Below are 230,686 nucleotides of genomic sequence, written 5' to 3'. Positions count from 1 at the left end.
TCCTCGGCACGCAGGCGCAGTACGGGATGCCGATCCAGCAACGCCTGCAGGACCGCTACCACGTCCGGTTCGCTAACCCGCGGGGGTGCCTGCATCACCAGAGTCTGGTTGAACTGGTCAACCGCGCCATCCACGCCTCGCAGCCAGCGCATGATCGGGGTGGCCACCACCGGTCCGAGACCCTCGTCGTCGACCTCGCCATCGCGGTCGATGACGCCGGCTACCGAGGCCAGCCGTGCGACGGTCTGCTCGACGAAAACGTCGCGGGGCCGGCACCGCACCCCGGCTTTGCGAGCCCGCGCGACCACCTGCATCGACAGAATGCTATCGCCGCCGAGTTCGAAGAAGGATTCATCGACGCCGACGCGTTCGAGGCCAAGGACCTGGGCATAGATCCCCGCAAGGATCTCCTCGGTCACCGTGGCCGGAGCCCGATAACCCTCGGCGTCCTGATACTCCGGCGCCGGCAACGCCCGCTTGTCCAACTTGCCGTTGACCGTCAACGGCAACCCCTCGAGCACGATCACCGCCGCGGGAACCATGTACTCCGGCAACCGCTCAGCCAACCCCGCCCGCGCCGCACCCGGATCCACCGTCCCGGTCACATACCCCACCAGACGCTTATCACCCGGACGATCCTCACGCGCGATCACGACCGCCTGGCGCACCCCATCCAGCGCGGCCAACGCCGCCCGCACCTCACCCAACTCGATGCGATACCCACGAATCTTGACCTGCTCATCAGCACGCCCGAAGTACTGCAACTGCCCATCAGCACCCCAACACACCACATCCCCGGTGCGATACATCCGCGCCCCGGTACCACCGAACGGGCACGCCACAAACCGCGACGCCGTCAACTCGGGCCGACGCACATACCCGCATCCGACGCCTCGGCCCGCCACATACAACTCACCGACCACACCCATCGGCACCGGCCGCAACCACCCATCCAAGACAAACAACGCCGCACCAGACACCGGCGAACCGATCGGCACCTCATCTGACCCCGACGTCAGCGGGCCAGTCATCGCCGCGTACACCGTGGCCTCGGTCGGGCCGTAGGCGTTGATCATCACTCTTCCGGGCGCCCACCGATCCACCACTTCGGCCGGGCAGGCCTCGCCCGCCACCACCACTGCCGTCGAATCTAATCCCTCTTGCGCCAACATCCCAAGGGCAGAAGGAGTTTGGCATAAGACGCTGACCTTTTCGGCGACCAGTAAATCATGGAAGTCCTCGGGTGAGCGCGCCACCAGCTCGGGCACCACCACCAGCCGCCCACCGTGCAGCAGCGCGCCGAAAATCTCCCACACCGAGACGTCGAAGGTGAAGGAGTGCCATTGAGACCACACCCTCCCTGGTCCGGGCGGCAGGCCCGCATGCAGCACCTCAAGCAACTGGGTCACGTTGCGTTGCGTGACGGCTACGCCTTTGGGGATGCCGGTGGTGCCCGAGGTGTAGATGATGTAGGCGATGTTGTCGGGCGCAGGCGCCGGCAGCCCCGTGCACGCACACGCCTGGATCTCGGCGGCACCGACATCGATGACCGGCAGATCACAGCCATCGAGGCGCTCCACCAAATCCTGGGTCGTGACCGCCACAATCGGCGCGGCATCGGCAAGCATGAACTCCAACCGCGCCGTCGGCAACGCCGGATCCATCGGCAAATACGCCGCCCCGGTCTTCAACACCGCCAAGATCGACACAATCGCCTCAGCCGAACGGGCAAACAACAACGCCACACACTGCCCAGGCCCCACACCCCGACCGGCCAGATGATGCCCCAACCGGTTGGCAGCCTCATCAAGCTCGCGATAAGTCCACCGGCGCTGCCCACACACCAGCGCCACCGCCTCCGGAGCGCGAGCCACCTGAGCGGCGAACAACTCCGGAACCGACGCCGAGGACCCCACCGCCGCGGCCAACACCGACCGATTACCCAACTCATCGAGCCGCGCCTGCTCGGCCCCATCAAGCAGACCCATCGACGACAACCGCCGCACCGGATCGGCAGCCATCGCCACCAACACCCGTTCTAGCCGCGTGGCCAACTCCCCGAGATCGCAATCGGGCAGCAACTGCCCCGCACCCGGCGTGGACAAAAACAGCTGATCCTCGTCCCGGAAAAAGACCAGCCGGAACTGATCCCCCAACCCGTCATGAGTCAACGTCGCCGTCACCGCAGAGCCGGCAAGATCTGCCAGATGCGTAGTCGGGATGAAGTTGACCGCCACCCGATTCGACGCCTGCCCGGGACCCCGGAAATGCCCCGCATTCTCCAACGCGTGCACCGGGAACCGCTGATGCTGCAACGCTTCTCGAATCCGCCTGTCGACGTGTTCACAAAAGCCGGCCACCGTCGACCCCGGCGACGCCTTCAACACCAGCGGCACCACCCCAGAAATCATTCCCGGCACCAGCTTGGACTCCGGCCGCACCCGCCTGCTCACCGGGAAATCGAACACGATCTCCGAATTCTCGATATCGCCCCCACCGACCAGCAGCGCACACGCCGCAGTAATCACCGACGACCGACGCATCCCCAACGTCTTCGCCAGCATGTCGATGCCGGCGACGGCGTTCGAGTCCAGCTGCACGGGCGCAGACGATTCGTCGCAGTCGTTCGCGTTCGCAGCGTCCGATGCCTGATAGCGCGGTTCACTCTGCGGGGGCAGATTCTTGGCCCAATACTCCTGGTCATCGAGATAATCGCCGGAAGATTCATATTCCAGCTCACAGTCGATCAGATCGTGCAATGAGCCGAAGTAAGTATCAGGAATCGACTCACCACAAGCCAAAGCACTATAGGTGGTGGCTACCCGATGGAGAACTAGTGCGAGACCGATTCCGTCGGTCACAATGTGATGACAGCACGCGAAGAAATAAAATTCATCCGTCCGTGTCTGCAACAAAGCGAATTTGAATAGCGGGCCACTAAGCGGCATCGCCGTTCGCTGAATCGAGGACGCCAGCCGATAGGCGTCCTGCTCGGAATCCCGGGATTCTGTCAAATCGTAGCGAGCAAGTTCGACATGTGGATCCTCGACCACACTTTGAATAATCTGGCCATCGACCTCGGAAAAGACGGCTCGCAGCGGTTCGGCTTCCCGCACAACCTGGCGGATCGCGGATTCGAACAAGTCAGCGTCGATAGGGCCCGCAATCCGCATGAATACGCCAAGCTGCCACCTGGCAGCAAACTGTCCTGTTTCTTCTGCGAGCCATATATCCAGTTGCCCCCGCGTTAGCGGAAGTGAACGGTCATGAAGTCTCATACCACTCCCCCGAAACACACGATCTACTGGTCAGATGCGCGGGCCGCCGTCAGCCTTTCGCGCAGACTCTTCGGCCGTATGTCAATCCAGTTCTGGTCGATGTAGTCCAGGCACGCGGCGCGGTCGGCTTCGCCGTACACGACCCGCCAGCCGGCTGGAACGTCAGAGAAGGTCGGCCACAGGCTGTGCTGCTCCTCGTCGTTAACCAAGACGACAAAGCTGGCACTTTCGTCGTCCAACGGATTGACGCTCACCGATTCCTCATACCCCTCTAGTCGACGTGTGTAACACTGCTCCAAACGGTACCGGAGGCGTTGGGGCCTGTCCGTAGTTTCGACAAACTTGATGGTTGGGCCTACGTGACGATCGCCACAGCCCGGGTGGCGGTGTGCGGGACCGGCTTTCGCAGGCCGACTTCGCCCCGGCGATTCGCGGCTGTTGAGTTTGCTCAATGGTGTGTTGGTCGGGCAAGAATCCCCCAGACGACGAATGTTCGGCAAGCGAGCATTACAATCGACGCCGCTTGTCATCTCCCGCCCTTCAGGGGGTCCATTTTGAGACGTCGTAGCGACGTGATTTGCCCGTTTGAAGCAGTGCCACCACCACATCGCTGATTTTGGTCGCCTAGCGCCGACCGGCTTGTCCGTCGTCATTGCAATCTCGGCCAGCAACCATTTGCGTGCCCGACCATTAGGCCATGTCTTTGTGCGTCGTCCGTTGCCCGGCGTGATGACGAGCTCTTTGCGCTCGTGCCGATATGGCGGTGGCTCGCGTCGGCATCCGGTGTGGCGCACGGCTGGCGGCGGAAATGGTCACCCGAGAAAAATTCTCGAGCATTAAAAATGCATCCCCTTCGGGCATAGGGGCAATGACCTCAAACATTCGGTTTTGGGAGCGATGAGGTCGCCGATCGACACACTTTCGGCCGCTTGACTGCACCGATCAGCCGACCCTTCGAGCGCGAGCGAATTCTTCCAGAAGATCGGCGGCCGCCACAACGCTGGCATCAGGTTTCGTCATTCGGGTCGATATTTCACGAGCGCGAGCGACGTATTGCGGGGCGAGGATGGTGCGCAAGTCCGCGACCAACGATTCTCGGGTAACGGTTGAAAAACGACGGGCGGACCCCACCTTCAGTCGTTTGATTTGAGCTCCCAGGAGCGTCTGAGTGGGGTCCATCGACAGGATCAAAGTTGGAACGCCGGCGCGCAGTCCGACGGCCGTGGTGCCTGCGCCACCGTGGTGGACAATTGCGCGGCAAGCCGGAAATATCGCCGTGAAACTGACTGCTCCTACCACCTTGACATGCTCGGAATGCGAGACGTCGCTGAAGTCACTCCAGCCGGCGCACACCAAGGCACGCTCGCCTAACTCCGCACACGCCGCGCTGATCATGGCAAGCGTGTCGGCCGGGGATTCGACCGGCATACTGCCAAAGCCGAAGAAGATGGGCGGTGTTCCCGCAGCAATCCACGAGGTAACCTCTGCGTCTGCCGTGGTCGGCGACTCCATCGTCAGCGCGCCGACAATGGGCCGTCGGCCATTCCATTTCGCCCATTCAGTTGCCAGCCCTGGAAAGCAAACCTCGTCGTAGGCTTGGATTTCCAGGGATCCGCGTTCGGCGATCCTTCGCGGCGCGGGTTTCCTTGCCTTGGGTAAACCGAGCTCACGGCGCTGTTGGTCCTCGACCCGCTTTTCGATCAACCAATCCACCCACTCGAGCACATTCATCGCGAAGCGTGCCAACGGCGCGGGAAGGAACCGCAGGAGCTGGCCATTGGCACGCACCGGGACGTAGTGCAGTGCCGCAAACGGCAGGTCGTAGCGCTCCGCGACGTTGGCGGCGGGCCGCTCGAAAGCCAAGCCCGTGAACAGTAGGTCGGCTCCCTCTGCCACCAAAGACGTCAGGGTTGTGTTCAGCTCCCCCCAGCACCGGCTAACGGGCTCCGAGAGTTCTCTCCACAACCGGCGAAGCTCACGGATCCTCCAGAAGTTCCGGAACAAAGACATCCAGAAGTCGCGGTAGACGGTCAGCATCGCCTGCGAATCCGGCCCGTATGCGACTGCTGGAAGCCCCACCGACTCGGCGAAGCCGACCAGGTCAGGCGGGACGGCGATGCGCACGTCGTGCCCCCGGCGCAGCAGCTCGCGGCCGAGGGCGGCACACGGCTCGATATCGCCACGAGTGCCGAAGCTCGCTAGCACGAATTTCACTGCGAATCCACGCCTTTCACTTATCCTGCCGCGTCCTGCGGGAAGGAGCAGGCGCAGCCATCGTGCGAGCCCAATCGCCCGGCAACCTACGTCAGTACCCACGCTAACGACTGAAATCCAGACGTTTTGGTCAGGCGTGCTACAACACCGGACGCCCTGCTGAGTGTAGCGGGGCTCCGAAAAGTCACCGCAGAGCCTGACCTGTATTCAGCCAGTGCAGCGTCGCTTCATCCAGCTTCAGCGAGAGTGCGGCCGCGTTGTCGTCGAACTTCTCCAGCGTCGTGCAGCCGACCACCGCGAACACATGAAGCGGGTGGCACAGGACGTATGCGAGCGCAACCTGCGCGACGGTGACATCATGCTCGCGCGCGAACGTTTTTGCGCGATCGAGCCTTTCGATGTTGTCTTGGGTGCCGAAGTACGTTGCACACCACCGGCTCATGCGGTTGCGGCCTGGATTCTTCGGGTCGTAATGGTTGGAAAAGAATCCGCGGGCGAGGCTGGACCACGAGAACACGGACAGCCCGTGCGTCGAATACCACTCCCTCGCCGCACGCTGGGTTTCCCCTCCGAGTGTGACGGCGCCGGGCCATGGGGCTTTCGCCCATTCGGCCAGGCTGAACTGAACGCTCGAGGCGCTGAATGGCGTCGATCCCGCGGCGGTGGCGTACGTGTTGGCCTGGGTGATTCGCTCGTGGGACCAGTTCGACGCACCGATCGCGCTGATCTTCCCTTCGTCCATGTGACGGCTGAGCCGCTCCATGATGGGTTCCACTGATGCCGTGGGGTGGTCGTAGTGAAGCAGGTACAGGTCGATGAAATCCGTGCCGAGCGCCTTGAGTGACGCGTGGAGGTCGTGCGTCACGTCGGACGCAGAGAGCCGCGGAGTTTTGAGTAAGAGATGGGGATGACATCCCTTGCTGATGACCACAACCTCGTCGCGATTCCGGTGTTGCCGCATCCATGCCCCCAGCGTGCGTTCGCTGTCCCAATAGATGCGCGCCGTGTCGAATGTGTTGTACCCCAGCTCGAATGACCGATCCAAAAGTGAAAAGGCTTGCTGTTCAAGGGCTCGGCTGGGCGGCAACAACGGCAGTCCCCGGCCCCGCAACCGATCGGTGCCGAAGACGATCCGAGAGACCGGCTTATCGATCCCCGCAACCTTCCCATACTCCATCAGTTCACACCGTTCGCGTAGCCACCAACGATGAATCGACACGCTCGAACAGTGAGGGCCATCATCGTCAGCGTGGGATTCTGATATCCGGGCGAGACGAAACACGCACCGTCGGTGACAAACACGTTGTCAACATCCCAGCACTGGCAGAACGAGTTGACCACCGAGCTCTCCGGTGTCTCGCCCATGCACGCGCCGCCGGTCTCGTGAATGGCTCCCCCAGGCCACAACGCGCCAGAGTCCGTGAGGATCAGGGAGCGGAGCAGTCGGTAGGGGATGTTCCACCGCGCGGCGTCGAGGTTGTTGGCCGCTTGCAGTCCGCCGGCCGCCGCAATGTCGGGAAGGGTCCGCTTCATGTGCGCGACCATGTTGACATCACTTGCCGAATGCTTGCACTCGATTCTGGCTACCGGGATCCCCCACGCATCTCTGACTTTCGGGTCGAGCGAAACGAAATTCTCGTACCGGGGCTGCATTTCGCCATGCGCGCTCATAACCCAGACCGGCGTATCGCGGCCAATCGCGACCTGGATGCCGTATCCGCCCGGGAAGTCCTTCGATGAGTCCTTTTCGCAGAAGCTGGGAATGTAGAGGCCCGTTCCACCGAAATCGAATCCGTCCTCGTTGAGACCAATCTCGACATCCTCTTTGGAGACTGCACCAACCTGCGTGTATGAGACGTGGTCGCACAGGTAGCGGCCCAGATGGCCCGACGATCCGCCCACGCCCGACGGGTGTTGCGCGGATCTCGAGTTCAACATGATCCGCACGCTTTCGATCGCCGACGCGCAAAGCACCACGACCTTTGCCTCAACTGTCTGCGCCTTCTTGGTCGAACGATCGATGTACTCAACGCCCGTCGCCTTGCCCGATCGCGGATCGATCACCAATCTGCTCACGACGGAATCGGTCCGAATCTCGAGCCGGCCAGTTGCCAGAGCGAGCCTGACGGCAAGCGGAATCCTATGGTTGTCGTACTTGGTCTTCCTGGCGTACGTCACCCGGACGTTCGGAAGCCTTTTCTCGACATTGGTGAGGAAAGCCGCTTCCATCTTGGTCGTCTTCGCCGGCCCGATGAACTCTCCGTCCGGACAATTGGGGATACCTTCGGCTTTTCCGTAGACGCCGAGAGTCCTCTCGACGATGTCGTAGTAGGGCGCCAAGTCTTCGTATGACAACGGCCAATCGACGCCATCCCCACGAACGCTTGCGGCTTTGAACTCGTGATCCGACATCCGAGGCGTATGTCTCCACCAAGTGTGCAGGCGGCCGCCCAGTTGCCGGCCCCTGAACCAAAGGAACTTGTCCTTGCCCGGCGTGGTGTAGGGGTTTTCCCTGTCGCTGACGTAAAACCGCTTTGTCGTCTCGGCGAATGACGAGCACCGAATCTGCACGTGTTGTCCCCGGGCCGCCGAACGGACGCGCCCTGCAATCCCCATCGCCCGTAGCTCCGCATCGGCGGGAAAGTCGCCGTCGATGTCCAGGTTCCGGCCGGCCTCTAGTAGCACGACGTTCAGGCCACCTTCGGTCAGCTCCTTGGCAGCCCACGATCCAGAGGCGCCGGAGCCGACGACAATGGCGTCGTACGTCAGTTCGCTTGTGCGCATACCTGTTCGTCTCGTTTCATACGTACTTGTTGTTTCCTCGCGGGTAGCGGCCACGACACATCGGACCGCGTGTCCTTTGAGGATATGCGCGCTCACCGCCGTACACCGCCGATTTGACTGCGGCAGGCGTTGCTGAAAAGCCCACGCAGGCGGCATCTTCCCGCCGCTAGGCAGAAAACCGCACCCTTCCTGCGGCGGCGGTGCTATCGTCGTGCCGCTCAGACTCGGCGAACTTTTGCGCCCAACATAAGGAGCTGGATGTTGGCTCACGGCGAAGTGGATCCGCACGAAGCGGAACGCACTATGTGGGACGTGATTGTCGTCGGCACGGGCATGGGCGGTGGGGTGCTGGGTTATTCGCTTGCCAAGGCCGGGCGCAGGGTGCTGTTCGTCGAGAAGGGACGCTCGACCCTGCCGGGGGCGCCGGGCACGATTCGCGCTTCGATGCCCGAAGTGGCCGAGCCGCAGGCGAGCCGTTCCGCTGCATCCTACTACGACGCACTGGCCCGGGCCGGGCGCTCCACCGATGAGATCGAAGACGTTACCGGCCGCTCCGCGCGGCGTTTTTTGGCCGGGATAGGCAGTGGGACCGGCGGGTCCTCGGCGCTGTATGGCATGGTGTGCGAGCGATTTTTTGCTCGCGATTTCACTCCCCGGCAAGACTTTCGCGACCCCGGTGATTCCACGGTGCCGGAGGCCTGGCCGATCAGTTATGACGAAATGCGGCCGTGGTATGCGGCAGCGGAAAAGCTGTTTGGCGTGCGTGGCCAGTCCGATCCCCTAAGGCCTGAGGCAGCTGATGCCAATCTGCCTGCTGCGCCGCCGTTTTCGGAAGTGAACCAGCCGCTGGTCGACCATCTGGCTGGGCAGGGATTGCACCCCTACCACCTCCCGATGGCCTGTGATTACACCGACGGCTGTACCACCTGCCAGAGCTACCTATGCCACCAATCGTGCAAAAACGACGCCGCCCGCAACTGCCTGCAGCCAGCCCTCGCCGAGCATGGCGCGCAGCTGCTGACGGAATGTCGGGTCGTCGGTCTGGACGCTGACGCCACCCAGGTCCGCCAGGTGATCTGCGAACACCCCTCCGGGAGGTTGGCACTGAAGGCCAAGGTAGTGGTGCTCGCCGCCGGCGCGCTGATCACCCCTGTCCTGTTGCTCAATTCCCGATCCGGCGATTGGCCGCGCGGATTAGCCAACGGCTCAGATTGGGTAGGACGCAACTTGATGCGTCACGTGGCTGACCACATCGAGGTCTGGCCGCAACGCGGTTGCAAAATCACGGCCGAAAACAAGCAGATCGGGCTTAACGATTTTTATTTCTGGGAAGGGCAAAAATTCGGCACCGTGCAGTCCGGTGGGGCGATGCCGCCCGTGGCGGCGCTGACCAACCATCCCGGCTGGGGGCACAAGGCCCTGCGTGCGATTAGCCCCGTGGCGCGTCCGCTCTACGAGCGATACTTCAGCGGCGGGCTGGTGCTCGTGGCGATCATGGAAGATCTGCCCTATCTGGACAACCGCGTACTTCCATACGATCAGCCAAGCACGGACGGCCGCCAACGACTTCGACTTCAATATCGCTTGCATGCCAATGAGATTCAGCGCCGCGAAGTGTTCTTACGCCAGGTAAAACACGTGCTGAAACCGTTTCGCAACATCACCCTCGGAAGCCCTAAAAGCAATGCGGCCATTGCTCATGTCTGCGGCACGTGCCGGTTTGGGACCGACCCGAAAACCAGTGTGCTGGACCCGCAAAACCGTGCGCATGAGGTGGAGAACCTGTACGTGGCGGATAGCTCGTTCTTCCCGTCCAGTACCGGTATGAATCCCAGCCTGACGGTCGCGGCCAACGCCTTGCGCGTTGCCGCGCACGTGAACCAGGCGCATTTCGCGCATTCCATCGCGTCCTGATTGCGGTGCGGGCGGCCCTCGAGCCCACCCACACGCGGCGCGTTGCAGCGCGACTAATTCATTGTGGTTGGCGACTTTTCGACGCCGACGCGAGTACCCAACGACCGCCGGGTCGATCAGGCGACACGTCGTAAGCGCGCGAACTCTTCTAAGAGATCGGCAGCGGCCGCAACGCTTTCGCCGGGTTTGGTCATTTGGGTGGCGACCTCACGGGCCCGGGCGACGTATTCCGGAGCGAGGATAGTGCGCAGGTCCGCAACCAACGACTCCCGTGTGGCACTCGAAAACCGCCGGGCGGTTCCGACTTTCAGCCGCTTGACCACAGTTCCCCAAACCGGTTGATCGCCCAGCATCCAGAGGATCAGGGTGGGAACCCCTGCGCGCAGTCCCGCGGCGGTGGTGCCCGCGCCGCCGTGGTGAACGACCGCGCGGCACGCCGGAAGGACGGCGGCGTGGTTCACCGCACTGACCACCTTGACGTGCTCGAGATCCGGGACGTCAGGGTAGTCACTCCACCCGGAGCAGACCAACGCTCGTTCGCCCAATTGGGCGCACGCCCTGCTGATCAGGGTAAGGGTGTCAATGGGGGATTCGACCGGCATGCTGCCGAAGCCGAAGTAAATCGGTGGTCTACCGGCGGCGACCCATGACAGGACCTCGTCATCGGTCTCTGTCGGCAATTCCATCGTCAGCGCGCCAACGAAGGGGCGCTGGGCGGTCCGATTCGCCCATTCCGATGCGAGCCCCGGAAAGCACACGTCGTCGTATGCCTGGATTTCCAGTGATCCACGTAGAGTGATTCGCTGCGGCGCAGGCCGCTTAGCCTTGGGCAGACCCATGTCCCGGCGTTGTGCGTCTTGGACCTTCTTCCAAAGACCCCAAAGCAGCCACTCTCCAGCCGTGATTGCGGTGCGGCCCAACGGGCCCGGCAGGAGTGGCAGGAGTTTACCGTTGGGCCGCAACGGGAGGTGGTCCAGCGTTGCCAACGGAATGTTGTGATATTCCGTTACGTCCGCGGCGATCTCCTGGTACGCCAAACCGGTGAATAGTAGATCCGCGCCCTCCGCCAAGTCCATCAGTGTCGTGTTCATCTGACCCCACCATTGGACGCTCGGCTCCCAAGCCTCACGCCAAACGCTGACGCGATTCCGAATTCTCCAAAAATTGTCGGACAGGTCCTTCCAGAGATTGCGGTGCGCCTCCAACATCGCCTTGTTTTCCAGCCCGTATGGGACGGCCACCAGCCCAGCCGCCTCCGCGAAACCAACCTGGTCAGGAGACGCGGCCATGCGCACCTCGTGCCCCCGCCGCAGCAGCTCACGGCCGACAGCGACGCACGGCTCGATATCCCCGCGAGTTCCATAACCTGCCAGCACAAATTTCATCGCGGATCTTCGCCTTTCGCCAATCTTGCGCATCCGTCAAATGAAAGCGGCTGCGCAGGTTGCCAACCCGCCGTCGGCAGCTTATCCCCAGAATTAGCTCGAAAGGGTGAAAATCGCACGCCAATGGCTCCGAATTTACGAAGTTTCCTCAATCCACCCTCGCCGGACCGTGGCGGACAGCCCACTCCGGCGATTCTCTGTTTGTGGTACCCAGCATTCATCCAGGCGTGACGTCGATGCCCAGCTGCAGGCGGCGTGCGGCCGCCAATCGAAAATGAGCCGGATATGATCGACTCCGACCGCACGCGTGCCCGCATCGCGTGCCGGACGTAACCTCTCCGCAGGCGAACCGGAGGCTTCGGCTCTTGTCACAATGTGTGCTCATCACTGGTGGGGCAGGCTTTATCGGGTCCGCGCTTGCGCGCCGTCTGGTCACATCCGGCTACGACGTCGCCGTCATGGACGTGCTGCATCCGCAGGTGCACGGTGAAGGCCGCGCGATCGACCTGCCCCAGTCCGTGCGGATGTTCACCGGTGATGTGACGCATGCTCCCGATTGGGACGCTGTGCTTCGGTTGTTCCGCCCTTCTCAAGTCGTCCATCTGGCGGCCGAGACGGGAACGGGACAGTCACTGTCCCATGCGACACGCCACGGTTCGGTGAACGTAGTAGGAACCACCCAGCTGCTTGATGCGCTGAGCCGTTCGGCACTCGTGCCCGACCAACTCGTCTTGGCATCGTCGCGGGCCGTCTACGGCGAAGGAGCGTGGCAATGCGGCACAGAAAACTTCTATCCGCAGCCGCGCAGCCACGCGCAGCTGCGGGCCGGTATCTGGGATCCCAAGGGCCCCAACGGTCAACCTGCGGCGCCGCTTGCGAGCTGCGCGGGCCAAACCGAGCCCCGCCCGACCAACATCTACGCTGCAACCAAGCTCGCGCAGGAGCACATGTTGGCGGCCTGGACGGCCGCGCATGACACCAATCTCAGTGTGCTGCGCTTGCAGAACGTCTACGGGCCAGGCCAGTCGCTGACCAATGCATACACCGGAATCGTCGCTCTGTTCGCGCGGTTGGCGCGGGAAAAGAATGTGTTAGAGGTGTATGAAGACGGTCGCATCGTACGCGATTTCGTGTTCATCGACGATGTCGTCGACGCGATATATGCAGCGGTTCAGACTCCCTCGACCCGTGCACGCTGCCTCGATATCGGGTCGGGTGTGGCGACCACCATCCATGAGCTTGCCCGCAAGATTGCCGCCATCTGCGGCGCCCCGGAACCAACGGTCGTGTCAAAGTTTCGGGATGGTGACGTACGCGCCGCGAGTTGCAACATCCATCCGGCCGAACATTCGCTGGGCTGGCGCCCGAGGTGGGCGCTCGAGGATGGTCTCCATTCACTTCTGGAGTGGATCGGGCAGCAACACGATGTACCGGCGGGGCCGCCGATCACGCCGGCTCCTGCCGTGCCGTAGCGGCTCACGATGAGAACCGCCACCGGCCTTTCGCCGTACACCAATGTGAGCGCGGACGGCGAAGGCTCCTTGGGCCACTTACGCGACGCGGCGCAGCCGTTGGAGTCGTGTGCAACAATGCGCCAGTCAAAGAACGTGTCCTCGTGCCCAGGTGGTGATCTTGCTCAAGACCCGCGGCGATAGCCCTGTCGAAGGGGCACAGGGTCGCCGCGCACCACAGACCGGTTTTCGCGCGGACATCGAGGGACTGCGCGCCGTCGCGGTGATCGGCGTCGTCCTCTTTCATGCCGATGTGCCCGGTGTGGGCGGTGGTTACGTGGGCGTGGACGTCTTCTTTGTGATCTCCGGCTTCCTGATCACCGGGCTGCTATGGCGCGAGGTCAGCACCACGGGCACCATCGGGCTGCGCCGGTTCTACGGTGCGAGGGCCCGCCGGCTTCTACCAGCGTCTGCTCTGGTGGGCATCGTCACCGCTATTGGCTCGGTGCTTCTACTTCCCCCGTTGCGGGTCCCGGACGTCCTTGATGACGGCCTTTGGAGCGCGCTGTATGTCGGCAATTACCGCTTCGCCCTGCAATTTCGCAACTACTTTGATGCGAAGCTGCCGGCATCGCCTTTTCAGCATTACTGGTCCTTAGGCGTAGAGGAGCAGTTCTACTTGGTGTGGCCGGCCGTGATCATCGGCACGGCTTGGCTCATCCGGCGTGTGGGTCGCCGTGGCACGGACGGCCCCGAGCCGTCGCGACGGCCCTACCTGGTAGTCCTTGCGCTGATTGCCGCCGCTTCGTTTGCGCTGTCGGTGGTGGTCAGTTACGTCGTGCCTTGCGTAGCCTTCTATTCGCTGCCCACACGGGCCTGGCAACTGGGTCTCGGCGGCCTGGTGGCACTTGCGGCAGGTCGATTGGGCCGGCTTCAGGCATTGCCCGCGGCCATCGCGGGATGGTCAGGACTGGCCCTCATCGTCGTGGCTTACCTGGCATTGAGCCCGACCACTGTCTACCCGGGGACCGCGGCGCTATTACCAGCGATCGGTACGGCGTTGGTGATCGGCGCCGGCTGTGCCGGCCCTCCTCGGGGATGCGGTCGCTTGCTGGAATTGCCCCGGATGCGCGCGGTCGGCCGGGTCTCGTACTCGTGGTATCTGTGGCACTGGCCGGTGCTGGTGTTCGCGCCCGCCTTGCTGGGCCATCCGCTCGGCTTGGCAAGCAGATTTGCGGCGGTCCTGCTATCGGCCGGCCTGGCGGTGCTCACGCTTCATCTGATCGAAAACCCGCTCCGATTCGCGCCGCTCTTACGTCGGTCTTCACTGCGCAGTCTCGCTCTCGGCGGTGCCGCCACCGCGGTGGCGGCCTGCGTGTGTGTGGCGTTACCAGCAGTGGTGCCGACCCCGGTCGGGCGCGGTGCGCCAGCTTCGGCACTGACCGTGACGGCGATGCCTCGACCCACGGGACCCGACATCACGGCATACGACGCGGCAGTGCAGCGCGCATTCGCACAAGTCCAGGCCGCCGTCGCAGCCTCTGTCGAGTTGCGAGCCGTACCGTCGAACCTGGACCCGCCACTTGCCGATGTGGCAGCCGAACTTGAGCCCCTATTCCTCAACGGCTGCATGCGCACGTTTTTCCAAGCGGGACAGCCGGAATGCGTGATGGGAGATACCGCCTCCGCGACGACTGTCGCGCTGGTCGGTGATTCGAACGCCGCGATGTGGGCTCCGTCGGTCCAGCAAGTCGCCGCGCAGCGGCACTGGCGCCTGGAGATACTCAACAAGGCGGCCTGCCCTTTGATGGACTTGCCTGTCACCAACCCCCTGCGTCGCATGCTGACCAAATGCGATCAGTGGCGGGATCAAGTGATCGGCCGATTACGCGCGGAACGCCCACGATTGGTGCTACTAAGCGTATGGCGCGGGTACGGCCCAGGCGGCGGCTACCTGCCGGGCTTTACTGCATACGATCCGGCGTGGCTCGCGAGTTTGACCCGCCTGGTGCAGCAGCTGCGTGGCTTTGGCGCCGAGGTGCTGGTGCTCGGGCCGATTCCGGATCCGAAGCTTGTGGCGCGGATATGCCTGTCTGGACACCTCGATGACGCGACAGCCTGCTCGTCAGCGAAATCGACGGCGGTAAACAGCTCTGGTATTACCGCTGAATCTTCAGCGACCAAAGTCGGCGGCGGACAATACGCCGACCTCACGGAGCTTTTCTGCACCGCCGACCGCTGCCCGGTCATCGTAGGAAACACCTTGGTCTACTTTGATGAGGATCACCTGACGGCCGAGTATCCCCGGGCGTTGGCACCGGTAATAGGGGCGCTGGCCGACCGCGCGCTGGCCGGCGGGTGAAATTTCGCGCCGTTCGCGGCCAACCTCAGCGTCGTCCAAGCAGGTAACACCGCTTGCTGTGGCATTCATCAGCTATACGTGCCGTCACCCCGATCGGCTCTCAAGGTGACTTGTTATCCGTTGCAGAACAGGCACTTTCGTCAAACCGAAACTGGCCGAGCTACGTATTCAGTGCGAGGATGGCGCGGACGTGTGCGACCCGGAGTTCCGCGTAATGGTCCAAACTGCCGACCGGTGCCGAACATCAGCTGCCTGACCACGCCTGGCCTTGGAGGGTTGATCTCGCAAAGACGGGACGCGTTGTCGTCGCCGTTCTAACATGCATGCGGCTCAAAGGTGTCGCACCCGAACTCAATTGGCCTATCCAAGAAGCGTGAGGGCCCTGCCGCTCACTGCTTCATTGAGTGGTCAAAACGGTCGCCCGGCACTGGAATCAGTGGACGCCGAGGATAATTTGAGAGGTTCGCACACAACGCTGACTATTCTTCCTTGGTATCAGAATTTGCCGAGTTATCGTCGGAGCGGTGCGCCGGAGATTTTGAATCGACCAACGCGAGCAGGTCAAGGAAACCCGGGCGACTCGCCGGATTGCCGCGCCAGTCACCGCAATGACGGTGGTCGCCGTTCGGATGCCGTGCCGCGGAGGGCAGACTCTTCCAGAAGATTGGCGGCGGCCGCGATGCTTTCGGAGGGTTTGCTGGTCCGTGTCGCGATCTCACGCGCTTGGGCAGCATATTCTGGATCGAGGATGGTGCGCAGGTCCGAAACGAGCGAATCAGTGGTGCTTTTCCAGAGGAGGCGGCCAGTACCTATCTTCATCCGCTTAACCGCATTTCCCCAAATCGGCTGATGCATCCGCAACGTCGCAAGAATCAACTGAGGGACCCCTGCGCGCAGAGCTGTGGCTAGTGTGCCAGCGCCGCCGTGGTGGACGACCGCGCGGCAGACCGGAAAGATCGCGGCGTGGTTGACAGTGTTGACTAGCTTGACGTGTTCGAAATCGGGGACGCCACTGAAATCACTCCAGCCGGCGCATACCAATGCGCGCTCACCCAACTCCGCGCAAGCTGCGCTGATCATGGCGACTGTCTCGGCGGGAGACATAATTGCGGTACTGCCGAAGCCGAAATAGATTGGCGGTTGACCTGCTGCGATCCACGAGAGAATTTCTTCATCGGCTTCCGTCTCCAACTCCATTGTCAGAGCGCCAATTAAGGGCCGACGACCCTCCCATTTCGCCCACTCGCTTTTCAAGCCGGGAAAGCAAACGTCATGGTACGCCTGGATCTCAAGCGAGCCACGTTCAGCAATCTGCCGCGACGTGGGGCCTTTAGCAGTTGGCAAGCCCAATTCGCGGCGCTGGTTGTCCCCTAACTTCTTCATTGACAAACGCCACGTCAGCCAATCGTCCACAGTCATTCCGATACGACCAAATGGCGAGAGGAAGGTCGGAACAAGCTCACCGTTGGCCCGAATCGGGACCGTGTGCAGGGTGGCCAACGGAATGTCATAAAACTCCGCGACGTTGAGAGCAGCCTGCTCGCCATATACGAAGTTCAATAGTAGATCGGCCCCATCTGCCAGCGACATCAGTGCCGTACCAATATCTTTCCAGCACTGCGAAAATAGGCGCAGATCTTCCCGAACCAGCTTGAACAGATCTTGGACTTTCCAGAACTCGCGCGATAGACGCGTCGTAAATTCGAGGTGCAGGTTGTGCCATGCCAGCGAATCCGGCCCGCAAGCAACCACGGAAAGCCCCGCCGCCTCGGCGAAGCCAACCAGATTGGGCGGGACGGCAATCCGCACGTCGTGCCCTCTCTGTAGCAACTCACGACCCACGGCGACGAAGGGCTCGACGTCGCCGCGAGTTCCATAGCTTGCCAGAGCAAATTTCATCCCGAAAGTCCTAGCCTTTCATTTGCGTACTACTAATTAGCAGTTCCTGAGAGCCGGCGGGGCGCTTGCCTACGACTGATTCTCCCCCCCACTGCCCACAACAGCGCGATAGGGCGGCGCGTTCACCGCGCCAGCTACCGTGCCCTGCTCGACCCTCACCACGTGCGTGTTCTGCGATATAAAGCATCAGCCCCCGACCGGCGTAGCCGCTTCGCAACATATCCCAAGTCTCGACTGCATATGCGAAAGTTCCTCAAGTTTTATCGAATTGGCACCGAAACCCGACCACCGCGAAACAACCACATCTACCCACCTATGTCAGAAGGCCGCAGGCGTTGACCGCTCCATGGCCTTCAACCAGCCGCTCAGGCGCTAATACCCCGGCCGGCTCGTCTGGACAACATACTGGCCGTATACATCAAGGCGCTCGACGATTCTTTACGGATGTTTGGGTCCCGCACGATCCTGAAGAATTCGTCGCGCCAGTTTAGAGCTACCCGGAGCCGACGGAGGGTAAACTGGCGACCTTTTATCGCGATAGCGAAGCTCGAGCGAAAGCGCGAGTTGCGACTGGACGCCCTGCATGACTCCAATCTCAGTCGGCTGCGCCTGACTCTCGGTCCGCTGCGCCTGCGGAAGGTCTACTTGACGAGTCTTCGCTGAAGTACGTATCTGCGCGCGAGCCGCCCTGCCTGTAGATCGGCGCGGCGCTGTAATCACACCATGACCTGACCCGCGAGATCGCCGCTATCTGCCCTTCGAATGCAAGTAGTAGCGAGCGTGTCGACGCGACTGCACTAGGAATCTGCGCCGTACCGTCGAGGCGACGATGAAACGCTCTACTGGCGCGCTAAGCGACCATTGACGATGGCCTGCAGTCATTGGTCTCCGGATTGGCGATTACCTTTGCGGAATGAAGTGGTGAATCTATCGAGGTGTGCCAACCGACGCGACTGGGCGTCGTGCGGCACGTCGCCAACGCACGATCACAGGACCGAGTACCGAGGCCAACCATATTCGCGTGACCTCACCGCTGGCTCTGGACTGCCAGGCGCCCCTGAGGCGGACCCTGGGCCATTGGTGCTAGAACGGCCATCTGCGGGTTCACGAAAAAACATTCGTATCGTTGCGGTAGCGTGCGCTGCTATGACGGCTCTAATGATGTAGGGCTGGCAGCACCCCAAAAGACGACACAGCGCGGGTCGCAATGCGACAGACGCGCGGAATGAGCGATACATGCCCTTCAAACCGACCACGCTCGGCCGTGCGAGCAATAACTTCATGGCCGGGCTGCCAGCTCGTCGGTTTATCGCCGCAGTCATTGCAATCGGCTCCGTGCAGCTCATGGCCACGATGGACGGCACCATCGCGGTCGTTGCTCTCCCCAAGATCCAGGACGAGCTAAACCTGTCAGATGCCGGGCGGAGCTGGGTGATCACTGGCTACATAGTGACCTACAGCGGCCTGCTGCTAGTGGGCGGTCGCCTCGGTGACGCAATCGGGCTCAAACGCACCTTTATGGTCGGCGTCGGCCTATTCAGCATCGCGTCGGCGGTATGCGGTATCGCGCAAGACGGAGGCACCCTCGTCACGGCCCGGCTTCTGCAGGGCGCGGCGGCCGCGATCATCGCACCCACCAGTTTGGCGCTGATCTCGACCACCTTCCCGAAGGGACCGGCACGTAACGCTGCCGTGGGGGTTTTGGGCGCCACGGCCAGTCTCAGCTCGGTGATGAGCCTGGTGGTGGGCGGGGCCCTTACCGAAGTGTCATGGCGGCTCATTTTTTTGTTGAATGTGCCGATTGCGCTGCTGGCGATTTACCTCGGTCGAAGCGCCCTACGGGAAACTCAGCTGGAACGGCTGAAGCTCGACATCACGGGGGCAGGGCTGGCGACGTTGACATCTATCGCCGCGATTGTCGCCGTGTCGATGGGACCGGAGAAGGGCTGGCTGTCGGGCGCGACGATCGGTTCGGGTGCGGTGACACTGGGCGCTTTTGTGGCGTTTGTCGTCGTGGAACACCTGGCTGAGAACCCTATCGTGCCGCTTGACTTATTCTTCGACCGCAACCGGCTCGCCACGTTCGCTACCATCTTCCTCGCCGGTGGCGTGCTCTTAACCCTGACAGTGCTGGTCACCCTGTATGTGCAGAACCTCTTGGGCTACAGCGCCCTGCACGCAGGCCTCGCCTTCATCCCATTTGTCCTTGCCGGTGGGGCCGGGGTGGCTTTGTCCTCCCGGCTGGTAACGCGTTTTCCGCCGCGGGTATTGGTGCTCGCCGGCGGGATGCTCGTGCTCGGCGCGATGCTGTACTGCTCAACGTTTCATCGTGGCATCCCGTACTTCCCCAATTTGCTCGTGCCGCTCGTCGTGGGCGGTATCGGTATCGGCATAGCCGACCCGCCAATCGTGCTGTCATTAATCGCTGGCGTTGGTCCCGATCGGATCGGGCCCACGTCCGCGATCTCGCTTATGCTTTACGGCCTCGGCGGGCCGGTGGTGATGGGCGTCATCCAGGCTGTCGTCACAGCGCGAACCGTGTCATTAGGCGGGACTAGTGGACCGGCGAAGTCCATGAATCCCGCCCAGCTACATGCCCTGGATCAGGGCTATACCTTTGGGCTGTTGTGGCTGGCCGGCGTGGCCGTCGTGGTCGGTGTGGCTGCGCTGCTCATCGGCTACACCGCACAGCAGGTGGCGCATGCCCAGGAAGTCAAGAAAGCTATCGACGCCGGCGATCTAAACTAATAGCCGACCCGTGCAGCACCACCCGGTGCGCGCGGCGCATTCATGGCCCATACATGACCGGATTTTGAGTGGCCTCGAGTTTGACGCGATGCCCTCCGCTGCTCTCGTCACGCCGCGAATCGGGCGCAACCAGGTTCAGGAATAAGCTTGGCAGCGCCAAAGAGCCGAGAGACATGAGCCGGCAAGGTAAGGTTCGGGCGGTGCCAGCCCGGATACGCCCCCTTCGAGCATCCAGAACACGCCGCGCCTCGAAACGTGATGCGCTGCCGGACAATCGGCTCGCGTTCGCGGACCACGCCGTGTTCGCAGAACACACCGCCAACGGCCGGAACCTGGTCATCCAGGTCGTGTTCATTTACGAGCACGCTATCGACATCGATGGGGTGAGGCGGTTCAACCGAAATCTGGGTCGCGGGCTGCTGGGGCGGCGCATCGAGCGTTCATCGTTCGGGCGATATCGGTGGGTGACCAACCATGTTCCATCGGACGTCGACGTGTCCGAGCGTCCCCGGCCACGTGCCGAACTCAGCGACTGGGCCGACGAACGCTCGCAGATGCCCACCGATTCGGAATGGGGTCCCGGTTGGCATATCGGCGTCCTCCCGCTTACCGACGGCTCGACCGCGGTCAGCTTGGTGGTTTCGCACTACCTCATCGACGGCTTCGGGCTCGCCCTCGTGATCGCTGATGCGTTAATAGATAAACAGCTCGAACTTGGCTACCCGCAGCCACATTCGCGCAGCCCACTGCGCGCCATCGCACAGGACGTCCGCGAAGCCGGGCGGGACGCGCGCGAAGTCGGCCGCGCGCTTGCCGTCGCAGCAAAACTGGCCCGTCGCCGTCGGCCGGACAGTACCCCGGCAACGGAATCGCGACCCGTCGCCGTCAGCGGAGGCGGGGCCGATGAAGGCGTTGTCGTGCCGGTCGTCACCTTGCATATCGACGCGGACGAATGGGATGCGCGCGCAAAGATTCTGGGCGGAACTGGTAGGACGCTACTCGCAGGATTCGGAGCAAAACTCGGCGAACGCATGGGACGTCGACGTGCCGGTGATGGTGCCGTCACCTTGCAACTCCCTATGAGCGCCCGCACCGAGGGCGATACACGTGCGATCGCGGTATCGTTTGCCCGCTTCAGCGTCGACCCGACCCCGGTGACAACGGATCTCGGCGACGTCCGTGCCGCGGTCAAGCAGGCGCTGGACACGCTGCGGGAGACACCAGATGAGTCGGTGCAGCTGCTGTGGCTGGTCCCGTTCACGCCGAAGCGGATATTGAGACGAATTGGCAATGCGATGGGCGCCGACCCGGATCACCCGGTGTTCTGCTCAAATCTCGGCGACCTCGGCTTCTTGGTGTTGGCCCTGGCCGGCAACGAGGCCGAATACGCCGTCATCGAAGCGGCCCTCAACAGGCTGCATCTCATCCGGGTGAGCGGGCAAAACTTAACGCGGCAACTGCTCGAGCGGACCGGTGGTCAAATGATGCTGCAGTCCTGGCGGATCGGCGACAAGATCGCCATCACCATCGAGGCCTATCAACCGGGCGCGAAAAACACCAAGACCGCTTTGCGCGAACTGGCCGGGCAGACACTGGCCGAGTTCGACCTGACCGGTGAGATCGACTAAGCGGCACATCCCGGCCGCCGCATTGCGGCGACTTCCCTGCGGTGCCTGGCACGTGGGCCCGGAACGTGACGGTTCACGCAACGTAAATTTCGCGGCCCCTGCGATGCGGCGCGACTGCAGGCTTACTCGTCAGACGCCTTGCCGGCTGCCAACCTGTCGCGCAGGCTCTTCGGCCGTATGTCGGGCCAGTTCTGTTCGATGTAGTCCAGGCACGCAGCGCGGTCGGCTTCGCCGTAAACCACACGCCAACCAGCCGGAACATCGGCGAAGGTCGGCCACAAGCTGTGCTGCTCCTCGTCGTTGACCAACACGAAAAAGCTGCCACTGTCGTCGTCGAACGGATTGACGCTCACCGAGTGATTCTCCAGATCCTGTAGTCGAGATTGAGTGAAACCGCCCCAAACGATACCCGGAAGCCCACAGCCACAGTGGTGGGTTCGGGCAAATGTTCCCGATGACGCGGGGCGCGGTACGGCCATCGCACCCGGCGCCAACTGTGCTGCGATGACCCGTTGGCGCTGGAGCGTCGTCGGGCTACACACCGACAGCCACGCCGCTCGCCGAGGCAGGGCTCCGGTAAGGGCGTCAACCGCCGCGAGCAAACACCCTGCCGCCACCGCGAGGCGGTTGTGGACGCGCACGGACGGCCGAGGAGTGGCCTGAGAGCGCGATACCCAAAGCGTCGCCGCCGCCGCGCCGGAGCGCCGGTAAGTGAGATCACGGTTATTGACGCTTGCGTAGCCGCTAAGCAGGACCGATCCCCCGCGGCCGAGTGTGCGAGAGGCCCGTCGCCAAGCGGCGGGTCGTCACCGTCGATGACAACCGGATCGGCGGACGCGGTCACGGGGTCGCGATCCGTTCACAGCCTTGACCGTGAACACAGCCCAGCTAATATCACGGTTAGGTAACGATCTTATCAACTCTTTAAAATCGTCGGCGGCGCGCGTAATACCATCGCCCTGCCATGTGGGCCGCTGGCGGCACCGAAATCGCCGACGTGTAAAGGATCCAGCGGCGTGGGTGGTGGAGCTGGTAATCGGGGGACCGGGTCTTGAGTCAAGCAGGGGGGCAAGGCCAGGTGGTCGTTGCCCGTAAGGAGGCGGAATGGTTGCATTCCGGGCCATCGATGATGATGATGCACGTCGATCGGAGTCATTGAGCTGTTCGCCCGGCGCGGCCAGGCCTGCCACCCCGGTTGCCATCATCGGTGTGGCGTGCCGACTTCCAGGGGGAATCGACTCGCCGGACCGGTTATGGGAAGCGTTGCTGCGCGACGATGACCTGATCACCGAGATCCCCGCCGACCGCTGGGACGCCGAGGAATATTACGACCCCGAGGCCGGGGTGCCCGGTCGGTCGGTGTCGAAGTGGGGCTCGTTCCTGGACGACGCCGCGGGGTTCGATGCCGAGTTCTTCGGGATCGAGGAGCGTGAGGCGACCGCGATCGACCCGCAGCATCGGCTGCTGCTGGAAACCTCATGGGAGGCAGTCGAACACGCGGGCCTCAACCCGGCGAGTTTGGCCGGGTCGCGGACCGCCGTCTACGTCGGCGTGTCGCACGACGACTACCTCTCGGTGGCGGCCGATTCCTACACTCAGGCGGGCCCGTACGGATTCCTGAGTAACAGTCGCAGCATGGCGTCCGGACGAATCGCCTACGCCATGGACCTACGCGGCCAGGCGATAACGGTGGATACCGCATGCTCGTCTGGGTTGGTCACGGTGCATCTCGCATGTCGCAGCCTGCACGACAGCGAATGCGATCTGGCGCTGGCGGGCGGCGTTTCGCTGACGCTGGATCCACGAAGATACGCCGCCGGATCAGCCGGCGGCGTGCTCTCGGCGACCGGGCGCTGCCACGCATTCGACGTCGCCGCCGATGGTTTCGCCATCGGCGAGGGCAGCGCAATGATGCTGCTCAAGCGGTTACCGGATGCACTGCGTGACGGGGACCGAATCTTGGCCGTGGTGCGCGGCACGTCCCTGAACAACGGTGGCCGAACTGCGGCCATCACCACACCGTCGCGGCCGGCACAAGTAGCCGCCTACCGGGCGGCCCTGGCAGCGGCGGGGGTGGAGGCCGGCAGCGTCGGCATGGTCGAGGCGCACGGCAGCGGCGACCCGGTCGGTGATCGGATCGAATTCGCAAGCCTGGCAGAGGTTTACGGCGCTGCCGGTCCCTGCGCGCTCGGCTCGGCAAAGTCGAATTTCGGACATAGCCAATCGATTTCGGGAACGCTCGGCTTGATCAAGGCGGCCCTGGCCCTGTGGCACGGCGCAATACCCGGGAATCAACGCTTTTCACGCCTGCCGGATGAGCTCGCGCAAATCGACACAAAGCTCTTCGTGCCGAAGTCGAATACGCCGTGGCCGAGCGATGACCTCCAACCGCGGCGAGCAGCGGTATCGGCCTACGGGTTCTCGGGTACTAACGCCCACGCGATCTTGGAGCAAGCGCCGCAAACTTTCGAGCCCGATGTAGAGGCCGAACGAGCGACATCGCTCCTCCAGCCACCGTTACTCTTGACGCTTTCGTCCACCTCGTCCAGCGAATTGCGCCGCACCGCAAGGCGATTGGCCAGCTGGATGCAGTCACATGACGAGGTGTCGCTGCCTGATCTGGCGTATACCCTTGCACGCCGTCGTGGCCACCGCCCCGTGCGCACCACGGTCGTCGCCGCCAACCTCGACGAGGCGGCGGCGGGGCTGCTCCAGATCGCCGACGGCGAAACTTCGTATCGGGCGGCGGCCGGACGCGACGACCGGGGCCCGGTGTGGGTGTTCTCCGGTCACGGGTCGCCGTCGGCAATCATCGGGGCCGACCTGTTGGCCAACGAGCCGGCGTTTGCTGCCGCTATTGCGGCGGTCGAACCACTGATCGCGCAGGAGTCGGGCTTTTCGGTAATCGAAGCGATGAGGTCACCGGAGGTGATGACCGGCGTAGACCGGGTGCATCCGACGCTGTTCGCTATGCAGGTCGCGTTGGCGGCCACCTTGAAGGCCTACGGCGCGCGCCCCGGCGCGGTGGTGGGACACTCGCTGGGCGAGACCGCGGCGGCAGTGGTCGCGGGCGCGCTGTCGCTGGCAGACGGGGTGCGGGTCATCTGCCGCAGCTCCCGGCTGATGGCGCGCATCGCCGGTTCCGGTGCGATGGCCCTGGTGGAAATGCCGGCGCAGCAAGTGCTTTCCGAGTTGATGGCCGGTGGGATCAGGGACGTTGTGATCTCCGTGGTGGCTTCACCCGAGTCCACCATCGTCGGCGGCCAAACCGAGACGGTGCGCGAACTGGTGAAAGCGTGGCAATCACGGACGGTGGCAGCTCGCGAAATCGTCACCGACGCGGCATGGCATACCCCGGTGGTCCAACCCATCCTCGATGAACTGTCGGAGGCGCTGGCTGAGCTGTCACCGGCAACGCCAGAAGTGCCTATCTACTCCGCGAGCCAGTTCGACCCTCGCGAGCTGCCGGTGTGCGATGCCCGCTACTGGGTCGACAATGTGCGGCGCACGGTGCGGTTCGCCGCGGCGGTCCAGGCCGCGATGCAGGATGGCCACCGGGTTTTCGCCGAGCTGGCGGCGGATTCCCTGCTCGACACATATCTCGAACAGAACGCTCGAAGCCTCGACATCTCGGTGGCCGCCTTGGCCGGCATGCGAAGCGAGCAAGCGCTGCGGCACGGGCTGCGCGGCCTCTTGGCGGATCTGCACAATGCGGGCGCAGCGGTCGACTTCTCCGCGCTTTATCCGGGCGGGCGACTGGTAGACGCGCCCCTGCCGACGTGGACGCACCGCCGGCTGCTGTTGGACCGTGACGATCACCAATCCTCCGCCACCGCCGCCGGATGCACTGTCTCGGCCCACCCGCTGCTGGGTGCGCACGTGCGCTTGCCGGAAGAGCCGGAGCGTCATGTCTGGCAGGGAGAGGTCGGCACCGCCGCCCAGCCGTGGCTCGACGATCACCAGATCCAGTGTGTCCCTGCGCTTCCGGCGGCGGCCCACTGCGAGATGGCGCTGGCCGCCGCGCACACGGTGCTGGGCGAGATTTCGGAAGTCCGCGACATCCACTTCGGGCGGACGCTGGCGCTGGATGAGCAGACCGCGATCGGCGCTTCGGCGTCGTTGTCGTCCGCAGGGGCGGTCGAGTTCGCGGTGGAGGCATTCCGGGGCGGCGAGAGAACCCGGCTCAGCAATGCGGTCCTGCACGCCGCTGATGAACGCCACCTCGCCGTGCGCGACATTGCCGCGCTTCTTGCCGCGCACCCGCGCAGCGAAGACGGCGACGAGGTGCGCAAGCGCCTGGGCGAGCGGGGCGTTCAGTACGGTCCGGCGTTCACCGGACTTGGCGCGGTGCACACGGACGAAGCGGGTAGCAGCGCCGTGGCCGAGGTCGCGCTCCCCCGTCAAATCCGCTCCGGCCAACATGATTACACCGCGCACCCCGCACTGCTGGATGCCTGTTTCCAATCGGTCGCGGCTCATCCGGCCATGCAGGCGGTTGGCGGGAACGTGTTGGCGCTGCCACACAGCATCCGCCGGCTGCGGGCCTACGCCTCGGCGCGCAACGCCCACTACTGCTACACACGCGTATCGAAAGCCGACAGTTCCGGGATCGAGGCCGATCTCGAGGTGCTCGATGAGCACGGCGCAGTCCTGCTCGCCGTAGAGGGGTTGCGATTGGAAACCGGTCTCTCCGAGAAGGACAGGAAAGACCGGGTTCTGGCCGAGCGGCTGTTGACCATCCAATGGCGGCAGCGAGAACTGCCCGACGTCGAATACGCCCACCCCGGAAGCTGGCTGCTGATCAGCACCACCGCCGTCGCAGACGTTCTGGCCACCGATTTGCCCGACGCCCTGAAAAGCCACGGCTCGCAATGCACCACCGTGTCCTGGACACCGCACGCTGACCACGCAGTGAACAGCCAACAGCTTCGGAAACATCTTCTCGGCACTGGGTTTACCGGCGTAGTGGTACTGATGGGACCGCAGAACGGTGACTCGGTTGACCCCCAGCTGGGCCGCGAGTGTGTGGAGCATCTGGTGCGGATCATCCGTGAACTGCCAGATCTCCCAGGCGAGTCGTCTCGCCTGTATGTGGTGACCCGCGCCGCTCAGACGGTGCTTTCCGGTGATGAACCGAACCTGGAACACGCTGGACTGCGGGGTCTGATCCGAGTGGTCGGCACGGAACACCCCCACTTGCGGGTCACTCATATCGATCTGGACCCCGACGCCGAAGCCGAACATCTGGCCCGGCAACTCGAGAGCGGATCCGAGGAGGACGAAACCGCTTGGCGTAACGGCGATTGGTATACCGCGCGGTTGTCACCCAGTCCGCTGCTTCCCGAGGAGCGGCGCACCACCGTAGCAGACCACGAGCGCGACGGGGTGCGCCTGCAGATCCGTACACCTGGCGCTCTGGAATCGATGGAACTCGTTGCCTGCGAACGGGTTACGCCCCGGCCCGGACAGATCGAAGTCGCGGTCAGCGCGGCCGGCGTCGATTTTACCGACGTCCTGTTAGCGTCCGGTCGTCTCGCGCCGCGAGAACTCGACGGCCACCCAGCGCGGCTCGGCACCGACTTCGCCGGGCTGGTGACAGCGGTCGGGCCGGGCGTGGCCGATCACAAGGCGGGCGACCATGTCGGCGGCCTGTGTCCCACCGGCTCGTGGGGTACGTTCCTGACGTGCGATGCGCGCTCGGCCGTTACTCTGCCGGCCGGCCTTTCTGACGAGCAGGCGGCCGCAGTCACCACCGCGACGGCGACAGCCTGGTACGGACTGCACGATCTCGCCCACATCGACAGCGGCGACAAGATATTGATTCATTCCGGCACCGGCGGTGTCGGGCAGGCGGCGATCGCGATCGCCCGCGCGGCGGGAGCCGAGATCTTCGCGACTGCCGGCACCGACCAGCGCCGAGATCTGCTGCGCGACATGGGTATCGAGCACGTTTACGACTCACGAAGCATCGACTTCGCCGACCTGATACGCCGCGAGACCGGCGGCTATGGAGTCGACATCGTGCTCAACTCGGTCACCGGCGCCGCCCAGCGCGCGGGGGTCGAATTGCTCGCGCACGGCGGACGATTCATCGAGATCGGTAAACATGGCGGCTTCGGCGACCTCCGGTTGGGTCAGCTGCCGTTGCGGCGCAACCTCGCGTTCTACGCCGTGGACCTGGCCGCTATGTCCGAGAACCACCCGCACCGGCTGCGCGGGTTGTTGGACAAGGTGTATCGACTCAGCGCCGACGGTGTGCTGCCCATCCCGCACAGCACGCCCTACCCGATAGAGAAGGCCGCCAACGCGATTCGGGCGATGAGCGAGGCTCGACACACCGGCAAACTCGTGCTAGAAGTCCCCCGCACCGGGCGCATCCGGGTGACGGTGCCGCCGGCGGCGGCCCGGGTCTTCCGCGACGACGGCGCCTACATCATCACCGACGGGCTCGGAAGCCTGGGGTTGTTCTTGGCCGAGAGAATGGCTTCTCCCGCTTCAGGGGAGGGCTGCGGACGCATCGTGTTGTCTTCACTCACGCAGCCGGCCCCCGAGGCGCTGGACAAGATTGAGCGCATCCGCGCGATCGGCGCCGACGTTGTGGTGGAGTGTGGCGATATCGCCGAGGAAGCTACGGCTCGGCGTTTGGTCATGGCGGCGACGGCCACCGGCCTTGCGTTGCGCGGGGTGGTGCATGCGGCGACGGTGGCCGATGATGCCGCTCTGACCGACACCACCGACGAGCTCATCGAACGCAGCTGGGCGCCAATGGTCTACGGCGCATGGAACCTACACCTTGCCACGGCCGGCCAGCCGTTGGATTGGTTCTGCTCGTTCTCCTCGGCAGCCGCTCTGGTGGGCTCGCCGGGACAGGGCGCCTGCGCCGCAGCCCACAGCTGGCTAGACGCCTTCACCTTATGGCGGCGGGCGAAGGGGCTGCCGGCCACCGCGATCGCGTGGGGCCCATGGGGTCAGCCCGCCTCCGCCACCGCCGAAAATGTCGACATCGCCATCACCGCCGACGACTGCGCTTACGCGTTTGAGACGCTGCTGCGTCATGAGCGTGCCTACGCCGGCTATACGGTCATGAGCACCGCAACGACCACCTTCGCCCAACACACCCCCTTCTTCGAGGCGGTCCGCTCCGCTGGCCAAACCGCAAGGGGCGTAAGTAGATTGCGTGCCGAGCTCAAGGGATTGCCCTTCGACGAGTGGCCCACCCGGCTGCTGGGACTGATTTCCGACCAGGTCCGCCTGACCCTGCGCCGAAACGTGGATGTCGACCGGCCGCTCGCCGAGTACGGCATGGACTCATTGGGCGCGCTGGAGCTGCGCACCCGCGTCGAGACCGAAACGGGAATACGCATGAATTCCACCGATCTCGCCGACATCGGCACCATACGCGGCTTGGCGGAAATGCTGTGCGACAAGCTCGCAGGATCACATTGAACAACCGGAAAGGCTGATCAGTGCCACTGCGGATACTTCCTGCACGAGCCTCCGTAGGCACCCGCGCAGTCAACGGTGAAGCGTGCCTGGACAATCGCCTCGCCTACGTGGACCAAGCCCTATTCATGGGGCAGCGCGTCACGGGGCCGAAGCAGATCATGCAGGTTCTGTGGGTTTATGAGCACCCCCTTGACTTCGACGGAGTGAGGCGTTTTCACCACAATCTCAGTCGTGGGTTGCTGGGGAGGCGCATCGAGCGTTCGCCGCTGCCATTTGCCCGGTATCGATGGGTGTCCGACCCCGGCCCGACGGACCTCGATATCGCGGAGCACCCCCGCCCACGCGCCGACGTCAGCGACTGGGCAGATGAACGCTCACAAATCCCCGTCGACCCGGAATCTGGCCCCGGTTGGCATCTGGCCGTGCTTCCACTGACCGATGGCTCCACCGCGGTAAGCCTGGTGATTTCCCATTACCTGCTCGACGGTCTCGGACTTGTCGTGTCGGGAATCGAGGCCCTTTCGGGCATCACCCACGACTTTGGTTATCCACCGCCACGTTCGCGCACTCGACGGCGCGCGCTGGTGGAGGATGCCCGCCAAACGGCGCAGCAGGCGCCTGAGATCGGTCGGGCGCTTGTCGCGGCGGCACGGCAGGCCCGTAATCAGCGGCAAAACACCGCACAACCGCAGAAACCTCGGCCGCCAATGCCAAGCGACACCAACGACGTCGCGGACCCCGTCGTCGTCGTGCCGACCGTCACGGCCTTGGTCGACCTGGCCGAGTGGGATGCCTGCGCGACCGCGCTCGGCGGAACCAGTAAGACTCTGCTCGCCGGGTTCGTGGCGAAATTCGCGGAGCACGTGGGCCGCCGGCGCGCCGGTGACGACACCGTCACCGTGCAACTTCCCATCAGCACCCGGGCCGAGGGTGACATGCGCGCGAACGCGGTGTCGTTCGCGCGTGTCAGCGTCGACCCGACACGGGTGACGACAGATCTGCGTGAGGTGCGCGCCGCGATCAAGCAGGCGCTGGTGACCCTTCGGGAAACATCCACCGAAGAGTCCTCGCAGGTCGCTTCGCTGATCCCGTTCATACCGAAACGGGTCCTGAAACGGCTGAGCGCGCTGGACTACGCGATGCTCAGCGAAGCCCTGCCGGTGTTGTGCTCGAATCTCGGTGACCTTGGCTCGGTGGTCTGCCGCCTCGATGGCAGCGACGCCGAGTTCGTCACCGGACGACTGGGTTTTCAACACCTGACGCGACAGTGGCTGGAGCGCACGGGCGGCCTGATGACTGTGCAGTCCTGGCGCCTGCACGACAGAATCGTCATCAGCGTCGGCGCCTACCAGCCGGGCGCCGACAACACGAAACTGGCCATGCGCGAGTTGGCTGCGCGCACGCTGGACGAGTTCAACCTGACAGGCGACATCACCTAACGCGGTCGCGAGGGAGCCGGGTCACGACTTCAGCGCGAGTTTGAGCTGTTCCCCGTACAAAGCGAGCGATTCGCCGGCCATCATGTCGTCGTGGCCGCAGTCGACCGGATACACCGTGATGGCACCTTCGACGTATGGGTTCCAGTTTCGCGGGTCTGACGACTCGTTGCCGACGTCTCGCAGGGCCGAAAATATGATCACTTCGCCATCGAACACGCCGGGCACATGCTGTCGCAGGTGCGACCCGTTCGAATTGTAATTGTCAACCACGAACTCGAAGATTTGCCTCGGCGGGAGAATCAACTCCACCGCCTTTCCCTGCTGGCGGATCAGTTCCTCAGCCCGCTCGTAGGTGAGTGGCTCCGCGTGTTCGGGAACAGCGATGCGGTTGGATCGCAACGTAAGGTCCAAGATGCGACTCTCACCCTGAATCTCCTCCGGCGCAACGGTATTCGTGGGCCCGCTATCGCCGAGCACCGGGTCCAGCATGATCAAACGCTGGACTTCGCAGCCGCGCCGGCGAAGCTCGACGGCCAGTTCATGGGCCACTGGCCCGCCGAAAGACCAGCCAAGCAGGTTGTAAGGCCCCACTGGATAAAGGGCCTGCAGTCGATCGGCATAGTCCTTCGCCATGTCACGAATCGATTGCCGGCCAAATTCGCCGTTGTCCGGAATTTGGTTGATTCCGATGATCGGGCAATCGAGGTAATCGCCCAATACCCGATACGCGTAACTCAGGCCGAGACCTTCATGGACGCAGCACAGCGGGATGCCCGTGCCCTTCTTGAGGACTTCTATCGGCAGCAGTTCCGCCGCGCTGTCATCGCTGCTCAGTTGCCGACTCAGGCTCCGAACCGACGGCGCGTCCAATATGGTGCGCACCGCGAGGTGGGCATCCAAAGTCTTGTTGATCGTGGCGATCACGCGCATCGCCAACAATGAATCACCACCCAGATCGAAGAACGAGTCCTCGACGCCGACGCGATCCAGCCCGAGGATTTGGGCGAAGATGCCGGCCAGCGTCTCCTCGATCGCGTTCGCCGGGGCCCGGTAGCGTTCGGCGACAACATATTCGGGTACCGGCAGGGCTCGCCTGTCGAGCTTTCCGTTGGGCGTCAACGGCAGCGCCCTGACCGGCACCACGGCCACCGGCACCATGTAGGCCGGCAACCGCTCGGCCAGCTTGGCGCGCGTAGTCATCGGATCGGCGGTGCCGGTGAAGTACCCGACTAGGCGCTTGTCACCGGGGCGGTCCTCGCGAGCGATTACCACCGCCCGGTCGACCCCGTCGATGTCGGCCAATGCCGCTTGGACATCACCCAACTCGATGCGATAGCCCCGTATCTTGACCTGCTCGTCGGCACGACCGAAGTACCGCAACTGACCGTCGGGGCCCCAGCACACCAGATCCCCGGTCCGGTACATGCGCGCTCCCGGAGTCCCCGCACCGGCGAACGGACATGCCACGAACCGCGAGGCGCTCAACCCTGCCCGGTTCAGGTACCCATACGAGACCCCGGCACCGGCCACATACAACTCCCCTATCACGCCGGCCGGAACGGGGCGTAACCAGGCGTCGAGCACAAACAACGCCGCTTGTAGCACCGGCGAACCGATCGGCACCACGCCTGTCCCCGGCGCCAGCGGGGCGCTCATCGTGATGCCCATCGACGTCTCGGTCGGGCCGTACGCGTTGACCATCAGCCGCCCCGGCGCCCACCGGTTTACCACCTCAGCAGGGCAGGCTTCACCGGCCACCATCACGGCCAGCGACTCCAACCCCTCGGGTGCGAGCGCCGCGAGAGCGGAAGGGGTTTCGGTGAACACGTCAACGCGCTCGGCGATCAGCAAGGCCTTGAAATCTTCCGGTGAGGTCGCCACGGATTCGGGCACCACGACCACGCGCCCCCCATGCAGTAGCGCGAAGAAAATCTCGGACACCGAAACGTCGAAAGCCAGGGATTTGCATTGAGCCCAGGCGGCCGGCGTCGGCAAGTGTCCATCCACCACCTCGAGTAGCTGGACCGCGTTGTGGTGAGAGACGGCCACGCCCTTGGGGACACCCGTTGTGCCCGAGGTGTAGATGAGGTACGCGATGTCGTCGGGGGCCGGCCCCGGCAGACCCGTTGCTGGACAGCCGGGAATGCGGGTGTCGTCGACGTCGATCACCAGCAAATCGGACCCGCCCAGTCGGGCCCGCAGATCTGCGTTGCTGATCGCCGCGACCGGCGCGGCATCGGCCACCATGAACTCGATCCGGGCCGTTGGTACTGCGGGGTCGATCGGCAGATAAGCCGCACCGGACTTGAGCACCGCCAGGATCGCCACGATCGCCTCGGCCGAACGGGGCAGGAGCAGCGCCACCACATCACCGGCACCCACGCCCTGATCGGCCAACAGGTGCGCCAGTCGGTTTGCCGCCTCGTCGAGCTGGCGGTACGTCATCGGCCGCCCCTCGCACGTCAGTGCCACCGCGTCCGGGGCCCGCTCTACGTGCGCGGCAAACACCTCCGGAATAGACACCGACGCGGGCGCCAGGTGCGCCAACACTGCGCGGTTGCCCCACGCGTCCAGGCGGGCGTGCTCATCGGCGTCGAGGAGGTCGATAGACGACAGCGGCCGGGTGGGCTCGGCGGTCATGGCGACAAGCACCTTGTGGAATCGCGCGAACAGCGCGTCGATGCCGGAGCCGTCGAACACCTCGGCGTCGTACTCGACGCGCAGCCCGATTCGAGGACCCGGCATGGCGGCAACCGCGAGCGGGTAGTGGGTGGATTCGCTGGTGTTGACTTCGGTGACGGTCAGGTCGTAGTCGCCGGTCAACGCCTCGGTGTCGACCGGATAGTTCTCGTAGATGAACATGGAGTCGAACAGCTGGTCGTGATCCGTGAGGCGGTGGATCTCGGACAAAGCCAGATGCTGGTGCTCCAGCGTGCAATTGTGGGCGTCCTGCAGCTGATCCAGCAGGTCGGCGGCGGTGGTTGCCGTGGTGATTCGCGCCCGCACCGGCACCGTGTTGATCAACAGCCCCACCATCGACTCCGCGCCGGCCAATTCCGGCGGCCGCCCCGAGACCGCCGTACCGAAGACCACGTCATGCTGCCCGGTCAACCGCATCAGCATCTGGGCCCATGCCGCCTGCAACACGACGTTGACGGTGGTGTGACGCGAACGGGCCAACTCACCCACATCCTGGGTCGTGTCCTCCGGCACCTCAAACCAGGCCGCGGATCGCCGCGCCTGGCTCAGCTGACCTGGCGGACCCACCAGGGTGGGGGCATCCAGGCCCGCCAGCACCTCACGCCAAGCCGCTTGGGCCGCAGCGCGATCCCGCCCGATGAGCCACGCGACGAAGCTGCGATACGGTGCGGCCCCGGGCAGCGGGCGTCCGTAATAGCTGGCGAAGATCTCCTGCAGCAGGATCGGCAGCGACCAGCCGTCGAGCACGATGTGGTGATTGGTGAGCACAAACCGGTGCCGGCCTAGTGCGGTGCGGATCAGTACCGCCCGAAACGCAGCCTGTTCGGCGAGGTCGCACACCGCGACGCGCTCAGCGGTGCAGATCTCCTGGACTTGCTCGTCAATGCTCATGCCGTTGGGATGCGGCTCGATATACCGCCATGGCACCACCGGATCAGCCGGGATGATCTGCACCGGCTCGTCCATTTGGGTCGAGAATCGGGCCGCCAGGTTGGGATGGCGCGTTACCACCGTTTGCAGCGCGGCGCGCAACCGATCGGGATCGAGCTCACCGATCACCGTGAAGTCCAGTTGCACCGCATACACGTCGTGATCGGGACCCAGCCCGGCGCCGGCATGGAACAAAAACCCCTGCTGCAACGGAGTCAACGGCAAGATGTCGGCGATATGGTGCTCCCGCTGCAACTCATCGAGCTGCTGCTGGGTCAAATGAGCGGGAGCGAAATCGGACGGCGTGAACCCGCCGCCGCCGGTGCGGACGTGCGCGCAGATCCCGGCCAGGGCGTCGAACCACAACCGGCCCAGCCGGTCGACGTGCTCGCGATCCACCGCCGACGGCGCCCAGGTCCAATTCGCGTGCAGCTGCGGACCGGAGTCGGTGTCCAGGGTGCCGGCGTTGAGCTCGAGGGTGTGCATCAGCGGCATCGGTATGGCCGCGGCCGCCCGGGTGACCGATGCGACATCCTGGCAAACTCGCCACGGGTCGTGGGACACCTCGGCCGTCGCACCCAGTCGTCCCAGATAGTTGAACCCGATCACCGGGTCCGAGCCTCCCAACTCGACATCGGGGTTCACATATCGCAGCAGACCATAGCCCAGCGGGTCAGGCAGGGCACGCAGTTGCTCCTTGGCGTCTTTGACCAGCGCACCCAGCGCCGCATCGCCGGCCACCACCCGATCCCAGGCCAACCCCCCGACGTTCAACGTCACCGGATACTTGGTGGTGAACCACCCCACCGTGCGAGTCAGATCCACATCGGCGGCCAGCTCCTCGTGGCGACCATGGCCCTCCACGTCGATGCCGATCGGCCCCCCAGCGCTGGCCGCGAACTCGGCCACGGCCAACCCGAATGCGATCAACAGAATGTCGTGCACCCCGGCGTGGAACGCAGTCGGCACCTCTCCCAACAGCATCCGGGTGGTCCCGACGTCCAGGGCCGCCGACAGATGACCCGCCGCAGCGAACGTATCCACCGCGGGCTGCAGCGCCGGAAGCACCGCCGGGGCCGCCGCCACCTGCCGCCACGCCTCGACTTGATCCACCACCGCGGGACTACTGGCGTGCGCGGCCAGCAACGCCGACCACCGGGCAAACGACGTGCCCGTCGCCGGCAACGCTATGGGCTGGCCACCCCGACGCTGTTCCCACGCCAGATTGAGGTCCTCCAACAGGATCCGCCACGAGACCCCGTCCACCGCCAAATGGTGAATGACCAAGGCCAACTGCCCGGTCGAGCCAGCCCACACCGCACTGAGCATCAGCCCGGCAGCGGGATCCAACCGTGACCGCGCCGCGACCAACGCATCCTCCGACAACACCTCGACCACCCGCAGGCGCTCCCGGGCATCCACCTCGCCGGGCTCGGGCACCCTCAAGGTCCAACTCCGGGCACCATCGTCGACGGCGCGCAGCCGCAACATGGCGTGCCGGTCGAGCAGGGCCTGCATCAGCACCACGACGTCCGCCTCGCCAACCCCCACCGGGGCCTGCACCACCACCGTCTGATTGAACTGACCCACCGGGCCATCCACGTTGGCCAACCAGCGCATGATCGGCGTCGCGACCACTGGCCCCAGCCCCTCGTCGACCGGGCCGCCGACACCCTCGACCGACCCGGCCACCCGAGCCAATCGCGCCACACTCTGCTCGACGAACACATCACGAGGCCGAAACACCAGGCCGGTCGCCCGCGCCCTGGCCACCACCTGCATCGACAAGATGCTGTCTCCGCCGAGTTCGAAAAATGAGTCGTCGACGCCAACCCGCTCCAGCCCTAGCACTTGGGCGTAAATGCCGGCCAAGATTTCCTCGGTCGGCGTCGACGGGGCGCGATACAGATCGCCCGCGGCGTACTCGGGTGCGGGTAACGCCCGCTTGTCCAATTTCCCGTTCGCCGTCAACGGCAACGCCTCAACCACCACCACCGCCGCCGGCACCATGTACACGGGCAAGCGCTCGGCCAGCGCGGCACGGACTTCGGCCGGGTCGGCCGTGCCGGTCACATATCCCACCAGACGCTTATCGCCCGGGCGGTCCTCCCGCGCGAGCACCGCAGCCTGCTCGACTCCGTCCAGGGCGGCCAACGCCGCCTGCACTTCACCCAACTCGATGCGGTAGCCGCGGACCTTGACCTGCTCATCGGCACGCCCCACGTACCGCAGCTGCCCATCGGGACCCCAACACACCAGATCTCCGGTGCGATACATCCGCGATCCGGACGCCCCCTCTCCCGCAAACGGGCATGCCACAAACCGCGACGCACTCAGCCCGGCGCGCCCCACATAGCCGACACCGACCCCGGCGCCGGCCACATACAACTCACCGACCACCCCGACCGGCACCGGACGCAACCAGCGATCCAGCACGAAGAAGCCGAGCCGCGCCAACGGCACCCCGATGGGGCTGGCCGCACTGTAGACGTCGCCGGGCGCGATCTCCCGAAACGAGGCATGCACCGTTGTCTCGGTCGTGCCGTACAAATTCAGCAGGCGCGGCGAGCCCGGATGCTGGTCTAGCCACGTTCCCAGTCGCCGCGGCTCGAGGGCTTCCCCGGCGAACAGCACAGCCCGCAAGTTCAAGCGAGCCCCCAGGCCGGGCGCGAGCGCATCGGCGGTTTGTAAGGCGTAAAACGCCGACGGGGTCTGACTCAACACACTGACCTGTTCAGCCACCAATAACGCGTGGAAGTCTTGCGGGGAACGCGCCACGGACTCAGGTATCACCACCAGGCGCCCGCCACGCAGCAGCGCACCCCAGATCTCACACACCGAGACGTCAAAGGCCAGTGAGTGCCACTGCGACCACACCTGCTCGTCGATGTCCATCCCGGCTTCCAGCGACGCCAGCAACTGGACCACGTTGTGGTGGGTGACGGCAACGCCTTTGGGGACACCGGTCGTGCCCGAGGTGTAGATCAGATACGCGATGTCCTCGGGCGCCGGTGCCGGCAACGCGGTGCTGGGCCGGGCCGCGATACCCGGATCGGCCACGTCGATGACGGCCACGTCATGGCCGTCCACCCGCTCGGCCAGCTCCCCGGTGGTGACCACCGCAACCGGCGCGGCATCACCAAGCAAGAACTCGATGCGCGCCGCGGGCACCACCGGATCGATCGGCACATACGCCGCACCGGTCTTGAGCACCGCCATAATCGCCACGATCGCCTCCGCCGACCGCGACAACAACAACCCCACCCGCTCACCCGGACCAACACCCCGGTCCACCAACAGATGCGCCAACCGGTTAGACGCCTCGTCGAGCTCCCGATACGTCATCGACGAGCCCTCAAACGACAGCGCCACCGCCCCCGGCGCCCGCGCCACCTGCGCAGCGAACAATCCCGGAATCGACACCCGCACAGTCGGATCGGGCCCAGCCAGCACCGCCCGATTACCCCAAGCCTCGATCCGGACGTGCTCGTCCTCGTCGACGACGTCGATCGAGGAAAGCCGCCGCGCCGGGTCGGCGGTCATGGCGCCCAGCACCCGTCCCAACCGCTCGATCAATATCTGGATGCTGGCCGCATCGAACACGTCGGTGCGAAACTCGACCATTCCGCCGATGCCGGCCGGATCACCTACATCGGTCCAGCGCTCCCCCACTGAGAACGTCAGGTCCATGCGAGCGGTATGGGTGTCCGCGGGCAGCGAGGTTACGTCCAGATCGCCCAAAGCCGATTCCGCCGGGGGGTCGCCGGCGAAGTTCTGCCAGGCCAACATCACTTGCACCAGCGGATGATGGTTCAGGCTTCGGGCGGGATTGAGCCGCTCGACCAATACCTCGAACGGCACGTCCTGGTGTTCGTAGGCGGCCAGGCTGCGCTGGCGCACCTGAGCCAATACCTCGGCGACGGTGGGATCGCCTGCCAGATCGACCCGCAACACCAAGGTGTTGATGAAGCAGCCCACCAGCTCGTCCAGTGCGGGGTCGCGGCGCCCCGCGATCGGGAAGCCCACGGCCACATCGGAACTGGCGCTCATCTTCGCGAGCAGCACCGCCAGGGCGGCCTGCATCACCATGAAACTGGTCGCCTTGTGCTCGCCCGCCAGCCCAGCGACCCGCTGCTGCAACTCGGCCGGCCAATCCACCATCGCGCGGGCGCCGCGGTAATCGGCCACCGCCGGATAGGGCCGATCGGTGGGCAACTCGAGCCGTTCGGGCAGCCCGGCCAGATGGTCTTCCCAGTAGGTCAGCTGGGCGGCGATCAGACTGTCACCATCGTCGAGATCGCCGAATTGTTTGCGCTGCCATAGCGTGTAATCGACGTACTGCACCGGCAGCGGCGTCCAACTCGGGGGTCGTCCGGCACACCGGCCGGCATAGGCCACCCCCAGATCACTGACCATCGGCGAGATCGACCAGCCGTCGGCCGCGATATGATGCACCACGGCCACCAGCACGTGCTCCTCGTCGGCGACGCGCAAAAGCCTTGCCCGCAAAGGGATCTCAGAAGTGAGGTCGAACGGATCACGCACAACCGCGGCGACGGCCTGCTCCACCCGACCGGCCGACCAACCGGTGGCATCCACGACCTGCCAACCAAAGTCGGCTTCCGCCACCGGGATCACCAGCTGCCGCGGGACGCCGTCCACCGACGGGAACAGTGTCCGCAGGCTTTCGTGGCGGCCTACCACATCGGCCAGCGCCGCCCGCAGCGCCTCGGCGTTCAGGCGTCCGCTCAGCCGCAACGCCACCGCCATGTTGTACACCGCCGAAGGGCCCTGCAACTGGTCGATGAACCACAACCGATTCTGCGCGAACGACAACGGCACCACCTCGGGCCGCTGCACCGGAATCAGGGGCGCAAGTCGGCTCGCGACCTCACCGATGCGGGGCGCCAACTGGGCCACCGTGGGGGCCTCGAACAGCATGGGCACGGCAAGGCCGGCGTCCAGTGCAGTGTTGATCGCGGCGATGGCGCGCATCGCCGACAGTGAATCGCCACCGATATCGAAGAACGACTCATCGACCCCGACCCGGTCCAATCCCAAGACGTGGGCGAAGATTCCGGCCAGGATCTCCTCGACGGCCGTGGCCGGCGCCCGGTAATGATCGACATCGCCATACTCCGGGGCCGGCAGCGCCCGCCGGTCGAGCTTGCCGTTGACCGTCAGCGGCAACGCGTCAAGCGCCACGACCGCCGCGGGCACCATGTATGCGGGCAGTCGCTCGGCCAACTCGGCACGAAGATCGGCCGGATCCGCGGTACCGGTGATGTAGCCGACCAACCGCTTGTCGCCGGGACGGTCCTCCCGCGCGATCACCGCCGCCTGCGCCACCCCGTCCAGCCGGGCCAGCACCGCCTGCACCTCACCCAGCTCGATGCGATACCCGCGGATCTTCACCTGATCATCGGCACGACCCAGATACTGCAACTGCCCGTCAGTGCCCCACCGCACCAGATCCCCGGTGCGATACATCCGCTCCCCCGCCGCCCCCTCACCGGCGAACGGACACGCCACAAATCGCGATGACGTCAACCCCGCCCGACCGACGTACCCATAGGCCACGCCGGCACCGGCCACGTACAGCTCGCCCACCACGCCGGCCGACACCCGGCGCAGCCCGGCGTCGAGCACGAACAACGCCGCCCCGGCCACCGGCGAACCGATGGGCACCACCCCCGAGCCCTCCGACAGCGGCGCGCTGACCGCGGCGTACACCGTCGCCTCGGTGGGGCCATAGGCGTTGATCATCACCCGACCCGGCGCCCATCGATCCACCAGCTCCACCGGGCAGGCCTCACCGGCGACCACCAGCGCCGTCGACTCCAACCCTTCCGGCGACATCACCCCCACCCCCGAGGGTGTCTGACTCAACACAGTGACCTGTTCGCGAATCAGCAAGGCGTGCAAGTCATCCGGTGACGCGGCCACCTCCTCGGGCACCATGACCAACCGCCCGCCGTACAGCAGGGCCCCGAAGATCTCCGACACCGACACGTCGAAGACCAGCGAATGCCATTGCGACCACACCCGCGGTGGACCCACCGGCAATCGACTCTCCACCGCGGCCACCAATTCGGTGACGCCGCGGTGCGAGACCGCGACGCCTTTGGGGACACCGGTGGTCCCCGAGGTGTAGATCCGGTAAGCGACATCATCCGGGGCCGGCATCGCCGGCAACCCGGTGCCGGCTTCGCGTCCCACAGCCGGATCATCGACATCGACGACCGCCACTGCGGATCCGTCCAGCCGATCCGCAAGCGCCCCCGTCGTCAGCGCGGCGACGGGCTTCGCGTCGGCCACCATGAACTCGATCCGCGCCACGGGCAGGGCGGGGTCGATCGGCACGTATGCCGCCCCGGTTTTGAGGACAGCCAGGATCGCCACGATCGCCTCGGCCGAGCGCTGCACCAACAGCGCCACGCACTGCCCCGGACCCGCGCCTCGCCCAATCAACAAGTGCGCCAAGCGGTTCGAGGCCTCGTCCAGCTCCCAATATGAGATCGAGCGACCGTCACAGGTCAACGCCACCGCCTGCGACGTGCGGCCTACCTGTGCGGCGAACAACTCGGGAATGGACACCGACGACGGTGGGCGGCCCAGCGCCGCCCGATTGCCCCACTCATCGAGCCCGACCTGCTCGTCGTCATCGAGCAGATCAATCGACAACAACCGCCGAGTCGTATCGGCGGTCACGATTGCTGCTCCGCATCGGCGGTCATAACCACCAGCACCTTTTGCAACCTCCTGAAGAGCGACTCGATCCTGGTTGCGTCGAACACGTCGGTGTCGTACTCGACGCGAAGACTCAACTGCGCACCGGGCTGGACTTGCACCGCCAGCGGGTAGTGGTTGTTTTCCCGGGCCGCGACGTCGGTGATGGCCAACTCGTGATCGCCCGCGAGCGCGGCGGCGTCGACGGGATAGTTCTCGAAGACGAACAAGGTGTCGAACAACTGGTCGTGTCCGGTGGCGCGGTGGATTTCCCCGAGCGCCAGGTGCTGATGGTCCAGAGTCGCGTTATAGACGTCCTGCAGTTGATTCAATAAGCCGGCGACCGTGGTTGCCGCGGTGATGCGCGCGCGCATCGGGACCGTGTTGATCAACAGCCCGACCATCGAATCCGCACCGGACAACTCCGTCGGCCGCCCCGACACCGCAGTGCCGAACGCGACGTCGTGCCGGCCGGTCAGCCACATCAATATCTGCGCCCACGCGGCCTGCATCACGATGTTCACGGTCGTGTGATGCGACCGCGCCAGCTCGCCGATCGCCCCGGTGGTGTCCGCAGGGACCGTGAACGAGGCGACGCCTCGCTTTCCGAGCCGCAGTCGCCCGGGCGGACCCACCAAGGTGGGCGTGTCGAAGTCGGCGAGCACCTCACGCCAGGCGATGCGGGCGGCATCAAGGTCGCGGTCGGCCAGCCAACTCACAAAGTGGCGATACGGCGCGGCCGCGGGCAGTCGCTGCTTGTAGTAGCTGGCAATCACTTCGCCCAGCAGGATCGGCAGCGACCAACCATCCATGACGATGTGGTGATTGGTCAGGATGAACCTGTGCCGATCCGGCGCGGTACGGATCAATGCCGCCCGGAACGCCGGGGGGTCGGCCAGATCGCACACCGCGGCGCGTTCGGCAGCACATATGTCCTGCACCTGTTGATCGACCCCGGCGCCGTGGGCGTCGATTGCGACATACCGCCAAGGCACCACGGGATCGGCCGGAATCAGCTGCACCGGCTCGTCGAACTGCGCGCAGAATCGGGCTGCCAGATTCGGATGCCGGCTTACCACCGCGTTGACCGCCTCGTGCAGGCGGTCCTCATCCAGGGCGCCGCTCAAGGTGATGTCCAACTGCACCGCATACACATCGTCGCCGCGCTGCGTGGTGGCGGTGTGGAACAGCAGGCCCTGCTGCAACGGTGTCAACGGCAACACGTCAGCGATGCGGTACTGCGCCTGCAGTTCGTCGAGCTGCGGCTGGCTCAACCGGGCCGGCGCGACATCGGACGGTGTCAACCCGCCCCCGCCACCGCGAACATGGGCGCAGATACCGGCAAGGGCCTCAAACCACAACCGGCCCAGCCGGTCGACCTGCTCGCGATCCACCGCCGACGGCGCCCACGTCCAGTTCGCGTGCAGGTGCGGGCCGGTGTCGGTGTCCACGGTGCCGGCGTTCAAGTCCACGGTGTGCATCAGCGGCATGGGTATCGCCGCGGCCGCCCCGGTCAACGCCAAGCTGTCCTGGCACAGGCGCCACATGTCGTCGGAGAGGTCAGCCCCAGCGCCCAGCCGCCCCAGATAGTTGAACCCGACGGTTGGGTCGGATCCCCCCAACTCGACATCGGGATTCAGATACCGAAGCAGACCGTAGCCCAGCGGGTCGGGCAGGGCGCGCAGCTGCTCCTTGGCGTCCTTGATCACCGCCCCCAATGCCGCCTCGCCGGCCACTACCTGGCTCCACGCCAGCCCACCGAGGCTCAACGCCACTGGGTATTTGGTGGTGAACCACCCCACCGTGCCCGACAGGTCCACATCGGCGGCCAGCTCCTCGTGGCGCCCATGACCCTCCACGTCGATGCCGATCGGCGCGCCGCCGGGGCCCAGCAATTCCGCCAACGCCAGTCCGAAAGCGATCAGCAATATGTCGTGCACCCCGGCATGGAACGCCGTCGGCACCTCGCCCAGCAGCATCCGGGTCGTGTCGGCGTCCAGCGACACCGATAAGTGACCGGCCGCGGCGAACGTATCCACCGCGGGCCGCAGCGCGGGCAGCACCGCCGGAAGCGCCGCCACCTGCCGCCACGTGTCGGCCTGCTCCACCACCTCAGGGCTTAGGGCGTGCTCCGCCAGCAGCGCCGACCACCGGGCGAACGACGTCCCCGCCGCCGGCAGTGTGATCGGCTGCCCGCCGCGGCGCTGGACCCAGGCGGTGTTGAGGTCCTCCAGCAGGATCCGCCACGAGACCCCGTCAACGGCCAGGTGGTGAATGATCAGCGCCAGCTGACCCGTCGAGTCGGCCCATAGCGCGCTGAGCATCACCCCGGCGGCCGGGTTCAACCGCGACCGCGCCTTGACCAGCGCCTCCTCGGACAACACGTCCACCGCTTGCAGGCGATCGTTGGCATCCACCGACCCGGCCACCGGCACCGTCAATGACCAGCCGCCGGCGCCATCGTCGTCGACGCGCAACCGCAACATGGCGTGCCGATCCACCAACGCCTGCAAGATCGCAACGACGTCGGCCTCGGTCACACCCGCCGGGGCCTGCGCCATCACCGTCTGGTTGAACTGGTCCACCGGGCCCTCGACGCTGTGCAACCACCGCATGATCGGGGTAGCGAGCACCTGCCCGACGCCCTCGTCGACCGGGCCGCCCGCACCGTCGGCCACCCCCGCCACCCGGGCCAGCCGCGCCACGGTCTGCTCGACGAAAATGTCGCGCGGCCGACACACCAGGCCGGCGGCGCGGGCCCGGGCCACCACCTGCATGGACAAAATGCTGTCCCCGCCGAGCTCAAAGAAAGACTCGTCGGCCCCGACCCGCTCGAGCCCCAGCACCTGGGCGTAAATCCCGGCCAGAATCTCCTCGACCGCGCTGCCGGGTGCCCGGTAGTGATCGGCGTCCTGGTACTCCGGTGCGGGCAGAGCACGCTTATCGAGCTTGCTGTTGACCGTCAGCGGCAGCGCGTCCAGGACCACCACCGCGGCCGGCACCATGTACGCGGGCAACCGCTCCGCCAACGCGCTGCGCACGTGGGCCGGGTCGGCGCTGCCGGTCATGTAGCCGACCAGGCGCTTGTCGCCGGGGCGATCCTCCCGGGCGATCACCGCCGCCTGCTCCACCCCGTCCAGCCCCAGCAGCGCGGCCTGCACTTCGCCCAACTCGATGCGATATCCGCGGATCTTGACCTGCTCGTCGGCACGGCCGAGATACCGCAGCTCCCCATCGGCGCCCCAACACACCAGGTCCCCGGTGCGATACATGCGCTGGGCCGATGCCCCGTCGCCGCCGAACGGACACGCCACAAACCGCGACGCCGTCAGCCCGGCCCGTCCCACATAGCCGTACGCCGCCGCGGAACCGGCCACATACAGATCCCCGACCACACCGACCGGCACCGGCCGCAGCGACCCGTCCAGCACGAAGAACGCCAGATGCGCCAGCGGCACCCCGATCGGGCTCGCAGCGCTGTCCAGGTCACCGTCGACGATCTCCCGGAAGGAGGCGTGCACCGTGGTCTCCGTCGTGCCGTACAGGTTCAGCAGACGTGGCATTCCGGGATGGTTCTGCCACCACGTTCGAAGACGCTGCGGCTCCAACGCCTCACCGCCGAACACGACCGCCCGCAGCTTCAGCTGACGTCCGAGCTTGGGTGACAGCGTGTCCGCGGTTTGCAGCGCGTAGAACCCCGAAGGCACCTGACTCAACACACTGACCTGTTCGGTCACCAGCGTGGCGTGGAAGTCTTCCGGTGACCGCGTCACCGACTCGGGGACCACGACCACCCGGCCGCCGTACAACAGCGCACCCCAGATCTCCCAGACGGAAATGTCGAAGGCCAGGGAGTGCGCCTGCGTCCACACCTGCTCCTCGAGCTGCATCTCGCCCTCGAGCGATTCGAACAGCTCGGTGACGTTGAGGTGGCTGATGGCAACGCCCTTGGGCACACCGGTAGTGCCTGAGGTGTAGATCAGGTAGGCGATGTCATCGGGCGCGGGCGCGGGCAGGGCGCTAGCCGGATAGGCACGGATGCGGGGATCGTCGAACTCGATGACCGGCAGGCCACGCCCATCCAGGCGCGAGCGCAGGGCTGCCGTGGTGACGACCGCGATCGGCGCGGCATCGCCGAGCATGAACTCCATTCGCGCCGGTGGATGCTCCGGGTCGAACGGCACGTACGCCGCACCGGTCTTCAAAACCGCCAGGATCGCCGTGATGGCCTCGGCCGAGCGGGAGAACAGCAGCGCCACCCGCTCACCCGGGCGCGCACCGTGAGCGACCAGGAATCGCGCCAGCCGGTTGGCGGCCTCATCGAGCTCGCGATAGGTCATCGACAGGCCCGCAGAAGTGACCGCGACGGCCTGCGGCGCGCGCGCCACCTGGACGGCGAACAGTTCCGGAATCGACGGCGAGGCGGTGACACGCCGGCTCAGCGCCGGCCGGTTACCCCACCCGAGCAGCTGGGCGCGCTCGGTGTCGTCGAGGAGATCGACCGACGACAGCCGCCGGGACGGGTCCGCGGTCAGCGCCAGCAATACCCGCTCCAACCGCTTGATCAGCGCCTCGATGCTGTCGGCGTCGAACACGTCGGTGCGGAACTCGACCATCCCGTCGATCCCGGCGGGCTCACCGGCCTCCGTCCAGCGTTCGGCGAACGAGAACGTCAGGTCTGTGCGGGCGACCTGAGTGTCGGCGGGCAGCGTGGTGACCTCCAAATCACCCAACCGCAATCCGGTGGTGGACCCGATGTCCGGCCCGCTGAAGTTCTGCCACGCCAACAACACCTGGACCAGCGGGTGATGGGTCAGGCTTCGGGTCGGGTTGAGCCGCTCCACGAGCACCTCGAACGGCACGTCTTGATGTTCGTAGGCCGCCAGGCTTCGACTGCGGACCTGCGCCAGCAACTCGGCGACTGAGGGGTCTCCCGCCAGGTCCACCCGGAGCACCAGGGTGTTGATGAAGAATCCCACCAGATCGTCCAGCACCGGATCGCGGCGGCCCGCGATCGGGAACCCGACCGCGACGTCGCTGCTGGCGCTGATCTTCGAGAGCAGCACGGCGAGAGCGGCCTGCATGACCATGAAGCTGGTCGCGTTGTGCTCGCGTGCCACTTGGGCCACCCGTTGCTGCAACTCCGGCGGCCATTCGACGGCGACGTGCGCGCCGCGGTAGTCGGCCACCGGCGGGTAGGGCCGATCGGTGGGCAGCTGGATGCGCTCGGGCATCCCGGCCAGCGCGTCTTCCCAATACGCCAGCTGCGCACCGATGCGGCTCTGGCTGTCGCTCAGATCGCCGAATTGGGCTCGCTGCCACAACGTGTAGTCGGCGTACTGCACCGGCAGCGGCGCCCAATCCGGGGCCTGTCCCGCACACCGGCCGGCATAGGCCACTCCCAGATCACGCACCAACGGCGTCATCGACCAACCGTCGCCGGCGATATGGTGCACCACCGCCACCAGGACGTGTTCGTCGGCGGCGACCCGGAAAAGCGCTGCGCGCAAGGGAATATCGGTAGCCAGATCGAAGGGGCGGCGCACCACCGTGCCGACGGCCTCCTCCAGCCGGCTCTCCGGCCAGCCCGTCGCATCGACGACGTCCCAGCCGAAGCGGGCCCGCTCGACCGCCACCACCAGCTGTTGGGGAATCCCCTCGACCGACGGGAACTGCGTGCGCAGGCTCTCGTGACGGCCCACCACGTCGGTCATCGCCGTCGCGAGCGCATCCACATCGAGGCGCCCGTCCAGGCGCAGGGCCACCGCCATGTTGTACACGGGTGAGGGCCCATGCAACTGATCGATGATCCACAGCCGGTTCTGGGCGAACGACAATGGGACTATCTCGGGCCGCTCGACCGGAACCAACGGCTCGAGTCGGCTCTCGTCCGCACCGATGCGGGGCGCCAGCTGTGCCACCGTGGGCGCCTCGAAAAGAGCGCGCACCGCGAGGCCGGCGTTCAACGTGCTGTTGACCGCGGCGACGACCCGCATCGCCGACAGCGAATCGCCGCCCAGTTCGAAGAACGATTCGTCGACTCCGACCCGGTCCAGTCCGAGGACTTGGGCGTAGAGGCCGGCCAGGATCTCTTCGGTCGGGTTGGTCGGGGCACGGTATTGACCGGCATCGGTGTATTCGGGTGCCGGTAGGGCGCGCACGTCGAGCTTGCCGTTGACGGTCAACGGCAACGCGTCGAGCACCACCAACGCGGCCGGCACCATGTAGGCCGGCAATCGCTCGGCCAGAGCGCTTTTCAACGTCGCGGGCTCCGCGGCCCCGGTGATGTAGCCGACCAGGCGTTTGTCGCCGGGGCGATCCTCCCGGGCGACCACCGCCGCCTGTGCCACGCCATCCAGGTCAGCCAGCGCCATCTGGACTTCGGCCAACTCGATGCGATAGCCGCGGATCTTGACCTGCTCATCCGCACGCCCCGCATACCGCAGCTGCCCGTCAGCATCCCAGGACACCAGATCGCCGGTGCGATACATCCGTTGTGCCGGCGCTTCCGGGCCGCCGAACGGGCAGGCGACAAATCGCGATGCGGTCAAACCGGGCCGGCGCCAATATCCGTACCCCACGGTGGTACCGGATATGTACAACTCACCAAGCACACCGGGCGGGACCGGCCGCAGCCACATGTCAAGCACGAACAGTGCCGCGCCCGGCAGTGTCGAACCGATTGGCGGCGCCCCCGAACCCGCGAGCAACGGCGCGCTGTAGGTCACATCCACCGTGGCCTCGGTCGGGCCGTACTTGTTGATCATCAGCCGCCCGGGGGTCGCCCACCGGTCCACCAGGTCGGCCGGGCACGCTTCACCACCCACGAGTAAGGCAACCGACTCCAACCCCTCGGGCGCCATAGCCCCTGCCGCTGAAGGGGTTTGACCAAAGACGTCGACTCGTTCGGATATCAGCAGGTCGTGCAGGTCGGTCGTCGAGTTCGTCATCCACTCGGGGACCACCACCAGCCGCCCACCGTTGAAGAGCGCCCCCCAGATCTCGAGGACCGAGAAGTCGAACGACAGGGAGAACCACTGCGTCCAGACGCCGGGGCGGCGCAGATCGGCGGGCAGTGAGCCGATGTACTGGATCACGTTGTCGTGAGTTATGGCCACGCCCTTGGGGACACCGGTAGTCCCGGAGGTGTAGATGATGTAGGCGACGGAATCCGCGGAAGGCGGCGGCAAGGGAGTGCAGTCACGACCGCGAACAGCCGGGTCGTCGATATCGATCACCGCAACGTCGTGCCCGTCGAGCCGCCCACGCAGCCCATCGGTGGCGATGGCGGCGATCGGCGCGGCGTCGCCGAGCATGAAGTCGATCCGGGTCGCCGGCAGCGCCGGGTCGATCGGCACATATGCCGCTCCCGTTTTGAGCACCGCCAGGATCGCCACGATCGCCCGGTCAGAACGCGGAATGTGCAGCGCCACACAGGCACCCGGGCCGACGCCGTGGCCGGCCAAGTGGTGGGCCAGTCGGTTGGCGTCCTCCTCAAGCTCCAGGTAAGTCATCGAGCGGCCCTCGAAGGTCAATGCCACGGCTTCCGGCGTGCGCGCCGCCTGCGCGGCGAACAACCCTGGAACCGACACTGCCGGGGCCGGCGACCGGGCGAGCACCGCCCGGTTACCCCACGTCGCCAGCCGGGCGTGCTCCGCTGTGTCGAGCAGATCCAGCGACGACAACCGCCGACCGGGGTCGGCGGTGACGGCCGCCAGCACCCGCCCCAACCGCTCGATCAACACCTCGATGCTGGCCGCGTCGAACACATCGGTGCGGAATTCCACCTCGCCGCCGATCCCGGCAGGCTCACCGGACTCGGTCCAGCGTTCGGCCAACGAGAACGTCAGGTCCATCCGGGCGGTGCGAGTGTCCACCGGCGCCTGGGTGACCTGCAGGTCGCCCAAGCTCAGACCCGCGGCGGGGTCGTTTTCCTGCCCGGCGAAGTTCTGCCAAGCGAACAACACCTGCACCAGCGGGTGATGGTTCATCGATCGGGTCGGGTTGAGCCGTTCCACCAGCAGCTCAAACGGCACGTCTTGGTGCTCGTAGGCGGCGAGGCTGCGCTGCCGCACCTGGGCCAACAACTCGGCGACGGTGGGGTCCTCGGCCAGATCAACCCGCAACACCAAGGTGTTGACGAAGCACCCCACCAGACCATCGAGCGCGGGGTCGCGGCGGCCCGCGATCGGAAACCCTACGGCCACATCAGAATTGGCGCTGATCTTGGCCAGCAGCACCGCCAAAGCGGCCTGCATCACCATGAAGCTCGTCGCATTGTGCTCACGAGCCAGCCGGGCCACCTGCTCCTGCAACTGCGCCGGCCAATCCACCACCACGCGGGCCCCGCGGTAATCGGCCGCCGGTGGATAGGGCCGATCGGTGGGCAGCTGAATGCGCTCGGGCATGCCGGCCAGCGCGTCTTCCCAGTAAGCCAGCTGGGCGCCGATCAGGCTTTGCGGGTCCTGCAGCTCACCCAGCTGTTCGCGCTGCCACAGCGTGTAGTCGACATACTGCACCGGCAACGGCACCCAACTCGGGGCCTGGCCCGCACACCGGCTGGCGTACGCGACACCGAGATCGCCCACCAGCGGCCCGATCGACCAGCCGTCCGCGGCGATATGGTGCAGGACGGCCACCAGCACATGCTCGGTGTCGCTGACGCGATAAAGCTTTGCGCGCAAAGGGATTTGGGAGGTCAGGTCAAACGGGTCGCGCACCACCTCCCCGACGGCGTCAGTCAGCCGGTCAGCCGACCAGCCGCCGGCGTCCACCACGTGCCAACCGAAATCGGCGAGCTCGACCGGCACCACGACCTGCCGGGGGATCCCCTCGACCGACGGGAAAAGCGTGCGCAGGCTTTCGTGGCGACCGACCACGTCGACCAGCGCCGCCCTCAGTACGTCGGCATCCAGACGCCCGCTCAGCTGCAACCCGAGCGCCATGTTGTACACCGGTGAGCCGCCCTGCAGCTGATCGACGAACCACAGCCGGTTCTGCGCGAACGACAACGGCACCACCTCGGGCCGCTCCACCGCCACCAGCGGTTCCAGCCCACCGCCGGCGTCGCCGAGGCGCAACGCCAAGTCGGCTACCGTGGGCGCCTCGAACAAGGCGCGCACCGCAAGGCCGGCATCCAGAGCGGTGTTGACCGCCGCCACCACCCGCATCGCCGACAACGAGTCCCCACCCAAGTCGAAGAACGATTCATCGACGCCGACCCGCTCGAGCCCCAGCACCTGGGCGTAGACCCCGGCCAAAAGATCTTCGACGGCGCTGGTGGGGCCCCGGTAATGACCGCCTTCCTTGTACTCCGGTGCCGGCAGCGCCCGGATGTCGAGCTTGCCGTTGACGGTCAACGGCAGGCGGTCGAGCACCACCACCGCCGCCGGCACCATGTACGCGGGCAGGCGCTCGGCCAGCTCCGTGCGGATCTGGGCCCGATCCGCGGCCCCCGTCACGTAGCCGACCAGCCGCTTGTCGCCGGGACGGTCCTCGCGCGCGACCACCACTGCTTGCTCGACCCCGGCCAGCCCGGACAGGGCGGCCTGCACTTCACCGAGCTCGATGCGATAGCCGCGGATCTTGACCTGATCGTCGGCACGCCCCAGATACTGCAGCTCGCCGTCGGCCCCCCAGCGCACCAAATCCCCGGTGCGATACATCCGCGATCCGGACGCGCCGTCGCCGGCGAACGGACACGCCACGAACCGTGCCGCACTCAACCCCGCCCGGCCCACATATCCGTACGCCAGCCCGCCGCCGGCCACATACAACTCGCCCACGACGCCCACCGGCACCGGGCGCAAGCACTTGTCGAGCACAAAGAATCCGAGATGGGCCAACGGCAAGCCGATCGGGCTGACACTGCGGTCGACGTCGGCGGCGCCGATCTCCCGGAACGAGGCATGCACCGTCGTCTCGGTGATGCCGTACATGTTCACGAGCCGCGGCGAGCCCCCATGGCGGTCCAGCCAGGCGCCAACGCGCCCGGGCTCCAGCGCCTCGCCACCGAACACCACTGTCCGCAGGTTGAGTCGATTTCCCGCTTCGGCCGCGCGCGCATCCGCGCTCTGCAGCGCGTAGAACGCGGACGGGGTCTGACTCAGTAGGCTGACTTGTTCGCCAATCACCAACGCGTGCAGGTCATCCGGGGACCGGACGACGGAATCGGGCACCACCACCAAGCGCCCCCCGTGCAGCAACGCACCCCAGATCTCCCACACCGAGTAGTCGAAGGCCAGCGAATGGCATTGCGTCCACACCTGCCCCGCCAGCTCTTGGTCGGCGTTCAACGAATCCAGCAGCCGAATGACATTTCGGTGAGCGACCGCCACCCCCTTGGGCACTCCGGTGGTGCCCGATGTGTAGATCAGGTAGGCGATTTCCTCGGCCGCCGGTGCGGGCAACGCGGCGCTGGGCTGGAAGGCGATTGCCGGATCGCTGACGTCGACGACCGCCAGTCGGCGGGCCTTCAGGCGATCGGCCAAGCCCACGGTGGTGATCGCGACGACCGGCCCGGCATCGGCCACCATGAACTCGGTCCGCGCCGCCGGGTGCGCCGGATCCATGGCCACGTACGCCGCACCGGTCTTGAGGACCGCCAACATCGCCACGACCGCCTGAGCCGACCGAGGCAACAACAGCGCCACCCGCTCACCCGGGCCCGCGCCGCGGGCAATGAGCAAGTGCGCCAACCGGTTAGACGCCTCATCGATCGCGCGGTAGCTCAGCGAGCGGCCCTCGAATGTCAGCGCCACCGCCCCTGGCGTGCGCGCCACCTGCGCCGCGAACAATTCCGGGATCGAGCCCGACGACGTCGCCGGCCGGTCCAGCACCGCCCGGTTGCCGATCTTGTCCAGGCGTGCGCGTTCACCGGGAATCAGCAGATCGATCGACGACAACCGCCGGTCGGGATCAACGGTGATGGCCTCCAACACCCGCTGCAACCGCACGATCAGCGTCCGAATGCTCTCCGCGTCGAACACATCGGTGCGGAACTCCACCGCGCCACCGATTCCGGCCGGGGCGCCGGTTTTGGTCCAACGTTCGGCCAACGAGAACGTCAAGTCCACGCGGGCAGTGCGGGTCTCGGTGGGTACGGTGCTGACCGACATGTCGCCCAGCGCCAAACCGGTGGCCGGGTCGCCGGCGAAGTTTTGCCAGGCGAGCATCACCTGGACCAGCGGGTGATGGTTCAGCGACCGGGTCGGGTTGAGCCGCTCGACCAGCACCTCGAACGGCACGTCTTGGTGCTCGTAGGCCGCAAGGCTGCGTTGGCGCACGTGCGCCAATACCTCGGCGACGGTGGGATCGCCGGCCACGTCGACGCGCAACACCAAGGTGTTGACGAAGAAACCCACCAACGGATCGAGGGCGGCATCTCGCCGTCCGGCGATCGGGAACCCCACCGCCACGTCGGCGCTGCCGCTGAGGTTTGCCAGTAGCACCGCCAGGGCCGCCTGCATCACCATGAAACCGGTCGCGTCGTGCTCGCGGGCGATCCGAGCGATCCGCTGCTGCAACTGCGCCGGCCAATCCACCTCCACGCTGGCGCCGCGGTAGTCGGCCACGGCCGGGTAGGGCCGGTCGGTGGGCAGCTGAATCCGTTCGGGCATCCCGGCCAGCGTGTCTTCCCAGTAAGCCAGCTGGGCGCCGATGCGGCTCTCCGGGTCCTGCAGCTCGCCCAACTGTTCGCGCTGCCACAGCGTGTAGTCGACATACTGCACCGGCAACGGCGCCCAGCCCGGGGCCCGCCCCGCACACCGGCTGGCATAGGCCACACCCAGATCACGGACCAGAGGGGTGATCGACAAGCCATCGGCGGCGATATGGTGCACCACCGTCACGAGCACGTGCTCCTCGTCCGCGATGTGGAAAAGCCTTGCCCGCAAAGGGATTTCGGATTCCAGGTCAAACGCGCACTGCGTCGTTTCCGCAATCGCGTCCCGCAACCGGTCAGCCGGCCAACCCGTGGCATCCACCCGCTGCCAGCCAAAGTCACTCTCCTGCAAAGGAATAACCACCTGCCGGGGAATCCCCTCGACCGCCGGGAACAGCGTGCGCAGGCTTTCGTGGCGGCCCACCACATCGGTCAGGGCGGCCCCCAGGGCAGCGGCATCCAGCTGACCACTCAGCCGCAACGCCACCGCCATGTTGTACACGGCCGAAGGGCCCTGCAACTGGTCGATGAACCACAACCGGTTCTGCGCGAACGACAACGGCACCACCGCGGGCCGCTCCGCGGCCACCAGCGGCTCCAGCCCGCCCCCGGCGTCGCCCACCCGCAAAGCCAATTGGGCTACGGTGGGCGACTCGAACAACGTGCGGACCGAAATGTCGGCACCCGTGGACTTGTTGATCGCAGCGACCACTCGCATCGCCGACAACGAATCGCCACCCAAATCGAAGAACGAGTCCTGAACCCCGACGCGGTCGACACCGAGGACTTCCGCGTAGATGCCGGCCAGGATCTCCTCGATGCCACTGGCCGGGGCGTGGTAATCGTCGCCGGCGGCGTATTCGGGTGCCGGCAAGGCTCGCGTGTCGAGTTTGCCGTTGACGGTCAACGGCACGGCGTCGAGCACCACCACCGCGGCCGGGACCATGTAGGGCGGCACGCGCTCGGCCAGCTCCGCGCGCACCCGGGCGGGTTCGGCGGACCCGGTGATGTACGCGACCAGACGCTTGTCACCGGCGCGGTCCTCCCGCGCGATCACCACGGCCTGCTCGACCTCGTTCAGTTTGGCCAACGCCGCCTGGATCTCGCCCAACTCGATGCGATACCCGCGGATCTTGACTTGCTCGTCGGCGCGGCCCCGGTAGATCAGTTGCCCGTCACCACCCCAGGACACCAAGTCCCCGGTGCGGTACATCCGCTGCCCCGGTGCCCCGTCACCGGCGAACGGACAGGCCACAAACCGCGCGGCCGTCAGCCCCGCCCGGCGCGTATAGCCACACGAAAGTCCGGAACCGGCCACATACAACTCGCCGACGACGCCGACGGGTACCGGCCGTAGCCAGGTGTCGAGGACGAACAAAGCGGCCCCGGGCACCGGCGTGCCGATCGGAACCACGCCGGATCCCGCGCGCAGCGGCGCGCTGATCGACGCATACACCGTGGTTTCGGTCGGGCCGTAGCCGTTCATCATCAGCCGCCCCGGCGCCCACTGCTCGACCAGCTCGGCGGGGCAGGCCTCACCGGCCGCCATCAACGCCACGGAGTCCAGGCCCTCCCGCGACAGCATCGCGACCGCGGAGGGGGTTTGGCTCAGCACGGTGACCTGTTCGGCGATCAGCAACGCGTGCAGGTCTTCCGGCGACCGGACCACCGGCTCGGGGACCACGACCAGCCGCCCGCCGTGCAGAAGCGCACCCCAGATCTCCCACACCGAAAAGTCGAAGACCAGTGAATGACATTGGGTCCACACCTGCTCCGGCGCGAGCCGCAGGCCGATGTCGAGTGAGTCGAACAGGCGGACCACGTTGTGGTGGGTGACGGCAACGCCTTTGGGGACACCGGTCGTGCCCGAGGTGTAGATCAGATACGCGATGTCCTCGGGCGCCGGTGCCGGCAACGCGGTGCTGGGCCGGGCCGCGATACCCGGATCGGCCACGTCGATGACGGCCACGCCATGGCCGTCCACCCGCTCGGCCAGCTCTGCGGTGGTGACCACCGCAACCGGCGCGGCATCACCAAGCAAGAACTCGATGCGCGCCGCGGGCACCACCGGATCGATCGGCACATACGCCGCACCGGTCTTGAGCACCGCCACAATCGCCACGATCGCCTCCGCCGACCGCGACAACAACAACCCCACCCGCTCACCCGGACCAACACCCCGGTCCACCAACAGATGCGCCAACCGGTTAGACGCCTCGTCGAGCTCCCGATACGTCATCGACGAGCCCTCAAACGACAGCGCCACCGCCCCCGGCGCCCGCGCCACCTGCACAGCGAACAATCCCGGAATCGACACCCGCACAGTCGGATCGGGCACAGCCAGCACCGCCCGATTACCGATCCGATCCAGGAGGGCGCGCTCGTCGGCATCCATCAGCTCCACCGACGACAGCCGCCGCGCCGGGTCGGCGGTCATAGCGGCCAACACCCGCCGCAACCGCTCGATCAGCGCGCCGATGGTTTCGGCATCGAACACGTCCGTGCGGAACTCGACCGCCCCGCCGATCCCCGCGGGCTCACCGGCTTCGCTCCAGCGTTCGGCCAACGAGAACGACAGGTCCATGCGGGCGGTGCGGGTGTCCGTCGGCACCGGGCTGACCTGCAGATCGTTCAACGCCAAGCCGGCGGCCGGGTCGCCGGCGAAGTTCTGCCAGGCCAACATCACCTGCACCAGCGGATGATGGGACCGGCTTCGGGCCGGGTTGAGCCGCTCCACCAGCACCTCGAACGGCACGTCCTGGTGCTCGAAGGCGGCCAGGCTGCGCTGGCGCACTCGAGCCAACAGTTCGGCAACCGTCGGATCACCGGACACGTCCACGCGCAGCACCAGCGTGTTGACGAATGACCCCACCAGCTCGTCCAGTGCGGGGTCGCGCCGCCCGGCGATCGGAAAGCCCACGGCCACATCGGAACTGGCGCTCATCTTCGCGAGCAGCACCGCCAGGGCGGCCTGCATCACCATGAAACCGGTCGCCTTGTGCTCGCCCGCCAGCCCAGCGACCCGCTGCTGCAACTCGGCCGGCCAATCCACCACCAACCGGGCGCCGCGGTAATCGGCCACCGCCGGATAGGGCCGATCGGTGGGCAACTCGAGCCGTTCGGGCAGCCCGGCCAACTGGTCTTCCCAGTAGGTCAGCTGCGCGGCGATCCGACTGTGCGGGTCCTGCAATTCACCGAATTGTTCGCGCTGCCATAGCGTGTAATCGACGTACTGCACCGGCAGCGGCGTCCAACTCGGGGTGTGTCCGGCACACCGACCGGCATAGGCCACCCCCAGATCACTGACCATCGGCGAGATCGACAAGCCGTCCGCGGCGATATGATGCACCACGGCCACCAGCACGTGCTCCTCGTCGGCGACACGTAAAAGCCTTGCCCGCAAAGGGATCTCAGAAGTGAGGTCGAACGGATCACGCACAACCGCGGCGACGGCCTGCTCCACCCGGCCGGCCGACCAACCGGTGGCATCCACGACCCGCCAACCAAAGTCAGCTTCCGCCGCCGGGATCACCAGCTGCCGCGGAACGCCGTCCACCGACGGGAACAATGTCCGCAGACTTTCGTGACGGCCCACCACATCGGCCAGCGCCGCCCCCAGCGCCTCGGCGTTCAGGCGCCCGCTCAGCCGCAACGCCACCGCCATGTTGTACACCGCCGAAGGACCCTGCAACTGGTCGATGAACCACAACCGATTCTGCGCGAACGACAACGGCACCACCTCGGGCCGCTCCATCGCCACCAGCGGCTGCAGCCCACCGCCTTCGCCGCCCAATTGCGGCGCCAACTGGGCCACGGTGGGCGCCTCGAACAAGGTGCGCACCGAAAGGTGGGTTTTCAGAGCCTTATTGGTCGCGGCGATGGCGCGCATCGCCGACAACGAATCGCCACCGATATCGAAGAACGACTCATCGACGCCGACCCGGTCCAATCCCAAGACGTGGGCGAAGATTCCGGCCAGGATCTCCTCGACGGCCGTGGCCGGGGCCCGGTAATGATCGACATCGCCGTACTCCGGGGCCGGCAGCGCCCGCCGGTCGAGTTTGCCGTTGACCGTCAGCGGCAACGATTCCACCGCCACGATCGCCGCCGGCACCATGTATGCGGGCAGCCGCTCGGCCAGCTCGGCACGGATCTGGGCCGCATCCGCGGTACCGGTGATGTAGCCGACCAACCGCTTGTCGCCGGGACGGTCTTCCCGCGCGATCACCGCCGCCTGGTCGACACCATCGACGCCGGCCAGCGCGGCCTGCACCTCACCCAGCTCGATGCGATACCCGCGGATCTTCACCTGATCATCGGCACGACCCAGATACTGCAACTGCCCATCAGCGCCCCACCGCACCAGATCCCCGGTGCGATACATCCGTTGCCCCGGTCCGCCGAACGGACATGCCACGAACCGCGACGACGTCAACCCCGCCCGACGCGCGTACCCGTAGGCCAGCCCGGCACCGGCGACATACAGCTCACCCGCCACGCCGGCCGACACCCGGCGCAGCCCGGCATCGAGCACGAACAACGCCGCCCCGGCCACCGGCGAGCCGATGGGCACCACTGGAGAGCCCGGCTGCAACGGCGCACTGGCCGCTGCGTACACCGTCGCCTCGGTGGGGCCATAGGCGTTGATCATCACCCGACCCGGCGCCCACCGCTCCACCAGCTCTACCGGGCAGGCCTCACCGGCCACCACCAGCGCCGCCGACTCCAACCCCGCAGCCGACATCACCCCCACCGCCGAGGGCGTCTGGTTCAGAACGGTCACCTGTTCGCGAATCAGCAAGGCGTGCAAGTCATCCGCTGACGCGGCCACCTCATCGGGCACCACGACCAGCCGCCCGCCATGCAACAACGCCCCGAAGATCTCGTACACCGACACGTCGAACACGAGCGAATGCCATTGCGACCACACCCGCCCGGGCCCCACCGCCAGGCCACCGGCCGCGGCGGTCAACAATCCGGTGACACTGCGATGTGCGACTGCCACCCCTTTGGGCACACCGGTGGTCCCCGAGGTGTAGATCAGGTAAGCGACATCATCCGGGGCCGGCATCGCCGGCAACCCGGTGCTGGCTTCGCGTCCCACAGCCGGATCATCGACATCGACGACCGCCACTGCGGATCCGTCCAGCCGATCCGCAAGCGCCCCCGTCGTCAGCGCGGCGACGGGCTTCGCGTCGGCCACCATGAACTCGATCCGCGCCACGGGCAGGGCGGGATCGATCGGCAGATAGGCCGCCCCGGACTTGAGCACCGCCAGGATCGCCACGATCGCCTCGGCCGAGCGCGGCACCAACAGCGCCACACACTCCGCCGGGCCCGCGCCCAATCCGATCAGCAAGTGCGCCAAGCGATTCGAGGCCTCGTCAAGCTCCCGGTACGAGATTGAGCGCCCGTCACAGGTCAACGCCAACGCTTCCGGCGTTCGCGTGACCTGCGCGGCGAACAACTCGGGAATCGACACCGACGCCGTCGGGCGGCCCAGCACCGCACGATTGCCCCACTCGTCCAGCCCGACCCGCTCATCCTCATCGAGCAGATCAATCGACAACAGTCGCCGAGCGGTATCGGCGGTCATGGCCGACAGCACCGTCCGCAACCGCGCGAACAGCGACTCGACCCCGGCCGCGTCGAACATGTCGGCGTCGTACTCGACGCGCAAGCCCAGTTCGGGGCCTGGAATGGCAGCGACCGCCAGCGGGTAGTGGGTGGATTCGTGCATGGCGAACCGGGTGATGGCCAGCTCATGGCCGCCAACCAACGCGGCGGTGTCCACCGGGTAGTTTTCGAAGACGAACAAGGTGTCGAACAACTGGTCGTGTCCGGTGGCGCGGTGGATCTCGGCCAGCGCCAGATGCTGGTGCTCCACCGTGTGGTTGTTGAAATCTTGCAGCTGATCCAGCAGGTCGGCGCCCGTGGTTGCCGCGGTGATACGTGCCCGCATCGGCACGGTGTTGATCAGCAGCCCCACCATCGAATCCGCACCGGCCAATTCCGCCGGCCGCCCCGACACCGCGGTACCGAAGGCCACATCGTGCTGGCCGGTCAGCCACACCAACATCTGCGCCCACGCGGCCTGCAGCACGACGGCGACGGTGGTGTGCTGCGTGCGCGCCAACTCGCCGATGGCACGGGTGAGCTCCGCAGAGATCCAAAACGATTGAACGCCTGGCGGTCCCGGCTCTGACCGCCCTGGCGGACTCACCAAGGTCGCGGCCTCGAGACCTGCCAGCACCCCGCGCCAGGCGGCGTGGGCCGCCTCGCGATCCCGTTCGGCCAGCCAGCCGACGAAGTGGCGATACGACGGTGCCGCGGGCAACTGGCGTCCGTAATAGCCGGCGAAGACTTCGGCCATCAGGATGGGCAACGACCAGCCATCCAGGACGATGTGATGATTGGTCAGCACCAATCGGTGCCGGTCTTCCGCGGTGCGAAGCAACACCGCCCGGAAGGACGGCGGGTCGGTCAGGTCGCACACCGCGACCCGTTCGGCCGCCCCAATCTCTTCGACCCATTCGTCGACGTCCAAGTCAACGCCGTCCAAGTCGATGTACCGCCACGGCAGCACGGGATCGGCCGGGATGATCTGCACCGGCTCGTCGAAGTCGGCGCAGAATCGGGCCGCCAGGTTGGGATGCCGGGTCATCACGTTGTGCAGCGCCTCGCGTAGCCGACCCTGGTCCAGGGGGCCGCTGAAAGTGATGTCCAGCTGGACCGCGTACACATCGCGGCCGCCCTGGGCGCTGCTGGTGTGGAACAGCAGCCCCTGCTGCAAAGGGGTCAACGGCAACACGTCAGCGATGCGGTACCGCTCCTGCAGCTCATCGAGCTGGGATTGGGTCAACCGAGCGGGGGCGAAATCTGATGGCGTCCAACCACCCCCGCCACCGCGAACGTGCGCACAGATCCCGGCCAGGGCCTCAAACCACAACCGGCCAAGCCGGTCGACCTGTTCGCGATCCACGGCCGACGGGGCCCACGTCCAGTTCGCGTGCAGCCGCGGGCCGGATTCGGTGTCCACCGTGCCGGCGTTGAGCTCCACGGTGTGCGACATCGGCATCGCCATCGGCATGCCCGCGACCGCGCCGCTCAGCGACAGCCCGTCCCGGCGCACCCGCCACACATCGTCGAATACCTCGGCCGCCGAACCCAGTCGGCCCAGATAGTTGAACCCGATCGCCGGGCTGGGGCCAACCAGCTCGACATCGGGATTCAAGTAGCGCAGCAAGCCGTAACTCAACGGATCCGGTAGGGCGCGCAGCTGCTCCTTGGCGTCCTTGACCAGCGCCCCCAGCCCCGCCTCGCCGGCGACCACTTGGCCCCACGTCAGCCCTGAAACGCTCAGCGCCGCAGGGTATTTGGTGGTGAACCAGCCCACCGTGCGGGTCAGGTCCACATCGGCGGCCAGCTCCTCGTGGCGCCCGTGGCCCTCGACGTCGATGCCGATCGGCGCGGCAGGGCGCCCGCAAAACTCCGCGACCGCCAGCGCGAACGCGATCAGCAAGATGTCGTGCACTCCGGCATGAAACGCCGTCGGCACCTCGCCGAGCAGGACCCGGGTGGTCTCGGCGTCCAACGACAGCGACAAGTGACCGGCCGCGGCAAAGGTATCCGCCCCGGGCTGCACCGCGGGCAACACCGCGGGCGTGGCCGCCACCTGGCGCCACGCCTCGGCCTGCTCCACCACCGCGGGGCTTAGGGCGTGCTCCGCCAGCAGCGACGACCACCGGGCAAACGAGGTGCCCGCCGCGGGCAGAGCTATCGGCTGCCCACCGCGACGCTGGACCCACGCGAGGTTGAGGTCTTCCAGCAGGATCCGCCACGACACCCCGTCAACGGCGAGGTGGTGAATGATCAACGCCAATTCGCCCGTCGGGCCGGCCCACAGCGCACTGAGCATCACCCCGGCGGCCGGGTTCAGCCGCGACCGGGCCTCGGCCATCGCCTCCTCGGACAACACGTCCACCGTTCGCAGGCAATCGCCGGCATCCACCGACCCGGGTTCGGCAACCTCCAGCAACCAGTTTCCGGCGCCGTCGTCGTCAGCGCGCAGCCGCAACATGGCGTGACGATCCAGCAGCGCCTGCAACATGGCCACCACATCGGGTTCGCTCACCCCGGCCGGGGCATGCACCACCACGGTCTGGTTGAACTGCTCAACCGGGCCACCGACGTCCCGCAGCGACCGCATGATCGGCGTCGCGATGACCGGCCCGACACCCTCGTCGATGCGGCCGGCTTCGCCGCTGGCCACCACGGCGACCCTGGCCAGTCGGGCCACCGTCTGCTCGACGAATACATGCCGGGGCCGAAACACCAGGCCGGCTGCCCGCGCCCGGGCCACCACCTGCATCGACAGAATGCTGTCCCCGCCCAGCTCGAAGAACGACTCGTCAACCCCGACCCGCTCGAGCCCCAGCACCTGGGCGTAGATCCCAGCCAGGATCTCCTCGGTGGCGCCGGCGGGCGCCCGGTAATGTCTGCCGTCCTGGTACTCCGGCGCCGGCAGCGCTCGGACATCGAGCTTTCCGTTGGTCGTCAGGGGCAGCGCGTCGAGGGGCACCACCGCGGTCGGCACCATGTAGGCAGGCAGCCGCTCCGCCAGCTTCGCGCGGACGGTGGCCGGGTCGGCGATGCCGGTGACATAGCCGACCAGACGTTTGTCGCCGGGGCGGTCCTCCCGGGCGATCACCGCCGCCTGCTCGACCCCGTCCAGGCCGGCCAAAGCCGCCTGCACTTCCCCCAACTCGATGCGATACCCGCGGATTTTGACCTGCTCGTCGGCGCGCCCGACATACCGCAACTGCCCGTCAACGCCCCAACACACCAGGTCACCGGTGCGATACATGCGCTGCCCCGCGCCCCCGGACGGACACGCCACAAAGCGCGACGCGCTCAGGCCCGCGCGGTCCAAATATCCGTAGGCCAGCCCGTCACCGGCCACGTACAACTCACCCACCGCACCGGCGGGCACCGGATGCAACCACCCGTCCAGCACGAACAGGGCCGCCCCGGGCACCGGTGCGCCGATCGGCACCGACCCTGCCCCCGCCGACCCGGCCTCGAGCGGCGCGCTGATCGCCACGACCATCGTCGTCTCGGTCGGACCGTAGGCATTGCGCATCGTCCGCCCCGGCGCCCACCGCTCCACCAACTCGGCGGGGCACGGCTCGCCGGCGACCGCCACCGCCATCGATCCCAAGCCCTGCGGCGACAGCACCCCCAGGGCGGACGGGGTGCGGGCGAGCGCGTCGACGTGCTCGCTCACCAGCAACGCGTGCAGGTCGTCCGGGGAGCTGGCCACCTCTTCGGGCACCACCACCAGCCGTCCGCCACCCAGCAGCGAACCGAAGATCTCCCACACCGAGGAGTCGAACCCGTACGAATGACATTGCGTCCACACCCCGGGCCGGGGCAGGTAGGCATCGAGCACCTCGAGCAGCTGGGTGACGTTGCGGTGGCTCACGGCCACCCCCTTGGGCACACCGGTGGTGCCCGACGTGTAGATCAGATAGGCGATGTCATCGGGTGCGGGAGCCGGCAAGGCCGTGTCCGGGCAGGTCTCGATCCGGGGGTCGTCGACATCGACAACGGGAACGCCGCATCCGTCCAACCGTGGGCGCAGGTCCGCCGAGGCGACCGCGACGATCGGCGCGGCATCGTCGACCATGAATTTGATGCGCGCGTCGGGGTGCGCGGGGTCGATAGGCACATATGCCGCACCGGTTTTGAGAACCGCCAGCATCGCGAGGACCGTCTTGGCCGAGCGCGCCAGCAGCAACGCCACCCGCTGTCCGGGACCCACGCCGTCGGCGGCCAAGAGATGAGCCAGCCTGTTGGACGCCTCATCCAGCTCTTGATAGGACATCGAGCGGCCGTCGTAGGTCAGCGCTAACGCCTCCGGGGCGAGGGCGGCCTGCGCAGCAAACAACGCCGGAATCGAAACCGGCGTGCTCGGCGGCCGGGTCAGCGCCCGCTGGTTGCCCCAACCACCCAACCGATCGTGCTCGGTGGCATCCAGCAGATCGATCGTCGAGAGCCGCCGTGTCGGGTCGGCGGCCATGGCGGCCAAGACCCGTTCCAACCGTCTCGCGAGATCACGAACCTCGAAGTTCCAGGATGACTGCCCATTGGACGCTGTGCTGAGGAAGAGGTCGTCACCCGAGCTGGAAAACATGAGGCCGAAGCCGTCGACGACGCCGCTGTTGGTCAACGAAGCCGAAGCCGCGACACCGCCGAACGGCAGGGTGAATCGAGACGGGAGAAAGTTGACGGTCACCCTGTCGAATGACCGCCCATGCCCTCGAGCTTTGCGCTCGAGGGCTTCCACCGGAAACCTCTGGTGCTGCACCGCTTCCCGTATTCGGGTGTCCACGTATCCGCAGAATTCGGCAACCGTGGACGCGGGCGACAGCCTCAGCACCAGGGGCACAACTCCGGCCACCATCCCCGGCAGCGTTTTCGACTCCGGACGCACGCGCCTGCTGACGGGAAAGTCGAGTACCACCTCTGACGCATCCGCGTGGTACCCGCGGACCAGAAGCGCGCATGCCGCGGTGACGACCGATGAGCGAGGCACATTCCACGCGCGGCATAACTCGTCGATACGCCGAATTGTCAACGGGTTCAACCGAACCGGGTCAGAAGGCGGCTCCGGCTCCCGCTCGCCGCCGGGTTGGGGCAAGCGATGCTGCTCTCCGCTTTCCGCCGGAAGGTTCTGCGTCCAGTAGTCCTGGTCCTCCAGATATTCCTTGGACGCCTCGTATTCGTGCTCGCAGTCGACCAAGTCCTGCAAGGAACCCAGGAGGGCACCTGGGATGGGTGCCCCGGAGACAACCGCAGAGTAGACGGCCGCAAGCCGCTGGCCGATCAGGGCTATGCCGGACCCATCCAGGACGATGTGGTGGACGCACCAGAACAGATAGAACTCATCGCGGCGCACCTGAAAAAGTGCGAATTTGAACAGCGGCCCGGTAAAGGGCATCGGCGTGCTCTGTATGGACGACGCGATCCGTTGGGCTTCGTCTAGCGAATCGCTCGAGCAGGTCAGGTCATAGAAGTCGACCTTGACGTCCGGGTAATCGATCACGCTTTGCACAACTTGGCCGTCAACCTCGAAGAAGGCGGCCCGCAGTGGCTCGGCCTCGCTTACGGATCGGCGGATCGCCCACTCCAGGGCTTCACGTTCAATCGGGCCCTCGAACTTCACGAACAGGCCCAACTGCCATGCCGTGCCCAGCTGACCCGTCTCCTGCGCAAGCCAAATCTCGAGTTGACCCCGCGTCAGCGGAAGTGCCCGGTCCCCAAGCACCATCGACTCCTTTAAGTAACAGAGCTGCTGATCAGAAGGCCGGCCCGCTGGGATGATTCAACGGCCGCGTAGTGCTCCGGTTTTGTTCGATGGAAGCGAGACACGAAGTGCGCTTCGCCGTGCCGGAGGCCGGGCGACAGCCGGTCGGGACTCCGCCCCACAGACTGTGGTGCTCCACCTTGCTGCCCAAGACCAGAAAGCTCCCCGTACGGCCGCCGAACCGATCAATCCTCAATAGTTCCCCTAGCCGCCCGAAGGGCAAGGTATGTGAAACCGCTCCAAACCATAGTGGAGGTCAACACGCCCTGTGCGGGTTTCGGCAAACATTCTGGCGTAGCTCTAAGAACCGTGGCGGAACAAGCGCACCCGGCCAGCCAACGGGGTCCTGAAGTGCAGCGATCGGCTGACTGCAACTCTTATTTACGGACCTGTAAGGGGCCCCGCGGCAGCGCCCAAACGTTCGCTGACCGGCCGTCGGGGTTCGCCGTCGCGGCAGCCCGTCCCCCAAGTCCGAATTCGTGTGAACCATGTCGGCGCGCCCCGCCCGCGGGCCCAGACGGCGGTACCCTTCGCGGGCGTACTGTGCATTACGATCCAATATCGCGTTGAGAAAGTGCCGATACGGAGACCACGCACGTGGTTTACTCGTCAGAATCAGGTCGCGGTCCCTGATGCGCTGCACATTTGAGGTGATCGCCGCACGGCTAACCTGCGGCGTCCATGCTCGAAGTGCTTGCTCTTTGGTGGACCGCGATTGATGTGTAGGTTGCAAGTTCGAACAACTGACATACGCCAGTGTGGACGCGGGTGGAAGGTTGGATGCGATGGTCGAGCAGGGGGTGCGAGACGTTGCTGGAGCCGACTCCGATGTCGCTGACACGGCTCCCTTGCACACTGGACAGGAGTCCGGCAGCCGAGGCGGCCTCCCGCGACGTGCGGGCCGGCCTCCCGCTGCGCCACCAACGCTGAGCGGGTCTCGGGAGATCCGCCGAACTCGGGGGTTTTCGATTTTCAAAGTTCTGGGGCGGCTGTGGGTGCCGCTGGTCATTCTCGCCGTGGTCGTTGCAGGAGGCTTCACTGTGTCCCGACTGCACGGCATCTTCGGCTCCGAGAAGCAACTCTCGTATTCCGACACCAGGGCCGGTGATTCCAAGCCCTTCAACCCCAAGCATCTGCGATACGAGGTTTTCGGCCCGCCGGGGACCGTGGCCGCCATCAGCTACTTCGACGTCAATGGCGAACCCCAACACCTCAAGGAAGTAAGCTTGCCGTGGTCTCTGGAGTTCGCGATCAACACGGCAACGTCGGCCGGAAACGTTGTGGCTCAAGGGGATACGAACAGCATCGGCTGTCGCATTCTCGTCGATAACGTGGTCAAAGCCGAAAAGACTACTCACGAAACGGCCGCCTTCACCTTCTGCCTGCTGAAGGCAGCATGAGCCGGCCACAATTGCGCGACGAGCAGCAGTTGCGCGACGAGCAGGCCAGGCCCCCCTTCGCTCCGCGGACCATCCGTCGATTCTCGGTGCCGATCATTTTGGCCTGGGTGGCGCTCGTCGTATTAATGGGCATCACCATCCCTTCGTTGGAGAAGGTCGAGCAGACCCATTCAATGTCGTTGGATCCCAGCGATGCGCCCTCCTTCAAGGCGTCGAAGCGCATCGGCGACAAATTCAAGGAAAGCAATTCCGGCAGCGGCGCGATCATCGTCCTAGAGGGACAGGAGCCTCTCGGCGACGCTGCACACAGCTACTACAACAACATCATTCGTCAGCTGCAGGCCGATCCGAAACACGTGCAGCACATCCAGAATTTCTGGGGCGATCCGCTTACGGCGGGCGCTGCGCAGAGCGCCGACGGTAAGGCCGCTTATGTGCAAGTCGCCGTGCGCGGCAACCCGGGCACGAGCGAGGCAAACGAGTCGACCCTGGCCCTCGAGCACATCGTCGCCCGCACACAGGCGCCGCCGGGTGTCAAGGCGTATGTCACCGGACCCGCGGCGATCGTTGCGGATATGGGCCACAGTGGTGACCGCACGGTCATCCTCATCACCGCGGTGAGCCTCGCGGTCATCTTCATCACGCTGCTGCTGGTCTACCGATCGATCGTCACCGTCATCGTGTTGTTGCTGATGGTCGGGATAGAACTGCAAGTGGCCCGGGGAATTGTGGCATTCCTCGGCGATCATGGAGTCATCGGCCTTACGACTTTCGCCGTTAATCTACTGGTGTCAATCGGGATCGCGGCGGGAACCGACTACGGCATCTTCTTCTTCGGCCGATATCATGAGGCGCGTCAGGCCGGCGAGGACCGGGAAGCGGCCTATTACACGACATATCACGGCACCGCAAAGATTGTTTTAGCCTCCGGTTTGACCATCGCCGGCGCACTCTTCTGCCTCAAATTCACCCGGCTCCCCCATTTCCAGGCTCTCGCGATTCCCTGCGCGCTCGGCGTGGTGGTTGCCGTCGCGGTCGCCCTCACGCTTGTTCCCGCCGTTCTCCATGTGGGGAGCCGTTTCGGCCTCTTCGACCCGAAGCGACGGATTACGGCGCATCGATGGCGGCGGATCGGCACCTCGATCGTTCGGTGGCCGGCGCCCATTCTCCTCGCGACTTTGGCGGTCGCGCTCATCGGGCTGTTGACGCTGCCGGGCTACCGGCCGAGCTACAACGACATGAACTACATCCCGAAGAACATCCCCGCCGCGCAGGGCTTCGCCGCCGCGAAGCGGCATTTCCCGCCGTCGCGGATGATGTCGCCCGAGGTTCTGATGGTGGAGTCCGATCACGATCTGCGAAACTCGGCGGACGCACTGGTATTGGACAAGCTCGCCAAGGGCGTCCTCGCGGTTCCAGGCATTTCCACCGTGCAGGGTCTGACGCGGCCGGAAGGCACGCCGATCGCGCACACTTCGATACCGTTCATGATCGGCATGCAGAACGCGGCACAGCTCGAGATCATGCCGTTCCAGAAGGAACGCATGAACGACATGCTCGTGCAGGCGGACGAACTGGCCAAAATGATCGCGCTCATGCAGCACATGTACAGCCTGATGCAACAGCTGATGACGACCACTCATCACATGGTCGGCGAGACGCACGACATGCAGGCGATCACCAATGAGATGCGTGATCACATTTCGGATTTCGAGGACTTCTGGCGGCCGATCCGCAGCTACTTCTACTGGGAGAAGCACTGCTACGACATTCCGATCTGCTTTTCTCTGCGATCCATCTTCGACACACTCGACGGCGTCGACGAAATTACCGACAAGTTGAGAGATCTGGTCGCGGATCTCGATCAGATCGACCTGATCATGCCGCAGATCGTTGCGCAGTTCCCGACGATGATCGGGACCATGCAGAGCATGCGAACCATGATGCTGACCATGCACAGCACCATGTCCGGGATGTTTTCATCGATGGACGAGGCCGCCGGTAACTCGACCGCCATGGGCAAGGCTTTCGACGCCGCGAAGAACGACGACTCTTTCTATATCGCGCCCGAGGTCTTCAAGAATGCGGACTTCAAACGGGTGCTGGACATCTTCGTGTCGCCGGACGGCAAGGCCGCTCGGATGCTCATCACCCAGAAGGCCGATCCCGCGTCGCCCGAGGGCATCGGGAGGGTCGACGCGATAAAGAGTGCGGCCGAGGAGGCGCTCAAGGGGACTCCGCTGGAATCCGCCAGGGTTTACCTCACCGGTACCGCCGCCTTCACGAAGGACATCATCGACGGATCCAAATACGATCTGCTGATCGCGGGCGTCGCGGCCGTCTGCCTGATCTTCATCATCATGCTGATCGTGACGCGAAGTTTCGTCGCCGCGTTGGTCATCGTGGGAACGGTTCTGCTGTCGCTCGGTGCATCCTTCGGGCTGTCCGTGCTGGTCTGGCAGTACTTACTCGGCATCCAGATACACTGGCTCGTACTCATCATGGCCGTGCTGGTACTGCTGGCGGTGGGTTCAGACTACAACCTGTTGCTGGTAGCGCGAATGCAAGAGGAATTGGGCGCCGGCATCAAGACGGGCATCATCCGCGCCATGGGCGGTACCGGCAAGGTCGTGACAAACGCCGGCCTGGTGTTCGCGTTCACCATGGCATCAATGGTCGTCAGCGACCTGGTCATCATCGGCCAGATCGGCACGACGATCGGGCTGGGTCTGCTGTTCGACACGCTGATCGTGCGTGCGTTCATGACCCCGGCCATCGCCGCGCTGCTGGGACGCTGGTTCTGGTGGCCGCAGCGGGTACGCCCCCGACCCGCCAGCGCCTTGCTTCGGCCGACGGGGTCCCGTCCGTTGGTGCGCGCCCTGCTGAAACAGCCGCCCGTCGGTAGCGGAATTCCCAGCTGATCGCCGCATGAGTACCAAATACTCTCGGGAGCCCGCCCTGGCGCGGATGATCCGCAGGCTGTCCGTGCCCATCATCTTGGCGTGGGTGGCGCTGGCCGCGGTGGTGACCCTGGCGGTTCCCTCGCTGGAGCATGTCGGGCAAAAGCATTCCGTGCCGCTGGCTCCCCAGGACGCGCCGGCGGTGCAGGCCATGAAGCGGATGGGCCGGGATTTCAAGGAATCCGACTCCGACAGTTTCGCGATGGTCGTCCTCGAGGGGCAGCAGCCACTCGGCCCCGATGCTCACACGTACTACGACAAACTGATTCGCGATCTGAGGGCCGATCCGAAGCATGTTCAGCATGTGCAGGATCTGTGGGGAGATCGACTCACGGCCGGGGGTGCCCAAAGCCCCGACCGTATGGCCACATACGTGCAGGTCAATCTGGCGGGCAACCAGGGCACCACCCTGGGGCAGGAATCGGTGGCCGCGGTCCGCGATATCGTGAATCGAACGCCGCCGCCACCAGGCGTCAAGGCTTATGTCACCGGTCCCGCAGCGCTCGTTTCGGATATGCAGCGAAGCGGTGACCGATCCATCCTGAAGATGACCGCGATAGGCGCCGTAATCATCTTCGTGGTACTGCTTTTCGTCTATCGGTCGGTCATCACCGTGGTTCTGTTGCTGGCCACGGTGGGAGTCGAAGTGCTGGCGGCCCGGGGAATCGTCGCATTTCTCGGTGACCACAACATCCTGGTGCTCTCGACGTTTGCGACCAGCCTGCTCACGGCCCTCGCAATGGCCGCCGGGACCGACTACGCCATCTTTTTCCTCGGCCGATATCAGGAGGCCCGTCATTCGGGCCAGCACCCGGAAACGGCTTACCACACCACGTACCGCGGGGTCACCCCCGTCGTCTTGGGATCTGGTTTGACGATCGCCGGGGCGATCATGTGCCTGAGTTTTACCCGGATGCCGATCTTCCAGACCATGGGCATGCCGTGCGCAGTGGGCATGGTCGTCGCGGTCGTGGTGGCGCTCACGCTGGTGCCGGCGGTTTTGACCTTCGGGAGCGGGTTCGGTCTGTTCGACCCCAAGCGTGCGATCGGTTACGGCCGCTGGCGCCGGATCGGCACCGCGATCGTTCGATGGCCCGGCCCGATTCTCGTGGCAACCATCGCGATCGCGCTGATCGGCCTGGTGACCCTCCCGGGCTATAGAACGAGCTACAACGACAAGCTCTATATCCCTAAAGACATTCCGGCGAACGTCGGGTACGCGGCCGCGGATCGGCACTTTTCGCAATCCCGGATGATGCCCGAGATTTTGCTTCTCGAATCGAATCACGACCTGCGTAACCCGGCGGACTTTCTGGTGTTGCACAAGGTCGCCAAGGCGATTTTCCGCGTTCCGGGCATTTCGCGGGTGCAGGGCATAACCCGGCCCGAGGGCACGCCAATCGAACACACCTCGATTCCGTTTTTGCTCAGTTTGAAAAACGCGACTCAGATGCAATACCAGCAATACATGCAGATGCGTGCCGATGACATGCTCAAGCAGGCAGACATCATGACGGCGCAGATCGCCACGATGAAGCACCTGTACGCATTGCAATCGCAACTCACCGACATCACTCATCACTCGATCGGCGTCACGAAAGAGATGGTCGGTGTGGTGAACGAGTTGAGGGACCACGTTTCGGACTTTGAAGACTTCTTCCGACCGATTCGCAGCTACTTCTACTGGGAGAAGCATTGCTACGACATCCCGATATGCAACTCGCTTAGAGCGATCTTCGACACGCTCGACGGTGTCGACGAGCTCAGCGACAAGATGGAAGACCTGATCAAGGATCTGGAGAATCTGGACTCTCTGTTGCCGCAGCTGCTGCAGCAATTTCCGCCGCTGATCGCCTTCGCTGAAGACGCCAGGAACATGATCCTGAAGATGCACAGCACCATGGCCGGGATGCTCGGCGGGATGGATGAATCGACCTCAAACGCCGCCGCCATGGGACAGGCGTTCGACCAGGCTAAGAACGACGATTCGTTCTATCTGCCGCCGGAGGTTTTCGACAACGCGGACTTCAAGAAGGCGATGGAGTCGTTCTTGTCCCCGGATGGAAAAGCGGCGCGGTTCATCATCTCGCACCGGGGCGACCCCGCCACGCCCGAGGGCATCGCGAGGATCGACAAGATCAAGACGGCGGCAGAGGAGGCGCTCAAGTCGACGCCCCTCGAGAGTGCCAACGTCTATCTCGCCGGGACGGCGTCGACATTCAAAGATTTCCACGATGGGGCGAAATACGACCTGTACATCGCGGGAATCGGTGCGCTGTGCCTCATTTTCATCATCATGCTGGTCCTCACCCGAAGCTTTGTGGCCGCGCTGGTGATCGTCGGGACGGTGGCGCTGTCCCTGGGCGCGTCGTTCGGCCTGTCGGTGCTGATCTGGCAGTACGTTCTGGGCTTCAAACTGCACTGGATGGTGCTTCCGATGTCCGTCATCGTCCTGTTGGCGGTCGGATCTGACTACAACCTGCTGCTGGTGTCCCGAATGAAAGAGGAAATAGGCACCGGGATCAATACCGGCATCATCCGTGCGATGGCGGGCACCGGCAAAGTGGTGACGAATGCCGGCCTGGTCTTCGCTTTCACCATGGCCTCGATGGCGGCGAGCGATCTGCGCATCATCGGTCAGGTCGGCACCACCATCGGTCTGGGGCTGCTGTTCGACACGTTGGTGGTTCGCTCGTTCATGACGCCGACCATCGCGGCGCTGCTCGGACGGTGGTTCTGGTGGCCACAGATCGTTCGAACCCGTCCGCCCAGCCGGATGCTTCGCTCCCGGCCACCGCGGCCGGTCGTGCGCGAACTGCTCGGGGAGAGGTTCGGCGGCGACGACGCGGTCACCGCCCCGATTCCGAGGCCCTCGAGGCTTCCGTCCTACTAGTCAGGGGCCGCCTGCCCCCCGGCCGCGATCCGATGCCCGTGATCAGGGTCAGCCCGCGACCGCTCCAGGCTCGAAGTAGGGCGCACCGTATTCGGTGACCGGTTCGAAGCCCCGCTTGCGCGCCCTCTCGGCGGCCTTGCGGATCAGCGCATAAATTCCGACGAACGCCGCGTGATCGGTCATCACAAACGGTGTCAGCAGCCGGTTGTGCACCAGCGAGAAGGCCACCCCGCTTGACGGATCGGTCCAGCCGAGGGAACCACCCAGACCGACATGTCCGAAGCCGGGCATCACATTACCGAGCGGCAAGCTGTGGTAGCCCAGGTGGAAAGCCAATGGCACGTACAGGTTTCGGTCCGGGCGCAGGCTCCGCTCCCCGGTCAGACCCGCGACCAGCTGACGGGACAGGAAACGCGTTCCGTCAACCTCGCCGCCGTTGGCGATCGCGCCGTACATCCGGGCCAGCCCGCGCGCCGTCGCTACCCCGTTGGCCGCCGGGATCTCCGCGTCCAGCAGCGGAGTGTCGCCTCGGACGGCGGCCGTCAGACCTTTGAAGTACATCGACCGGTACGCCCCGGACAACTCGTTGGCGACCCTGCGAGTCACGTAACCCAGGACAGGATTTCCGATCACGCTCTGCGGGCCGATGATCTCGGCGACCCGGGTCGGCGCCTCAACCGGCGGCCGGCCGAGGTGCAGACCGTCTGTGCCCAACGGCTGGGCAAGTTCCTCGCGGATCAGCGTGCCCATGCCCTTGCCCGTCACGGCGCGGCCCAGGCCCGACATCAGCCAGCCGAACGTCAGCGCATGGTATGCCGATTTGCCCAGTAGGCGGCCGGGAGCCGCCGCGGCCAGCTTTTCCTCCATCACGACGTGATCGAGCAGTTCGTCCACGGTGGCGCCTCGTAGGCCCGACAGGCCGGCCTGGTGACGCATAACCTGCCGCACCGTCAGGTCGGCCTTGCCGTTCGCCCCGAATGCCGGCCAATACTCGGCGACGGGAGCTTCGTAATCGATCAGCCCGCGGTCCGCGAGCCGGTGGATGACGGTCGCGGCCATCCCCTTGGTCGCCGAGAAAACCATCGGGGCGGTGTCGGCCGTCCACGGCCGCCGTCCGGCGCGGTCGGCCCACCCCGCCCAGACGTCCACGACGGGTTGGCCGTCGAGATACACGGCCAGCGCGCCGCCGCCGAAACGGCGGGCGGGGAACATGCTGGAAAAGCTGCGAACGACGCATCCGAAGTGTGAGTCCGCCGCGCCGGACACACGATGACCCGCGTCGAGGTCGTCGTGGACAGGGACCGCGCGGCGATCGACTCGGGTTTCCACCGTCACATTTTCGAATTTACTTGGATTTCACACCCGGCAGGAGCGTAATCAGATTGTTTATCTATCCGTTATTCTGACGCTGCCGATAATATTTGCTGGGCCGCCAGTGCGGGGGTCAACTCCCCCGCCTTGACCTGCCGTTCGATGTCGGCGCGCATCGTGCGAACCTTCGGGCTGGACAACAGTCGGTCCAGCACCGTGTCGCGCACCATCTGCCACGTCCAGTCGACCAGCTGGGCCCGGCGGCGCGCCTCGAATTCCCCGGCCTCGGTGAGGACCTGCCGATGACGTTCGATGGTGTCCCACAATTCCTCGAGGCCGGTTCCCTCGGCCGCGCTCATCGTGAGAACGGGCGGCCGCCAAAGGGTTTCGCGCGGATGTATCAACCGAATGGCCCCGGACAGCTCGCGCGCCGCCGAGCGGGCTTCGGCGAGATGATCCCCGTCGGCCTTGTTCACCACGACGATGTCGGCCAATTCGAGCACACCCTTTTTGATGCCCTGGAGCTGATCGCCACCGCGCGCCAGGGTCAGCAACACGAAGGTATCCACCATGTTCGCCACGGTCACCTCGGACTGACCGACCCCGACGGTCTCGATCAGGATCACGTCGAAACCGGCGGCCGCCAGCAGGACCGCCGCTTCGCGGGTGGCCTTGGCAACCCCGCCCAGGGTGCCCGACGTGGGCGACGGCCGGATGTATGCATCCGGATGCATGGCCAGGCGCGCCATCCGGGTCTTGTCCCCCAGGATCGAGCCGCCGGTGCGGGTCGACGACGGGTCGACGGCTAGCACCGCCACCCGATGGCCCAGTTCGATCAGGTGCATCCCGAGGGCCTCGATGCTGGTGGACTTGCCCACCCCGGGGATCCCGGTGATGCCGACCCGATACGCGGCACCGGCGTCCGGGGTCAGCTCCAGCAGCAGCCGCTGCGCTTGTTCGCGATGGTCCGCGCGGGTCGACTCCAGCAGCGTGATGGCCCGCGGCAACGCCGCGCGGTCACCGCCGCGAACCGCCTCGGCCAACCGCTCCACAGAGTCGTTCCGTTCGGAAGCCATTTAGTCGAGGGTGTAACCCAGCCGCTCGGCGAGCTTGTGCAGCAAGCCGATTGCGGCGTCGGCGATCACCGTCCCGGGCGGGAAGATGGCGGCGGCTCCGGCCTCGTAGAGCTCGTCGAAATCGCCCGGCGGGATGACGCCCCCGACCACGATCATGATGTCGGGCCGTCCGACGTCGGCCATCGCCTCACGCAGCGCGGGCACCAGCGTGAGATGGCCGGCCGCCAGCGAGGACACCCCGACCACGTGCACGTCGTTGTCGGCGGCCTGGCGGGCCACCTCCTCGGGCGTGGAAAACAGCGAACCGACGTCGACGTCGAATCCGATGTCCGCGAAGGCCGTCGCGATCACCTTCTGGCCGCGGTCGTGGCCGTCCTGGCCCATCTTCGCGACCAGGATTCGCGGGCGGCGGCCGTCGGCTTCCGCGAACTTCTCGACGAGTTCGGTCGCGGTTGCCATGTTTGTGGCCTTTCCAGCTTCGTCGCGGTAGACCCCGGCGATAGTACGGATCTCCGCCTGGTGCCGGCCATACACCTTCTCCAGCGCATCGGAGATCTCGCCGACGGTGGCCTTGTGCCGCGCCGCGTCGATGGCCAGGGCCAGCAGGTTGTTGCCCAACCCGTCCGCGCCGGCGCGACCGTGGGCGGCCGCCGCGCGCGACAGTTCCGCCAGCGCGGCGTCCACCGCCGACTGGTCACGGCTTTCCCGCAGCTCCTTCAGCTTGGCCAGCTGCTCGGCGCGCACCCGGCTGTTCTCGACCTTGAGGACCTCGACCTCTTGATCCTCTTCGACCTGATACTTGTTGATCCCGATCACCGGCTGGATACCGGAGTCGATGCGCGCCTGGGTGCGCGCGGCCGCCTCCTCGATGCGCAGCTTGGGGATGCCGTCGCTGATGGCCTGCGCCATGCCGCCGTGCTCGGCGACCTCGGCGATGTGGGAGCGGGCCCGCTGGGCGAGCTGATGGGTCAGCCATTCCACGTAATACGACCCCGCCCACGGATCGATCGGTCGCGTGGTGCCGGACTCTTGCTGCAGCACCAGCTGCGTGTTGCGGGCGATACGAGCCGAGAAGTCGGTGGGCAGAGCGAGCGCCTCGTCGAGCGCGTTGGTGTGCAGCGACTGCGTGTGTCCCTGGGTGGCGGCCATCGCCTCGATGCAGGTGCGAGCGACGTTGTTGAAGGCATCCTGCGCGGTCAGTGACCAGCCGGAGGTCTGCGAATGTGTGCGCAGCGAAAGCGATTTGGCGTTCTTCGGGCCGAACTGGGAGACCAGCTCGCTCCACAACAGCCGGCCCGCCCGCAGCTTGGCGACTTCCATGAAGAAGTTCATCCCGATGCCCCAGAAGAAGGACAGGCGGGGCGCGAACTTGTCGATGTCCAGGTCCGCGTCCAAACCGGCCTTGATGTAGTCGACCCCGTCGGCAAGCGTGTAGGCCAACTCCAAATCGGCTGTGGCACCGGCTTCCTGGATGTGGTAGCCCGAGATCGAGATCGAGTTGAACTTCGGCATTTTCGCGCTGGTATAGGCGAAGATGTCGGAGATGATGCGCATCGACGGCTTGGGCGGATAGATGTAGGTGTTGCGCACCATGAACTCTTTGAGGATGTCGTTCTGAATGGTGCCGGCCAGCTTCTCCGGCGCAACGCCCTGCTCTTCGGCGGCCACCACGTACAGCGCCAGGATCGGCAGCACCGCGCCGTTCATGGTCATCGACACCGACACCGTCGACAGGTCGATACCGTCGAACAGCTGGCGCATGTCGAGAATGGAATCGATTGCCACACCGGCCATTCCGACGTCACCCTGCACGCGGGGGTGATCGGAGTCGTACCCGCGGTGGGTGGCCAGGTCGAAGGCCACCGACAGGCCCTTCTGGCCCGCGGCCAGGTTGCGCCGGTAGAAGGCGTTCGACTCCGCGGCGGTGGAGAAACCGGCGTACTGCCGAATCGTCCACGGCTGGTTCACATACATCGTCGGGTAGGGTCCACGCACGAACGGCGGTTCGCCCGGGAAACTGTGCAGCGGGTACCCGTCGGCCTCTACCGCCGCCCGGTCTGCGCCGATATACACCGGTTTGACGTCGATGTCCTCCGGTGTCTGCCACTGCAGTTGATCGGGCGTGTACAGATGCGCGGCCGCGGCCGCGGCGACGTGTTCCTCGACGGCGGCCTGGTTCGGCGGCGTGACAGTCCGCTCGCCGTGCAGCGGCACGTCGGCGAAGCTGCCGACCGCAGGTGCAGTGGTCGTCATCTAACTACGCCCCCAGCCTTGTGAGCAGATCCGACAGAGCTTCGACCGCATTGATTTTCGCGGTCAGGAATTGGTCCGGTTGGTGCTCGGCGCCGGCCACGGCCTTGTCCGGCCCGGCCAGATAGACGCGCGCGGTGCCGGCGTCCCGCGCCGCCCGCACGACGTCCGAGGCCTCGTCCTGGTAGCGCTTGTCGGTGCCGCAGATGACCGCCGCCGCCAGCGATCCCGCGTCCGCCACCGCCGGCGCGACGCTGTCGGCGTCGACCGTGCCCGGGTTGATCGCCTCGATGCCACCGGAAGCCAGCAGGTTCGAGGCAAACGTTGCGCGAATGTTGTTCTCGGCCAACGGGCCCAACGGCAGCAACAGCACCTTCGGGCGCGATCCGGTGCGGTCCAGGTACGCATCCGATCGGTCCCGCAGCGCCTCGAATTCCGCCGCGTAACGCACCAGGTTTCCGGCCGCCAGCGGCGAATACGACGAGTCGCTTTGCGGCAGAGGAGCTTCGGTGAGGTCGGGAAATTCGTTGACGCCGGTGATCGCGGTCCGGCGGTGCGCGATGTCGTCGCTGCGACGGGCGGCGACCTCGGCGATCTGGCCGACGATGAGGTCGCGGGCTTTCGTGAATCCGCCGTGGGCCTCGATGGCCTGGAAATGCTCCCAGGCCCGCTCGGCCAGGCGCAGGGTCAGGTCCTCGACGAACCAGGAACCACCGGCCGGGTCCAACACCCGGCCCACGTGTGACTCTTCGAGAAGCAACAGCTGCGTGTTGCGCGCGATGCGACGGGCGAAACTCGTTGCTATGCCCGGGAATCCGCCGTCGATCGCGACGTCGAACGGAAATACCAGCAGCGAGTCAGCGCCGCCGACACCGGCGCCGAAGGCGGCCAGGGTGCAGCGCAGCATGTTCACCCACGGGTCGCGCTGGGTCATCATCGGCAGCGACGTCTCGGCGTGGACCACGGCCGCGCCGGCGTCCGGCTCGCCGACAACCTCGGCGACCCGCGCCCAAAGATTGCGCGCGGCGCGGAACTTGGCGATCGTCATGAACTGGTCGTCGTCGGCGGCGAATCGGAAGCTGATCTGCCCCAACGCCTCGCGGATCGACAACCCCGATTCGGTGAGCACCCGCAAGTAACTCACGGCGGCCGCGACACCGGCGGCGAGCTCCCACGTCGCGTTGGCGCCGAGGTTGTGAAACGCCGGCCCGTCGATGGTGATCGCGCGCACCCCGGTCCGACCGGCGGCCCGCTTGGCCACGGCGATCACGTCTTCGATCGTCGGCGCCGGTCGGTCACTGTGTGTCGCGCTCAGCGGGTCGCCGCCCAGGTCGATCGACAGGGTGGCGCGCTGATCAGGTTCCACCCCGTCCGCCAGCGCAAGCGCCACGTCGCTGGCCGCCAGGTAGTCGGCGCCGGCTTGCAGGATCAGCGGCGCCATGCTCAGGTAGACACCCTCGAGCGTCTCCCCCAGCTGATCGGGTGCCACACCCGATTCACCGATCCGCAGCACCACGGCGCCGGCCCCATTGCCCAGCGCGTCCAGCACCGCGGAGTTCACGTCCTTGGCCGCGACGCCGGGTACCGGGGTAGCCGGGAAGGCCTCGGCGACCTTCCAGCCGGATTTGACGTCCCGCGCTGCGTCACCGCCGCGCACATACGGCCACTCGCCCGGCAGCGGCGGCTCTGGCAGTTCGTCGAGCGCGGTGTAGAGCGCGCGGACCGCGATTCCGTCGTAGGTGGGGGTTTCCAGCAGCCGCTCGGGCGCGTCTCCCAACTGATCGGGGTCCTTCCGGGTGCTTTTGGCCAGCACACCGGCGACCGCACTGCGCCAACGCCCGCGAACCTGTTCTAGGTCGGCGAGCTCGGGTACATCAATGGACACCGATTGCTCCCTTTTCCCAGCATTTGGGCTACTGCTCTGGGGGTACCACTTAGCTACTGAGGCTAATTGATGACCGCTCGTCGCAAAAAACCGCCACTTGCGGCGGGCGTTGCCGATTTCGGAGGAAACGCCACCCTCGGGAAACGGCTTATTCATCTACGGCCCGTACCCTAGGAAGCCGTGCCGGGTTCCGCCACCAGCAAAATCACCGAAACGCTTCGCGATATCGGCTGCGCCATCGGCGTCGCCGCGCGAGGCGTGTCCCGGTCGCGGATCGCCTGGACAGTGGTGGGCATCACAGCGCTGGTGGTGTTGGCGTCGTGGTTGCCGCTCCCGTCGCCCGTGCAGATGCGCGACTGGGCGCACTCCGTCGGACCGTGGTTTCCGCTGGCGTTCCTTCTCGCCCACATCGTCGTGACGGTGGTGCCCGTTCCGCGCACGGCGTTCACTCTGGCGGCCGGACTGCTGTTCGGCCCACTGCTGGGCGTCGCAATCGCGGTGATCGCCAGCACCGCAAGTGCGATGATCGCGATGCTGCTGGTGCGCGCAGTCGGGTGGCGGCTGAATCGCTTGGTGCGCCACCGATCGATTGACTCGGTGGAACAGCGCCTGCGACAACGCGGCTGGCTGGCCATCTTGTCGCTGAGGCTGATTCCCGCCGTGCCGTTCTCGGCCCTTAACTACGCCGCAGGCGCGTCGAGCGTGCGGGTGCTGCCCTACGCGGTCGCGACGCTGGTCGGGTTACTGCCCGGCACCACCGCCGTGGTGGTCCTTGGCGATGCGCTCGCCGGTCACATCAGCGCGCTGCTGTATCTGGTGTCGGCGATCACCAGCGCTCTGGGTCTGGCAGGGCTCGTCGTAGAGATCCGCCACTTCCGTAGCCACCACCGCCGGGCGCACGGTCCCGTCGGTGACGAGCGCTCCCCCGAGCCCGCCACCATCGGCTGATCGCCGATTTCGCCCGGCGGCGATAGGCAACGTCTGATCTTCAGGTCCGCTTCAGGCTGAGTTTCTACCGTCGCGTTATCGCCTCCAACTCGGTGACGAGGGGCGAGTTGATCGGTTGAACAGCATCGACAGACAGGATGGATGAATCGGGTGAAGGTGAGACAAGTAATCGCTGGTTCACTGCTCGCGGGTGCGCTCGGGGTCGCGGCGGCGGGCTTCGGCGCCGCGATGGCGAGTGCGGATCCACCCCCGCCGCCGCCACCGGGCCCGGGGCAACCGTGGGGCCCGGGACCGGGCGGTCCGGGCGGGCCGCCGCCTCCTCCGGGTGGTCCACTGGGCCCACCGCCCCCGGGGGGACCATTCCGGCCGCCGCCGCCGGGCTTCTAATGACGGCGGCGCGATAGCAGCGCCGAGGTGGCCGTCTCAATCCGACGGATTGAGACGGCCATCGCTCACTGCGCGGTCGGTTTTCGATGTGGTCGGCAGGGTGAGCCGGAATTGAGCACCGCCGTGGTGCGGCAGGCACACCAGTTCGCCACCGTGAGCGCGCGCCAACGCCCGCGCGATCGCCAGGCCCAGGCCGGCGCCGCCGTGGTCGCGGGCGCGGCCCGAATCCAGGCGCACCAGCCGCTCGAAGATGTTGTCTCGCTGGTCATCCGGGATGCCCGGCCCGGTATCGGTGACGGTGATTTCCGTCAAGACCTCGGCTGCGCGAAGGTCAACGATGATGGCGCCGCCGGCCGGCGTGTACCGGCGGGCATTGTCGAGCAGGTTCGACACGATCTGCGACAGGCGGATCGCGTCGACGTTGAGATTCAACGTGGTCAGGCCGGTGCGGGTGACGCTGATCTGCGGCGCCAGCATGGCGGCGCGGTCGGCTTCGCCGTCGAGAACGGCGGCGACGTCGACGTCGTGCAGCTCGAGCGCAAGCCCGGCGTCGATGCGGCTCAGGTCGAGCATGTCGGAGACGAGTCGTCCGGCGCGGCGGGCGTCGGAGAGCAGCAGGCTCGCCCGACGGTATTGCCCTCGATGTTCGGAGGCGCCGTGAGCGAGTTGTTCGGCGGCGACCTGAATGCCGGCGATCGGGGTGCGCAATTCGTGGGCGGCGTCGACGAGAAATCGCCGGGTCGCCGACTCCGCGCGCTGCGCGGTATCGGCGGCGCGCTGGGAGCGGCGCTCGGACATTTCCAGTGCGTCCAGCATGCCGTCGAAAGCGCTTGCGGCGCGGCCGAGTTCGGTGCCGGTGCGATCCGGGTGCAGTCGCCGGCCGCGGTCCCCGGTGGTGATGGCGTTGGCCAGCGCGGTGAGCCGGTCCAGCGGGCGCAGCGCTGCTCGGCTGACCGCAACCAGTAGCAGCGCCGCGAGCAGCAGGGTGGCCAGGCCCGCCCCGATCATCAGGCCGCGCAGCTGATGCGCCACCTGCGTGGTCTGCGTGGTGTCGGCGACCAAGACCACCCGGCTGCCGTCGGGCAGCGGATGCACGACGGCCGTCGCGGTGGCATCCGGCGGAGGACCGGGCGGCGGTGGCGGTGGCGGATACGGCGGATACGGCGGGTAAGGCGGCGGCGGGTAGGGCGGCGGTGGCGGATACAGCGGTGGCGGTTCCACCTCGCCGTCACTGAGCTCGGGGCTGATCCCGCGGTCGCCGTAGGCGACGCCGCCGGCGGTGACCACGAGCGCGCGAATACCGCCGCCGTTGAGTTCGGCGGCGAGCAGATCGGGTGAGGTGTGTGCGGCGCTCAACGCGTCGGCGCGCGATGTCGCGGCCAGCAGCCGGTCGTGCAGATTGCGGTGAGCGAGAACGCCCATGGTGATGTCGATGGTGACCCCGAGCACCATCAGCAAAACGGCCAGCAGCGCGAGCACCACCAGGGTCACGCGGCGTTGCAGGGACGGGGTCGGCGTCGTCGTCGCGGCCGTCATGACCGCTCGGCCCGCAGGCGGTAGCCGATGCCGCGCACGGTGTGCAAAATTCTCGGCCCGTACGCCTCTAACTTGCGCCGCAGTCCACTGACGTGGACCTGCACCAGGTTGGGGTCGTAGGCGTCGTAGCCCCATACTCCGTTCAGGATCTGGCTTGCGCTGACGATTCGGCCGCGCTGCTCCACCAGAAACGTCAGCACCCGCAGCTCGGTTGCGGTCAGATTCAGCGGGTGACCGTCGCGCGCCGCCACACCGGCGCCGAGGTCCAGCGTGACGTCGCCAACCTGAATCACCTGGGACAGCCGTCCGCGCCGGCGTAGCACCGCGCCGACCCGCGACACCAGTTCGGCAAGCTCGAATGGCTTGATGACGTAGTCGTCGGCGCCGCCGTCGAGTCCGCGCAGCCGGTCCGGCAGCCCGTCGCGCGCCGTGATCAACACGATCCCGACGTCGCCCCATTCACGAATCACGTCGATCAGCTCGAAGCCGTCACGCCCCGGCAGCATTACGTCGAGCACCACCAGGTCGGGCCGCATCCCGTCGAGAACCTCCTCCAATTCGTCACCGTCGCACCGTGCCTCGGTGTGATAGCCGACATCGGTGAGGGCTTCGCCGACCATCTCCCTGATGGTCTCGGAGTCTTCGACGACCAACACCCGCGGCGCGCCAACACTGAACTGGCCGGCGACCGCACGGGGGCAATCCGTCATACGCCCATTGTCGACGCCGGTGCTGAAACGAACCTGAAGGCCGGGGTGGGCCGGAGCCGATTTTCTTCAGATCCACTTCAGCCCCGGCCCTTAATGTCCGTCACATGACCACGAATGACGACATCATCACCGATCCACCCGCGCCCCCGCCGGTCGCGCCTGTCGCACCCGAGCGCCGTCGCTACCCCACCGGCGTGGTGATCGGCGCCGGGGTAGGAGGCGCGCTGCTCGGCGCGGTCGGCACCGTCGCGGCGATCGCGTTCGCGTGGATCGTCAGCGTCGGACCGCCCCCGCCCCCGCCGCCGCCCCCCGGCCCACCGCCGATGCTCGCGGCGCCACCGTTCCACGGCCCCCCGCTTCCGCCGATGGGCGGACCCATGCCGGGCGGCTTCGGATTCGCTCCGCCGCCCGGGCCGCCGGGGCCCCCGCGTGGCTTCTGGCCCCCGGGCGAGGGTTCGGTGGCACCGCCCTCACCGACGACGCCACCCACCCCGCACCCCTAACCCGCATGGCCGAGCCCGCCGCAGTGCAGGATGGGAAGGTGCCACGAGATCGATCGTCGTTTCCCGCCAGCCTCGCCGCACGGCTGCTGCGCTCGCGTCGCCTCATGCGCGCGCCGATCTGGATCTACAAAGCCCGCGCGGGCGCGCTGTTCGGCTCGCGCATCCTGTTGCTCGAGCACACCGGCCGCAAGTCGGGCATGCCGCGCTATGCCGCGCTGGAAGTCGTCGACCACCCGGCGGCAGACAGCTACGTGGTGGCTTCGGGCTTCGGCCGAAAAGCCCAGTGGTTCCGCAACATCGAAGCCAATCCCCGGGTGCGCGTGTACGTCGGCAGCCACGCGCCCAGGACCGCCGCGGCGCGCGTGCTGACCACCCCGGAAGCCGATCGCACCCTGGCCGCCTACCGAACCCGCCACCCCAAAGCGTGGGAGCGGATGCGCCCGGTGCTCGAAGACACGCTCGGCGTCCCGATCACCGACACGGACACTCCGCTGCCGCTGGTCGAGCTGCGCCTGGACTAGTTCTCGTCGGGTCCCTTGATCGTCATCGCGGCGACCAGCGCCAGGAACAGCGCGGCCGGAAGGCCGTTGACGACTTTGTCGCGCACCCGGACATGCGCGCCGACCGCCAGTACGAAGTACAACGTCAGCATCGCAGTCGTCAGGCGCGCCAGAGCGGGAAACCGGTTGACCGACAGCAATCCCACCGCGGCGGCCGCTTTGACCACCGGCAGCACGGGCCGGATGTTCTCCGGAACGCCCACGGTGTCGAGGACCTTCTTGATGGGTGCCACCTGGACGCCGCACGCTACTGCGTCGGCGGCGTGGAACACGCCGAGCGCCGTGTAGGTCTTCGGGGAAGTCAACACGCTCATTCCGCAATCCTAGGGAGTGAGCTCCCCGGCCGGGCCATCTGCCGGCTGGCGGGCGATCGCCTCCGCCTTGGCCACCGCCTGGGCGATCGCGGGGTCGGTTTCGGTGGAGAACCAGTCGGCGACGTCGGCGTCGTCGTCGGCGCTGTGCTTGGGCGCGTCATCGACGGGCGATGGCTGGAAGCGGAACACGCCGTCCTGGCCCGGGGTTCCCAGCAGCTTGGTGAAGCCCTGCAACGCCGCGTTGAAGTCACTGGGCACCACCCACACCTTGTTGGCGTCACCGCGCGCCATCTCCGGCAACGTCTGCAGGTACTGGTAGGCCAGCATCTCGGGGGTGGGCCGGCCGGCCTTGATCGCCGCGAACGTCTTCTCGATCGCCTTCGCCTGGCCCTGCGCCTGCAGGTACGCCGCGGCGCGTTCACCCTGGGCGCGCAGCATCCGGGACTGCCGGTCGGCCTCGGCGGCCAGGATGGCGGCCTGCTTGGCACCCTCGGCGGCCAGGATCTGCGCCTGCTTGTTGCCCTCGGCCTCCTTGATCGCCGCCTCGCGCATACCTTCGGCGGTCAGGATCATCGCCCGCTTCTCGCGGTCGGCCTTCATCTGCTTTTCCATCGACGCCTGGATCGACGGGGGCGGATCGATGCTGCGCAGTTCCACGCGGGCGACCCGCAACCCCCAGCGGCCGGTCGCCTCGTCGAGCACGCCGCGCAGCTGCCCGTTGATCTGATCGCGCGAGGTCAGCGTCTGCTCGAGCGTCATGCCGCCGACGACGTTGCGCAGCGTGGTGGTGGTGAGCTGCTCGACGCCGACGATGTAGTTGCTGATCTCGTAGACGGCCGCCTGGGGAACGGTGACCTGGAAGTACACCACGGTGTCGATGTTGAGGGTCAAGTTGTCCTCGGTGATCACCGGCTGCGGCGGGAACGACACCACCCGCTCACGCAGATCCACCCGCGCGCGAACCCGATCGATGAACGGCACCAACAAGGTCAGTTGCCCGCTGACGGTGCGGCTGTACCGTCCCAGCCGTTCGATCACCGCCGCCTCCGCCTGAGGTATCAGCGCCACGGACTTGGCCACCACGACGATCGCGAAGATCACCAGAACGGCCAGCAGCACCAAACCAGCAACCATAGGAATTCCTTTCTCGCTGAAGCTCTTTGCGGTCGCTACAGACCGCTCTTGAAGACGACCGCGGTGGCGCCGTCGATCTGCATGACGGTGACCGGCTCGCCGGGTTCGTAGACGTCGGCCTCGTTGAGCGGGCGCGCGGACCACACCTGGCCGTCGAGTTTGACCTGGCCCGCGTCGCGCCCGACCCGTTGCAGCACCAGCGCGGTTTTGCCGCGCAGCGCCTCGATTCCCAGAGTGGGCGCCGCGGCCGGCGTCAGCCGCCGCTTCAGCGGCGGGCGAACCAGCACCAGCAGCAGCACCGACACGACCAGGAACACCGCCCCGTTCGCCCACACCGGGAAGTCGGTGAGCCAACTGGTGAGCGCCGCGGCCAGTGCGCCGCCGCCGAGCATCACCAGAAACAAATGACCGGTGAGCGCCTCCGCGCCGGCCAGCACCAGCGCGAATATTAGCCAAAGCAACGCCGCGGGCATGCGGCAAGAATACGCGTGATCCGCCTTTGCCGGGCAAAACAACTACACTGCGTGATCGTGTGGTGTCCCAGTGTTTCGCTGTCCCTGTGGGCCAATGCCTGGCTCGCTGGAAAGGCCGCGCCCGACGACGTCCTGGACGCGTTATCCGTTTGGGCGCCAAAGCAATCGGTGACCGCGTATGATGCCGTCGCCGCGGGCCACACCGGGCTGCCCTGGCCCGACGTGAACGACGCCGGGACGGTGACGCTGCTGCAGACATTGCGCGGCGCGATCGGGCGTCCGACGCCGTCGTGCGGCGGCGCGGGATTGATGCGCGGGACGATCAACGTGGTTTTGCCGGTACCCGGCGATGTGCGCGGGCTGGCCCCGGGGACGCAGTTCGAGCGGGACGCCCTGGCCGCCGGAGAGGCGGTCATCATCGCCAACCCCCGCAACCCCGGCACCGCCGTGGGCCTGGTGCCCGAACTCTCCTATGAGGACGACGAGGACGCGCCCGAGGACTACGAGAGGCGCCTGGCGGAAGTGTGCGGGCTGACGTGGACCGTGTACTCGCTGCCCGGTGCCCCGGTCCTGGACCACTACGAGCTCGGCGACGCCGAGTACACGCTGCGGTCCGCCGTGCGCTCGGCCGCCGACGCTCTGGGCGCCATCGGGCTGGGAGCCGCGGCCTCCGACGTCGACGACCCGCGTGGACTTGTCGAGCAGCTGCTGGAATCCGCACGGCAACACCGCATTCCGGACCATGCGCCGACGCGCGCGCTGCGGGTGCTGGAGAACGCCGCGCACGTCGACGCCATCATCGCGGTCAGCGCGGGCCTGAGTCGATCGGACTCGGCGGACCGTTTCACCGCGCCCGTCGCCGCCGGGCTGGAACCGGTGGGAACGCAATCATCGTCCGAGGCCCGCATCGCCAGCGATGCGCTGCGACCGCTGACCGCCGTGGTGCGGTCGGCGCGGATGGCGGCCGTGACCGCGATCCTGCATTCGGCCTGGGGCGACTAGGCGCCGGTCCCGGCCGCGCAGTGCGGCGGGCGGCACGGCGCACCGTTTGCGCTGGCCAGACAACCCGGTGCCGGGTCCGGCCCCCTCACCCGCTCGGGCGTGCGGCCGTAGCGCAGTTCGTCGATCAGGTCGGCGGCCAGTTGCGCGAAACGCGGGTGGGCGTTCGGCGTCGAGGCCCGCACCATCGCGACTCCCGCCACCTCCGCCTGGGCCGCCAACTCGGTGTCGAGGTCCCACACCACCTCGATGTGGTCGGCCACGAACCCGATCGGGCAGACGATGACCGCGTCGGTGCCGGCCCGCACCAAGGCGGTCAGGTGGTCGGCGACGTCGGGCTCCAGCCACGGAACCTGCGGCGGCCCCGACCGGGACTGCCACGCCAGGTCGTACTCGGTGTATCCGGCTGCGGCCGCCACAAGGCTTGCGGCGTAGGCGACTTGGCGGCTGTAGAGCCGCGGGCCCACGCGGTCGTCGGCGGCCACCGGGATGGAATGCGCGGTGAACACCAGACGCGCGGCGGTATGTTGTTCGGCGGTCAGGGCGCCCGAGGCCGCGCCGATGGTGTCGGCGAAGATCTGGACGAACCGCGGATGGTCGAAATAGGGCCGCAGCTTGACCAATTCGGGCGCATCAGGCCCGGCCGCATCGCGCGCCCGGGCGATGTCCTCGATGTACTGTGTGCAGCTGGAATAGCCGCTCCACGCCGATGTGGTGAACACCGCGGCCCGACGAATTCCGTTGTCGCGCATCGTCGTCACGGTGTCTTCGACGTAGGGCGCCCAGTTGCGGTTGCCGAAGTAGACCGGCAGATCCAGGCCGCGGTCATGCAGTTCGGCTTCGAGCTGCTGGATCAGCGCCAGGTTGATCCGGTTGATCGGCGACACCCCACCGAAGTGCAGGTAGTGCTCGGCGACATGGTCGAGACGTTCCGGGGGCACGTTGCGGCCGCGGGTGACGTTCTCCAGGAACGGCCGAACCTGCTCGGGACCTTCCGGCCCACCGAAGGACAGCAGCAGGACGGCATCGAATTCCATTGGGCTCTAGAGCAATCCGCTTTAAAGCAATTGGGTACTTGCGCCGCCGTCGGCGTAGATGATGGTCCCCGTGGTCGCCGGCAGCCAGTCCGAGAGCAACGCGCACACCGTCTTGGCCACCGGCGTCGGGTCTTTCATGTTCCAGCCGATGGGGGCGCGCTGGTCCCAGCCCTCTTCGAGCAGCTGCATCTGCGCGCCGGCCTCTTCGCCGAGCGCACCGCCGACGATCGCGCTCATGGCTAGCGTCCGGATCGGGCCCGCGGCAACGAGATTGGAGCGCACACCGAACTTGCCCGCCTCACGCGCCACGAATCGGTTCACCGATTCCAGCGCGCTCTTGGCCACCGTCATCCAGTTGTAGGCCGGCATCGCCCGGCTGGGATCGAAGTCCATACCCACGATGGAGCCGCCCGGGTTCATGATCGGCAGCGCGGCCTTGGCCAGCGAGGCGTACGAATAGGCCGAGATGTGAATGCCTTTGGAGACGTCCTCGTAGGGAGCGTCGAAGAACGGGTTGATGCCCATCCCCGTCTGCGGCATGAAACCGATCGAATGCACCACACCGTCGAGCTTGTTGCCCTCGCCGATCTCGGCCGTCACCCGGTCGGCGAGCGAATTCAAGTGCTCCTCGTTTTGCACGTCGAGTTCGATCAACGGCGCCTTCTCGGGCAGCCGGTCGGCGATGCGCTGAATCAGGCGCAACCGGTCGAATCCGGTCAGCACCAATTGCGCACCCGCCTCCTGGGCCGCCTTGGCGATGTGAAACGCGATCGACGAATCGGTGATGATTCCGGAGATCAGAATCCGTTTGCCGTCGAGCAGTCCTGCCATGTCCGTCCTTAAAGTCGTTATGTCGTTAACTCAGTGGCCCATGCCCATGCCGCCGTCGACCGGGATGACGGCGCCGGCGATGTAACTGGCGTCCTCGGACGCCAGGAAGCTGACCACCCCGGCGACCTCCGCGGCGGTGCCGACCCGCTTCGCCGGGATGAACTCCAGCGCCCCGGCCTGAATCCGCTCGTCCAGCGCGCGGGTCATCTCCGTGTCGATGTAGCCGGGGGCCACGACGTTCGCGGTCACCCCGGCCTTGGACAGCTCCCGGGAGATCGAGCGGGCCATGCCGATCAGGCCGGCCTTGGCGGCCGCGTAGTTGGACTGGTTGCCGATGCCCCAGCTCCCGGAGACCGAGCCGATGTAGATGATCCGGCCGAACCGCTTCTTCTGCATGCTGCGCGCCGCGCGCTGGGTTACCCGGAACGCCCCGGTGAGGTTGGCGTTGATGACCTCTTCGAACCGCTCCTCGGTCATCCGGATGAGGAACGCATCCTTGGAGATGCCGGCGTTGGACACCAGCACCTCGACCGGGCCCTGGTGCTCCTCGACCTCCTTGAAGGCGCGATCGATGGCGTCGTTGTCGGTCACGTCGCACTCGACTCCGAACAGTCCCTCGGGCGCCCCGGATCCGCGGTGCGTGACGGCCACCTTGTGGCCGTCGGCGGCCAGCCGTTGCGCGATCGCCAGCCCGATCCCCCGGTTTCCGCCGGTGACCAGGACTGATCGGGATACGAATGGGGGTTTGCCGCCGCTCGCGGCGGGTTCGGTGGCTTGCTCGGTGGACGTCTCAGTCACCCGGCCAACTTATCGCCTCGGCCGGCCAGGGCTGCAATCGGCTCAGCGCGAGCGCAACGTCGATTCACCCCGGGCGGCCGCCGCCGCGCGAACCCGCCGTTGGCTCGCTTAGGATTTGACCCTCATGGCCGCAGCCCCGACCCGACACTTAAGGCTCAACGCCCAAGCCACGGCGATTTTCGCGGCCTGCTGGGGCGGATTGCTCGTCCTGCTGCTGGTGCGCAACCGCGGGCTGTTCACCTACCCCGTCTACGAGGCCGGAGACCCCGCGGCCAACTCGATCCTCACCCTGCAGGCCAAGCACTTCGCCCTGCTGACCGGGCATTACTCCAGGGTCGGCTTCCACCATCCCGGTCCGGCTTTCTTCTACGTGCAGGCCGGCGGCGAATGGCTGCTGCACGACCTGACCCGTCTCGTTCCGGCGGCCTATAACGGGCAGGCGATCGCGATCATGACGCTCAACGCGACACTGATCGCGCTGGCGCTGGCCATCCTGTACACGTGGGTGCGCTCGGCGCCGGCGGTACTCACCGCGGCCGGCATCACCCTGATCTTCCTCGCCGAACACCCCCAGCTGGTGTGCTCCACCTGGATGCCCCACGCCTGCTTCGCCCCGTTTTTGCTCTACGTCTTCGCGGTCGCGTCGGTGGCTGCCGGACGGCTGCGCCATCTGTGGATCATGGTGCTCGCCGGCGGCCTGCTGGTGCACGGGCACGCGGAATTCCTGCTACTGGTGCCCCTGCTGGGGCTGGCGGCACTCCTGCCTCAGCGGCGCCGGTTGCTCACGCACCGCCGTGAAGTGCTGATCGCCTCGGCGGTGTTGGCATTGTTTCTGCTCCCCATCGTGCTCAACGTGACCCTGCACTGGCCGGGCGAGATTCCGCAGTACCTGGCCTACGGTCACCGCGCGCCGAACCCGCCGGTGGCGGCCGCGCGGTTTCTCGCGCAGTTCTGGGGTCCGGGTCCCGCCCTCGGGACGGTGTTCCTGGTGGTGCTGTTCGTCGCGGATCTGGCGCTGGTCCGCAGGCTGACGCGTCCCGGTGTCGACGAGGCGGTGCACGAGTTCTCCCGCCGCCTGCTCAGAGTCACCGCCCTGGCCACCGCGCTGTTCGCCTTCTACTGCTGGTACGGCGTGGACCATCTCTGGCAGTCGTACATCGGCGTCTTCTCTTACGCGTTGCCCCTGGCTTTGCTCATCTTGGGCTCCTCGGCGCTGATGGTGCTGGCGGCGGCGCGGGAAAAGCCGATAGCCCCCCGGCTGGCGGCCGGCGCCGCGGCGGGGAGCCTGGCGGTCGGGGTGGTGCTGGCACTCACGACGGACGCCTTACGCAGAGACCGCGACGAGCTGACGGGCGTGCCCATCGCGCTGGACTACCTGGCCGCGCACGCCCACGGTAAGCCGATCGTGCTGGAGACCCGCACCGACGAATCCTGGGCCGACGCGCTCGCGCTGCTCGACGCCGCCACCCGCGCCGGGCGGCGCGCCTGCCTGGCGCAGGACCGCTGGCGGCTCCAGGCCACGCGGGAGTTCATCTGCACGCCGCAGGAGCTGGCCGGCGGGGCGCGCTTCACGCTCAGCCGCATCGACCCGGTGTCCCCCGGCACCCCCGTGGTGCCGAATCTGAATCCGATCCCCGCGTCGTATCCGCCCTCGGCGGTGATCGCCGCCGGCTGACGGTCGCCCTGAGCGACGCGACGTCAGGTCGGCAGGCGCCGGTTGATCAGCAGCGCCGCCAGCGCCGCCAGCGCCAAGGCCAGCGCACCCAGCCGCACCCAGCCCACGCTGGCATCGCCCTTGATGGTCTCGTAGCCGATCTGCTGCTGCAGCGTCCCGTACACGGACTTGAGTTCCTGCAATGACGCTGCGCTGTAAGCGTTTCCGCCCGAAAGCTGGGCGACCTTCTTCAGCGTCTCGTCGTCGACGGGTACCGGCTGGCGCTGGTCGTTGATCTCGACGAAGCCGTACGGGGTGCCGAAGGAGATGGTCGAGATCGGCACGCCCTGGTCCTTGGCGGTGCGCGCGGCCGTGAAGGCGCCCTTGGGGTTGTCCGGGTTGGTCGGCATCGTCTCCTTGCCGTCGGAGAACAACACGATGCGCGCCGGCGGCGGTTTGTCGCCACCGCCGATCACCGCGCCGACCGTCGCGATGGCCTGCAGGGCGGTGAAGATGCCCTCCCCGGTGGCGGTGCGGTCGGCGAACTGGAGCTTGTCCAGCGCGGTCTTCGTCGATTCCCGGTTGGTCGTCGGCGACACCAGCACCGTCGCGGTGCCGGCGTAGGCGATCAGCCCGAGGTTGATGCCCGGGGTCAGTTCGTCGGCGAACTGCTTTGCGGCTTCCTGGGCGGCCGCCATCCGGTTGGGCTGCACGTCGGTGGCGCGCATGGACTGCGAGACGTCGATGACCAGCATCACCACCGCACGGTTGCGGGGAATCCGGACGTCGTTCGTCGGGCCCGCCATCGCGATGGTGAACAGCACCAGCGACGCGATGAGCAGGATCGCCGGCAGGTGCCGCCACTTGGGTGGCCTCTTGGGGGCGACGCTTTCCAGCAGCTCCATGTTCGCGAACCGCAGCATGCGCCGCTGCCTGGCCAGCTGCATCAGGATGTAGAGCGCGGCCAGCCCGAAGACGACGAGCAGGAACAGGAAGAACCACGAATGTTCGAAGCCCGACAACGACATCGGGCCCAGGAGCGGCAGGGTCACTGCCGCCCTGCCAGGGCTCCGCGCCGGCGGGATTCGACGAAGCGCACGATGTCGGCGATCCAGTCGCGGTCGGTGCGCAGCGTCAGGATCGGGGCCCCGCAGCTGCGGATCGTGCGCGCGACATCGGCGCGGTGCGCCGCGGCGGCCTTGGCGAAATCGTCGCGCAGCTGAGCGTCGATGGTGAATTCACGCGTGACGCCGGACTCGGCGTCCTGCAACACCACGTCGCCGATGTCGGGCAGCTCGACGTCGCGGGGGTCGAGCACCTCGACGGCCAGCACCTCGTGCCGGGCCGCGACGGCCCGCAGCGGCCGCATCCAGTTGATCGGCCCCAGGAAGTCGCTGATGATCACCGCCATGCCGCGGCGGCGTTCCGGACGGCGCAACGCGTCGATCGCCGTCGCCAGGTCGCCGCGCACCCCGACCGGAGCGCGCGGCGTGGTGGCGATGGTGCGCAGCAGCGTCTGCTCATGCTGGCGTCCGGAACGGGCGGGCACCCGGGTGATGTTGGCGCCGGTGGACACGATCGCGCCGAGCCGATTGCCGCCCCCGCTGTTGAGGAAGGTGATCGCGGCCGCGGCCGCCACGGCCAGGTCCCGCTTCTCGCACACGGTGGTGCCGAAGTCCAGGCTGGCCGACATGTCGACCACCAGCCACGTTTCGAGCTCCCGGTCGGCGATCATCTGCCGCACGTGCGGGTGCGTCGTGCGCGCGGTGACGGCCCAGTCCATGCGGCGGACGTCGTCGCCGGGCTGGTACTCCCGCGACTCCCCCGGCTCCGAGCCGGGGCCCGGGATCAGGCCGAGGTGATCGCCGTGCAGCACCCCGTCGAGCTTGCGTTTGACGGTGAGTTCGAGGGTGCGCAGCGCCGCCGACAGCTTCGGGTCGTCGATCTGGCCCCGCTGCATCGATGGCGGATGCACAGGCCCCGCCGGCCTCTTTGGATCGGTCACCGACCGCTGGCCGCACCGGCGGGTTGCATCACCGGGGGCACCGAATGCCCTTGCTGCGGAACGGCATTCACCTGAGGCAGGGCCACCGTCTGCAACACCCGGTTGATGACGATCTCCGGCGAGATCTCGTCGGCCAGCGCGTCGTAGGTGAGCACCAGCCGGTGCCGCAGCACGTCGGGAATGACGTCCACGACGTCCTGCGGGATCACGTAGTCACGGCCGCGGACCAGCGCCAGCGACCGGGCCCCGGCGATGATGCCCAGCGAGGCGCGCGGCGACGCCCCGAACGAAATCCAGGTCTTGACGTCGTTCATGCCGAGCTGCTCGGGGTGGCGGGTGGCGGTCACCACGCGCACGACGTAGTCCACCAGCGCGTGGTGGACGAAGCCGTTGGCAGCGATGTCCTGCAGCCGCAGCAGGTCACCGGTGTTGAGGATCTGCTTGGGCTCCGGCGGGCGCACGCCCATCCGGTAGATGATCTCCCGCTCCTCCTCCGGCGACGGGTAGCCGACGTTGATCTTGAACAGGAAGCGGTCCCGTTGGGCCTCGGGCAGCGGGTACACACCCTCGTGCTCGATCGGGTTCTGCGTCGCCATCACCAGGAACGGGTTGGGCAGCGGGAACCTCTTGCCGCCGATCGAGACCTGGCGTTCCTGCATGACCTCCAGCAGCGCCGACTGCACCTTGGCCGGCGCACGGTTGATCTCGTCGGCGAGCAGGAAATTGGCGACCACCGGGCCGAGCTCGGTGTCGAACTCCTCCTTGCCCTGCCGGTAGATGCGGGTACCGATGATGTCGGTGGGCACCAGGTCGGGCGTGAACTGGATGCGCGCGAACGTCCCGCCGACCACCTTGGCGAAGGTCTCGACGGCGAGGGTCTTGGCGACGCCGGGGACACCTTCGAGCAGCACGTGCCCTTTGGACAGCAGGCCGACCAGCATGCGCTCCACGAGCTGGTCCTGGCCGACGATGATGCGTTTGACCTCGAAGATGGCCCGTTCCAGGGTCTGCACCTCGGCGGCCAGTCCGTTGCCACCGCCCGCCGGCGCTTCGTGAGCCGGGCCGGATTGCCCGCCCGGGCCCGAGTAACCGCTGGCGCCTGGCGGCGGCCCACCTGCTGCTGTCATCAAGAACCCTCCACGCTCAAACGGACACGACTGCCGGGCAGCGACGTGCCCGCGTCCAACTATTCCAGGCCCACCGAATTCCGTCGACGCTCGCCCAGCTGATGCGTCGCCGGCCCCGCGTTCAGTACTCGATGATCCTGGTCAGGAACGGGGTCATGCCGGGCTTACGAACCGGGCTGACCGTAACCTTGGCGGCGCTGCCCGATGCCTCGAGCATCTGACCGTTGCCCAGGTACATGGTGACGTGCTGGCTGCCGTTCGGGCCGTAGAAGATGAGGTCGCCGCGCCTGGCCTGATCCTGCGGGATGTGGCGCCCGGCGTTGTACTGGTCACCGGAGAACCGCGGGATCAGCACGCCGACGCCGGCGAACCCGTAGCGCATCAGGCCCGAGCAGTCGAAGCCGGTGATGTTGGCGCCGTCGCCGACGCCCTTGCTGGGGCCGTCCAGCGAGCCCCCGCCCCACGAGTAGGGCACCCCCATCTGCGCACCCATCCGCTTGATCACGTACTCGATGGCCTGCCGGCCATAGACCCGCGGGATCTTGCCGCCGGGGTTGGAGGGTGTGGCGGCCGCAGCGGGTGCGGGATCGCCCAGGATGTTGATGCCGAGACCGCCGAGAAACTGCCTGCCCAGGTCCATCGTGGTCTGGGTGGCCTGGGCGGTGGCCTGCAGCGAGGCGTTGGCGACGGCGAGCGGGTCGCCGGGCGCACCGGCACTGATCTGGGCGGGCAGGGTGGGGTCCCATTCGCCCGGGTCGGCCCCGGCGAGCGGAGCCGGGGCTGTCACGGACAACATCAGCCCGGCCACCACTGCGGTGATCCAGGCGAGGTTGACGATACGAAACCGATTGCGGCGCATGCCCGTCCGTTCAGCACTCACTCGATCACCACTCGATGTACCGGACCACGTAGGGCGTCATGCCGCTGGTGCGCACCGGGGCGACACGGACCTTCAGCCCGATGTCGGGGGCCTCGAGCATCTGGCCGTCGCCGAGGTAGATCGTCACGTGCTGGCTGCCGCCCGGGCCGTAGAAGATGACGTCGCCGCGGCGCATCTGCGAGGACGGGATCTTGCGGCCCAGGTTGTACTGCGACCCCGAGTAGTGCGGCAGCTTGATGCCCACCCCGGCGAACGAATACAACACCAGGCCCGAACAGTCGAAGCCGGTGATGTTGGCACCGGAGTCGATGCCCTTGCTCGGGCCGGCCGCGTTGCCGCCGCCCCAGGAGTAGGGCACGCCGATCTGCGACATGCCGCGCCGGATCACGTATTCGGTGGCCTGCCGGCCGTAGACCCGGGGAATGCGCCCCCCGACCCCGCCGGGAGCCGCGTTGGTGATGCCGGTGTCGTCGGGCTTGAGGATGCCCAGCTGCTGCAGGAAGTTGCGGCCCAGGCCCGCGGTGACCTGGGTCGAGGTCGCCGAAATGCCGAGCACCTGGTTGATCACCGCGATCGGATCGCCGGGCACGTTGGCGCTCGGGATCATCGGCAGGGTGGGGTCCCAGGCGCCATCCCACTGACGGCCACCGGACGACGGCGCCGGCGCGCCCGGCGACCCGGTCTCCCACCGGTCACCCGACGCCGGCGCTCCGGGGCCGCCGGCGCCCGCGGACCAAAGACGGGCGGCCTCGCGCTTGGCCGCGTCGAGCTTGACCTGAGCCTGATCTCGTTGCGCGGCAAGGCGAATGATGTCTTCGCGTTGCTGGTCGAACTTCTGCTTGGAGGTGGTCAGCGCCCGCACCGCGGCGTCCTGGCTGGACTTGGCATCGGCGGCGGCCTTGTCGGCGTTCTGCTTGGCCAGCCGCGCCGCCGATTCCCTGTTCACCTGCTCGGTGCGGGCCTGCTGCAGCTTGGCCATCACGGCCTGCGAGCTCGTGGTCAGGTTCTTGGCGGCGGCTTCGGTGGCGATGATGTCGTCGGGGCTGCTCGCGGTCAGGTAGCTGTTGGACGGACCGTTCATATAGGTGGCCGCGGCGAAGGTGTCGAAGCGGTGCTGCGCCCCGGCGATGGCGATGTTGGCGTCTTTGACCGACTGCTGGCTGGTCTCCAGGTCGTGCTGGGCGGTGGCCGCGTTGTCCCGCGCGGTCTCGACGTCGACGAGGGCCTTGTTGACGCTTTCCTGTTCGGTCTGGATCTCGGCGCTCAGATTCTGCAGCCGCTGGTTGGCTTTGGCGACGTCGGCGATGAGTCCGGCCAGGTTGTCGGCGGTGGGATCGGCCTCCGCGAGGCCGGGCGTCGCTATCAGTAGGGCCAGGCTCAACACGGAGGGGACGACGGGCCGCACCAGCCTCGCGGCCGGTCGCGCAGAAGACCCCCAGCGTGTGCGTCTCATTCGACTCAGGTCTCCTACAGCTCAACGCGACGGGTGGCGCCAGCCACAGGATCCCCGAAAGGCGCCAAAGACAACACCAGCATCATTTGCACCGTACGTCACACGGGTGGGCGTGCAAACGCCCCACCGAAATCGCACTCTCTACGTGCGTTTAATGTGACCGAACGGTGACCTAACCGGTTTGCCGCAGCACGTCGCGACGGTTGGCCGAAACAACCTGAAAAAGCGAATACCTGTGGCTAGACCGCAGTATTGGCGTCGGTGGCGGTGGTTGTCGCGGTCTCGTCGGATGTTGCTGCGCGCCTACTGCGCAACTGCAGCAAGCGGGTGCCGACGGCCGCGGCGAAGACGGCGATCAACAGGAAAATCGTCAGGCCGGTCCAGGGAAACTCGGGCGTGTCCAGCTCGTGCAGGAAATGCTGCGCGGAGACCACGGGGTTGCCCGTCTTGGCGTTGTCCTCACCGGCCTCGAGCGTGACGCGGGGGAACTGCGTGCTGTAGCTGCCGACGTAGCTCGGGCTGAGCGTCAGCACCGTCGCGTCGTGATAGTCCGCGCCGACCACCGTCGAGATGTCGCGCAGCGGGGTGTCGTTCGGGGGGTTGTGGTCGAGCAGCACGATTTTGAGGTTGATGCCCTCGGCATGCGCGTGGTTGACCACATCGAGCAGCCCCGGCATTGCCGCCGGCGTCGCGCTGACTCCGGTCGCGGCGACCTGGGCCTTCACCATGGTCATGTCGACGTCCACCGGAATGTAGAGCGGCAAAGCCTGGCCGGTCATCGCGTCCCTCCTCATGTGCCCGTCACGCTGGCGTGACTCTCGGCCACGGCGGTCACTTTAGCGTGACGCTCGACCAGGGATTGGAGCGCTCGCGGGGGTTTTCAACCGGCGGCCACGGCGACAAGACTGGACCACGAGTGCCGTCGCAATGCAGGACAAGCGTACTGTTAAAGTCGGCACGATAGTTTGGACGACCCGCCGGCGCCAGCCCGTCGCGGCGGGAGAACTAAAGACTCTGGGAGTTTCAAGTGACTGATTCCGTGAATTCGTTCGAAGCCCGCGACACCCTCGAGGTCGGCGACCAGAGCTATCAGATCTATCGTCTCGACGCCGTTCCCAATACCGAGAAACTGCCCTACAGCCTCAAGGTGCTGGCCGAGAACCTGTTGCGCAATGAAGACGGCAGCAACATCACCAAGGATCACATCGAGGCCATCGCGAACTGGGATCCCAAGGCGGAGCCCAGCATTGAGATCCAGTACACGCCGGCCCGCGTGGTGATGCAGGACTTCACCGGTGTGCCGTGCATCGTGGACCTGGCCACCATGCGCGAGGCCATCGGCGACCTCGGCGGCAAGGCGGACAAGGTCAACCCGCTCGCCCCCGCCGACCTCGTGATCGACCACTCGGTGATCGCCGACCTGTTCGGCACCGCGGACGCGTTCGAGCGCAACGTCGAGATCGAGTACCAGCGCAACGGCGAGCGCTATCAGTTCCTGCGCTGGGGGCAGGGAGCTTTCCAGGACTTCAAGGTGGTGCCCCCGGGCACCGGCATTGTGCATCAGGTCAACATCGAATATCTGGCCAGCGTGGTGATGACCCGCGACGGCCTCGCCTATCCCGACACCTGCGTGGGGACCGACAGCCACACCACAATGGTCAACGGCCTTGGCGTGCTGGGCTGGGGCGTCGGCGGCATCGAGGCCGAGGCCGCAATGCTGGGCCAGCCGGTGTCGATGCTGATCCCGCGGGTCGTCGGCTTCAAGCTGACCGGTGAGATCCAGGCAGGCGTCACGGCCACCGACGTCGTGCTGACCGTCACCGAGATGCTGCGCAAGCACGGCGTGGTCGGCAAGTTCGTCGAGTTCTACGGCAAGGGCGTGTCGGAAGTGCCGCTGGCCAACCGCGCCACGCTGGGCAACATGAGCCCCGAATTCGGTTCCACCGCAGCGATTTTCCCGATCGACGAGGAGACCATCTCCTACCTGAAGTTCACCGGTCGCACGGAGGCGCAACTGGCGCTCGTGGAGGCCTACGCCAAAGAGCAGGGACTGTGGCATGACCCGGACCACGAACCCGCGTTCTCGGAGTACCTCGAGCTCGACCTCTCCACAGTGGTGCCCTCGATCGCCGGTCCCAAGCGCCCGCAGGACCGCATCGCCTTGTCGGCCGCCAAGTCCACCTTCCGCGAGCAAATCCTGAGCTACGTCGACGGCGACGGCCAACAGGGCTACTCGAAGCTCGACGAGTCGGTCGAGGAGACGTTCCCGGCCAGCGATCCCGGCGCGGTGTCGAACGGACATGCCGACGACGTTCCCGAGGTGCACTCGGCGGCCGCCCATGCCAAGGGCCGCCCGAGCAACCCGGTCACCGTGAAGTCGGACGAGCGAGGCGAATTCGTGCTCGACCACGGCGCGGTGGTGATCGCCGCGGTCACCTCGTGCACCAACACCTCCAACCCCGAGGTGATGCTGGGCGCCGCGCTGCTGGCCCGCAACGCCGTCGAGAAGGGACTGACGTCCAAGCCGTGGGTGAAGACCACCATGGCGCCGGGCTCACAGGTGGTCAACGACTACTACGACAAAGCCGGCCTGTGGCCGTATTTGGAGAAGCTCGGCTTCTACCTGGTCGGCTACGGCTGCACCACCTGCATCGGCAACTCCGGGCCGCTGCCCGACGAAATCTCGAAGGCCATCAACGACAACGACCTTTCGGTGACCGCCGTGCTGTCGGGTAACCGCAACTTCGAGGGCCGCATCAACCCCGACGTCAAGATGAACTACCTGGCGTCGCCGCCGCTGGTGGTGGCCTACGCGCTGGCCGGAACCATGGACTTCGACTTCGAGTCACAGCCGCTCGGCAAGGACAAGGAGGGCAATGACGTCTTCCTGAAGGACATCTGGCCCTCGCAGAAAGACGTCTCCGACACCATCGCCTCGGCGATCAACTCCGAGATGTTCACCAAGAACTACGGCGACGTGTTCAAGGGTGACGAGCGGTGGCGCAACCTGCCCACCCCAAGCGGCAACACCTTTGAGTGGAACGCCGATTCGACATACGTCCGTAAGCCCCCGTACTTCGAGGGCATGCCGGCCGAGCCCGAGCCGGTCGCCGACATCACCGGCGCCCGGGTGCTGGCGCTGCTGGGCGATTCGGTGACCACCGACCACATCTCGCCGGCCAGCAGCATCAAGCCGGGCACCCCGGCCGCGCAGTACCTCGACGAGCACGGCGTGGAGCGCAAGGATTACAACTCCTTTGGCTCGCGGCGCGGCAACCACGAGGTGATGATTCGCGGCACGTTCGCCAACATCAGGTTGCGCAACCTGCTGCTCGACGACGTGTCCGGCGGCTACACGCGCGACTTCACCCAGGACGACGGGCCCCAAGCGTTCATCTACGATGCGGCGCAAAACTATGCGGCGCAAGACATTCCGCTGGTGGTGCTGGGTGGTAAGGAGTATGGGTCGGGCTCGTCCCGGGACTGGGCCGCCAAGGGAACGCGGCTGCTGGGCGTTCGCGCGGTGATCGCCGAGTCGTTCGAGCGCATTCACCGCTCCAACCTGATCGGCATGGGCGTGATCCCGTTGCAGTTCCCCGACGGGAAGTCGGCCAAGGATCTGGGTCTGGACGGCACCGAGGTCTTCGACATCACCGGGATCGAAGAGCTGAACAACGGCAAGACGCCGAAGACGGTGCATGTCAAGGCCAGCAAGGGATCCGGCGGGGACGCCGTCGAGTTCGACGCGGTGGTGCGCATCGACACCCCCGGTGAGGCCGACTACTACCGCAACGGCGGCATCCTGCAGTACGTGCTGCGCAACATGCTCAAGTCCGGTTAACCCCGACCCGGTTTCGGCCACCCGTGCCTAAGGTCAGCGAGGACCATCTGGCGGCTCGCCGCCGCCAGATCCTCGACGGCGCCCGCCGTTGCTTCGCCGAATACGGTTACGACAAAGCCACGGTCCGCCGGCTGGAGAAGGCGATCGGGATGTCGCGCGGCGCGATCTTCCACCACTTCCGGGACAAGGACGCGCTGTTCTTCGCCCTCGCCCACGAAGACGCCGAGCGGATGGCCGACGTGGCTTCCCGCGCGGGACTCATCCAGGTGATGCGCGACATGCTGGCCGCGCCGGACCAATTCGACTGGCTGGCAACCAGATTGGAGATCGCCCGCAAGCTGCGCAACGATCCCGCGTTCAGCCAGGGCTGGGCCGAGCGTTCCGCCGAGCTTGCGGCGGCGACCACCGATCGGCTGCGGCGGCAGACCGAAGCACACCGAATCCGCGACGACGTGCCCGGCGACGTACTGCAGTGCTACCTGGAATTGGTCCTCGACGGCCTGGTGGCCAGGTCGGCGGCCGGCGAGGACCCGCAGCGGTTATCCGCGGTCCTCGACCTGGTGGAAAATTCGGTGCGGCGCAACGATTCTTGAGAAACGGCCGTAGCGTCGCAGGCACCCGAGTGAAAGCCGCGGGCCGATTCACCCAGATCGCAGCCGAACTCAGGCCAGCTCGATGAGGTCCCGGTACTCGTCGGACCAGAAGTCCTCGGTGCCGTCGGGCAACAGCACGACGCGCTGCGGGTCGAGGGCCTCGGCGGCACCGGGGTCGTGCGTCACCAAGACCACCGCGCCCCGGTAACTGCGCAGCGCGTCGAGCACCTGCTCGCGCGAGGCCGGGTCGAGGTTGTTCGTCGGCTCGTCGAGCAACAGCACGTTGGCGGTCGAGGCCACCAAACCGGCCAGCGCAAGGCGCGTCTTCTCACCGCCGGACAGGGTGCCCGCCGGCTGGTCGAGTTGGGCGCCGCTGAACATGAACGCGCCCAGCAGGCCACGCAGATCCTGCTCACCCGAATCCGGTGCGGCGTGGCGGATGTTCTCCCACACGGTCGCATCGTTGTCGAGCGTGTCGTGTTCCTGGGCGAAGTACCCGATCCGCAGCCCGTGCCCGGGCTCGAGCCCCCCGGTGTCGGGGGCCTCGGTGCCGGCCAGGATCCTCAGCAGCGTGGTCTTGCCTGCGCCGTTGAGGCCGAGCACCACCACCCGCGAGCCCCGGTCGATCGCCAGGTCGACGCCGGTGAAGACCTCCAGCGACCCGTAGGACTTGCTCAGCCCGGTAGCCACCAGCGGCGTGCGCCCGCAGGTGGCCGGGTTGGGGAACTTGATGCGGGCCACCTTGTCGGCCACCCGCTCGTCGTCGAGCGCGGCCATCATCCGGTCGGCGCGACGCAACATGTTCTGCGCGGCAACGGCTTTGGTGGCTTTCGCGCCGAGCTTGGCGGCCTGTGAGCGCAGCGCGGTGGCCTTGCGTTCGGCGTTCGCACGCTCCCGGCGCCGGCGCTGCTCGTCGGTGGCCCGCGCGTCGAGATACTTTTGCCACGTCATGTTGTAGACGTCGACCTCGCCGCGCACCGCGTCCAGAAACCACACCCGGTTGACGACGTCGGCGAGCAGTTCCACGTTGTGGCTGATGATCACCAGGCCGCCGGTGTGCGCGCGCAGGAAATCCCGCAGCCAGCCGATGGAGTCGGCGTCCAGGTGGTTGGTCGGCTCGTCGAGCAGCAGCGTGGTCGACGAACCCGACATTCCCGCCCCGCCTTCCGACGCGGCGAACAGGATGCGGGCCAGTTCCACCCGCCGCCGCTGCCCGCCGGACAGGGTGCGCAGCTGCTGGGTCAGCACCCGTTCCGGCAGGCCGAGACTCGCGCAGATGCGGCTCGCTTCGCTTTCCGCGCCGTAGCCGCCCAGGGCGACGAAACGCTCCTCCAGCTGCCCGTACCGGCGGATCGCGCGGTCGCGGGCGTCGTCGTCGGCGACCTCGGCCATCAACGCCTGCTGCTTTTCCAGGTCGGTCAGCAACACGTCAAGCCCGCGGGCCGACAGAACCCGGTCGCGGGCCAGCACATCGAGATCACCCTCTTTGGGATCCTGTGGTAGATAACCGATTTCGCCGACGCGGTTGATCGCCCCGGCATAGGGTTCGGTCTCCCCCGCCAGAATGCGCAGGGTGGTCGTCTTACCGGCGCCGTTGCGGCCCACCAGCCCGATGCGGTCGCCGGGCTGCACGCGCAGGTCGGGACCTTCGGGCGAGAGCAGGATGCGCGCACCAGCGCGGACCTCGAGGTCCGTGGCCGTGATCACGATCGCTCTCCTTGTGAAAAGACGCCTATTTGTCGTCGGTGAACACCGGTGGTCGTCGTTCTGCGCGCGCGGCAACCGCTTCTTCGAAGTTGGCGGTGAGCAGGCGGACGAAAAGCTGTCCCAAGCCTTCGGCTTGCATGTGCCCTTCCAGGCTACCGGCATCCAGCCCACTCCACAGCGTGCGCTTGGTCAACTCGACGCCCGGCCGCGAGAACGCGGATATCCGCGTGGCGATTGCGTAGCACGTGTCCAGCAGCTGCTCGTCGGGCACCTGGCAGGACACCAGCCCGATGCGCTCGGCCTCCTCCGCCGTGACGTCGCGGCCGGTCAGCATGATCTCGAACGCGCGTGACGAGCCGATGGCCCGCGGCAACAGGTAGGAAAGACCCAGTTCGCTGGCGGTCAGCCCGTTGTTGATGCCGGCGGCGCGAAAGTAGGCGCTGGTCGAGGCCACCCGGATGTCGGCGGCCAGGGCCAGGCACAAGCCGCCGCCGATGGCGGGGCCGTTGACCGCGGCGATCACCGGTTGGTGCAACCGGCGCAGCGCCAGGATGACCTCGTCGAGGATCTCCATGGAGCGCAGCGCATAGGTGGGGCGGGTCAGCTCCTCGACGTGGGGCACCGAGCCCGCGGACTTGTGATCGGCGCCGGACGAAAAGCCGCGGCCCGCCCCGGTCAGCACGACCACCCGCACCGAATTGTCGTAGGTGACCTTTTCCAGGGCCTCTTTGAGCGGAACCATGACGTCGAACGCCATCGAGTTCATCCGCTCGGGCCGATTCAGGGTTATCAGCGCGACACCGGGTCGCGGGTGATCTACCAGTACCAAACTCACCCATGCAACCTAGCGCGTAGCTAATCGTGGTCTCGCCCCCAGCGCGGTGTGGCCCACCGGGCCCCGCCGGTTCCGGCGGCCCTAGACTTCCGAGACGTCGAACGCGCGGACTTGCTGGACCAGATCCTCCAGGGCGGCCGGCGGCAGTGCACCGGGCTGGTTGAACAGCAGTTTGCCCTTCTTGAATGCCATCAACGTGGGGATCGACCGGATCTGGGCGGCCGCGGCCAGCTGCTGCTCGGCCTCCGTGTCGACTTTGGCGTGCACGATGTCGGGGTGTTTCTCCGACGACGCCGCAAAGGTTGGGCCGAACTGGCGGCACGGACCGCACCAGGAGGCCCAGAAGTCGACGAGCACGATGTCGTTGCCCTCGATGGTTTCGTTGAACTTCTCAGCGGTGAGATCAAGTGTTGTCACATTTGCTCGAACGCCCGGCGGCGACGCGGTGTTCCCCGCTGCCCTTCAGAGTTCGGAATGCGGCTGTCGGCGTGCGCGCAGCTACCGCCGCATGGCGCACTACCCGGTCGTCGCTGGTTACGGTTGCGTACGTTTTCCCGCGTCGGACAGACTGAGCCTGACGATCCGCCGTCTCGAGGACCAGTGAGGGAATCGCCTTGAGCCACTACATCGCTAACGTTCGTGATATCGAGTTCAACCTTTTCGAGGTTCTCGATGTCGGCGCGGTCCTGGGCAGCGGGGGCTACAGCGACCTCGATGCGGACACGGTCCGCACCATCTTGGCCGAAGCCGCGCGCCTCGCCGAAGGTCCGGTGGCCGAAACCTTCGCCTTCGCCGACCGCAATCCGCCGGTGTTCGATCCGGCCGAGCACAAGATCACCGTGCCTGACGAGCTGGTCAAGACGGTGGCGGCGCTCAAGGAGGCCGGCTGGTGGCGGCTGGGTCTGGCCGAAGACATCGGCGGCATGGCCGCCCCGCCGCCGCTGGCGTGGGCGGTCAACGAGATGCTCATCTGTGCCAACCCGTCGGCGAATTTCTTCAATCTCGGCCCGTTCATGGCTCAGGCGTTGTACGTCGAGGGCACCGAGCAGCAGCGGCAATGGGCCGCTCATGGCGTGGAGCACGGCTGGGCGGCCACCATGGTGCTCACCGAACCCGACGCGGGCTCCGACGTCGGTGCCGGCCGCGCCAAGGCCGTCGAACAACCCGACGGCACATGGCACATCGAGGGCGTCAAGCGCTTCATCTCCGGGGGCGATGTCGGTGACACCGCCGAGAACGTCTTCCATCTGGTGCTGGCCCGCCCCGAGGGCGCCGGGCCGGGCACCAAGGGGCTGAGCCTGTTCTACGTGCCCAACTTCCTGTTCGATCCCGAGACCTTCGAACTGGGTCCCCGCAACGGGGTTTACGTCACCGGGGTGGAACACAAGATGGGCATCAAGTCCTCCCCCACGTGCGAATTGACCTTCGGCGCAACGGATGTGCCCGCTGTCGGTTACCTGGTCGGTGATGTGCACCGGGGCATCGCGCAGATGTTCACCGTAATCGAGCACGCGCGCATGACGATTGGCGTCAAGGCCACCGGCACCCTGTCCACGGGTTACCTCAACGCGCTGGCCTTCGCCAAGGAACGCGTGCAGGGCGCGGACCTGACGCAGATGTCCGACAAGACCGCGCCGCGGGTCACCATCATTCACCATCCCGACGTGCGTCGCAGCCTGATGACCCAGAAGTCCTACGCCGAGGGCTTGCGGGCGCTCTACATGTATGCCGCAGCCCATCAGGACGACGTTGTGGCACAACGGGTTTCGGGTGCCGATCCCGGAATGGCGCATCGGATCGACGACCTGCTGCTGCCGATCGTCAAGGGGGTGAGCTCGGAGCGGGCCTACGAGGTGCTGACCGAGTCCCTGCAGACGCTGGGCGGTTCGGGCTTTTTGGCCGACTATCCGCTCGAGCAGTACATCCGTGACTCCAAGATCGATTCGCTCTACGAGGGCACCACCGCCATCCAGGCGCTCGACTTCTTCTTCCGAAAGATCGTGCGCGACCGGGGGGAGGCCCTGCAGTTCCTGACGACTCAGATCACCGCGACGATCGACAGCTGTGACGAGGCGCTCAAGCCGATCGCGGCGCTGGTGCAGACCGCGTTCGATGACGTGACGGCGATGACGGGCGCGTTGACCGGTTACCTGATGTCCGCGGCGCAGCAGCCGGGCGAGATTTACAAGGTGGGCCTGGGGTCGGTGCGGTATCTGCTCGCGGTCGGCGATCTGCTGATCGGCTGGCGACTGCTGGTGCAGGCCGACGTCGCCACCCGCGCGCTGGCTGACGGCGCCGAGCATGACGAAGCGTTCTACCGGGGCAAGATCGCGACCGCGAAGTTCTTCGCCAAGAACATGCTGCCGCGGCTGACCTCGCTGCGCGGGGTCATCGAGGCCATCGACGACGAAATCATGACCGTGGCCGAAGAAGCGTTCTGACAGCGCACAGCTTAGGCACAGGTTAAACGGGTAAACCATAGCGTTGGTCAACCGACGAATGGAGAAACGTTGATGTCTGCCAGCTGTCAAGTGCCCCGGCTCACTCGCTTCGCGGTAGTCGCCGTCGCGGGAGCCACCGCATTGTCCCTGTCCGCCTGCGGCTCTTCGAACAATTCCACGTCCACCTCCACCTCCACATCGACGTCGACATCCACTGTCACGTCGACCACCACCTCGTCCACCCCTAACGCAGAAGCGCGCGTCAGCGGGCTCATCGCCTCGGTGGCGGGCAACTCGATTCAGGTCACCAAGGAAGACAACTCAACCGCGTCGGTCAACTTCACCTCGACCACCAAGATCACCGAGGCCGTTCCGGCCGGCCTGCCGGACGTCACCCCGGGCAGCTGCCTCAGCGTGAAGCCGACCGAGGGGTCGGCACCCGGCCAGGCGGTCACCGCCGCGTCGGTGAAGATCAGCGAGTCCGTCAACGGCGCCTGCCCGAAGCCCCCGCAGTCCGCGCCCGGCGGTTCGACCACCACGCCGCCGTCCCTCCCGCCGTCGAATGCGCCGACGAAACCGGCCTGGGTCCGCGGCTCGGTGGCGTCGGTGGCCGGTAACACCATCAATCTGACCAACACCGATCCCAGCGGCAACACCACGCAGACGACCGTGACGGTCGATGATAAGACCAAATACACCAAGCAGTCCTCCGCCAAGACCGACGCGATCACACCGGGCAAATGCCTGTCCGCGCGCGGAACTCAAGAGAACGGCGGCGCGCTGCAGGCGACGAGCATCAAGCTGCGACAGGCCGTCGACGGCAAGTGCGGCAAGCCCAAGCAGCCCGGCCATGGTGGCTGAATCCGGCTGACTGAGATTGCCGTCACTCCCGCCGGACGCGGCGTGAAAACCGCGCCCGGCGGGGGTGATTGCGCAGGGCGGCGAAACGCGTGATCGGAGATGAGAGCTGTGCCTGCCTTATTGAAGACCCGGCGGACGCAGATCGCGCTCGGCGTCGTCATTGCCTTCGTCGCGGTGTGCGTGGCCATGTGTGGCTCCTCGCACGACACGTCGAACACCGGCGCGCCGCCCGTCGTCACCGCGGTCCCACCGAGCGCGGCTCCCAGCGCCGCACCGCCGCCGGCGCCCCCACCACCACCGCCTCCGGTCGGCAAGGACTATGTCGAGGGCATGGTGCAATCGAATTCGGGTCAAACGGTCGCGCTTCGGACGCGGACCGGCTCCGCGACGGTGGACTACACGCCGCAGACGATCGTCATGGACGTCGCCCCGGCGAAGCTGGCGGATGTGACGCCGGGCAGCTGCGTGAATGTCAAAGCCACCCCGCAGAGCGCCCCGCCCCCCGGGTCCATCACCGCGCAGACGGTGACCGTCACCGCCGCCGCGGACGGCAAGTGCCCGCCGCCGGCCGGCTTCTACGGCACCGTGTCCTCGGTGTCGGGCGACACGATCGCCGTCAACGGCCTGGGCGCCGGCGGTCCGGGAGCCTCCACTAGCGTGACCGTCACCGACTCCACCTCATACCAGCGGCAGACCCCGTCGGACACCCAGGCGATCACGAACGGCAAATGCATTGGGGCTCAGGGGACTCAGGATGGCGGCGTCCTGCACGCCGCGATGATCAGTGTGGAGGCCTGCCCGCCGATGGGGCGCCCACACCCGCACCTGCACCTGCCTCATCTTCCGCACATCCACCTCTAGGCCAAGGGGCGCGGCGGCCGCGCGACTAGCGCGAAAGCCTGGCTCAGACGGTGAAGCCGAGGGCGCGCAGCTGCTCGCGGCCGTCCTCGGTGATCTTGTCCGGACCCCACGGCGGGTTCCACACCCAGTTGATCCGCAGGTCGTCGACCAATCCGGCCCCCACCAGCGCACTGCGCGACTGGTCTTCGATGACATCGGTCAGCGGGCACGCCGCCGACGTCAGCGTCATGTCGATGAGGGCGACGGTTCCGTCGTCGCCGTCTTCGACGTTCAGCCCGTAGACGAGTCCCAAATCGACGACGTTGATGCCGAGTTCGGGGTCGACGACGTCACGCATCGCCTCCTCGAGGTCGGCAAGGAATTCCTCACCCTGCGCGGTGGTGTCGCTCATCTGTAACCTCCTGAAAGTCTGCGACTTGGCCCGAATAGGCTTTGGCCAAAGCATCTTTGAACGCCATCCAGCCCAGGAGGGCGCATTTCACCCGGGCGGGATATTTCGCCACCCCGGCGAACGCGATCCCGTCGCCCAGCACGTCCTCGTCGCCCTCGATGGTGCCGCGCGAGGACACCATCTCGGTGAACGCGGCAACGGTCTTGAGCGCCTCGCCGACACTTTGGCCGATCACCTGCTGGGTGAGCACCGAGGTCGCCGCCTGGCTGATCGAGCAGCCCTGCCCGTCATAGGACACGTCGGCTACGGTTTCGCCGTCCCCGGACAGCGCGACCCGCAGCGTCACCTCGTCACCGCAGACCGGATTGACGTGGAACACCTCGGCGCCGAACGGCTCGCGCAGCCCGCGGTGCTGCGGGCGCTTGTAGTGGTCCAGGATCACGTCCTGATACATCTGCTCGAGACGCAATGTCAGCCTCTCCCAAAGAAATCCAGCGCGCGGCGCACGCCGGCCACCAAACGCTCGACCTCTTCGGCGGTGTTGTACACACCGAACGAAGCCCGCGCGGTGGCCGCCACACCGAACCGGCGATGCAGCGGCATGGCGCAGTGGTGACCCACCCGCACCGCCACGCCCTCGTCGTCGAGCACCTGCCCGACGTCGTGCGCGTGCACGCCGTCGACGACGAAAGACACCGGCGAGGCGCGGTTCTCCATGGTCACCGGCCCGACGATGCGCACGGCGTCGATGCCGGACAGGCCGTCGATGGTCGCGGCGACCAGCTGGTGCTCGTGGGCCTGAACGGACGCCATGCCGAGGGCGCTGAGATAGCGGGTGGCCGCGCCCAATCCGACCACCTGCGACGTCATCGGGGTGCCGGCCTCGAATCGCTGCGGCACGGCCGCATAGGTCGACGATTCCATGGTCACGGCTTCGATCATCGAGCCGCCGGTCAAGAACGGCGGCAGAGCCGACAGCACTTCGCGCCGTCCATACAGGACGCCAATGCCGTTGGGGCCCAGCATCTTATGTCCCGAGAAGGCGGCGAAGTCCACGTCGAGCGCGTGGAAGTCGACGGGCTGGTGCGGCACCGACTGACAGGCGTCCAGCACGGTCAGGGCGCCCACGGCCCGGGCCCGGCTGACCAGCTCGGCCACCGGCGCCACCGCACCGGTCACGTTCGAGTGGTGGGTGAAGGCGACGACTTTGACGCGCTCGTCGAGCTCCAGCGAGTCGAGGTCGATGCGCCCGTCGTCGGTGACGCCATACCAGCGCAGACTCGCCCCGGTGCGCCGGGCGAGTTCCTGCCAGGGAACCAGGTTGGCGTGGTGCTCGAGCTCGGTGGTGACGATGACATCGCCGGGCCGGACGGCACGCTCGAAACGCTTGTCCCCCAGCACATACGACACCAGGTTCAGCGCCTCGGTGGCATTCTTGGTGAACACCAGCTCGTCGCACTCGGCGCCGACGAACGCCGCGACGTCCGCGCGCCCCTGCTCGTAGGCGTCGGTGGCCTCCTCCATCAGCTGGTGTGCACCGCGGTGGACCGCACCGTTGGAGGTCAACAGGAACTCCCGCTCGGCGTCGAGCACCTGCAGCGGCCGCTGCGACGTCGCACCGGAATCCAGGTACGCCAACGGATTTCCGCTGCGCATGACGCGCTTCAGGATCGGGAAATCGGCGCGGATGGCCGCGACGTCCAGTGGATTCACGGAGGCCGCCATTTCTAGGCCCCGGTTGCCGCCGCTTGAGCGAAGCGCACGTAGCCGTTCTGCTCGAGCTCATCGGCCAGCTCAGGACCGCCCGATTCGGCGATGCGCCCGCCGACGAACACGTGCACGTATTCGGGGCGGATGTAGCGCAGGATGCGGGTGTAGTGCGTGATCAGCAGGACGCCGCCGTGCTCTGTCTCCGCATAGCGGTTGACTCCTTCGCTGACCACCCGCAGGGCGTCGACGTCGAGCCCGGAGTCGGTCTCGTCGAGGATGGCGATCTTGGGCTTGAGGAGCTCCAGCTGCAGGATCTCGTGGCGCTTCTTCTCGCCGCCGGAGAAACCCTCGTTGACGCTGCGCTCGGCGAAGGCAGGGTCGATCTCGAGCGAACCCATCGCCGCCTTGACCTCTTTGACCCAGTGCCGCAGCTTCGGGGCCTCACCGCGCACGGCGGTCGCCGCCGAGCGCAGGAAGTTCGACACTGACACGCCGGGCACCTCGACGGGATACTGCATGGCCAAAAATATTCCGGCCCGGGCGCGCTCGTCGATGCTCATCGCCAGCACGTCCTCGCCGTCCAGCGTGATGGAGCCCGAGGTCACCGTGTACTTGGGGTGACCGGCGATGGCGTAGGACAGCGTCGACTTGCCCGAACCGTTGGGACCCATCAAGGCATGTGTCTCACCGGATTTCACCGTCAGGTCGACGCCGTTGAGGATTCCGATCTCGCGCTCGGATTCGGCGGCGTTCGGGTTGACGACGCTGACGTGTAGGTCCTTGATTTCCAGAGTGGTCATGAGGCTGTTGTTTCCGTCTTTTCGGTTAAGGCCAGTTCGTGTTCGATGGCGTCGGTCAGGCGTTCCCGGATCTCGGGCACCGCGATCTTGGAGATGATTTCGGCGAAGAAGCCGCGGATCACCAAGCGGCGCGCCTGCTCCTCGGGGATGCCACGGGAGCGTAGGTAGAACAGTTGCTCGTCGTCGAAACGGCCGGTGGCACTGGCGTGTCCGGCTCCGACGATCTCGCCGGTCTCGATCTCCAGGTTGGGCACCGAGTCGGCGCGTGCCCCGTCGGTGAGCACCAGGTTGCGGTTCACCTCGAAGGTGTCGGTGCCGGTGGCTTCGGCGCGGATCAGCACGTCGCCGATCCAGACGGTGTGCGCGTCGGGCAGTGCGGAGCTCGGATCGCCTTGCAGCGCACCCTTGTACAGCACGTTCGACTTGCAGTCGGGCTGGGCGTGGTCCACCAGCAGCCGCGATTCCAGGTGCTGGCCGTCGTCGGCGAAGTACAGGCCGAGCAGCTCGGCGTCCCCGCCCGGAGCGGTGTAGCGCACGTTGGCCGTCAGCCGCACCACCTCGCCGCCGAGCGTGACGGCGACGTGGCGCAGCACCGCGTCCTTGCCCAGCTTGGCGTGGTGCATGCTGACGTGCACCGCGTCGTCGGCCCAGTCCGCGAGCCACACCACGGTGAGCCGCGCGGCGTCGTCGACGACGAATTCGACGTTGTCGGCGTAGGTTCCGCTGCCCCGCTGGTCGATGACGACGACCGCCTCGGCTAGCTCCGCAACCCGGATCTGCAGGTGCCCGTAGGCCACCGCGCCCTGGCCGGGGCCGGTGACCGTGATGCCGACCGGCTCGGCGACGCGGGTGTCGCGCTCGACGGTGACCAGGGTCGCGGAGTTGAACGACGAAAACGCTTGCGCCGCAACCCGGTCGGTGGGGACCCCGCCCTGGCCGAGTCGCTCGTCGCCGCGGGAGACGGTCTCGACCCGCAGGCCGGGCCGCTCGGTGACGCTGATCCCGGCCTTGCCGGTGGCGCGCGCCGAGCCGTCGTGCAGGCCACGCAGCCGGCGCAGCGGGGTGAACCGCCAGATTTCGTCGCGGCCGTGCGGGACCTCGAACGCGTCGACGTCGAAGGAGGCGAACAGCTCGCCCTTGTTGGCAGCGGCGAGGGCCGAACCCTCAACCGCCTCGGTCAGATTCGTCACTAGCCGACCGCACCTTCCATCTGCAACTCGATCAGCCGGTTGAGCTCGAGCGCGTATTCCATCGGCAGCTCTTTGGCGATCGGCTCGACGAAGCCGCGCACCACCATGGCCATCGCCTCGTCCTCGGTCAGGCCGCGGCTCATCAGGTAGAACAGCTGGTTTTCGCTGACCTTGGACACGGTGGCCTCGTGGCCCATGGTGACGTCGTCCTCGCGGATGTCGACGTAGGGGTAGGTGTCGCTGCGGCTGATCGTATCCACCAGCAGCGCATCGCATTTCACGCTGGAGCGCGATCCGTGCGCGCCCTTGTTCACCTGCACCAGGCCGCGGTAGGAGGTGCGGCCGCCGCCGCGCGCCACGGACTTGGACACGATGTTGCTCGACGTGTTCGGCGCCAGGTGCAGCATCTTCGCGCCGGTGTCCTGGTGCTGGTCTTCGCCGGCGAAGGCGACCGAGAGCACCTCGCCCTTGGCGTGCTCGCCGGTCATCCAGACCGCGGGATACTTCATGGTGACCTTCGACCCGATGTTGCCGTCGATCCACTCCATGGTGGCGCCGGCCTCGGCGCGGGCCCGCTTGGTGACCAGGTTGTAGACGTTGCCCGACCAGTTCTGGATCGTCGTGTAGCGAACGCGCGCATTGGGTTTCACGATGATCTCGACCACCGCCGAGTGCAGCGAATCCGACTTGTAGATCGGCGCGGTGCAGCCTTCGACGTAGTGCACGTAGGAGCCCTCGTCGGCGATGATCAGCGTCCGCTCGAACTGGCCCATGTTCTCGGTGTTGATCCGGAAGTAGGCCTGCAGCGGGATGTCGACGTGCACGCCCTTGGGGACGTAGATGAACGAGCCGCCGCTCCACACCGCGGTGTTCAGCGCCGAGAACTTGTTGTCCCCGGCCGGGATCACGGTGCCGAAGTACTCCTGGAAGATCTCGGGGTGTTCGCGCAGACCGGTGTCGGTGTCGAGGAAGATGACGCCCTGCGCTTCGAGGTCCTCGCGGATCTGGTGGTAGACCACCTCGGACTCATACTGGGCCGCGACGCCGGCCACCAGGCGCTGCTTCTCGGCCTCCGGGATGCCCAGCCGGTCATAGGTGTTGCGGATGTCCTCCGGCAGGTCTTCCCAACTGGCGGCCTGCTTTTCGGTGGAGCGCACGAAGTACTTGATGTTGTCGAAGTCGATGCCGCCCAGGTTCGAGCCCCAGTTCGGCATCGGCTTGCGGTCGAAGATGCGCAGCGCCTTCAGCCGCGTCTGCAGCATCCACTCGGGCTCGTTCTTCTTCGCCGAGATGTCGCGGACGACCGCCTCGGACAGGCCGCGCTGGGCGCTGGCACCGGCGACGTCGGAGTCCGACCAGCCGTAGCCGTACCGCCCCAGGGAGGCGATCGCCTCCTCCTGGGTCAGCGGCGCGGTAGCCGTCTTGCTGGCCTCGGGTGTGAGTGTCATCGAGACGCTCCTTTGATGCTCGTGGTGTCGGTCATATGGCGCCGCTCCTCCTCATCGCTACGCTCTGCATCGTCGCCGGCGCGGCGCGGGCTGGGCGCCTGAGTCAGGGGTACGTGCGTGGTGCAGGCGCAGTCGCCGTTGACGATGGTCGCCAACCGCTGGACGTGGGTCCCAAGAACCTCGGCCATGGCCTGCTGCTCGGCCTCGCACAGCTCGGGGAATTCCTCGGCCACGTGCGACACCGGGCAGTGATGCTGGCAGATCTGCACGCCGTGGATCGGCCCGCCGACTTGCGTGGTGGTGGTGACGTAGCCGGCCTTGGTCAGGGCCGTGGCGATTCGGTCGGCCGCCGCCTCGACGTCGGTGTCCGCCGCGCTGTCGGCTGCGGCAACGTCGGCCAGGATGGTGTCGATGCGCTGCCGGGCGAACGCCTGCACCGCCTCTTCACCGCCGATCTCGCGGAGCTGCCGCATGGCCGCCGCCGCCAGGTCGTCGTAGGCGTGGTCGAGCTTGGCCCGCCCGGCCGGGGTCAACCGGTAGCGCTTGGCGGGACGCCCCCGTCCCACCTGCTGCCACGCCGCGGCCGCCGTGGACTCGGCATCGCCGGCCTCGATCAGGGCGTCGAGGTGGCGTCGCACGCCGGCGGCCGCCAGACCCAGCCGGTCACCGATCTCGCCCGCGGTGATCGATCCGGACTCAAGCAGCAGGCGCACGATCGCGCGGCGGGTGTGACCATCCGGCACCGGCGCGCCGACGTCCGCCAGGCCGGGAGCGACGTCGCCCCGCCCGGTGGCCCCATCGAGGCTCGTTCGGATTTTCACAACACCAGTGTGACGCAATTCCGGGGATCGGTCTAGCAAGGGTCCCCTGTCCTGGCGTTGCGATGGTCACACTAACGGCGACGCAATGACCCGTTGCATCCGGCGGTTACGCTGCTCTGATGGCAGCCCGCCACCACACGCTGAGCTCATCGATCGCGAGTCTGCACGGCGACGAGCAAGCAGTGGGCTCGCCGCTGAACAATACCGAGCTCACCGCGCTGCGCCGCACCCGGCTCTTCGGGGCGACCGGCACGGTGGTGATGGCGATCGGCGCGCTCGGCGCCGGCGCACGGCCCGTCGTCCAGGACCCCACGTTCGGCGTCCGGCTGCTCAACCTGCCGTCGCGGATCCAGACCGTGTCGTTGACCATGACGACCACCGGCGCGGTGATGATGGCCCTGGCCTGGTTGATGCTCGGCCGGTTCGCGCTGGGGAACCGGCGGATGTCACGCGGCGACCTGGACCGCACCCTGCTGCTGTGGGTGCTGCCGCTGTTGATCGCCCCACCGATGTACAGCAAGGACGTCTACTCCTATCTGGCGCAGAGCCAGATCTCCTTGGAAGGCCTGGACCCGTACCGGGTGGGCCCGGCCTCGGGGCTCGGCCTGTCCCACATCTTCACGCTCTCGGTGCCGACGCTGTGGCGCGAGACGCCCGCACCGTACGGCCCGCTGTTCTTGTGGATCGGGCGCGGCATCTCGGCGATCACCGGGGAGAACATCGTCGCCGCCGTGCTGTGTCACCGGCTGGTCGAGCTGCTGGGCGTGGGGCTGATCGTCTGGGCGACGCCACGGCTGGCCCGGCGCTGCGGCGTCGCGGAGGTCAGCGCACTGTGGCTGGGGGCGGCCAATCCGCTGCTGATCATGCATCTGGTGGCCGGCGTGCACAACGAGGCGCTGATGCTGGGCCTGATGCTGGCCGGGGCCGAATTCGCGTTGCGCGGCGTCGACGCACCGCGGTTGCTGCCCGTGTCGTGGTCGCGGCCGGGCCCGGACTGGGAGCCGCTGGGGATGCTCGTCGCCGGCGCCGTGCTGATCGTGTTGTCGTCGCAGGTGAAGCTGCCGTCGCTGCTGGCGCTGGGCTTCGTCACGATGGCGCTGGCCTACCGCTGCGGCGGAACCGTGCGCGCGCTGCTGCTGACAGGCGGCGGCATGGCGGCGCTGTCGCTGGCGGTGATGGCACTGGTGGGCTGGGCCAGCGGCCTCGGATTCGGCTGGATCTACACGCTGGGCACGGCCAACGTGGTGCGCAGCTGGATGTCACCGCCGACGCTGCTGGCGCTCGGCACCGGCCAGGTGGGCATCCTGCTGGGCCTGGGTGATCACACGACCGCGGTGCTCGGCCTGACCCGTGCGATCGGCGTGCTGATCATCACGGTGATGGTCGCGTGGTTGCTGCTGGCCGTCTTCCGCGGCCGGCTGCACCCGATCGGCGGGCTGGGCGTCGCGCTGGGCATCACGGTGCTGTTGTTCCCCGTCGTGCAGCCCTGGTACCTGCTGTGGGCGATCATCCCGCTGGCCGCCTGGGCGACGCGCACCGGCTTCCGGGTGGCGGCCATCGTCATCAGCCTCGTCGTCGGGATCTTCGGCCCGACCGCCAACGGCGACCGGTTCGCGCTGTTCCAGATCATCGACGCCACCCTGGCCAGCACGGTGATCGTCGTCGCGCTCATCGGGTTGACCTACACCCGCCTGCCGTGGCGGCGCCCACCGGCCCAGGACGCCGGGGCCGGCGGCCAACCCGGCATCGACACGGCGGCGACGCCGCCCACACCGTCGCCCCCTCAGCCGGCGCCGGCGCACGACGCCTACGCTGATTCCACGTGAGCCGCGCCGACGACGATGCAGAGCGAAGCGATGAGGAGGAGCGGCGCTCGTGAGCTCGGCCCTTCCAGAATCGCGCGAATCCCCTGACGTCGTGGTGCGGCTGCGCGGGGTCACCAAGACATACGGATCCGGCGCGACGGCTGTCGAGGCCGTCTGCAACCTCGATCTCGAGGTGCACGCCGCCGAGGTGCTGGCCCTGCTCGGCCCCAACGGCGCCGGGAAGACCACGACGGTCGAGATGTGCGAGGGCTTTGTGCGCCCGGACGCCGGCACCATCGAGGTGCTCGGCCTGGACCCGATCGCCGACAACGCGCGGCTGCGGGCCCGCATCGGGGTCATGCTGCAGGGCGGCGGCGGCTACCCCGCGGCCCGCGCGGGCGAGATGCTGAACCTGGTGGCGGCCTACGCCGCCGACCCGCTGGACCCGGCGTGGCTACTGGACACGCTGGGGCTCACCGACGCCGCCCGCACCACCTACCGGCGGCTCTCCGGCGGCCAGCAGCAGCGGCTGGCGCTGGCGTGCGCCCTGGTCGGCCGCCCCGAACTGGTGTTTCTCGACGAGCCCACCGCGGGCATGGACGCGCACGCGCGGTTGCTGGTCTGGGAGCTGATCGACGCCCTGCGCCGCGACGGCGTGACGGTGGTGCTGACCACACACCAGCTCAAGGAGGCCGAGGAGCTCGCCGACCGGCTGGTGATCATCGATCACGGCGCCACGGTGGCCTCCGGTACGCCCGCGGAGCTGATGCGCAGCGGGGCCAAGGACCAGTTGCGATTCAGCGCGCCGCCGCGCCTCGATCTGTCGTTGCTGTCGTCCGCGCTGCCGGAGGACTACAAAGCAACCGAGGTGACGCCGGGCGAGTACCTGGTCGAGGGGCACGTCGACCCCCAAGTGCTGGCGACCGTCACCGCGTGGTGCGCGCGGATCGACGTTCTGGCCACCGACATGCGCGTCGAGCAACGCAGCCTCGAGGATGTGTTCCTTGACCTCACCGGCAGGAAGTTACGGCCTTGACGGACAACGAGACTGGATCGAGTGTGTTCCCCGTGGGCACCTTCGCCCCCGACCCGCGGCCCAGCGCCGTGCCGAAAATGCTTGCGGCGCAATTCAATCTGGAACTGAAGCTGCTGCTGCGCAACGGCGAACAGCTGCTGCTGACCATGTTCATCCCGATCACGCTGCTGGTCGGGCTCACGCTGCTGCCGCTGGGCTCGTTCGGCCAGCACCGCGCGGCGACCTTCACCCCGGTCATCATGGCGCTGGCGGTGATCTCGACGGCGTTCACCGGTCAGGCGATCGCGGTCGCCTTCGATCGGCGTTACGGCGCATTGAAACGGCTTGGCGCCACGCCACTTCCGGTGTGGGGCATCATCGCGGGCAAGTCTCTTGCGGTGGTCACGGTGGTGTTCCTGCAGGCAATCCTGTTGGGGGCCATCGGTTTCGCGCTGGGCTGGCGACCCGCGCCGGCGGCCCTGGCGTTGGGCGCGGCGGTCATCGCGCTGGGCACCGCGGTCTTCGCGGCGCTGGGTTTGCTGCTCGGGGGGACGCTGCGCGCCGAGATCGTGCTCGCGGTCGCCAACCTGATGTGGTTCGTCTTCGCGGGCCTCGGCGCGCTGACCCTGGAGACCGGGATAACGCCCACGGCAGTCAAGCTGGCCGCCCGGCTGACTCCGTCCGGCGCGCTGACCGAGGCGCTCTCCCAGGCGATGACCACGTCGGTGGACTGGTTCGGAGTGATCGTTCTGGTGGCGTGGGGAGCGGTGGGCGCGCTGAGCGCGCTGCGCTGGTTCCGCTTCACCTGACGTCCGGGGTTGCCGTGGAGGGCCGCCGCGGTGACACGACACTTAAACCACGCACACGACACGCCGAGACCGGGGTGCGTGGTTTAAGTCTCGCGAGCGGCCGGGCTTACTACGGACTGTAGTTTTTGTTCGCATACCATCGGGCAATGCTTGGACGGATGCTGTTGCGCTTGGTGGACCTGCTCCCCAACCCCAGCCCGGGCGTGCAGCGCCTGATCGCCGCGCTGGTCATCCTCACCCAGGGCGGCATCGCGATCACCGGCGCGATCGTCCGCGTCACCGCCTCCGGCCTGGGCTGCCCCACGTGGCCGCAGTGCTTTCCGGGCAGCTTCGTGCCGGTGGCACACGCCGAGGTGCCGCGCATCCATCAGGCCGTCGAATTCGGCAATCGGATGGTCACCTTCGCCGTGGTGATCACGGCGGCGCTGGCCGTGCTGGCCGTGACCCGCGCGCGGCGGCGGCGCGAGGTGCTGGTCTATGCCTGGCTGATGCCGGTGTCCACGGTCGTGCAGGCGGTCATCGGCGGTATCACCGTGCGCACCGGGCTGCTGTGGTGGACGGTAGCGATCCACCTGCTGACGTCGATGACTATGGTGTGGCTGGCAGTGCTGCTGTACGTGAAAGTCGGCGAACCGGACGACGGAGAGCTGCGCGAGCGAGTGGTCAGGCCGCTGCGCGGGCTGACCGCGCTGTCCGGCCTGAACCTGGCCGCGGTGCTGGTCACCGGCACGCTGGTGACGGCCGCGGGCCCGCACGCGGGCGATCGCAGCCCCACCCGCACGGTCCCGCGGCTGAAAGTCGAGGTCGACACCCTGGTGCACTTGCACTCGTCGCTGCTGATCGCCTACCTGTCGCTACTGGTCGGACTCGGCTTCGGGCTGCTGGCGGTGCGTGCCGCCCGTCCCGTGCTGCTGCGCCTCGGGGTGCTGGTGGCATTGGTGTTCGCCCAAGCCGCGGTCGGCACCGCGCAGTACTACACCGGAGTTCCGGCCGTGCTGGTCGCCCTGCACGTGGCCGGCGCTGCGGCCTGCACGGCGGCCACCGCGGCGCTATGGGCTTCGATGCGAGAGCGGGCCCAGCCCGAGCCGCTCGCAAGCTGACTCCAACGCCAGCGCGAATCGGCGCTGGGCGAGTTCGCGGGCCGCGGTGTCCAGCCGGCGCCAGCCCAACGAAGGCGCGACGAGGTCGAGCCCGACGAGCCGTTCACCGGCCACGTCGGCACGCGCGTAGAGCAGCTCGCGCGCCGTGATGCCGGCGCGCCCGACGGCCGCGGCCAGCGCGGCGTAGCCGACGTCCCACGACTCGAAGTCCGGCTCGACCGGCCAGGCGTGCGACTGCTCGCCCCCCAGAAAGATCAGCGCCGCCTCGGGGGCCGCGTCCGGCCCGGTCGTCGGCACCCCGTCGTCCTCGAGGTCGCGTAAATACCGCTCATCGAGGTTCCAAGCCACCGCGCGGGCCGGGTTGAGCAGGTGGCGCACGCGCCGCGCCCAGGACAGGAATTCGTCGCGGCGATCCGGGCTGCCCGGGGCCGCTCGCAGTACCACCAGATCTGCGCTGGCGGTTTCCGGATCGTCCCAGGGCAGCCGGCGCGCGTACAGCCCACGCCGCCGTAGCGCGGTTACCAGACCGGCGTCGTCGGCCGTCCTGTCCGCGTCGTCGCCCGGCCCCGCCAGCACGATGCGGGGATGGAAGACGTCCGGGCGAGCGAGTTTCATGCCCGGGCATGATAAGCAGATGTACGCAATCGAAGTCAGCGAGACCGGCGGCCCCGAGGTGCTGCGCTACGTCGATGCGCCCACGCCCACGCCGGCACCGGGTGAGGTGCTGATCAAGGCGGAGGCCATCGGCGTCAACTACATCGACACCTATTTCCGCTCCGGGCAGTACCCGCGGGAGCTACCGTTCATCCTCGGCTCGGAATTGGCGGGCACCGTCGAAGCCCTGGGCGACGGCGTCGACGGGTTCGACGTCGGCGACCGCGTGGTCAGTGCGGCGGCGTCCGGAGGGTACGCCGAATACGCAACGGCCCCAGCGCATTTGACCGCCGCGCTGCCGGACGGCGTGACCGCCGAGGTGGCGGCCTCGGCCCTGCTGAAGGGGCTGACCGCGCATTATCTACTGAGGTCGGTGTATCCGGTGCAGGCGGGCGACACGGTGCTGGTGCACGCCGGAGCGGGCGGCGTCGGCCTGATCCTGACGCAGTGGGCGCACCTGCTCGGTGTGCGGGTGATCACCACGGTCTCGACCCCGGAGAAGGAGCGGCTGTCCCGCCGGGCCGGTGCCGACGAGGTGCTCCCCTACCCCGACGATCCCGCGGCGTTCGGCGACCGGATCCGCTCGCTGACCGACGGCGCCGGGGTGGCCGCGGTGTACGACGGCGTGGGGGCCAGCACCTTCGACGCCAGCCTGGCCAGCCTCGCCATCCGGGGCACCCTGGCGCTGTTCGGAGCGGCCAGCGGACCCGTTCCCCCGTTCGACCCGCAACGCCTCAACGCGGCGGGCTCGGTGTTCTTGACCCGGCCGTCGCTGGCGCATTTCGTGCGCACCGGCCAGGAGTTCAGTTGGCGGGCAGAGGAACTGTTCGCCGCGATCGCCGGCGGCGACATCACCGTCGAGGTCGGGGGGCGCTACCCGCTGGCCGAGGCGGCGCGCGCCCACCAGGATCTGCAGGGCCGCAAGACCGCGGGCTCGATCGTGCTGCTGCCCTAGGTAATTCGAGCTTGCTATGCGTGCGGGCAGAATATTCCGAGAATCTGCTGGCAATTGTCCCTGTTGATGAGACCCGGCGGCGGTGGTGGCGGCGGCGCCGGCGGGTTGTCGCCGTCCCAGATGTTCTGCGCGACATTGCCCTGCCCGAACCAGACATAGTAGTAGGTGTGGCAGATGTTGTTGTCCCAGACGACGGGGTTGGTGACGTGGTTGCCGGTCGGCGGCAACGGTTGACCGGGGCACCAACGGCACGGCCCCTGCGGGTGATCGTTGGGACAGCCGGGCCAGGCGTCCAGCGGCATCGGCCCGGGGTGAGCCTCGGCGATACCCGTGGTGATGCCCACGTCGCAGCAGGACAGTCCGGCCGAGAGCAGCGCCCCGGCGATAAACGTCCTGACGATGCGGTGATTTGCCATGCCTGAAGTGTGATCCCGTGGGCCGGCTACCGATCCCATATCCGAAACACTTCTCGAAGTCGCAGGGCGACACTTTCGGCGCCGCCGCGGTTGAGGCGAGTCGGCGACCGGCTCAGAACAGGTGCGGCAGCCCGATGGCCGAGTCGACGGCCAGCGCGCAGAACACCACGGCCAGGTAGTTGTTCGATTGCAGGAACAACCGCAACGGCTTGACCGGCTCGCCGGCGCGGACCCCGGCGTACAGCTGGTGGGCCATCGCCAGGAACCACACCCCGGCCACCACGGCGACCGCCGCATACAGCCAGCCCGTCGCCAGCGCCAGCGCCAGCGTGGCCAGCACCGTGAGCCAGGTATAGATGAGGATCTGCTTGGTCACCTGGCGCTCGGTCGCCACGGCCGGCAGCATCGGCACACCCGCCGCTTTGTAATCGTCTTTGTAGCGCATTGCCAGCGCCCAGGTGTGTGGCGGCGTCCAGAAGAAGATGATCGCGAACATCACCAGCGCGGGCCATCCAATGGTGCCGGTGACGGCCGACCAGCCGATCATCACCGGCATGCAGCCGGCCGCGCCGCCCCACACCACGTTCTGCGACGTGCGGCGCTTGAGCAGCAGCGTGTAGACGAACACATAGAACGCGATCGTCGCCAGGGCCAGCAGCCCGGACAGCAGGTTCGTCGTCCACCACAGCCAAAAGAACGAGGCCACCGTCAGCACCAGGCCGAGCACCAGGGCGTTGCGGGTGGGCACCGCGGCACGGGCCAGCGGCCGGCGGGCCGTGCGCTTCATCACCTTGTCGATGTCCGCGTCGGCCACGCAGTTGAGGGTGTTCGCGCCCCCGGCGGCCAGCATGCCACCGATCAGGGTGTTGACGATCAGCAGCGGGTTCACGGTGCCGCGCTGGGCCAGCAGCATCGCCGGGATCGCGGTGACGAGCAGCAATTCGATGACCCGCGGCTTGGTCAGCGCCAGATAGGCGAGCACCGTGCCTTGTATCCGGCTTGGCAATCGGCTCGGCGCGACGCGCCCGCGAACGCTCACGCAATAACTCCTCGGGGTCGCAGCGGCGCGCAGCATCTACTACACACGATGGTAGACCGCGTTGTGACGATGGCCCGCCCGCGGGTCCATTCCGCAGATTTTTCCCAGATTTCCGAACTGAATGTTAAACGCTTTCCACGGCCGCGTAATTTTCACATCTGCCGGCCGTGGGTACCCGATTCCTGCGCTGCAAGAGCCGGCCCTCCCGCACTAGGGTGGAATTTGATCAGCTCGATGACCCAAGGACAGAGTCTGTGACGACACTCGAAGAGATCTCCACGCTGACCCAACCGCACCTGCCCGACGACTGGTCCGAGCTTGACTCGGCCGCCGTCGACACCATTCGGGTGCTGGCCGCCGATGCGGTCCAAAAGGTCGGCAACGGCCATCCCGGGACCGCGATGAGCCTGGCGCCCCTGGCCTACACCTTGTTCCAGCGGGCGATGCGCCACGACCCCAGCGACACCTACTGGCTGGGCCGCGACCGGTTCGTCCTGTCCTGCGGGCATAGCAGCCTGACGCTGTATCTGCAGCTGTACCTGGGTGGTTTCGGGCTGGAGCTGTCCGACATCGAGTCGCTGCGCACCTGGGGATCCAAGACGCCCGGGCACCCGGAGTTCCGGCACACCAAGGGAGTTGAGATCACCACCGGCCCGCTCGGGCAGGGTCTCGCCTCGGCGGTCGGCATGGCGATGGCCGCCCGCTACGAGCGCGGCCTGTTCGATCCCGACGCCGCCCCGGGCACCAGCCCGTTCGACCATTTCATCTACGTGATCGCCTCCGACGGCGACATCGAGGAGGGCGTCACCTCGGAAGCCTCGTCGCTGGCGGCCGTGCAGCAACTGGGCAACCTCATCGTCTTCTACGACCACAACGAGATTTCGATCGAGGACGACACCAACATTGCGCTGTGTGAGGACACCGCCGCCCGGTACCGGGCCTACGGCTGGCACGTGCAGGAGATCGAGGGCGGCGAGAACGTCGTCGCGATCGAGGAGGCCATCGCCAACGCCAAGGCGGCCACCGACCGGCCGTCGTTCATCTCGCTGCGCACCATCATCGGCTATCCCGCGCCCAAGTTGATGAACACCGGCAAGGCGCACGGCGCCGCCCTGGGCGACGAGGAAGTGGCCGCCGTCAAAAAGATCCTCGGCTTCGACCCGGACAAGAAGTTCGAGGTGCGCGACGAGGTGATCGCCCACACCCGCAAGCTGGTGGATCGGGGCAAGGAAGCGCACGAGAAGTGGCAGGCGGATTTCGACGCCTGGGCGGAGGGCCAACCCGAACGTAAGGCACTGCTGGACCGGCTGACGGCCGAGGAACTGCCGGACGGCTGGGACGCCGACCTGCCGAACTGGGAGCCCGGCTCCGACCCGATCGCCACCCGCAAGGCCTCCAACGAGGTGCTCAACGCGGTGGGACCGAAACTGCCGGAGCTGTGGGGCGGTTCGGCCGACCTGGCGGGCAGCAACAACACCACCATCAAGGGCGCCGATTCCTTTGGCCCGCCGTCCATTTCGACCAAGGACTACACGGCGCACTGGTACGGTCGCACGCTGCACTTCGGGGTTCGCGAACACGCGATGGGTGCCATCCTGTCCGGCATCGTGCTGCACGGCCCGACCCGGGCGTACGGTGGCACGTTCCTGCAGTTCTCCGACTACATGCGGCCCGCGGTGCGGCTGGCCTCGCTGATGGACATCGACACCATCTACGTGTGGACCCACGACTCCATCGGGCTCGGTGAGGACGGCCCGACCCATCAGCCGATCGAGCACTTCGCGGCGCTGCGGGCCATCCCGAACCTGTCGGTGGTGCGCCCGGCGGACGCGAATGAGACGGCCTACGCCTGGCGGACTGTCCTGGCCCGCGGCAACGGCAGCGGCCCCGTCGGCCTGATGCTGACCCGCCAGAACGTGCCGATCCTGCAGGGCACCAGCGCCGACGGCGTCGCCCGGGGCGGCTACATCCTGGGTTCGGACGGCGAGGACCCCGGCCAAGACCCAGACGTGGTGCTGATCGCGACCGGCTCGGAGGTCCAGCTCGCGGTCGAGGCGCAGAAGTTGTTGGCGGACAAGGACATCGTGGCGCGGGTGGTCTCCATGCCGTGCGTCGAATGGTTCGAGTCTCAGCCCGCCGACTACCGCGACAGCGTGCTGCCGCCGACCGTGTCGGCCAGGGTGGCCGTCGAGGCCGGCGTCGCGCAGAGCTGGCACAAGCTGGTCGGCGACACCGGCAAGATCGTCTCGATCGAGCACTACGGCGAATCCGCCGACTACGAAACCTTATTCCGTGAGTTCGGCTTCACGGCCGAAGCGGTCGCGGCTGCCGCGGAAGAAGTAGTGGACAACTGAGGAAAGGGTAATTCACATGACCGCTCAGAACCCGAATCTGGCGGCGCTGTCCGCCGCGGGCGTATCCGTCTGGCTTGACGACCTGTCGCGGCAGCGGCTGCAGTCGGGCAACCTGCAAGAGCTGATCGACACCAAAAGCGTTGTCGGCGTGACCACCAACCCGTCGATCTTCCAGAAAGCGTTGGCGGAGGGCGATTCCTACGACGGCCAGATCGCCGAGCTCGCCGAGCGCGGCGCCGACGTCGACGCCACCATCCGCACGGTCACCACCGACGACGTCCGCAACGCCTGCGATGTCTTGAAGCGTGAGTGGGAGGCGTCCGACGGCGTGGACGGCCGGGTGTCCATCGAGGTCGACCCGCGCCTGGCGGCCGAGACGGAGAAGACCGTGGCTCAGGCCGTCGAGCTGTGGAAGATCGTCGACCGCCCGAACCTGTTCATCAAGATCCCGGCCACCAAGGCCGGCATCCCGGCCATCACCGCCGTTCTGGCCGAGGGGATTTCGGTTAACGTGACCCTCATCTTCTCCGTCGAGCGGCACCGCCAGGTGATGGACGCCTACCTGGCCGGCCTGGAGAAGGCCCGCGAGGCCGGCCACGACCTGTCCAAGATCCACTCCGTCGCTTCGTTCTTCGTGTCGAGGGTGGACACCGAGGTCGACAAGCGACTGGAGAAGATCGGCTCGGAGGACGCGAAGGCGCTGGCGGGCCAGGCCGGTGTGGCCAACGCCCGACTGGCGTACGCGGCCTACCAGGAGGTGTTCGAGGGCGGCGATCGCTTCGAGGCGCTCAAGGGCGACGGGGCCCGGGTTCAGCGTCCGCTGTGGGCGTCGACGGGCGTCAAGAATCCCGACTACTCCGACACCCTCTACGTCACCGAGCTGGTGGCGCCGAACACGGTGAACACCATGCCGGAGAAGACGATTGACGCGGTCGCCGAGCACGGCGAAATCAAGGGTGACACGGTCACCGGCACCGCCGACGCCGCCCAGGAGGTGTTCGACAAGCTTTCGGAGGTCGGCATCGACCTCACCGACGTGTTCAAGGTGCTGGAGAACGAGGGCGTGGAGAAGTTCGTGGATTCCTGGACCGAGCTGCTGGACGAGACGCAGAAGCAGCTGGATTCCACCTCCAAATGAGCCCAGCCCGCACCGCGCGACAATGGCATAACCCGTTACGGGACAGGCGAGATAAGCGGCTGCCGCGCATCGCGGGGCCCTGCGGGATGGTGATCTTCGGCGTGACCGGCGACCTGGCCCGCAAGAAGGTCATGCCGGCGATTTACGACTTGGCCAACCGTGGCCTGCTGCCGCCCAGCTTCTCCCTGGTGGGCTTCGCCCGCCGGGATTGGAGCACCCAGGATTTCGGCAAGGTGGTGCACGAGGCCGTCAAGGAACACTGCCGCACGCCCTTCCGGCAGGAGAACTGGGATCGGCTGGCCGAGGGATTCCGTTTCGTGCCAGGCGCTTTCGACGACGACGAGGCGTTCGGCCGGCTGGCCGAGACCTTGGACAAGCTGGACGCCGAGCGCGGCACCGGCGGCAACCATGCCTTCTATCTGGCCATCCCACCCAAGTCCTTCCCGGTGGTGTGCGAGCAGTTGCACAAGTCGGGTTTGGCGCGCCCGCAGGGCGAGCGGTGGAGCCGGGTGGTCATCGAGAAACCGTTCGGCCACGACCTGGAAAGCGCACAGGCGCTGAACAAGTCTGTCAACGCGGTCTTTCCCGAGGAGTCGGTTTTCCGGATCGACCACTACCTGGGTAAGGAGACCGTCCGCAACATCTTGGCGCTGCGGTTCGCCAATCAGTTGTTCGACCCGATCTGGAACGCGCACTACGTCGACCACGTGCAGATCACCATGGCCGAGGACATCGGTCTGGGCGGCCGGGCCGGCTACTACGACGGCATCGGCGCGGCGCGCGACGTGATCCAGAACCATCTGATGCAGCTGCTGGCGCTCACCGCGATGGAGGAGCCGGTCAGCTTCAGCCCGTCGGCGCTGCAGGCCGAGAAGATCAAGGTGCTCTCGGCCACCCACCTCGCCGAGCCCCTCGACGAGACCACCAGCCGCGGCCAGTACGCCGCGGGCTGGCAGGGCGGCGAGAAGGTCGTCGGGCTGCTCGACGAGGAGGGATTCGCCAAAGACTCGACCACCGAGACGTTCGCCGCCATCACGCTCGAGGTGGACACCCGCCGCTGGGCCGGCGTCCCCTTCTACCTGCGCACCGGAAAACGTCTGGGCCGCAGGGTCACCGAAATCGCGCTGATCTTCAAGCGTGCGCCGCATCTGCCATTCGATGCGACCATGACCGACGAGCTGGGCACCAACGCCATGGTGATCCGCGTGCAGCCCGACGAAGGTGTCACGCTGCGCTTCGGGTCCAAGGTCCCGGGCACCGCGATGGAAGTCCGCGACGTCAACATGGACTTCTCCTACGGCTCGGCGTTCGCCGAGGAATCGCCGGAAGCCTACGAACAGCTGATCCTTGACGTGCTGCTGGGCGAGCCGTCCCTGTTTCCGGTCAACGAAGAGGTCGAATTGGCTTGGGAAATACTCGATCCCGTCCTCAACAATTGGGCGGCCAGTGGTAAACCCGAACCGTATGAATCGGGCACCTGGGGCCCGGACTCCGCCTTCGAGATGCTGCGCCGCACCGGCCGCGAATGGCGGCGGCCCTGATGATCCGCGTCACGACGATGCAGTGGGGGCACCCCCAGCCGCGCAGCGGCGAGGGGGACGCAGCGATGAGGTGGGGGCACCTCCCGCGTGCGGGGGAGAGTGGCGCAATTTGATCATCGATATGGAAGACACCACCACCACGGCGGTCAACAAGAAGCTCGACGAATTGCGTGAAAAGGTCGGCGCCGTCGCGATGGGCCGGGTGCTGACCTTGATCATCGCGCCGGACAGCGACGAGATCTTGGAGGCGTCGCTGGCAGCCGCCAACGACGCCAGCCATGAGCACCCCAGCCGGATCATCGTGACGATGAGGGGCAATCCGTATGCGGACAAACCGCGCCTGGACGCGCAGCTGCGCGCCGGTGGCGACACCGGCGCCAGCGAAGTCGTGGTGCTTTCGCTGTCCGGGCCACTGTCCGGCCACGCCGCCAGCGTGGTCACCCCCTTCCTGCTGCCTGACATCCCGGTGGTGGTCTGGTGGCCCGACGTCGCGCCGGCGGTCCCCGCGCAAGATCCGTTGGGGCGGTTGGCCATTCGACGCATCACCGACGCGACCAACGGGGTTGACCCGCTGGCGGCCATCAAGAGCCGGCTGCCCGGATACACCGCGGGCGACACCGACCTCGCCTGGGCCCGCATCACCTATTGGCGCGCGCTGCTCACCTCGGCCGTGGACCTGACGCCGCACGAGCCGATCGAGTCGGCGCTGGTGTCGGGCCTGGCAACCGAGCCCGCCCTGGACGTCCTGGCGGGGTGGCTGGCCAGCCGGATCGACGGCCCGGTGCGCCGGGCAGTCGGCGAGCTCAAGATCGAGCTGGTGCGCAAGAGCGAGACCATCGTCTTGAGCCGGCCGCAGGAAGGAAGGACGGCCACGTTGAGCCGGACGGCCCGGCCCGACGCCCTACTCCCCCTGGCGCGCAGGGAAACCGGTGAGTGCCTCGCCGAAGACCTGCGTCGCCTGGATCCCGACGAGATATACCAATCAGCACTCGAAGGCATTGAGAAAGTGCAGTACGCGTGAGCACCAGCATCGAAATTTTCCCGGACAGCCAGACCATGGTCGACGCCGCCGCCGCGCGCCTGACCGATACCATCGCGAACGCCGTGGCGGCGCGGGGGCGAGCGCTCATCGTGCTCACCGGCGGCGGCAACGGCATCGGACTGCTGCAGTCGTTGATGGGACGAGAGATCGACTGGGCGTCCGTGCACCTGTTCTGGGGCGACGAACGCTACGTCCCCGAGGACGACGACGAGCGCAACGACAAGCAGGCCCGGGCCGCGCTGCTCTCCCACGTCGACATCCCGTCCAGCCAGGTGCATCCGATGCCGGCCAGCGATGGGGAATTCGGCAATGACCTCGCCGCGGCGGCGCTGGCCTACGAGCAGCTGCTGGCGGCCAACGCCGCGCCCGGCGAGCCGGTTCCGAACTTCGACGTGCACCTGCTGGGGATGGGCCCCGAGGGGCACATCAACTCGCTGTTCCCCGACACCCCGGCCGTGCTCGAAACCACCCGCATGGTGGTCTCGGTCGATGACTCCCCCAAACCGCCGCCGCAGCGAATCACCTTGACGCTGCCCGCCGTTGCCCATTCCCGCGAAGTCTGGCTGATGGTCTCCGGCGGCGGCAAGGCCGACGCGGTGGCCGCCGCGATCGGCGGGGCCGCACCAGTGTCGGTGCCGGCGGCCGGCGCGGTCGGTCAGGACACCACGCTGTGGCTGCTCGACGAGGCCGCCGCGGCCAAGCTGCCCCGCTAGACGCCGGCGCCGCGCGTCACGCTGGCGTGACGTTCGGCGTTGGAGGTCACGCTGGCGTGACGCTCGTGGCGCATAATGACCCACATGGCAGACAGAACCGTGCGCGGGGGGCAAGAGCGAAGCCGGATCAAAACGCTCACCCAGGCCGCGCTGAACGCCGACAAGACCGTGGAGCAGGTCGAGGACGTCCTCGACGGTTTGAGCACCACGATGAAGGAGCTCAGCAGTTCCCTGTCCAGCCTGAACGCCACCGTGGAACGGCTGGAAACCGGCCTGGATCACCTGGACGGCACCATGGCCAGCCTCGACGACCTGGCCAAGCGGTTGATCGCGCTGGTCGAACCGGTGGAGGCCATCGTCGCGCGGGTCGACGACATGGTGCGGGTGGGCGAGACCATGATTTCTCCGCTGGCGATCACCGAGCACGCGGTACGCGGCTTCGTGGACAGGCTGCGCAACCGGAGCGTGCAGTAGCCGAACAAATAAGGATTTTCGATGGCCACGTTGCTGCTGCACCACTCCGCCTTCGCCGCCCATCGGACCGCCCCCGGCCACCCGGAACGGCCGGACCGCTACCGTGCGGTGGAGGCTGCGCTGAGCCGGCCGCAGTTCGACGCCCTGGTGCGCGAGGAGGCCGAGCCCGCCGACCTCGCGACGACGCGCTACGTGCACTCCAATCGCTACGTCGACGCACTGGAAGCCGCGCGACCCGACGACGGGTACGTCTACCTCGACGGCGGCGACACCATGATGGAGCCCTCGTCGTGGGAGACGGCGCTGCGCGGCGTGGGCGCCACGCTGCAGGCCGTGGACAGGGTGCTGGCCGGCGACGCGCAGAACGCGTTCGTCGCCAGCCGCCCGCCGGGCCACCATGCCGAGACCGAGCGCGCCATGGGCTTCTGCCTGTTCAACAACATCAGCATCGGCGCGCGTCATGCACAGCTCAAGCATGGGCTGGCGCGGGTCGCGATCGTCGATTTCGACGTTCATCACGGCAACGGCACGCAGCAGATCTTCTACTCCGACCCGAGTGTGCTCTATGCGTCCACGCATCAGATGCCGCTGTTCCCCGGGACGGGTGCGGTGCGGGAAACCGGCGTCGGCAACATCTTCAATTCGCCGCTGGCGCCGGGTGATGGCGGAGCCGAACTGCGCGCGGCGTTTCAGGATCGAATCCTGCCTGCGCTGCAGGCGTTTTCGCCCGAGCTGATCATCGTGTCGGCCGGCTTTGACGCCCACGCACGTGACCCGCTCGGCTCACTGACCATGACGGCCGCCGACTTCGCCTGGGTCACAAGGGAATTGATGGCATCAGCCGAAACTCTGTGCGACGGCCGGTTGGTGGCGGTGCTCGAAGGCGGCTATGACCTGCAAGGCCTCACCGATTCGGTCACCGCGCACGTCGGCGAGCTGCTGAAGGGCTGAGGTAGCTCGCGAAGGCCCGCAACGTCGACGCTCAGCGCGGGAAGTAGCGGCTGTCGTTGTCGACCGAATCGAAGATGTCCAAGGCGTGCTGAAACGGCCCGGACGTAATCCGTTGATCGGTCGCATACGAGTGGTCGAGCTGGAACACGACGCACAGCAGCAGACCCAGCAGAACCGCAACGGTCCCCGACACGATCACGTGACCGACCGTGCTGCCGATCCGCAGCAGACCCGTAAACGCAACCAGCACAACCGCTCCGAAGATGAGGCCCGCCCACATCAGGGCGGGTATCCGGGGCTTGGTGCCCACGATCCGCTCGTTACGGTCGGACGCCAGCTCGCTGAGCTGGTTGAGAAATTGCTGATTGATCGGCTTGGCCGCGACGTTGGGCTGCTGGCGGCCGACGGTGCGATACATCCGGGTGATCGCGGCGCGCGCGCCGTCGTTGCGCTGTTTGTTCCACTCCGGGCCGGCCACCGCGCCGGCGTACTTGCGCAACAGCTGCTGAACTTCGGTGCGCTCGGGTTCGGGCATCGCGACGGTTTGCCGATACATCGTCGTCAGCGCCGACGCCTCGCCGGAAACGACGACCTGCGTCGACGAGAAGTGTTCCCAGGTGGCCACCACGGTGAAGCCCAGCAGGGCACCGTAGATGAATCCGACGACGGTGAGGAACGAGGCGATCGGCGGATTCGGCTGCTGCCCGTACCGCCGCGTCGGCAGGATGCGATTTCCCAGCCAGACGGTGCCAACCGCGATGGCAATCGCGACCGCGACAACCGAAACCAGAAGTAGCCACAGGGGTAGTCCGGATCCGCTCACTGGTCTCCTTGGTCGGCGTCGCGTCGATCCAGGGTATTCGTGAGCGGCCCGGCCCGGTGACCGAATCGCGGGTAATCAGCCGCTGTTTCGCAGCGCGCTGGCCAGCCCGTTCATCGTCAGCAAGATGCCGCGCTGCACCAACTCGTCGTCATCGCCGGACCGGTAGCGGCGAAGCAGCTCCACCTGCAGGTGATTGAGCGGCTCGAGGTACGGGAAGCGGTTGAACACCGAGCGTGCCAGCGCCGGGTTGTCGGCGAGCAGGTTGTCCTGGCGGGTGATGAGCTTGTGCATGGCGATGGTTCGCCGGTGCTCGTCGGCGATCTTGTCAAAGACGCGGTGCCGCAATTCCTCGTCGTCCACCAGTTCGGCGTAGCGCGCCGCCAGCCCGAGGTCGCTCTTGGCCAGCACCTGGGCCAGGTTCGACAGCACACTGCGGAAAAACGGCCAGCGCTGGTACAAGTCGTGCAGGATGTCCACCCGCTCGCTCTCGCCTTCCGGGCCCGCCGCGATCCACTGCTCGAACGCCGACCCGGTGCCGTACCAGCCGGGCAACATCACGCGCGACTGGCTCCAGGCGAGCACCCACGGGATCGCGCGCAGGTCCGAGATGGACTCGGTGGGTTTGCGCGAGGTGGGCCGGCTGCCGATGTTCAGCGACCCAATCTCGCTGACCGGCGTGGACGCCATGAAGTAGTCGACGAAACCCGGTGTCTCGTGCACCAATTCGGCATAGGCGCGCTGCGCGAGCCCGGCCACCTCGTCGAGCACCGCATACGCCGGTTCCGCGGCATCACCCAATCCCTCCACGTCCAGCAGCGTGGACTCCAGAGTGGCCGCCAGCAGAGTCTCCAGATTGCGTTGCGCCGCTTGCGGTTCGGCATATTTCGCGGCGATCACCTCGCCCTGTTCGGTGAGCCGCAGCGAACCGTTCACCGCCCCGGGGGGCTGGGCCAGGATGGCTTCGTAACTCGGCCCGCCACCGCGGCCGACGGTGCCGCCGCGACCGTGAAAGAGGCGCAACCGGATTCCGGTCTTGCGCGCCACCTCCACCAGGGCCAGCTCGGCTCGGTACACCGCCCAGCTGGAGGCCAGATACCCGCCGTCCTTGTTGGAGTCGGAATAGCCCAGCATCACTTCCTGGCTGTCGTCGCGCGCGGCCACCAGCGCGCGATAGATCGGGAGCTCGAGCATCTCGTGCAGGATCGTGGCGCCGTTGCGCAGATCGTCGATCGTCTCGAAGAGCGGCGAGATGCCCACCGGGCAGTACGGCGCGTCCCCGGAGGTGTCGATCAGGCCGGCCTCCTTGAGCAGGATCGCGGCCTCCAGGACGTCGGAGACCGACCGGCACATGGAGATCACGTAGTTCGGCACGGCGGACGGCCCGTAGCGCGCGATCGCGTGGGCGGCCGCGCGGACCACGCCCAGCTCTTTGCCGGCCAGCTCGGACAGTCCCCCGCAAGCGGGCGGTACCCCCACCCCGCGGTCGCCGACCAGCGGACGGCGGGTGGCCAGCTCCGCGGCCAACAGCTCGACCCGGTCGCCTTCGGACAGCGAACCGTAGTCGGGATGCACCCCAGCCCAGGCCAGCAGCTCCGCGACCACCTCCTCGTGCACGTCGGAGTTTTGCCGCATGTCCAGGCCGCACAGATGAAAACCGAAGACCCGCACGCCTTCTCGCAGCAACGCCAGGCGATCGTCGGCCAGCAGGGCGCTCCCGTGCGCGCGCAGCGACGCATCGATGGTGTCCAGATCGGCCTGCAACTCCCCCGGGGCGGCGTAAGGCGGCAACCCCAGGTCCAGCCCGTGCTGCGGTCGCCGGTCCAGGATCTCGGCGCCCGTCGCGGTGAGCCGGGCGCGGATCACCCGCACCGCGCGCCGGTAGGGCTCATCGGCGCGGGCTTTCTCCTCGCAGCCCTGCGCCAGCTCGCTCAATGCGGGGGTGACCGCCACCAGGCGCGCCGACATCGACAGCTCCTGTTCCAGGGCGGTCAGCTCGGCCAGGTAGTGCGCCAGCGCGGTGAACGCGGCGTTGCCGGTGGCCTGGCGCACCACGTCGGCCGTCACGTTCGGATTGCCGTCGCGGTCACCGCCGATCCAGGACCCGGGCTGCACGATCGGCTGGTTCAGTAGGTCGGGGCCGGGCCAGCGGGCCCGCAGCGCGTCGCGCACCTGCGCGTTGACCTGCGGGACCACGCGGAAGAACGCGGCGGCGTAATAGCGCAGCCCCACCTCGATCTCGTCGGTGATCTGCAGCCGCGACAACCGGATCAGCGCGGTCTGCCACAGCGTCAGGACTTGGCGGCGCAGCTCGAGTTCGATGTTGCGGCCCTCGTCGGTCTCCGTGTGGCCCTCGGCCCGCAGCCGCATCAGTTCGGTGATCCGGTGCTGGGTGACGAAGACGGTGCGCCGGCGGGTCTCGGTGGGGTGCGCGGTGATGACCGGGGCCACCACCGCGCCCTTCAGTGCACCGGCGACCGTGGCCGAATCCAGTTGCGCCCGATCGAGTTTGGCGTAGGTGGCGGCCAGGCTGCTGTCCTGCGGCGCTTCGCCGGCGGCGACGTGGATCGCCCGGCGGCGCTCGCGGTGGATGTCCTCGGCGACGTTGGCGAGCAACGCAAAGTGGCTGAACGCCCGGACGACCGGGATCGCCTGGTGGATGTCGATGCGAAAGAACATCCGCGCCAGCTCGGCGCGGTCGATCTCGGAGCGGCGCACCCGGAACGATTCCACCCGGGCCCGCTCGACGAGCTCGAACACCTCGTCCCCGTTCTGCTCGCGGACCGTGTCGCCCAGGATGGCGCCCAGCAACCTGATGTCGGCCCGCATGGGCTCCGTCGCCTCACGGCCCACCGGGGTGCGCTGCACTGCGCCGATCGGTTCCAGCGTGCCCTCGGATGCGTCAACCATGTGACCAAGTATCGATGCGGACGTCGGCGTCCGCCCGTCGGGGATCACCCGCAGCCGCGAATCACCATGGCGCCCAGCAGCTCAGATCACGGTGATTCGGCAGGAATGACCGGCCGATCGGCCGTGTTGGTTGCGGACATGTCCACCGGAATCATTCTCATGGCCCGTCCCGATGCCCCCAACCTGGTCGACGACGTCATCGCCCAAGCCCAACGAGCCCACGAGCTCGGGGTCGGGCAAGTGTGGCTGCCGCAGCAGCAGAATTACGACGCCATCGCGCTCGCCGCGCTCGTCGGGGCCGCCGTGCCGGGGCTGGGCGTGGGCACCTCGGTGGTGCCGATCAACCCTCGTCACCCGCTGATCGTCGCGTCGTTGGCGCAAACGGCGCAGGCCGCCGCGCACGGCACCTTCAGCCTGGGGCTGGGACTGGGCGCCCGCCAGGTGGAGCGCCCGGCCTTCGGCACCGACTTCCCCAACACCATCACCCGACTGCGCGAGCACCTGACGATCCTGGCCTCGGTGTTCAGCGCCGGCGGTGTCGACTTTCACGGCAGCGAGCTGCACGCCAGCCCGAGCTGGCCGGTGCAGGTGCCCGGCGGCACCCCGATTCCGGTGTACGTGGCGGCGATGGGCCCCAAGGCGTTGCGGGTCACCGGCGAGTTGGCCGACGGGACGCTGCCCTACCTGGCCGGGCCCCGCACGCTCGAAGAATTCATTGTCCCGGAAATCACCAGGGCGGCGGCCGAGGCGGGCCGGCCGGCGCCGCGCGTCATCGCCGCGGTGCCCGTGCTGCTGTCCGACGACATCGAGGGCGCTCGCAGCGCCGCCGCACAGCAACTGAACTTTTATGAGGCCATCCCGTCATACCGCAATGTGATCGCCCGCGAAGGTCTCACCAGCGTCGTCGACCTCGCCGCGGTCGGGCCCGAGGAGTCTGTGGCGCGCCAGTTGCGCCGCTACCGTGACGCCGGAGCCACCGATATCGTGCTCAGCCCGCTGGACCGGTCCGCCTCGGCAGACCGCGAAGCCCTGTGGAGGCTCGCCGCCGCGCTGTGACCGTGCGGGATCGGCGCAGTCAGCGGTACTTGATCATCAGCTCCATGCCGACGATGCACACCAGCCAGATGGCGGTGATGAAATACGTCAGCCGGTCCAGGTTCTTTTCCACCACCGTGGAGCCGGACAGGCTGGACTGCACGCCGCCACCGAACAGCGTGGACAGGCCGCCACCCTTGGCGCGGTGCAGCAGCACCAACAGCACCACCAGGATGCTGGTGACGACCAGGGTGATCTGCAAAGCCAACTGCATGACGGCCAGCCTACCGGGGCGGAGTCGTTCTCAGGGCACCCCCCTATGGAAGAGGCCCACCGGCGGCGATCGCCGCCAGCGTCGCGAACTGCTCGCCGTCCAGGGACGCGCCCCCGACCAGACCGCCGTCGATGTCGTCGCGGCCGATCAGTTCGCCGATGTTCTTGGCGTTCACGGATCCGCCGTAAAGCACCCGCACGCCGTCGGCGATCTCTGGCGACGCGAGGGACGCCAACTGCTTGCGGATCGCCGCGCACACCTCCTGGGCGTCGGCGGCGCTGGCCACCCGCCCGGTGCCGATGGCCCACACCGGTTCGTAGGCGATGACGACCTTGCCGATCTGCTCAGCGGACAGCCCGGCCAGCGAGCCGCGCAGCTGCTCCTCGCAGTGGCCGACGTGATCTCCCGCCTCGCGAACCTCGAGGTGTTCGCCGATGCACACGATCGGGGTCAATTCGTGCTTGAGCGCCGCGGCGGCCTTGGCGGCCACCACCGCGTCGTCCTCGTGGTGGTAGGTCCGCCGCTCCGAGTGCCCGACGACGACGAACGTGCAACCCAGCTTGGCCAGGAATGCGCCGCTGACGTCGCCGGTGTAGGCGCCCGAGTCGTGCTGGGACAGGTCCTGCCCGCCGTAGGTCAACCGCAGCTTGTCGCCGTCGACCAGGGTCTGCACGCTGCGCAGATCCGTGAACGGCGGCAGGACCGTGACGTCGACCTTGTCGTAATACTTGTCCGGCAGCGCGAAGGCGATCTTCTGCACCAGCGCGATCGCCTCGAAGTGGTTGAGGTTCATCTTCCAGTTGCCGGCGATCAGTGGCTTGCGGCTCACGCGTCTCCTTCGCTTGGCTGGGGCCGGCTCAGCACCTCGATGCCCGGCAGCGTCTTGCCCTCAAGGTATTCCAGCGACGCGCCACCCCCGGTGGAGATGTGGGAGAAATCGCCCTCCGGGATGCGCAGGGCGCGCACCGCGGCCGCGGAGTCGCCACCGCCGACCACGCTGAACGCGCCCTTGCCGGTCGCCTCCGCGATGGCCTCGGCGACACCCTTCGTGCCGGCGGCGAAGGCGGGAAACTCGAACACGCCCATCGGGCCGTTCCAGAACAGGGTCCTGGCGTTGCACAACAGCGCCGTAAACCGTTTGACCGAATCCGGCCCGATGTCCAGGCCGATCATGTCGTCCGGGATCGCGTCGGCCGACACGGTTTGCGGCGGTGAGTCGGCCGCGAACTTCTCCGCCACCACGATGTCCCTGGGCAGGCGCAGCACGTCGACGTAGGTGTCGAGGAGGTTCCGGCAGGTCTCCACCATGTCTTCTTCCAGCAGCGACTTGCCCACCGAAAACCCTTGCGCGGCAAGGAAGGTGAAGCACATACCGCCGCCGATGACGATGCTGTCGGCCTTGGTCGCCAGCGACTCGATGACGCCGAGCTTGTCGGAGACCTTGGACCCGCCGAGCACCACGGCGTAGGGCCGCTCCGTCGAGCTCGTCAACTGCTCCAGCACTTGGATCTCCTGGGCCACCAGCGTGCCGGCGTAGTGCGGCAGCAGGGTGGCTATGTCGTACACGGAGGCCTGCTTGCGGTGCACCACGCCGAAGCCGTCGGAGACGAAAGCGCCTGTCGGCCCGACCAATTCGGCCAGCTGTCGGGCCAGTGCCAGCCGTTCGCCGTCGTCCTTGCTGGTTTCCCGGGCGTCGAAGCGGATGTTCTCCAGCAGCAGGATGTCGCCGTCGGTCAGCCCCTCGGCGCGCGCCAGCGCGTCGGTGCCCACGACATCGCCGGCCAGCTGCACGTGCCGGCCGAGCTGCTCACCGAGCGCCGCGGCAACGGGTGCCAGTGACAGCTTCGGGTCGGCTCCACCCTTGGGCCGCCCCAGATGCGCGGTGACCACCACCTTGGCGCCGGCGTCGACCAACGCCCTCAGTGTCGGCACCGAGGCGGTGATGCGGCCGGCATCGGTGATCTTGCCGTCATCGAGTGGCACGTTCAGATCGGAGCGCACCAGCACGCCGCGCCCCGAAACCCCTTCGGCGAGCAGGTCTTTCAGATCGTGGACGGCCACGGTTTACAGCGACTTGCCGACCAGGGCGACCAGGTCGACGAGGCGGTTGGAGTAGCCCCATTCGTTGTCGTACCAGGACACCACCTTGGCCTGGTCGTCGATCACCTTGGTCAGGCCGGAGTCGAAGATCGAGCTGTGCGGGTCGGTGACGATGTCGCTGGACACGATCGGCGCGTCGTAGTACTTCAGGATGCCCTTCATGGGCCCCTCGGCGGCGGCCTTCATCGCGGCGTTGATCTCGTCGGCGGTGGCCGACTTGCGCAGCTCGGCGGTGAGGTCGGTGACCGAGCCGGTGGGGATCGGCACCCGCAGCGCGTACCCGTCCAGCTTGCCCTTCAGCTCCGGTAGCACCAGGCCGATGGCCTTGGCGGCGCCGGTGGAGGTCGGCACGATGTTCAGCGCGGCGGCACGCGCCCGGCGCAGGTCCTTGTGCGGGCCGTCCTGCAGGTTCTGGTCCTGGGTGTAGGCGTGGATGGTGGTCATCAGCCCCTTGACGATGCCGAACTCGTCGTTGAGGACCTTGGCGATCGGGCCGAGGCAGTTCGTGGTGCACGAAGCGTTGGAGATGATGTTCTGGCTGCCGTCGTACTTGTCGTCGTTGACGCCCAGCACGATGGTGATGTCCTCATCGGTGGCCGGCGCGGAGATGATCACCTTCTTGGCGCCCGCGTCCAGGTGGCCCTTGGCCTTGGCGGCGTTGGTGAAGATGCCGGTGGACTCGACGACGACGTCGACGCCCAGGTCGCCCCAGGGCAGCGCCGCCGGGCCTTCCTTGACCTCGAGCGCCTTGATCTTCTTGCTGCCGACGACGATGGTGTCGTCACCCTCGAGGCCGACGTCGTGGGGCAGGCGGCCCAGGATGGAGTCGAATTTCAGCAGGTGCGCCAGGCTGGCGTTGTCGGTGAGGTCGTTGACCGCGACCACCTCGATGTCAGCGGTGCCTTGCTCCTGTTGAGCCAATAAGGCCCGGTAGAAGTTCCGCCCGATTCGACCGAAGCCGTTGATACCTACTCGGACCGTCACTTGATTTCTCCCTGTCTTTCCTGAGTCGTCTTCGCTGTGCCTTCAGCATGTCCGCTGCGCAATGCCTCTGGTCAGCCTAGATCAGTAGCAACAACGCTCCTTGGGCCGGTAACAGTCCTGGGTCGTCGCCCTGCGCCGCCCGACCCGCGACGCGCTGTCGACGAGCGGCAAAACCCCAGTTGCCGGCCCCGGCCATCGGCGACTTCCCCGCAGCAATGCCACACTTGCGGCTGAGGTTTTGATAATTTGCCGCAATGGCATCGGCTTTTGTACCGATGAGAACGTTCGGTCAGGACCTGATGAGGGCGCCGGCGTGGGGTGCTGCCCGCTGGCAGCGAGTCCTTTCGGCGGCCATCGCCTCGTTCATTCTCTGGCCCCAATCGTCGGTAGACGCCGGCATCGGGCTAGATCAGTCGTGGGAAGCCGGCCTGGCCTTGGCCCGGATGCACCATCTCGCTTGGGGCCCCCAAATCGTGTACACGTACGGACCCCTTGGGTTTCTGCAGAGCACGGCCTACTACTCGTTCGATCAGTCGCTGCTCGCCTCCATCTACCAGCCACTCGTGCTCGCCGCCCTGTTCCTCGGCATCACAGCAGCGCTCCGCCAGCGCCACGCGCCGATGACGTCGCTCTTGGGCGCGTTCTTCACGACCGGCGTGACCGCCGTCCTCTACATCGAGTTCTGGCTGAATCCGGGACTGAAGTATCCAGAATTGCTCGTTCTCGCGGCATTCGTATGGGCGGCCGTGCCAATGCTGCAGCATGGCCCTACGCGTTCGACGGTGTTCACCACCTGCTGCGCGCTCGGCGCTGTGGCAGGGCTTCAGCTGCTCGTGAAGGTCAACACCGGCATCGCCATCGTGGCCATCGCGCTGGCCGCTTCGCTGTTACTCGGGTGGAAGGAGATCGGCCGCCACTGCGCAACGCTGGCCGCGTTCGCGATGTCCACCCTCGTCTGGTGGGTGCTCGCCGGCCAACGGCCGCAGGACCTGCCGACCTGGCTGAGGTATGGGGCGGCCATAGTGTCGGGCTACAGCGACGGGATGGCGCTGCCTCTCAGCGCATTCACCATCATCGCTGTTGTGATGAGCCTCGCGTGGATAGCGGCGCTGTGGGTGATGTACGCCCGCGCGCGAGCCGAGATTTCCCGCAGTTTCGTGGTGCTCGTGACGCTGGTGACGTTGATCACCGACCGCAGCGCCGTCGGGCGCCCAGCGCATCTTTTCCTCCTGCTTGGCCTGATCGTCGTCGGGATAGCGATCACCCCTCTCTCCAAAATTGCTCGCCGCGTCTTCGTAGTCCTCGCGGTAGCGGTAGTCGTCGTAGCGCTCGGCGCAGAACGCGCCGTCCTGTCCGCGACAGGGGATCACACTCATGACCGGATCGTCGCCGCAGTCCAAGCGCCCGGGCAAGCGGTCGACCGGCTGCTCACGCTCGCCACTCCGGGCAAGTTCGGCAAGCGCATCGACCAGGCCAAAGCACGCCAGCGGGCCCTCTATGCCGTGCCGGAACGGTTCGTCAAAACCATCGGGTCGGAAACGGTCCACATTGACCCAGACGAGGCCTCGGCCGCGTGGGCTTATGGCATGGCATGGCGCCCAGCACCCATATTCCAGGCCCACCAGGCCTACATGCCCAGCCTCGACGACCTGAACAGCCAAACAATGGCCGCCGGACCCCGGTTCGTCTTGTCCTGGCGATCGCCGACGTCCCCCGCAACCGGCACCATTGACGGCCGTCTCGGGGTGCAGCAATCTCCCCGATATTCACGCGCGTTGCTGTGCGACTACACGGTGAAAGACATCGAGAACCGCTGGGCACTCTTCGCCCACACGGGCTCGCGCTGTGCGCCACCCGCTCCCTTGTCCCAGGTGTCCATCCGCGGGAAGGAGGCGGTCACTATTCCTGCGCCGAGCGGACCGGACATGGCTGTGCTGGTGGGGATCGATCTGGCGCCGACAGTCATCGACCGGCTCTTCCAAGGAACCGTTGCTCCCCTGACCGTTCCCACCGTCGTGCTCGATGGGGCCGCCTACCGCCTCATCGCCGCCAACGCCGCCGAACCTTTTCTCGTCAATGTCCCTGCGTCGGTGGACAACACGAATTTGCAGATCCACGCACATACCCTCGGTATCGGCCGTGCTCCAGCGCTGGGTCAGGCTGACGTTGTTGCGCGACTGCGTTTTTACGAGATGCGCGTCCAACCCTAAGCGGCGATTGCGCCCAAGCAGTTCGGTGCGGAAAATGGCCGCGAAAGCTTAGTCCTGCGCATTGGCTGAGCGGCCTTCCGCTTTGCGGCAAAAGCCGCCGACAGCTGCTCGGGCCATTTACAATTCCCACGCATGAAGCGCCTCGCATTCACCGCTTCCGCGATACTGCTTGCGGGGTGCGGAAATGCCACGCACACCACGGCCTCGACCGCGATCACCAGCAGCCCGGCGAAGCCCGCCATCACTCAATCGGTGATTCGCACACCGCCGACATCGCCGGCCACCAAGACCGTTATCGGCGCTAATGGCACAAATTGGGCAGTCATCGACAATGACGGCACATACCTTGTCTGGGTCGATATCCCGGTGGGCAAGTATCACAACGCTGGTGGGACCGAGTGTTATTGGGCGCGGCTGCGCAGCCCTGATACGAGCGACGTTATCGATAGCAACAAGACCAGAAATCCGCAGGAAGTCACGATTCGGGCGAGTGACACCGCCTTCTTGACGCGGAATTGCGGGACCTGGCAGATGATTTCGCCCTTCTGAAGCCGAACGGCGACTTGTAGCCCATCACCGGGTGAGACGCGGCCGCCTCAGGGCCTGCAGCGCCGCCTCGGCGGCGTAGTACCCGCACAAGCCGTGAATGCCCGCCCCCGGCGGCGTGGATTGCGAACACAGGTAGACGCCCGGCACACCGGTCGCATACGGGTTCACGGAGATGCGCGGCCGCAGGATGACCTGCAGCCCGTCGTTGGCGCCGCCGATGATGTCGCCGCCGATGAAGTTGGGGTTGTAGGCCTCTAGATCCGCGGTGCCCTTGCTGACGGTTGCCACGACGCGGTCGCGGAATCCCGGGGCGAAGCGCTCGATCTGGTCGACGACGGCGGCGGTGGCGTCGCCGGTGTAGCCGAACGGCACGTGCGCATAGGCCCAGATCGGGTTGATGCCGCCGGCCGACCGGGAGGGGTCGGCCAGGTATTGCTGCCCGACGAGCACAAAGGGCCGCCGCACCATCTTGCCTTGCGCGCGTTGGCGTTCGGTGTCTGCGACCTCGGCGAACGTACCGCCCAGATGGACGGTGCCGGCGCGACCACAGTCGGGATTTTTCCACGGGATGTGGCCCTCGACGGCGAAGTCGACCTTGAACGCCGAGGAGCCCTGGCGGTAGCGCTCATAAGAGCGTTTTACGCGCCCCGGCATGGCGTCCCCATAGATTTTCAGCGCCGCGGCCGGAGTCAGGTCGAGCATGACGATGTCGGCGTCGGGGATGTCATTGCGGCGGGTCACCGTCACTCCGGTGGTCACGGCGCCGCCGTGCTCCTGGAGGGCGACGGTGAGCGCCTTGGTGATCGAACCCGATCCCCCCTCGGCGACCGGCCACCCGTATCGGTGGCCGCTGGCCAGAATCATCAGCCCGAGCGACGCGGTGAGGGGGCGGTCCAGGCGCGTATAGACGTGCGCGGCCGATCCGCCGAACAGCGCGCGCACCTGTTCGGTACGAAACCACCGGGCCATCGCGGTGGCCGGCAGCACCGCGCGCGGCCCGAAGGCGGCGAGGCGAACCGGGTGACGCGGAAGGTTGAGCACGGGGCGCAGCAGGTCTTCGGCCAGGGCGTCGAATCCGGCCGCAAGGTCCCCGACCGCACGGCGCCACCGGGCGGCGTCGGGTCCCATGCCTGCCGTCGTCGCGTCGAGCGACTGGTACAGCACCCCGGCGGTCCCGTCGTCGAGTGGGTGGGCGCAATCGATCTCCGGCCACTTCCACGCGAGCCCATAGCGCTGCAGGTCCAGCTGTTTCCAGAACGGTGAACCGATGCCCAGCGGATGAAACGCCGAGCAGTGGTCGTGGATGACGCCGGGCACCGTCAGCTCACCGGATCGCGCTCCGCCGCCGACGGTCTCGCGCGCCTCCAGCACGTGCACGTCGACGCCGTCGCGGGCCAGCCGGATCGCCGCGGCCAGACCGTTGGGTCCGGCACCGACGACCACCGCGGTCGTCACGACTCTCCGTGAAGGATCGGTTGCGTGGTGAGGTGAACCGGAAATTCGTCACCCGGCTCGGGCCACGGCTGACGCGACGCCATGTCCTCGATGGTCACGTAGCCCGCCTCGATCAATCCGGTCTCAGCGTCGAGGATGCGGTACCACTGCTTTTGGATATGGATCGGCTGACCCTCGAGGACGATCACGCGAAGGTCGCCGTCGGCGAAGTTGCAGCGCCGCTGTACCGCCTCGAGCAGCTGCTCGTTGTGCAAATGGCCTTCACCGAAGTTCCACCCGACCAGGGGCCCGGCCACCACCTCGCCCTCGCGCACCTTGTAGTCGGCCTCGTTGCCGATCGCCCGCGGCAACAGGCCATTGAGTGCCCGGCCGTGAATATGCATCGCGCGGAACGCCGCCACCTTGTCCGCCATGACCTCGGCGGTCTCCGGGCCGTAGAGCCGGGCCAGCTGATTGACCACGAGCGCGGAGCTTTTGACGACGTCGGCGTCGACCTTCTCCTCGGCACCCGCCCGGAAGCACCACAGGCTGGTGGCCCAGTTGCCCGCGTAGTAGCGCATGGCCGGCAGGAACGAAATCTTTTCGGGGAACATGTTTCCCGCGATCACGATGGCCACCAGGACCAGCACGAGCGCCAGCAGCAGCGGCGAGGAAAGATTGGTGGCACGAATCCCGCCGTAGTGCCCGAACAGGTAGAACAGCGAGAAGATAAAGAACACGTTCCACTCCAACGGCACTCCCATCGGGAGGTTGGAGATGATGTTGAGGTGGAAGACCACCATGAATCCGATCAGGAACCAGCGCCACGGTTGATCGCCGGCGACGAACACCAGAACCGTGGGAACGATGAATTCCGCTGTCGTGCCGCCGACATGAGCCATCAGCTTCGGCAACCAGGTGGGCCGTAGGTCGTTGACGTGGTCGCGGTAGAGCAGGTGCTTGATCGAGGTGAACAGCTTGGGCCGCAGCAGCGCGTTGTTGCTCGTCATCACCGCAACCACGTACGGGAAATGGTGGTTGAGCTTGGAAGTCGCTGCGCCCCACCACAAGCAGAGCATGATGATCTTGAAGGCCGCGATCTGATCGGTGTACGGGAAAAAGAAGACCAACAGCTTCAGCCAATAATGTTCGCCGCGGGCGGCCAAGAAGATCGTTTTGTCGCGCAGTCCCAACAGCGCCAGGGCGACGATCGTCGGGATGACCCGGACGGGGTCGATCAGGCCGACGTCGCCGGCGGCGGTCACCGGCCCGCCGTGACCGGGCGCCAGCAGCGCCCACACCCCGCCGATCAGAACGATCGCATACAGCGCGACGTCGACGACGGTGCGGTTGTCGCCACGGGTGAACGGAACCTTGCCGGGCCAGGCCGGTAGGCGAATCGTGTTGGGCCGCAACCAGTAAAGGATGCCTCCGATCGGTGGCATGAACCGCCCGGTCAGCGGCCCGGATCCGCAGCCGAGGCCCACGACCTCGAACAGCAGCGTGAAGACGACGACCTTCTGGTAGACGATGGGTTGCGTCCACCAGTCGCCGATGTGGCCCAGGCCGCCGAGCCCGGGCGTAACCGAGATGACCGCGGCCGGCACGACGATGTACAGGGCTATCTTGAGCAGGTACAGCAGATACACCGCGTACGGTGTCCCGAAGCCGTGCTCCGCCCAATGCCGCGTCACCACTTGCAGTCGGGTGGCCCGGGGCAAGGTCGGCCAGGTCGTGTGGTCGACGTCCGGAAGTTCCGGTGACATGAATCCCATGGGCGGCCTCGTTCCTGTCTAGAAACCAGCTGGCCCATCGAATGTATCGGCACCACCGTGCGGGCGGGCCGCGCATGCCCGGGGTGCCCCGGCGGACCACCGGTCGCGCCTCGGCCGGTGTCGGGCGGACGAATCGCCGGCGAAGCTTGTCGATCAGGACGTCCAGGGTGTCCCGATCCTGGTCGGCGATGCGCACGGGACGCCGTCACGACACCGGCCGACCCCGGCCGACGCCACGGCTCCGGATCTGCGAAGTCGCAAACACCATGACGGCGGCCGCGTGGAGGTCGCTACCATCGATTCGGCTCGGCGAAGCGGCCCCGCGCGAGCGTCAAGGGAGGAACGTGACCGACAACGGCAAACCCGACGGCGGGGACATCGGCAAATTCGACCCCGGCTTGACCCAGCGACTGATGGCGGTCATGCGCCCGGTCCTGAAGACCTACTTCCGGTCCGAGGTGCACGGCCTGGACACGTTCCCGCCCGGCGGGGCGCTGGTGGTCGGCAACCATTCCGGCGGCATGTTCCCCATGGACGTCCCGATCTTCAGCGTCCACTTCTACGACAAACTCGGCTACGACCGCCCGGTCTACACGCTGAGCCACGACATCCTCATGACCGGGCCCACCGGAGACCTTTTCCGGCGCACCGGATACATCCGCGCCAACCGGGAGAACGCGGCGCAGGCATTGCGATCCGGGGGCGTGGTGATCGTGTTTCCCGGCGGTGACTACGACGCCTACCGGCCGACCCTGTCGGAGAACGTCATCGACTTCAACGGCCGCAAGGGATACATCCGCACGGCGATCGAGGCCGGCGTCCCGATCGTGCCAGCGGTGTCGATCGGCGGGCAGGAGACCCAGCTCTATCTGACCCGGGGCACCTGGTTGGCCGAGCGGCTGGGCATCAAACGCTTGCTGCGCAGCGCGATTCTGCCGTTGTCGTTCGGCTTCCCCTTCGGCCTGAGCGCGGTGATCCCGCCGAACCTGCCGCTGCCCACCAAGATCGTGACTCAGGTGCTGAAGCCCATCGACATCGCCAAGCAGTTCGGCGACGACCCCGACGTCGACGAAGTCGACGAGTACGTGCGGTCGGTGATGCAGGAGGCCCTGAGCGAGTTGGCCGCCAAGCGTCGCTTCCCGATCCTGGGCTGAGCGATGCCGAATCCGTTGAGTGAGACCCTCGGGCTGATCACCACGCTGCGCCGCGCCCGCATGATCGCGCCGATGCGACCCGACCGCTACCTCAAGATGGCCGCGGCCATGCGCCGCGAGGGCATGGGCATGACGGTTGGATTCGCCGGTGCGGCGCAGCGCTGCCCCGACCGTGCCGGGCTGATCGACGAACTCGGCACGCTGACCTGGCGGGAGCTCGACGAACGGATCAACGCCTTCGGCGCCGCGCTGCAGCACCTGCCCGGCGGGCAGCCGAAGGTCGTGGGCATCATGTGCCGCAACCACCGCGGCTTCGTCGAGGCGGTGGTGGCCGTCAACCGGATCGGCTCCGACGTCGTGCTGCTCAACACCTCGTTCGCCGGGCCCGCGCTGGCCGAGGTGGTCAACCGCGAGGGCGTGGACGCCGTGGTGTACGACGAGGAGTTCGCCCCGACGGTGGACCGCGCGCTGGCCGACAAGCCAGACGCCAGCCGCATCGTGGCGTGGACGGACGGGCACCACGATCTCACCGTCGAGAAGATGATCGCCGATCACGCCGGGCAACAGCCGCGGCGCTCCGGCCGCAAGGGCAGGATGATCCTGCTCACCTCCGGTACCACCGGAACACCCAAGGGCGCCAACCAAACCGGCGGCAACGCCGGAATCGGCACGCTCAAGGCGATTCTGGATCGCACGCCGTGGCGGGCCGAGGAGAACATCGTGATCGTCGCGCCCATGTTCCACGCCTGGGGTTTCTCCCAGCTGATCTTCGCCGCGTCCATGGCCTGCACCGTGATCACCCGGCGCAAGTTCGACCCCGAGGCCACGCTGGATCTCATCGACCGCCACCAGGCCACCGGGCTTGCCGTGGTCCCGGTGATGTTCGACCGCATCATGGAATTGCCCGCCGAGGTGCGACGCCGCTATAGCGGCCGGTCCCTGAGATTCGCCGCGGCATCGGGATCGCGGATGCGACCCGACGTGGTCATCGCGTTCATGGACGCGTTCGGCGACGTGATCTACAACAACTACAACGCCACCGAGGCGGGCATGATCGCCACCGCCACCCCGGCCGACCTGCGGGCCGCACCCGATACCGCGGGCCGGCCCGCGGGGGGAACCGAAATCCGGATCCTGGACCCGGATTTCAACGAGCTGCCCATCGGGGAGGTCGGCAGCATCTACGTGCGCAACAACACCCAGTTCGACGGTTATACCTCGGGTAGTACCAAGGACTTTCACGCCGGCTTCATGTCATCGGGCGACGTGGGTTATCTGGACGAGGCGGGTCGCCTGTTCGTCGTCGGCCGCGACGACGAGATGATCGTGTCCGGCGGCGAGAACGTGTACCCCATCGAGGTGGAGAAGACCCTGGCGGCACACCCCGACGTGGCGGAGGCATCGGTGATCGGCGTGGACGACGAACAGTACGGGCAGCGGCTGGCGGCGTTCGTGGTGCTGGAGCCCGGCGCCACGCTCCAAGCGGCCGCCGCTCCCGAGGCGCTCAAAGCGCACGTGCGGGAGAACCTCGCCAACTACAAAATCCCTCGCGACATCACCGTGCTGGACGAGCTGCCCCGCAGCAGCACCGGCAAGATCCTGCGCGCCGACTTGCAAGCGCGGGTCAACGGCTGATGCGGCTGACTCGGGCCCTTCGCAAACCCCGGCCACTCGCGCGGGCCTTGGTCGAGTTGGCCAACGCCGCCAACGGATTACGCCCGCTGGCCCGCAAGGGCTACAGCACCGTGCTGGTCTTCTGGTTCGGCTGGCCGGCCTCCGAGGTGCCCGGCGTGTACTTCTCCGCCTCGCTGCTCGACGCGCTGCGGCGGGCGCGGCGCGGCGACTTCGCGGGGCGGCGCGGCAAGGCCGCCGCGGCCGTGACGGTGGCGTCCTGGGCCATCCTGGCCGTGATCAAGTATCGCGGCATCACCACGCCCGGCCCGGTGCTGGAGGCGGGGCTGCGCGACCAACTGGGCGACGACTACGAAGACGCGCTGAGCAAGCTGCCCCAGACGGAACCGAGGCGCAGCGGACGGCGCACCCTGCCGCTGGGAAACACCATCGCGCGCCGCCGCTACGTCGAGAAGACCAACGTGGTGTCCTACGGTCCGCACGGGCGTGCGAATCTCGCCGACATCTGGCGCCGCCACGATCTGCCGCGCGACGGTAAGGCGCCGGTGCTGCTGCAGGTGCCAGGCGGCGCCTGGGTGATCGGGATGCGCCGCCCCCAGGCCTATCCGCTGATGAGCCACCTGGCCGCCCGCGGCTGGGTGTGCGTGTCGATCGGCTACCGGGTGTCGCCGCGGCACACCTGGCCCGACCACATCGTCGACGTCAAACGAGCGCTGGCCTGGGTCAAGGAGAACATCTCCCGCTATGGCGGGGATCCGAATTTCGTAGCGATCACCGGCGGATCCGCAGGCGGCCACTTGTGTTCGCTCGCGGCGCTGACGCCCAACGACCCGAAATTCCAGCCCGGTTTCGAGGACGCCGACACCTCGGTGGTCGCCGCGGTGCCGGTGTACGGGCGCTACGACTGGTTCTCCACCGAGGGCGAAGGCCGTCGCGAATTCGTGGACCTACTCCAAAAGTTCGTTGTCAAAAAGAAATTCGCCACGCACCGCGACGTCTACGTCGACGCCTCGCCGATCCGGCGGCTGCGCGCCGACGCGCCGCCCTTCTTCGTCCTGCACGGCCACGACGATTCGCTCATCCCGGTCGGCGAGGCCGAAGATTTCGTCAAGGAACTGCGCGGGGTGTCCAAGAACCCGGTCGCATACGCCGAATTACCGCACGCCCAACACGCTTTCGACATCTTCAGTTCCCCGCGGGCGCATCGGTCCGCGGAGGCCGTGGCTCGATTCCTGTCGTGGGTGTACGCGACGAATCCGCCCGAGCGCGACTAGCGGCGACCCGATCCTACTTAGCTTCTGTAACCCCTTGTGTCACTTTGGTTTCGGTGGCCACAGAGCGGCCGATTTTGTCGGTGGGTGCGGTTAGTTTGACGGTGTGAGTTCAAGTGGCCAGCAGGATGTCGAGGCGGTATTCGACGCGCTCGATGCCGCCTGGGATCGAGCCTGCGCGCTGAACCTCGACGCGCTCGACCCGCAGCAACAGCTGGCGGTATTACAGCGCTGCGAAAAGCAGCGCCGGCGCATCCCGGCCGTCGAGCATCCACTGATCAATTCCCTTGCCCGCCAAGCCCCCTCCCTCGAACTCGGCGGCACAGTGGTCCAAGCCATCGCCGAGGCCACACTGATCAGCCGCACCGAAGCCTCCCGGCGCATCAAAGAGGCACGCGACCTAGGCCCGCGCCACGGCCTGACCGGCGAACCGATCCCACCCGCCCTGGCCGCCACCGCGGCCGCCCAACGCGACGGCACGCTGGGCGCCGGTCAGGTCGCGGTGATCCGCAAGTTCTACCACCAGCTCCCCGGCTGGGTGGACCTCACAACCCGCGAGCAGGCTGAGGCGCGGTTGGCCAAGGAGGGCAGCCGGTTTCGCCCCGAACAACTGGCCGGGCTGGCCAACGCGCTCGCCGACTGCCTCAATCCCGATGGCACCTTCACCGACGAGGACCGGGCGCGTCAGCGCGGCCTGACGCTGGGTAACCAACAGGCCGACGGCATGTCGGCGCTGCGCGGCTGGCTCACGCCCGAAGCGCGCGTCACGCTGGAAGCCGTCTTGGCCAAACTCGCCGCCCCCGGCATGTGCAACCCCCTCGACGACAGGCCCTGTGTGGATGACGCACCCACCCAGGACGCCATCGAGCACGATCCGCGGTCAGCGGGCCAGCGAAACCACGACGCACTCAACACCGCCCTGCGGGCTCTGCTCGCCTCCGGAGAACTGGGTCGGCACAACGGGTTACCGGCATCCATCGTGGTCACCACGACGCTGGCCGAGCTGGAATCCGCCGCCGGGCGCGGCCTGACCGGCGCGGGCACCATCCTGCCGATGAGCGACGTCATCCGTCTGGCCCGCCACGCCCATCACTATCTGGCGATCTTCGACAAAGGCAAGGCGCTGGCGCTCTATCACACCAAGCGCCTGGCCTCACCCGGCCAGCGAATTGTCTTGTACGCCAAGGACCGTGGTTGTAGCGCCCCGGGCTGCACCGTGCGCGGCTATTACTGCGAAGTTCACCACATCACCGACTACGCCAAGTGCCACACCACCGACGTCAACAACCTCACCTTCGCCTGCGGACCCCACCACCGTCTGCTACGCGCCGGCGGCTGGACCACCCGCAAGAACGCCCGGGGTCATAACGAATGGATCCCGCCACCGCGCCTGGACACAGGCCGCCCCCGCACCAATATCTTCCACCACCCGGAAAGATTGCTCCGCGGCGAGGACGACGACGAACCCGATTGACGCCTAGCCATTCTCCCGCGCGGCGGCCTTCTCGAGGTCGGTCAGCGCCGGCTCGATGCGATCGGCCATATCGTCGATGTCGTTGGCCACCTCGGGCGTCGTCACGAAACCGAAGTCCAGGTAGTCGGTGTAGGAGAAGCAGGTGATGTTCAGCGCAACGTCCATCACCGGCGGCCCGAGCGGCACCAGCGAATCGAGTTTGGCGCCGGCCATATACAGCGGGAACGGCGGGCCGGGGACGTTTGAGACGACCAGGTTGATGGGAGCCAGGTTTCGCGACAGCCCGCTGGCCGTGTAGGCCCGGGCGGCCAGCCCCAACAATCCGGGCGGGGTGGTCTCGGTCAGTCCCATGATCTGGTGCGCCGACAACGCCTTGGCCATCAGCTTGGCGCTCTGGGTGCTTTCGTGGATGGCCCGCAGCCGCTCCCCCGGGTCGTCGACATCGGTGGCCAACGAGACGGTCATCGAGCTGACCTTGTTGCCGACGTCGTCCTTGTCGTCGTCGGTGCGTGTCGAGACCGGGATCTGGGCGATGAGCGGTTTGGCCGGCAGCTCACCGCGCTTCTGTAGGTAGTCGCGCACGGCGCCTGCCACCAGTGCCAGCACGACGTCGTTGAGCTTGACGCCGTAGGCGTCCTTGATGACTTTGGCGCGGGCCAGCTCGACGCGGCAGCCGGTGATGCGCCGGTGCGGCGAGACCGGTGCATTGAAGCGGGTTTTGGGCGCCTCGAAATATCGCGGCGGCCTGCTGCGCACACCCAGGGTCGCGACCTGCTGGCGCACGGTCTGCTCCATCAGCCGCGCGATGCGGAACGGCGTCTTCACGCCGACGTTGATGAGCGCTCCGACGGCGCGCCGCTCCAATCCCGGCAGTTTGAAACCCACCAGCGATCCGACCGTTTCCTGTTGCGGCGCACGCGGTTCCGGCGTGACATCCAACAGAATCTCACCCAGACCGGCGCCCGAGACCCCGTCGACGATCGCGTGGTGCATCTTGGTCAGCGTGGCGATCCGGCCGCCCTCGACGCCCTCGATCACCCACATCTCCCACAGCGGCCGGGAGCGGTCCAGCTTGTAGGACATCAACCGACCCACGAGCTCCTCGACCTCGCGACGACCGCCCGGCGCGGGAACGCCGATGCGGCGGACGTGGAAGTCCACGTCCAGGTCTTCGTCTTCGACGAACCAGGGCCGGTCCAGGCCCAGCGGCGCGCCGGTGACCCGCCACCGCAATTGAGGCACCTCGGGCAGGCGCTCGATCAGCAATTGACGCAGGCGCTGAAAGCTGTACTCAGAGCACTCCCTCGGGTCGCAAATCGCCAACGCCCCCACGTGCATGTGCCAGCCCGCGGTTTCTGCCGACCAAAAAGCCGCATCGACACTCGAAAGCCGTTTCATCACCCGACCGTAGCCCCCCGAAGCCCGTCCTCACCAGCAAATGCCCAACAATGACGCGATCAGGCGTCCTCAAGCAAATCCGGCGTGACGGCCGACTCGGTGTCGGGAATACCCTCGACCTTCGCCTTACGATCGGCCATCGACAACAGCCGCCGAATACGGCCCGCCACAGCATCTTTCGTCATCGGCGGGTCGGCGAGCCGGCCGAGCTCTTCCAGCGATGCCTGCCGGTGCTCGACGCGCAGCTTCCCGGCCGAGGCCAGATGGTCTGGAACGGTGTCGCCCAGGATCTCCAGCGCCCGCTCCACCCGCGCCGCCGCCGCCACGGCCGCCCGCGCCGATCGGCGCAGGTTGGCGTCGTCGAAGTTGGCTAGCCGGTTGGCGGTGGCCCGAACCTCGCGCCGCATCCGGCGCTCCTCCCACACCAGCCGGGTGTCCTGGGCGCCCATCCGGGTCAGCAGCGCCCCGATCGCCTCACCGTCGCGCACCACCACCCGGTCGGCGCCACGCACCTCGCGGGCCTTCGCGCTGACGCCGAGCCGCCGCGCGGCGCCCACCAGTGCCAGCGCCGCCTCCGGGCCGGGGCAGCTGACTTCCAGCGCCGACGAACGTCCCGGCTCGGTCAGGGAACCATGCGCCAGGAAGGCTCCCCGCCATGCGGCTTCGGCATCGCCGACGCTGCCGCCCACCACCTGCGCCGGCAGGCCGCGAACCGGGCGGCCGCGATTGTCGAGCAGGCCGGTCTGGCGGGCGAGTGCCTCACCGTCATTGGCCACCCGCAAGACGTATCGGGTGCTCTTGCGAATCCCGCTGGCCGACAACACATGCACGACGGCGTTGTATCCGTAGAGTTCGAAGATGTCTTTGCGCAACCGTCGCGCGACGTTGCCCAGGTCTACCTCGGCCTCGACCACGACGCGACCGCCGACGATGTGCAGCCCGCCGGCGAACCTCAGCAGAGAGGTGACTTCCGCCCGGCGGGCGCTGACCGATTTCACGATGAGGCGGCTCAGTTCGTCCTTGACTTCGGTCGTCATCGCCACGCGTCGTCACCCCTTGGTCCACTGCCGGCCGGCCCGCCCCCGGCTTGTGGGCTTGCACCGTCCACCCGAATATCCGCGGTGGCCGTGACCGGAGACGCTCCCGGCGCTTTACGGGCCGCCCGGACCCCGTCCAGGGCCGCCGCGAGCTTGCCTGGATCATGTAAAGGTGTACCAGGTCTGGCCACGTCGGCGAAGTGGACCTCGGCCGAAAGCAGTGTGGCGGTGCGGCGCAGTTGCTCGCGTTCGCGCTCACTGGGCACCCGTTCGGCGTCGATGATGATGTCGTGCACGCTGAATTCCGGTGCGTGCTGGGCGAGCACGTGCAGATGACGCTCGACGGAGAAGCCGGCCGTCTCCCCGGGCTCGGCCACCAAATTGAGCACCAGGGCCCGCCGCGCGGTGGTCGCCCGTAACGCCGCCGCCAGCCCGGGCACCAGCACGTGCGGGATCACGCTGGTGAACCACGAGCCCGGGCCCAGCACCACCAGATCGGCGGCCATGATGGCGTCGACGGCCTGCCGTGTCGCCGGCGGGTTGTCGGGCAGCAGCCGCACGCGGCGCACTTTGCCCGGGGTGGTCGCGATCGCCACCTGGCCGCGGATCAGCCGGAACATCCGCGGGTCGCTTTCCAGGCCCGAAACGTCGGCCTCGATCTGCAGCGCGATCGGGCACATCGGCAACACCCGCCCCTTGACGCCGAGGATGCGCCCCAGCTCGTCGAGCGCGGCCACCGGATCGGCCAGCACCTCGGACAGGCCGGCCAGCAACAGGTTGCCGATCGGATGCCCAGCCAGGGCGCCGGTGCCGCCGAACCGGTGCTGCAGAATCGTCGCCCACAGCCGTCCGTGGGGGCTGTCAGATGCCAAGGCGGCCAACGCCATTCGCAGATCGCCCGGGGGCACGACGTCCAGTTCGCTGCGCAGCCGGCCGGAGGAACCACCATCGTCGGCGACGGTGACGACCGCGGTGACATGGGGAGTCAGCCGGCGGGCCGCCGACAGCGTGGCGTACAGGCCGTGTCCGCCGCCCATCGCGACGATGCCCCGGTTCATCGGCTCGGTCATTCGCGGCCCAGATCCCGGTGCAGCACCCGCACCGACAGTTGGGCTTCCCCCTTCTGGGCGTTCAGCAACTGCATCAAAGCCTCGGCGATCGCGACGCTGCGATGCTTGCCGCCGGTACAGCCGATGGCGACCGTCATATAGCGCTTGCCCTCCCGGCGGTAGCCGTCGACGACCAGAGATAGCAATCGATGGTAGGCGTCGAGGAACTCGGCCGCGCCGGGCTGGCTCAACACGTAATCGCGCACCGCCGGGTCCTGGCCGGTGCGTGGCCGCAATTCGTCGACCCAGTGCGGGTTGGGCAGGAACCGCACGTCCATCACCATGTCGGCGTCCATCGGCAGGCCGTACTTGAAGCCGAAGGACTCCACCGTGACGCTGGTGCTCGCGCTGGCGGCACCGCCGAATGCCCGCTCGATGGTCTCGCGCAAGCCGCGTACCGAGAGCGTCGAGGTGTCGATGATCAGGTCGGCGGTGGCGCGAACCGATGCCAGCATCCGGCGCTCGGCGGCGATCCCCTCGGCCAGGGTCTGATCGCCCTGCAGCGGGTGGCTGCGACGATTCTGTTCGTAGCGGCGCACCAACATGTCGTCGGATGCTTCCATGAACACGACGCGCGGGGCGATGTTTCGGGTGGCGAGCTCGGTGCGCACCGAGTCCAGATCGCCGGTGAAGCCACGCGATCGCACGTCCATCACCACCGCCAGCTGCGTGATCCGCGAGCCGGCGGCCAGACCGAAATCGACCATCCGGGTGATCAGCTGCGGGGGCAGGTTATCGGCCACATACCAGCCGAGGTCTTCGAGCACCTTGGCTGCCGTACCTCGACCCGCCCCGGACAATCCGGTCACCAGAACGACATCGATACCGGGCGGGGCGTCCACCGAGTGGCCGCCCGCGAACTCGCCCGGGCCCGTCATTGCGCCGCCTCGGACTGATCGGGTCGCAGCGCCTCCAGGACGGCCGTGGCGGTTGCCACACCGATGCCGGGAACGGCGGTGATCTGGTCGACGGTGGCCTCCTTGAGGCGGGCTATCGATCCGAAATGGCTTACCAACGCCTTACGGCGATGTTCTCCCAATCCTGGCACCGAATCGAGCACCGACGCCGTCATTCGCTTGGATCGCTTGCTGCGATGGTAGGTGATCGCGAACCGGTGCGCCTCGTCCCGGACGCGCTGCAGCAGATACAGCCCCTCGCTGTTGCGCGGCATGATGACCGGGTCGGGCTCCGAGGGCACCCACACCTCTTCCAGCCGCTTGGCCAGGCCGATCACCGCGACGTCGGTGATGCCGAGTTCCTCGAGCACCGCGCTGGCCGCGTTGACCTGTGGCGCACCGCCGTCGACGACATACAGATTCGGCGGGTAGGCGAAGCGGCGAGACTTTCCTTCCGGCGAAAGCATATTCGGGTCGTTTTGTTCACTCAGGTGCCGCGCGAAGCGCCGGCGGGTCACCTCGGCGATCGAGGCGACGTCGTCGGAGCGCCCCTGCCCGGCGGCTTCCCGGATGCCGAAGTGCCGGTAGTCCGATTTGCGCGGCAGACCGTCCTCGAACACCACCAGCGAGCCCACCACGTCGGTGCCCTGCACATGGCTGATGTCCACACATTCGATGCGCAGCGGCGCGTCGGACAAGCCGAGGGCCTCCTGGATGTTCTGCAGCGCAGCGGATCTGGCGGTGAAATCGCCCGCCCGCCTCAGCTTGTGTTGTTGCAGCGCATCTTTGGCGTTGCGCTGCACCGTTTCGGCCAGCGCTCGTTTGTCGCCGCGCTGCGGCACCCGCAGCGCCACCCGGGATCCGCGCAAACCGGACAGCCAGCTGGTCAGCTCGTCGGCGTTGGACGGCAGGCAGGGCACCAGCACCTCGCGCGGCACCGGGTTCGCCGATTCGTCTGCGGCACCGCCCAATTCGGCCTGCTCGCCGTAGAACTGGGTGAGGAACTGCTCGACCAGCTGCTCCTCACCGGAATCGCCGGGGTCGGCGGACTTTTCGACGATCCAGCCGCGCTGACCGCGGACCCGGCCGCCGCGGACGTGGAACACCTGCACCGCGGCCTCGAGCTCGTCGTCGGCGAACGCCACCACGTCGGCGTCGGTGCCGTCGCCCAGCACGACGGCCTGCTTTTCCATCGCCCTCTTCACCGCGCCCAGGTCGTCGCGCAGCCGGGCGGCCCGCTCGAAATCCAGCTGCTCGGCCGCGGCGTTCATCTGTTGTTCCAGCTCCCGCGCGAACCGGTCGGTCTTGCCGGACAGGAAGTCGCAGAAATCGTCCACGATCTGGCGGTGCTGCTCCGCGCTGACCCTGCCGATGCACGGCGCCGAGCACTTGTCGATGTAGCCGAGCAGGCAAGGTCGGTCGATCTGCTTGTGCCGCTTGAACACTCCCGCGGAGCAGGTGCGAGCCGGAAACACCCGGGTGAGCAGATCCAGCGTTTCCCGGATGGCCCACGCGTGCGAGTACGGTCCGAAATATCGCACCCCTTTGCGGCGGGGGCCGCGATAGACCATCAGCCGCGGGAATTCCTCGTTGAGGGTCACCGCCAGCACCGGATAGGTCTTGTCGTCGCGATAGCGGACGTTGAAACGTGGGTCGAACTCTTTGATCCAGTTGTATTCGAGCTGCAGCGCCTCGACTTCGGTGTTGACCACCGTCCACTCGACCTTGGCCGCGGTGGTCACCATCTGCCGGGTTCGCGGGTGCAGGCTGGAGATGTCGGCGAAGTATGACGTCAGCCGGCTGCGCAGGCTCTTGGCTTTGCCGACGTAGATGACTCGCCCGTGCGGATCCCGGAATCGGTAGACGCCGGGCTCGACCGGGATGGACCCGGGCGCGGGGCGGTAGGTGGCGGGATCGGGCACAGATCCAGGCTAATAGCCGCCGGTGCGGTGCCCAGAAAGGCGGGGAGCGTGCGGCGCCGGTCTACTGTGGTGCGTACCGGTCGCCACGATGTCTGGGGGGATTACCGTCGATTCCTCGCTAGCCTGGTTGCTGCAGCCCGTCGACGTCGACACCTTCCTCGACGAGATCTGGGCAATAAGGCACCACCACATCAAGCGATGCCTTCCGGGCTACTTCGACCCGTTGCTGCCCGGCCCTTCGGCGGTCGGCGAGCTCCTCGAACGGGTGCAGCCGGAACCGTCTGCCGTGCGGCTCGTCAAGGGCGGCGAGGACAGGGATCCGGCGACCTACCGCCGCGCCGACGGCGGCTTGGACCCGGTTCTGGTACGCGACGGCCTGGCCGACGGCTACACCATCGTCTTCAACGGGCTCGAGCGGTACTCGCGCACGATCGCGTCGTTGTCGCACTCCATCGAGGTCGAGCTGAACTTCCCGACGCGAGTCAACGCCTATGTCACGCCACCGGAATCGACCGGCTTTGTCCCGCACTACGACCCACACGACGTGCTGGTCCTGCAGATCGAGGGATCCAAGACGTGGCATGTGTCCGACACCGCCGCCGTGCCGCCGCACGAGATCCAGCGGCGCAAGGGGGTGGGGGCGGGCGGGCTCGCGTCGTCGACCGACATGCGCATGCAACCGGGCGACGTGCTGTATTTGCCGCGCGGCCAGGTGCATTCGGCCGAGACGCACTCCGAGCCGTCGGTCCATCTGACGATCGGTCTTCATGCGCCCACCGTCCTCACGCTCATCACCCACGCGTTGTACGCGCTGAGTTTGCGTGACCCACGCGTGCACGCGCGCCTGTCGCCGCGACACCTGAATGACGCAACCGCCCGTGCCGGCCTGGGCGGCATCGTGCGGGACAGCCTGCGAGCCGTCGACAATGCCGAGATCCTCAACGAAAGCCTCGACGCGCTGGCCGACGTCTTGGTCCGGCGCGGCCGATGCCCACCGGTCGGGCGGGTCAGCGACACAGTCGGTATCGACGGGCAAACGCTGGTCGCAAAGTATGAACCGCTCTATGCGCGGGTGGCGCGCGTCGATGACCGCGTCGTGCTGCAGTTCGCTCAGCTGTCAGTGGGCGCCGGCGCCGACCATGAAGCGGCGATGCTGTTCTTGGCCGGCAGTAGCGGGCCGTTCCGGGTCGGGGACCTACCCGGGCTGACCGCGGCGCAGCAGGCGGGGCTGGCGCGGACGCTGATCCTGAACGGCTTCCTGGTCCGGCTGACCGATGACTGACAATTTGCTTAGCATCTCCGGTGAAATCCACCATTTATATCCGTATTTGCGGATAATTTCAGCGTAAGATTTGGTAATTGCGGATCGCTATCCGCGCGGTCACAGTGTTCAGCCGGCTCGTCGCATCAGGTGGACGCGCCGGTTGATCCGCGGGGTACTGGCGATGGCGAGCCGCCGCACAGACCGCCACGCCGCATCGCCGATAACGCTGAAAAGCACTGGGAGGCCCGGATGAAGCGGCTCGCTGACGGTTCGTCGGGAGGAGCTCAACATGGCAACACGGGCGCACGTCGGTGATGCCACGTGACCATGCCGATCTGGGCCGCCTTCCCACCCGAAGTGCATTCGGCGGCGCTGTCCAGCGGCCCGGGGCCTGGATCGCTGCTCGCGGCAGAACAGGCGTGGCAGGCCTTGAGCGCCGAATACGACACGGCGGCCGCCGAACTCAGCGACTTGCTGGCCGAGGTGCAGGCGGGGACGTGGCAGGGTCCGACTGCGGAGAAATTCGTGGCCGCGCACGTGCCGTACCTGGCATGGCTCTTGCAGAACAGCGCCGACAGCTCGGCGGCCGCCTTGGAAGCCGACACCGTTGCCGCGGCCTATACCGCCGCGTTGTCGGCCATGCCGACACTGGAGGAGCTGGAGGCCAACCACGCCGCTTTCGCGCAGTTGGTTGCGACGAATTTTCTTGGCGTGAACACGATTCCGATCGCGCTCAACGAAATGGACTATCTGCGGATGTGGCTGCAGGCGGCCACCACCATGGCGATCTATGAAGCGGTGTCCGAAACCGCGCAAACGTGGGTCCCGCCGACCGCCCCGCCCCCGCCGATCCAGCTGGCGAACCCGCCCAACCAAGATGCGGGCGGGGGCGCAGATCAGCTGAGCTGGTGGGTCACCCGGGTGCAAGAAGTCGCCCAAGAACTCGACGGGGACCTGAGCCAATCTGGATCCAACCCGTCCACCGTGCTCAACACTCTGATGGGCGACCCGCTGCTCGCAGCCAAGGTCCCGCACTGGGCGGGCGAGGCGCTCTACACGTTCCTTCCCCAGGTGCCGAATTTGATGCAACTCTCTTTCGGTCTGATCGCCCCCTCCATCCCCGTCGCGGGTGCCGCGGGTTTGACGGGGTTGGCCGGGCTGGCGGGCGTGCCACAACCGGCCCCCACCCTGCCGGGTGCGGTGGCCGCGCCCGCGCCGGCTCCCTCCCACACCGGAGCGCCCGCCGCGATGGCCCCCGGCCTCGGCGCGCCGGCTTCGACCCCGCCGACCGCCCCGATGCATGCGCCCACCCCGGCGACGGCTTCGGCGTCCGCCGCGGCGCCGGCGCCGCCCGCCCCCGGGGTCCCGGCCGTCAGCTACCCCTACGTGGTCGGCCCTCCGGGCCTCGGGGCCGGCACGAACATGAGTGTCGGGACGCGCGCCGGGCAGAAGTCGCCCGAGCCCGACGCCGTCGCGGCGCCGGCCGTCGCGGCCGCCCGGGAGGCCCGGCGCCGCCGGCGCACCAGGCCGGGCCTGATCGACCCCGGTCACCGCTACGAATATCTCGACGACGGGTCCGGGGCACAATTCGCCGACCGTTCGGCGACGGCTTCGGATCGGGGCGCGGGGCGCATGGGGTTCGCCGGCACCGTAAGCGAGGCCGGCGCCACTCCGGTGGGTTTGACCACGCTTGCCGGCGCGTCATTGGATGACAACCCGAGGCTGCCGCTGTTGCCGAGCAGCTGGAGCCCCGACACCGACGAAGGAACGGCAGGTAGTTAGAAGCCCCGCCGGCGTGGACGGCTTTGAATTCCGCCCACCGAGCTTGTGGCTCGACGTTAAAATGAGGCCCCGAGCGAGGAGTCCGATAGATGGTGGAGCGCTGGCTAATCGACGTGGCCGCCACCATCGGTGGTCTGGCGCTGGCGTCGACGGCGGGGGCCGGGATCGCATCGGCCGACCCTGATTACGCTCCGATGATCAACGCCACCTGTAGTTACGACCAGGCGATGCGGGCCGTGCACGCGGAAAATCCCAGCGCCGCTGAGTACCTCGAGCAGTCGCCGCCGAATCAGCAGTTCTTGCAGCAGTACCTGGCCTCGTCGCCCGACCAGCGGCTGGACCTGCTGCATGCGATCGAGCACAGTCGAGGGGCCGCGCAGGCCATGCCGGTGCTGCGGCAAATGTTGACCGATTGCGTTCGGTACTGAGCGGCTTCCCCCGCCGTAGCCCGCCCCGGTTTCTAGGCGGTACGCCCGCTGATCTGCGCGAGGCGTTTCGACGTCCAGTCCGCCATGGGGAACCCGGGCTTGTCGTCACAGGCCGACAGCAACAGGACCACTCGCGGCAGGGCCGCCAGCCCGTAGTGACAGATCCAGCCCGGCTGGGTCATGGTCCACACCACGGCGGCGTGCGAGGAGGTGTCGACGTCGCTGAGGTGCATCGACGCCGACTGTCCGTCTCGGCTCACCCCGACCGCTTCGTGGCGGCACTGGGCGATGGCGATGAAACCGTCGACCACCACGTGTTGAACGTCCAGCGGGTCGCCGTAGAGGTCGACCGACTCGCCGTAGGTTGCCGGACCGGCGAACTGGTAGGCGGACTCGGCGTGCTCGGACGCGCCGGGCGGCCGTAGGGGCGAGTTCTCGAACAGCACCGCCGCCTCGCAATCCGCGGGCTGGGCCATGGTGAAGTAGTTGTCGCCCAACGGAATCGCGGTCGCCGGCCCGAAAGGCGTGTCGTCCCCGGTCTGGAGCAGCAGGTCTTGCGCCCGGGCCATCGGGTGTTTCACGGGCGCAGACGGCGCTTCCTTCGACGGACCGGACGCCCCGACCGCCCGTCCCCCCACCACTACGTTGCACCCACTGAGCGCCAGCATGGCGACGACGGCGAGCGCGGCCGCCGGTGCCTGAAGTGCCATCGGCCGATGGTACAGCGCTCAGTGCGTCTTCAGGTCCGGTCGATAGCGCACCACCAGCGAACGCACCGTATCCATGGCGGCGACGGCGCGGCCCTTGTCGACGGCCTGGATGGCCATCACCGGTATGTACTCGTCGTCGGGTAAGTCGATCCGCGCCCACCGGTGGCCCACCGGGAACGACACGCCGGCGACATCCGGCCATTCGATCAGCTTGTCCCCCAACAGGTTTCGCACAGAAACACCGGCCGGTCCCACTCGCAGCCGCGGCCGCGCGAACAACAGCACGACGCCGGCGATGACCAGGCCCAGCGCCGCGATCGCCACCTGATCGGAGGTCTGAAAGACCACCCCGGTGGAGCCCACCTTGAGCAGCAGGCCCACCACGATGTGCGCAGCGGCGATGAGGAACGCCGCCCCGTAAGCGAATAACGGGGTGCGGTGGGGACGCAACACCGCGTCCCAGGTCTCGCGGTCCGGCGGCGACGTCACGACCGAGCGCGCAACTCACGCAGGGTGAGGGCGGCGGACAGGGCCGCCCCGGCCGCCTGGGCTCCCTTGTCCTCGGCCGACGCCGGAAGCCCGGCCCGATCCAGCGCCTGCTGCTCGTTGTCGGTGGTCAGCACGCCGTTGGCGACCGGGGTCGAGGCGTCCAGCGAGACCCGGGTCAGTCCCTGGGTTACCGCATCGCAGACATATTCGAAATGTGGTGTCTGCCCGCGGATCACGACGCCCAGCGCGACGACGGCATCGTGGTTGCGGGCGAGTTCCTGTGCCACCACCGGAATTTCGATCGCGCCGAGCACGCGGACCACCGTGGGGTCGTCGACACCCGAGTCGGCGGCGACTTTGCGTGCGCCGTCGAGCAGCGCATCGCAGATCTCGCTGTGCCAGGTGCTTGCCACGATGCCGAGCCGCACACCAGCGGCGTCAAGCGCCGGCATCTCCGGCACGCCCGCGCCACCACTCACAAAGCACCGCCGAATTCACCTGGCAGATGAACGGATTCGTGAAAGTCGTCCAGTCCGGCCAGATCGTGGCCCATCTTGTCCCGCTTCGTCATCAGGTAACGGATGTTCTCCGCGTTGGCGCGCACCGGTAGCGGCACGCGCTCGATGATGTGCAGGCCGTACCCGTCCAGCCCGACCCGCTTGGCCGGGTTGTTGGTCAGCAGCCGCATCGAGCGCACCCCGAGGTCGACCAGTATCTGCGCACCGATACCGTAATCCCTTGCATCAGCAGGCAATCCGAGCTTGAGGTTGGCGTCGACGGTGTCTTCACCGGCATCCTGCAATTGGTAGGCCTGCAGCTTGTGCATCAGCCCGATGCCGCGGCCCTCGTGGCCGCGCATGTACAGCACGATGCCGCGTCCCTCGCGAGCGACCATCGCCATCGCCGCGTCCAGCTGGGGCCCGCAATCGCAGCGGCGTGAACCGAACACGTCACCGGTCAGGCATTCGGAGTGCACGCGCACCAGCACGTCGTCACCCTCGGAGTTGGGCCCGGCGATGTCGCCGCGCACCAGCGCGACGTGCTCTACCTCTTCGTAGATGCTGGCGTAGCCGATGGCGCGAAATTCCCCGTGCCGCGTCGGAATCCGGGCCTCGGCGATCCGCGCGATGTGCTTCTCGTGCTTGCGTCGCCACTCGATCAGGTCGGCGATGGTGATCATCGCGAGGTCGTGTTCGTCGGCGAACACCCGCAGTTCGTCGGTCTGCGCCATCGCGCCCTCGTCCTTTTGGCTGACGATCTCGCAGATGGCGCCAGCGGGCTGCAGTCCGGCCAGCCGGGCGAGGTCGACGGCCGCCTCGGTGTGACCGGGGCGGCGCAAGACGCCACCGTCCTTGGCGCGCAACGGAACCACGTGACCGGGCCGGGTGAAGTCGTCGGCGACGCTGGCGGGATCGGCCAGGAGGCGCATCGTGGTTGCCCGGTCCGAGGCGGAAATCCCGGTGCCCACGCCGCGTCGTGCGTCGACCGTGACGGTGTAGGCGGTGCCGTGCTTGTCCTGGTTGACCGCGTACATCGGCAACAGACCCAGCCGGTCGCAGATCGCACCGTCCAGCGGCACACACAGGTATCCCGAGGTGTAGCGCACCATGAAGGCCACCATCTCCGGCGTCGCCTTTTCGGCGGCGAAGATCAGATCGCCCTCGTTCTCGCGATCCTCGTCGTCGATGACGATGACGGCCTTGCCGGCCGCAATGTCGGCAACCGCCCTCTCGACGGAGTCCAACCTCGTCATCTTTTGCTACCTCGCCGTTCCCGCTGTCCGGCGGGAACACTGTCGAAACGGCTCACACGAGAAGCCCACGTGTTGCATTCAGTATGAACCACGGGGACGCCCCCGTTATTGCCGCGGCTCGAACAGCGGGACGTCCACGGAAGGCGTTGCGCAGCCGAGTGGGTTGGCAGCGCCGGACGTCGCGACTAGCGGTCCGATTGCATCAGCCGCTCGACGTACTTGGCGATGACATCGACTTCGAGGTTCACCGGCGTCCCGACTGCAGCGCGGCCCAAGGTGGTCAATTCGCGGGTGGTGGGTATCAACGAGACTTCGAACCAGTCCCCCGGCTGGCCGCCCAGCCCGGACACCGTCAACGAAATCCCGTCGACGGTGATCGATCCCTTCTCCACGACGTAGCGGGCCACCTCGGCGGGCATCTCGATTCGCACCACTTCCCAGTGCTCGGACGGGGTCCGGGCCACGATGCGCCCCGTCCCGTCGACGTGCCCCTGCACGATGTGGCCGCCCAGCCGGCTGTTCACGGCCGCGGCGCGCTCCAGGTTGACCCGGCTGCCGACCTGCAAGTCGCCCAAGTTGGACCGGTTGAGCGATTCGGCCATCACGTCGGCGGTGAACTGACCACCGGGCAACAGCTCGGCGACGGTCAGACACACGCCGTTGACGGCAATCGAATCGCCGTGGCCCGCGTCGGCCGTCACGACGGCGCCGCGAATGGTCAGCCGCGCCGCCTCGGAAAGGACCTCACGAGCAGTCACCTCGCCGAGTTCCTCGACAATGCCGGTAAACATCCTCTTAGGCTAATTGGGCCTCAGGCAGACTGATGAGCAGGGCAAAGACCGCGACCCGGGCGACACCGGCCCCCCGCGTTCACCAGAGCAGTCACCGGCACCCTCTACGATGCACAGTATGCAGACCCGCCGCCGTCTATCGGCCGTCATCGCATCCCTTACCCTCGCCACCGCCTTGATCGCCGGCTGTTCGTCGGGCTCCAAGCAGAGCGGCGCGCCGCTTCCCGACGCCACGACCTTGGTCAAGCAGTCGGCGGCCGCCACCAAAAACGTGAAGAGCGCGCACCTCGTGCTCAGCGTTCAGGGCAAGATTCAGGGGCTACCGCTCAAGACGCTGACCGGTGACCTCACCACCGCGCCTGCCACCGCCGCCTCGGGCAACGCGACGATCACTTTGGGTGGTTCCGACATCGACGCCAACTTCGTGGTGGTCGACGGAACTCTGTATGCCGCCCTCACCCCGAACAAGTGGAGCGACTTCGGCAAAGCGTCCGACATCTACGACGTCTCGGTGCTGCTGAACCCCGACACCGGGCTGGGCAACGTGCTGGCGAACTTCAGCAACGCCAAGGCCGAGGGCCGCGACAACATCAACGGCCAGAACACGGTCCGGATCAGCGGAAACGTCTCCGCGGACGCGGTGAACAAGATCGTGCCGCAGTTCAACGCGACGCAGCCGGTACCCAGCACGGTGTGGATCCAAGAGAGCGGTGACCACCAGCTGGTTCAGGCCAATCTGCAGAAGAGCTCGGGCAACACCGCCCAGATCACCCTGTCCAACTGGGGCGAGCCGGTTCAGGTCAGCAAGCCCCCGGTGAGCCAGTGACCGCGGACACCGAGGCCCAACCCGGCCACCAGACCGGACGCCGCGTAGCGATCAGCGCGGGCAGCCTCGCGGTCCTGCTGGGCGCCCTGGACGCCTACGTCGTCGTGACGATCATGCGCGACATCATGACCGACGTTCACATCCCGATCAACCAGCTGCAGCGCATCACCTGGATCATCACGATGTACCTGCTGGGCTACATCGCCGCCATGCCGCTGTTGGGCCGCGCTTCGGACCGATTCGGCCGCAAGCTGGTGTTGCAGGTCAGCCTGGCGCTGTTCATCGTGGGCTCGGTAGTCACCGCGTTGGCCGGTCACTGGGGCGATTTCCACCTGCTGGTCGGTGGCCGCACCATCCAGGGCGTGGCCAGCGGCGCGCTGTTGCCGGTCACCCTCGCGCTGGGCGCCGATCTCTGGGCGCAGCGCAACCGCGCCGGTGTGCTGGGCGGCATCGGCGCCGCGCAGGAGCTCGGCAGCGTGCTGGGCCCCCTGTACGGGATTTTCATCGTCTTCCTGACACACGACTGGCGCTACGTCTTCTGGATCAACGTCCCGCTGACCCTCATCGCGATGGTGATGATCCAGTTCAGCCTGCCGTCGCACCAACGGGTCGAGCAGCCCGAAAAGGTCGACCTGGTCGGTGGTGTGCTGCTGGCGGCCGCCCTGGGCCTCGCCGTGATCGGTCTGTACAACCCGCAGCCGGACGGCAAGCAGATTCTGCCGAGCTACGGGTTACCGCTGGTCATCGGGGCGGTCGTGGTGGCGGTGCTGTTTTTGCTCTGGGAACGCTTCGCGCGCACCCGGCTGATCGAACCGGCGGGCGTGCACTTCCGCCCGTTCCTGGCCGCGCTGGGCGCCTCACTGTTCGCCGGTGCCGCGCTGATGGTGACGCTGGTCGACGTGGAGCTGTTCGGCCAGGGCGTGCTGGGCCAGGACCAGGCCCAGGCCGCCGGGCTGTTGCTGTGGTTCCTGATCGCCCTGCCGATCGGGGCGGTGCTGGGCGGCTGGATCGCCACCCGGATCGGTGACCGGATCATGACCTTCGTCGGACTGCTGATCGCCGCCTACGGGTACTGGCTGATTCACTTCTGGCGCCAGGACGTGATGAACCAGAAGCACAACATCTTCGGGGTGTTCAGCGTGCCCGTGCTGCACGCCGACCTGCTGGTGGCCGGCATCGGCCTCGGCCTGGTGATCGGGCCGCTCACCTCCGCCGCGCTGCGCGTGGTGCCATCCGCCCAACACGGCATCGCCTCGGCGGCGGTGGTGGTAGCCCGGATGACCGGGATGCTGATCGGCGTTGCCGCGCTCAGCGCGTGGGGCCTTTACCGGTTCAACCAGATCGTGGCGAACCTGACGGCCGAGATCCCGCCCAACGCCACCCTGTTGGAGCGCATCGCCGCGCAGGGCACGCTGTACCTCAAAGCCTTCGCCCAGATGTACGGCGACATCTTCTTGGCCACCGTCGTGATCTGCATCGCGGGCGCGCTGTTGGGCCTGTTGCTCGGTGGACGCAAAGAGCACGCCGAAGAGCCGGAAATCGCCGAGCCGCAAGCGGTCTCGCTGAGCGAGCGCTAGCCGCTGCGCGGCACCAGGCTGAGCACCACGTCGGGTCCCACCCGGTCGATGCCGTCGAACTGCCAGCGCAGCGCCCGCGCGATCGTGGTGACCCCGACGTCGTCGACCGCGGTGACCGGGCCGCCCAGCAGGGTCGGCGCGACGTAAGCCAGTATCCGGTTGACCACCCCGGCCCGCAGGAAGGCGCCGGCCAGGGTGGGGCCGCCCTCCAGCAGCACATCGGTGCGGTCCGACACGGCCTTGAGCACCTCTAGCGGGTCGTGCGTGCGGATCAGCATGGTCCGCGAATCGTCGTTGAGAACCTTTGCTTCCGAGGGTATTTCACGCTTCCCGACGACGACTCGCAGCGGTTGCCGGTCGGCCAGTGAGCCGTCCGGCAGCCGGGCGGTCAACGCTGGGTCGTCGGCGAGCACGGTGCCGGTCCCCACCACGATCGCGTCGGCGGCCGCGCGGCGACGATGCAGGTCGAGCCGCGAAGCCTCGCTAGAAATCCACTGGCTGGAGCCGTCCGCGGCCGCGCTGCGGCCATCGACGCTGCTGGCGTACTTCCAGGTCAGGTGCGGAAGCCCGGTCCGTTGCTTGTGCAGCCACTCGCGCAGCGGGCCGCCGGTCACCTCGTCGGCCAGCACGCCGGAGTGCACGGCCACGCCGGCTTCCTCCAGACGGGCCGCTCCACCGGCGGCCTCCGGGTTCGGGTCGGCGACGGCGTACACCACGGTGCCCACCTTCGCGTTCAGCAGGGCGTTGACGCACGGCGGGGTTCTGCCGTAGTGGTTGCACGGCTCGAGGGTGACCACGACGGTGCCGCCGGCCGCCAGCTCACCGGCCCGCCGCAGCGCCAGGATCTCGGCGTGATCGCCGCCGGCCGGTTCGGTGGCGCCGACACCGACCACCTCGCCACCGGCGTCCAAGACGACCGCCCCCACCGGTGGGTTCGGATACGTGGTCCCCTTGACGTGATTGGACTGGTCGATCGCCAGGCGCATCGCGGCGTCAAGGCTGTCGCCCGGCGGAACCGTCATCGACGCAGGTGCGGGGACGCGTCGGCGGCCTGTCGGCGCAACGCGTCGATCGCGGCCCCCGGGTCGTCGGCGCCGTAGACGGCCGACCCGGCGACGAAGCAGTCGACGCCGGCCTCGGCGGCCTGCTCGATGGTGTCGGCGTTGATGCCGCCGTCGATTTCGACCAGGATCGTCAACTCGCCGGCCTCGATGAGCTTGCGCGCGGTGCGCACCTTGCTCAGCACCTCGGGGATGAAGCTCTGGCCGCCGAACCCGGGCTCCACCGACATGATCAGCAGGGTGTCGAATTGCGGCAGGATTTCCAGGTAGGGCTCCAGCGGGGTCCCCGGCTTGACGCTGATGCCCGCTTTGGCGCCGGCGGCGCGGATGTCGCGGGCCACCGCGATCGGATTCTGGGTGGCCTCGGCGTGGAAGGTGACGTTGTACGCCCCCGCCTCGGCGTACGGGGGCGCCCAGCGGTCGGGGTCCTCGATCATCAGATGGCAGTCCATCGGAATGGTGGTGGCGGCCAGCAGGCTCTCCACCACCGGCAGCCCGAGGGTCAGGTTCGGCACGAAGTGGTTGTCCATCACATCGACGTGCAACCAGTCCGCGCCGGTCACGGCGGTGGCTTCGTCGGCGAGCCGGGAAAAGTCAGCGGAAAGGATCGACGGCGCGATCAGAGGCCCCTTCAACGGTTCCGTAGTGCGAGGCATGAGCGCCAGACTACTGAGCCGCGCGGCCCGCTTCACATCCGGCGCGCCCCCACTACCCCGCCTCACGGCGCAGCGCGGCCGCGAACATCGCGTCGGTGCCGTGCCGATGTGGCCAGAGCTGCACGTGCGGCCCGTCGCCCAGGTCGGAGACGGGCTCGAACATCGGCCGGGTGTCCAGCGCGCTCACCGGGTGGCGGCGCAGCGCGTCGGCGACCACGCCGACGGTTTCGGCCAGGTGCGGCGAGCAGGTCGCGTAGAGCACCACGCCGCCGGGACGGGTCAGCGCGATCGCGGCGCCCAGCAACTCGCGTTGCAGCTTGGTCAGCGTGGGCACATCGGCGGGTTGGCGCCGCCACCGGGCCTCCGGCCGGCGGCGCAGCGCCCCCAGCCCGGTGCAGGGCGCGTCGACGAGCACCCGGTCGAACGTCGGTTCCAGACCGGTGTGTCGCCCGTCGGTGCGCAGCACGTCGACCGGCAACCCACGAGTGTTCTCGGCCACCAAATCGGCGCGGCGCGGCGCCGGCTCCACCGCCGTGAGCCGGAACCCGGACCCCGGGTGGTGCTGCACGCCCAGCGAGGCCAGCAGCGCCGTCTTGCCACCCGGCCCGGCGCACAGGTCCAGCCACCGGCCCTCGTCACCGTCGACCGGCGCCAGGGTAAGCGCCCGGGCCACCAGCTGGCTGCCCTCGTCCTGGACCAGCGCCATGCCGTCGCGCACCGGCGCCAGCCGCCCGGGATCACCGCCAGTCAGGTACACCGCGTACGGCGAATAGCGGCCGACCGTCCCGCCAACCGCGTCGGCCAGCTCGGCGGCGGTCAGTGCGCCTGCGCGGGCGGCCAGATGCACCTGAGGCCGTTCGTCGTCGCTGGCCAGTATCGCGTCGAGTTCCGTGGCGGCGGCGCCCAGCGCATCGGCGAAGGCCTGGGCAATCCACCGGGGGTGGGCATGCACGAACGCCGCATGCCCGATCGGATCCTGCGCCGGGTTCGGGGCCAGCTCGGCGACCCAGGACCGCTCGTCGCGCAAGGAAATGGCGCGAAGCACTCCGTTGACGAAACCCGCTCGCGCCGAGTCGAATTCGATTCCGGCCTGCTCGACGGTGGTGGACACCGCGGCGTGCGCGTCGACCCGGGTACGCAGCAGCTGATACGCGCCGAGCCGCAGCAGGTCGAGCAGCACCGGGTCGATGGCTTGCGGCGGGCGCCCGGCGGCCGCGCCGATGACGGCGTCGAGCAGACCCCGGGTGCGGCAGGTGCCGTAGGTGAGCTCGGTGGCGAACGCCGCGTCGCGCCCGGTGATGTCGCGTTCGCGCAGCAGCGCGGGCAGCGCGAGGTTCGCGTAGGCATCGCGTTCGCTGACCGCCCGGAGCACGTCGAACGCGGCGGCGCGGGCCGGGTCCAGCGGCCGGCGCGATGGTCGGCGGTCCCGTTGCCGAGGCCGGCGGTCGCGCTGCGGCGACGTGCGTTCCGCCCGGCCGCGCTGCGCTCTGTCGCGCCCGGTGCTCACGTCGCCCGCATCGCGGGGTCGAGCCGAGCCCCGCGCGCCCAGTCGACGGCGTTCATGAATCGCTTTCCAGGCGGCTGAATTTGGCCCAGCCGCACCGGATCGGAACCCGTGCCGATCCAGACACTCTTGCGATCGACATGAATGGCGCCGGGCGGCAAGGGTTCTGAGGGCCCGGGCAGTGCGGGGTCGCGGGAAACGTGCACCGGCCCCAGTTTGATGCGCAGATCGCCGATCAGCGTCCAGGCGCCGGGATTGGGCGTGACGGCGCGGATGCGGCGATCGACGGCCAGCGCAGGCTGGTCCCAGCGCACCCGAGCCTGCTCGACGGTGACCTTGGGCGCGAGGCTGACCCCGTCGGCGGGTTGCGGCACCGGCGTCAGCGTCGCGTCGGCGATGCCGTCCAGCGTGGTGGACAACAGCGCCGCGCCCGAAATAGCCAGTCGGTCAAGCAGTCCCCCGGCGGTGTCGGTCGGCCGGATCGTCTCGGTCACGACGCCGTAGATCGGGCCCGAGTCCAGGCTCGGCTCGATCTGAAACGTCGAGGCGCCGGTGATGCTGTCGCCCGCGGCGATGGCCGCTTGCACCGGGGCGGCGCCGCGCCAGGCGGGCAGCAGCGAGAAGTGCAGGTTGATCCAGCCCCGCGGCGGCACCGCCAGCAGGCCGTCGCGCAGCAGCGCGCCGTAGGCCACGACGGCGCAGCAGTCGGGCGCCAGCCGCGACAGCTCCCCGACGAATTCGTCCGAGTTGGGCCGCGATGGCCGCAGCACCGGAATGCCGCGGTCGAGTGCCTCGCGGGCCACCGGTGACGGCTCCGGCTTACCGCGCCGTCCGGCCGCGGCGTCGGGCCGGGTCAGCACCGCGATCACCTCGTGCCGCGGTGAGTCGATGAGACGCCGCAGCGCGGGTAGCGCGGGTTCGGGAGTTCCGGCGAAGACGAGACGCACCGACCCAGTCTAGGAAGCGGCATGCGCAAGCCGGACCCGCCCAAACCCCCGAATATGCGTGAGTACACTGTTTCTTATGGCTATTATTTCTGGTAGCCATTAACTGCGCGGGTCAGAACCTACCGCGAACTCACGTCGACAACGAGGTCCAGACGCCACCCCCCTTAAGGAGGTCTGCATGACCCTCGACGCTCCGATCAACGAAGCATCAGTAGCCGCCACGCATCGCACGGTATGGGCCCTGGGCGACTACGCGCTGATGGCCGAGGAGGTGATGGCTCCCCTCGGTCCCGCCCTGGTCGAAGCCACCGGCATCCGTCCGGGCCTGCGGGTCCTCGATGTCGCCGCCGGCTCCGGCAACATCTCGCTGCCGGCGGCGGCGACCGGCGCCGCCGTGGTTTCCACGGACCTCACCCCGGAGCTGCTGCGCCGGTCGCAGGCCAGGGCGAAGTCGCGGGGCTTGACGATCGACTACCGGGAGGGCAACGCACACGCGCTGCCGTTCGGTGACGGCGAGTTCGACGTCGTCGTGTCCGCGATCGGCGTGCAGTTCGCCCCCGACCAGCCCCGCGCTGCCGCCGAACTGGTCCGGGTTTGCCGGCCGGGCGGCACGATCGGCGTGATCAGCTGGACTCCCGAAGGGTTCTTCGGCCGGATGCTGGCCACCATTCGGCCCTACCGGCCGAGCCTGTCGCACCCCGTGCCGCCTGCGGCGCTCTGGGGCCGCCCGGGCTACGTCACCGCGCTGCTCGGCGACGAGATCGGCGAGATCACCACGGCGCGAGGCATGTTGGCCGTCAACCGGTTCGACAGCGCCGAGGCCGTGCATGCCTACTTCAAGCAGCACTACGGCCCGACGATCGAGGCGTACGCGAACATCGGTCACAACCGGGTGCTGACGGCCGAGCTGGACGCCCAACTCGTCGAACTCGCGCAGGACCACCTCACCGACGGCGTCATGGGCTGGGAGTACCTGCTGGTGACCGGCCGAAAGCGGACCGAGTAGCCGCTACAGGTCGACCTCGGCGTCCAGGTGGACGTCAGGCTCGCCGCCGGCGGCGGTGAAGGCCGTCAGGGCCCGCACCAGCCCGTGCCGCTCGGGGGGCGGCATCTTCGCGACGATAGCCGCGATCTCGGCGCGCCGGTGCGCGGTGACCTGGTGGACGACGTCGCGGCCGCGCGTGGTGAGCGCGGCGAGCAGCTCGCGCCGGGAGGTCGGGTGCGGCAGGCGGTCGATCAGCCCGGCGGCGACCAACCGGTCCACCATCCGGCCGGTGGCCGACGGCTGCACACCCAGCAGACCGGCCAGGGTGGCCAGGTTGACGGGGCCGCGATTGGACAGGATCACCAGCGTCCGGAACTGCGCGATGGTGATGGTCTCGTCGACCTGCCCGACGGAGCGGGCCGAGATGGCCATCAGCAAACGGGAGGCCGTCAGTAGCGCATCGGTGATGACGTCCAACGATTCGTCAACCGCGGTGTGATCCGCTGCCATAACGCCCTCCCCGGATGGTTTCCGGCCTTTCGGCGGCTAAGGATTAGAAAGTGTAGCAACACTCTAATGTCGTAAAAAGAGATTATTGCATGCGTATATTGTCGCCTAGGGTAATGATTGGTGAAGGTTTAGCCGATGTGCAGCGGGTCGATCTGCACCCGGGCCGGCTCATGCGTTTGCCGTGTGCTGAGCACGCTGATGCCGCGCCGCAGCGCCGCCGCGAGCGCCAGGCCCTGCTGACGGGGCACGCGCACCAGCATTCGCGTCACCGGAGCGCCGGCCGGCGTTCCGGCCGGGCGGCGCACGCCGGCCGGAAGGTCCACCGGTCCAAGCAAATCCGCGTCGAGGGAATCCTGATCGGACAACCGGACCTCGTCGAGCAGCGCCGCCACGGCGCCGGCGGTCCCGTCGACGGCCGCCATGTGCACGCTGGGCGGCAGACCGACCTCGGCCCGCGCGGTCACCTCGGCCTCCGCATGACCCACGGGATCCCAACGGATCAGCGATTGCACTGTGGGCAGAGACGATTCGGCGACGATCGCCACCACGCCGCCGTCGCCACGGGCCCGCACCAACGCGGCGGCGCTCATCCAGCGCCACAACGCATCCTCGGCCGCGCGCAGGTCTTGGCGGCCCAGCAGCGCCCAGGTGTCCAACAGCAGCGCCGCCCCGTAACCGCCGCGCGCCTGCGGTTCGGCACCAGGGGTGGCCACCACCAGGGCCGGACCGGCCGCGACCTCGGGCACCACGCCGTCGCCCGACGACGTGATCACTGCCGTGTCCGGGAACGCGCGGCCGAGTTCCTCGGCGGTGCGGCGCGCGCCGACGACGACCGCGCGCACGGCGTCCGACCCGCAGCGCGCGCACCGTCGGGCCGGGTCGACGCGGCCGCACCAGCGGCACAGTAAGGCGGCCCCGCCCTCCTGCAACGACAGCGGGCCCGTGCAGTGCCGGCACCGGGCGATCGTGCGGCACCGCGCGCAGGCCAGCGCGGGGATGTACCCGCGCCGGGGCACCTGCACCAGCACCGGGGCCCCGGCCTGCAGCGCCGAGCGGGCGGCGCGCAGCGCGATGGACGGGACGCGGGCCGTGCGCGCCGCCGGGTCGCGCTCGTCGGCGTAGCCGGTGTCGTCCAGGGCGATCACTCGCGGCGTGCGGGCGCGCACGACGGGCCGCGCGGCCACGATGTCGTGCGCCCAGCCGCTGCGCACCAGCGCGTGGGCTTCGGCCGTGCGCGCGTAGCCGCCGATCAGCGCCGCACACCGGGCCTGATGCGCGCGCAGCATGGCCACCTCGCGGGCATGCGGATACGGCGCGCGCGGCTCGGCCAGGCTGTCGTCGGCGTCGGCCCACACCATGACCAGCCCCAGGTCGCTCAGCGGTGCGAACACGGCGCTGCGGGTGCCGATCACCAACCGCGCGGAGCCGCGCAGCGCCGCCAGCCACCGCCGGTACCGGGCGGCCGGCCCCAGGCCGGCCGACAGGGCCACCACGCTGCCCTCGTCGATCCGCGTCGTCGCGGCTTGCCACAGCGCGTCCAGGTCGCGCTGGTCGGGAACGATCGCCAGCGCCGAGCGGCCGGTCCGCACCGTTTGCGCGGCGGCCTCGGTGAACCGGTCCGCCCACGACTCGCCGGGAAGCGCCTGCCACACGGCTCGGGCGGCCCGCGATTCGGCCAGGGCGGCCAGGAACTGAGCGCCCCGGCCGTAACCTTCCCAGCCCGACGGATCGACGGGCCCCGGGGCCGCGGCCTCGGGACCGACCGAGGGTTCCCGCTCCACCCTGGCGTGCCGGGCCGGCACCGCCAGACGCAACACGTCCGGGCGGGTGCCGGCGTAGTGCGCGGCCACCGCGTCGACCAGCCGGCGGATTTCCGGGGTGAGCACCGGTTCGGCCGACACGACGCGATCCAGCCAGCCCAATTTCCCGGGGTGATCGGTGTCGTTGCGGCGCTCCAGCACGAACCCGTCGACCAGCCGTCCGTGGAAACGCACCCGCACCCGCACCCCGGGCTGGGCGTCGTCGGACTGTTCGGCCGACACCAGATAGTCGAAGTCGCGGTCGAGGTGGGGCACCGACAGCATCGGCAGCACCCGGGCGATGGGCTCCACCTCGACGGGCGTGCGCGCGCTCGGACTCACCGCGTCTCCGGACCGCGAATCATGTTGTCATCCAATGGTTTACCGTCGGAGTCCGCAGCGTACCGGACACCGGCGACAATCAGCTCTCGACGGGCGCCGGGGCGTCCCCGGCGGCCTGCGCGGGAACCTCGCGGCCGAAGAAGAAGCCGGCCGTGATCAGGATCTGGGCCGCCGCGTAGGACCACCAGATCGGCACCGCGAGGGCCTCGTTGCCGAGGATGAAGCGGCCGATGGCGATCATCGAGTCCGAGGCCGCAAAACACAGCGCCCCCACCGCCGTCCAGATCGTCGGCAGCTTCGCCAGCAGGGCCGCGCACACCATCGCGGTCAGCACCACGATGTAGAGCGTCACCGGCAGCGTCAGCTTTTCCGCGCCCAGGTGGGGCCAGAACCAGCCCAGCATCGCGATCGACGCCGCGCACATCAGGACCGCCGCGACGATGCGCATCGTCGACGGGCGGTCATCCTCCGAAGCCCCGGAGAACTCCGGAACCAGCGGCAGCAGGGCGGCGATGAAACACAAGTGCGCCAACAGGAATGCCCCAAGCCCCACCTCGAACGACAGCGGCCACCACGGGATCGCCAGCACCCAGTCGCCGACGGCCGACCCCAGCAGCGCCAGCATCAACCACCGCCGCTCGCGGACCTTGGCGTGGCCCGCCGCGGCCAGCGTGAGCAGCAGCGCCATCGAGGCCTTGAACGCCGGCTGAAACACCCAGTGACCGGTCAGCTCGATACCCGGCGGCGAGCGCAGCGCCAGCACGGTCAGGTAGATGCCGTAGCCGAGGGCCACCCAGCCGGCCACCACCCAGGCGCCGGCCACCAGGCGGGGTGCGTACGGTACGTCCATGCCCAGCTTGGATAACACAGCCGAGGAGAAACCCGCTATCGACCCCATCCTGCAGAAGGTACTGGATGCGGTTCCCTTCCGGCTATCCACTGAGGACGGAATCCGCGCGGCACGTCAGCGGTTCCGCGACCTGCCGCGCCGGCCGCTGCATCCCGAGTTGCGGGTCCAGAACCGCACGATTCGCGGCCCCGTCGGCTCTATCGGGCTCCGGATCTATTGGCCGCCAAGCTATCCCGACGATGATCGACAGGGCGCCGCCGCCCCGGTCGTGCTGTTTTTTCACGGCGGCGGTTTCGTCATCGGCGACCTCGAAACCCATGACGGCACGGCGCGCCAGCACGCGGTGGGCGCCGACGCGATCGTGGTAGCTGTCGATTACCGGCTCGCCCCCGAGCACCCCTACCCCGCCGCCGTCGAAGACGCTTGGGCCGCAACGCTTTGGGTCGCCGAGAATGCGGCCGAACTGCACGCCGATCCGAGCCGGATCGCGGTGGCCGGGGATTCGGCCGGCGGCACGATCGCCGCCGCGGTGGCGCAGCGGGCGCGCGACGACGACGCTCCTTCGATCGTGTTTCAGCTGCTGTGGTATCCGTCGACCATGTGGGACGCGTCGCTGCCGTCGTTCACCGAAAACGCCACCGCGCCGATCCTCGACACCGACGCCGTCGCGGCGTTCTCCCGTTGGTACGCGGGCGAAGTCGCCATGTCCGATCCGCCGTCGGACATGGCGCCGGGGCGCGCGCGTGACCTCAGCGATCTGGCGCCGGCCTACATCGCCGTCGCCGGGTACGACCCCCTGCGCGACGACGGCATCCGGTACGCCGGGTTGCTGACCGCCGCCGGCGTCGCCGCCGAGGTGCACAACGCCGAGACGCTGGTGCACGGCTACCTGGGCTATGCCGGCGTGGTGCCCGCCGCCACCGCGGCGCTCGAGGGCGGGCTGACCGCGCTGCGCGCCGGGCTGCACGGGTGACCCCGCGGCGTACGGTGAACGCATGAGCGAGCCGACCCCCGCCCGCCCCGGTATCGATCCCACCTTCAAGGCGCTGCTCGACGCCTATCCGATGACCTTCCGCGAGGCCGACGGCGTCGAGGTTGCCCGCAAGCGGCTGCGGCTGCTCAAGGTGCCCGCGGAAATGCTGCCGGACCTGCGGATCGAGGACCGCACGGTCTCGCACGGCGACCGCAGCGACATCCCGGTGCGCATCTACTGGCCCGACAGCGAGGTGACGCCGTTGCCCGTGGTCGTCTTCTATCACGGCGGCGGGTTCTGCCTCGGCGACCTGGACACCCACGACCCGGTCGCCCGCGCGCACGCCGTGGGCGCCGAGGCAATCGTGGTGTCCGTCGGCTACCGGCTGGCCCCCGAGCATCCGTTCCCGGCGGGCCTGGACGACTGCTGGGCGGCCCTGCAGTGGGTCGCCGAGAACGCGGCCGAGCTCGGCGGCGACCCGGCCAACATCGCCGTGGCCGGCGACTCGGCGGGCGGCAACCTCGCCGCGGTGACGGCGCTGTTGGCCCGCGACAACGCCGACAACGCCGGACCCGAGCTGCGCTTCCAACTGCTGTGGTACCCGACGGTCATCGCGGACCTGTCGCTGCCGTCGTATACCGACAACGCGGATGCGCCGATCCTGAACCGTGAAGTCATCGACGCGTTCCTGGCCTGGTATGTGCCCGGCCTCGATATCACCGACCCGAAGGCGCTGCCCACCACCATGGCTCCGGCGAACGCCGCGGACCTGTCCGGGCTGGCGCCCGCCTACATCGCCACCGCCGAACACGATCCGCTGCGCGATGAGGGGACGCGTTACGCCGAGCTCCTCGAGGCCGCGGGCGTGCCGGTCGAGCTGAGCAACGAGCCCACCCTGGTGCACGGGTTCGTCAGTTTCGCGCTGGCGATACCCGCCGCCGCCGAGGCCGCCGAGCGTGGCCTGGCGGCGCTCCACAAGGCGCTGCACACCTAGGCAGGCAACGATGGTCCCCACCGACGACGAAATCCCCGACTACGACACGCTGATCATCGGCGCCGGATTCTCCGGCATCGGCGCGGCCATCAGCCTCGACAGGGCCGGGCTGTCCGACTATCTGGTGATCGAAGCCGGCGACGGGGTCGGCGGTACCTGGCACTGGAACACGTATCCCGGTATCGCCGTGGACATTCCGTCGTTTTCCTACCAGTTCTCCTTCGAGCAGAGCCGACACTGGTCGCGCACCTACGCGCCGGGCCGAGAGCTCAAGGCCTACGCCGAACACTGCGCCGACAAATACCGCATCCGATCGCGGATCCGCTTCAACACCAAGGTGCAGGCCGCCGAGTTCGACGACGAGCGCCGGCTGTGGCGGGTACAGACCGACCCTTCGGGCGAAATCACGGCGCGGTTCGTGATCAGCGCGTGCGGCGTGCTGACGGTGCCCAACCTGCCCGACATCGACGGCGTGGACTCGTTCGCCGGCACCACCATGCACACCGCGCGGTGGGACCACAATCAGGATTTGACCGGCAAACGCGTCGCCGTGATAGGCACCGGCGCCTCGGCCGTGCAGGTGATCCCCGAGATCGCGCCAATCGTCTCGTCGCTCACTGTATTTCAGCGCACGCCGATCTGGTGTTTCCCGAAGTTCGATGTCCCGCTGCCCACGCCTGCGCGGTGGGCGATGCGAATCCCGGGCGGCAAGTTCGTGCAGCGCCTGCTCAGCCAGGCCTACGTGGAGCTCACCTTCCCCATCTCGGCGCACTACTTCACCGTCATCCCGCTGGCCAAGAGGATGGCGGCACTGGGCAAATCCTATCTGCGGCAACAGGTTCGGGATCCGGCCGTGCGCGAGCAGCTCACGCCGAAGTATGCCGTCGGCTGCAAACGCCCCGGCTTCCACAACGGCTACCTGGCCACGTTCAACCGCGACAACGTGCGACTGGTCACCGAACCGATCGACAAGATCACGCCCGACGCGGTCGCCACGACCGACGGCGAGAACCACGAGATCGACGTCCTGATCCTGGCGACCGGCTTCAAGGTGATGGACCCCGACAACGTGCCCACGTTCGCGGTGACCGGAAGCGGCGGAAAGTCGTTGAGCCGCTTCTGGGACGAGCACCGGCTGCAGGCCTACGAGGGCGTCACCGTGCCCGGCTTCCCCAACCTGTTCACCGTGTTCGGCCCGTACGGTTACGTCGGCTCGTCGTATTTCGCGCTCATCGAGGCGCAGACGCATCACATCGTGCGCTGCCTCAAGCGGGCCAAGCGTGTCGGCGCGACCCGCGTCGAGGTCAGCCAGGAAGCCAACGACCGCTACTTCGCCGAGATGATGCGCCGACGGCCCAAGCAGATCTTCTGGCAGGACAGCTGCAAGCTGGCCAACAGCTACTACTTCGACAAGAACGGTGACGTGCCACTGCGCCCGGGCACCACCCCGGAGGTCTACTGGCGCAGCCGGCGGTTCGACCTGGACGACTACCGATTCACCGGCTGACCGGCCCTAGATCGCGCGCTTGAGGTCGTCGACCTTGTTCAGCTGCTCCCAGGGCAGTTCGACGTCGGTGCGGCCGAAGTGCCCGTACGCGGCGGTCTGCGCGTAGATGGGGCGCAGCAGGTCCAGGTCGCGGATGATCGCGCCCGGCCGCAGGTCGAACACCTCGGGAACGATCTTCTCGATCTTGACCGGGTCGACGGTCGCGGTGCCGAACGTCTCGATGAACAGCCCGACCGGGGCGGCCTTGCCGATGGCGTAGGCCACCTGCACCTCGACTCGCTCCGCCAGGCCGGCGGCGACGATGTTCTTGGCCACCCAGCGCATCGCGTAGGCCGCCGACCGGTCCACCTTGGACGGATCCTTACCGGAGAAGGCGCCGCCGCCGTGGCGGGCCCAGCCGCCGTAAGTGTCGACGATGATCTTGCGGCCGGTCAGGCCCGCGTCGCCCATCGGCCCGCCGAGGACGAACTTGCCGGTCGGGTTGACCAGCACCCGTGTCGCCGACGAGTCCAGGGTGTCGTGCGCCAGCTCGTCCAGCACGGTCTTGAGCACATGCTGGCGGATGTCGGGGTCCAGCGTCTTCTCCAGGTCGATGCCGTCGGCGTGTTGGGTGGACACGACCACGGTGTCCAGCCGGACCGGGACATCGTCCTCGTACTCGATCGTGACCTGTGTTTTGCCGTCGGGCCGCAGGTAAGGCAGCGTGCCGTTCTTGCGGACCTCGGTGAGTTTGCGCGACAACCGGTGGGCCAGCGCGATCGGCAGCGGCATCCGCTCGGGGGTGTCGTTGATGGCGTAGCCGAACATCAGGCCCTGGTCGCCGGCGCCCTGGGCGTCCAGCGGGTCAGCGGCGCCCTCGACCCGGGCCTCGTGGGCGGTGTCGACGCCCTGGGCGATGTCGGGCGACTGCGCGCCGATACCGATGTTCACGCCGCAGGTGGCCCCGTCGAAGCCCTTGTCCGACGAGTCATAGCCGATGTCGAGGATGCGCGCGCGAACCGTGTTGGTGATGTCGGCGAACGCCTCCTTGGCCGTCGTCGTCACCTCGCCCACCACGTGCACCTGTCCGGTGGTGACCAGCGTCTCGACCGCGACACGTGAGCTCGGGTCCGCCGCCAGCAGGGCGTCGAGGACGGAGTCGCTGATCGCGTCACAGATCTTGTCGGGGTGTCCCTCAGTCACCGACTCACTGGTAAACAGGCGACCCTTTTCGCTCACAATGCCGATCCTTCCAAATAGTTAGTTAGCCGAATTATATCGACTGGCGTCGGCCCGCCAGCACCTGGTCCGGTGCCGAGAAGAACTCGACCGCTCTACCCGCTGTCCCCGTGCAGAAACGCGGCGATCGCATCAACGATACGACTGGCCATCAACGTCTTGGAGCCGTGTTGCAGCGCCGACTCGGTACCGTCGGCCGCCAGCAACCAGCCGTCGTTGCTGTCCACCTCGAAGGCCCTACCGTCGCCGACCGCGTTGACGACCAACAGATCACAACCCTTGTTGCGCAGCTTCGTCCGGGCGTGAAACAGCACGTCCCCGTTGGCGTCGCCGGTCTCGGCGGCGAACCCCACGATGGCGCGCATGTTGGGCAGCTCACCGTTGGCGCGTGCCCGCACGGCGCCGGCCAGCACGTCGTCGTTGCGGACCAACTCGATCGTGGGCGGCTGATCCTGATCCTGCGGGCCCTTTTTGATCTTGGCGGCCGCAACCCGGGCCGGCCGGAAGTCGGCGACCGCGGCGGCCATCACGAGCACGTCCACCTCGGCCGCGTGCTTGGCCACGGCGTCGCCCAGTTGCTCGGCTGAGCTGACGTGGACCACCTCGACACCCGCGGGATCGATCAGCCCGGCGGTATGCCCGGCGATCAGAGTGACCTCAGCGCCCCGCTGGGCCGCCACCCGCGCCACGGCATAGCCCTGCTTGCCGGAGCTGCGGTTGCCGATGAAGCGCACCGGATCGACCGGTTCGCGGGTGCCGCCGGCCGTCACCAGCATCTTGCAGCCGGCGAGGTCGTAGGGCAGCGCGTCCTGGCGCTCCAGCAACAGGTGAGCCAGGGTGGTGATCTCCTCGGCCTCGGGCAGCCGGCCCGACCCGCTGTCCGTCCCCGTGAGCCGCCCGGCGGCGGGTTCGAGCACCACCGCTCCCCTGCGGCGCAACGTGGCCACGTTGTCCACGGTGGCGGGGTGCAGCCACATCTCGGTGTGCATCGCCGGCGCGAACAGCACCGGACATCGCGCCGTGAGCAGGGTGGCGGTCAGCAGATCGTCGGCCCGGCCGTGCACCGCCCGGGCCAGCAGGTCCGCGGTGGCAGGCGCCACCACGACCAGATCGGCCTGCTTGCCGAGCTGGACGTGCGGAACCTCGGGCACGTCGTTGAAGACGCCGGTGTGCACCGGCTGGCCGGACAGCGCCTCGAACGTGGCGGCCCCGACAAAGCGCAGCGCGGACTCGGTCGGGATGACGCGAACGGAATGACCGGCCTCGGCGAGCTGGCGGACGACGGTGCACGCCTTATAGGCGGCGATGCCGCCCGAGACGCCGACGATGATCCGCTTGCGGCTGTCCACAGCGCGTCGCCCGGCCCGGCCCGGTTACTCGCCCTCGGTGTGCTCGAGCAGGTCGCCGTGGATCTCGCGCATCGCGATCGACAGCGGCTTTTCCTGCAGCCCCGGCTCGACCAGCGGACCGACGTATTCGAGGATGCCCTCACCGAGCTGGTTGTAGTAGTCGTTGATCTGACGGGCCCGCTTGGCGGCGTAGATCACCAGGGCGTACTTGCTCGAAACGCGGTCCAGCAGCTCGTCGATGGGCGGGTTGGTGATGCCCAGCGGGGTGTCGTATGCGCCTGGTCCCCCTGCGGACGGATCGAACCGGTCGGGGACGGCGGCCAGTGCCGCGTCGGACTGGGGAATGCTCACTTAGGTCAATCTCCTGGCGCATTGGAGCGGCTCGTCGCCGCTGAAAGATACTGGAAAATTCGTGGTCAGTCGTGCTGGGATATGGTCCGGCTGCTGGTCTCGCTGGACGGGTCATGGCGGCCCGGCGCAGTTTCCACCAGCAAGGATACCAATTCGGAGCAGGCCGACTCCAATTCGCTGTTCACGACCACCCGATCGAAGTCGTTTCGGGCCGCCATTTCGGTGCGGGCGGTCTCCAGCCGCCGCTGCATGACCTCGGGTGTCTCGGTGCCGCGGCCGACGAGCCTGGCCTGCAGATCCTCCCAGCTGGGCGGCGCCAGGAAGACCGCCAGCGCCTCGGGCATCGCCTTCTTCACGGCCCTGGCCCCGGCCAGGTCGACTTCGATCAGCACGGGAAATCCGCGGGCGGTGGCGGCCCGCACCGGCTCGGCCAGGGTGCCAGATCGATGCAGGCCCCCGTGGATTTCGGCCCACTCCAGCAGCGCACCCTCGTCGATGAGCTGCTGGAATCGGTCGGGGCTGACGAAGTGGTAATCGACGCCGTCGACCTCGCCGGGCCGCGGCGCCCGTGTGGTGGCCGAGACGCTGAAATGCAGGTCCGGGACCCGCTCCCGCAGGCATCGGACCACAGTCGACTTGCCGACCGCTGAGGGACCGGACAGCACGACCACACGTCCGTTACCCGATGGTTCAGGACGTGTGCCGTGCTGGACGTCCGGTCCCCCGCCGGCGCTCACAGGCGCTCCTGGGCCGGTGCGCCCACGGCTCGGTTAGGAGCCGAACTTTTCCAGCAGGGCCTTGCGCTGACGATCGCCGAGGCCGCGCAGACGGCGGGTCGGGGCGATCTCCAACTCGGTCATGATCTCCTGCGCCTTGACCTTGCCAACCTTCGGCAACGCCTCGAGAAGCGCGGAAACCTTCATCTTGCCCAGGACTTCGTCGGTCTCGGCGTCCTTGAGCACCTGGGTGAGGTTGGTGCCGCCACGCTTCAGGCGGTCCTTCAGCTCTGCTCGCGCTCGACGTGCGGCAGCCGCCTTCTCCAACGCGGCCGCGCGCTGCTCGTCGGTCAACTGGGGAAGGGCCACGATTCCTCCGTATCTGATCAATCAATTTCAATCGATCTCATTTTGTCTCGCCGGCACTTCTGCCAGCGGAGACGACCGTACTCAGGCCTCCTGACGAAATCTAACCCGGCCCCCTGCTTGAGGGGGCAAAGTCCCAGCAAGGACCGGCGTGTGACCGGCCAAAACGGCGCTCCCACGCGCGTCGCCGACGGTCGCGTGTGGCGCCGCCCGCGGGGCGATACCGGCCGCGCTTCAGCCCCTCGTTATGCCGTCTACCAGGGGTTTTGTCGTCCGCCGGCGGGGCAGGGCTTTCCGGCCGGGCGGCCCGGAAAAGGCGCCGGCCGGGAGCCCCGACGCCCGGTGCGGGGGATCACGGATTTGTTGCGGCGTGTCGCGCGTGTCGCGTCGCCGGTCAAACGGGTCGCGCACGGATCGCTCAGCAACCAACGCGGCTATCACCGAGATTCGTCGTCGAGGGCGCGGGACGGGCTGGCCGCCGCATCCGGCGAACGGATATCGGGTGCCCGGCGCGTCCGCACCGCTGGTCGGCCGACCGGTTCGACGCCGGCACGACGCCCGCTCCAGAACACCGCGGACTTTCACCAATCATTTACGGCGGCAACACCTTTGGCGGTGGTGATCCGCGGCCGCGGCCGGTCGCGCGCGGCGACGACGGTTGCCCACCTCCGTGAATCCGGACGGATTTCCAATGAATCGCCGCATGCGCGGAATTGGGCAGGCGCTTATTCCGTCCTTGCGGATAACTAGGCCCTCGCCCCCGTATTTCAGCTAATCGGCAGTGCGCAATCCGATACGATCGACCGGTGTCCAACCTGCGAATTCGCCAGGCGGCTGAGCTGCTGGGCGTCAGCGACGACACCGTGCGGCGCTGGATCAACCAGGGCACATTGACGGTCAGTCACGATGCCGCCGGCCGCAAGGTGATCGCCAGCGAGGACCTGGCCCACTTCTCCCGCACCAACGCACCCGCCCCGCCGGCGGACCCGCTCAGCATCGGCAGCTCGGCCCGCAACCGCTTCGTCGGGCTGGTCACGTCGGTGGTCAGCGACAAGGTGATGACCCAGGTGGAGATGCAGTGCGGTCCATTCACCGTCGTCTCACTGATGAGCACCGAAGCCGCCGAGGAATTGCAGCTGCGGCCCGGCAGCGTCGCGGTGGCCGTCGTCAAGGCCACCACCGTCATCGTCGAAACCGCGCGGCCCAACACCGCACTGGCGTCGGACTAGACGTCAACCCCACTCATACGGCCAGGTAGGCCACCGCGTCCAGCATGCGATCGGCCGCGTCCCGCAGCTGCGTCACGCCGGGGCCGGCCCGCAGCACCTCGCGGGCCACCGCGGGCAGCAGCTGCCCGGGTTCCGCGCCGCCCAGCCCGGCGAGCGCCTCGGGTCGCCCGCCCTGCACACCGAGCCCGGGCACCAGGACCGGACCGCCGAGCGCGCTCAGATCGGGCGCCTGCAACACGGTCGCGCCGACGACCACGCCGACATATCCCGGCCCGGACGGGGTCGCGGACCGGTTCACCACCGCGGCCTGGTCGACGACCAGCTGGGCCACCGTGCGGCCGTCGAAGGCGGCCCGCTGCACCGTGGCGCCCTCGGGGTTGGAAGTGGCCGCCAGCACGAACACCCCGCGGTCGTGGGCCGCGGCGGTCTCCAGCAGCGGCCGCAGCGAGCCGAACCCCAGGTACGGGGTTGCCGTCACGGCGTCGGCGGCCAGCGGTGAATCACCCGCCCAGGCAGCGGCGTAGGACGCCATCGTCGTGCCGATGTCGCCTCGCTTCGCGTCGGCCAGCACCAGCACCCCGACCGATCGCAGGGCCGCGATGGTGCGTTCCAGCACCGCGAATCCCGCGGCGCCATAGGCCTCGAAGAACGCGACCTGAGGCTTGACGACGGCGTATCCGGAAAACGCCTCGATGCAGATGTCGCAGAACGCGGCCAGCCCCTCGGCGGTCGTGGGCAGGTCCCAGGCGCGCAGCAGCTCGGGATGCGGATCGATGCCCACACACAGCGGCCCGCGTTCCGCTTTCGCCTCCGCGAGGCGGACGCCGAATCCGGTCACCGGGCCCCGTTACCGGGCACGCCGCCCTGACCGATCTGGCTGTGCAGTTCTTGCAGGCTGCGCACGCCGATGTCGCCGCGGATGCCCGCCTCGATGCCCTGGACGGCGGCCGAGGCGCCCTGCACCGTCGTCACACAGGGGATGTTGACCGACACGGCGGCCGAACGGATTTCATAACCGTCGATGCGCGGCCCGGAGTTGCCGTAGGGCGTGTTGATCACCATGTCGACCTCGCCGGCCTTGATCGCGTCGACCGCCGACATCTCGGGGCGGCCCGGCTGCGGGTCCTCGAAGTGCTTGCGCACCTCGTCGCAGGGGATTCCGTTGCGGCGCAACATCTCCGCGGTTCCTTCGGTGGCCAGCACGCGAAATCCCAAGTCGGCCAGCCGCTTGACCGGAAAGACTAGCGATCGCTTGTCCCGGTTGGCCACCGACACGAAGATGGTGCCCTGCGCGGGCAGCGACCCGTAGGCGGCGGTCTGGCTCTTGGCGAACGCGCTGCCGAAGTCGCGGTCGATGCCCATCACCTCGCCGGTGGATTTCATCTCCGGGCCCAGCAGCGAGTCGATGCCCGAGCCGTCGGCCCGGCGGAACCGGTGGAAGGGCAGCACCGCCTCCTTGACCGCGATCGGCGCGTTCTGGGCCGCGTGGGCCCCGTCGCCGGACGCCGCCAGCAACCCCTCCTCGCGCAGCTGAGAGATCTTGGCGCCCAACATGACCCGGGCACAGGCCTTGGCGAGCGGGATCGCGGTGGCCTTCGACACGAACGGCACCGTGCGGCTGGCGCGCGGGTTGGCCTCCAGGACATAGAGCACGTCGTCCTTGAGCGCATACTGCACGTTGAGCAGTCCCACCACGCCGATGCCGTGCGCGATGGCCTCGGTCGCGCGGCGCACCTTCTCGATGTCGCTGCGGCCCAGCGTCACCGGCGGCAGGGCGCACGCCGAGTCGCCGGAGTGGATGCCGGCCTCCTCGATGTGCTCCATGATGCCGCCGATGTACACCTCGGTGCCGTCGCACAGCGCGTCCACGTCGATCTCCACCGCGTCCTCGAGGAAGCGGTCGACGAGCACCGGGTGCTCGGGTGAGAGCTCGGTGGCACGGGTGATGTAACCCCGCAACGTCTCCTCGTCGTACACGATCTCCATGCCCCGACCGCCCAGCACGTACGACGGCCGCACCAGCACCGGGTACCCGATGTCTTCGGCGATCCGCTGGGCCTGCGCGAAAGTGGTTGCGGTGCCGTACTTCGGCGCCGGCAGGCCGGCCGCGGTGAGCACGTCGCCGAACGCGCCGCGGTCCTCGGCAAGATCGATGGCCTCCGGTGGTGTGCCGACGATCGGCACCCCGGCGTCGGCGAGGCGCTGCGCCAGCCCGAGCGGAGTCTGGCCGCCCAGTTGCACGATCACCCCGACCACACCCGGGCCGCCGCCCGCCGATTGCTGCTCGGCGCGGAACACCTCGAGGACGTCCTCGAAGGTCAGCGGTTCGAAGTACAGCCGGTCCGCGGTGTCGTAATCGGTGGACACCGTCTCCGGGTTGCAGTTGATCATCACGGTCTCGAAGCCGGCCTGCGACAACGTCGTTGCCGCGTGCACACAGCTGTAGTCGAATTCGATGCCCTGGCCGATACGGTTGGGCCCCGAACCCAGGATCAACACCTTGGGCTTCTCGGTTTGCGGCGCCACCTCCGTCTCGGCGGCGGGGTCCAGTTCGTAGCTGCTGTAGTGATACGGCGTCTTGGCCTCGAACTCCGCCGCGCATGTGTCGACGGTCTTGTACACCGGGTGCACACCCAGCCGCTCGCGCAGCGACCGCACGCCGTTCTCGCCGGCCAATTCCGGCCGTAGCGCGGCGATCTGGCGGTCCGACAGCCCGCTGTGCTTACCGCGGCGCAACAGGTCGGCGTCGAGCACCGGGGCGGCGATCAACTCGGCGCGCAAGTCGATGAGCTCGCCGATCTGCGCGACGAACCACGGGTCCACTCCGCTGGCCTCGGCGACGCGTTCCACCGAAGCGCCCAGGCGCAGCGCCAGTTCGATGTCGTAGAGCCGGCCTTCGGTCGGAGTGCGCAGCCGGGTCAGCACCTCGTCCGGTCCCTTGCCGTCCAGCGCCGGATCGTCCGGTTTGGTCCAGAAGCCGGCGCGGGTGGTCTCCAGCGACCGCATGACCTTGCCGAGAGCCTCAACGAAGTTGCGGCCCAACGACATTGCCTCGCCGACCGATTTCATGGTGGTGGTCAGGGTGGGATCGGCGCCCGGGAACTTCTCGAAGGCGAAGCGCGGAGCCTTGACCACGACGTAGTCCAGGGTGGGTTCGAAGCAGGCCGGCGTTTCCTTGGTGATGTCGTTGACGATCTCGTCCAGGGTGTAGCCGATGGCCAGCTTGGCCGCGATCTTGGCGATCGGGAAGCCGGTGGCCTTGGACGCCAGGGCACTCGACCGCGACACCCGGGGATTCATCTCGATGACGATCAGCCGGCCATCGACGGGGTTGACCGCGAACTGGATGTTGCAGCCCCCGGTGTCCACGCCGACCTCGCGCAGGATCGCGATGCCCAGGTCGCGCATCCGCTGGTATTCGCGGTCGGTCAGCGTCATCGCCGGCGCGACGGTGACGGAGTCACCGGTGTGCACGCCCATCGGGTCGAAGTTCTCGATCGAGCACACCACGACCACGTTGTCGTTGCCGTCGCGCATCAGCTCGAGCTCGAATTCCTTCCAGCCGTAGATCGATTCCTCGATCAGCACGTTGGCGCTCGGGCTTTCGGCAAGCCCGGCGCCGGCCATCCGGTCGACCTCCTCGACGGATCGCGCCATCCCCGAACCCAGGCCACCCATGGTGAAGCTGGGCCGCACCACGACCGGCAGGCCGAGCTCGGCAACCGTCTCGCGGACTTCTTCCATCGTGAAACACACTCGGCTGCGGGCGGATTCGCCGCCCACCTTGGCGACGATGTCCTTGAACATCTGCCGGTCCTCGCCGCGCTGAATGGCGTCGAAGTCGGCACCGATGAGCTCCACGCCGTGGCGCTCCAACGCGCCGTTCTCGTACAGCGCGACCGCGGTGTTGAGTGCGGTCTGCCCGCCCAGGGTGGCCAGCAGCGCGTCGATCTTGTTGCCGCGCTCCGCCTGCTGGGCGATCACCTTCTCGACGAAGGCGGCGGTGATCGGCTCGACGTAGGTGTGGTCGGCGTACTCCGGGTCGGTCATGATGGTGGCCGGGTTGGAGTTGACCAGGCTGACCTGCAGCCCCTCCGCGCGCAGCACCCGGCACGCCTGGGTGCCGGAGTAGTCGAATTCGCAGGCTTGCCCGATGACGATCGGCCCTGAGCCGATCACCAGCACGTGGTTGAGGTCGGAGCGACGTGGCACTAGCGGCCCTCCCCTGCCATGAGCTCGATGAATTGGTCGAACAGGTATTCCGCATCGTGCGGGCCGGCCGCGGCCTCCGGATGGTACTGGACCGAAAAGGCCTGCCCGTCGGCGAGTTTGACGCCCTCGACCACTCCGTCGTTGGCGCAGGTGTGGCTCACGATCGCTCGGCCGAACGGCGTGTCGAAGGACTGGCCGGCCTCCCCTTCGAGCGCGAAGCCGTGGTTTTGTGCCGTGACCGCCACGCGGCCGGTGGCGTGGTCGATCACCGGGATGTTGATGCCGCGGTGACCGAACACCAGCTTGTAGGTGGACAGTCCCAGCGCCCGGCCCAGGATCTGATTGCCGAAACAGATGCCGAACAGCGGGATCCCGGCGCCCAGCGCCTCGCGGGTGACCGCGACGACATGATCGGCGGTGGCGGGGTCGCCGGGGCCATTGGACAAGAAGATGCCGTCGGGTTTGATGTCGGCGATCTGCTCGTAGGTCGCCGACGATGCCAGCACGTGGGTGCGGACGCCGCGACGGGCGAAGTTGCGCGGGGTGTTGGTTTTGATCCCCAGGTCCAGCGCGGCCACCGTAAACCGCGGTGCGCCATCGGGTTCCACGATGTAGCTGTCCGGCGTGCTGACCTCGCCGGCCAGGTCGGCGCCCAGCATCGACTGCTGGCCGCGCACCCGCCGCAGCAGTTCGTCCGGATCGGCCAGCGCATCACCGGAGAACACGCCCGCCTTCATCGAGCCGCGGGTGCGCAGATGCCGCACCACCGCGCGCGTGTCGATGCCGGCGATTCCCACGATGTGCTGGCGGACCAGCTCGTCCTCCAGCGTTCCGGTGGCCCGCCAGTTGGACGGCCGCGGCGACGGATCGCGCACCGCGTAGCCGGCGACCCAGATCTTGTCGCCCCGGCTCTCGGCGTCCTCGCCGTTCCAGCCGGTGTTGCCGATCTGCGGCGCGGTGGCCACCACGATCTGCCGGTGGTAACTGGGATCGGTCAGCGTCTCCTGGTAGCCGGACATGCCGGTGGAAAAGACGGCCTCGCCCAACGTTTGGCCGACCTTGCCGAACGGCGTGCCGGTGAAGACGCGGCCGTCCTCGAGTACCAACTGCGCTTTAGTCACGAGCGCCGCTCCCCCTCATGTTGCGATTTGAGCCAGCCGTCGTATTCGTTGCGGTGATTCGCCCGGAAGCCGGTGTCGATCTCGACGCCTGAGGGCAGCCGCCAGCGGATCGCCAGAATCCCGACCCGGCCCGTCATCCTGCGCTCCATCCGGATGTGCGTGATCGAATCCCCAGGGATCCAAATAGGCTGGGCCCGTACGCGTTCCACCATGATGCCGCCCTCGTAGCGAGTCAGTACCGCCTTGCTACGGAAACCCAGATCACCGGCCGCGATCCGCTCGCTCCAGCCCGGCGCCATCATGGAACCGCAGTAGTGCCCGCGGGTGGTGATGGTCGCCGCCCCCACCTGGTCCGGGATCTCGGGCAACGCCCCGATCAGCTCCGCCTGCTGCTGGGAACGACGGTGCCAGGTCCGCATCATCAGCTGGATCACCACCGTGAGCACGACCACCAGTACGGCCGCGAAGATCAGCGATCCCACCAGCGTGCCCGAGTTCATGCCGGGCACTTCCCGTCTCGGGCGGTGACCTTGCCGCGCAGCAGCGTGGCGGTCACGGTGGCGGGCAGGGTCATCGCCTCGTAGGGGGTGTTGGCCGACCGGCTGGCCAGGTCGGCGCCGGCGATCGTCCATGAGGCCGTGGGATCCACGACCGTGAGGTTGGCGGGCTCCCCCACCTCCAGCGGCCGCCCGTGATCGGGCAGCCGCGCAATGCGTGCGGGGTTTTCACTCATCACCCGGGCGACGTCCCGCCAGGTCAGCAACCCCGGGGTGACCATGGTCTGCACCACGATCGACAGCGCCGTCTGCAGCCCCAGCATGCCGGGACGCGCCGCGGAGAACTCCACACACTTCTCATGCTCGGCGTGCGGGGCGTGGTCGGTGGCCACGCAGTCGATGACGCCGTCGGCCAGCGCTTGGCGTAGCGCCGTCGCGTCGGCGGCTTCGCGCAGCGGCGGGTTGACCCGGTTGCGCCCGTCGTAACTGGCCAGCCTGCTGTCGTCGAGCATCAGGTGGTGCGGGGTGACCTCGGCGGTGATCGAAATCCCTTGCTCCTTGGCCCATTTCACGATCTCGACCGTGCCCGCCGTGGAGGCGTGGCAGATGTGGACCCGGGCGCCGGCGTCGCGGGCCAGCAGCGCGTCGCGGGCCACGATCGATTCCTCGGCCGCCCGGGGCCAGCCCGCCAGGCCCAACCGGGCCGCGGTGGGGCCCTCGTGGGCGACGGCGCCGACCGTCAGCCGCGGTTCCTCGGCGTGCTGGGCGATGAGCACGCCCAGGCCGGTGGCGTATTCCAGGGCGCGGCGCATCACCAGCGGGTCGTGCACGCAGATGCCGTCGTCGGAGAACATGCGAACCTGCGCGGCACCGGCCGCCATCATGCCCATCTCGGTGAGCTCCTTGCCGGCCAGCCCGACGGTGACGGCGCCCACCGGGTGCACGTCGACCAGGCCGACCTGCTGGCCGCGATGCCACACGTGGTCGGTGACCACCGGGCTGTCGGCGACCGGGTTGGTGTTGGCCATCGCGAACACCGCAGTGTATCCACCCAAAGCCGCTGCGGCCGAGCCGGTTTCGATGTCCTCGGCGTATTCACGCCCGGGTTCGCGCAGGTGGGTGTGCAAATCGACCAGGCCGGGCAGCAGCACGTGGCCGGTGGCGTCGATCACGTCGGCCGTCTCGGGAATGTCCAACGTGGCCCCGATGTCGGCGATCTGGCCGTCAAAACCGGGGCTGTCGATCAGCACGTCGACGCGATCGCCCTCACCGTACAACCGAACCCCGCGCAGCAGCACGCTCACGCCGCACCCTCTTCTCCGGCTAGTTCGGTGCCGACCAGCACGTGGAACAGCACCGCCATCCGCACGTGGACACCATTGGAAACCTGTTGCAGCACAGCAGATTGCGATGAGTCGGCTACCGACGACGCGATCTCCATGCCGCGCAGCATCGGACCGGGGTGCAGCACCACGGCGTGGCCGGGCAGCAGCGCCTGGCGGCGATCGGAAAGCCCGTACAGGGAGGAGTATTCGCGCACCGACGGAAAGAAGCCGCCGTTCATCCGCTCGGCCTGCACGCGCAGCATCAGCACCGCGTCGGCGGCGGGCAACTCGGCGTCGAAGTCGTTCGATACGGTGACCGGCCAGCCCTCGACGCCGACCGGCAGCAGCGTCGGCGGCGCGACCAGCACCACCTCGGCGCCAAGGGTGTCCAGCAGCATCACGTTCGAGCGGGCGACGCGGCTGTGCAGGATGTCGCCGACGATCACGATGCGCCGGCCTTCGATGCCGCCGAGGCGCTGGCGAATGGTGAGCGCGTCCAGCAGCGCCTGGGTCGGGTGCTCGTGGGTGCCGTCGCCGGCATTGATCACCGACGGCCCGCCGTCGTCCTTCGCGCCGGTCCAGTCCGCGAGCAGATGCGCGGCGCCGGAAGCCGGGTGCCGGATGATCAGCGCGTCGGCGCCGGCGGCGCGCAGCGTGAACGCGGTGTCGCGCAGCGACTCTCCCTTGCCCACCGACGATCCCGACGCGCTGACGTTGATCACGTCGGCGCTCATCCACTTGCCCGCCACCTCGAAGGACACCCGGGTGCGGGTCGAGTTCTCGTAGAACATCGTGACGATGGTGCGGCCGCGCAGCGTCGGCAGCTTCTTGATCTCGCGGCCCACCAGCGCCTGCGCGAACCGGTCGGCGTCGTCGAGGATGGCGGTGGCGTCGTCGCGGCTCAGGTCGCCGGCGGCCAGCAGGTGGCGCGTCATCGCGAGATCACCACCCCGTCGTCGCCGTCGTTCTCGCTCAGCAGCACGTGCACGCTCTCGCTGCGTGAGGTGGGGACGTTCTTGCCCACATAGTCGGCGCGCAGCGGCAGTTCGCGATGGCCGCGGTCGACCAGCACCGCCAGCTGGACGACCCGCGGCCGGCCCACGTCGCGCAGCGCGTCCAGCGCGGAACGCACCGAGCGGCCGGAGTACAGGACGTCGTCGACCAGGATCACCAGCGCGTCGTCGATGCCGCCGGCCGGAATCGAGGTGGCCTCCAGCGGCCGCGGCGGTTTTTGCATCAGATCGTCGCGGTAGAGCGTGATGTCCAGGGCGCCGTGGCCGACCTCGACGCCGCTGTATTCGCCGATGTTGGCCGCGAGCCGCTTGGCGAGGATGACACCGCGGGTCGGGATGCCCAGCAACACCACCCGTGGCGCGTCGGGGGCGTCCAGCGCGGTCTTTTCGATGATCTGATGTGCAATGCGGGAAATGGTGCGGCCCACGTCGGCCGCCGACATCAACTCCCGGGAATCGCTGCCTAAGCCGGTGTCGCCCGCAGCACCCATACGAAACTTGACCTCCTTCTCCGCCTCGCCGGACGGATCGTTAAAGGATGTCGACTGCGTGGCAGCGTAGCACTTATTTCGAGCGAGGCGCTGCGAGGGACATGTCGCGCCGGTCGGCCGTCGCCCGCGCCCGTCACACCCGCCCCATCAGTCTCTGAGAAGGGACACAGGGTGTTTGTCTCCCACCGACGCGTCGCGACGCCCAGCCGGCCGCTAGGGGTGCTCGATCAGGTGCAGGGATATTGCCCGTTGAGCACGCAGTTCGCCGGCGGCGAGTAGGAACCGGTCAGCATGCCTCTCATGCCACCGGTCGCGGAACCACTGGGCGCAATGGTGCGATTCCAATTCGCGGGAGTGAGAACATAGTGCGTGCCGGACTGGGTAATCGTGCTGTTCCACGTGTGCACGACGGATTCTCCCGCCGGCAAGTCGAAATCGAGCCTCCAATCGGTTAGCGGCGCCAGGCTCGCATTGACGATGGTGAAGCGGGCGATGAAACCGGTCTGCCATGTGTGTTCAACCGTCAGCGTCGCCGTGGCGGCAGCCGCATGAGCGACGGGAGTGATGGCAAGTCCGACGATGGCAACCACCAATGCGGACACGGTTACGTGAAGCGCTGTGCGCCAGCGCTTCACACCATTGTTCAGTCCGGACATAGCAGCCAACAGTAAAACCACACAAGCGATATCGCCCCTCGCATCGCGGGTACGCTGCAGTACCTTTGCTCAACCGAAACCGTCATGAAATTTTGGCCCCGACACGGGCAACCGGGCGCCGCCCCCGGCCCGCTAACCTGACCAGGTGAATCGCTCGACGCTCAATGGCAATGCCGCCTCCGTGAGGGAAGTGTGCGACGCCGGCCTGCTCGCCGGTGCGGTGACTGTCGTGTGGCAGCGCGGAGAACTGCTACAGGTCAACGAGATCGGCTACCGCGACGTGGATGCGGGTCTGCCGATGCAGCGCGACACGCTGTTTCGCATCGCGTCGATGACCAAGCCGGTGACGGTCGCGACGGTGATGAGCCTGGTCGACGAGGGCAGGCTGACGCTCACGGATCCGGTCACCCGCTGGGCGCCGGAGCTGGCCGGCGTGCGGGTGCTCGACGATCCGCACGGCCCGCTCGACCGGACCCACCCGGTGAACCGCACCATCCTGATCGAGGATCTGCTCACCCACACCAGCGGGCTGGCCTATGGGTTCTCGGTGTCCGGGCCGATCTCCAAGGCCTACATGCGGCTGCCCTTCAATCAGGGCCCGGACGCCTGGCTGGCCGAGCTGGCCAAGCTGCCGCTGGTGCATCAGCCCGGCGACCGGGTCACCTACAGCCACTCCATCGACCTGCTGGGGGTCATCGCCTCCCGCATCGAGAACAAGCCCTTCCACCAGGTGCTCGAGGAGCGGGTACTGGGCCCGGCGGGCATGACCGACACCGGGTTCTTCGTTTCGCCCGAGGCGCGCCGCCGCGCGGCCACGATGTACCGGCTCGACGAACAAAGCCGGCTGCAGCACGGGGTGATGGGCCCACCGCACATCACGCCGCCCTCGTTCTGCAACGCCGGCGGCGGATTGTGGTCGAGCGCCGACGATTACCTGCGGTTCGTGCGGATGCTGCTCGGCGGCGGAACGGTCGACGGCGTGCGGGTGCTTTCGGAAGAGTCCGTCCGGCTGATGCGGACCGATCGGCTCACCGACGAACAGAAGCGACACAACTTCCTGGGCGCGCCGTACTGGGTGGGCCGCGGCTTCGGGCTCAACCTGTCGCTGGTGACCGATCCGGCCAAGAGCACACCGCTTTTCGGGCCGGGCGGTCTCGGCACGTTCAGCTGGCCCGGCGCCTACGGAACCTGGTGGCAGGCCGACCCCAGCGCGGATCTCATCCTGCTCTACCTGATCCAGAATCTGCCGGACCTCACCGTCGATGCCGCCACCGCCGTCGCCGGCAACACGTCGCTGGCCAAACTCCGCACGGCACAACCCAGATTCGTCCGCAACACCTATCGTGCCCTCGGCCTCTAAAGTCACATTCCGATGCCCGGATACCCACCCGACCGCATCAGCGGTCCGCGACTGCTGCTCCGCCCGCCCGCGCTCGACGACGCCGGGGCGCTGTTCCAGCGAGTCGCCCGCGATCCGCAGGTCACCAAGTACCTGCTGTGGGCGCCGCATCCCGACGTCGCCGCGACGCGGCGCGTGATCACCGAAAAACTCAACGCCAGCGCGGACGAGAAGACCTGGGTCATCGAGTCGCGGCACCGTGGCGAGGTGATCGGGCTGGCCAGCTGTCGGCGCACCGCGCCGCACTCGGTCGAAGTCGGCTACTGCCTGGGCCGACGCTGGTGGGGCAAGGGATTGATGTCCGAGGCGCTCGGCATGCTGCTCACCGCGCTCGACGCCGATCGCGAGATGTATCGCGTCTGGGCCACCTGCAGCGTGGACAACGAACGCTCGGCGCGACTGCTCGAGCACGCCGGCTTCTTCCTGGAGGGACGACTCGCCCGGCACGCGGTCTACCCCACGATGGGGCCAGAGCCCCAGGACAGCCTGCTCTACGCCAAAATTCTGCGTTGATCAGGCTTTCTCCGCCGAGCCCTTGTCGAGTGCCCGGCGGGCGTAGGCGCGCACGTCGGCGTCACCGTCCTTGAGCGCAAGCCCCAAGGCGTCCCGAGCGGCGGGCTCACCGGCCCACCGGGTCAGGGACAGCACCCCGGCCTTGCGCACGTCCAGATGGGCGTCACCGAGCGCCTCGGACAGCTGCGCAATTGCGAAGTCGGCAGGCGCGCCGGCCAGCGCGCGCGCCGCGCCCTCGCGCACCTGCCAGGCCGGCGACCGCAATGCCTGCTTGATCGCGACGTAATCTTCTGGGCTGCAACCCAATTGGCCCAGCGCGGCCAGCGCGGCGGCGCGAACCAGTGGGTCGGAGTCGGCAACGAGCCGGCGCACCGCATCGACACCATTGCGCAGGGTCGCGAGCCCGGCGGCCGCCGCGATGCGCACTTCCCGGTTCTCGTCGCCCGCGGCGGTGACGACACCGTCCACGTCGTCGACGGACACCAGCGCCCGCACCGCCTCGATGCGGACCCGATGATCGACGTCGCCCAGGGCGCGACGGTATTGCGCCGCGTCACCGGCCCGGCGCGCGGCCAGCACGTACAACGACGCCGCGCGCACCAGCCGATCGACCGAGTCCAGGTACTCCCGAACACTTTCCGGGTCCGGCAGCACCTCGACCAGCTCGCGGATGCCCTCGGCGCTCGTGAGGCGGACGGCGGCGTCGTCGTCGTTCAGCGCGGCCACCAGCGCCGGCGCGTAACCGTCGGGAATGTGCTCGGTCAGCGTCGACACGGCGGTGCGGCGCACCCCCGGATCCGCGTCGGCGAGGTAGGGCCGCAGGGTGGCCATCGTGGGCTCCTCGAGCGCCAGGACCTCGGCGATGCGCGGTGACGGCGGCTCGAACACCGTTGCGGCCGCGTCGATTCGGGACATCGTGGTGGCCGGCGCTTGGCCGCCGACCAATGGCGGCTGCTCCACGGGATACACGGTCTGGTCGGTGGGCGGCAGGCCGTCGAGCTCCGGGACCGGCACGAAATACGGTGCCACCGGCCGCTTGAGGAACACCATCTCGCCGTCGGCGTCCTTGCGCAGATTGAGGTGATAGCCCCATTGGTGGTCGTCGCGGCCGGGCAGGTCGGCGCGATCGTGATAGAGGCCCCACCGTGATTCGGTGCGGGTGTGCGACGAACGGGCGGCCATCTCGGCACAGTCGCGGATGAACGACACCTCCACCGCGCGCATCAGCTCGTGCGGATTGCGGGCGCCCATCTCGGCGATCTCCACGCGCATCCGCTCGAACGTGCGGATGGCCAGCGACAGCTTGGCCCCGGTCTTGGGCGGCGCGACGTAGTCGTTGACGAAGCGGCGCAGCTTGTATTCGACCTGGGGCTGCGGCGGGCCGTCCGGATGCCGCAACGGCCGGTAGATCAGCTCGTGCGCCTCGCGCACCTGTTCTGCCGGAAGTTGTTGCGGTGCAGCGGTATCGGCCAGCGTCGAGGCGGCGTGCGTGCCGGCCAGGTCGCCGAACACGAACGCGCCGATCATGTAGTTGTGCGGCACGCACGCCATGTCACCGGCCGCGTACAGCCCGGGCACCGTGGTGCGGGCGTGCTCGTCGACCCACACACCCGACGCGGAATGCCCGCTGCACAACCCGATTTCGGAGATGTGCATCTCGATGTCGTGGGTGCGGTAGTCGTGACCGCGGTTGGCGTGGAAGGTGCCCCGGGTCGGCCGCTCGGTGGTGTGCAGGATGTTCTCCAGCGCGGTCAGCGTCTCGTCGGGCAGGTGCGACACCTTGAGGTAGATGGGCCCGCGCGCCGAATCGATCTCGGTCTTGACCTCGGCCATCATCTGCCCCGACCAGTAGTCGGAGTCGACGAACCGCTCGCCGAGCGCGTTGACCTGATAGCCGCCAAAGGGATTGGCGACGTACGCACACGCCGGGCCGTTGTAGTCCTTGATCAGCGGGTTGACCTGGAAACACTCGATGCCCGACAGTTCCGCACCCGCGTGGTAGGCCATCGAGTAGCCGTCGCCGGCGTTGGTGGGGTTCTCGTAGGTGCCGTACAGGTAGCCCGACGCGGGCAGGCCGAGCCGGCCGCAGGCGCCGGTGGCCAGGATCACCGCCTTGGCGCCGACCGTGACGAATTCACCCGTGCGCGTGTTCAGGGCCGCCGCGCCGACCACCCGCCCGCCGTCGGTCAGCACCCGGACGGGCATCAGCCGGTTCTCGATCTGGATCTTCTCGCGCATCGACCGTTGCCGCAGCACCCGATACAGCGCCTTTTTGACGTCCTTGCCCTCGGGCATCGGCAGCACGTAGGAGCCCGAGCGGTGCACCCGGCGCACGGCGTATTCGCCGTGCTCGTTCTTCTCGAACTTCACGCCGTAGCGTTCCAGCCGCTGCACCATCGCAAACCCGCGGGTGGCGGTCTGATACACGGTGCGCTGGTTGACGATTCCGTCGTTGGCGCGGGTGATCTCGGCGACGTAGTCCTCGGGTTCGGCCTTGCCGGGGATCACCGCGTTGTTCACGCCGTCCATGCCCATCGCCAGCGCACCGGAGTGGCGCACGTGGGCCTTTTCCAGCAGCAGCACCTGCGCGCCGTTCTCGGCGGCCGACAGCGCCGCCATGGTGCCCGCGGTGCCACCGCCGATGACCAGGACGTCACAGTCGAGCCGGACCGGGGTCGCCGGGTCGGGAATCTGCATCATGCCGCCTCCGCCGAGTGATTCAGTGCCGCAATGACTTCGGCGCGCAACGCCGCGCGCTGCCGCTCGACGCGCGGCTCCGGAACGTCGATCAGGGCGCGCAGCGGCTGACCGGCCCTGCCCAGCACGGCGATGCGATCGCCGAGCAGCAGCGCCTCGTCGACGTCGTGGGTGACGAAGACGATCGTCGTCGGATGGGCACGCCAGGTGTCGATCAGCAGCCGCTGCATGGCGGTACGGGTTTGGGTGTCCAGGGCGCCGAACGGCTCGTCCATCATCACCGCGCGCGGCGCGCCGGCCAGCCCGCGGGCCAGCTGGACGCGCTGGCGCATGCCGCCCGACAGGCTCTTCGGCAGGTAGTCGCCGAAGCCGGTGAGGCCGAGCTCGGCGATCCAGCGGTCCGCCTCGGCGCGCCGCCCGGCGCGGGAGACGCCGCGCAGCCGCAGGGCCAGCTCGATGTTGGAGCGCACGGTGCGCCAGGGCAGTAACGCGTTGTCCTGGAACACCATGCCCCGATCCCCCGACGTGGTGGTCACCTCGTCGCCGTCGGCGACGATCCGGCCCTCGTCGGGCCGCAGCAGCCCCGCCAGGGCGCGGAGCACCGTCGACTTGCCGCAGCCCGAGGGGCCGGTGAGCACCAGGATCTCTCCGGGGCGCACCGTCAGGCTCAGCCCGTCGATCACCGGTTCGCCGGTGTAGGACAAGCGAACTCGATCCAGTTCGAGACTCACTCCAACGGTCATCGCTGCTGGTCCTCCGCTCGCGGCAGCCAGCCGGTCACCCGGCGGCCCACGACCTCCACGGCCGCCGCGGTCGCGAAACCCAGCACGCCGATGGTGATGATCCCGACGAACACCTGCGGATACGCCAGCACGGTGTAGTCCTGCCAGGTGCGGTAACCGATCCCGAGCCGGCCCGAGATCATCTCCGCGGAGATCACGCAGATCCACGCCACGCCCATGCCGACCGAAAGGCCGCCGAACACTCCGGGCAGGATGCCCGGCAACACCACCTGCTTCAGCACATCCCACCGGCCGCCGCCGAGGGTGCGCACCGAGTCCTCCCACAGCGTGGGCAACGCCCGCACCGCGTGCCGGGTACTGACCAGGATCGGGAAGTAGGCCGCCAGGAAGGTGATGAACACGATGCCGGCCTCGTCGGTGGGGAACAGCAGGATCGCCACCGGCACCATCGCGATGGCCGGCACGGGCCTGACCAACTCCGTCAGCGGGCCGAAGGTGTTGGCGAACAAGCGCGAACGGCCCAGCAGCACCCCGGTCGCTACCCCGACCACGGCGGCCAGTCCGAAGCCGGTGAGAATCCGGATCAGCGACTGCGCCAGGTCAAGCCAGTACTCGGACGTTTCGAGCCGGCGTCCCAGCGCGTGCACGATCTCGGTGACGGTGGGCAGCGTGTCGAAGCGCAGCAGCAACCGCAGCTTGCCGGCGGTGAGCGCCTGCCACAGCCCGATCGCGGCGGCGACCGAGGCGAGCCGCAGCAGCCGCCACTGCCACGGTGAGCCGGCACGTCGCGGGGTGGCCGTCGCCGGGACCGTGTCGACGACTTGCGCCGATACCGGGGCTGCCGGGTCGCCGGTGAGATAGGCGGTCATACCGAACCTCCAAGGGCCTGCTGGTAATTCACGATGGCGCCGCCCGGGTGTGCGGCGAGATAGCGATGCGCGCCGGCCGGCGTCCCGAACGGCAGGTAGTTCTGGCCGTCTTGCACCCAGACCGCCTTGTCGGCGAACCATCGGGTGCCCAGCTCGGCGTCGGGAACGTAGGCGGCACGGACTTTGGTGCCGTGGGCGGTCGCCTCGCGCACCGCGCGAAGCAGACTCGTCGGGTTGGCGACCGTCTGGGTGGCATTCGAACCGTCCAGCCACAGTTCGCTGGCCAGGGCGGGATCCCCGCGCAGCGCGGACGGGTTGGCGGTGACGGCCCGGGCCGCGTCGTAGTTCAGGCCGCGCGCGCGGAACACGGTGCGCAACGGCGCGTCCTGGACGAAGCCGGACACGTCGAGGTCGGCGAAGTCGCCGATCGACTTCAGGTACGGCACATCGTTTTTCAGCGCCTCGACCAGTGACGGTTTGAGCGTGGTGTCGAATGACGTACCGCCGGGACCGTTGTAGAGGTACACCACTTCCTGCGGCAGGCCGCTGCCCTGGGCGACGATGCGGGCGGCTTCCAGCGGCTTGTCGTTGAGGAAGTCGGTGGCGTCCAGTTGCGCCTGCAGGAAGGCGCCCAGCACCTCCGGGTGAGACGCCGCGTACGAGCGCCGCACCACCACCCCGTGCAGGGTGGGCAGGTTCAGCTCGGCGCCGTCGTACAGCAGTTTGGCCTTGCCCTGAAAGACGAGCAGGCCCGGCCAGGCGACGAACTGCGAAAGGCCCTGCACCTGGCCGGATTCCAGCGCGGAGGCGCCCACCTGTGGTTGCTGGTTGAGCACTTCCACGCCTTTGATCCCGGCCCTGTCCAGCGCCCGCATCAAGGTGCCGTGACCGGCCGACCCCACACTCGCCGAGACCTTGGCGCCGGCCAGGTCGCTCAGCGTGGCCGCCGACGAACCGGGCTCTACCACCACCATGTTCAGCGCGCCCTTGGGGTTGTAGCCGGTGATGGAGACGATCTCGGTTTTCGCCAGCGGGTTGGCCTGCGTCTTGGAGCCGTTGATCAGCATGGGATAGTCGCCCATCGAGCCGATGTCGATCTTCTCGGCGAGCATCTGCGCGGTGATCGGGGCGCCGGTGTCGTAATCCTGCCATCGCACCGCGTATTTGGTGCCGGTGCGGGTGGTGATGTCGGCGAGCCGGCGCTCCAGGTAGCCCTGCGCGCGAAGCAGCGTGCCCGCGGTGACGGTGTTGATGGTCTTGGACTGATAGCCCACCACCACGTTGACCACACCGGAGGACTGCGACAGGGATTCCAGTGAGCAACCGGAGGTGAGCGCGGCGATCGCGAACACCGCCGACGCCAGCCGGATGGCGCGTCGTTTCATGAAAGATCCTGGGGTCGGAGGCTTTTCAGCGAAGGAGATAGGGCATGTTGACGGTGACGGCGCCGGTGGGACAGCGGGCCGCGCAGGGACCGCAGTACCAGCACTCGTCGACGTGCATGAAGGCCTTGCCGGTGTCGGGGTTGATGGCCAGCGCATCGAGCGGGCAGACCTCCACGCACAGCGTGCAGCCGTCGATACACAGCGACTCGTCGATGGTGACCGGCACGTCGGCGCGGTTGTTGTTGATCAGCGTCATGGGTTGCTCCTCATCGGCTCGGCTCTGAAAAGATTGCCCCGCATGGTGATTCGATCGCCCCGCATCCGGATGTACTCCAGGTCCACGGGGGTGCCGTCGGCGAGGCTGGTGAGCCGCTCCAGCATCAGCAGCGCCGCACCGTCGGGCACCTGCAGCGTGGCCGCCGAATGCGCGTCGGCGGGAATGGCCTCGAGCGCCAGCGCCGCCGAGCCCAGCCGTTGCCCGCTCACCTCCTCGATGAGCGCGAACAGATCGTTCGTCTCCAGCGGGTGGTTCAGCACCTCGCGGCCCAGTTCTGGGGCGAGGTAGGTGAGGTCCAGGCTGAGCGGCAGGTCACCCAGGTAACGCAGCCGCTCGACGAACACCGCCTGCTCGCCCGGCCGAAGTCCCAGCCGGCGGGCCACCGACGGCGGCGCGGTGACCGGCATCGCGGCGCGCACCTCGTTGCGGACCTCGCCGAGATCCTTGAACGTCTCCTTCAGGCCCAGCAGCGCGTCGAGCCCGTGATCGTACTTGCGCTGCGCGACGTGCGTGCCGACCTTCGGTCCGCGATCGATCAGCCCCTCGTGCTTGAGGACGGCCAGCGCCTCGCGAATGGTGTTGCGCGACACCGAGAACTCGGCGGCCAGGTCTAGTTCCGCGGGCAGGCCCTGCGGGTAGGCGTCGGAGTGGATCTGCTGGCGCAGCACATCGGCGACCCGGCGGGCGCGGTCGGCCCTGGGTCCGCCAAGAGGTAATGGTTGCGCCACGGGGGCCACGCTAATGCAGCTCAGGGCCGCTTTTCGGGTCGCCGATGAGGGCCCGCCCCGGTGGCGGGGCGCATTGCGCCGGGGCGCCTTCGGGCGCGACCAGCCAAAACCGTCAACCGCCGCGCTATTGCGCCACCTGCGAGAACCCGCCGTCTTTGCGATCCTGATGAGCAGAACCTGAAGGAAGATGGCTTGCATGACTGACGTTTCGAAACACGCGCTGACCAAGGTGCCGGCGGTCACGCTGGGCTTTTGGGTCATCAAGGTCTTGGCGACGACGCTGGGGGAGACCGGCGGCGACACCGTCACGATGACGCTGAATTGGGGCTACGCCGCCGGGGTCGCGATTTTCGGCGTGGCGCTGGTGGCGCTGGTCGCGGCGCAGATACTCGCCAAGCGATTTCACGCCGTCCTCTACTGGGCGACGATCGTGGCCTCGACGACGTTCGGCACCGTGCTGGCCGATTTCGCGGACCGGTCGCTGGGCATCGGCTACACGGGCGGGTCGCTGCTGCTGCTCGCGTGCCTGGTGGCGACGCTGTGCCTCTGGCGATGGTCGCAGGGCACCGTATCGGTCAGCACCGTCTCGACGCCCAAAGTCGAGGCTTTCTACTGGGCGACCATCACGTTCTCGCAGACGCTGGGCACCGCGCTCGGCGATTGGCTGGCGGACACCCGCGATTTCGGGTACGAACGCGGCGCGCTGGTCTTCGCGGCCGGCCTGGCCGTGGTCGCGGCCCTGTACTTCTGGACGTCCATCTCGCGCGTCACCTTGTTCTGGGTGGCGTTCATCCTCACCAGGCCGCTGGGGGCGACGGTGGGCGACTTCATCGACAAGCCCGTCGCCGACGGCGGCCTGGCGTGGAGCCGCCCGTGGGCCTCGGCGGCGCTCGCGGCGCTCATCGCGGTGTTGCTCGTCGTCATCCCGCAGCGTCCCGGTCGCCATCCCGGTGAGCTCAAAGACGATGAGGCAGAAGCCCATCCGGGCACCGACGTCGAGCAGCCAGACCAAATGCGCATTGACCGGCCGCCCGAATGAGGGTGCGCCCGACACTCGACGTAGCTTTGACACATGCGAGTCCTGCTCGTTGAGGATGAACCGCGGCTGTCCGCCACCGTGGCCAGGGGGCTCAAGGCGGAGGGGTTCGTCGTCGTTGCCGTCGGCAACGGCGTCGACGGCCTGCGGGAGGCCACCGAAAACGGGTTTGACGTAGTCGTTCTCGACATCATGCTGCCCGGGCTCAGCGGTTATGAGGTCCTGCGCCGGATGCGGTCGCACAACGTGTGGACACCGGTGCTCATGCTGACCGCCAAGGACGGTGAGTACGACGAAACCGACGCCTTCGACCTCGGGGCGGATGACTATCTGACGAAGCCGTTCTCATTCCGCGTGCTGGTGGCGCGGCTGCGGGCGCTGGTTCGTCGCGGTGCACCGGCGCGGCCGGTGGTCATGAAAGCGGGGACGCTGACCCTGGATCCCGCCCGGCACACGGTCGAGCGGGGCTCGACCCCCATCGCGCTGACTCCGCGCGAATACGGGGTGCTCGAGTTCCTGATGCGCAACAAGGACGTGGTGGTGACCAAAGCCGAGATATTGCAGAACGTCTGGGACGCGCATCACCACGGCCCCGACAACGTGGTCGAGGTCTACGTGGGATATCTGCGTCGCAAGATCGATGTTCCTTTCGGTACCAACACCATCGAGACGATCCGGGGCGTCGGTTACCGACTGGTGTGCTGAGACACGGGCAGCGTCACAATCATTGTTGTTCCGCCGCAGGGCGGGTCGTCGATGGTGACCACGCCGTTGTGGGCGGCGACGATCTCGGCGACGATCGCCAGGCCCAGCCCGGCCCCTCCCCCGCTACGCGCTCGATCGGAATCCAGGCGCACGAAACGTTCGAACACCCGGCGCCGATCGGCTGGGGCGATTCCGGGCCCGTCATCGCTGACGGTGAGGGTCACCGTTGCGCCTTGGCCGCCGACTTCGATGGCGGCACACGAATCCGCATGACGGACAGCGTTTTCGATGAGGTTGCGGATCATCCGCGACATGGCGACCGGGTCGGCTTCCAGGCGCACCGGATGGATATCGGTGTGGATCACGCATTGCGTGTCACGCCGCGCGCGGTCGACTTCGGCCTGCGCCAGGTCGTCGAGCGCCACCTGCTCTTTGCGCCGGAGCAGCGTCTGCTCGTCGGCGCGGGCCAGCAGCAGCAGATCTTCGATCAGGGTATGCATGCGCCGCGCCTCGGGCAGCAAGGTGTTGACCGTCAATTCGGCGTCGAGTAGATCGGGGTGTGCCTCGGCCACTTCCAGCCCGGAGATGATGGTGGTCAGCGGGCTGCGCAGTTCGTGTGAGGCGTCGCCGACAAAGCGCTGCTGCGCACGGTGACCCGCCTCCAGGCGCGAGAGCATCTCGTTCATCGTGACTGCCAGGGCCGCGACTTCGTCGTGGCTGTCCGGCACCGGTACCCGCTCGGCCAGATCGGACGTCGAGATGTCGGCCACCCTGGTCCGGATGGCGTCCACCGACTGCAGCGACCGTCGCACCAGCCAGTAGGTTGCCGCCGCCGCCACCCCGACGATCACCGGTGCGCTGCAGGCCAACAGGATCGCCAGCGTCCGCGCGGTCGCCTCGACCGCCTCGCTGCCTCCCCCCACCAGCACGGTGTACACACCGGATCGGGTTGCGACCTTTTGGCCGCTGACCCGCATGTCGTCACCGGCGACCGCGTCGTCGGGCAGGCCGCGACGCAGGTTGAAGTCGAACTGATTCGCCGGGACCAGCGGTGTTTTCGGCGCCGAGCCGGACCGCTTCACCACGTTGCCATCCGGACCGACCAATTGGGTTGCGACCACCCGCTGGTCGGTGTGCAGCAACGCGTTGTCGAGGTCGTCGACCGAACCGGACTGCAGCGCCTTGGTGATGTCGCGGACCCGCTCGGCGGCGGCGTAGTCGACGCCCGCCAACAGCTTGCGGTACAAGACCGCGTCCAAGCCGGCGCCTGCCACGCTGAGCGCACACAGTACGACGATCGCCGACACGGCCGCCGACCGGGCCGAAATGCCCAGGTGCGCCAGGTGCCACGAACGCGCTCGCCCGCTTCGCCGGGACGGCCAGGCACCGGATATCCGCACGTCGTCAATTCTGCAGTCCCGCCGCCCGGGGCGAAAACGTCGAGTTCAGCGCGTTCTCAGCGGCCTCTCAGCGGCCGCGTCCTACGCTGACGTGGTCATGCCTGGTATTGCACGCCCTGTGCGTCGTAACGATCGTGTGATCGCCCGACTACTGGTCGGCGCGGCGGTAGTGGTCGGCTGCGGCGCCCTGGGCGCCGCCCCGGCCGGTGCCGACCCCAGCCCCTTCAACACCCTCAGTTCGAGCTGCAACCAGACCGCTGCTGGGAGCAGGGACGCGCTCCTGCAGGGGATTCGGCGAGGTATCGCCGACTGGTCGATGGGCGCAACGCACACCTCTGCCCGCACCACGTGCGGCGCGAGCCCGGCACCGACGACCGGTTGATCGCTCAGCTGTCCGCGACCGACGGCATGGCGGGGACACCGTTGGCGCGTGCCCCGTTGGTTGCCGACGCGTCGGCGGGCAGCTCGAACGCAGCGGTCACCGAACCCACCGCCGCCATCGCCGCGTTGCGTTGTGCCTCCATGCGCGCCAGCGCCGTCTCGGTGAAGACCGACAACCCGAGATCCGGGTTGTATCCGTGGATTTCCTTGACGTCGAGCTGGGCCAGGAAGTAGACGATCTCCTTGGACACCACCTGCCCGGGGACCAGCACCGGGAAGCCCGGCGGGTAGGGCACCACGAACGTGGTCGACACCAGGGTCTTGCCCTCGGCGAGCCGTCTGCCCGCGCTGCCGATCTGCACGTACTCGCGGTCCGACTCTTCGTACCCGGCGTAGAACGCCGACCGCATGTCGCCGAATTTGCACTCATCGACCGGCCGGAACGCCACGTCGAACTCGCTGAAGTCGGGCAGATGCGGCAGATCCTCGGTGATCTCCTCGACATGACGCTCCTGCAACGCCCGGTCGGCGACGCTGGCCGCCTTCACGATGCGATCCAAATCGATTGCCACCCTACGTAATACGTCGAGCAGGTAGTGCACGCTCGACCAGGTGACACCGATCGTGAAGATGAGCAGCACGCTGTTGATCGAGGTCTTGTTGATCTGGATGCCGAATCGTTCCATCAGCACCTTTTCGCGGAAGTCGAATCCGGTCATTCCGGTGTTGCCGATGAACAGCGTGACGCGCGTCGGGTCGAGCACGAACTGATCGGAGCGCCAGGCCTCGTTCCACTCGGCCAGGGCGCCCTGCCTGATCGACGCGGTCGAGCTGACCGTGGAGGCACGAAACTCCTCGGGCACCAGGTCGGACTCGTCGAGGATGCTGAACCACTTGCTGATCAACCGGTCTTTGCGCACCCGGTGGCGGAAGACCAACGCCATGTCGTAGACCTGGCGGACCAGCTGGAAGCCCTCCATGTCGACCTGCCGGCGCGCCAGGTCCAGCGAGGCGAGCAGTTGCTGGTTCGGTGAGGTCGAGGTGTGGGTCAGGAAGGCCTCACCGAAGGCGTCGCGGGCCCGGGAGTTGAAGTCCTGGTCGCGGACATGAACCATCGAAGCCTGCCGAAACGCAGACAGGGACTTGTGGGTGGAGTGCGTCGCGTACACGCGGACCCGCGCGCGACCGGGGTCGGGAAGCAGCCGCCGCTCAACCCACTCCGACCGGTCCACCCCTTCCATCGACGTACGCCAATCCCTATATTCCGCAACGTATTCCGGCGATGCCAGCATCTGCTCGAGACGCTCGGCGGCTATCATCGCGGTTCGCTGCCGGGCCCACGGCACGGCCGTGGCGAACGCGTACCACGCCTCGTCCCAGAGGAAACAGATGTCGGGCTTGATCGCCAGCACTTCCAGCATGACCTGCATGGGGTTGTAGACGACACCGTCGAAGGTGCAGTTGGTCAGCAGCAGCATCCGGACCCGGTGCAGCTGACCGGCCGCCTCCAGGTCCAGCAGCGTCTGCTTGACGGTGCGCAGCGACACCGCGCCGTAGATCGCGAACTGCGGCAGCGGATACGCGTCCAGATACAGCGGATAGGCGCCGGCCAGCACCAGCCCGTAGTGGTGGGACTTGTGGCAGTTGCGGTCGATCAGCACGATGTCGCCGGGTCGCGTCAGCGACTGCACCACGATCTTGTTGGCGGTCGATGTGCCGTTGGTGACGAAATAGGTGTGGTCGGCGTTCCACGTCTTCGCGGCCTTGTCCATCGCCTTTTTGATGTTGCCGTGCGGGTCCAGCAGCGAGTCGAGTCCACCGGAGGTGGTGGAGGTTTCGGCCATGAAGATGTTGCGGCCGTAGAACTCCCCCATGTCCTGCAGCGACCTGGAGTTGAAGATGCTGGCGCCGCGCGCGACGGGCAGGGCGTGGAATTGGCCGACCGGCGCCGCGGCATACGCCCGCAGTGCATCGAAAAACGGTGTGGCGTAACGGTTTCGCAGTCCCGCGAGCACCGTGCTGTGCAGGTCGGTGACGTCGTTGAGCCGGTAGAACGTCCGGTCGTAGACGTCGGGCTCGGCGTCGTCGCCGGCCGCGATCGACTCGTCGGTCAGCAGATACAGGTCGATGTGGGGCCGCAGCTCCCTGATCCACTCGCCGCACTCCACCCAATCGTTGGCGCGGTCCGGAATGACGCCTTCCGCATCCTCGTTGGGCCCGAGCAATGTGTTCATCAAGGGCAACCGGTCGCGGGACCGAAGCGGCAGGTCGTCGCGGATGATCGCGGCCTGAATCTCGCCGTTCAGCGCGACCGCGGTGATGGCGTCCTCGACGCTCGGCACCACCAGGATTTCGAACTGCACGTCGTCGGACGGGCTGCGCAGCGCGCGCAAGCACTCGGCCAGGCTGTCCGGCGCCGTGCTCGGGGCGTCGTCGGCGAGCAGCACGGTGTAGAAGTGCTGCTGCATGGCCTGAGCGACCAGCTCCTGATCGTCCAGCGGCGCCGAAGTGTCGAAAAGCCCTGCGCGGTCGCCGTATTCACTGAGCAATCGCACGGCCAGGGAAACCTCTTCGGTGAGCCGCACGGTGGACAGGCTCTCCAGGTGAGCGCGGAAGACCGCCAGGTTGGCCGCACCGGGGTACAGCCAGTACCGCTCGTAGGCGGCGATGCGGTCCATCAGACGTTTGACCCGCGCCACGTCGTGGGCCTTGTCCAGCCCGGCGAGGTCCACCTCGGCGAGGTGACGGCAGGCGTCGTCGAGCAGGTTCCAGGTGTCCACCCGGGCGTACGACGGGTTGGCCACGGCCGCCAGTGCGGACACTCGAAGTCGTCGCGGCTGGGTGCTGTATCGAATCATGACCTCACCTGTTCTTCGTTCGCCGCCGCTGACGTGCCGCTCGTATTGTCAACCCGCCGCGTCACGCCCGTGGTCATTTCACCGCAGCTCGATCAATCCGCCCCGTCGTCGCTTTCCACGTCACCCTCTATTAAGCGCCGCCGCCCCCGGGCGCCGTCCGTCCACCGCAGCATCGGCAGCTCCCAGCGCCGGGCCGGCAGCTCGGTGACATCGGTGAGGGACCTGACCACGGCCTGCGTCAGTCCCATGATCGCGGCCATCACCGGCAGCAGCGGCTGCAGCGGCTTGGCCGCCGAGCGCACCGTGCTGATGCGGCGGGCGACGACCACCCGTTCGACGCAGTGGTACAGCCAGGCGCCCACGCCGAGCGCGTAGATCGAGAGCACCGAGGCGACGATGGTCAGGCCGTAAGCGGCGCAGATCACCGCACCCATGACCACCGTCGCGGCCAGGACGGCCGCCACGAGCAGGCGCAGCTCCAACCGGGTCATGGCTGCGGCCCGTGCTCCTCCGCTGTCATGTCGGAACCCACCGCGCCCCGAACCGCCCGGGCGGCGGCCCTGATCTGCGGCGTCACCAGCATGACCTGGCCCAGGACGCCGTTGACGAAGCCCGGCGAGTCGTCGGTGGACAGCTCCTTGGCCAGCTGGACGGCCTCGTCGACGGCGACCGGCTCCGGCACGTCGTCGGCATACAGCAACTCCCAGACCGCGACTCGCAGGATGGCGCGGTCCACGGCGGGCAGCCGGTCCAGCGTCCAGCCCTGCAGATGCGAGCTGATCAGGTCGTCGATGTGCGCGGCGTGTTCGCCGACGCCCCGGGCCGCCACTGCGGTGTACGGCTGCAGGGGCGCGATTTCGGGGTTCGTTTCGGCCAGCCCGGTGCGGACGTCGACGACCTCCGCCGGGCTCAGCCCACGGGCCTCGGCTTCGAACAACAGGTCGACGGCACGTTTACGGGCCTGATGGCGTCCCCGGACGGGTCTGCTCACGCGTTGACGCGCCCCAGGTAGCTGCCGTCGCGCGTGTCGACCTTCAGCTTGTCTCCGGTGTTGATGAACAGCGGCACCTGGATCTCGGCCCCGGTCTCCACGGTGGCGGGCTTGGTCCCGGCGCTGGACCGGTCGCCCTGCAGGCCCGGCTCCGTGTGCGTGACCTCCATCTCGACCGACACGGGCAGCTCGATGTACAACGGCGCCCCGTTGTGGAACGCCACCTGCACCGGCAGGCCCTCGAGCAGGAAACGGGCCGCGTCGCCGACCAACGACTCGGGCAGCGGGTGCTGCTCGTAGTCCTGGCTGTCCATGAACACGAAGTCCGACCCGTCGCGGTAGAGGTAAGTGGTGTCGCGCCGGTCGACGGTGGCGGTCTCCACCTTCACGCCGGCGTTGTACGTCTTGTCGACGACCTTCCCGGAGAGCACGTTCTTCAGCTTGGTCCGCACGAAGGCGGGGCCCTTGCCGGGTTTGACGTGCTGGAACTCGACGATCTGCCACAGCTGGCCGTCGATCACCAGCACGAGTCCGTTCTTGAAATCGGCAGTGCTTGCCACGGTTCGGTATATCTCCTCGGACTTTGGACAGCCGTCTGCGGAACTGTCTGTGACTTGTCGATCAGTTTAGAGCGCGTGGCGGCGGCGCCTGCCGGGCCGGGGTCGGGCGGTGACGCGCGAAACCCCGTACGGGCTACGCCAAGACGGTCAGCTCTTTGGGGAACTTGGTCAGCAATTCGGGCGACTTGCCGTGAGCCTCGTCGGGCACCACGAGGGTGTCCTCGATGCGCACGCCGCCGCGGCCGGGCAGGTAGACGCCGGGTTCCACGGTCACCACCGATTCGGCCAGCAACGTGCCGGTCGACGTGGCGCCGATGCCGGGCGCTTCGTGAATCTCCAGGCCCACGCCGTGGCCGAGGCTGTGGCTGAACTGCTCGCCATAGCCGGCGTCGGCGATCACCTGGCGGGCCGCGCCGTCCACCTCGCGCAGGCCGGCGCCGGCGCGCAGCGCCTCCCGGCCGGCCCGCTGCGAATCCGCGACCAGCTGGTAGATCTCCAGCTGCCAGTCCGCGGCCTTGCCGAGCACGAAGGTGCGGGTCATGTCGGAGTGGTAGCCGCCCACCAGCGCACCGAAGTCGATCTTGACGAAGTCGCCGCCGGCCAGCACCGCGTCGGTGGGGCGGTGATGCGGGATCGCCGAATTCGGCCCGGCGGCCACGATGGTCTCGAACGAGATCGCGTCCGCGCCGTGGTCCAGCATCAGGGCCTCCAGCTCGCGGCTGACCTCGCGTTCCGTCCGCCCGGGCCGCAGGCCGCCACGCGCCACCAGATCCGTCAGTGCCGCGTCGGCCGCCTCGCAGGCCAGCCGCAGCAGCGCGACCTCGCCGGCGTCTTTGACCTCGCGCAGCGCTTCGACGGTCCCGGCCGCCTTGACCAACTCGGTGGCCGACTTCCGCTCGTCCAGCTCGCGGGTCAGGGCGTCGAATCCGTCGACGGTCACCACATTGCTTTCGAAGCCCAGCTTCCGCGCACCCGCCCGCGCGGCCTGTGCGGCCAGGTAGCGTCCCAGCACCCGTTCGATCGCGACCTCGAGGTCCGGTGCCTGCTCGGCGGCCTGGGTCCGGTACCGCCCATCGGTGGCCAGCACGGGGCCGCGATCGTCGGCGAACACCAGCAACGCGCCGTTGGATCCGGTAAAACCGGAGAGATAACGGACGTTCACCAGGTCCGTGACCAGCAGCGCATCCAATCCGCTGGCCTCGAGTCGCGCTCTGAGTCTTTCCCGACGCTGTGAATGTGTCACGGGTCTTGACGGTACTCGCTACGCTTTTGGGCCATGAGTAACTGGATGCTGCGCGGATTGGTCTACGCCGCGGCGATGGTCGTGGTCCGATTGTTCCAGGGTGCGCTGATCAACGCGTGGCAGACGCAGGCGACGCTGTTCAGCGTGGCGCTGCTGCTGGTGTTCATCATCGGCGTCGTCATCTGGGGGATTCGCGACGGCCGGGCCGACGCCATCGCCAACCCCGACCCCGATCGCCGCGGCGACCTGGCGATGACCTGGCTGCTGGCCGGCCTGGTGGCCGGCGTGCTCAGCGGAGCCGTCACCTGGCTGATCGCCACCTTCTACAGCGGCCTGTACACCGGGGGGCTGCTCAACGAGTTGACGACGTTCGCGGCCTTCACCGCGCTGATTGTCTTCGTGCCCGGGATCATCGGCGTGACCATCGGGCGCTGGCGGGTCGACCGCAATCCCCCGGCGCGCCGGCCCGGCGCTGACGAGGACCGAGCCGACACCGACGTGTTCTCCGCGGTGCGCGCCGACGACGCGCCCACCGGCGAGATTCCCGCGCAGGGCTCCGATGCCCACACCGAAGCGCGCACCGCATCGGTCGCCACGGCCGAGCGCGACGCGCCCACCGACAAGGTGTCCACCACCGAATCGCCGACCGAAACGATCCCCAAGGCCGAAGACGACCCGAAGACCGAGGTGATCCGCACCCGCGGCGGCGACGAGCACACCAGGCCCGGCACCGAACACGACAAGGGCTAGCTGTCGGCGCCGGGCTTCCCGGCCAGATAGCGCAGGGCGAGCAGATAGCCCTGCACCCCCAGCCCGACGATCACGCCGGTCGCGACGGGGCTGAGGTAGGAGTGTCGCCGAAATTCCTCGCGCGCATGGACATTGGAGATGTGCACCTCGATCAGGGGGGCGCTCAACTCCGCGCACGCGTCGCGCAGCGCCACCGAGGTGTGGGTGAGCCCGCCGGCGTTGAGGATCACCGGTTCGGCCGCGTCGGCCGCCGCATGGATCCAGTCCAGCAGTTCCGCTTCGTTATCACTCTGTCGCACAACGGCTTTGAGGCCGAGCGCGTCGGCCTCCCGTTCGATCAGCGCGGCCAGCTGATCGTGCGTCGTGTCGCCGTACACGTCCGGCTCGCGCACGCCCAGCCGGCCCAGGTTCGGGCCGTTGATGACGTTCACCGTCGTGGTCACGAAGCCTCCTCCGCGAGTCCGGCATAGGCCGCCGCCAACAGCGACGGGTCGGGGCCGGCCATCCGGCCCGGCTTGCCCAGGCCGTCAAGGACCACGAACCGCAGCACCCCGGCCCGCGACTTCTTGTCTCCCGCCATGTATTCCAGCAACTGCGGCAACGCGTCGGCGTCGTAGCTGACCGGCAGGCCGAGCGCGGACAGGATGGTGCGGTGCCGCTGCGCGGTGGCGTCGTCGAGGCGGCCGGCCAGCCGGGCCAGCTCGGCGGCGAAGACCAATCCCACCGACACCGCCGCGCCGTGCCGCCACTGGTAGCGCTCGCGACGCTCGATCGCGTGCCCCAATGTGTGTCCGTAGTTGAGGATTTCGCGCAGCTCCGACTCTTTCTCGTCGGCGGCCACCACCTCCGCCTTGACGGCGATCGCGCGGCGGATCAGCTCCGCCAGCACGTCACCCGCCGGGTCGACCGCGGCCTGCGGATCGGCCTCGATGAGGTCGAGGATCACCGGATCGGCGATGAATCCCGCCTTGACGATTTCGGCCATCCCCGCGACGAGTTCGTTGGCCGGCAACGTCTGCAGCGTCGCCAGGTCGACCAGAACGGCGTGTGGCTGATGGAACGACCCGACCAGGTTCTTACCCGCGTCGGTGTTGATCCCGGTCTTGCCACCGATGGCCGCGTCGACCATGCCGAGCAGCGTGGTCGGCACGTGCACGATGTCGACGCCGCGCAGCCAGGTGGCCGCCGCGAAGCCGGCGACGTCGGTGGCCGCTCCGCCCCCGAGGCTGACCAAAGCGTCTTTGCGTCCAATACCGATGCGGCCCAAGACTTCCCACAAGAAGCCCACCACCGGCAGGTCCTTGCCCTCCTCGGCGTCCGGGATTTCGATGCGGTGCGCGTCGACACCCTTGTCCGCCAACCGGCTTCGGATCACCTCGGCGGTCTCGGTCAGCACCGGTTGATGCACGATGGCCACCTTGTGCCGGCCGACGAGCAGTTCGTCCAACTCGCCCAGCAAGCCGGTGCCGACGATCACCGGGTAGGGCGGGTCGACGGCCACCTCGATGGTGACCGGATCCCCGGGCTCAGTCACGTGCGCCGCTCCTCCTCATCGCTGCGCTCTGCATCGTCGCCGGCGCTGTCATGTGGCGGCCCCGGCGGGGGCCTGCAACCGCGAGACGATGTAGCGGACCACCGCGCCGGGGTTACGCCGGTTGGTGTCGACGCGGATGGTCGCCGCGCGCCGGTACAGCGGGCTGCGCTCGGCCAGCAACGCGCGGTACTTGTCGGCGCGATCCGGTCCGGCCAGCAGCGGGCGCACGGTGTTGCCGCCGGTGCGCCGCACGCCCTCGGTGGCGCTGATCTCCAGATAGATGACGGTGTGGCCGGCGAGCGCGGCACGCACCCCCGGGCTGGTGACCGCGCCGCCCCCGAGCGACACCACGCCGTCGTGGTCGGCCAGCGCCGCACGCACCACGCCCTCCTCGATCCGGCGGAATTCCGGCTCGCCGTCGGTGGCGAAGATGTCGGCGATGGGACGCCCGGTCTGCTGCTCGATGGCCACATCGGTGTCCAGGAAATCGACGCCGAGCGCCTTGGCCAGCCGCCGGCCGATGGTGGACTTGCCCGATCCGGGCAGACCCACCAAGACCGCTTTCGGCGCCACTACGCGGTACCCCGGGCCGCCGGTGATTCCCGCTCGGCGACCGCGCGTCGGTAGGCCTCGACGTTGCGCCGGGTTTCGGCCAGCGAATCGCCGCCGAACTTCTGCAGGGTCGCCCGGGCCAGCACCAGCGCCACCATGGCCTCGACCACGACGCCGGCGGCGGGCACCGCGCACACGTCCGAGCGCTGGTGGATGGCGACGGCCTCGTCGCCGGTCGCCATGTCGACGGTGGCCAGCGCCCGCGGCACCGTGGAGATGGGCTTCATCGCGGCGCGCACCCGCAGCGGCTGGCCGTTGGTCATGCCGCCTTCCAGGCCGCCCGCGCGGTTGGTCGAGCGGGCCACCCCGTCGGGGCCGGGGTACATCTCGTCGTGGGCCCGGCTGCCGCGGCGGCGCGCCGTCTCGAAACCGTCGCCGATCTCGACGCCCTTGATCGCCTGGATGCCCATGACGGCGGCGGCGAGCTGGCTGTCGAGGCGGTTGTCGCCGCTGGTGAACGAGCCGAGCCCGACGGGCAGGCCCAGCACCACCACCTCGACCACCCCGCCGAGCGTGTCGCCGTCCTTCTTGGCGGCTTCGATCTCGGCGATCATCGCCTCCTCGGCCGCCTTGTCGAAGGCGCGCACCGGGCTGGCGTCGATCGCGGACAGGTCGCCCGGGCCCGGCGGCGGGCCCTGGTAGGGCGCCGACGGGCCGATCGCGATCACGTGCGAGAGCACCTCGACGCCGAGCGCCTGACGCAGGAACGAACGCGCGATGGTGGCCGCCGCGACGCGGGCCGCGGTCTCGCGCGCGCTCGCCCGCTCCAGCACCGGCCGGGCGTCCTCGAAGCCGTACTTGAGCATGCCCGCGTAGTCGGCGTGGCCGGGCCGCGGCCGGGTGAGCGGCGCATTGCGCGCGCTGTCCGCCAGCTCCCCCGGGTCGACCGGGTCGGCGGCCATCACGGTCTCCCACTTCGGCCATTCGGTATTGCCGATCTCGACGGCGATGGGCCCGCCCAGTGTGACGCCGTGACGCACCCCGGCCAGCACGCTCACCGCGTCCCGCTCGAAAGCCATCCGGGCGCCGCGGCCGTAACCGAGGCGGCGCCGGGCCAGCTGTTCGGCAATGTCGAGGGAGGTGATCTCCACACCGGCGACCATGCCTTCGAGCACGGCAACCAGCGCGCGGCCGTGCGACTCCCCAGCAGTGATCCAACGCAACACGGGTCCCATTGTCCCATGGGCACCTGCGCTGACTTAAATCCGCGCGCTGCGTCAGAAGAAACTGCTCTGGGGCAGGTCCGCGCCGTTGACGGCGATATCGCCGAGCACCCGCGCCTTGTAGACGGTCGGGTTGTGCGAGAACAACGTCCGCAGGTTGCGCCAGTGCCGATCCAGCAACGCCGACGCCTGGACGGCCGACGCGCCGCCGGCGTCGAAGATGCGCGAGGCGGCCCGCAGCGCGGGCTCCTGGATCGCGACCTTGACGCGCGCGGCCGCGATCGACGACCTGGTTTCGAGATCGGGATCGATCCCCGTGCTGCGCGCCGCCTCCAGCGCGGGCGCGAGTTCGGCCGCCGCGCTGCGCACCAAGGCCTGCGCGGCGTAGGCCACCGCGTCGATCTCGCCGACGATCTGCAGCAGCTGCGGATCCGAGCTGGGCTCCTCGACACTGGCGAACGTGTAGGTGCGTCGCCGGCCACGCACCAGCGCCGCGGCGTCTTCGGTCAGCGCCCGCAGGATGCCGGCGGCGATCGCGTGCAGGTAGAGCTGCATCAGCGCGCCCCGGGCGCGGTTCACCCCGATCATGTCGGCCATCGGGAACACTTCGTCGGGCGCAACCGCGACGTCGTTGAATACCGTTGTGCCGCTGCCTGTTTGGCGCTGACCGATGCCGTCCCAGTCGTCGAGGTGCTCGACACCGGCCCGGTCCACCGGGATCACCACGGCGGTTGGGGCGTTGTCGTCGTCCTGCGCGGTGATGCGCAGGTAATCGGAGAACTGCGCGCCGGTGCTGTAGAACTTCCGGCCGCGCAGCCGCAGCCCGTCCGAGGTCGACACCAACCGGGTGTCACGCTCGTTGCCTCCGATCGACTTCTGGCTTTTTTCGGCGTTGGCGCCGCCGATCAGCCCACCCTCGGCGACCACCGCGATCCACCGGTCGCTGCCCGGCGGCCGCGGCGTGACCTGTAACTCCTCCACCAGCGCGTAGTGAATCCGCAGGATGTGTGCCAGGTCGGGATCGGCCGCGGCGAGCGCGATGAGGTGGTCGAAGAATTGGGCCACCGAGTAGCCGGCGCCACCGTGCTCGCGGGCCAACCGCACCGCGCCCCACCGATGGTCGCGGACGAGTTCGAGGCCGCGCAGAGGCGGCTGGGTCCCGCCGCAGGCCAACCGCCGGCGGTAATCGGCGGCGATTTCGGCGAGCACCCCGTCGATCCCCGCCGGATCCGCCGGCGTGTGGTCGTGGGATTCGACGGGCATGGGTGTCAAAGCCTCTCTGGGCGAATCGATGTCGTACGCGGGACGGCCAGCCCGGAAGGCTGTCAGGAGCGGACGTTACCGCCAACGGTTTGCTGCGTGCTGAATTTTTCGCTCACCCGTCGACTTTCATCCGCGGTGATTCCGGCGATGACCATGGGGTAAGCCGCGAAGCCGCGCCACGCGATCGCGGTCGTGTGCCACCATGATGGCTGGTGGGGCAATTTCTTTGGTACATACCGAATACCGTCGAGCCGGGCCATCGAGGCGATGACACGGTCGACGGCTGGGGAAGTCTGGACTATTCGGTCGACCTGGCGCTGCGCGCCGAGCAACACGGTTGGGAAGGCGCGCTGATCGGCACCGGCTGGGGGCGACCGGACACGTTCACCGTCGCGACAGCAATCGCCGCGCGCACCAACAACTTCGCCCCGCTGGTGGCGGTCCGCCCCGGGTACTGGCATCCCGCGCATTTCGCCAGCGCGGCGGCGACCCTGGATCGGCTCAACGACGGCCGGCTGTTGATCAACATCGTGAGCGGCGCCGACGACCTGGCCGCGTATGGCGACGCCGAAGTCGACAAAGCGCGCCGCTACGACCGCACCCGCGAATTCATGCGGCTGGTTCGCCGCTTGTGGAGCGAGGACGACGTCACCTTTCGCGGCGAGTTCTTCACCGTCGAACACTCGACGCTGCAGCCGCGCCCGCTCGGAGCGGCCGACGGCCGGTTACCGAAGCTCTACTTCGGCGGGGCATCGGCGACCGCCGAGCAGGTCGCCGCGACCGACGCCGATGTTCAACTGTTCTGGGGCGAGTCACTGGACGGGATCGCCGAGCGCATCGACAGGCTGAAGTCGTTGTCCGACAAGCTCGGTCGCGAGCACGCGCCGCTGGAATTCGGCCTTCGGGTGACCACGCTCGTGCGCGACACGTCCGAGCAGGCCTGGCGCGACGCCGAGGCGAAGGTCGCCAAGCTGGCCGGCACGCCGACCATGCTGCTGCTGCACGACCCGGCCGGGTCCGAGGGGCAGCGGCGGCTCAACGATCTCGCCGGGCGCGGCGAGGTGCTCGATTCCTGCCTGTACACGACGCCGAGCAAGTACGGCGGGGAGGGCGCCGGGACGACCTGGCTGGTCGGCTCGGCCATCGAAGTCGCGGACGCGCTGCGCAACTACGCCGACCTCGGGGTCAGCCATTTCGTGCTGTCGGACACCCCCTACATGTCGGAGACGGTCAGGCTGGGCGACGAGTTGTTGCCGCTGCTGCGCTCCACCGCCGTGCCGAAGTGAGGGCGTCAACACAGCGCCAGCCCGATGCCCGCCGCGCTGGCCAGACACATCGACGGCCCGTGCGGCACCGACCTACCGGCGCCCCGCGCCATGGCGACCACCGCCAGCGCGGCGGTCAGCAGCGGCGCCCCCACCGCGGCCAGAAACCACACGCCGATCCCGAAGCAACCGGTCAGTGCGCCCAGACCGATGGCCAGCTTGACGTCGCCGGCGCCCATTCCTCCCACGCAGTGCACCACCAGGTAGACCGCGGTCAGCGCCACGGCTCCGGCCAGTGCCGCTAAGCCGCGCCCGGCCACCGTCGCGACGGCCGGCACCACCACGGCCCCGGTCAGCGTCAGCGCGTTGGGCAGGCGGCGTTGGCGAATGTCGTAGCGACTCAACGCCGCCAGCCAGGCCAGCACCACGAACGCCGCCGCAATCCGCATGCGCGGCAAACTAATCCGGTGCGGCCACCGCGCAAGTCATGGCCTCGCGCGGCGCGGGCAGCCCGGTGAACTGTTCCACCTGCGCGAAGGCCTGATGCAGCAGCATCTGCAGACCGCTGACCACCCGCCCGCCGGCGGCGCCGACTGCGGCGGCCAGCGGCGTGGGCCACGGATCGTAGACGGCGTCCAGCAGCACACCGATGCGTGCGAAGGTGCCGGCGTAGCGTTCGGCCACCTCCGCGGGGATGGTGCTGACCAGCACCTCGGCGCCCGCCACCGCATCGGCCAGCCCGTCGCCGTCCAGGTCGCAGAACCGCGTCGGCACGCCCAGCTCGTTGCCCAGGTCCACCAGCCGGGCCGCCTTCTCGGCGTTGCGGGCCACCACGGTGATGCCGGCGACGCCCAGCTGGGCCAGGCCGGCCACGGCGGCCGGCGCGGTGCCCCCCGATCCACAGACGAGCGCCCATCCCGAGGCGCTGCCGAGGGCCCCGGCCACCCCGTCGATGTCGGTGTTGTCGGCCCGCCAGCCGGTCGGCGTGCGCACCAGGGTGTTGGCCGAGCCCACCCGCCGCGCCCGGTCGGTGCGCTCGTCGGCGAAGCGCAGGGCGGCGAACTTGCCCGGCATGGTCACCGACACCCCGGCCCATTCGGGGCCGAGGCCGCCGACCACGCCGGGCAGCTGCTCGGCGTCGCACTCGATGCGCTCGTAGGTCCAGTCGGTCAGGCCCAGCGCACGATAGGCGGCCAGGTGCAATTGCGGGGACTTCGAGTGGGCGATCGGCTTGCCGAGCACGGCCGCCCGGCGGGGGCCCGCGCTAGCGGGGCGTGCTGTCGAGGACACCGTTGCGCTTAGCCAGCTCGATGTTGGCCAGGTGTTGTTGGTAGTCGCGGGTGAACAGCGTCGTGCCCTGGCCGTCGATGGTGACGAAATACAGCCAGTCGCCGGGCTCTGGGTGCTCGGCGGCGCGCAGCGCGTCGGTGCCGGGCGAACAGATCGCGGTGGCCGGCAGGCCCTGCGACACGTAGGTGTTCCACGGCGTCTTCTGGGCCCGGTCGGCGTCGCTGGTGGCCACCTCGCGGCGGTCCAGCGGGTAGTTGACCGTCGAATCGAACTCGAGCGTGTGGTGGGCGTGCAAGCGGTTGTAGATGACCTGCGCGACCTTGGCGAAGTCCTGGGAGTTGGATTCCTGCTGCACCAGCGACGCCACCACCAGGATGTCGTAGGGCGACAGCCCCATCGCCTGGGCGGTGTCCACCAGCCCGGACTTCACGTACTCCTCGGCCCCCGCCCCGATCAGGGTGGCCAGGATCGCCTCAGGCGAAGCGGATGGGTCGATGTTGAAGGTGCCGGGCGCGATCAGGCCCTCGATCCGGCGGTGGTCCCTGCCGAGCTCGCCGACGGGTTCGGTGGCCCACGGCGGCACCGCCAACGCCAAGGGAGAGCTGTTGGTCGCGGCCGCGCGCAGGTCCTGCGCCTGGACACAGCGGGTGTCACCGTCGAGGTCCACGCAGGTGGCTCGCGAGATCAGCGTCAGGATTCCGGGCGTCACCACGTTGGTCTTCATATCGGTGGTGTCGTCGAGCTGACGGCCTTCCGGGATGACCAGCCGGCCCACCCGGCTATTCGGGTCGGTCAACCGCGCGACGGCGTTGGCCGCCGGGATCTCGGTGCGCATCCGGTAGAAGCCGGGCTGAATCGAGTTGATGGCGCTGTTGCCGTGCGCGGCGTTGACGAACGCCCGCACCGTCTTGATGACCTGCTCTTTTTGCAGGGTCTCGCCGATGTTGGTGGTGGAGTCACCGGCCTGAATCTGAATCACCAGGTCCCGCTTGCCGCTACCGCTGTAGTCGTCGCCGAGCCCGAACAGCGCGTGCCACAGCTTGCCGCCCGCGAACACGCCGGCGACCACCACCACGACGAACACCGCGAGCGCGATCTTGACGACGAAGCGCCGCCGACGGCCCCGCTTGGCCTGGTTGCGGGCGACGCGGCTCGACCTGCGCGCCGACGGCGCGCCCACTGCCTCGGGCTCGGCTCGTTCCCGCCGTGCGCTGTCAACCATCGCTGAGCTCCCCCGCCACCGCGGCGCGGCGCTGATCCAGCCAGCTCTGCAGGATCGCCACCGCCGCCGCCTGATCGATCACCGCACGCTGTTCCTTGGCCCGCACCCCCGCCGCGCGCAGCGATCGCTGCGCGGCCACGGTGGTCAACCGCTCGTCGGCCAGCCGCACCGGCACCGGCGCGGCTCGCCGCGCCAAAACTTCAGCCAACGCCTCGGCCACCTCGATCGCGTCGAGGGCCGACGGCCCGGTGCGATCGGCCAGCGTGCGCGGCAGCCCGACGACCACTTCGACGGCCTCGTATTCGGCGGCCAGCGCGGCCAGCCGCCGCAGATGCTTGCCGTTGCGGTCGCGGCGGACGGTTTCGACCGGGGTGGCCAGGATCGCGTCGGGATCGCTGCAGGCCACGCCGATCCGGACGCTGCCCACGTCGATGCCGAGCCGTCGCCCCCGCCCGGGATCCTGCTGCGGATCGCCGGGTCGGTCGGGCAAGCGGTGCTGTGTCAAGACCACTCAATCGACCCGCGCTATCGCGGCGATCTCGGCACGCACCGCGTCGAGCGCCACGTCGATGGCTGCCGGATCCTTACCCGAACCCTGCGCCAGGTCGGCCTTGCCACCGCCACGTCCGTCGACGGTTGCGGCGAGCTGCTTGACCAGGTCGTTGGCGCGAAGGCCGAGATCTTGGGCGGCCGGGTTGGCGGCGACCGCATACGGCACCGACCCGCCTTCGCCCTCGGCGATCAGGGCGACCACGGCGGGATCGCTGCCCAGCTTGCCGCGAATGTCGCCGACCAGGGAGCGCAGATCGGCCGCCGTCATCCCGCCCGACATCCGTTGCGCCACCACCCGGACGTTACCGATACGTTCCGCGCCGGCCGCGGCGTTGGTCGCAGCCGCGCGCGCACCGGCCAGCCTCGCGCGTTCGAGTTCCTTCTCCGCCGCCTTGAGCCGCTCGACCAGGTTGGCCACCCGGGCGGGGACCTCGTCTGAGGGCACCTTCAGCGACGACGCCAGTCCCGCCATCAGCGCGCGTTCCTTGGCCAGGTGCCGGAACGACTCCAGCCCGACGTAGGCCTCCACCCGGCGCACGCCGGAACCGACCGACGATTCGCCCAGGATCGTCACCGGCCCGATCTGCGCCGAGTTGTGCACGTGCGTTCCACCGCAGAGCTCCAGCGAGAACGGGCCGCCGATCTCGACCACCCGGACCTCGTCGGGGTAGGCCTCGCCGAACATCGCCATCGCACCCATCGCCTTGGCCTTCTCCAGCTGCTCGGTGAACGTGTGCACCTCGAAGTCTGCCTGCACAGCCTGGTTCGTCACCTCTTCGACCTCGGTGCGCTGGCTCTCGGACAGCGGCCCCTGCCAGTTGAAGTCGAACCGCAGGTAGCCCGGCCGGTTCAGTGACCCGGCCTGAACGGCGTTGGGGCCCAACACCTGACGCAGCGCCGCGTGCACCATGTGGGTGCCCGAGTGCCCCTGGGTGGCGCCGCGGCGCCACTGCGGGTCGACCGCGGCGACGACGGTGTCGCCCTCCACGAATTCACCCGACTCGACGTGAACCCGATGCACCCACAGGGTTTTGGCGATCTTCTGCACATCGGTGACCGCGGCGCGGGCGCTCTGTCCGGCGCCCGTCCCACTGATGGAGCCCTCGTCGGCGATCTGGCCGCCGGCCTCGGCGTACAACGGGGTACGGTCGAGCACGAGTTCGACCCGGTCGGCCCCTTCGGCGCCGTGGGTGACCACCGGAACCCGCTTGCCGTCGACGAAGATGCCCAGAATCTTTGCCTCGGAGGTCAGTTCGTCGAAACCGGTGAACTCGGTGGGCCCGGCGTCGACCAGGTCCCGGTAGGCGGTCAGGTCGGCGTGCGCGTGCTTGCGCGCGGCGGCATCGGCCTTGGCGCGCCGGCGCTGCTCGGCCATCAATTCCCGGAAGCCGACTTCGTCCACCCGCAGGCCGGCCTCGGACGCCATCTCCAGCGTCAGCTCGATCGGGAAGCCGTAAGTGTCGTGCAGGGTGAAAGCGTCCGAACCCGAAATCGATTTCACGCCAGCGGCTTTGGTGGTTCCGGCCACCTCGTCGAACAGCTTCGAGCCCGCCGTCAGCGTGCGGTTGAACGCGGTCTCCTCGGCGACCGCGATGCGCCGGATGCGGTCGAAGTCGGCGACCAGCTCGGGATACGAGGGGCCCATGGCGTCGCGCACGGTGGCCATCAGGTCGCCGACGATGGGTCCCTCGATGTCGAGCAGCCTGGCCGAGCGGATCACCCGGCGCAGCAGCCGGCGCAGCACGTAGCCCCGGCCGTCATTGCCGGGTGTGACGCCGTCACCGATCAGGATGGCCGCGGTGCGGCTGTGGTCGGCGATGACCCGGTAGCGCACGTCGTCGTCGTGGTTGCCTACGTCGTACCCGCGCGGTGCCCGCGCGGCCGCGGCGTCGATGAGGGGCCGCAACAGGTCCGTCTCGTAGACGTTGTGCACGCCCTGCAGGATGAAAGCGACCCGCTCCACACCCATTCCGGTGTCAATGTTCTTGCGCGGCAACGGCCCCAGGATCTCGAAGTCGGCTTTACCGGTGCCCTCGCCGCGTTCGTTCTGCATGAACACGAGGTTCCAGATCTCGATGTAGCGGTCCTCGTTGGCGATCGGGCCGCCCTCGACGCCGAACTCCGGCCCGCGGTCGTAGTAGATCTCCGAGGACGGGCCGCACGGGCCGGGAATCCCCATCGACCAGTAATTGTCTTCCATGCCGCGGCGCTGGATCCGGTCCTCGGGCAGCCCGGCGATCTCCTGCCACAGCCGCACGGCCTCGTCGTCGTCGAAAAAGACTGTCGTCCAGATGCGTTCGGGATCGAGGCCATAACCGCCCTGCTCGACGCTGTCGGTCAGCAGGGTCCACGCCAGTTCGATGGCGCGACGCTTGAAGTAGTCACCGAACGAGAAGTTGCCGGCCATCTGAAAGAACGTGTTGTGCCGGGTGGTGATACCGACCTCGTCGATATCGGGGGTGCGGATGCACTTCTGGATGCTGGTGGCGGTTGAGTATTCGGGGGTTCGGGCGCCCAAGAAGTAGGGCACGAACTGGACCATGCCGGCGTTGACGAACAACAGGTTGGGGTCGTCGAGAATCACCGATGCGCTCGGCACCTCGGTGTGCCCCGCCTTCACGAAATGATCAAGAAACCGTTTCCTGATCTCGTGTGTCTGCACTTTCGGAGTCCGCTTCTTCTGAGTTACTTCGACGTCTGCATCCCAGCCTATTCGCCGGCGTATGGGAAGCCCGTCTAACGACGCATTTCGACCGCTCACAGTACCTGCCCCGGCGCGGCGGGCGCCGAGGCGCTAACCCTCCAGGAAGCTCAGCCGGACCGAGCGTTGCGGGTTGTCGCGGTTCAGGTCGACCAGGACGATGCTTTGCCACGTGCCCAGCATCGGCTCACCGGCCGATACCGGAACCGTCACCGACGGCGCGACGAGCGCCGGCATCACGTGGTCGGCGCCGTGACCCGCGGAGCCGTGCGAATGCCGGTAACGATCGTCGCGCGGCAGCAGCCGCTCCAGCGTGTCGACCAGGTCGTCGTCGGAACCGGCGCCCGTCTCGATGATGGCCACCCCGGCCGTGGCGTGCGGCACGAACACGTTGCACAGGCCGTCACCCCGCGACCAGCAGAACCCGCGCACCGCCTCGGTCAGATCGACGATTCGGCGCCGCGAGGTGTCCACGTCCAACACATCCGTATGCACCCGGCCAAGCCTACGGCGCGAGCCTCGAGGCCGGCCAATGCGTTGTGAGCGCTGTCACGACATCCGAACGCAGCGGAGAAGCTTGTCGAAAGCGTTGCGGCGACTAATCGGCAGGAGGAAGGTAGCGGGTGGGACCGGTGGCGCCACCGGGGCGCCGCCCCGACACAGGAGGGGCCGACCGTGTACGCACGCTCCACCACCATCCAGGCGCAACCCCTGTCCGTCGACATCGGCATTGCGCACGTTCGCGATGTCGTCATGCCCGCCCTCACCGAGATCGATGGGTGTGTGGGGCTGTCGCTGTTGGTCGACCGGCAATCCGGCACCTGCATCGCCACCAGCGCGTGGGAATCGATCGACGCGATGCGTGCCAGCGCCGAGCAGGTCGCACCCATCCGGGACCGCGCCGCGCTGATGTTCGACGGCAGCGCGCGGGTCGAGGAATGGGACATCCCGCTCCTGCACCGCGACCACCCCTCCAGCGCGGGGGCGTGCGTGCGGGCCACCTGGCTCAAAGTGGTGCCCGACCAGCTGAACCGGTCGCTGGAGTTCTACCGGATGGCGGTGCTGCCCGAGATGCAGCATCTCGACGGGTTCTGCAGCGCCAGCCTGATGGTCGACCACCCCGCCTGCCGCCGCGCCGTGACCTGCTCCACGTTCGACTCCATGGAGGCGATGGCCCGCAACCGCGACCGCGCCAGCGAACTGCGCAGCAGGCGGGTGCGCGACCTGGGCGCCGAAGTGATCGACGTCGCCGAGTTCGAGCTGGCGATCGCGCACCTGCGGGTGCCCGAGCTCGTCTAGCGCGTCAGGGCCGGTTCAAGGCAAGGCGTCGCCGGGGAATCCGCGGCAGGCGTGCACCTCGTAGGTGAAGACGCTCGCGGCGACCCCGGGGTCGTCGGCCATGATCGCCGTGGTGTCCTCGACCGTCGCCGCGAACACCCCGACGCCGCAGACGTCGGATTCGTCGCTGACCGGTAGGACCACCGCGAGCACGCCGTCGTCGCGCAGCCCGAAATTGCGCCGGCCGTGCTCCCAGATGACGCCCGCTGACGACTCGTCGGCGAACTTCGGGCCGCGCTTGAGGATCATCACGGTGTAGGGCCGGGCGGTGGGCAGCAGCGCGCCCATCTCCTCGTCGGTGAAGGTTTTCATGACGGTTTCCTTTTGTTGCGGATGATCGCGCGCAGCCGGTCGAGGCGGCCGGCCATCTCGCGCTCGCCGCCACGGCCGGTGGGCCGGTAGTAGTCGACCCCTACCAGCTCATCCGGTGGATATTGTTGTGCGACAACACCATCCGGGTGGTCGTGCGAGTACTTGTAGCCCTGCGCGTTGCCCAGTCCCGCCGCACCCGAATAGTGCCCGTCGCGCAGATGCGGCGGGACCAGACCGGCTTTGCCGGCCCTGATGTCGGCCATCGCCGCGGCCAGCGCCGTGGTGACCGCGTTCGACTTCGGCGCGCTGGCCAGATAAATCGTGCAGTGCGCCAGGGTGAGCTGCGCCTCGGGCATGCCGATCAGCGCCACCGTCTGCGCGGCCGCGACCGCGACCTGCAGCGCGGCCGGGTCGGCCATGCCGATGTCCTCGCTGGCCAGGATCATCAGCCGGCGCGCGACGAACCGCGGGTCCTCGCCGGCGACCAGCATGCGGGCCAGGTAGTGCAGCGCGGCGTCGACGTCCGAGCCGCGGACGGACTTGATGAAGGCGCTGATGACGTCGTAGTGCTGGTCGCCGTCGCGGTCGTAGCGCACCGCGGCCTCGTCCAGGGACTGCTCGACGGCCGCGACGGTCAGCTCGCCGCCGGGCTCGACCGCCTCGGCGGCGACCTCCAGCGCGGTCAACGCGCGGCGGGCGTCACCGGCGGCCAGTCGCACCAGCAGATCGACGGCCTCGCGCGCGACCGTGGTCTGCCCGCCCAGCCCGCGCGGGTCCTCGATCGCGCGCTGCACCACGATGCGGATGTCGTCGGCGCTCAGCGGCCGCAACTGCAGGATCAGCGAGCGCGACAGCAGCGGCGACACCACCGAGAAGCTGGGGTTCTCCGTGGTCGCCGCCACCAGCAGCACCACCCGGTTCTCCACCGCGGACAACAGCGCGTCCTGCTGGGTCTTGGAGAACCGGTGCACCTCGTCGATGAACAGCACCGTCTGCTCCCCGGACAGCAGCGCCCGGCGCGCGGTGTCGATCACCGCCCGAACGTCTTTGACGCCGGCCGACAGGGCCGACAGCGCCTCGAACCGGCGGCCGGTCGCCTGCGAGATCAGCGCGGCCAGCGTCGTCTTGCCGCTGCCGGGCGGGCCGTACAGGATGGCCGACGCCACCCCCGAACCCTCGACCAGGCGGCGCAGCGGGGATCCGGGCGCCAACAGATGGTCCTGGCCGACCACCTCGTCCAGCGATGCCGGACGCATCCGGACCGCCAGGGGTGCGCCGCCCGACACGCCCAGCCCATGATCGCTTGACTGCGGCGGGCCGGGCAGGTCAAACAGACCGTCGGACACGGCTTCAGGCATACCACGAAGCCGCGACACGGCGGCGACTCATCTGGCACGGTCTGCACGGCCGTCGGATACTTGTTAAGTTCTGCGACGCATGCCCAGAACGTCGACGACGTAGGAGCGGCCATGAGCCAACCCCCGGAGTACCCCGGCAACCCGATCCGGCCGCAAGGCAACCCGGAGCCCTCCGGTTACCCGCCCCCCGGTTACGGGCCGCCCCCCGGCTACGGGCCACCCCCCGGCTCGGCGCCACCGCCCGGTTATGGCCCGCCGCCCGGATACGGGCCACCGCCCGGCTACGGCCCGCCCCCCGGTTATGGCCCGCCCCCCGGATATGGGCCACCACCGGGCTACGGTGCACCCCAACAGCCCGGCTACCCGGGTTACGGCGGCCCTCAGCGATTCAGCATCGGCGAAGCCTTCTCGTGGGCGTTCAACAAGTTCGGTAAGAACGCGGTGCCGCTGATCGTTGCGTTGCTGGTGTACGCCGTGGCCGGGCTGATCCTGTACGGCCTGGTATTCGTGCTGTTGGGCGGCGCCGACGCGTCGACGAGCAATGCCGACGGAAATTACGGCGCATCGTTTTCGGGAAGCATGGGCGGCGTCGGCGCGATCGTCCTGCAGATCGTGATCTTCGTCTACACCATCTTCGTCCAGGCGGCATTCCTGTCGGGCGCCCTTGACATAGCGGACGCCCGGCCGGTGACCGTCAGTTCGTTCTTCAAGCCGCGCCACTTCGGCAACGCGCTTCTGGCCGCGGCACTGCTCAGCGTGATCAGCGTCGCCCTGGATGCGGTCTCGCTGATCCCGCCGACGATTCTGTTCAACCTGGTGGCGCTGTTGGCGGTCGCGGTCTTCAGCTTCTTCGCGCTGTTCACCATCGCCTTCGCGACGGATCGCGACCTGCCGCCGATCGAGGCGCTGAAGGCAAGCTTCACCACGGTCCGCTCCGACATCGGCAGCGCCTTGCTGTCGTGGCTGGTGCAGTTCGCGATCGTGCTGGTCGGTGCCTTCCTGTGCTTGGTGGGGCTCGTCGTCGCCGCCCCGGTGGCGCTGTTGATCCAGGTCTACACCTACCGCCGGCTGTCCGGCGGGCAGGTCGCGCCGTGAGTCCGCTGACCGTCACCGTCGGCTGAGGCGGCTTCGCTGCCTCGGTCATAAGGCCGGCCCACCAATGACATTCGCCACCGGCGCGCCGTCAGGGCCCGGCACCGCGCGCTACGACACGGATCGCCTGCTGGCCGGATACCGCGCCGCGCGCGCCCAGGAGGCGCTCTTCGATCTGCGGCACGGTCCGGCACGCGGGTATGACGAATTCCTCGACCGCGACGGCAACGTGCGACCGGCGTGGGCCGAGCTGGCCGACGCCATCGCGGAGCGCGGCCGCGCCGGCCTGGACCGGCTGCGCTCGGTGGTGCACGACCTCATCGACAACGACGGCATCACCTACACCGACGTCGCGCCCGACGGTCGCGGCCAGGAGCCCAGGCCCTGGCAGCTGGACACGCTGCCGATCGTGCTGTCCGCGGCCGACTGGGAGGTGCTCGAGACGGGCCTGCTGCAACGGTCGCGGGTGCTCGACGCCGTACTGGCCGACCTGTACGGGCCGCGCAGCCTGCTCACCGAGGGCGTCCTTCCCCCCGAACTGCTGTTCGGCCATCCCGGGTATGTGCGCGCCGCCAATGGAATCGAAATCCCCGGGCGCCACCAGCTTTTCATGCACGGCTGCGATGTCAGCCGGCGTCCGGACGGCACTTTCGTCGTCAATGGCGACCGCACCCAGGCGCCCTCAGGGGCCGGCTACGCGCTGGCCGACCGGCGCGTCATCGCGCATTCGGTTCCCGACCTCTACGAGCGAATCGCGCCCCGGCCGACGACTCCGTTCGCGCAGGCGCTGCGGCTGGCGCTGATCGACGCCGCACCCGATGACGCCCAGGATCCCGTCGTGGTGGTCCTGTCCCCGGGTATCTACTCGGAGACCGCATTCGACCAGGCCTACCTGGCCACCCTGCTGGGTTTCCCGATGGTGGAAAGCGCCGACCTGGTGGTGCGCGACGGCATGTTGTGGATGCGCTCGCTGGGCACCTTGAAACGCGTCGACGTCGTCCTGCGCCGGGTCGACGCGGACTACACGGACCCGCTGGATCTGCGCGCCGATTCCCGGCTCGGGGTGGCCGGTTTGGTGGAGGCCCAGCACCGCGGGACGGTGACCGTGGTCAACACGCTGGGCAGTGGAATTTTGGAAAACCCTGGGCTGCTGCGTTTTTTGCCCGCGATGGCCGAGCATCTGCTGTCGGAAACGCTGCAGTTGCCGAGCACCGAGGTCTACTGGGGCGGCATCGCCAGTGAACGCTCACACCTGCTGGCGAACCTGCCGTCGTTGTTGGTGAAGTCCACCATCGGTGACACGACCCTGGTCGGGCCGGCACTATCGTCTGGGCAGCTGACCCGGTTGGCCGCCCGCATCGAGCAGATGCCGTGGCAGTGGATCGGCCAGGAGCTGCCGCAGTTCTCGTCCGTGCCGACCGACCACGCCGGTGTGTTGTCCTCGGCGGGCGTCGGCATCCGCTTGTTCACCGTCGCCCAGCGCGGCGGCTACGCGCCGATGATTGGCGGCATCGGTTACGTGCTGGCCCCCGGGCCCGCCGCGTACACGCTGAAAACCGTTGCGGCCAAAGACGTCTGGGTGCGCCCCACCGAGCGGGCGCACGCCGAGGCGATCAGCCTTCCGACGCCCGGGCCGTCGGCCAAGACGGCCGCGGGCACCTGGGCCGTCAGCTCCCCGCGCGTGCTGTCCGACCTGTTCTGGATCGGCCGCTACGGTGAGCGCGCGGAAAGCATGGCGCGACTGCTGATCGTCGCCCGCGACCGGTTCCACGTCTACCGCCACCACCAGCACAGTGCGGAAAGCGAATGCGTGCCGGTGCTGATGACCGCGCTGGGCCGCATCACCGGAACGCCTGACAGCGATGGCGACCACGCCGAGATGATCGCCATCGCCCCCTCCACGCTGTGGTCGCTCACCGTTGATCCGAACCGGCCCGGCTCGCTGGTGCAGTCGGTGGAGGGTTTGGCACTGGCCGCGCGGGCGGTGCGCGACCAGATGTCCAACGACACCTGGATGGTGCTGGCCGGGGTGGAGCGCGCGCTGGCGCTCAAAAGCGATCCGCCGGAATCACTTTCGGAGGCCGACGCGGTGCTCACCGGAGCGCAGACCCAGACGCTGGCCGGCATGCTGACCCTGTCGGGGGTGGCCGGCGAGTCGATGGTGCGCGACGTGGGCTGGACGATGATGGACATCGGCAAGCGGATCGAACGCGGGCTGTGGCTGACGGCGCTGCTGCAGGCCACCCTGACCGTCGCCCGCGGCGCCGCGGCCGAACAAACCGTCATCGAATCCACGCTGGTGGCGTGCGAGTCCTCGGTCATCTACCGGCGCCGCACGGTGGGCAAGGTCAGCGTGGCCGCCGTGGCCGAGCTGATGCTGTTCGACGCGCAGAATCCGCGGTCGCTGCTGTACCAGCTGGAGCGGCTGCGCACCAATCTCAGGGACCTGCCCAGCTCATCGGGATCGTCACGCCCGGAACGGTTGGTGGACGAGATCGGCACCAGGTTGCGGCGCTCGCACCCCGCCGAGCTCGAACGGGTCAGCGACGATGGCCGGCGTGCCGAGTTGGCGGAGCTGCTCGCGTCGGTGCACGCCGAGCTGCGCAACCTGGCCGAGGTCATCACCGCTACGCAGCTGGCGTTGCCCGGCGGCATGCAACCGATTTGGGGTCCCGACCAGCGACGCGTGATGCCCGCCTAGCCGGACGACGATGCACCCGCGCAGCGGGGTGAGGAGGAGTCCGGCAATCCTGCCTAGTCCCGTTCTCGCCCAACACGTTTCATGCCTTCTATGCCGCATGCTCCGCGGTGAGGCCGTGGTAGCGGTGCGGATCGGGCAGTCGCCGTCGCCGCACCATGTGCACCAGCGCCAGGACCGACAGCGTGGCGGCGTAGATGCACCACAGCGACGCGAACGCGTTCACGTAGAGGACGGCGACCACGACGAGCCCCACCAGGTTGGCCAACCCGAACACCACGATGGAGCGATAGCCCGACAACAGTGCCGGGCCGATGACGGCGATGACGTAGAGCACCGCCCACACGTAGCCACCGTGAACGCCGGTCTGGTATTGCAGCGCATGGGGACCCTTCGTCACTTCGACCGGTTCGGTGAGCACGACGACAGCCAGATAGGCGGACACGACGGTGCCGAGCACCGCGAACGGCGCCACCCGAAGGCGGGCGCCACGCGGTTCCAGCAGCAGAATCGCCCACGGCACCAACGCCGGAAGCAGCGGCAGCGCGATGAAGACGTACGCGCGCGTCGCCAGGTGGATCAGCCCCGCCGAGAACAAGCCGTCCGGCCACACCGCCGCCTCGATGAACTGGTGGACCGCGAACACCGTCGGCAACAACGCGAATGGCACTTCGCGCCAGTGCCTCACCTCGCGCAGGGTCGCGACGGCGACCGGGACGAGGGCGGCACCCACCACCAGATCCGCTGTGATCGAAAAGCACATCGTTAACCGGCCACCGAGGCGGGGCCGCGCGACTCCGATGTCACGTCGTCGACCACGGTGTGGATGAACCTCATCTTCTCCAGCACCGCGGCCGGGAGCACGAACGGGTACAGGTCGTCGTGGCCCATCGACCGGTTCACCATGTTCAGCGACCACGACAACGGCAACCACATGTCGATGATCGTCTGAAAAGCGCTGGGGCCCAAGGCGGGCCGGTCGAACGTGGCCGACGCCGGGGCCAGCCCGCACCACGCCGAGGTGTCCAGCGTGTCGCGGATGTGCAGGTAGTGGGCGAACGTCTCGGCCCAGTCTTCGGCGGGATGCATTGTGGCATAGGACGATACGAAGTGCTCCTGCCAGCCCTCGGGAGCGCCCTCGCTGTAGTGGCGATCGAGCGCCGCCTGATAGTCGGCTTCGTGGTCGCCGAACAGCTCGTTGAACCGCTCGACATAATCGGTGAACGGTGCGATCAGCCGGTAGTAGTAGTAATGGCCGATCTCGTGGCGGAAGTGACCCAGCAGGGTCCGGTACGGTTCGTCCATCTCCACCCGCAACTGCTCGCGGTGCGCGTCGTCGCCCTCGGCTAGGTCGATGGTGATGACGCCGTTCTCGTGCCCGGTCATCACCTGCTCGTGCGCGCTGGACAGCAGCCGGAAGGCCAGCCCGTAGTCGGGATCGCGGTCCCGCCCGACGATCGGCAGCTTCAGCTCGTGCAGCTCGGCGATCAGCCTGCGTTTGGCCGCCTCGGCCCTGGCGAACTCGGCCATCCCGGTGGTGTCGGCGTCGTTGGGCCGTTCGATCGTCAGCGCGCACGAGGGGCACAGCAGCCGGGGGTTGTTGACGGGAACCAGCCAATTGCATTCGGCGAGTAGCAGATTGGCGCACAGCTGATACTCGCTCGCGCGCACGAAGCCGGCGTGCTCGCCTGCATCGTCCTCCGCGATCACCAGCAATGCCATCTGGTCGAGCGAAAACCCCAGCGCGCTGCCGCAATTGAGACAGGTGGAGTTCTCGAAGGTAAGGCGCTGGCCACAATTCGGGCAGGTGAAGTCACGCATGCAGCACATCGCCTTCGAAGGGCACCACGTCGACGGCGACGTCGATCGCGCTGTGTGCCGAGTCGGTGTAGATGATGCCCCGCAGCGGCGGGACGTCCGCGTAGTCACGGCCCCGTCCCACGACGATGTAGCGCTCGTCGACCATCTGGTCGTTGGTGGGATCAAGCCCCAGCCACTCGAATTGCCCGGGCCGCTGCCGAGTCCAGACCGCTGCCCACGCGTGGGTGGCGTCGATGCCGATCATCCGATCCTTTCCGGGTGGCGGGTCGGTGGCCAGGTATCCGGAGACGTAACTGGCCGCCAACCCGTTGGCTCGCAGGCAGGCGATCGCCAGCCTGGCAAAGTCTTGACATACCCCTTCGCGGGCGGCCAGAACCTCGTTGACTCCGGTGGAAATCGTCGTCGACCCCGATCGGTAGGTGAAGTCGGTGAAGATGCGCGACGTCAGATCTCGCAGCACTTCGATGAGAGGACGCCCGGGGAGGAAGCTGGCGGCCGCGTAGTCGCGAATGTCGTCGGTGATCTCCGGCGGATTGAGGTCCAGGGTGAACTCGGTCGCCAGGGCTGCGCCAGGGCCGGTCGGCCGGGCCGCCTCCCACGGCTGGGCCGCGGTGTCAGGATCCGGGCGGTGCGGATAGACGTCGACGATGGAATCGCTGGTCACCTTCAGGGTGCGGTGCGGCTCGGTCACGTGGAAGTAGGAGCTGGTGTTGCCGTAGCTGTCCACACTGGTGGAGCTGTCGGCGGGGGCCGGCTCGATGATCAGCTGATGCGCGACACAGCGCTGCCGCAGCGAGTCGCGCGGCGTGAGGAACCCGCGCCCATACGAGCCGGTCACGATGTCGGAGTAGCGATACTCGGTGCGGTGGGTCACCCGGTGTCGGCGGGCGACCCCGGCCCCTGGTTCGCCTGGATCTGCTGGCAAGCCCTTCTCCCTCCTCACCGCTGATCTCATCACATGCCCGCCCCCTGCGTAGGGCCCGCGGAATGCCCAGTCGCCCACCGTTTGCCAATCCGACGGCACTGGCGCCAAAACGGGAGCACAATCGTGATGTGGCCACCTGGGGCGAGGTCGCCCGCATCGTCGG

General features: G+C 67.6%; 165 protein-coding genes and 4 pseudogenes (2 of these 169 running past the window's edge). 60 read left to right on the top strand and 109 right to left on the bottom strand.

Annotated features, from left to right (window positions below; all coding sequences use genetic code 11):
• The 5 genes and pseudogenes from AC5Y30_RS16965 to AC5Y30_RS16945 form a co-directional block, all read right to left on the bottom strand.
• Positions 1-3,278: pseudogene (locus AC5Y30_RS16965) on the bottom strand (amino acid adenylation domain-containing protein) (its annotated part extends 5,628 nt beyond the left edge of the window); the annotation flags it as partial.
• Between the two features lie 23 nt (positions 3,279-3,301).
• A complete protein-coding gene (locus AC5Y30_RS16960; RefSeq protein ID WP_499919807.1) occupies positions 3,302-3,532 on the bottom strand; it encodes an MbtH family protein in 231 nt (76 codons plus the stop codon).
• Between the two features lie 688 nt (positions 3,533-4,220).
• Positions 4,221-5,492, bottom strand: a complete 1,272-nt coding sequence (locus tag AC5Y30_RS16955) for a glycosyltransferase (RefSeq protein WP_499919806.1) — start codon at positions 5,490-5,492, stop codon at positions 4,221-4,223.
• 184 nt (positions 5,493-5,676) lie between these two features.
• Positions 5,677-6,711, bottom strand: coding sequence for an aldo/keto reductase (locus AC5Y30_RS16950; protein ID WP_499919805.1), 1,035 nt, complete (start codon positions 6,709-6,711; stop codon positions 5,677-5,679).
• Positions 6,669-8,276, bottom strand: a complete 1,608-nt coding sequence (locus tag AC5Y30_RS16945) for a GMC oxidoreductase (RefSeq protein ID WP_499919804.1) — start codon at positions 8,274-8,276, stop codon at positions 6,669-6,671. The genes AC5Y30_RS16950 and AC5Y30_RS16945 overlap by 43 nt, the downstream gene beginning before the upstream one ends.
• 258 nt (positions 8,277-8,534) lie before the next feature.
• Between AC5Y30_RS16945 and AC5Y30_RS16940 the strand changes: the two genes are divergently transcribed.
• Positions 8,535-10,190, top strand: a complete 1,656-nt coding sequence (locus AC5Y30_RS16940) for a GMC oxidoreductase (protein ID WP_499919803.1) — start codon at positions 8,535-8,537, stop codon at positions 10,188-10,190.
• Between the two features lie 116 nt (positions 10,191-10,306).
• Here AC5Y30_RS16940 and AC5Y30_RS16935 read toward each other — a convergent pair whose 3' ends face one another.
• Positions 10,307-11,575 (bottom strand): glycosyltransferase, encoded by a 1,269-nt coding sequence (locus tag AC5Y30_RS16935; protein WP_499919802.1) that lies wholly within the window; start codon positions 11,573-11,575, stop codon positions 10,307-10,309.
• A 377-nt stretch (positions 11,576-11,952) separates the two neighbouring features.
• Between AC5Y30_RS16935 and AC5Y30_RS16930 the strand changes: the two genes are divergently transcribed.
• Together AC5Y30_RS16930 and AC5Y30_RS16925 are read left to right on the top strand one after the other, a co-directional pair.
• Complete coding sequence (locus AC5Y30_RS16930; protein WP_499919801.1) at positions 11,953-13,047, top strand: NAD-dependent epimerase/dehydratase family protein; 1,095 nt, start codon at positions 11,953-11,955, stop codon at positions 13,045-13,047.
• Between the two features lie 154 nt (positions 13,048-13,201).
• Positions 13,202-15,388, top strand: a complete 2,187-nt coding sequence (locus AC5Y30_RS16925) for an acyltransferase family protein (RefSeq protein WP_499919852.1) — start codon at positions 13,202-13,204, stop codon at positions 15,386-15,388.
• 600 nt (positions 15,389-15,988) lie between these two features.
• On the opposite strand, the gene AC5Y30_RS16920 is transcribed toward AC5Y30_RS16925, so the two are convergent.
• A complete protein-coding gene (locus tag AC5Y30_RS16920) occupies positions 15,989-17,287 on the bottom strand; it encodes a glycosyltransferase (RefSeq protein ID WP_499919800.1) in 1,299 nt (432 codons plus the stop codon).
• 1,236 nt (positions 17,288-18,523) lie between these two features.
• On the opposite strand from AC5Y30_RS16920, the gene AC5Y30_RS16915 reads away from it, so the two are divergent.
• Both AC5Y30_RS16915 and AC5Y30_RS16910 read left to right on the top strand, forming a co-directional pair.
• Positions 18,524-20,035 carry an MFS transporter gene (locus AC5Y30_RS16915; RefSeq protein ID WP_499919799.1) on the top strand — a complete coding sequence of 504 codons (1,512 nt, stop codon included), beginning with the start codon at positions 18,524-18,526 and terminating at the stop codon, positions 20,033-20,035.
• Between the two features lie 200 nt (positions 20,036-20,235).
• Entirely contained in the window at positions 20,236-21,663 is a 1,428-nt protein-coding gene (locus AC5Y30_RS16910; protein WP_499919851.1) for a hypothetical protein, read from the top strand.
• 122 nt (positions 21,664-21,785) lie between these two features.
• On the opposite strand, the gene AC5Y30_RS16905 is transcribed toward AC5Y30_RS16910, so the two are convergent.
• Complete coding sequence (locus AC5Y30_RS16905; protein ID WP_499919798.1) at positions 21,786-22,016, bottom strand: MbtH family protein; 231 nt, start codon at positions 22,014-22,016, stop codon at positions 21,786-21,788.
• Positions 22,017-22,767: 751 nt separating this feature from the next.
• Here AC5Y30_RS16905 and pks2 point away from each other — a divergent pair.
• Both pks2 and AC5Y30_RS16895 read left to right on the top strand, forming a co-directional pair.
• Entirely contained in the window at positions 22,768-29,109 is a 6,342-nt protein-coding gene (gene pks2 / locus AC5Y30_RS16900) for a sulfolipid-1 biosynthesis phthioceranic/hydroxyphthioceranic acid synthase (RefSeq protein ID WP_499919797.1), read from the top strand.
• An 86-nt stretch (positions 29,110-29,195) separates the two neighbouring features.
• A complete protein-coding gene (locus AC5Y30_RS16895) occupies positions 29,196-30,548 on the top strand; it encodes a hypothetical protein (RefSeq protein ID WP_499919850.1) in 1,353 nt (450 codons plus the stop codon).
• 21 nt (positions 30,549-30,569) lie between these two features.
• Here the strand turns inward: AC5Y30_RS16895 and AC5Y30_RS16890 are convergent.
• From AC5Y30_RS16890 to AC5Y30_RS16875, 4 genes and pseudogenes are all read right to left on the bottom strand, one after another.
• Positions 30,570-31,256: pseudogene (locus AC5Y30_RS16890) on the bottom strand (thioesterase domain-containing protein); the annotation flags it as partial.
• A gap of 132 nt (positions 31,257-31,388) precedes the next feature.
• Positions 31,389-40,724, bottom strand: a pseudogene (locus AC5Y30_RS16885) (amino acid adenylation domain-containing protein); the annotation flags it as partial.
• Between the two features lie 161 nt (positions 40,725-40,885).
• On the bottom strand, positions 40,886-63,901 hold the full coding sequence (locus AC5Y30_RS16880) for a non-ribosomal peptide synthase/polyketide synthase (RefSeq protein ID WP_499919796.1): 23,016 nt from the start codon (positions 63,899-63,901) through the stop codon (positions 40,886-40,888).
• A 28-nt stretch (positions 63,902-63,929) separates the two neighbouring features.
• On the bottom strand, positions 63,930-64,133 hold the full coding sequence (locus tag AC5Y30_RS16875) for an MbtH family NRPS accessory protein (RefSeq protein ID WP_499919795.1): 204 nt from the start codon (positions 64,131-64,133) through the stop codon (positions 63,930-63,932).
• A gap of 784 nt (positions 64,134-64,917) precedes the next feature.
• Here AC5Y30_RS16875 and AC5Y30_RS16870 point away from each other — a divergent pair.
• Genes AC5Y30_RS16870 through AC5Y30_RS16860 form a run of 3 tightly spaced genes read left to right on the top strand, consistent with a single transcriptional unit; the run spans position 64,918 to position 71,190 of the window.
• Positions 64,918-65,337 carry an MmpS family transport accessory protein gene (locus tag AC5Y30_RS16870; RefSeq protein ID WP_499919849.1) on the top strand — a complete coding sequence of 140 codons (420 nt, stop codon included), beginning with the start codon at positions 64,918-64,920 and terminating at the stop codon, positions 65,335-65,337.
• Positions 65,334-68,258, top strand: a complete 2,925-nt coding sequence (locus tag AC5Y30_RS16865; RefSeq protein WP_499919794.1) for an MMPL/RND family transporter — start codon at positions 65,334-65,336, stop codon at positions 68,256-68,258. The genes AC5Y30_RS16870 and AC5Y30_RS16865 overlap by 4 nt, the downstream gene beginning before the upstream one ends.
• Positions 68,259-68,265: 7 nt before the next feature.
• Positions 68,266-71,190 (top strand): MMPL/RND family transporter, encoded by a 2,925-nt coding sequence (locus AC5Y30_RS16860; RefSeq protein ID WP_499919793.1) that lies wholly within the window; start codon positions 68,266-68,268, stop codon positions 71,188-71,190.
• Between the two features lie 48 nt (positions 71,191-71,238).
• Here AC5Y30_RS16860 and lipL read toward each other — a convergent pair whose 3' ends face one another.
• From lipL to mutA, 4 genes are all read right to left on the bottom strand, one after another.
• Positions 71,239-72,525 (bottom strand): esterase/beta-lactamase LipL, encoded by a 1,287-nt coding sequence (gene lipL, locus AC5Y30_RS16855; protein ID WP_499919792.1) that lies wholly within the window; start codon positions 72,523-72,525, stop codon positions 71,239-71,241.
• Between the two features lie 62 nt (positions 72,526-72,587).
• Positions 72,588-73,577 carry a methylmalonyl Co-A mutase-associated GTPase MeaB gene (meaB, locus tag AC5Y30_RS16850; protein ID WP_499919791.1) on the bottom strand — a complete coding sequence of 330 codons (990 nt, stop codon included), beginning with the start codon at positions 73,575-73,577 and terminating at the stop codon, positions 72,588-72,590.
• The gene (scpA, locus tag AC5Y30_RS16845; protein WP_499919790.1) at positions 73,578-75,830 is read right to left on the bottom strand and encodes a methylmalonyl-CoA mutase; all 2,253 of its coding nucleotides are present in this window, start codon (positions 75,828-75,830) and stop codon (positions 73,578-73,580) included.
• Between the two features lie 4 nt (positions 75,831-75,834).
• Positions 75,835-77,712, bottom strand: coding sequence for a methylmalonyl-CoA mutase small subunit (gene mutA / locus AC5Y30_RS16840; RefSeq protein ID WP_499919789.1), 1,878 nt, complete (start codon positions 77,710-77,712; stop codon positions 75,835-75,837).
• A 180-nt stretch (positions 77,713-77,892) separates the two neighbouring features.
• Here mutA and AC5Y30_RS16835 point away from each other — a divergent pair, with 180 nt between their 5' ends.
• Positions 77,893-78,660 carry a TVP38/TMEM64 family protein gene (locus AC5Y30_RS16835; RefSeq protein ID WP_499919788.1) on the top strand — a complete coding sequence of 256 codons (768 nt, stop codon included), beginning with the start codon at positions 77,893-77,895 and terminating at the stop codon, positions 78,658-78,660.
• 423 nt (positions 78,661-79,083) lie between these two features.
• Here the strand turns inward: AC5Y30_RS16835 and AC5Y30_RS16830 are convergent, their stop codons facing one another.
• Together AC5Y30_RS16830 and AC5Y30_RS16825 are read right to left on the bottom strand one after the other, a co-directional pair.
• The gene (locus AC5Y30_RS16830; RefSeq protein ID WP_499919787.1) at positions 79,084-80,583 is read right to left on the bottom strand and encodes a sensor histidine kinase; all 1,500 of its coding nucleotides are present in this window, start codon (positions 80,581-80,583) and stop codon (positions 79,084-79,086) included.
• Positions 80,580-81,293 carry a response regulator transcription factor gene (locus AC5Y30_RS16825; protein ID WP_499919786.1) on the bottom strand — a complete coding sequence of 238 codons (714 nt, stop codon included), beginning with the start codon at positions 81,291-81,293 and terminating at the stop codon, positions 80,580-80,582. Before AC5Y30_RS16825 ends, AC5Y30_RS16830 begins: the two co-directional genes overlap by 4 nt.
• A gap of 104 nt (positions 81,294-81,397) precedes the next feature.
• Here AC5Y30_RS16825 and AC5Y30_RS16820 point away from each other — a divergent pair, with 104 nt between their 5' ends.
• Both AC5Y30_RS16820 and AC5Y30_RS16815 read left to right on the top strand, forming a co-directional pair.
• Positions 81,398-81,796 (top strand): hypothetical protein, encoded by a 399-nt coding sequence (locus tag AC5Y30_RS16820; protein WP_499919785.1) that lies wholly within the window; start codon positions 81,398-81,400, stop codon positions 81,794-81,796.
• 104 nt (positions 81,797-81,900) lie between these two features.
• Positions 81,901-82,317 (top strand): nitroreductase family deazaflavin-dependent oxidoreductase, encoded by a 417-nt coding sequence (locus AC5Y30_RS16815; protein ID WP_499919848.1) that lies wholly within the window; start codon positions 81,901-81,903, stop codon positions 82,315-82,317.
• Here the strand turns inward: AC5Y30_RS16815 and AC5Y30_RS16810 are convergent.
• From AC5Y30_RS16810 to AC5Y30_RS16800, 3 genes are read right to left on the bottom strand one after another with little or no spacing between them, the layout of a single operon-like run.
• The gene (locus tag AC5Y30_RS16810; RefSeq protein ID WP_499919784.1) at positions 82,314-82,670 is read right to left on the bottom strand and encodes a DoxX family protein; all 357 of its coding nucleotides are present in this window, start codon (positions 82,668-82,670) and stop codon (positions 82,314-82,316) included. The two genes, AC5Y30_RS16815 and AC5Y30_RS16810, sit on opposite strands and share 4 nt — an antisense overlap.
• Before the next feature lie 9 nt (positions 82,671-82,679).
• Positions 82,680-83,804, bottom strand: coding sequence for an SPFH domain-containing protein (locus AC5Y30_RS16805; protein ID WP_499919783.1), 1,125 nt, complete (start codon positions 83,802-83,804; stop codon positions 82,680-82,682).
• Positions 83,805-83,839: 35 nt separating this feature from the next.
• Complete coding sequence (locus tag AC5Y30_RS16800) at positions 83,840-84,277, bottom strand: NfeD family protein (protein ID WP_499919782.1); 438 nt, start codon at positions 84,275-84,277, stop codon at positions 83,840-83,842.
• A 57-nt stretch (positions 84,278-84,334) separates the two neighbouring features.
• On the opposite strand from AC5Y30_RS16800, the gene AC5Y30_RS16795 reads away from it, so the two are divergent.
• Positions 84,335-85,279 carry an Rv1486c family protein gene (locus AC5Y30_RS16795; protein ID WP_499919781.1) on the top strand — a complete coding sequence of 315 codons (945 nt, stop codon included), beginning with the start codon at positions 84,335-84,337 and terminating at the stop codon, positions 85,277-85,279.
• Here the strand turns inward: AC5Y30_RS16795 and AC5Y30_RS16790 are convergent.
• From AC5Y30_RS16790 to fabG1, 3 genes and pseudogenes are all read right to left on the bottom strand, one after another.
• Positions 85,248-86,313 (bottom strand): annotated as a pseudogene (locus AC5Y30_RS16790) (ferrochelatase); the annotation flags it as partial. The gene AC5Y30_RS16795 and the pseudogene AC5Y30_RS16790 sit on opposite strands and share 32 nt — an antisense overlap.
• A gap of 21 nt (positions 86,314-86,334) precedes the next feature.
• A complete protein-coding gene (gene inhA / locus AC5Y30_RS16785) occupies positions 86,335-87,144 on the bottom strand; it encodes an NADH-dependent enoyl-ACP reductase InhA (RefSeq protein ID WP_499919780.1) in 810 nt (269 codons plus the stop codon).
• A gap of 30 nt (positions 87,145-87,174) precedes the next feature.
• Complete coding sequence (gene fabG1 / locus AC5Y30_RS16780; RefSeq protein ID WP_499919779.1) at positions 87,175-87,942, bottom strand: 3-oxoacyl-ACP reductase FabG1; 768 nt, start codon at positions 87,940-87,942, stop codon at positions 87,175-87,177.
• A 124-nt stretch (positions 87,943-88,066) separates the two neighbouring features.
• On the opposite strand from fabG1, the gene AC5Y30_RS16775 reads away from it, so the two are divergent.
• Entirely contained in the window at positions 88,067-89,617 is a 1,551-nt protein-coding gene (locus AC5Y30_RS16775) for a hypothetical protein (RefSeq protein WP_499919778.1), read from the top strand.
• A 23-nt stretch (positions 89,618-89,640) separates the two neighbouring features.
• Here AC5Y30_RS16775 and AC5Y30_RS16770 read toward each other — a convergent pair whose 3' ends face one another.
• The 6 genes from AC5Y30_RS16770 to AC5Y30_RS16745 all read right to left on the bottom strand — a co-directional run bounded on the left by AC5Y30_RS16770 (position 89,641) and on the right by AC5Y30_RS16745 (position 95,855).
• Positions 89,641-90,648, bottom strand: coding sequence for a VWA domain-containing protein (locus AC5Y30_RS16770; protein ID WP_499919777.1), 1,008 nt, complete (start codon positions 90,646-90,648; stop codon positions 89,641-89,643).
• Positions 90,645-91,601, bottom strand: coding sequence for a DUF58 domain-containing protein (locus AC5Y30_RS16765; RefSeq protein WP_499919776.1), 957 nt, complete (start codon positions 91,599-91,601; stop codon positions 90,645-90,647). The genes AC5Y30_RS16770 and AC5Y30_RS16765 overlap by 4 nt, the downstream gene beginning before the upstream one ends.
• On the bottom strand, positions 91,598-92,728 hold the full coding sequence (moxR1, locus tag AC5Y30_RS16760) for a chaperone MoxR1 (protein ID WP_499919775.1): 1,131 nt from the start codon (positions 92,726-92,728) through the stop codon (positions 91,598-91,600). Before moxR1 ends, AC5Y30_RS16765 begins: the two co-directional genes overlap by 4 nt.
• 121 nt (positions 92,729-92,849) lie before the next feature.
• A complete protein-coding gene (gene ripB / locus AC5Y30_RS16755) occupies positions 92,850-93,587 on the bottom strand; it encodes an NlpC/P60 family peptidoglycan endopeptidase RipB (protein ID WP_499919847.1) in 738 nt (245 codons plus the stop codon).
• A gap of 25 nt (positions 93,588-93,612) precedes the next feature.
• Positions 93,613-95,061 carry an NlpC/P60 family peptidoglycan endopeptidase RipA gene (gene ripA / locus AC5Y30_RS16750; protein ID WP_499919774.1) on the bottom strand — a complete coding sequence of 483 codons (1,449 nt, stop codon included), beginning with the start codon at positions 95,059-95,061 and terminating at the stop codon, positions 93,613-93,615.
• A gap of 239 nt (positions 95,062-95,300) precedes the next feature.
• A complete protein-coding gene (locus tag AC5Y30_RS16745) occupies positions 95,301-95,855 on the bottom strand; it encodes an Rv1476 family membrane protein (protein WP_499919773.1) in 555 nt (184 codons plus the stop codon).
• Between the two features lie 233 nt (positions 95,856-96,088).
• On the opposite strand from AC5Y30_RS16745, the gene AC5Y30_RS16740 reads away from it, so the two are divergent.
• Entirely contained in the window at positions 96,089-98,902 is a 2,814-nt protein-coding gene (locus AC5Y30_RS16740) for an aconitate hydratase (protein WP_499919772.1), read from the top strand.
• Positions 98,903-98,925: 23 nt separating this feature from the next.
• On the top strand, positions 98,926-99,495 hold the full coding sequence (locus tag AC5Y30_RS16735) for a TetR/AcrR family transcriptional regulator (RefSeq protein WP_499919771.1): 570 nt from the start codon (positions 98,926-98,928) through the stop codon (positions 99,493-99,495).
• A 69-nt stretch (positions 99,496-99,564) separates the two neighbouring features.
• Here AC5Y30_RS16735 and AC5Y30_RS16730 read toward each other — a convergent pair whose 3' ends face one another.
• From AC5Y30_RS16730 to trxA, 3 genes are all read right to left on the bottom strand, one after another.
• Positions 99,565-101,202 carry an ABC-F family ATP-binding cassette domain-containing protein gene (locus AC5Y30_RS16730; RefSeq protein ID WP_499919770.1) on the bottom strand — a complete coding sequence of 546 codons (1,638 nt, stop codon included), beginning with the start codon at positions 101,200-101,202 and terminating at the stop codon, positions 99,565-99,567.
• 25 nt (positions 101,203-101,227) lie between these two features.
• A complete protein-coding gene (locus AC5Y30_RS16725) occupies positions 101,228-102,037 on the bottom strand; it encodes an enoyl-CoA hydratase (RefSeq protein WP_499919769.1) in 810 nt (269 codons plus the stop codon).
• Between the two features lie 81 nt (positions 102,038-102,118).
• Complete coding sequence (gene trxA, locus AC5Y30_RS16720) at positions 102,119-102,454, bottom strand: thioredoxin (protein ID WP_067132756.1); 336 nt, start codon at positions 102,452-102,454, stop codon at positions 102,119-102,121.
• A 197-nt stretch (positions 102,455-102,651) separates the two neighbouring features.
• Here trxA and AC5Y30_RS16715 point away from each other — a divergent pair, with 197 nt between their 5' ends.
• From AC5Y30_RS16715 to AC5Y30_RS16705, 3 genes are all read left to right on the top strand, one after another.
• Positions 102,652-104,478, top strand: coding sequence for an acyl-CoA dehydrogenase (locus tag AC5Y30_RS16715; RefSeq protein ID WP_499919768.1), 1,827 nt, complete (start codon positions 102,652-102,654; stop codon positions 104,476-104,478).
• A 72-nt stretch (positions 104,479-104,550) separates the two neighbouring features.
• Positions 104,551-105,339: a DUF5666 domain-containing protein gene (locus AC5Y30_RS16710; protein ID WP_499919767.1), complete on the top strand. Its 789-nt coding sequence runs from the start codon at positions 104,551-104,553 to the stop codon at positions 105,337-105,339.
• A gap of 120 nt (positions 105,340-105,459) precedes the next feature.
• Positions 105,460-106,200: a DUF5666 domain-containing protein gene (locus AC5Y30_RS16705; RefSeq protein WP_499919846.1), complete on the top strand. Its 741-nt coding sequence runs from the start codon at positions 105,460-105,462 to the stop codon at positions 106,198-106,200.
• Positions 106,201-106,243: 43 nt separating this feature from the next.
• Here the strand turns inward: AC5Y30_RS16705 and AC5Y30_RS16700 are convergent, their stop codons facing one another.
• From AC5Y30_RS16700 to AC5Y30_RS16670, 7 genes are read right to left on the bottom strand one after another with little or no spacing between them, the layout of a single operon-like run.
• Entirely contained in the window at positions 106,244-106,591 is a 348-nt protein-coding gene (locus tag AC5Y30_RS16700; RefSeq protein ID WP_499919766.1) for a metal-sulfur cluster assembly factor, read from the bottom strand.
• The gene (gene sufU / locus AC5Y30_RS16695; protein WP_499919845.1) at positions 106,566-107,066 is read right to left on the bottom strand and encodes a Fe-S cluster assembly sulfur transfer protein SufU; all 501 of its coding nucleotides are present in this window, start codon (positions 107,064-107,066) and stop codon (positions 106,566-106,568) included. The genes AC5Y30_RS16700 and sufU overlap by 26 nt, the downstream gene beginning before the upstream one ends.
• A complete protein-coding gene (locus tag AC5Y30_RS16690; protein ID WP_499919765.1) occupies positions 107,063-108,316 on the bottom strand; it encodes a cysteine desulfurase in 1,254 nt (417 codons plus the stop codon). The genes sufU and AC5Y30_RS16690 overlap by 4 nt, the downstream gene beginning before the upstream one ends.
• A 2-nt stretch (positions 108,317-108,318) precedes the next feature.
• Entirely contained in the window at positions 108,319-109,101 is a 783-nt protein-coding gene (gene sufC, locus AC5Y30_RS16685; RefSeq protein WP_499919764.1) for a Fe-S cluster assembly ATPase SufC, read from the bottom strand.
• Positions 109,098-110,291 carry a Fe-S cluster assembly protein SufD gene (sufD, locus tag AC5Y30_RS16680; RefSeq protein ID WP_499919763.1) on the bottom strand — a complete coding sequence of 398 codons (1,194 nt, stop codon included), beginning with the start codon at positions 110,289-110,291 and terminating at the stop codon, positions 109,098-109,100. The genes sufC and sufD overlap by 4 nt, the downstream gene beginning before the upstream one ends.
• Positions 110,291-111,739 (bottom strand): Fe-S cluster assembly protein SufB, encoded by a 1,449-nt coding sequence (gene sufB, locus AC5Y30_RS16675; RefSeq protein WP_499919762.1) that lies wholly within the window; start codon positions 111,737-111,739, stop codon positions 110,291-110,293. The genes sufD and sufB overlap by 1 nt, the downstream gene beginning before the upstream one ends.
• Positions 111,736-112,599, bottom strand: coding sequence for a helix-turn-helix transcriptional regulator (locus AC5Y30_RS16670; RefSeq protein ID WP_499919761.1), 864 nt, complete (start codon positions 112,597-112,599; stop codon positions 111,736-111,738). The genes sufB and AC5Y30_RS16670 overlap by 4 nt, the downstream gene beginning before the upstream one ends.
• Before the next feature lie 80 nt (positions 112,600-112,679).
• Between AC5Y30_RS16670 and mptB the strand changes: the two genes are divergently transcribed.
• The 4 genes from mptB to AC5Y30_RS16650 all read left to right on the top strand — a co-directional run bounded on the left by mptB (position 112,680) and on the right by AC5Y30_RS16650 (position 117,289).
• Complete coding sequence (gene mptB / locus AC5Y30_RS16665; protein ID WP_499919760.1) at positions 112,680-114,386, top strand: polyprenol phosphomannose-dependent alpha 1,6 mannosyltransferase MptB; 1,707 nt, start codon at positions 112,680-112,682, stop codon at positions 114,384-114,386.
• Positions 114,387-114,435: 49 nt separating this feature from the next.
• Positions 114,436-115,401, top strand: a complete 966-nt coding sequence (locus AC5Y30_RS16660) for an ABC transporter ATP-binding protein (RefSeq protein WP_499919759.1) — start codon at positions 114,436-114,438, stop codon at positions 115,399-115,401.
• A 77-nt stretch (positions 115,402-115,478) separates the two neighbouring features.
• Positions 115,479-116,189, top strand: coding sequence for an ABC transporter permease (locus AC5Y30_RS16655; RefSeq protein WP_499919844.1), 711 nt, complete (start codon positions 115,479-115,481; stop codon positions 116,187-116,189).
• 146 nt (positions 116,190-116,335) lie between these two features.
• On the top strand, positions 116,336-117,289 hold the full coding sequence (locus AC5Y30_RS16650; protein WP_499919758.1) for a COX15/CtaA family protein: 954 nt from the start codon (positions 116,336-116,338) through the stop codon (positions 117,287-117,289).
• Here the strand turns inward: AC5Y30_RS16650 and AC5Y30_RS16645 are convergent.
• Positions 117,239-117,904, bottom strand: a complete 666-nt coding sequence (locus AC5Y30_RS16645) for a DcsG N-terminal domain-containing protein (RefSeq protein WP_499919757.1) — start codon at positions 117,902-117,904, stop codon at positions 117,239-117,241. The genes AC5Y30_RS16650 and AC5Y30_RS16645 overlap by 51 nt on opposite strands.
• A 19-nt stretch (positions 117,905-117,923) precedes the next feature.
• Between AC5Y30_RS16645 and AC5Y30_RS16640 the strand changes: the two genes are divergently transcribed.
• On the top strand, positions 117,924-118,898 hold the full coding sequence (locus tag AC5Y30_RS16640; RefSeq protein WP_499919756.1) for a quinone oxidoreductase family protein: 975 nt from the start codon (positions 117,924-117,926) through the stop codon (positions 118,896-118,898).
• A gap of 14 nt (positions 118,899-118,912) precedes the next feature.
• On the opposite strand, the gene AC5Y30_RS16635 is transcribed toward AC5Y30_RS16640, so the two are convergent.
• Together AC5Y30_RS16635 and AC5Y30_RS16630 are read right to left on the bottom strand one after the other, a co-directional pair.
• A complete protein-coding gene (locus tag AC5Y30_RS16635; protein ID WP_499919755.1) occupies positions 118,913-119,314 on the bottom strand; it encodes a hypothetical protein in 402 nt (133 codons plus the stop codon).
• Between the two features lie 112 nt (positions 119,315-119,426).
• Positions 119,427-120,353: a heme o synthase gene (locus AC5Y30_RS16630; protein WP_499919754.1), complete on the bottom strand. Its 927-nt coding sequence runs from the start codon at positions 120,351-120,353 to the stop codon at positions 119,427-119,429.
• Between the two features lie 254 nt (positions 120,354-120,607).
• On the opposite strand from AC5Y30_RS16630, the gene tkt reads away from it, so the two are divergent.
• The 7 genes from tkt (at position 120,608) to AC5Y30_RS16595 (ending at position 128,566) form a co-directional block, all read left to right on the top strand.
• Complete coding sequence (gene tkt / locus AC5Y30_RS16625) at positions 120,608-122,707, top strand: transketolase (protein ID WP_499919753.1); 2,100 nt, start codon at positions 120,608-120,610, stop codon at positions 122,705-122,707.
• A gap of 16 nt (positions 122,708-122,723) precedes the next feature.
• Positions 122,724-123,845: a transaldolase gene (tal, locus tag AC5Y30_RS16620; RefSeq protein ID WP_499919752.1), complete on the top strand. Its 1,122-nt coding sequence runs from the start codon at positions 122,724-122,726 to the stop codon at positions 123,843-123,845.
• On the top strand, positions 123,842-125,386 hold the full coding sequence (gene zwf / locus AC5Y30_RS16615; protein WP_499919751.1) for a glucose-6-phosphate dehydrogenase: 1,545 nt from the start codon (positions 123,842-123,844) through the stop codon (positions 125,384-125,386). Before tal ends, zwf begins: the two co-directional genes overlap by 4 nt.
• 109 nt (positions 125,387-125,495) lie before the next feature.
• Positions 125,496-126,407 carry a glucose-6-phosphate dehydrogenase assembly protein OpcA gene (opcA, locus tag AC5Y30_RS16610; RefSeq protein WP_499919843.1) on the top strand — a complete coding sequence of 304 codons (912 nt, stop codon included), beginning with the start codon at positions 125,496-125,498 and terminating at the stop codon, positions 126,405-126,407.
• Positions 126,404-127,141 carry a 6-phosphogluconolactonase gene (gene pgl, locus AC5Y30_RS16605; RefSeq protein WP_499919750.1) on the top strand — a complete coding sequence of 246 codons (738 nt, stop codon included), beginning with the start codon at positions 126,404-126,406 and terminating at the stop codon, positions 127,139-127,141. The genes opcA and pgl overlap by 4 nt, the downstream gene beginning before the upstream one ends.
• A 75-nt stretch (positions 127,142-127,216) precedes the next feature.
• Positions 127,217-127,615, top strand: coding sequence for an ATPase (locus AC5Y30_RS16600; protein ID WP_499919749.1), 399 nt, complete (start codon positions 127,217-127,219; stop codon positions 127,613-127,615).
• A 21-nt stretch (positions 127,616-127,636) separates the two neighbouring features.
• Positions 127,637-128,566 (top strand): histone deacetylase family protein, encoded by a 930-nt coding sequence (locus tag AC5Y30_RS16595; RefSeq protein WP_499919748.1) that lies wholly within the window; start codon positions 127,637-127,639, stop codon positions 128,564-128,566.
• Between the two features lie 31 nt (positions 128,567-128,597).
• Here the strand turns inward: AC5Y30_RS16595 and AC5Y30_RS16590 are convergent, their stop codons facing one another.
• Both AC5Y30_RS16590 and ppc read right to left on the bottom strand, forming a co-directional pair.
• Entirely contained in the window at positions 128,598-129,389 is a 792-nt protein-coding gene (locus tag AC5Y30_RS16590; protein ID WP_499919747.1) for a bestrophin-like domain, read from the bottom strand.
• Between the two features lie 75 nt (positions 129,390-129,464).
• Entirely contained in the window at positions 129,465-132,296 is a 2,832-nt protein-coding gene (ppc, locus tag AC5Y30_RS16585) for a phosphoenolpyruvate carboxylase (RefSeq protein WP_499919746.1), read from the bottom strand.
• Positions 132,297-132,434: 138 nt separating this feature from the next.
• Between ppc and AC5Y30_RS16580 the strand changes: the two genes are divergently transcribed.
• The gene (locus AC5Y30_RS16580; protein ID WP_499919842.1) at positions 132,435-133,352 is read left to right on the top strand and encodes an LLM class F420-dependent oxidoreductase; all 918 of its coding nucleotides are present in this window, start codon (positions 132,435-132,437) and stop codon (positions 133,350-133,352) included.
• 19 nt (positions 133,353-133,371) lie between these two features.
• Here the strand turns inward: AC5Y30_RS16580 and secG are convergent, their stop codons facing one another.
• The 4 genes from secG to gap are packed head-to-tail and all read right to left on the bottom strand — an operon-like array spanning position 133,372 to position 136,689.
• Positions 133,372-133,605, bottom strand: coding sequence for a preprotein translocase subunit SecG (secG, locus tag AC5Y30_RS16575; protein ID WP_064879356.1), 234 nt, complete (start codon positions 133,603-133,605; stop codon positions 133,372-133,374).
• 43 nt (positions 133,606-133,648) lie between these two features.
• Positions 133,649-134,434 carry a triose-phosphate isomerase gene (gene tpiA, locus AC5Y30_RS16570; protein WP_499919745.1) on the bottom strand — a complete coding sequence of 262 codons (786 nt, stop codon included), beginning with the start codon at positions 134,432-134,434 and terminating at the stop codon, positions 133,649-133,651.
• Complete coding sequence (locus AC5Y30_RS16565) at positions 134,431-135,666, bottom strand: phosphoglycerate kinase (RefSeq protein WP_499919744.1); 1,236 nt, start codon at positions 135,664-135,666, stop codon at positions 134,431-134,433. The genes tpiA and AC5Y30_RS16565 overlap by 4 nt, the downstream gene beginning before the upstream one ends.
• Positions 135,667-135,669: 3 nt before the next feature.
• On the bottom strand, positions 135,670-136,689 hold the full coding sequence (gap, locus tag AC5Y30_RS16560; protein WP_499919743.1) for a type I glyceraldehyde-3-phosphate dehydrogenase: 1,020 nt from the start codon (positions 136,687-136,689) through the stop codon (positions 135,670-135,672).
• 254 nt (positions 136,690-136,943) lie between these two features.
• On the opposite strand from gap, the gene AC5Y30_RS16555 reads away from it, so the two are divergent.
• Positions 136,944-138,899 carry a hypothetical protein gene (locus tag AC5Y30_RS16555; RefSeq protein WP_499919742.1) on the top strand — a complete coding sequence of 652 codons (1,956 nt, stop codon included), beginning with the start codon at positions 136,944-136,946 and terminating at the stop codon, positions 138,897-138,899.
• A gap of 132 nt (positions 138,900-139,031) precedes the next feature.
• A complete protein-coding gene (locus tag AC5Y30_RS16550) occupies positions 139,032-139,448 on the top strand; it encodes an Rv1352/Rv1906c domain-containing protein (protein WP_499919741.1) in 417 nt (138 codons plus the stop codon).
• A gap of 24 nt (positions 139,449-139,472) precedes the next feature.
• Here the strand turns inward: AC5Y30_RS16550 and AC5Y30_RS16545 are convergent, their stop codons facing one another.
• A complete protein-coding gene (locus tag AC5Y30_RS16545) occupies positions 139,473-140,903 on the bottom strand; it encodes a phytoene desaturase family protein (RefSeq protein WP_499919740.1) in 1,431 nt (476 codons plus the stop codon).
• Entirely contained in the window at positions 140,900-142,657 is a 1,758-nt protein-coding gene (locus AC5Y30_RS16540; RefSeq protein ID WP_499919739.1) for a DUF3556 domain-containing protein, read from the bottom strand. Before AC5Y30_RS16540 ends, AC5Y30_RS16545 begins: the two co-directional genes overlap by 4 nt.
• 413 nt (positions 142,658-143,070) lie before the next feature.
• Between AC5Y30_RS16540 and AC5Y30_RS16535 the strand changes: the two genes are divergently transcribed.
• The 4 genes from AC5Y30_RS16535 to AC5Y30_RS16520 all read left to right on the top strand — a co-directional run bounded on the left by AC5Y30_RS16535 (position 143,071) and on the right by AC5Y30_RS16520 (position 148,188).
• Positions 143,071-143,811, top strand: coding sequence for a lysophospholipid acyltransferase family protein (locus AC5Y30_RS16535; RefSeq protein WP_499919841.1), 741 nt, complete (start codon positions 143,071-143,073; stop codon positions 143,809-143,811).
• Positions 143,812-143,814: 3 nt separating this feature from the next.
• Positions 143,815-145,446, top strand: coding sequence for an acyl-CoA ligase FadD12 (fadD12, locus tag AC5Y30_RS16530; RefSeq protein WP_499919738.1), 1,632 nt, complete (start codon positions 143,815-143,817; stop codon positions 145,444-145,446).
• Complete coding sequence (locus AC5Y30_RS16525) at positions 145,446-146,717, top strand: alpha/beta hydrolase (RefSeq protein WP_499919737.1); 1,272 nt, start codon at positions 145,446-145,448, stop codon at positions 146,715-146,717. The genes fadD12 and AC5Y30_RS16525 overlap by 1 nt, the downstream gene beginning before the upstream one ends.
• A gap of 103 nt (positions 146,718-146,820) precedes the next feature.
• A complete protein-coding gene (locus AC5Y30_RS16520; RefSeq protein ID WP_499919736.1) occupies positions 146,821-148,188 on the top strand; it encodes an HNH endonuclease signature motif containing protein in 1,368 nt (455 codons plus the stop codon).
• 3 nt (positions 148,189-148,191) lie between these two features.
• Here the strand turns inward: AC5Y30_RS16520 and AC5Y30_RS16515 are convergent, their stop codons facing one another.
• The 5 genes from AC5Y30_RS16515 to uvrC are packed head-to-tail and all read right to left on the bottom strand — an operon-like array spanning position 148,192 to position 154,550.
• Positions 148,192-149,586 (bottom strand): WS/DGAT/MGAT family O-acyltransferase, encoded by a 1,395-nt coding sequence (locus tag AC5Y30_RS16515; RefSeq protein WP_499919735.1) that lies wholly within the window; start codon positions 149,584-149,586, stop codon positions 148,192-148,194.
• Between the two features lie 59 nt (positions 149,587-149,645).
• Complete coding sequence (whiA, locus tag AC5Y30_RS16510) at positions 149,646-150,623, bottom strand: DNA-binding protein WhiA (RefSeq protein ID WP_040631623.1); 978 nt, start codon at positions 150,621-150,623, stop codon at positions 149,646-149,648.
• Positions 150,620-151,681: a uridine diphosphate-N-acetylglucosamine-binding protein YvcK gene (gene yvcK / locus AC5Y30_RS16505; protein ID WP_499919840.1), complete on the bottom strand. Its 1,062-nt coding sequence runs from the start codon at positions 151,679-151,681 to the stop codon at positions 150,620-150,622. The genes whiA and yvcK overlap by 4 nt, the downstream gene beginning before the upstream one ends.
• An 8-nt stretch (positions 151,682-151,689) precedes the next feature.
• Positions 151,690-152,610, bottom strand: coding sequence for an RNase adapter RapZ (gene rapZ, locus AC5Y30_RS16500; RefSeq protein WP_499919734.1), 921 nt, complete (start codon positions 152,608-152,610; stop codon positions 151,690-151,692).
• Positions 152,607-154,550, bottom strand: coding sequence for an excinuclease ABC subunit UvrC (gene uvrC, locus AC5Y30_RS16495; protein ID WP_499919733.1), 1,944 nt, complete (start codon positions 154,548-154,550; stop codon positions 152,607-152,609). The genes rapZ and uvrC overlap by 4 nt, the downstream gene beginning before the upstream one ends.
• Positions 154,551-154,650: 100 nt before the next feature.
• Between uvrC and AC5Y30_RS16490 the strand changes: the two genes are divergently transcribed.
• The 3 genes from AC5Y30_RS16490 (at position 154,651) to AC5Y30_RS16480 (ending at position 158,024) form a co-directional block, all read left to right on the top strand.
• On the top strand, positions 154,651-155,832 hold the full coding sequence (locus AC5Y30_RS16490) for a cupin domain-containing protein (protein WP_499919839.1): 1,182 nt from the start codon (positions 154,651-154,653) through the stop codon (positions 155,830-155,832).
• Between the two features lie 303 nt (positions 155,833-156,135).
• A complete protein-coding gene (locus AC5Y30_RS16485; protein WP_499919732.1) occupies positions 156,136-157,596 on the top strand; it encodes a PPE family protein in 1,461 nt (486 codons plus the stop codon).
• Between the two features lie 89 nt (positions 157,597-157,685).
• Positions 157,686-158,024: a hemophore-related protein gene (locus AC5Y30_RS16480; RefSeq protein WP_499919731.1), complete on the top strand. Its 339-nt coding sequence runs from the start codon at positions 157,686-157,688 to the stop codon at positions 158,022-158,024.
• A 32-nt stretch (positions 158,025-158,056) separates the two neighbouring features.
• Here AC5Y30_RS16480 and AC5Y30_RS16475 read toward each other — a convergent pair whose 3' ends face one another.
• The 5 genes from AC5Y30_RS16475 to AC5Y30_RS16455 all read right to left on the bottom strand — a co-directional run bounded on the left by AC5Y30_RS16475 (position 158,057) and on the right by AC5Y30_RS16455 (position 161,767).
• Entirely contained in the window at positions 158,057-158,734 is a 678-nt protein-coding gene (locus AC5Y30_RS16475; RefSeq protein ID WP_499919730.1) for a hypothetical protein, read from the bottom strand.
• A gap of 18 nt (positions 158,735-158,752) precedes the next feature.
• Entirely contained in the window at positions 158,753-159,223 is a 471-nt protein-coding gene (locus AC5Y30_RS16470; RefSeq protein ID WP_499919729.1) for a PH domain-containing protein, read from the bottom strand.
• The gene (ribH, locus tag AC5Y30_RS16465; RefSeq protein ID WP_499919728.1) at positions 159,220-159,702 is read right to left on the bottom strand and encodes a 6,7-dimethyl-8-ribityllumazine synthase; all 483 of its coding nucleotides are present in this window, start codon (positions 159,700-159,702) and stop codon (positions 159,220-159,222) included. Before ribH ends, AC5Y30_RS16470 begins: the two co-directional genes overlap by 4 nt.
• Positions 159,699-160,976, bottom strand: coding sequence for a bifunctional 3,4-dihydroxy-2-butanone-4-phosphate synthase/GTP cyclohydrolase II (locus tag AC5Y30_RS16460; protein ID WP_499919727.1), 1,278 nt, complete (start codon positions 160,974-160,976; stop codon positions 159,699-159,701). The genes ribH and AC5Y30_RS16460 overlap by 4 nt, the downstream gene beginning before the upstream one ends.
• A gap of 185 nt (positions 160,977-161,161) precedes the next feature.
• A complete protein-coding gene (locus AC5Y30_RS16455; RefSeq protein ID WP_499919725.1) occupies positions 161,162-161,767 on the bottom strand; it encodes a riboflavin synthase in 606 nt (201 codons plus the stop codon).
• A 118-nt stretch (positions 161,768-161,885) separates the two neighbouring features.
• On the opposite strand from AC5Y30_RS16455, the gene AC5Y30_RS16450 reads away from it, so the two are divergent.
• Both AC5Y30_RS16450 and AC5Y30_RS16445 read left to right on the top strand, forming a co-directional pair.
• Positions 161,886-162,593, top strand: a complete 708-nt coding sequence (locus AC5Y30_RS16450; RefSeq protein ID WP_499919723.1) for an LppX_LprAFG lipoprotein — start codon at positions 161,886-161,888, stop codon at positions 162,591-162,593.
• Positions 162,590-164,170, top strand: a complete 1,581-nt coding sequence (locus AC5Y30_RS16445; protein WP_499919720.1) for an MFS transporter — start codon at positions 162,590-162,592, stop codon at positions 164,168-164,170. The genes AC5Y30_RS16450 and AC5Y30_RS16445 overlap by 4 nt, the downstream gene beginning before the upstream one ends.
• Here AC5Y30_RS16445 and ribD read toward each other — a convergent pair.
• The 4 genes from ribD to fmt all read right to left on the bottom strand — a co-directional run bounded on the left by ribD (position 164,167) and on the right by fmt (position 168,338).
• Positions 164,167-165,192, bottom strand: coding sequence for a bifunctional diaminohydroxyphosphoribosylaminopyrimidine deaminase/5-amino-6-(5-phosphoribosylamino)uracil reductase RibD (gene ribD, locus AC5Y30_RS16440; protein ID WP_499919716.1), 1,026 nt, complete (start codon positions 165,190-165,192; stop codon positions 164,167-164,169). The two genes, AC5Y30_RS16445 and ribD, sit on opposite strands and share 4 nt — an antisense overlap.
• A complete protein-coding gene (gene rpe / locus AC5Y30_RS16435) occupies positions 165,189-165,887 on the bottom strand; it encodes a ribulose-phosphate 3-epimerase (protein WP_499919714.1) in 699 nt (232 codons plus the stop codon). The genes ribD and rpe overlap by 4 nt, the downstream gene beginning before the upstream one ends.
• A 52-nt stretch (positions 165,888-165,939) precedes the next feature.
• Positions 165,940-167,289, bottom strand: coding sequence for an RsmB/NOP family class I SAM-dependent RNA methyltransferase (locus AC5Y30_RS16430; protein ID WP_499919838.1), 1,350 nt, complete (start codon positions 167,287-167,289; stop codon positions 165,940-165,942).
• A gap of 101 nt (positions 167,290-167,390) precedes the next feature.
• Positions 167,391-168,338 carry a methionyl-tRNA formyltransferase gene (gene fmt, locus AC5Y30_RS16425; protein WP_499919712.1) on the bottom strand — a complete coding sequence of 316 codons (948 nt, stop codon included), beginning with the start codon at positions 168,336-168,338 and terminating at the stop codon, positions 167,391-167,393.
• A gap of 178 nt (positions 168,339-168,516) precedes the next feature.
• Here fmt and AC5Y30_RS16420 point away from each other — a divergent pair, with 178 nt between their 5' ends.
• Positions 168,517-169,344 (top strand): class I SAM-dependent methyltransferase, encoded by an 828-nt coding sequence (locus AC5Y30_RS16420; RefSeq protein ID WP_499919710.1) that lies wholly within the window; start codon positions 168,517-168,519, stop codon positions 169,342-169,344.
• A 3-nt stretch (positions 169,345-169,347) separates the two neighbouring features.
• Here AC5Y30_RS16420 and AC5Y30_RS16415 read toward each other — a convergent pair whose 3' ends face one another.
• From AC5Y30_RS16415 to AC5Y30_RS16405, 3 genes are all read right to left on the bottom strand, one after another.
• Positions 169,348-169,833, bottom strand: coding sequence for a MarR family winged helix-turn-helix transcriptional regulator (locus tag AC5Y30_RS16415; protein WP_499919709.1), 486 nt, complete (start codon positions 169,831-169,833; stop codon positions 169,348-169,350).
• A gap of 128 nt (positions 169,834-169,961) precedes the next feature.
• A complete protein-coding gene (locus AC5Y30_RS16410) occupies positions 169,962-171,974 on the bottom strand; it encodes a primosomal protein N' (RefSeq protein ID WP_499919707.1) in 2,013 nt (670 codons plus the stop codon).
• 79 nt (positions 171,975-172,053) lie between these two features.
• A complete protein-coding gene (locus tag AC5Y30_RS16405; protein ID WP_499919704.1) occupies positions 172,054-172,824 on the bottom strand; it encodes a lysoplasmalogenase in 771 nt (256 codons plus the stop codon).
• Here AC5Y30_RS16405 and lipI point away from each other — a divergent pair.
• The 3 genes from lipI to AC5Y30_RS16390 are packed head-to-tail and all read left to right on the top strand — an operon-like array spanning position 172,823 to position 176,298.
• The gene (gene lipI / locus AC5Y30_RS16400) at positions 172,823-173,797 is read left to right on the top strand and encodes an esterase LipI (RefSeq protein ID WP_499919701.1); all 975 of its coding nucleotides are present in this window, start codon (positions 172,823-172,825) and stop codon (positions 173,795-173,797) included. The genes AC5Y30_RS16405 and lipI overlap by 2 nt on opposite strands.
• A 22-nt stretch (positions 173,798-173,819) precedes the next feature.
• Positions 173,820-174,791, top strand: a complete 972-nt coding sequence (locus AC5Y30_RS16395; protein WP_499919700.1) for an alpha/beta hydrolase — start codon at positions 173,820-173,822, stop codon at positions 174,789-174,791.
• A gap of 10 nt (positions 174,792-174,801) precedes the next feature.
• Positions 174,802-176,298: a flavin-containing monooxygenase gene (locus AC5Y30_RS16390; RefSeq protein ID WP_499919699.1), complete on the top strand. Its 1,497-nt coding sequence runs from the start codon at positions 174,802-174,804 to the stop codon at positions 176,296-176,298.
• Positions 176,299-176,304: 6 nt separating this feature from the next.
• Here the strand turns inward: AC5Y30_RS16390 and metK are convergent, their stop codons facing one another.
• The 5 genes from metK to mihF form a co-directional block, all read right to left on the bottom strand.
• A complete protein-coding gene (gene metK / locus AC5Y30_RS16385; RefSeq protein ID WP_499919697.1) occupies positions 176,305-177,516 on the bottom strand; it encodes a methionine adenosyltransferase in 1,212 nt (403 codons plus the stop codon).
• A gap of 95 nt (positions 177,517-177,611) precedes the next feature.
• Positions 177,612-178,865, bottom strand: coding sequence for a bifunctional phosphopantothenoylcysteine decarboxylase/phosphopantothenate--cysteine ligase CoaBC (gene coaBC / locus AC5Y30_RS16380; RefSeq protein ID WP_499919696.1), 1,254 nt, complete (start codon positions 178,863-178,865; stop codon positions 177,612-177,614).
• A gap of 24 nt (positions 178,866-178,889) precedes the next feature.
• Positions 178,890-179,216, bottom strand: coding sequence for a DNA-directed RNA polymerase subunit omega (rpoZ, locus tag AC5Y30_RS16375; protein ID WP_007774376.1), 327 nt, complete (start codon positions 179,214-179,216; stop codon positions 178,890-178,892).
• Between the two features lie 65 nt (positions 179,217-179,281).
• Positions 179,282-179,953, bottom strand: coding sequence for a guanylate kinase (gene gmk / locus AC5Y30_RS16370; protein ID WP_499919692.1), 672 nt, complete (start codon positions 179,951-179,953; stop codon positions 179,282-179,284).
• A gap of 33 nt (positions 179,954-179,986) precedes the next feature.
• Positions 179,987-180,301, bottom strand: a complete 315-nt coding sequence (mihF, locus tag AC5Y30_RS16365; protein ID WP_007171927.1) for an integration host factor, actinobacterial type — start codon at positions 180,299-180,301, stop codon at positions 179,987-179,989.
• Positions 180,302-181,104: 803 nt separating this feature from the next.
• Here mihF and AC5Y30_RS16360 point away from each other — a divergent pair.
• Positions 181,105-181,527 (top strand): TOBE domain-containing protein, encoded by a 423-nt coding sequence (locus AC5Y30_RS16360; RefSeq protein WP_499919691.1) that lies wholly within the window; start codon positions 181,105-181,107, stop codon positions 181,525-181,527.
• A gap of 13 nt (positions 181,528-181,540) precedes the next feature.
• On the opposite strand, the gene pyrF is transcribed toward AC5Y30_RS16360, so the two are convergent.
• From pyrF to AC5Y30_RS16320, 8 genes are all read right to left on the bottom strand, one after another.
• A complete protein-coding gene (gene pyrF, locus AC5Y30_RS16355; RefSeq protein ID WP_499919687.1) occupies positions 181,541-182,365 on the bottom strand; it encodes an orotidine-5'-phosphate decarboxylase in 825 nt (274 codons plus the stop codon).
• The gene (gene carB, locus AC5Y30_RS16350; RefSeq protein ID WP_499919685.1) at positions 182,362-185,739 is read right to left on the bottom strand and encodes a carbamoyl-phosphate synthase large subunit; all 3,378 of its coding nucleotides are present in this window, start codon (positions 185,737-185,739) and stop codon (positions 182,362-182,364) included. Before carB ends, pyrF begins: the two co-directional genes overlap by 4 nt.
• The gene (gene carA, locus AC5Y30_RS16345) at positions 185,739-186,860 is read right to left on the bottom strand and encodes a glutamine-hydrolyzing carbamoyl-phosphate synthase small subunit (RefSeq protein WP_499919681.1); all 1,122 of its coding nucleotides are present in this window, start codon (positions 186,858-186,860) and stop codon (positions 185,739-185,741) included. The genes carB and carA overlap by 1 nt, the downstream gene beginning before the upstream one ends.
• The gene (locus AC5Y30_RS16340) at positions 186,857-187,360 is read right to left on the bottom strand and encodes a PH-like domain-containing protein (RefSeq protein WP_499919679.1); all 504 of its coding nucleotides are present in this window, start codon (positions 187,358-187,360) and stop codon (positions 186,857-186,859) included. The genes carA and AC5Y30_RS16340 overlap by 4 nt, the downstream gene beginning before the upstream one ends.
• Positions 187,357-188,661: a dihydroorotase gene (locus tag AC5Y30_RS16335; RefSeq protein ID WP_499919678.1), complete on the bottom strand. Its 1,305-nt coding sequence runs from the start codon at positions 188,659-188,661 to the stop codon at positions 187,357-187,359. Before AC5Y30_RS16335 ends, AC5Y30_RS16340 begins: the two co-directional genes overlap by 4 nt.
• Complete coding sequence (locus AC5Y30_RS16330) at positions 188,658-189,617, bottom strand: aspartate carbamoyltransferase catalytic subunit (RefSeq protein ID WP_499919677.1); 960 nt, start codon at positions 189,615-189,617, stop codon at positions 188,658-188,660. Before AC5Y30_RS16330 ends, AC5Y30_RS16335 begins: the two co-directional genes overlap by 4 nt.
• Positions 189,614-190,186 (bottom strand): bifunctional pyr operon transcriptional regulator/uracil phosphoribosyltransferase PyrR, encoded by a 573-nt coding sequence (gene pyrR, locus AC5Y30_RS16325; RefSeq protein WP_499919676.1) that lies wholly within the window; start codon positions 190,184-190,186, stop codon positions 189,614-189,616. The genes AC5Y30_RS16330 and pyrR overlap by 4 nt, the downstream gene beginning before the upstream one ends.
• A gap of 227 nt (positions 190,187-190,413) precedes the next feature.
• Positions 190,414-190,842 carry a cellulose-binding domain-containing protein gene (locus tag AC5Y30_RS16320; protein ID WP_499919675.1) on the bottom strand — a complete coding sequence of 143 codons (429 nt, stop codon included), beginning with the start codon at positions 190,840-190,842 and terminating at the stop codon, positions 190,414-190,416.
• A 145-nt stretch (positions 190,843-190,987) separates the two neighbouring features.
• On the opposite strand from AC5Y30_RS16320, the gene AC5Y30_RS16315 reads away from it, so the two are divergent.
• Both AC5Y30_RS16315 and AC5Y30_RS16310 read left to right on the top strand, forming a co-directional pair.
• Complete coding sequence (locus AC5Y30_RS16315; RefSeq protein ID WP_499919674.1) at positions 190,988-192,202, top strand: serine hydrolase domain-containing protein; 1,215 nt, start codon at positions 190,988-190,990, stop codon at positions 192,200-192,202.
• Between the two features lie 12 nt (positions 192,203-192,214).
• On the top strand, positions 192,215-192,754 hold the full coding sequence (locus tag AC5Y30_RS16310; protein WP_499919673.1) for a GNAT family N-acetyltransferase: 540 nt from the start codon (positions 192,215-192,217) through the stop codon (positions 192,752-192,754).
• On the opposite strand, the gene AC5Y30_RS16305 is transcribed toward AC5Y30_RS16310, so the two are convergent.
• From AC5Y30_RS16305 to AC5Y30_RS16280, 6 genes are read right to left on the bottom strand one after another with little or no spacing between them, the layout of a single operon-like run.
• The gene (locus AC5Y30_RS16305; protein WP_499919671.1) at positions 192,755-195,454 is read right to left on the bottom strand and encodes a fumarate reductase/succinate dehydrogenase flavoprotein subunit; all 2,700 of its coding nucleotides are present in this window, start codon (positions 195,452-195,454) and stop codon (positions 192,755-192,757) included. It abuts the gene before it with no gap.
• On the bottom strand, positions 195,451-196,194 hold the full coding sequence (locus AC5Y30_RS16300) for an ABC transporter ATP-binding protein (RefSeq protein WP_499919670.1): 744 nt from the start codon (positions 196,192-196,194) through the stop codon (positions 195,451-195,453). Before AC5Y30_RS16300 ends, AC5Y30_RS16305 begins: the two co-directional genes overlap by 4 nt.
• Positions 196,191-197,063 (bottom strand): ABC transporter permease, encoded by an 873-nt coding sequence (locus tag AC5Y30_RS16295; protein WP_499919668.1) that lies wholly within the window; start codon positions 197,061-197,063, stop codon positions 196,191-196,193. Before AC5Y30_RS16295 ends, AC5Y30_RS16300 begins: the two co-directional genes overlap by 4 nt.
• On the bottom strand, positions 197,060-198,448 hold the full coding sequence (locus AC5Y30_RS16290; protein ID WP_499919667.1) for an ABC transporter substrate-binding protein: 1,389 nt from the start codon (positions 198,446-198,448) through the stop codon (positions 197,060-197,062). Before AC5Y30_RS16290 ends, AC5Y30_RS16295 begins: the two co-directional genes overlap by 4 nt.
• A 25-nt stretch (positions 198,449-198,473) precedes the next feature.
• A complete protein-coding gene (locus AC5Y30_RS16285) occupies positions 198,474-198,704 on the bottom strand; it encodes a 4Fe-4S dicluster domain-containing protein (RefSeq protein ID WP_064885673.1) in 231 nt (76 codons plus the stop codon).
• Positions 198,701-199,462 (bottom strand): GntR family transcriptional regulator, encoded by a 762-nt coding sequence (locus AC5Y30_RS16280; protein ID WP_499919661.1) that lies wholly within the window; start codon positions 199,460-199,462, stop codon positions 198,701-198,703. Before AC5Y30_RS16280 ends, AC5Y30_RS16285 begins: the two co-directional genes overlap by 4 nt.
• A 187-nt stretch (positions 199,463-199,649) precedes the next feature.
• Between AC5Y30_RS16280 and AC5Y30_RS16275 the strand changes: the two genes are divergently transcribed.
• Together AC5Y30_RS16275 and AC5Y30_RS16270 are read left to right on the top strand one after the other, a co-directional pair.
• Entirely contained in the window at positions 199,650-200,492 is an 843-nt protein-coding gene (locus tag AC5Y30_RS16275) for a COG4705 family protein (RefSeq protein WP_499919657.1), read from the top strand.
• 33 nt (positions 200,493-200,525) lie between these two features.
• On the top strand, positions 200,526-201,194 hold the full coding sequence (locus tag AC5Y30_RS16270) for a response regulator transcription factor (protein WP_499919653.1): 669 nt from the start codon (positions 200,526-200,528) through the stop codon (positions 201,192-201,194).
• On the opposite strand, the gene AC5Y30_RS16265 is transcribed toward AC5Y30_RS16270, so the two are convergent.
• Positions 201,176-202,588, bottom strand: coding sequence for an ATP-binding protein (locus AC5Y30_RS16265; RefSeq protein ID WP_499919837.1), 1,413 nt, complete (start codon positions 202,586-202,588; stop codon positions 201,176-201,178). The genes AC5Y30_RS16270 and AC5Y30_RS16265 overlap by 19 nt on opposite strands.
• A gap of 142 nt (positions 202,589-202,730) precedes the next feature.
• On the opposite strand from AC5Y30_RS16265, the gene AC5Y30_RS16260 reads away from it, so the two are divergent.
• A complete protein-coding gene (locus tag AC5Y30_RS16260) occupies positions 202,731-202,976 on the top strand; it encodes a hypothetical protein (RefSeq protein ID WP_499919650.1) in 246 nt (81 codons plus the stop codon).
• A 4-nt stretch (positions 202,977-202,980) separates the two neighbouring features.
• Here AC5Y30_RS16260 and AC5Y30_RS16255 read toward each other — a convergent pair whose 3' ends face one another.
• The 5 genes from AC5Y30_RS16255 to AC5Y30_RS16235 form a co-directional block, all read right to left on the bottom strand.
• On the bottom strand, positions 202,981-205,833 hold the full coding sequence (locus tag AC5Y30_RS16255) for an aminotransferase class I/II-fold pyridoxal phosphate-dependent enzyme (protein WP_499919647.1): 2,853 nt from the start codon (positions 205,831-205,833) through the stop codon (positions 202,981-202,983).
• A 92-nt stretch (positions 205,834-205,925) separates the two neighbouring features.
• A complete protein-coding gene (locus AC5Y30_RS16250) occupies positions 205,926-206,324 on the bottom strand; it encodes an antitermination protein NusB (protein ID WP_499919645.1) in 399 nt (132 codons plus the stop codon).
• Positions 206,321-206,824 (bottom strand): transcription antitermination factor NusB, encoded by a 504-nt coding sequence (gene nusB, locus AC5Y30_RS16245; RefSeq protein ID WP_499919644.1) that lies wholly within the window; start codon positions 206,822-206,824, stop codon positions 206,321-206,323. The genes AC5Y30_RS16250 and nusB overlap by 4 nt, the downstream gene beginning before the upstream one ends.
• Positions 206,821-207,384 carry an elongation factor P gene (efp, locus tag AC5Y30_RS16240; RefSeq protein ID WP_007171952.1) on the bottom strand — a complete coding sequence of 188 codons (564 nt, stop codon included), beginning with the start codon at positions 207,382-207,384 and terminating at the stop codon, positions 206,821-206,823. Before efp ends, nusB begins: the two co-directional genes overlap by 4 nt.
• Before the next feature lie 133 nt (positions 207,385-207,517).
• Positions 207,518-208,627 carry a M24 family metallopeptidase gene (locus tag AC5Y30_RS16235; protein ID WP_499919642.1) on the bottom strand — a complete coding sequence of 370 codons (1,110 nt, stop codon included), beginning with the start codon at positions 208,625-208,627 and terminating at the stop codon, positions 207,518-207,520.
• A 33-nt stretch (positions 208,628-208,660) separates the two neighbouring features.
• Here AC5Y30_RS16235 and AC5Y30_RS16230 point away from each other — a divergent pair, with 33 nt between their 5' ends.
• The gene (locus AC5Y30_RS16230; protein WP_499919640.1) at positions 208,661-209,377 is read left to right on the top strand and encodes a B-4DMT family transporter; all 717 of its coding nucleotides are present in this window, start codon (positions 208,661-208,663) and stop codon (positions 209,375-209,377) included.
• Here the strand turns inward: AC5Y30_RS16230 and aroQ are convergent.
• From aroQ to AC5Y30_RS16205, 5 genes are read right to left on the bottom strand one after another with little or no spacing between them, the layout of a single operon-like run.
• Complete coding sequence (aroQ, locus tag AC5Y30_RS16225) at positions 209,374-209,820, bottom strand: type II 3-dehydroquinate dehydratase (protein ID WP_499919638.1); 447 nt, start codon at positions 209,818-209,820, stop codon at positions 209,374-209,376. The genes AC5Y30_RS16230 and aroQ overlap by 4 nt on opposite strands.
• Positions 209,817-210,911: a 3-dehydroquinate synthase gene (gene aroB, locus AC5Y30_RS16220; RefSeq protein WP_499919636.1), complete on the bottom strand. Its 1,095-nt coding sequence runs from the start codon at positions 210,909-210,911 to the stop codon at positions 209,817-209,819. Before aroB ends, aroQ begins: the two co-directional genes overlap by 4 nt.
• 48 nt (positions 210,912-210,959) lie before the next feature.
• Positions 210,960-211,484, bottom strand: a complete 525-nt coding sequence (locus AC5Y30_RS16215; protein ID WP_499919634.1) for a shikimate kinase — start codon at positions 211,482-211,484, stop codon at positions 210,960-210,962.
• Positions 211,484-212,689, bottom strand: coding sequence for a chorismate synthase (gene aroC / locus AC5Y30_RS16210; protein WP_499919633.1), 1,206 nt, complete (start codon positions 212,687-212,689; stop codon positions 211,484-211,486). Before aroC ends, AC5Y30_RS16215 begins: the two co-directional genes overlap by 1 nt.
• Before the next feature lie 51 nt (positions 212,690-212,740).
• A complete protein-coding gene (locus AC5Y30_RS16205; RefSeq protein WP_499919632.1) occupies positions 212,741-213,949 on the bottom strand; it encodes an acyl-CoA dehydrogenase family protein in 1,209 nt (402 codons plus the stop codon).
• Between the two features lie 212 nt (positions 213,950-214,161).
• On the opposite strand from AC5Y30_RS16205, the gene AC5Y30_RS16200 reads away from it, so the two are divergent.
• Positions 214,162-215,235, top strand: a complete 1,074-nt coding sequence (locus AC5Y30_RS16200) for an LLM class flavin-dependent oxidoreductase (RefSeq protein WP_499919630.1) — start codon at positions 214,162-214,164, stop codon at positions 215,233-215,235.
• Positions 215,236-215,240: 5 nt separating this feature from the next.
• On the opposite strand, the gene AC5Y30_RS16195 is transcribed toward AC5Y30_RS16200, so the two are convergent.
• From AC5Y30_RS16195 to AC5Y30_RS16170, 6 genes are all read right to left on the bottom strand, one after another.
• Complete coding sequence (locus AC5Y30_RS16195; RefSeq protein ID WP_499919629.1) at positions 215,241-215,663, bottom strand: prepilin peptidase; 423 nt, start codon at positions 215,661-215,663, stop codon at positions 215,241-215,243.
• A gap of 10 nt (positions 215,664-215,673) precedes the next feature.
• Positions 215,674-216,504, bottom strand: a complete 831-nt coding sequence (locus AC5Y30_RS16190; protein ID WP_499919628.1) for a shikimate dehydrogenase — start codon at positions 216,502-216,504, stop codon at positions 215,674-215,676.
• The gene (gene mltG, locus AC5Y30_RS16185; RefSeq protein WP_499919626.1) at positions 216,479-217,726 is read right to left on the bottom strand and encodes an endolytic transglycosylase MltG; all 1,248 of its coding nucleotides are present in this window, start codon (positions 217,724-217,726) and stop codon (positions 216,479-216,481) included. The genes AC5Y30_RS16190 and mltG overlap by 26 nt, the downstream gene beginning before the upstream one ends.
• A complete protein-coding gene (gene ruvX / locus AC5Y30_RS16180) occupies positions 217,719-218,237 on the bottom strand; it encodes a Holliday junction resolvase RuvX (RefSeq protein WP_499919624.1) in 519 nt (172 codons plus the stop codon). Before ruvX ends, mltG begins: the two co-directional genes overlap by 8 nt.
• Complete coding sequence (gene alaS / locus AC5Y30_RS16175) at positions 218,238-220,940, bottom strand: alanine--tRNA ligase (RefSeq protein ID WP_499919623.1); 2,703 nt, start codon at positions 220,938-220,940, stop codon at positions 218,238-218,240.
• Between the two features lie 132 nt (positions 220,941-221,072).
• Complete coding sequence (locus tag AC5Y30_RS16170) at positions 221,073-221,462, bottom strand: secondary thiamine-phosphate synthase enzyme YjbQ (protein WP_170880053.1); 390 nt, start codon at positions 221,460-221,462, stop codon at positions 221,073-221,075.
• A gap of 192 nt (positions 221,463-221,654) precedes the next feature.
• On the opposite strand from AC5Y30_RS16170, the gene AC5Y30_RS16165 reads away from it, so the two are divergent.
• On the top strand, positions 221,655-222,278 hold the full coding sequence (locus AC5Y30_RS16165; RefSeq protein WP_499919622.1) for a hypothetical protein: 624 nt from the start codon (positions 221,655-221,657) through the stop codon (positions 222,276-222,278).
• A 15-nt stretch (positions 222,279-222,293) separates the two neighbouring features.
• On the opposite strand, the gene AC5Y30_RS16160 is transcribed toward AC5Y30_RS16165, so the two are convergent.
• Both AC5Y30_RS16160 and AC5Y30_RS16155 read right to left on the bottom strand, forming a co-directional pair.
• Positions 222,294-222,629: a hypothetical protein gene (locus AC5Y30_RS16160; RefSeq protein ID WP_499919621.1), complete on the bottom strand. Its 336-nt coding sequence runs from the start codon at positions 222,627-222,629 to the stop codon at positions 222,294-222,296.
• The gene (locus tag AC5Y30_RS16155; protein ID WP_499919620.1) at positions 222,626-223,987 is read right to left on the bottom strand and encodes a replication-associated recombination protein A; all 1,362 of its coding nucleotides are present in this window, start codon (positions 223,985-223,987) and stop codon (positions 222,626-222,628) included. The genes AC5Y30_RS16160 and AC5Y30_RS16155 overlap by 4 nt, the downstream gene beginning before the upstream one ends.
• A 111-nt stretch (positions 223,988-224,098) precedes the next feature.
• Between AC5Y30_RS16155 and AC5Y30_RS16150 the strand changes: the two genes are divergently transcribed.
• Both AC5Y30_RS16150 and AC5Y30_RS16145 read left to right on the top strand, forming a co-directional pair.
• The gene (locus tag AC5Y30_RS16150; RefSeq protein WP_499919619.1) at positions 224,099-225,082 is read left to right on the top strand and encodes a hypothetical protein; all 984 of its coding nucleotides are present in this window, start codon (positions 224,099-224,101) and stop codon (positions 225,080-225,082) included.
• A 64-nt stretch (positions 225,083-225,146) separates the two neighbouring features.
• A complete protein-coding gene (locus tag AC5Y30_RS16145) occupies positions 225,147-227,780 on the top strand; it encodes a circularly permuted type 2 ATP-grasp protein (RefSeq protein ID WP_499919618.1) in 2,634 nt (877 codons plus the stop codon).
• An 88-nt stretch (positions 227,781-227,868) separates the two neighbouring features.
• Here the strand turns inward: AC5Y30_RS16145 and AC5Y30_RS16140 are convergent, their stop codons facing one another.
• Genes AC5Y30_RS16140 through AC5Y30_RS16130 form a run of 3 tightly spaced genes read right to left on the bottom strand, consistent with a single transcriptional unit; the run spans position 227,869 to position 230,553 of the window.
• The gene (locus AC5Y30_RS16140; protein ID WP_499919617.1) at positions 227,869-228,540 is read right to left on the bottom strand and encodes a DUF6629 family protein; all 672 of its coding nucleotides are present in this window, start codon (positions 228,538-228,540) and stop codon (positions 227,869-227,871) included.
• Between the two features lie 2 nt (positions 228,541-228,542).
• Complete coding sequence (locus tag AC5Y30_RS16135) at positions 228,543-229,598, bottom strand: zinc-binding metallopeptidase family protein (RefSeq protein ID WP_499919616.1); 1,056 nt, start codon at positions 229,596-229,598, stop codon at positions 228,543-228,545.
• Positions 229,591-230,553, bottom strand: coding sequence for a transglutaminase family protein (locus AC5Y30_RS16130; RefSeq protein WP_499919615.1), 963 nt, complete (start codon positions 230,551-230,553; stop codon positions 229,591-229,593). Before AC5Y30_RS16130 ends, AC5Y30_RS16135 begins: the two co-directional genes overlap by 8 nt.
• Positions 230,554-230,651: 98 nt before the next feature.
• On the opposite strand from AC5Y30_RS16130, the gene AC5Y30_RS16125 reads away from it, so the two are divergent.
• Positions 230,652-230,686, top strand: the 5' portion of a protein-coding gene (locus tag AC5Y30_RS16125; protein ID WP_499919614.1) for an MmcQ/YjbR family DNA-binding protein. It continues 355 nt past the right edge of the window; the window shows 35 of its 390 coding nt (coding positions 1-35); it begins with the start codon at positions 230,652-230,654; the stop codon falls past the right edge of the window.

The sequence above is a fragment of the Mycobacterium sp. NGS27 genome (genome assembly GCF_059813005.1).
The sequence above is the reverse complement of the archived record's forward strand: the minus strand, read 5'-3'. Positions and strand labels throughout refer to the sequence as shown.

Coding starts and splice junctions, on each gene's coding strand:
- AC5Y30_RS16865 (WP_499919794.1), top strand. CDS start 65,334: ATGAGCCGGCCACAATTGCGCGACGAGCAGCAGTTGCGCGACGAGCAG.
- AC5Y30_RS16130 (WP_499919615.1), bottom strand. CDS start 230,553: ATGAGATCAGCGGTGAGGAGGGAGAAGGGCTTGCCAGCAGATCCAGGC.
- AC5Y30_RS16645 (WP_499919757.1), bottom strand. CDS start 117,904: ATGAAACTCGCTCGCCCGGACGTCTTCCATCCCCGCATCGTGCTGGCG.
- AC5Y30_RS16320 (WP_499919675.1), bottom strand. CDS start 190,842: ATGTCCGGACTGAACAATGGTGTGAAGCGCTGGCGCACAGCGCTTCAC.
- sufB (WP_499919762.1), bottom strand. CDS start 111,739: ATGACACTCACACCCGAGGCCAGCAAGACGGCTACCGCGCCGCTGACC.
- AC5Y30_RS16250 (WP_499919645.1), bottom strand. CDS start 206,324: ATGACCCGGTTGGAGCTGCGCCTGCTCGTGGCGGCCGTCCTGGCCGCG.
- AC5Y30_RS16800 (WP_499919782.1), bottom strand. CDS start 84,277: ATGCCCGCGGCGTTGCTTTGGCTAATATTCGCGCTGGTGCTGGCCGGC.
- AC5Y30_RS16550 (WP_499919741.1), top strand. CDS start 139,032: ATGAAGCGCCTCGCATTCACCGCTTCCGCGATACTGCTTGCGGGGTGC.
- mptB (WP_499919760.1), top strand. CDS start 112,680: ATGGCAGCCCGCCACCACACGCTGAGCTCATCGATCGCGAGTCTGCAC.
- AC5Y30_RS16600 (WP_499919749.1), top strand. CDS start 127,217: ATGACCCACATGGCAGACAGAACCGTGCGCGGGGGGCAAGAGCGAAGC.
- meaB (WP_499919791.1), bottom strand. CDS start 73,577: ATGGCTTCCGAACGGAACGACTCTGTGGAGCGGTTGGCCGAGGCGGTT.
- rpe (WP_499919714.1), bottom strand. CDS start 165,887: ATGCCTCGCACTACGGAACCGTTGAAGGGGCCTCTGATCGCGCCGTCG.
- lipI (WP_499919701.1), top strand. CDS start 172,823: ATGCCCAGCTTGGATAACACAGCCGAGGAGAAACCCGCTATCGACCCC.
- AC5Y30_RS16275 (WP_499919657.1), top strand. CDS start 199,650: ATGACTGACGTTTCGAAACACGCGCTGACCAAGGTGCCGGCGGTCACG.
- AC5Y30_RS16230 (WP_499919640.1), top strand. CDS start 208,661: ATGAGTAACTGGATGCTGCGCGGATTGGTCTACGCCGCGGCGATGGTC.
- AC5Y30_RS16635 (WP_499919755.1), bottom strand. CDS start 119,314: ATGGCAAATCACCGCATCGTCAGGACGTTTATCGCCGGGGCGCTGCTC.
- secG (WP_064879356.1), bottom strand. CDS start 133,605: ATGCAGTTGGCTTTGCAGATCACCCTGGTCGTCACCAGCATCCTGGTG.
- AC5Y30_RS16140 (WP_499919617.1), bottom strand. CDS start 228,540: ATGTGCTTTTCGATCACAGCGGATCTGGTGGTGGGTGCCGCCCTCGTC.
- pyrR (WP_499919676.1), bottom strand. CDS start 190,186: ATGGGTGCTGCGGGCGACACCGGCTTAGGCAGCGATTCCCGGGAGTTG.
- yvcK (WP_499919840.1), bottom strand. CDS start 151,681: ATGAACCGGGGCATCGTCGCGATGGGCGGCGGACACGGCCTGTACGCC.
- pks2 (WP_499919797.1), top strand. CDS start 22,768: ATGGTTGCATTCCGGGCCATCGATGATGATGATGCACGTCGATCGGAG.
- AC5Y30_RS16935 (WP_499919802.1), bottom strand. CDS start 11,575: ATGAAATTTGTGCTGGCAGGTTATGGAACTCGCGGGGATATCGAGCCG.
- AC5Y30_RS16305 (WP_499919671.1), bottom strand. CDS start 195,454: ATGATGCAGATTCCCGACCCGGCGACCCCGGTCCGGCTCGACTGTGAC.
- AC5Y30_RS16145 (WP_499919618.1), top strand. CDS start 225,147: ATGACATTCGCCACCGGCGCGCCGTCAGGGCCCGGCACCGCGCGCTAC.
- mltG (WP_499919626.1), bottom strand. CDS start 217,726: ATGGTTGACAGCGCACGGCGGGAACGAGCCGAGCCCGAGGCAGTGGGC.
- AC5Y30_RS16915 (WP_499919799.1), top strand. CDS start 18,524: ATGCCCTTCAAACCGACCACGCTCGGCCGTGCGAGCAATAACTTCATG.
- AC5Y30_RS16810 (WP_499919784.1), bottom strand. CDS start 82,670: ATGAGCGTGTTGACTTCCCCGAAGACCTACACGGCGCTCGGCGTGTTC.
- AC5Y30_RS16655 (WP_499919844.1), top strand. CDS start 115,479: ATGCTTGCGGCGCAATTCAATCTGGAACTGAAGCTGCTGCTGCGCAAC.
- AC5Y30_RS16860 (WP_499919793.1), top strand. CDS start 68,266: ATGAGTACCAAATACTCTCGGGAGCCCGCCCTGGCGCGGATGATCCGC.
- AC5Y30_RS16290 (WP_499919667.1), bottom strand. CDS start 198,448: ATGAAACGACGCGCCATCCGGCTGGCGTCGGCGGTGTTCGCGATCGCC.
- AC5Y30_RS16830 (WP_499919787.1), bottom strand. CDS start 80,583: ATGACGGCCGCGACGACGACGCCGACCCCGTCCCTGCAACGCCGCGTG.
- ppc (WP_499919746.1), bottom strand. CDS start 132,296: ATGGTTGACGCATCCGAGGGCACGCTGGAACCGATCGGCGCAGTGCAG.
- AC5Y30_RS16395 (WP_499919700.1), top strand. CDS start 173,820: ATGAGCGAGCCGACCCCCGCCCGCCCCGGTATCGATCCCACCTTCAAG.
- AC5Y30_RS16160 (WP_499919621.1), bottom strand. CDS start 222,629: ATGAAAACCTTCACCGACGAGGAGATGGGCGCGCTGCTGCCCACCGCC.
- AC5Y30_RS16300 (WP_499919670.1), bottom strand. CDS start 196,194: ATGACCGTTGGAGTGAGTCTCGAACTGGATCGAGTTCGCTTGTCCTAC.
- AC5Y30_RS16650 (WP_499919758.1), top strand. CDS start 116,336: ATGCTTGGACGGATGCTGTTGCGCTTGGTGGACCTGCTCCCCAACCCC.
- tal (WP_499919752.1), top strand. CDS start 122,724: ATGACCGCTCAGAACCCGAATCTGGCGGCGCTGTCCGCCGCGGGCGTA.
- ripB (WP_499919847.1), bottom strand. CDS start 93,587: ATGCGCCGCAATCGGTTTCGTATCGTCAACCTCGCCTGGATCACCGCA.
- AC5Y30_RS16775 (WP_499919778.1), top strand. CDS start 88,067: ATGGCCGCAGCCCCGACCCGACACTTAAGGCTCAACGCCCAAGCCACG.
- scpA (WP_499919790.1), bottom strand. CDS start 75,830: ATGACGACCACTGCACCTGCGGTCGGCAGCTTCGCCGACGTGCCGCTG.
- AC5Y30_RS16700 (WP_499919766.1), bottom strand. CDS start 106,591: ATGAGCGACACCACCGCGCAGGGTGAGGAATTCCTTGCCGACCTCGAG.
- ribD (WP_499919716.1), bottom strand. CDS start 165,192: ATGACGGTTCCGCCGGGCGACAGCCTTGACGCCGCGATGCGCCTGGCG.
- AC5Y30_RS16640 (WP_499919756.1), top strand. CDS start 117,924: ATGTACGCAATCGAAGTCAGCGAGACCGGCGGCCCCGAGGTGCTGCGC.
- zwf (WP_499919751.1), top strand. CDS start 123,842: ATGAGCCCAGCCCGCACCGCGCGACAATGGCATAACCCGTTACGGGAC.
- AC5Y30_RS16285 (WP_064885673.1), bottom strand. CDS start 198,704: ATGACGCTGATCAACAACAACCGCGCCGACGTGCCGGTCACCATCGAC.
- AC5Y30_RS16150 (WP_499919619.1), top strand. CDS start 224,099: ATGAGCCAACCCCCGGAGTACCCCGGCAACCCGATCCGGCCGCAAGGC.
- AC5Y30_RS16535 (WP_499919841.1), top strand. CDS start 143,071: ATGGCGGTCATGCGCCCGGTCCTGAAGACCTACTTCCGGTCCGAGGTG.
- AC5Y30_RS16420 (WP_499919710.1), top strand. CDS start 168,517: ATGACCCTCGACGCTCCGATCAACGAAGCATCAGTAGCCGCCACGCAT.
- AC5Y30_RS16340 (WP_499919679.1), bottom strand. CDS start 187,360: ATGAACTCGGGCACGCTGGTGGGATCGCTGATCTTCGCGGCCGTACTG.
- AC5Y30_RS16295 (WP_499919668.1), bottom strand. CDS start 197,063: ATGACCGCCTATCTCACCGGCGACCCGGCAGCCCCGGTATCGGCGCAA.
- moxR1 (WP_499919775.1), bottom strand. CDS start 92,728: ATGACAGCAGCAGGTGGGCCGCCGCCAGGCGCCAGCGGTTACTCGGGC.
- rapZ (WP_499919734.1), bottom strand. CDS start 152,610: ATGACGGGCCCGGGCGAGTTCGCGGGCGGCCACTCGGTGGACGCCCCG.
- AC5Y30_RS16205 (WP_499919632.1), bottom strand. CDS start 213,949: ATGCCCGTCGAATCCCACGACCACACGCCGGCGGATCCGGCGGGGATC.
- AC5Y30_RS16805 (WP_499919783.1), bottom strand. CDS start 83,804: ATGGTTGCTGGTTTGGTGCTGCTGGCCGTTCTGGTGATCTTCGCGATC.
- AC5Y30_RS16880 (WP_499919796.1), bottom strand. CDS start 63,901: ATGGTGCTTGGGGACCGGGCACTTCCGCTGACGCGGGGTCAACTCGAG.
- AC5Y30_RS16945 (WP_499919804.1), bottom strand. CDS start 8,276: ATGCGCACAAGCGAACTGACGTACGACGCCATTGTCGTCGGCTCCGGC.
- AC5Y30_RS16710 (WP_499919767.1), top strand. CDS start 104,551: ATGTCTGCCAGCTGTCAAGTGCCCCGGCTCACTCGCTTCGCGGTAGTC.
- AC5Y30_RS16255 (WP_499919647.1), bottom strand. CDS start 205,833: ATGATTCGATACAGCACCCAGCCGCGACGACTTCGAGTGTCCGCACTG.
- AC5Y30_RS16820 (WP_499919785.1), top strand. CDS start 81,398: ATGACCACGAATGACGACATCATCACCGATCCACCCGCGCCCCCGCCG.
- AC5Y30_RS16555 (WP_499919742.1), top strand. CDS start 136,944: ATGGCATCGGCTTTTGTACCGATGAGAACGTTCGGTCAGGACCTGATG.
- AC5Y30_RS16515 (WP_499919735.1), bottom strand. CDS start 149,586: ATGAAACGGCTTTCGAGTGTCGATGCGGCTTTTTGGTCGGCAGAAACC.
- AC5Y30_RS16135 (WP_499919616.1), bottom strand. CDS start 229,598: ATGCGTGACTTCACCTGCCCGAATTGTGGCCAGCGCCTTACCTTCGAG.
- AC5Y30_RS16460 (WP_499919727.1), bottom strand. CDS start 160,976: ATGACGAGGTTGGACTCCGTCGAGAGGGCGGTTGCCGACATTGCGGCC.
- ripA (WP_499919774.1), bottom strand. CDS start 95,061: ATGAGACGCACACGCTGGGGGTCTTCTGCGCGACCGGCCGCGAGGCTG.
- AC5Y30_RS16540 (WP_499919739.1), bottom strand. CDS start 142,657: ATGGGATTCATGTCACCGGAACTTCCGGACGTCGACCACACGACCTGG.
- AC5Y30_RS16690 (WP_499919765.1), bottom strand. CDS start 108,316: ATGGCGGCCTCCGTGAATCCACTGGACGTCGCGGCCATCCGCGCCGAT.
- sufC (WP_499919764.1), bottom strand. CDS start 109,101: ATGACCACTCTGGAAATCAAGGACCTACACGTCAGCGTCGTCAACCCG.
- fadD12 (WP_499919738.1), top strand. CDS start 143,815: ATGCCGAATCCGTTGAGTGAGACCCTCGGGCTGATCACCACGCTGCGC.
- inhA (WP_499919780.1), bottom strand. CDS start 87,144: ATGGCAGGACTGCTCGACGGCAAACGGATTCTGATCTCCGGAATCATC.
- AC5Y30_RS16450 (WP_499919723.1), top strand. CDS start 161,886: ATGCAGACCCGCCGCCGTCTATCGGCCGTCATCGCATCCCTTACCCTC.
- AC5Y30_RS16825 (WP_499919786.1), bottom strand. CDS start 81,293: ATGACGGATTGCCCCCGTGCGGTCGCCGGCCAGTTCAGTGTTGGCGCG.
- AC5Y30_RS16330 (WP_499919677.1), bottom strand. CDS start 189,617: ATGACGCGCCACCTGCTGGCCGCCGGCGACCTGAGCCGCGACGACGCC.
- AC5Y30_RS16475 (WP_499919730.1), bottom strand. CDS start 158,734: ATGGCACTTCAGGCACCGGCGGCCGCGCTCGCCGTCGTCGCCATGCTG.
- AC5Y30_RS16580 (WP_499919842.1), top strand. CDS start 132,435: ATGTCCACCGGAATCATTCTCATGGCCCGTCCCGATGCCCCCAACCTG.
- AC5Y30_RS16920 (WP_499919800.1), bottom strand. CDS start 17,287: ATGAAATTTGCTCTGGCAAGCTATGGAACTCGCGGCGACGTCGAGCCC.
- AC5Y30_RS16310 (WP_499919673.1), top strand. CDS start 192,215: ATGCCCGGATACCCACCCGACCGCATCAGCGGTCCGCGACTGCTGCTC.
- AC5Y30_RS16455 (WP_499919725.1), bottom strand. CDS start 161,767: ATGTTTACCGGCATTGTCGAGGAACTCGGCGAGGTGACTGCTCGTGAG.
- AC5Y30_RS16525 (WP_499919737.1), top strand. CDS start 145,446: ATGCGGCTGACTCGGGCCCTTCGCAAACCCCGGCCACTCGCGCGGGCC.
- AC5Y30_RS16195 (WP_499919629.1), bottom strand. CDS start 215,663: ATGCGGATTGCGGCGGCGTTCGTGGTGCTGGCCTGGCTGGCGGCGTTG.
- AC5Y30_RS16390 (WP_499919699.1), top strand. CDS start 174,802: ATGGTCCCCACCGACGACGAAATCCCCGACTACGACACGCTGATCATC.
- AC5Y30_RS16595 (WP_499919748.1), top strand. CDS start 127,637: ATGGCCACGTTGCTGCTGCACCACTCCGCCTTCGCCGCCCATCGGACC.
- AC5Y30_RS16270 (WP_499919653.1), top strand. CDS start 200,526: ATGCGAGTCCTGCTCGTTGAGGATGAACCGCGGCTGTCCGCCACCGTG.
- AC5Y30_RS16480 (WP_499919731.1), top strand. CDS start 157,686: ATGGTGGAGCGCTGGCTAATCGACGTGGCCGCCACCATCGGTGGTCTG.
- AC5Y30_RS16815 (WP_499919848.1), top strand. CDS start 81,901: ATGCGCGCGCCGATCTGGATCTACAAAGCCCGCGCGGGCGCGCTGTTC.
- AC5Y30_RS16405 (WP_499919704.1), bottom strand. CDS start 172,824: ATGGACGTACCGTACGCACCCCGCCTGGTGGCCGGCGCCTGGGTGGTG.
- AC5Y30_RS16155 (WP_499919620.1), bottom strand. CDS start 223,987: ATGCCTGAAGCCGTGTCCGACGGTCTGTTTGACCTGCCCGGCCCGCCG.
- whiA (WP_040631623.1), bottom strand. CDS start 150,623: ATGACGACCGAAGTCAAGGACGAACTGAGCCGCCTCATCGTGAAATCG.
- AC5Y30_RS16745 (WP_499919773.1), bottom strand. CDS start 95,855: ATGAGGAGGGACGCGATGACCGGCCAGGCTTTGCCGCTCTACATTCCG.
- AC5Y30_RS16940 (WP_499919803.1), top strand. CDS start 8,535: ATGTTGGCTCACGGCGAAGTGGATCCGCACGAAGCGGAACGCACTATG.
- AC5Y30_RS16415 (WP_499919709.1), bottom strand. CDS start 169,833: ATGGCAGCGGATCACACCGCGGTTGACGAATCGTTGGACGTCATCACC.